The 230,686-nt window shown below is 38.6% G+C and carries 215 protein-coding genes, 3 pseudogenes, 1 riboswitch and 1 other annotated feature (2 of these 220 only partly in view); of the genes and pseudogenes, 56 read left to right on the top strand and 162 right to left on the bottom strand.

What is annotated here, in order from left to right; translation table 11 throughout:
- Positions 1 to 36, bottom strand: the start of a protein-coding gene (gene tdc / locus IGI79_RS01675; RefSeq protein ID WP_104776469.1) for a tyrosine decarboxylase. 1,800 nt of this gene lie to the left of the window's left edge; only the first 36 of its 1,836 coding nucleotides appear in the window; it begins with the start codon at positions 34 to 36; its stop codon lies beyond the left edge, outside the window.
- Positions 37 to 534: 498 nt separating this feature from the next.
- Here tdc and IGI79_RS01670 point away from each other — a divergent pair, with 498 nt between their 5' ends.
- The gene (locus IGI79_RS01670; RefSeq protein WP_104776468.1) at positions 535 to 1,965 is read left to right on the top strand and encodes a DNA-binding protein; all 1,431 of its coding nucleotides are present in this window, start codon (positions 535 to 537) and stop codon (positions 1,963 to 1,965) included.
- Between the two features lie 235 nt (positions 1,966 to 2,200).
- On the opposite strand, the gene IGI79_RS01665 is transcribed toward IGI79_RS01670, so the two are convergent.
- From IGI79_RS01665 to IGI79_RS01650, 4 genes are all read right to left on the bottom strand, one after another.
- Positions 2,201 to 2,557, bottom strand: coding sequence for a DUF1622 domain-containing protein (locus IGI79_RS01665; RefSeq protein WP_066026548.1), 357 nt, complete (start codon positions 2,555 to 2,557; stop codon positions 2,201 to 2,203).
- On the bottom strand, positions 2,557 to 2,919 hold the full coding sequence (locus IGI79_RS01660) for a DUF1622 domain-containing protein (RefSeq protein ID WP_071866208.1): 363 nt from the start codon (positions 2,917 to 2,919) through the stop codon (positions 2,557 to 2,559). Before IGI79_RS01660 ends, IGI79_RS01665 begins: the two co-directional genes overlap by 1 nt.
- 179 nt (positions 2,920 to 3,098) lie before the next feature.
- Positions 3,099 to 3,266: a hypothetical protein gene (locus IGI79_RS01655; protein WP_179948047.1), complete on the bottom strand. Its 168-nt coding sequence runs from the start codon at positions 3,264 to 3,266 to the stop codon at positions 3,099 to 3,101.
- Between the two features lie 9 nt (positions 3,267 to 3,275).
- Positions 3,276 to 3,518: an AbrB family transcriptional regulator gene (locus IGI79_RS01650; protein ID WP_071866207.1), complete on the bottom strand. Its 243-nt coding sequence runs from the start codon at positions 3,516 to 3,518 to the stop codon at positions 3,276 to 3,278.
- 230 nt (positions 3,519 to 3,748) lie between these two features.
- Between IGI79_RS01650 and IGI79_RS01645 the strand changes: the two genes are divergently transcribed.
- Positions 3,749 to 3,877 (top strand): hypothetical protein, encoded by a 129-nt coding sequence (locus IGI79_RS01645; protein ID WP_019724379.1) that lies wholly within the window; start codon positions 3,749 to 3,751, stop codon positions 3,875 to 3,877.
- 46 nt (positions 3,878 to 3,923) lie between these two features.
- Positions 3,924 to 5,618, top strand: a complete 1,695-nt coding sequence (locus tag IGI79_RS01640; RefSeq protein ID WP_071866206.1) for an oleate hydratase — start codon at positions 3,924 to 3,926, stop codon at positions 5,616 to 5,618.
- 94 nt (positions 5,619 to 5,712) lie between these two features.
- Here the strand turns inward: IGI79_RS01640 and IGI79_RS01635 are convergent, their stop codons facing one another.
- Entirely contained in the window at positions 5,713 to 6,555 is an 843-nt protein-coding gene (locus tag IGI79_RS01635) for a hypothetical protein (RefSeq protein WP_071866205.1), read from the bottom strand.
- Positions 6,556 to 6,803: 248 nt separating this feature from the next.
- On the opposite strand from IGI79_RS01635, the gene IGI79_RS01630 reads away from it, so the two are divergent.
- The gene (locus tag IGI79_RS01630; protein ID WP_019723244.1) at positions 6,804 to 7,937 is read left to right on the top strand and encodes an alcohol dehydrogenase catalytic domain-containing protein; all 1,134 of its coding nucleotides are present in this window, start codon (positions 6,804 to 6,806) and stop codon (positions 7,935 to 7,937) included.
- A gap of 27 nt (positions 7,938 to 7,964) precedes the next feature.
- Positions 7,965 to 8,291 carry a YrhK family protein gene (locus tag IGI79_RS01625; RefSeq protein WP_010736481.1) on the top strand — a complete coding sequence of 109 codons (327 nt, stop codon included), beginning with the start codon at positions 7,965 to 7,967 and terminating at the stop codon, positions 8,289 to 8,291.
- Positions 8,292 to 8,312: 21 nt separating this feature from the next.
- Here the strand turns inward: IGI79_RS01625 and IGI79_RS01620 are convergent, their stop codons facing one another.
- Positions 8,313 to 8,771 carry a GNAT family N-acetyltransferase gene (locus IGI79_RS01620; RefSeq protein ID WP_179948055.1) on the bottom strand — a complete coding sequence of 153 codons (459 nt, stop codon included), beginning with the start codon at positions 8,769 to 8,771 and terminating at the stop codon, positions 8,313 to 8,315.
- Between the two features lie 202 nt (positions 8,772 to 8,973).
- On the opposite strand from IGI79_RS01620, the gene IGI79_RS01615 reads away from it, so the two are divergent.
- Complete coding sequence (locus IGI79_RS01615; protein ID WP_195273689.1) at positions 8,974 to 9,702, top strand: class I SAM-dependent methyltransferase; 729 nt, start codon at positions 8,974 to 8,976, stop codon at positions 9,700 to 9,702.
- 127 nt (positions 9,703 to 9,829) lie between these two features.
- Here IGI79_RS01615 and IGI79_RS01610 read toward each other — a convergent pair whose 3' ends face one another.
- The 8 genes from IGI79_RS01610 to IGI79_RS01575 form a co-directional block, all read right to left on the bottom strand.
- A complete protein-coding gene (locus tag IGI79_RS01610; RefSeq protein ID WP_066026160.1) occupies positions 9,830 to 10,231 on the bottom strand; it encodes an MmcQ/YjbR family DNA-binding protein in 402 nt (133 codons plus the stop codon).
- A gap of 125 nt (positions 10,232 to 10,356) precedes the next feature.
- Positions 10,357 to 11,610, bottom strand: a complete 1,254-nt coding sequence (locus IGI79_RS01605; RefSeq protein ID WP_065096885.1) for a PTS sugar transporter subunit IIC — start codon at positions 11,608 to 11,610, stop codon at positions 10,357 to 10,359.
- Positions 11,611 to 11,644: 34 nt separating this feature from the next.
- Positions 11,645 to 11,962 (bottom strand): PTS lactose/cellobiose transporter subunit IIA, encoded by a 318-nt coding sequence (locus tag IGI79_RS01600; RefSeq protein ID WP_010736486.1) that lies wholly within the window; start codon positions 11,960 to 11,962, stop codon positions 11,645 to 11,647.
- A gap of 24 nt (positions 11,963 to 11,986) precedes the next feature.
- Positions 11,987 to 12,307 carry a PTS sugar transporter subunit IIB gene (locus tag IGI79_RS01595; protein ID WP_010736487.1) on the bottom strand — a complete coding sequence of 107 codons (321 nt, stop codon included), beginning with the start codon at positions 12,305 to 12,307 and terminating at the stop codon, positions 11,987 to 11,989.
- Between the two features lie 254 nt (positions 12,308 to 12,561).
- Positions 12,562 to 12,714, bottom strand: coding sequence for a hypothetical protein (locus tag IGI79_RS01590; RefSeq protein WP_181055344.1), 153 nt, complete (start codon positions 12,712 to 12,714; stop codon positions 12,562 to 12,564).
- Between the two features lie 23 nt (positions 12,715 to 12,737).
- Complete coding sequence (locus IGI79_RS01585; protein ID WP_195476194.1) at positions 12,738 to 13,166, bottom strand: hypothetical protein; 429 nt, start codon at positions 13,164 to 13,166, stop codon at positions 12,738 to 12,740.
- Between the two features lie 61 nt (positions 13,167 to 13,227).
- Complete coding sequence (locus IGI79_RS01580) at positions 13,228 to 13,929, bottom strand: DivIVA domain-containing protein (RefSeq protein WP_195273693.1); 702 nt, start codon at positions 13,927 to 13,929, stop codon at positions 13,228 to 13,230.
- A gap of 13 nt (positions 13,930 to 13,942) precedes the next feature.
- Positions 13,943 to 15,508, bottom strand: a complete 1,566-nt coding sequence (locus IGI79_RS01575) for a peptidoglycan DD-metalloendopeptidase family protein (protein ID WP_438845629.1) — start codon at positions 15,506 to 15,508, stop codon at positions 13,943 to 13,945.
- Positions 15,509 to 15,993: 485 nt separating this feature from the next.
- Here IGI79_RS01575 and IGI79_RS01570 point away from each other — a divergent pair, with 485 nt between their 5' ends.
- From IGI79_RS01570 to IGI79_RS01535, 8 genes are all read left to right on the top strand, one after another.
- Positions 15,994 to 16,899, top strand: a complete 906-nt coding sequence (locus IGI79_RS01570; protein WP_019723255.1) for a helix-turn-helix domain-containing protein — start codon at positions 15,994 to 15,996, stop codon at positions 16,897 to 16,899.
- Positions 16,900 to 17,254: 355 nt separating this feature from the next.
- A complete protein-coding gene (locus IGI79_RS01565) occupies positions 17,255 to 18,976 on the top strand; it encodes a SpaH/EbpB family LPXTG-anchored major pilin (protein WP_195273695.1) in 1,722 nt (573 codons plus the stop codon).
- Positions 18,977 to 18,999: 23 nt separating this feature from the next.
- Positions 19,000 to 23,880: a SpaA isopeptide-forming pilin-related protein gene (locus tag IGI79_RS01560; RefSeq protein WP_195273697.1), complete on the top strand. Its 4,881-nt coding sequence runs from the start codon at positions 19,000 to 19,002 to the stop codon at positions 23,878 to 23,880.
- Positions 23,861 to 24,574 carry a pilin N-terminal domain-containing protein gene (locus tag IGI79_RS01555; protein ID WP_104776451.1) on the top strand — a complete coding sequence of 238 codons (714 nt, stop codon included), beginning with the start codon at positions 23,861 to 23,863 and terminating at the stop codon, positions 24,572 to 24,574. Before IGI79_RS01560 ends, IGI79_RS01555 begins: the two co-directional genes overlap by 20 nt.
- A gap of 202 nt (positions 24,575 to 24,776) precedes the next feature.
- Positions 24,777 to 26,522: a sortase family protein gene (locus tag IGI79_RS01550; RefSeq protein ID WP_195273699.1), complete on the top strand. Its 1,746-nt coding sequence runs from the start codon at positions 24,777 to 24,779 to the stop codon at positions 26,520 to 26,522.
- 61 nt (positions 26,523 to 26,583) lie between these two features.
- On the top strand, positions 26,584 to 26,907 hold the full coding sequence (locus IGI79_RS01545) for a hypothetical protein (RefSeq protein ID WP_065096894.1): 324 nt from the start codon (positions 26,584 to 26,586) through the stop codon (positions 26,905 to 26,907).
- Between the two features lie 39 nt (positions 26,908 to 26,946).
- Positions 26,947 to 27,447, top strand: coding sequence for a signal peptidase I (gene lepB / locus IGI79_RS01540; protein WP_104776448.1), 501 nt, complete (start codon positions 26,947 to 26,949; stop codon positions 27,445 to 27,447).
- 19 nt (positions 27,448 to 27,466) lie between these two features.
- Positions 27,467 to 27,841 carry a hypothetical protein gene (locus IGI79_RS01535; protein ID WP_195273701.1) on the top strand — a complete coding sequence of 125 codons (375 nt, stop codon included), beginning with the start codon at positions 27,467 to 27,469 and terminating at the stop codon, positions 27,839 to 27,841.
- Between the two features lie 273 nt (positions 27,842 to 28,114).
- On the opposite strand, the gene IGI79_RS01530 is transcribed toward IGI79_RS01535, so the two are convergent.
- From IGI79_RS01530 to fdrA, 13 genes are all read right to left on the bottom strand, one after another.
- Positions 28,115 to 29,110: an aldo/keto reductase gene (locus IGI79_RS01530; RefSeq protein ID WP_195273703.1), complete on the bottom strand. Its 996-nt coding sequence runs from the start codon at positions 29,108 to 29,110 to the stop codon at positions 28,115 to 28,117.
- A 219-nt stretch (positions 29,111 to 29,329) separates the two neighbouring features.
- Entirely contained in the window at positions 29,330 to 30,148 is an 819-nt protein-coding gene (gene msrA, locus IGI79_RS01525) for a peptide-methionine (S)-S-oxide reductase MsrA (protein WP_195273705.1), read from the bottom strand.
- A 98-nt stretch (positions 30,149 to 30,246) separates the two neighbouring features.
- Positions 30,247 to 30,984 (bottom strand): tRNA pseudouridine(38-40) synthase TruA, encoded by a 738-nt coding sequence (gene truA / locus IGI79_RS01520; RefSeq protein ID WP_019722897.1) that lies wholly within the window; start codon positions 30,982 to 30,984, stop codon positions 30,247 to 30,249.
- Positions 30,985 to 31,121: 137 nt separating this feature from the next.
- On the bottom strand, positions 31,122 to 32,174 hold the full coding sequence (locus tag IGI79_RS01515) for a PTS sugar transporter subunit IIC (protein ID WP_195273708.1): 1,053 nt from the start codon (positions 32,172 to 32,174) through the stop codon (positions 31,122 to 31,124).
- A gap of 13 nt (positions 32,175 to 32,187) precedes the next feature.
- The gene (locus IGI79_RS01510; protein ID WP_019722895.1) at positions 32,188 to 33,126 is read right to left on the bottom strand and encodes a 2-dehydropantoate 2-reductase; all 939 of its coding nucleotides are present in this window, start codon (positions 33,124 to 33,126) and stop codon (positions 32,188 to 32,190) included.
- A gap of 508 nt (positions 33,127 to 33,634) precedes the next feature.
- On the bottom strand, positions 33,635 to 34,474 hold the full coding sequence (locus IGI79_RS01505; protein WP_104776443.1) for a PRD domain-containing protein: 840 nt from the start codon (positions 34,472 to 34,474) through the stop codon (positions 33,635 to 33,637).
- A 50-nt stretch (positions 34,475 to 34,524) separates the two neighbouring features.
- Positions 34,525 to 35,991, bottom strand: a complete 1,467-nt coding sequence (locus IGI79_RS01500; RefSeq protein ID WP_195273710.1) for a glycoside hydrolase family 1 protein — start codon at positions 35,989 to 35,991, stop codon at positions 34,525 to 34,527.
- A 25-nt stretch (positions 35,992 to 36,016) separates the two neighbouring features.
- The gene (locus tag IGI79_RS01495) at positions 36,017 to 37,858 is read right to left on the bottom strand and encodes a beta-glucoside-specific PTS transporter subunit IIABC (RefSeq protein ID WP_195273711.1); all 1,842 of its coding nucleotides are present in this window, start codon (positions 37,856 to 37,858) and stop codon (positions 36,017 to 36,019) included.
- Positions 37,859 to 38,061: 203 nt separating this feature from the next.
- A complete protein-coding gene (locus IGI79_RS01490) occupies positions 38,062 to 39,276 on the bottom strand; it encodes a dicarboxylate/amino acid:cation symporter (RefSeq protein WP_195273712.1) in 1,215 nt (404 codons plus the stop codon).
- A gap of 6 nt (positions 39,277 to 39,282) precedes the next feature.
- The gene (gene arcC / locus IGI79_RS01485) at positions 39,283 to 40,221 is read right to left on the bottom strand and encodes a carbamate kinase (protein ID WP_195273713.1); all 939 of its coding nucleotides are present in this window, start codon (positions 40,219 to 40,221) and stop codon (positions 39,283 to 39,285) included.
- Between the two features lie 22 nt (positions 40,222 to 40,243).
- Entirely contained in the window at positions 40,244 to 41,488 is a 1,245-nt protein-coding gene (locus tag IGI79_RS01480; RefSeq protein WP_104871897.1) for an MFS transporter, read from the bottom strand.
- Positions 41,458 to 42,333, bottom strand: a complete 876-nt coding sequence (locus tag IGI79_RS01475; RefSeq protein ID WP_195273714.1) for a DUF2877 domain-containing protein — start codon at positions 42,331 to 42,333, stop codon at positions 41,458 to 41,460. Before IGI79_RS01475 ends, IGI79_RS01480 begins: the two co-directional genes overlap by 31 nt.
- Complete coding sequence (gene fdrA, locus IGI79_RS01470; RefSeq protein WP_195273715.1) at positions 42,326 to 45,337, bottom strand: DUF1116 domain-containing protein; 3,012 nt, start codon at positions 45,335 to 45,337, stop codon at positions 42,326 to 42,328. Before fdrA ends, IGI79_RS01475 begins: the two co-directional genes overlap by 8 nt.
- A gap of 121 nt (positions 45,338 to 45,458) precedes the next feature.
- Here fdrA and IGI79_RS01465 point away from each other — a divergent pair, with 121 nt between their 5' ends.
- Positions 45,459 to 47,054 carry a PucR family transcriptional regulator gene (locus IGI79_RS01465; protein WP_195273716.1) on the top strand — a complete coding sequence of 532 codons (1,596 nt, stop codon included), beginning with the start codon at positions 45,459 to 45,461 and terminating at the stop codon, positions 47,052 to 47,054.
- Positions 47,026 to 47,850, top strand: coding sequence for an alpha/beta hydrolase (locus IGI79_RS01460; protein WP_195273717.1), 825 nt, complete (start codon positions 47,026 to 47,028; stop codon positions 47,848 to 47,850). The genes IGI79_RS01465 and IGI79_RS01460 overlap by 29 nt, the downstream gene beginning before the upstream one ends.
- 129 nt (positions 47,851 to 47,979) lie before the next feature.
- Here the strand turns inward: IGI79_RS01460 and IGI79_RS01455 are convergent, their stop codons facing one another.
- From IGI79_RS01455 to rlmH, 19 genes and pseudogenes are all read right to left on the bottom strand, one after another.
- Entirely contained in the window at positions 47,980 to 48,600 is a 621-nt protein-coding gene (locus tag IGI79_RS01455) for an AAA family ATPase (RefSeq protein ID WP_195273718.1), read from the bottom strand.
- A 1-nt stretch (position 48,601) separates the two neighbouring features.
- Positions 48,602 to 49,471: a class II fructose-bisphosphate aldolase gene (locus IGI79_RS01450; protein ID WP_438845628.1), complete on the bottom strand. Its 870-nt coding sequence runs from the start codon at positions 49,469 to 49,471 to the stop codon at positions 48,602 to 48,604.
- Between the two features lie 22 nt (positions 49,472 to 49,493).
- The gene (locus IGI79_RS01445; protein ID WP_104776440.1) at positions 49,494 to 49,886 is read right to left on the bottom strand and encodes a hypothetical protein; all 393 of its coding nucleotides are present in this window, start codon (positions 49,884 to 49,886) and stop codon (positions 49,494 to 49,496) included.
- 19 nt (positions 49,887 to 49,905) lie between these two features.
- Positions 49,906 to 51,195, bottom strand: a complete 1,290-nt coding sequence (locus tag IGI79_RS01440; protein ID WP_104871891.1) for a PTS sugar transporter subunit IIC — start codon at positions 51,193 to 51,195, stop codon at positions 49,906 to 49,908.
- A gap of 23 nt (positions 51,196 to 51,218) precedes the next feature.
- Positions 51,219 to 51,521, bottom strand: coding sequence for a PTS sugar transporter subunit IIB (locus tag IGI79_RS01435; protein ID WP_010736508.1), 303 nt, complete (start codon positions 51,519 to 51,521; stop codon positions 51,219 to 51,221).
- A gap of 18 nt (positions 51,522 to 51,539) precedes the next feature.
- Positions 51,540 to 53,621 carry a BglG family transcription antiterminator gene (locus tag IGI79_RS01430; protein ID WP_438845627.1) on the bottom strand — a complete coding sequence of 694 codons (2,082 nt, stop codon included), beginning with the start codon at positions 53,619 to 53,621 and terminating at the stop codon, positions 51,540 to 51,542.
- Positions 53,622 to 53,896: 275 nt separating this feature from the next.
- Positions 53,897 to 54,541, bottom strand: coding sequence for a DUF998 domain-containing protein (locus IGI79_RS01425; protein WP_438845626.1), 645 nt, complete (start codon positions 54,539 to 54,541; stop codon positions 53,897 to 53,899).
- Between the two features lie 191 nt (positions 54,542 to 54,732).
- Positions 54,733 to 54,936 (bottom strand): annotated as a pseudogene (locus tag IGI79_RS01420) (hypothetical protein); the annotation flags it as partial.
- Between the two features lie 32 nt (positions 54,937 to 54,968).
- Complete coding sequence (sstT, locus tag IGI79_RS01415; protein WP_019722851.1) at positions 54,969 to 56,204, bottom strand: serine/threonine transporter SstT; 1,236 nt, start codon at positions 56,202 to 56,204, stop codon at positions 54,969 to 54,971.
- 265 nt (positions 56,205 to 56,469) lie between these two features.
- A complete protein-coding gene (locus IGI79_RS01410) occupies positions 56,470 to 57,183 on the bottom strand; it encodes a TIM44-like domain-containing protein (RefSeq protein WP_195273730.1) in 714 nt (237 codons plus the stop codon).
- Positions 57,184 to 57,503: 320 nt separating this feature from the next.
- On the bottom strand, positions 57,504 to 58,172 hold the full coding sequence (locus IGI79_RS01405; RefSeq protein WP_229053999.1) for a hypothetical protein: 669 nt from the start codon (positions 58,170 to 58,172) through the stop codon (positions 57,504 to 57,506).
- Between the two features lie 207 nt (positions 58,173 to 58,379).
- A complete protein-coding gene (locus tag IGI79_RS01400) occupies positions 58,380 to 58,766 on the bottom strand; it encodes a DUF4176 domain-containing protein (protein ID WP_195273732.1) in 387 nt (128 codons plus the stop codon).
- A gap of 327 nt (positions 58,767 to 59,093) precedes the next feature.
- Positions 59,094 to 59,624, bottom strand: coding sequence for a hypothetical protein (locus IGI79_RS01395; protein ID WP_195273734.1), 531 nt, complete (start codon positions 59,622 to 59,624; stop codon positions 59,094 to 59,096).
- Positions 59,625 to 59,633: 9 nt separating this feature from the next.
- On the bottom strand, positions 59,634 to 60,359 hold the full coding sequence (locus tag IGI79_RS01390; protein WP_195476180.1) for a hypothetical protein: 726 nt from the start codon (positions 60,357 to 60,359) through the stop codon (positions 59,634 to 59,636).
- On the bottom strand, positions 60,349 to 61,635 hold the full coding sequence (locus tag IGI79_RS01385; RefSeq protein WP_195273738.1) for a hypothetical protein: 1,287 nt from the start codon (positions 61,633 to 61,635) through the stop codon (positions 60,349 to 60,351). Before IGI79_RS01385 ends, IGI79_RS01390 begins: the two co-directional genes overlap by 11 nt.
- Complete coding sequence (locus IGI79_RS01380) at positions 61,626 to 61,982, bottom strand: hypothetical protein (protein WP_195273739.1); 357 nt, start codon at positions 61,980 to 61,982, stop codon at positions 61,626 to 61,628. Before IGI79_RS01380 ends, IGI79_RS01385 begins: the two co-directional genes overlap by 10 nt.
- A gap of 729 nt (positions 61,983 to 62,711) precedes the next feature.
- A pseudogene (locus IGI79_RS01375) lies at positions 62,712 to 63,119 on the bottom strand (DUF4767 domain-containing protein); the annotation flags it as partial.
- A gap of 220 nt (positions 63,120 to 63,339) precedes the next feature.
- Positions 63,340 to 64,623 (bottom strand): PD-(D/E)XK nuclease family protein, encoded by a 1,284-nt coding sequence (locus tag IGI79_RS01370; protein WP_195476178.1) that lies wholly within the window; start codon positions 64,621 to 64,623, stop codon positions 63,340 to 63,342.
- Between the two features lie 201 nt (positions 64,624 to 64,824).
- A complete protein-coding gene (gene rlmH / locus IGI79_RS01365; protein WP_034689953.1) occupies positions 64,825 to 65,304 on the bottom strand; it encodes a 23S rRNA (pseudouridine(1915)-N(3))-methyltransferase RlmH in 480 nt (159 codons plus the stop codon).
- Between the two features lie 428 nt (positions 65,305 to 65,732).
- Between rlmH and IGI79_RS01360 the strand changes: the two genes are divergently transcribed.
- Positions 65,733 to 67,037, top strand: coding sequence for a S1C family serine protease (locus IGI79_RS01360; protein WP_066025889.1), 1,305 nt, complete (start codon positions 65,733 to 65,735; stop codon positions 67,035 to 67,037).
- A gap of 46 nt (positions 67,038 to 67,083) precedes the next feature.
- Here IGI79_RS01360 and ytpR read toward each other — a convergent pair whose 3' ends face one another.
- The 5 genes from ytpR to pepA all read right to left on the bottom strand — a co-directional run bounded on the left by ytpR (position 67,084) and on the right by pepA (position 69,958).
- Entirely contained in the window at positions 67,084 to 67,689 is a 606-nt protein-coding gene (ytpR, locus tag IGI79_RS01355; protein ID WP_010736525.1) for a YtpR family tRNA-binding protein, read from the bottom strand.
- Positions 67,686 to 67,934 (bottom strand): hypothetical protein, encoded by a 249-nt coding sequence (locus tag IGI79_RS01350; protein ID WP_195273768.1) that lies wholly within the window; start codon positions 67,932 to 67,934, stop codon positions 67,686 to 67,688. Before IGI79_RS01350 ends, ytpR begins: the two co-directional genes overlap by 4 nt.
- 23 nt (positions 67,935 to 67,957) lie before the next feature.
- Complete coding sequence (locus tag IGI79_RS01345; protein ID WP_019724277.1) at positions 67,958 to 68,413, bottom strand: universal stress protein; 456 nt, start codon at positions 68,411 to 68,413, stop codon at positions 67,958 to 67,960.
- Positions 68,414 to 68,434: 21 nt separating this feature from the next.
- Positions 68,435 to 68,755 (bottom strand): thioredoxin family protein, encoded by a 321-nt coding sequence (locus IGI79_RS01340; RefSeq protein ID WP_019724278.1) that lies wholly within the window; start codon positions 68,753 to 68,755, stop codon positions 68,435 to 68,437.
- 123 nt (positions 68,756 to 68,878) lie between these two features.
- Positions 68,879 to 69,958 (bottom strand): glutamyl aminopeptidase, encoded by a 1,080-nt coding sequence (pepA, locus tag IGI79_RS01335; RefSeq protein WP_195273770.1) that lies wholly within the window; start codon positions 69,956 to 69,958, stop codon positions 68,879 to 68,881.
- Positions 69,959 to 70,158: 200 nt separating this feature from the next.
- On the opposite strand from pepA, the gene IGI79_RS01330 reads away from it, so the two are divergent.
- A complete protein-coding gene (locus IGI79_RS01330; RefSeq protein WP_019724280.1) occupies positions 70,159 to 70,509 on the top strand; it encodes a PepSY domain-containing protein in 351 nt (116 codons plus the stop codon).
- A 139-nt stretch (positions 70,510 to 70,648) separates the two neighbouring features.
- A complete protein-coding gene (locus tag IGI79_RS01325) occupies positions 70,649 to 71,608 on the top strand; it encodes a glycosyltransferase family 2 protein (protein WP_062805833.1) in 960 nt (319 codons plus the stop codon).
- A gap of 36 nt (positions 71,609 to 71,644) precedes the next feature.
- Here the strand turns inward: IGI79_RS01325 and IGI79_RS01320 are convergent, their stop codons facing one another.
- Positions 71,645 to 73,102, bottom strand: coding sequence for an NAD-dependent succinate-semialdehyde dehydrogenase (locus tag IGI79_RS01320; protein WP_195273774.1), 1,458 nt, complete (start codon positions 73,100 to 73,102; stop codon positions 71,645 to 71,647).
- Between the two features lie 213 nt (positions 73,103 to 73,315).
- On the opposite strand from IGI79_RS01320, the gene IGI79_RS01315 reads away from it, so the two are divergent.
- Positions 73,316 to 73,696: a PH domain-containing protein gene (locus IGI79_RS01315; protein WP_010736533.1), complete on the top strand. Its 381-nt coding sequence runs from the start codon at positions 73,316 to 73,318 to the stop codon at positions 73,694 to 73,696.
- Between the two features lie 115 nt (positions 73,697 to 73,811).
- Here IGI79_RS01315 and IGI79_RS01310 read toward each other — a convergent pair whose 3' ends face one another.
- From IGI79_RS01310 to pepV, 8 genes are all read right to left on the bottom strand, one after another.
- On the bottom strand, positions 73,812 to 73,997 hold the full coding sequence (locus IGI79_RS01310) for a hypothetical protein (protein ID WP_195273776.1): 186 nt from the start codon (positions 73,995 to 73,997) through the stop codon (positions 73,812 to 73,814).
- 136 nt (positions 73,998 to 74,133) lie between these two features.
- The gene (locus tag IGI79_RS01305; RefSeq protein ID WP_195273778.1) at positions 74,134 to 74,313 is read right to left on the bottom strand and encodes a hypothetical protein; all 180 of its coding nucleotides are present in this window, start codon (positions 74,311 to 74,313) and stop codon (positions 74,134 to 74,136) included.
- Between the two features lie 264 nt (positions 74,314 to 74,577).
- Complete coding sequence (locus tag IGI79_RS01300) at positions 74,578 to 75,936, bottom strand: glycoside hydrolase family 1 protein (protein ID WP_195273780.1); 1,359 nt, start codon at positions 75,934 to 75,936, stop codon at positions 74,578 to 74,580.
- Positions 75,937 to 75,993: 57 nt separating this feature from the next.
- On the bottom strand, positions 75,994 to 77,052 hold the full coding sequence (locus tag IGI79_RS01295; RefSeq protein WP_438845625.1) for a PTS sugar transporter subunit IIC: 1,059 nt from the start codon (positions 77,050 to 77,052) through the stop codon (positions 75,994 to 75,996).
- Between the two features lie 136 nt (positions 77,053 to 77,188).
- Positions 77,189 to 78,508 carry an IS4 family transposase gene (locus tag IGI79_RS01290; RefSeq protein WP_347082699.1) on the bottom strand — a complete coding sequence of 440 codons (1,320 nt, stop codon included), beginning with the start codon at positions 78,506 to 78,508 and terminating at the stop codon, positions 77,189 to 77,191.
- A 58-nt stretch (positions 78,509 to 78,566) separates the two neighbouring features.
- Positions 78,567 to 78,932 carry a hypothetical protein gene (locus tag IGI79_RS01285; protein WP_438845624.1) on the bottom strand — a complete coding sequence of 122 codons (366 nt, stop codon included), beginning with the start codon at positions 78,930 to 78,932 and terminating at the stop codon, positions 78,567 to 78,569.
- Between the two features lie 170 nt (positions 78,933 to 79,102).
- Complete coding sequence (locus IGI79_RS01280; protein WP_195273782.1) at positions 79,103 to 79,807, bottom strand: GntR family transcriptional regulator; 705 nt, start codon at positions 79,805 to 79,807, stop codon at positions 79,103 to 79,105.
- Positions 79,808 to 80,114: 307 nt separating this feature from the next.
- Positions 80,115 to 81,533 (bottom strand): dipeptidase PepV, encoded by a 1,419-nt coding sequence (gene pepV, locus IGI79_RS01275; protein ID WP_195273783.1) that lies wholly within the window; start codon positions 81,531 to 81,533, stop codon positions 80,115 to 80,117.
- Between the two features lie 142 nt (positions 81,534 to 81,675).
- Here pepV and IGI79_RS01270 point away from each other — a divergent pair, with 142 nt between their 5' ends.
- The 4 genes from IGI79_RS01270 to IGI79_RS01255 all read left to right on the top strand — a co-directional run bounded on the left by IGI79_RS01270 (position 81,676) and on the right by IGI79_RS01255 (position 84,077).
- Positions 81,676 to 82,503: an NAD(P)H-hydrate dehydratase gene (locus tag IGI79_RS01270; protein WP_195273785.1), complete on the top strand. Its 828-nt coding sequence runs from the start codon at positions 81,676 to 81,678 to the stop codon at positions 82,501 to 82,503.
- 14 nt (positions 82,504 to 82,517) lie between these two features.
- The gene (locus tag IGI79_RS01265; protein WP_108144425.1) at positions 82,518 to 82,976 is read left to right on the top strand and encodes an acyl-CoA thioesterase; all 459 of its coding nucleotides are present in this window, start codon (positions 82,518 to 82,520) and stop codon (positions 82,974 to 82,976) included.
- 76 nt (positions 82,977 to 83,052) lie between these two features.
- Positions 83,053 to 83,220: a hypothetical protein gene (locus tag IGI79_RS01260; RefSeq protein WP_169823213.1), complete on the top strand. Its 168-nt coding sequence runs from the start codon at positions 83,053 to 83,055 to the stop codon at positions 83,218 to 83,220.
- Between the two features lie 179 nt (positions 83,221 to 83,399).
- On the top strand, positions 83,400 to 84,077 hold the full coding sequence (locus tag IGI79_RS01255) for a GntR family transcriptional regulator (RefSeq protein WP_086335336.1): 678 nt from the start codon (positions 83,400 to 83,402) through the stop codon (positions 84,075 to 84,077).
- Positions 84,078 to 84,129: 52 nt separating this feature from the next.
- Here IGI79_RS01255 and IGI79_RS01250 read toward each other — a convergent pair whose 3' ends face one another.
- The 8 genes and pseudogenes from IGI79_RS01250 to infC all read right to left on the bottom strand — a co-directional run bounded on the left by IGI79_RS01250 (position 84,130) and on the right by infC (position 93,689).
- Positions 84,130 to 84,783 carry a hypothetical protein gene (locus IGI79_RS01250; protein WP_195273786.1) on the bottom strand — a complete coding sequence of 218 codons (654 nt, stop codon included), beginning with the start codon at positions 84,781 to 84,783 and terminating at the stop codon, positions 84,130 to 84,132.
- Positions 84,758 to 86,887 (bottom strand): hydantoinase/oxoprolinase family protein, encoded by a 2,130-nt coding sequence (locus IGI79_RS01245; protein WP_438845623.1) that lies wholly within the window; start codon positions 86,885 to 86,887, stop codon positions 84,758 to 84,760. The genes IGI79_RS01250 and IGI79_RS01245 overlap by 26 nt, the downstream gene beginning before the upstream one ends.
- Before the next feature lie 35 nt (positions 86,888 to 86,922).
- A pseudogene (locus IGI79_RS01240) lies at positions 86,923 to 88,259 on the bottom strand (citrate transporter).
- 360 nt (positions 88,260 to 88,619) lie between these two features.
- Complete coding sequence (locus tag IGI79_RS01235; RefSeq protein ID WP_438845622.1) at positions 88,620 to 90,440, bottom strand: DUF3329 domain-containing protein; 1,821 nt, start codon at positions 90,438 to 90,440, stop codon at positions 88,620 to 88,622.
- Positions 90,441 to 90,972: 532 nt separating this feature from the next.
- Positions 90,973 to 91,980, bottom strand: a complete 1,008-nt coding sequence (locus IGI79_RS01230) for an Abi family protein (RefSeq protein ID WP_438845621.1) — start codon at positions 91,978 to 91,980, stop codon at positions 90,973 to 90,975.
- A 499-nt stretch (positions 91,981 to 92,479) separates the two neighbouring features.
- On the bottom strand, positions 92,480 to 92,839 hold the full coding sequence (gene rplT, locus IGI79_RS01225) for a 50S ribosomal protein L20 (RefSeq protein WP_019723984.1): 360 nt from the start codon (positions 92,837 to 92,839) through the stop codon (positions 92,480 to 92,482).
- A gap of 53 nt (positions 92,840 to 92,892) precedes the next feature.
- A complete protein-coding gene (gene rpmI, locus IGI79_RS01220; protein ID WP_010736566.1) occupies positions 92,893 to 93,093 on the bottom strand; it encodes a 50S ribosomal protein L35 in 201 nt (66 codons plus the stop codon).
- A gap of 71 nt (positions 93,094 to 93,164) precedes the next feature.
- Complete coding sequence (gene infC, locus IGI79_RS01215; protein ID WP_010736567.1) at positions 93,165 to 93,689, bottom strand: translation initiation factor IF-3; 525 nt, start codon at positions 93,687 to 93,689, stop codon at positions 93,165 to 93,167.
- Between the two features lie 44 nt (positions 93,690 to 93,733).
- Positions 93,734 to 93,863: a sequence feature (ribosomal protein L20 leader region), on the bottom strand.
- Positions 93,864 to 94,355: 492 nt separating this feature from the next.
- Between infC and IGI79_RS01210 the strand changes: the two genes are divergently transcribed.
- Positions 94,356 to 95,726 carry a lytic polysaccharide monooxygenase gene (locus IGI79_RS01210; RefSeq protein ID WP_438845620.1) on the top strand — a complete coding sequence of 457 codons (1,371 nt, stop codon included), beginning with the start codon at positions 94,356 to 94,358 and terminating at the stop codon, positions 95,724 to 95,726.
- 772 nt (positions 95,727 to 96,498) lie between these two features.
- The gene (locus IGI79_RS01205) at positions 96,499 to 97,896 is read left to right on the top strand and encodes a lytic polysaccharide monooxygenase (protein WP_375148307.1); all 1,398 of its coding nucleotides are present in this window, start codon (positions 96,499 to 96,501) and stop codon (positions 97,894 to 97,896) included.
- 130 nt (positions 97,897 to 98,026) lie between these two features.
- Here IGI79_RS01205 and IGI79_RS01200 read toward each other — a convergent pair whose 3' ends face one another.
- Positions 98,027 to 98,683: a deoxynucleoside kinase gene (locus IGI79_RS01200; RefSeq protein WP_195273792.1), complete on the bottom strand. Its 657-nt coding sequence runs from the start codon at positions 98,681 to 98,683 to the stop codon at positions 98,027 to 98,029.
- A 296-nt stretch (positions 98,684 to 98,979) separates the two neighbouring features.
- On the opposite strand from IGI79_RS01200, the gene mvk reads away from it, so the two are divergent.
- From mvk to fni, 4 genes are read left to right on the top strand one after another with little or no spacing between them, the layout of a single operon-like run.
- Entirely contained in the window at positions 98,980 to 99,927 is a 948-nt protein-coding gene (gene mvk / locus IGI79_RS01195) for a mevalonate kinase (RefSeq protein WP_438845619.1), read from the top strand.
- Positions 99,920 to 100,897, top strand: a complete 978-nt coding sequence (gene mvaD, locus IGI79_RS01190; RefSeq protein WP_065096919.1) for a diphosphomevalonate decarboxylase — start codon at positions 99,920 to 99,922, stop codon at positions 100,895 to 100,897. Before mvk ends, mvaD begins: the two co-directional genes overlap by 8 nt.
- Positions 100,898 to 100,909: 12 nt before the next feature.
- A complete protein-coding gene (locus IGI79_RS01185) occupies positions 100,910 to 101,995 on the top strand; it encodes a phosphomevalonate kinase (RefSeq protein WP_065096918.1) in 1,086 nt (361 codons plus the stop codon).
- Positions 101,992 to 103,035 (top strand): type 2 isopentenyl-diphosphate Delta-isomerase, encoded by a 1,044-nt coding sequence (fni, locus tag IGI79_RS01180; protein ID WP_438845618.1) that lies wholly within the window; start codon positions 101,992 to 101,994, stop codon positions 103,033 to 103,035. The genes IGI79_RS01185 and fni overlap by 4 nt, the downstream gene beginning before the upstream one ends.
- Positions 103,036 to 103,076: 41 nt before the next feature.
- Here fni and IGI79_RS01175 read toward each other — a convergent pair whose 3' ends face one another.
- The 15 genes from IGI79_RS01175 to tgt all read right to left on the bottom strand — a co-directional run bounded on the left by IGI79_RS01175 (position 103,077) and on the right by tgt (position 118,334).
- A complete protein-coding gene (locus tag IGI79_RS01175) occupies positions 103,077 to 103,880 on the bottom strand; it encodes a gluconate 5-dehydrogenase (RefSeq protein WP_195274152.1) in 804 nt (267 codons plus the stop codon).
- A 15-nt stretch (positions 103,881 to 103,895) separates the two neighbouring features.
- Entirely contained in the window at positions 103,896 to 104,738 is an 843-nt protein-coding gene (gene kduI / locus IGI79_RS01170; protein WP_019722412.1) for a 5-dehydro-4-deoxy-D-glucuronate isomerase, read from the bottom strand.
- 16 nt (positions 104,739 to 104,754) lie between these two features.
- Positions 104,755 to 105,762 (bottom strand): sugar kinase, encoded by a 1,008-nt coding sequence (locus IGI79_RS01165; RefSeq protein ID WP_065096914.1) that lies wholly within the window; start codon positions 105,760 to 105,762, stop codon positions 104,755 to 104,757.
- A 6-nt stretch (positions 105,763 to 105,768) separates the two neighbouring features.
- Positions 105,769 to 106,413 (bottom strand): bifunctional 4-hydroxy-2-oxoglutarate aldolase/2-dehydro-3-deoxy-phosphogluconate aldolase, encoded by a 645-nt coding sequence (locus tag IGI79_RS01160; protein WP_066026116.1) that lies wholly within the window; start codon positions 106,411 to 106,413, stop codon positions 105,769 to 105,771.
- A 93-nt stretch (positions 106,414 to 106,506) separates the two neighbouring features.
- Positions 106,507 to 107,268 (bottom strand): IclR family transcriptional regulator, encoded by a 762-nt coding sequence (locus tag IGI79_RS01155; protein ID WP_010736580.1) that lies wholly within the window; start codon positions 107,266 to 107,268, stop codon positions 106,507 to 106,509.
- A gap of 51 nt (positions 107,269 to 107,319) precedes the next feature.
- Positions 107,320 to 108,231 (bottom strand): AraC family transcriptional regulator, encoded by a 912-nt coding sequence (locus IGI79_RS01150; RefSeq protein WP_195274149.1) that lies wholly within the window; start codon positions 108,229 to 108,231, stop codon positions 107,320 to 107,322.
- Between the two features lie 58 nt (positions 108,232 to 108,289).
- Positions 108,290 to 109,129 (bottom strand): sugar phosphate isomerase/epimerase family protein, encoded by an 840-nt coding sequence (locus tag IGI79_RS01145; protein WP_019722416.1) that lies wholly within the window; start codon positions 109,127 to 109,129, stop codon positions 108,290 to 108,292.
- Positions 109,130 to 109,142: 13 nt separating this feature from the next.
- Positions 109,143 to 110,438 carry a TRAP transporter large permease gene (locus IGI79_RS01140; RefSeq protein WP_438845617.1) on the bottom strand — a complete coding sequence of 432 codons (1,296 nt, stop codon included), beginning with the start codon at positions 110,436 to 110,438 and terminating at the stop codon, positions 109,143 to 109,145.
- A gap of 10 nt (positions 110,439 to 110,448) precedes the next feature.
- Positions 110,449 to 110,928, bottom strand: coding sequence for a TRAP transporter small permease (locus tag IGI79_RS01135; protein ID WP_010736585.1), 480 nt, complete (start codon positions 110,926 to 110,928; stop codon positions 110,449 to 110,451).
- Between the two features lie 3 nt (positions 110,929 to 110,931).
- Positions 110,932 to 111,951, bottom strand: a complete 1,020-nt coding sequence (gene dctP, locus IGI79_RS01130; protein ID WP_065096908.1) for a TRAP transporter substrate-binding protein — start codon at positions 111,949 to 111,951, stop codon at positions 110,932 to 110,934.
- Between the two features lie 16 nt (positions 111,952 to 111,967).
- Entirely contained in the window at positions 111,968 to 113,074 is a 1,107-nt protein-coding gene (gene bglB, locus IGI79_RS01125; protein ID WP_065096907.1) for a beta-galactosidase BglB, read from the bottom strand.
- Between the two features lie 199 nt (positions 113,075 to 113,273).
- Positions 113,274 to 113,528 carry a hypothetical protein gene (locus tag IGI79_RS01120; protein WP_010736588.1) on the bottom strand — a complete coding sequence of 85 codons (255 nt, stop codon included), beginning with the start codon at positions 113,526 to 113,528 and terminating at the stop codon, positions 113,274 to 113,276.
- Positions 113,529 to 113,804: 276 nt separating this feature from the next.
- Entirely contained in the window at positions 113,805 to 116,402 is a 2,598-nt protein-coding gene (gene adhE / locus IGI79_RS01115; RefSeq protein WP_438845616.1) for a bifunctional acetaldehyde-CoA/alcohol dehydrogenase, read from the bottom strand.
- Between the two features lie 315 nt (positions 116,403 to 116,717).
- Positions 116,718 to 117,095: a preprotein translocase subunit YajC gene (gene yajC / locus IGI79_RS01110; RefSeq protein ID WP_206854351.1), complete on the bottom strand. Its 378-nt coding sequence runs from the start codon at positions 117,093 to 117,095 to the stop codon at positions 116,718 to 116,720.
- Between the two features lie 93 nt (positions 117,096 to 117,188).
- A complete protein-coding gene (gene tgt / locus IGI79_RS01105) occupies positions 117,189 to 118,334 on the bottom strand; it encodes a tRNA guanosine(34) transglycosylase Tgt (RefSeq protein WP_010736591.1) in 1,146 nt (381 codons plus the stop codon).
- A 207-nt stretch (positions 118,335 to 118,541) separates the two neighbouring features.
- On the opposite strand from tgt, the gene IGI79_RS01100 reads away from it, so the two are divergent.
- Positions 118,542 to 119,234 (top strand): DUF975 family protein, encoded by a 693-nt coding sequence (locus IGI79_RS01100; RefSeq protein WP_019722421.1) that lies wholly within the window; start codon positions 118,542 to 118,544, stop codon positions 119,232 to 119,234.
- 64 nt (positions 119,235 to 119,298) lie between these two features.
- Here IGI79_RS01100 and IGI79_RS01095 read toward each other — a convergent pair whose 3' ends face one another.
- Both IGI79_RS01095 and queA read right to left on the bottom strand, forming a co-directional pair.
- On the bottom strand, positions 119,299 to 121,959 hold the full coding sequence (locus IGI79_RS01095; protein WP_438845615.1) for a cation-translocating P-type ATPase: 2,661 nt from the start codon (positions 121,957 to 121,959) through the stop codon (positions 119,299 to 119,301).
- Between the two features lie 572 nt (positions 121,960 to 122,531).
- On the bottom strand, positions 122,532 to 123,563 hold the full coding sequence (gene queA, locus IGI79_RS01090) for a tRNA preQ1(34) S-adenosylmethionine ribosyltransferase-isomerase QueA (RefSeq protein ID WP_010736594.1): 1,032 nt from the start codon (positions 123,561 to 123,563) through the stop codon (positions 122,532 to 122,534).
- Between the two features lie 261 nt (positions 123,564 to 123,824).
- Between queA and IGI79_RS01085 the strand changes: the two genes are divergently transcribed.
- From IGI79_RS01085 to IGI79_RS01070, 4 genes are read left to right on the top strand one after another with little or no spacing between them, the layout of a single operon-like run.
- On the top strand, positions 123,825 to 124,994 hold the full coding sequence (locus IGI79_RS01085) for a betaine/proline/choline family ABC transporter ATP-binding protein (RefSeq protein WP_019722423.1): 1,170 nt from the start codon (positions 123,825 to 123,827) through the stop codon (positions 124,992 to 124,994).
- Positions 124,995 to 124,997: 3 nt separating this feature from the next.
- Positions 124,998 to 125,639 carry an ABC transporter permease gene (locus tag IGI79_RS01080; RefSeq protein WP_195274139.1) on the top strand — a complete coding sequence of 214 codons (642 nt, stop codon included), beginning with the start codon at positions 124,998 to 125,000 and terminating at the stop codon, positions 125,637 to 125,639.
- Complete coding sequence (locus IGI79_RS01075) at positions 125,636 to 126,553, top strand: osmoprotectant ABC transporter substrate-binding protein (RefSeq protein ID WP_023518952.1); 918 nt, start codon at positions 125,636 to 125,638, stop codon at positions 126,551 to 126,553. The genes IGI79_RS01080 and IGI79_RS01075 overlap by 4 nt, the downstream gene beginning before the upstream one ends.
- Positions 126,554 to 126,558: 5 nt before the next feature.
- The gene (locus IGI79_RS01070) at positions 126,559 to 127,221 is read left to right on the top strand and encodes an ABC transporter permease (RefSeq protein ID WP_019722425.1); all 663 of its coding nucleotides are present in this window, start codon (positions 126,559 to 126,561) and stop codon (positions 127,219 to 127,221) included.
- 186 nt (positions 127,222 to 127,407) lie between these two features.
- Here IGI79_RS01070 and IGI79_RS01065 read toward each other — a convergent pair whose 3' ends face one another.
- From IGI79_RS01065 to IGI79_RS01020, 10 genes are all read right to left on the bottom strand, one after another.
- A complete protein-coding gene (locus IGI79_RS01065) occupies positions 127,408 to 127,776 on the bottom strand; it encodes a type II toxin-antitoxin system PemK/MazF family toxin (RefSeq protein ID WP_438845614.1) in 369 nt (122 codons plus the stop codon).
- Positions 127,776 to 127,997, bottom strand: a complete 222-nt coding sequence (mazE, locus tag IGI79_RS01060) for a type II toxin-antitoxin system PemI/MazE family antitoxin (protein ID WP_019722427.1) — start codon at positions 127,995 to 127,997, stop codon at positions 127,776 to 127,778. Before mazE ends, IGI79_RS01065 begins: the two co-directional genes overlap by 1 nt.
- A 175-nt stretch (positions 127,998 to 128,172) precedes the next feature.
- A complete protein-coding gene (locus IGI79_RS01055) occupies positions 128,173 to 129,996 on the bottom strand; it encodes an APC family permease (protein WP_019722428.1) in 1,824 nt (607 codons plus the stop codon).
- A 300-nt stretch (positions 129,997 to 130,296) separates the two neighbouring features.
- On the bottom strand, positions 130,297 to 133,002 hold the full coding sequence (locus IGI79_RS01050) for a YhgE/Pip family protein (RefSeq protein WP_438845613.1): 2,706 nt from the start codon (positions 133,000 to 133,002) through the stop codon (positions 130,297 to 130,299).
- Between the two features lie 653 nt (positions 133,003 to 133,655).
- Positions 133,656 to 134,018, bottom strand: a complete 363-nt coding sequence (locus tag IGI79_RS01045) for a type II toxin-antitoxin system PemK/MazF family toxin (RefSeq protein WP_019722700.1) — start codon at positions 134,016 to 134,018, stop codon at positions 133,656 to 133,658.
- Positions 134,019 to 134,028: 10 nt separating this feature from the next.
- Positions 134,029 to 135,147, bottom strand: a complete 1,119-nt coding sequence (alr, locus tag IGI79_RS01040; RefSeq protein ID WP_438845612.1) for an alanine racemase — start codon at positions 135,145 to 135,147, stop codon at positions 134,029 to 134,031.
- A 15-nt stretch (positions 135,148 to 135,162) separates the two neighbouring features.
- On the bottom strand, positions 135,163 to 135,513 hold the full coding sequence (gene acpS / locus IGI79_RS01035; protein ID WP_010736606.1) for a holo-ACP synthase: 351 nt from the start codon (positions 135,511 to 135,513) through the stop codon (positions 135,163 to 135,165).
- 708 nt (positions 135,514 to 136,221) lie between these two features.
- On the bottom strand, positions 136,222 to 137,757 hold the full coding sequence (gene cshA, locus IGI79_RS01030) for a degradosome RNA helicase CshA (RefSeq protein WP_066026494.1): 1,536 nt from the start codon (positions 137,755 to 137,757) through the stop codon (positions 136,222 to 136,224).
- Between the two features lie 316 nt (positions 137,758 to 138,073).
- On the bottom strand, positions 138,074 to 139,426 hold the full coding sequence (locus IGI79_RS01025) for a UDP-N-acetylmuramoyl-tripeptide--D-alanyl-D-alanine ligase (RefSeq protein WP_438845611.1): 1,353 nt from the start codon (positions 139,424 to 139,426) through the stop codon (positions 138,074 to 138,076).
- Positions 139,427 to 139,623: 197 nt separating this feature from the next.
- The gene (locus IGI79_RS01020) at positions 139,624 to 140,691 is read right to left on the bottom strand and encodes a D-alanine--D-alanine ligase (protein WP_019722696.1); all 1,068 of its coding nucleotides are present in this window, start codon (positions 140,689 to 140,691) and stop codon (positions 139,624 to 139,626) included.
- Positions 140,692 to 140,869: 178 nt separating this feature from the next.
- Here IGI79_RS01020 and IGI79_RS01015 point away from each other — a divergent pair, with 178 nt between their 5' ends.
- On the top strand, positions 140,870 to 142,615 hold the full coding sequence (locus IGI79_RS01015) for an ABC1 kinase family protein (RefSeq protein WP_066026491.1): 1,746 nt from the start codon (positions 140,870 to 140,872) through the stop codon (positions 142,613 to 142,615).
- 180 nt (positions 142,616 to 142,795) lie between these two features.
- Here the strand turns inward: IGI79_RS01015 and IGI79_RS01010 are convergent, their stop codons facing one another.
- The 9 genes from IGI79_RS01010 to IGI79_RS00970 form a co-directional block, all read right to left on the bottom strand.
- The gene (locus tag IGI79_RS01010) at positions 142,796 to 143,161 is read right to left on the bottom strand and encodes a DUF2512 family protein (protein ID WP_010734357.1); all 366 of its coding nucleotides are present in this window, start codon (positions 143,159 to 143,161) and stop codon (positions 142,796 to 142,798) included.
- A 174-nt stretch (positions 143,162 to 143,335) separates the two neighbouring features.
- The gene (locus IGI79_RS01005) at positions 143,336 to 143,782 is read right to left on the bottom strand and encodes a YaiI/YqxD family protein (RefSeq protein WP_438845610.1); all 447 of its coding nucleotides are present in this window, start codon (positions 143,780 to 143,782) and stop codon (positions 143,336 to 143,338) included.
- Positions 143,763 to 145,136 (bottom strand): hypothetical protein, encoded by a 1,374-nt coding sequence (locus IGI79_RS01000; protein ID WP_438845609.1) that lies wholly within the window; start codon positions 145,134 to 145,136, stop codon positions 143,763 to 143,765. Before IGI79_RS01000 ends, IGI79_RS01005 begins: the two co-directional genes overlap by 20 nt.
- 434 nt (positions 145,137 to 145,570) lie before the next feature.
- Positions 145,571 to 146,059 (bottom strand): GNAT family N-acetyltransferase, encoded by a 489-nt coding sequence (locus tag IGI79_RS00995; protein WP_438846059.1) that lies wholly within the window; start codon positions 146,057 to 146,059, stop codon positions 145,571 to 145,573.
- Positions 146,060 to 146,084: 25 nt separating this feature from the next.
- Positions 146,085 to 146,687, bottom strand: a complete 603-nt coding sequence (locus IGI79_RS00990) for a TVP38/TMEM64 family protein (protein WP_010734362.1) — start codon at positions 146,685 to 146,687, stop codon at positions 146,085 to 146,087.
- A gap of 332 nt (positions 146,688 to 147,019) precedes the next feature.
- Positions 147,020 to 147,649, bottom strand: a complete 630-nt coding sequence (udk, locus tag IGI79_RS00985) for a uridine kinase (RefSeq protein WP_010734363.1) — start codon at positions 147,647 to 147,649, stop codon at positions 147,020 to 147,022.
- 83 nt (positions 147,650 to 147,732) lie between these two features.
- On the bottom strand, positions 147,733 to 148,428 hold the full coding sequence (locus IGI79_RS00980) for a YjjG family noncanonical pyrimidine nucleotidase (RefSeq protein ID WP_010734364.1): 696 nt from the start codon (positions 148,426 to 148,428) through the stop codon (positions 147,733 to 147,735).
- Between the two features lie 441 nt (positions 148,429 to 148,869).
- Entirely contained in the window at positions 148,870 to 149,181 is a 312-nt protein-coding gene (locus tag IGI79_RS00975; RefSeq protein WP_019722690.1) for a type II toxin-antitoxin system RelB/DinJ family antitoxin, read from the bottom strand.
- An 84-nt stretch (positions 149,182 to 149,265) separates the two neighbouring features.
- Positions 149,266 to 149,982: a 16S rRNA pseudouridine(516) synthase gene (locus tag IGI79_RS00970; RefSeq protein ID WP_066025319.1), complete on the bottom strand. Its 717-nt coding sequence runs from the start codon at positions 149,980 to 149,982 to the stop codon at positions 149,266 to 149,268.
- A 321-nt stretch (positions 149,983 to 150,303) separates the two neighbouring features.
- Between IGI79_RS00970 and IGI79_RS00965 the strand changes: the two genes are divergently transcribed.
- The 3 genes from IGI79_RS00965 to IGI79_RS00955 all read left to right on the top strand — a co-directional run bounded on the left by IGI79_RS00965 (position 150,304) and on the right by IGI79_RS00955 (position 153,161).
- Positions 150,304 to 150,915 carry a 50S ribosomal protein L25/general stress protein Ctc gene (locus tag IGI79_RS00965; protein WP_438845608.1) on the top strand — a complete coding sequence of 204 codons (612 nt, stop codon included), beginning with the start codon at positions 150,304 to 150,306 and terminating at the stop codon, positions 150,913 to 150,915.
- Between the two features lie 328 nt (positions 150,916 to 151,243).
- The gene (locus tag IGI79_RS00960) at positions 151,244 to 151,567 is read left to right on the top strand and encodes a DUF960 domain-containing protein (RefSeq protein ID WP_019722687.1); all 324 of its coding nucleotides are present in this window, start codon (positions 151,244 to 151,246) and stop codon (positions 151,565 to 151,567) included.
- Positions 151,568 to 151,784: 217 nt separating this feature from the next.
- On the top strand, positions 151,785 to 153,161 hold the full coding sequence (locus IGI79_RS00955) for an MATE family efflux transporter (RefSeq protein WP_010734370.1): 1,377 nt from the start codon (positions 151,785 to 151,787) through the stop codon (positions 153,159 to 153,161).
- A gap of 46 nt (positions 153,162 to 153,207) precedes the next feature.
- Here IGI79_RS00955 and IGI79_RS00950 read toward each other — a convergent pair whose 3' ends face one another.
- Positions 153,208 to 154,506 (bottom strand): hemolysin family protein, encoded by a 1,299-nt coding sequence (locus tag IGI79_RS00950; RefSeq protein ID WP_438845607.1) that lies wholly within the window; start codon positions 154,504 to 154,506, stop codon positions 153,208 to 153,210.
- A 260-nt stretch (positions 154,507 to 154,766) separates the two neighbouring features.
- Between IGI79_RS00950 and pepG1 the strand changes: the two genes are divergently transcribed.
- Together pepG1 and IGI79_RS00940 are read left to right on the top strand one after the other, a co-directional pair.
- A complete protein-coding gene (pepG1, locus tag IGI79_RS00945; RefSeq protein ID WP_104775597.1) occupies positions 154,767 to 154,910 on the top strand; it encodes a type I toxin-antitoxin system toxin PepG1 in 144 nt (47 codons plus the stop codon).
- 191 nt (positions 154,911 to 155,101) lie between these two features.
- Positions 155,102 to 155,179, top strand: a complete 78-nt coding sequence (locus IGI79_RS00940) for a putative holin-like toxin (protein ID WP_100207132.1) — start codon at positions 155,102 to 155,104, stop codon at positions 155,177 to 155,179.
- A 136-nt stretch (positions 155,180 to 155,315) separates the two neighbouring features.
- Here IGI79_RS00940 and IGI79_RS00935 read toward each other — a convergent pair whose 3' ends face one another.
- The 4 genes from IGI79_RS00935 to rpsO all read right to left on the bottom strand — a co-directional run bounded on the left by IGI79_RS00935 (position 155,316) and on the right by rpsO (position 160,405).
- A complete protein-coding gene (locus IGI79_RS00935) occupies positions 155,316 to 157,313 on the bottom strand; it encodes a KUP/HAK/KT family potassium transporter (RefSeq protein WP_410301215.1) in 1,998 nt (665 codons plus the stop codon).
- Positions 157,314 to 157,413: 100 nt separating this feature from the next.
- Entirely contained in the window at positions 157,414 to 157,671 is a 258-nt protein-coding gene (locus tag IGI79_RS00930; RefSeq protein ID WP_010734373.1) for a GlsB/YeaQ/YmgE family stress response membrane protein, read from the bottom strand.
- A 175-nt stretch (positions 157,672 to 157,846) separates the two neighbouring features.
- Positions 157,847 to 159,958, bottom strand: a complete 2,112-nt coding sequence (gene pnp, locus IGI79_RS00925; RefSeq protein WP_019724328.1) for a polyribonucleotide nucleotidyltransferase — start codon at positions 159,956 to 159,958, stop codon at positions 157,847 to 157,849.
- A 177-nt stretch (positions 159,959 to 160,135) separates the two neighbouring features.
- A complete protein-coding gene (rpsO, locus tag IGI79_RS00920) occupies positions 160,136 to 160,405 on the bottom strand; it encodes a 30S ribosomal protein S15 (protein WP_010734375.1) in 270 nt (89 codons plus the stop codon).
- A 242-nt stretch (positions 160,406 to 160,647) separates the two neighbouring features.
- Here rpsO and def point away from each other — a divergent pair, with 242 nt between their 5' ends.
- A complete protein-coding gene (gene def / locus IGI79_RS00915) occupies positions 160,648 to 161,211 on the top strand; it encodes a peptide deformylase (RefSeq protein ID WP_438845606.1) in 564 nt (187 codons plus the stop codon).
- A gap of 74 nt (positions 161,212 to 161,285) precedes the next feature.
- On the opposite strand, the gene IGI79_RS00910 is transcribed toward def, so the two are convergent.
- The 6 genes from IGI79_RS00910 to IGI79_RS00885 all read right to left on the bottom strand — a co-directional run bounded on the left by IGI79_RS00910 (position 161,286) and on the right by IGI79_RS00885 (position 169,510).
- The gene (locus IGI79_RS00910) at positions 161,286 to 162,629 is read right to left on the bottom strand and encodes a hypothetical protein (protein ID WP_195274120.1); all 1,344 of its coding nucleotides are present in this window, start codon (positions 162,627 to 162,629) and stop codon (positions 161,286 to 161,288) included.
- A 423-nt stretch (positions 162,630 to 163,052) separates the two neighbouring features.
- Positions 163,053 to 165,779, bottom strand: a complete 2,727-nt coding sequence (locus IGI79_RS00905; RefSeq protein WP_195476153.1) for a hypothetical protein — start codon at positions 165,777 to 165,779, stop codon at positions 163,053 to 163,055.
- Between the two features lie 64 nt (positions 165,780 to 165,843).
- Positions 165,844 to 167,277, bottom strand: a complete 1,434-nt coding sequence (locus tag IGI79_RS00900) for a hypothetical protein (protein ID WP_195274117.1) — start codon at positions 167,275 to 167,277, stop codon at positions 165,844 to 165,846.
- 151 nt (positions 167,278 to 167,428) lie between these two features.
- Complete coding sequence (locus IGI79_RS00895; RefSeq protein ID WP_010734380.1) at positions 167,429 to 167,956, bottom strand: transcription repressor NadR; 528 nt, start codon at positions 167,954 to 167,956, stop codon at positions 167,429 to 167,431.
- Between the two features lie 4 nt (positions 167,957 to 167,960).
- On the bottom strand, positions 167,961 to 168,797 hold the full coding sequence (locus IGI79_RS00890) for a chorismate mutase (protein ID WP_010734381.1): 837 nt from the start codon (positions 168,795 to 168,797) through the stop codon (positions 167,961 to 167,963).
- On the bottom strand, positions 168,794 to 169,510 hold the full coding sequence (locus IGI79_RS00885) for an NAD-dependent protein deacylase (RefSeq protein WP_066025311.1): 717 nt from the start codon (positions 169,508 to 169,510) through the stop codon (positions 168,794 to 168,796). Before IGI79_RS00885 ends, IGI79_RS00890 begins: the two co-directional genes overlap by 4 nt.
- 176 nt (positions 169,511 to 169,686) lie before the next feature.
- Between IGI79_RS00885 and IGI79_RS00880 the strand changes: the two genes are divergently transcribed.
- From IGI79_RS00880 to brnQ, 4 genes are all read left to right on the top strand, one after another.
- Complete coding sequence (locus IGI79_RS00880) at positions 169,687 to 169,983, top strand: hypothetical protein (protein WP_010734383.1); 297 nt, start codon at positions 169,687 to 169,689, stop codon at positions 169,981 to 169,983.
- Positions 169,984 to 170,252: 269 nt separating this feature from the next.
- Positions 170,253 to 170,427: riboswitch (Lysine riboswitch) on the top strand.
- Between the two features lie 212 nt (positions 170,428 to 170,639).
- Positions 170,640 to 172,235 carry an ABC transporter permease subunit gene (locus tag IGI79_RS00875; protein WP_010734384.1) on the top strand — a complete coding sequence of 532 codons (1,596 nt, stop codon included), beginning with the start codon at positions 170,640 to 170,642 and terminating at the stop codon, positions 172,233 to 172,235.
- A gap of 12 nt (positions 172,236 to 172,247) precedes the next feature.
- Positions 172,248 to 172,988 carry an amino acid ABC transporter ATP-binding protein gene (locus IGI79_RS00870; RefSeq protein WP_010734385.1) on the top strand — a complete coding sequence of 247 codons (741 nt, stop codon included), beginning with the start codon at positions 172,248 to 172,250 and terminating at the stop codon, positions 172,986 to 172,988.
- A 382-nt stretch (positions 172,989 to 173,370) separates the two neighbouring features.
- Complete coding sequence (gene brnQ, locus IGI79_RS00865; protein WP_195274116.1) at positions 173,371 to 174,735, top strand: branched-chain amino acid transport system II carrier protein; 1,365 nt, start codon at positions 173,371 to 173,373, stop codon at positions 174,733 to 174,735.
- 295 nt (positions 174,736 to 175,030) lie between these two features.
- Here brnQ and IGI79_RS00860 read toward each other — a convergent pair whose 3' ends face one another.
- From IGI79_RS00860 to treP, 6 genes are all read right to left on the bottom strand, one after another.
- The gene (locus tag IGI79_RS00860; RefSeq protein ID WP_019724219.1) at positions 175,031 to 175,405 is read right to left on the bottom strand and encodes a hypothetical protein; all 375 of its coding nucleotides are present in this window, start codon (positions 175,403 to 175,405) and stop codon (positions 175,031 to 175,033) included.
- A 131-nt stretch (positions 175,406 to 175,536) separates the two neighbouring features.
- The gene (locus IGI79_RS00855; protein ID WP_010734388.1) at positions 175,537 to 176,007 is read right to left on the bottom strand and encodes a low molecular weight protein-tyrosine-phosphatase; all 471 of its coding nucleotides are present in this window, start codon (positions 176,005 to 176,007) and stop codon (positions 175,537 to 175,539) included.
- 48 nt (positions 176,008 to 176,055) lie between these two features.
- The gene (locus IGI79_RS00850; RefSeq protein ID WP_229054039.1) at positions 176,056 to 176,658 is read right to left on the bottom strand and encodes a TetR/AcrR family transcriptional regulator; all 603 of its coding nucleotides are present in this window, start codon (positions 176,656 to 176,658) and stop codon (positions 176,056 to 176,058) included.
- A 48-nt stretch (positions 176,659 to 176,706) separates the two neighbouring features.
- Positions 176,707 to 177,708 carry a Holliday junction branch migration DNA helicase RuvB gene (ruvB, locus tag IGI79_RS00845; RefSeq protein ID WP_104871807.1) on the bottom strand — a complete coding sequence of 334 codons (1,002 nt, stop codon included), beginning with the start codon at positions 177,706 to 177,708 and terminating at the stop codon, positions 176,707 to 176,709.
- Between the two features lie 12 nt (positions 177,709 to 177,720).
- Positions 177,721 to 178,323 carry a Holliday junction branch migration protein RuvA gene (gene ruvA, locus IGI79_RS00840; protein WP_104871806.1) on the bottom strand — a complete coding sequence of 201 codons (603 nt, stop codon included), beginning with the start codon at positions 178,321 to 178,323 and terminating at the stop codon, positions 177,721 to 177,723.
- Between the two features lie 151 nt (positions 178,324 to 178,474).
- Complete coding sequence (treP, locus tag IGI79_RS00835) at positions 178,475 to 180,454, bottom strand: PTS system trehalose-specific EIIBC component (RefSeq protein WP_065095876.1); 1,980 nt, start codon at positions 180,452 to 180,454, stop codon at positions 178,475 to 178,477.
- Between the two features lie 232 nt (positions 180,455 to 180,686).
- Here treP and treR point away from each other — a divergent pair, with 232 nt between their 5' ends.
- Both treR and msrB read left to right on the top strand, forming a co-directional pair.
- Positions 180,687 to 181,400: a trehalose operon repressor gene (treR, locus tag IGI79_RS00830; RefSeq protein WP_195274115.1), complete on the top strand. Its 714-nt coding sequence runs from the start codon at positions 180,687 to 180,689 to the stop codon at positions 181,398 to 181,400.
- Positions 181,401 to 181,791: 391 nt separating this feature from the next.
- On the top strand, positions 181,792 to 182,238 hold the full coding sequence (gene msrB / locus IGI79_RS00825) for a peptide-methionine (R)-S-oxide reductase MsrB (protein ID WP_065095877.1): 447 nt from the start codon (positions 181,792 to 181,794) through the stop codon (positions 182,236 to 182,238).
- A 123-nt stretch (positions 182,239 to 182,361) separates the two neighbouring features.
- Here msrB and IGI79_RS00820 read toward each other — a convergent pair whose 3' ends face one another.
- The 9 genes from IGI79_RS00820 to IGI79_RS00780 all read right to left on the bottom strand — a co-directional run bounded on the left by IGI79_RS00820 (position 182,362) and on the right by IGI79_RS00780 (position 192,676).
- Positions 182,362 to 183,306 (bottom strand): tocopherol cyclase family protein, encoded by a 945-nt coding sequence (locus tag IGI79_RS00820; protein WP_019723774.1) that lies wholly within the window; start codon positions 183,304 to 183,306, stop codon positions 182,362 to 182,364.
- 174 nt (positions 183,307 to 183,480) lie between these two features.
- A complete protein-coding gene (locus IGI79_RS00815; RefSeq protein WP_438845605.1) occupies positions 183,481 to 184,044 on the bottom strand; it encodes a Maf family protein in 564 nt (187 codons plus the stop codon).
- A 28-nt stretch (positions 184,045 to 184,072) separates the two neighbouring features.
- Positions 184,073 to 186,166 carry a DNA mismatch repair endonuclease MutL gene (gene mutL / locus IGI79_RS00810; protein WP_195274112.1) on the bottom strand — a complete coding sequence of 698 codons (2,094 nt, stop codon included), beginning with the start codon at positions 186,164 to 186,166 and terminating at the stop codon, positions 184,073 to 184,075.
- Positions 186,167 to 186,183: 17 nt separating this feature from the next.
- Positions 186,184 to 188,772: a DNA mismatch repair protein MutS gene (mutS, locus tag IGI79_RS00805; RefSeq protein WP_396349523.1), complete on the bottom strand. Its 2,589-nt coding sequence runs from the start codon at positions 188,770 to 188,772 to the stop codon at positions 186,184 to 186,186.
- 13 nt (positions 188,773 to 188,785) lie between these two features.
- Positions 188,786 to 189,160, bottom strand: coding sequence for a YlbF family regulator (locus tag IGI79_RS00800; protein WP_065095881.1), 375 nt, complete (start codon positions 189,158 to 189,160; stop codon positions 188,786 to 188,788).
- A gap of 15 nt (positions 189,161 to 189,175) precedes the next feature.
- Positions 189,176 to 189,973 (bottom strand): TIGR00282 family metallophosphoesterase, encoded by a 798-nt coding sequence (locus IGI79_RS00795; RefSeq protein WP_195274110.1) that lies wholly within the window; start codon positions 189,971 to 189,973, stop codon positions 189,176 to 189,178.
- A gap of 451 nt (positions 189,974 to 190,424) precedes the next feature.
- Positions 190,425 to 191,198, bottom strand: coding sequence for an HAD family hydrolase (locus IGI79_RS00790; protein ID WP_034689358.1), 774 nt, complete (start codon positions 191,196 to 191,198; stop codon positions 190,425 to 190,427).
- A 14-nt stretch (positions 191,199 to 191,212) separates the two neighbouring features.
- Positions 191,213 to 191,845: a DNA alkylation repair protein gene (locus IGI79_RS00785; RefSeq protein ID WP_195274109.1), complete on the bottom strand. Its 633-nt coding sequence runs from the start codon at positions 191,843 to 191,845 to the stop codon at positions 191,213 to 191,215.
- Positions 191,846 to 191,878: 33 nt separating this feature from the next.
- On the bottom strand, positions 191,879 to 192,676 hold the full coding sequence (locus IGI79_RS00780; RefSeq protein ID WP_195476159.1) for a formate/nitrite transporter family protein: 798 nt from the start codon (positions 192,674 to 192,676) through the stop codon (positions 191,879 to 191,881).
- A gap of 323 nt (positions 192,677 to 192,999) precedes the next feature.
- On the opposite strand from IGI79_RS00780, the gene rpsD reads away from it, so the two are divergent.
- Positions 193,000 to 193,611, top strand: a complete 612-nt coding sequence (rpsD, locus tag IGI79_RS00775; RefSeq protein ID WP_010734406.1) for a 30S ribosomal protein S4 — start codon at positions 193,000 to 193,002, stop codon at positions 193,609 to 193,611.
- 878 nt (positions 193,612 to 194,489) lie between these two features.
- On the top strand, positions 194,490 to 195,032 hold the full coding sequence (locus tag IGI79_RS00770) for a biotin transporter BioY (protein WP_065095882.1): 543 nt from the start codon (positions 194,490 to 194,492) through the stop codon (positions 195,030 to 195,032).
- A gap of 118 nt (positions 195,033 to 195,150) precedes the next feature.
- On the opposite strand, the gene IGI79_RS00765 is transcribed toward IGI79_RS00770, so the two are convergent.
- Genes IGI79_RS00765 through IGI79_RS00750 form a run of 4 tightly spaced genes read right to left on the bottom strand, consistent with a single transcriptional unit; the run spans position 195,151 to position 198,325 of the window.
- The gene (locus IGI79_RS00765; protein ID WP_065095883.1) at positions 195,151 to 195,798 is read right to left on the bottom strand and encodes a DUF998 domain-containing protein; all 648 of its coding nucleotides are present in this window, start codon (positions 195,796 to 195,798) and stop codon (positions 195,151 to 195,153) included.
- 28 nt (positions 195,799 to 195,826) lie between these two features.
- A complete protein-coding gene (locus tag IGI79_RS00760; RefSeq protein WP_195274105.1) occupies positions 195,827 to 196,588 on the bottom strand; it encodes a 3-oxoacyl-ACP reductase in 762 nt (253 codons plus the stop codon).
- Positions 196,585 to 196,806: a DUF2829 domain-containing protein gene (locus IGI79_RS00755; protein WP_010734410.1), complete on the bottom strand. Its 222-nt coding sequence runs from the start codon at positions 196,804 to 196,806 to the stop codon at positions 196,585 to 196,587. Before IGI79_RS00755 ends, IGI79_RS00760 begins: the two co-directional genes overlap by 4 nt.
- Positions 196,796 to 198,325: a helix-turn-helix domain-containing protein gene (locus IGI79_RS00750; RefSeq protein ID WP_195274103.1), complete on the bottom strand. Its 1,530-nt coding sequence runs from the start codon at positions 198,323 to 198,325 to the stop codon at positions 196,796 to 196,798. Before IGI79_RS00750 ends, IGI79_RS00755 begins: the two co-directional genes overlap by 11 nt.
- 435 nt (positions 198,326 to 198,760) lie before the next feature.
- On the opposite strand from IGI79_RS00750, the gene IGI79_RS00745 reads away from it, so the two are divergent.
- The gene (locus tag IGI79_RS00745; RefSeq protein WP_019723412.1) at positions 198,761 to 199,495 is read left to right on the top strand and encodes an MIP/aquaporin family protein; all 735 of its coding nucleotides are present in this window, start codon (positions 198,761 to 198,763) and stop codon (positions 199,493 to 199,495) included.
- Positions 199,496 to 199,761: 266 nt separating this feature from the next.
- Here IGI79_RS00745 and tnpB read toward each other — a convergent pair whose 3' ends face one another.
- The 4 genes from tnpB to relB form a co-directional block, all read right to left on the bottom strand.
- A complete protein-coding gene (gene tnpB, locus IGI79_RS00740; protein WP_430608206.1) occupies positions 199,762 to 200,910 on the bottom strand; it encodes an IS200/IS605 family element RNA-guided endonuclease TnpB in 1,149 nt (382 codons plus the stop codon).
- Positions 200,911 to 200,926: 16 nt separating this feature from the next.
- The gene (gene tnpA, locus IGI79_RS00735) at positions 200,927 to 201,331 is read right to left on the bottom strand and encodes an IS200/IS605 family transposase (protein WP_108145887.1); all 405 of its coding nucleotides are present in this window, start codon (positions 201,329 to 201,331) and stop codon (positions 200,927 to 200,929) included.
- A gap of 312 nt (positions 201,332 to 201,643) precedes the next feature.
- A complete protein-coding gene (locus tag IGI79_RS00730) occupies positions 201,644 to 201,910 on the bottom strand; it encodes a type II toxin-antitoxin system RelE family toxin (RefSeq protein WP_081277414.1) in 267 nt (88 codons plus the stop codon).
- A complete protein-coding gene (relB, locus tag IGI79_RS00725; RefSeq protein WP_065095885.1) occupies positions 201,873 to 202,139 on the bottom strand; it encodes a type II toxin-antitoxin system RelB family antitoxin in 267 nt (88 codons plus the stop codon). Before relB ends, IGI79_RS00730 begins: the two co-directional genes overlap by 38 nt.
- A gap of 203 nt (positions 202,140 to 202,342) precedes the next feature.
- Here relB and IGI79_RS00720 point away from each other — a divergent pair, with 203 nt between their 5' ends.
- Positions 202,343 to 202,591 carry a type II toxin-antitoxin system RelB/DinJ family antitoxin gene (locus IGI79_RS00720; RefSeq protein ID WP_019723614.1) on the top strand — a complete coding sequence of 83 codons (249 nt, stop codon included), beginning with the start codon at positions 202,343 to 202,345 and terminating at the stop codon, positions 202,589 to 202,591.
- On the top strand, positions 202,588 to 202,884 hold the full coding sequence (locus tag IGI79_RS00715; protein WP_019723615.1) for a hypothetical protein: 297 nt from the start codon (positions 202,588 to 202,590) through the stop codon (positions 202,882 to 202,884). The genes IGI79_RS00720 and IGI79_RS00715 overlap by 4 nt, the downstream gene beginning before the upstream one ends.
- A 59-nt stretch (positions 202,885 to 202,943) precedes the next feature.
- On the opposite strand, the gene IGI79_RS00710 is transcribed toward IGI79_RS00715, so the two are convergent.
- The 3 genes from IGI79_RS00710 to IGI79_RS00700 are packed head-to-tail and all read right to left on the bottom strand — an operon-like array spanning position 202,944 to position 204,844.
- Positions 202,944 to 203,840, bottom strand: a complete 897-nt coding sequence (locus IGI79_RS00710) for a metallophosphoesterase (protein WP_065095886.1) — start codon at positions 203,838 to 203,840, stop codon at positions 202,944 to 202,946.
- Positions 203,841 to 203,858: 18 nt separating this feature from the next.
- On the bottom strand, positions 203,859 to 204,218 hold the full coding sequence (locus tag IGI79_RS00705) for an iron-sulfur cluster biosynthesis family protein (RefSeq protein WP_010734414.1): 360 nt from the start codon (positions 204,216 to 204,218) through the stop codon (positions 203,859 to 203,861).
- Between the two features lie 47 nt (positions 204,219 to 204,265).
- On the bottom strand, positions 204,266 to 204,844 hold the full coding sequence (locus IGI79_RS00700) for a GNAT family N-acetyltransferase (protein WP_010734415.1): 579 nt from the start codon (positions 204,842 to 204,844) through the stop codon (positions 204,266 to 204,268).
- 219 nt (positions 204,845 to 205,063) lie between these two features.
- Here IGI79_RS00700 and IGI79_RS00695 point away from each other — a divergent pair, with 219 nt between their 5' ends.
- Positions 205,064 to 205,360, top strand: coding sequence for a hypothetical protein (locus IGI79_RS00695; RefSeq protein WP_010734416.1), 297 nt, complete (start codon positions 205,064 to 205,066; stop codon positions 205,358 to 205,360).
- 67 nt (positions 205,361 to 205,427) lie between these two features.
- Positions 205,428 to 205,550 carry a hypothetical protein gene (locus IGI79_RS00690; protein ID WP_254905451.1) on the top strand — a complete coding sequence of 41 codons (123 nt, stop codon included), beginning with the start codon at positions 205,428 to 205,430 and terminating at the stop codon, positions 205,548 to 205,550.
- Between the two features lie 185 nt (positions 205,551 to 205,735).
- Here IGI79_RS00690 and IGI79_RS00685 read toward each other — a convergent pair whose 3' ends face one another.
- The 4 genes from IGI79_RS00685 to IGI79_RS00670 are packed head-to-tail and all read right to left on the bottom strand — an operon-like array spanning position 205,736 to position 209,365.
- Complete coding sequence (locus tag IGI79_RS00685) at positions 205,736 to 206,689, bottom strand: siderophore ABC transporter substrate-binding protein (protein ID WP_195273985.1); 954 nt, start codon at positions 206,687 to 206,689, stop codon at positions 205,736 to 205,738.
- A 21-nt stretch (positions 206,690 to 206,710) separates the two neighbouring features.
- Positions 206,711 to 207,466 carry an iron ABC transporter ATP-binding protein gene (locus IGI79_RS00680; protein ID WP_023518917.1) on the bottom strand — a complete coding sequence of 252 codons (756 nt, stop codon included), beginning with the start codon at positions 207,464 to 207,466 and terminating at the stop codon, positions 206,711 to 206,713.
- Positions 207,463 to 208,422, bottom strand: a complete 960-nt coding sequence (locus tag IGI79_RS00675; RefSeq protein WP_195273987.1) for an iron chelate uptake ABC transporter family permease subunit — start codon at positions 208,420 to 208,422, stop codon at positions 207,463 to 207,465. Before IGI79_RS00675 ends, IGI79_RS00680 begins: the two co-directional genes overlap by 4 nt.
- Positions 208,415 to 209,365: an ABC transporter permease gene (locus tag IGI79_RS00670; protein ID WP_195273989.1), complete on the bottom strand. Its 951-nt coding sequence runs from the start codon at positions 209,363 to 209,365 to the stop codon at positions 208,415 to 208,417. The genes IGI79_RS00675 and IGI79_RS00670 overlap by 8 nt, the downstream gene beginning before the upstream one ends.
- A gap of 383 nt (positions 209,366 to 209,748) precedes the next feature.
- On the opposite strand from IGI79_RS00670, the gene IGI79_RS00665 reads away from it, so the two are divergent.
- A complete protein-coding gene (locus IGI79_RS00665) occupies positions 209,749 to 210,189 on the top strand; it encodes a YueI family protein (protein WP_023518915.1) in 441 nt (146 codons plus the stop codon).
- A 473-nt stretch (positions 210,190 to 210,662) separates the two neighbouring features.
- On the opposite strand, the gene IGI79_RS00660 is transcribed toward IGI79_RS00665, so the two are convergent.
- The 15 genes from IGI79_RS00660 to IGI79_RS00590 all read right to left on the bottom strand — a co-directional run.
- Positions 210,663 to 210,974, bottom strand: coding sequence for a hypothetical protein (locus IGI79_RS00660; protein WP_195273991.1), 312 nt, complete (start codon positions 210,972 to 210,974; stop codon positions 210,663 to 210,665).
- A gap of 213 nt (positions 210,975 to 211,187) precedes the next feature.
- Positions 211,188 to 211,502 (bottom strand): hypothetical protein, encoded by a 315-nt coding sequence (locus tag IGI79_RS00655; RefSeq protein ID WP_195273993.1) that lies wholly within the window; start codon positions 211,500 to 211,502, stop codon positions 211,188 to 211,190.
- 13 nt (positions 211,503 to 211,515) lie between these two features.
- Positions 211,516 to 213,006 (bottom strand): transposase, encoded by a 1,491-nt coding sequence (locus IGI79_RS00650; RefSeq protein ID WP_438845604.1) that lies wholly within the window; start codon positions 213,004 to 213,006, stop codon positions 211,516 to 211,518.
- A gap of 351 nt (positions 213,007 to 213,357) precedes the next feature.
- On the bottom strand, positions 213,358 to 215,640 hold the full coding sequence (gene gshAB, locus IGI79_RS00645; protein ID WP_438845603.1) for a bifunctional glutamate--cysteine ligase GshA/glutathione synthetase GshB: 2,283 nt from the start codon (positions 215,638 to 215,640) through the stop codon (positions 213,358 to 213,360).
- Positions 215,641 to 216,041: 401 nt separating this feature from the next.
- Positions 216,042 to 217,040 (bottom strand): signal recognition particle-docking protein FtsY, encoded by a 999-nt coding sequence (gene ftsY / locus IGI79_RS00640; protein WP_010734424.1) that lies wholly within the window; start codon positions 217,038 to 217,040, stop codon positions 216,042 to 216,044.
- 12 nt (positions 217,041 to 217,052) lie between these two features.
- Positions 217,053 to 217,862, bottom strand: coding sequence for a Cof-type HAD-IIB family hydrolase (locus IGI79_RS00635; protein ID WP_010734425.1), 810 nt, complete (start codon positions 217,860 to 217,862; stop codon positions 217,053 to 217,055).
- An 8-nt stretch (positions 217,863 to 217,870) separates the two neighbouring features.
- On the bottom strand, positions 217,871 to 221,452 hold the full coding sequence (gene smc, locus IGI79_RS00630) for a chromosome segregation protein SMC (protein WP_438845602.1): 3,582 nt from the start codon (positions 221,450 to 221,452) through the stop codon (positions 217,871 to 217,873).
- Positions 221,453 to 221,464: 12 nt separating this feature from the next.
- Positions 221,465 to 222,157: a ribonuclease III gene (gene rnc, locus IGI79_RS00625; RefSeq protein WP_010734427.1), complete on the bottom strand. Its 693-nt coding sequence runs from the start codon at positions 222,155 to 222,157 to the stop codon at positions 221,465 to 221,467.
- Positions 222,158 to 222,358: 201 nt separating this feature from the next.
- Positions 222,359 to 222,982 (bottom strand): ATP-binding cassette domain-containing protein, encoded by a 624-nt coding sequence (locus IGI79_RS00620; protein ID WP_065096387.1) that lies wholly within the window; start codon positions 222,980 to 222,982, stop codon positions 222,359 to 222,361.
- Positions 222,975 to 224,945, bottom strand: a complete 1,971-nt coding sequence (locus IGI79_RS00615) for a DUF1430 domain-containing protein (RefSeq protein ID WP_065096395.1) — start codon at positions 224,943 to 224,945, stop codon at positions 222,975 to 222,977. The genes IGI79_RS00620 and IGI79_RS00615 overlap by 8 nt, the downstream gene beginning before the upstream one ends.
- Before the next feature lie 377 nt (positions 224,946 to 225,322).
- Positions 225,323 to 227,104: an oligopeptide ABC transporter substrate-binding protein gene (locus tag IGI79_RS00610; RefSeq protein WP_065096388.1), complete on the bottom strand. Its 1,782-nt coding sequence runs from the start codon at positions 227,102 to 227,104 to the stop codon at positions 225,323 to 225,325.
- 25 nt (positions 227,105 to 227,129) lie between these two features.
- Positions 227,130 to 228,044, bottom strand: coding sequence for an ABC transporter permease (locus tag IGI79_RS00605; protein ID WP_010734434.1), 915 nt, complete (start codon positions 228,042 to 228,044; stop codon positions 227,130 to 227,132).
- 28 nt (positions 228,045 to 228,072) lie between these two features.
- A complete protein-coding gene (gene opp4B / locus IGI79_RS00600) occupies positions 228,073 to 229,035 on the bottom strand; it encodes an oligopeptide ABC transporter permease (protein WP_010734435.1) in 963 nt (320 codons plus the stop codon).
- Positions 229,035 to 229,979 carry an ABC transporter ATP-binding protein gene (locus tag IGI79_RS00595; protein WP_010734436.1) on the bottom strand — a complete coding sequence of 315 codons (945 nt, stop codon included), beginning with the start codon at positions 229,977 to 229,979 and terminating at the stop codon, positions 229,035 to 229,037. The genes opp4B and IGI79_RS00595 overlap by 1 nt, the downstream gene beginning before the upstream one ends.
- Positions 229,980 to 230,686 carry the 3' portion of an ABC transporter ATP-binding protein gene (locus IGI79_RS00590; protein WP_010734437.1) on the bottom strand. 298 nt of this gene lie beyond the right edge of the window, so only the last 707 of its 1,005 coding nucleotides appear in the window; the start codon falls outside the window, past its right edge; it ends in the stop codon at positions 229,980 to 229,982.

Genomic DNA, 230,686 nt, shown 5'->3' with positions numbered 1-230,686 from the left:
GCCAATAAAGACGGCTTTGATGTCCATATCTTTCATGATTCATTTCTCCTCTCTTGTTACCTGATCACAGGAAATACTCAGCCGGCTGTTGTTGCTTGATCAGTTTACGTGTTTGACTATACGCTCAAATTTTAAAAAAATTTTTTTAATAACATACCTTTATATTTCTTACTTTGAAGACAAAAAAAATAAAGTCTGATTATTCTGTATTTTTAGCTCAAAAAAACGAACGATATGACTAAACTTCCTATCTAAGAATGGCTCAATTTATTGATTATAACGTTTAGGTCACGAACAAAAAAAAGAAATCAAATGTACTTATTCGCTGAAAAATAGTCATATTTGTTTTTTCTATTTGGTTCTTTTTATCAATCAGTTCTCATTTTTTTTAATTAAAACAGATACAATAACAAAAATAAGTAAATTTAGCATCTTGTTTGCTAAGAAAGATTGGGTGATAGATGCGTATCTACAAAAAACATGGCATAATAGCTACGTGCTTGTGCATGACTATACAAATAGGGAGGATTCCCCATGATTGAACATTATCTTGAGAAAAATCTCTTACGCCAACTCTTTCTTTGTGGACAGTTTTATGTAAATAAGGAAGTCGATCTTCCAACGACGGCTACTTTGTTACATGTTTGTCAAACGACTCTGTTGAATGATATCAAAGCCTTAAGTAGAGAATTGAGCGACCAAATCATTTATCAATCAAAAGAAAAAGAAACCTATTCTTTATACTTCGCACCAACAATTTCTCGTTTCCAATTGATGCAACGACTCTCTCGGCCGTCTTTATTTTTAAAAACTTGCCTTCTTTACTTAGAAGATGAACCAGATTATATCCAATTGACCGAACTCGAATTTGTTTCAGTCAGCAAAGCTTACGCATTGAAGAAACAAGTGTTAGACTACTTTCAAGCATGCGATATCGCCATTGAACATCATTCCCCTCACTTTACCGACATCGAAAGACGCTTGGTTTTGCTAAATGTGAGCTATCGGACAGGCACATTGCCTGACCTCTCTCTTCCTTGTTCCTTTGATGTCCAAGCGCAAGAGTTTATTCAAGCAGTCACTAAAAAAAGTGGGCGAATCTATGATCGGGATACCCAAGAGATTTTGCAAACAGGCTTTCTGATCAGTCTGTTCTATCAAAAAGATGCCCCGCTATCAATCGATCAATCATTCATCGATGAAATCAAAAAGAGACCGATTTATCATTTCGTTCTTGCTGCTTGGGAAGAAAGTCCGTTTAAGCAATTTTTTCAACCAAATGAATTTTATTTTATTCTGATACTCTTCAATCTATGTGATTATGGATTTGATTCTTATGAAGCAATCGAAGAGGATTTTGCCCAATTGCATCAGGTCTTTATTGAAAATAATCCAGAGACAAAACAATTGATCCAACGATTTGAACAACATTTTGACCATCCTTTTCTTGGAAACAAAGCTTTTGAGCGTGCGTTGATACGTATTTTGCGTTCTGCTTGGAAAAACTATCAATTGTTCTTACCTGAAAAATTTCATTTATTGACCGATGAACAACGAGAGTTATTTGAAGAAGTAAAACGGATCGTTAGTGATTGGAGCCATGCACTTCCTTATCAATTAAAGATCAATCCAAATTGTCTGCGGTCATTCGTTATTGAATTGACTGGTATTTTACGCTTAGATAAACAAAAATTAACTGTGCGGATCGTGACCAACTCAGATATCAAATACTTGATTTATCGCGAAGCTTTAGAGGCCGTTACGACATGTGACATTTCCGTTGAGCCAATGATTTATAAACAATTAAGTAAAGAAGCTCTCGATTTTGTGGCAGCCTCTTCTAACCGGCTGTTGTGTGAACGTACACTCTACACCCCTGTTGCCTTGTCCATGGAACATGTTATTCCAATCTCAGTCGAAACAGTGGAACAAGCGATTATATTGCTTGTAAAAAATAGTTCATGAGGGAGGCATACTTTCGTAATAGTAACTCTTGCACACATTTATTCTGTCGTATAAAGTGTGTGAAAAACTAGACAGTTCCATAAAAAAAGCTAGAAAACCAAAAATTCATCCTACAAGATTTTGGTTTTTCTAGCTTTTTTTATAATTGTTACTTTCTGAAAAACTATTTATCCAATTTTAAGAGACGTGATCACTAATATCATTTGCCCATTCTGCCTATGATGATTATGCAAACTTAGACATCCGCTGGACCGATTTCTTTATTCAAGAAGTAAGAGATGATCGTACGAATCACGACTAATGCGGCCAACTGAAAAATATCTTGTAATGTCGGTTTGATGATCGACTCGATGATCCCAGCAGAGATCAATATCTCTAAACTCAATAAGATATACCCACCCAGCATTTTTTTGATGCCGTTATTTTGGTGAATCCGTTCATTTTGTTTGAATGACGGGTTCAAGGAATCTTTCAAAAAATCTTTGATCGAAAGAAAACCACCCCATAATAAGACCGCAATGGCAAAAATATCTAAAATCAAGACCAACCATTCAAGATATGGATAAAGAAGTGTCATCCAACTGATTTCCATCAAACTTTCCTTCTTTCATGCGATACATGACTCGCGATTTCTAAATTTAAAAAATAAGAGATGATCGTGCGAATGATAATGATCAATGCTAATTTTAAAATGTCTGTCCAAGTTGGTTTAATGACAGATTCAATAAGATCTGCCACGATCAGTACTTCTAAACTCAACAAAATATAACTAGCTAGTAACTTTCGAATATCCGCATTCCGCCGATTACGCGTCGCATAATCTTTGATCAATGGACGTTCCATTATCAAATTTTTAAAAACTAAAAAAATACCAACCAACAAGACTAAAATCGAGAAAATATTCAAAATCGCAGTCACCCATTCCAACAAATGGACCAATGTTTCACTAAACATCTTTACACCCCACTTTTTCTTCTACTCCTATCCTACTAAGAGTACGGAGTTTCGTCCAGTTTGAGCAAATATTACCAATCAAAATAAGATGTTTCTTTTTAACTATTCGGTAACATATGCATATTTTTTTCGATTCGTATATGATATGTACGTTCATGAAAATGATATAACATAGATACTTATTCATGGATTTCAAGGAAATTTTTAGTGAGTTCTATTGATTGATCGATCATCCTTGTAAAATGTCGAATATTTTCTTTAGATAAAAATAATTCATTTCCCCATCCATTGATCAACTGCTCTAACCTCTGGCGAAAACTCTCCGAATACACAATCGTATCTACCATCTACTCACCTCAACCATACTTACTAAATGTATCTTTCATTTCAGATTCGGAGACTATCAAACCTTTTGAGAAATCATCAAATGCTTTTTCTATTTCTTTACGGTCTTGTTCTCTCATCACTTCCTTTGTATCAATTATCAATGTTGTACCTTCTTTCGTATAGCTCAAAATATCCCCCTCATATAACCCAAGTTCCTTTGGTAAAATGCTACCGACAATGTTCCCAATTTTTCTCACCTTTAAACTCTTCATCTTTTCCACACCTTTCTGATTCACATGAATTAAAACGCGTTATAACTCATTCCCAAAATTTTTTTACTTCTCTTTGTTAAGAATTTATTACAAAATACACTAAAAAACAGACACTTCCTCTGAACTGTCAAAAATTCTGGTTGCTCACTTACCCTATCATTTGGCTTATTTTTCTAAACGTTCTATGCTTTGAAGTAGAAATAGTTCACAAACCAAAAGGAGGTTTTTTTATGAGCAAGAAATGGTTGAAAGTAGGCATTGGCTTAGGACTAGTTGCTATAGGTGCTGTTTATCTTGGCAAAAAAACAGGCTTACTAGAAGATGATAGTCACCTTTATGATGAATTTGAATCAATCTAGAAAAATCGCTTTGAAAATGAATTGGTAAATATTGGAGGAACGCATGATGCAAAAAAAGAAAGCAATTATGATTGGTGCAGGAATCGCGAATATGGCAGCAGCTGTTTATTTGATCCAAGAAGGCAAATGGCGTGGAGATCAAATCACTTTCTACTCCTTAGATGACCATGGATCAAATGATGGCGCTCCTGTTGACACAGTTACTGATGAATATTGGAACAAAAATCACCCCTTAGAAAATCAAAAAGGCTACGTTGCACGTGGTGGACGTATGCTGAATTACCGTACGTATGTCGATTTGATGGATCTACTCAGTCGTATCCCTTCTGCCACAGAACCGGGCATGACAGCCGAAGAAGATACACGAGATTTCGATGCCAAACATCCGACATTTGATAAAGCTCGTTTGTTGGAAGGTGGCAAGGGAATCGTTGATGGCGGTAAATTGGGCTTCAACAATAAAGATCGCGTATTATTAACGAAACTAATCGCCATGCCTGATTCAGAAGAAGAAAAATTAGATAATGTGACGATCGCTGAGTATTTCAAAGATGATCCTCATTTCTTTGAAACAAACTTCTGGTTTATGTGGGAAACGACTTTTGCTTTTCGAACACGTAGTTCTGCACAAGAATTACGTCGCTATATGCACCAAATGATTTATGAGTTTACTCAAATCGAGCATTTAGTTGGGGTCAATCGGACACGCTATAATCAATACGAAAGCATCATGTTGCCACTGATCAATTATTTGAAAGAACAAGGTTGTAAAATCATTTTGAATCGTCGTGTCGTTGACTGGGAATTCAAAGAAACAGCGATGCAAGATGAAATCACTGTGACTGGCTTGAAAATGATCAATACAAAAACACAAGAAGAAGAACATGTCATCGTTGATGGAGATACTGGCGTATTATTTACGAATGGTTCGATCACTGATTCAGCAACACTTGGCGACTACGAAACACCCGCAGAGGAAAATATGGATTACGGTGCTGCTTCTAGTTTGTGGAAAAAAGCCAGTGAAAAATTCTACAATTTAGGTAATCCAGATAAATTTTTCGCAGATCGTGACGCAAGTGAATGGGTCAGCTTTACGTTGACAACAAAAAATCATGTGTTGCTAAACGAGATCACACGTATCACGACACAAGAACCAGGTAATGCGTTGAATTCATTTATTTCAACGACACCGATTACCCCACTTGGTCAAAAAGATGTCAATATGTCGATCGTTGTGCATCATCAACCGCATTTCACTTCACAAAAACCGAATGAAACAGTGATTTGGGGCTACTTCTTATATCCAAGACGACGTGGTGAATTTGTCGACAAAGAGTATATTAAAATGAACGGAAAAGAAATGTTGGAAGAATTGCTTGGTCAGCTTTCAAAAGTTGATCCTGGTCCAGTAAACATTCGCGAAAAAGAAACCGAAATCTACGATAGCGTCATCAATAATATTCCGGTTTACATGCCATATGCTTCTGCCTTATTTAACAATCGTGCGAAAAGTGATCGACCAAAAGTCATTCCTAAACATTCAACAAACCTTGCCTTTACTGGTGAGTTCGTGGAACAGCCTTATCAAATGATCTTTACCGAACAAAGTGCTGTTCGTTCAGGAGAAATTGCGGCATTCCATTTTGCAGGTATTCCAATGTCACGTTTGGTGAAAACACCACGTTATGACAAAGATATCCCTACGTTGATGCGTGCAGCGAAAAAAATGTTTGATTGAGGTTCACTAAAGGAGTCCACTTTTCTGTGCGACTTCAGTCCTAAAACAAAAGTCCTCCACCTATGGAAATAGGCGGAAGACTTTTGTTTTTTCGCTATTTTTGATTTTGTCCGACAGTTCTTTTTTTGTTTTCTCTTTTTGCAAGGAGCCATGCGAAGCCGCCCACAACAATCTCACTTCCCCCGATCAATAAAACACTCAGGGTAAAGTTAGTGAGATATGTTCGCATCAAGCCTTGAAGTGACTCCATTTGCTCATCCGTCTGCAAAATCTGCGCATAGTATAAAGTTGTGGCAAATGCTAGACTGATCAGTCCAGCGCCCATCAGACTACACGCAAATTTTTTGATACGTGAACGGATAGAGCCTGGATTGAAATAAATGAATCCTGCTAAGATCAATAGGCTCACACTCACAATGCCCCAAGCATAGTGAAGTACCTGGTGGCTCAGGTCATTGATTCCTCGAATAAAAAGATGCAGATAACTTGGTTGGACACTTCGTTCAAAGATCCCGCCGATCATATGTAAAGCGAGTTCTTCTCCCGCAATCCCTTCTTCAATATTGATCTCATGTTCTGTTTTATATGTATGGATCGTCTCTTTGATATGTTCTTCCAACTCCGTTGCTTGGATCAAGCTTGGTTGCTTGTCACGATAAGTTTCTTTGACAAAATGCTCGATATTCTTTTTGACTAATTCCTCAGATATACTGTCGGCAAGCACCTCTGGAGTGACTCTTGCTTCTTGGTGATAGCTCTGGACACGACCATTGATCTCTTTCGTTACCTTTTGTATGTAGTTTGCTTGTTTGATTTGTTCATTCATAAATCCTTCATTTGCTAAAGTCGTATAAAAAAGTCCGCCAATCGATAAAAAAAAGAGCCAGACTGTACACACAACTCCTATAATTATTTTGATTAATCGACTATTTCTCATTTCTCTCCTTTCCTAGGTCAGCACAAAAAATTGTTCTTTTACGTTTTATTTCGTTGAAAATCAACTACTATAATTATAACTTTCAGTCAATAAAACTACAACTTCCTTTTTTCGTCAAAAGTTATTTTACTGTTTTAAACTAAAACTAAAAGCGCGTTTCATTGTGAAAAAAAGTAACATTCCCTTAGAATGAGTTTATAAATAACTATCGTTAGTTTTATTAACGAAAACAGGAGAGGAGCACTACGATGAAAGCAGTCACTTGGCAAGGAAAGCAAAAAATGGAAATTAGAAATGTTGATGATCCAAAAATTTTAGCACCAACCGATGCAATCATCCGTATCACTGCAACAGCGATTTGTGGATCTGATCTCCATCTTTATCACCATGGGGAATCCGTTATGGAAAAAGGCTATGTCGTTGGACATGAACCTATGGGGATTGTTGAAGAAGTTGGTTCTGAAGTGAAGAAGTTGAAAAAAGGACAACGTGTCGTTATTCCTTTTAATATTAGTTGTGGTCATTGCCATTTTTGTGCAAACCATATGGAAAGTCAGTGTGATAATTCCAATCAGGAAGAATTATACGGCGGATTATTCGGTTTTGGTAAATTGAACGGAAATCACTGGGGTGGTCAAGCAGAATATCTTCGGGTACCTTTCGCCGACTCTACGTCATTTATCGTTCCAGATAATGATTTACCTGATGAAAAAGTTTTATTTTTATCTGATATTTTACCAACCGCTTATTGGAGCGTTGCAAATGCAGGGGTTAAAAAAGATGATACAGTCGTCGTCTTAGGTTCAGGTCCTGTTGGTTTATTTGCACAAAAATTTGCTGTAATGGCAGGAGCAAAACGTGTCATTGCGGTCGATCCAGTCAAACACCGATTAGACAAAGCAGTCCGCTATAATCAAATCGAAACCTATCTATTAGACGACGTGAACCAAGCCGGAGATGATTTATATGAGTTAGCTCGTGGCGGTGCAGATGTCATCATTGATTGTGTCGGAATGGATGGTTTAGAGCCAACAAAAGAAAAAGCTAAAAATTTAGTTAGCTTACAAAGTGGAACGATCTCACCTATCCAAATGGCTGCTAAAGCGGTCAAAAAATTTGGGACAGTGCAAATCACTGGTGTTTATATGACACCTGCTTCTTCCTATCCACTTCAAGAATTCTTTATGCGCAATATTGACGTCAAACATGGGCAAGCACCAGTTGTCCATTTGATGCCAAAAATTTATGACATGATTGCAGAAGGAATGTTTGATCCAACTCAAATCATCACTCATTCGATGCCGTTAGAAGAAGCGGCTCGAGCATACGAGATTTTTGATAAAAAAGAAGATAAAAATATCAAAGTTGTTTTGAAACCGTAGAAATAAAAACTAGTTAGGTGATTTTATATGCCAAGAATCAAACGAAATACCCATGATGTCGAGATTGGCAAAGAAGAAGATATTGAGATCCGCGGACGGCGTTTTCGCTTGTATTTCCAAAATCGTTACACATTGATTTCTTTAGCGGTTGATTTACTCACAGGGATTTTTTATGTCTTAGGGAGTATTGCTTTGCTCACGAAAATCCCTGATTATTACAGTAATTACTTGTATTTAGCAGGCGCCATCTTCTTGACCACTCGCCCCATCTTACGTATCGTGCGAAATGTCTTTATTTACGATGAAAAGAAACAACGAAGAGAACAAGCGAAAAAAGAGAAGCATGAGATTTGATTCAACATCTCATGCTTCTCTTTATGTTGTTGTAGTGATTTGATACAACCGCGCAGTTGTTCCACTTTCTTCCTTGACCATAGTTAAAAATGACCAATCATATCGTTCATAAAAAGAGGTGTGGTCTGTCATCAAATAAATTTTTTTGAACCCTAATCGATGCATCTCTTCTCTGGTTTGTTCTAATATCCATTTTGCTAATCCCTGATTCCGATGCTCCGGTTCAACATATAAAGCACAAAGATTAGGTGCTAAATCTGGGCGGTCATGGAAGTCATTTTCGATGACACCTGCTCCTCCCACGATTGCACCTTTTGCATCGAGAATGACATACCATTGAGGAATACTTTCCTTCTCGATGATTCCAGTACGTATACTTTCCGCATAAACCTCAGCAGGAATGCCCCACTTTGAGGAAAACCAACTTGCGGTTTCTTCCAGTAATTCTGGGTGTTCATTTAATTTGATCCATTGATACATATTCAATTTTGCAACCTCCAGTCATTCTATACGCAGTGTCAAATTAGACCACGAAGTACTTTTATCTGTTGCTTGGATTTTTGCTTCTTTTTCTAACCTAAGCTAGAATAGAAATCAAAGGAGTGAGCGAGATGATTGCACACAAAAGAGACGAGCTCCATGTTGTTTAGTGGTATAAAATAATGACATGGAGGAAACAATTATGACAAACATTTACGACGATCAACAATTTTTTGACCAATACAAAGAAATGCCTCGTAGCCAAAAAGGCTTACAAGGTGCTGGAGAATGGCCCACGCTTGCAACTATCTTCCCCAATCTCCATGGACAAACAGTCCTTGATCTTGGATGTGGCTATGGTTGGCACTGTCGTTACGCTGCTTCGCAAGGGGCAAAAAAAATCATTGGTGTTGACTTGTCTGAGAAGATGCTAGAAGAAGCTAGCGCTCGAACAAATGATGACACGATCAGTTACATGCAAGACGATATTTCAACGATCCGGTTTGCGAAAGACTCATTTGATTTCGTGTTCAGTTCTTTAGCGATCCATTATGTAGAAAATTGGGAACAACTCGTCCAGCATGTCCATCACTTCCTAAAACCGAATGGGCAATTTCTTTTTTCAGTTGAACATCCTGTTTTTACAGCAGATGGTCGGCAAGATTGGATTTATACAGATGATGGTCAGATCATGTACTTTCCAGTTGATCATTATTTTGACGAAGGGGAGCGTGACACAAACTTCCTAGGATCTTCTGTAAAAAAATATCATCGAACGATTACAACTTATCTTGAGACATTATTGTCTAATGGCTTTCAAATCAACCATGTGCTTGAACCAATGCCACCGTCACATATGTTAGATATGCCTGGTATGAAAGACGAATTAAGACGTCCGATGATGTTGATTATTTCTGTGACAAAGAGGTAGAGGCGAATCATCGATCCAAACATTCTGAGTCCATCTGCACAAATTTTATTAAGCGTCTGGAAATAGGTTGCCCCTATTTCCAGACCTTTTTCATCGACTAGAAAATGATTGATGCCCCTTCAAGCTTTCAATCACTTTCTATCACTGAGTTTTTGATTTCTTCTTGTTTCTTTTTAGCGAATTTAGCTAGTACCAATTCATAAGAAATCAAAATCATTTTCTCGATTTCCTCGTCTGACAATTCATCTTTGCCTAACATGATCGAATTCCAATGTTTCTTATTGGCATAGTAACCCGGTATAATGATCTCAGGGTACATCGTTCGTAATTCCTCGTTTTTTTCTGGAAAATGTTTTAACGTGATCAATGCTTTTTCATTCGCTTCTGGACTCATCATCCCAAACTGTTTACCATCCAAATCAAAATAAAGCGTTTCCCAATCTTCGCGAAAATATACCCTAGCTCCTGGAAGTGTGTTTCCATATGCTTGGAATCGTTCGATCCTTTTTTGAATGTCTATTGTATTCATGCGCTATCCTCCTATTCAAATAGAATGCTTACAAAAACTATACGTTGCTTTCTGAAAAATAGCAATGATAACAGTAGTAACAAAAAAAAACGGAAAGCAATCACTTGCTCTCCGTTTTTTATTTCTTATGCGTTCAATGCGTCTTTTTTCATTTCTTGGATCGTTGCTACTTTAACGAATGGTAGATAGATCAGAATTGAAATCAGTAAGTTGACCGCAGATAACACTGCGCCTGAAAGACTGTTTGTTGCTAAAAATCCGCCGATCACTGGTGGTGTTACCCATGGTGGCATTACTGTAGCTGCTGGTACAAGTCCTGTTGATGTCGCAAAGTACGCAACAGTTACTAAAACCATTGGTGTTAAAATAAATGGAATAAACATCACTGGATTCAAAACGATTGGTAGACCAAACATGGTTGGTTCGTTGATATTGAATACTCCTGGTGCAATCGATAAGTTCGTTACGACCATATAAGGTTTGTTTCTACGTCCTACTAAATAGATCGCAATCAGTAATCCTAGTGTCGCACCTGTACCACCTAAATTGACAAAGCTGTCAAAGAAAGGTTTGTTGACGATAAATGGTGCACTTTGGCCGTTAGCAATCGCTTCGACGTTTGCTTGGATCGCTGGCGCATTGATGGTTTGCATCAATGGATCGACCATGTTTGCTCCATGTAGTCCGAAGAACCAAAGGAACGGTGTAATAAACGCAAGCAACAATGCAGATGGGTAAGAGTTAGCAAGACCCATAAATGGTTCTTGAACCACCGTGTAGAATGCTCCAACAATATCAGCAACACCGAATGCCGCAAAGATTGCAGCAACTAGTGCGAACAATGAAATCGTGATCATTGCTGGCAATAATGAAGCAAATGCTTTTGCTACTGCTGGTGGTACTCCGTCTGGCATTTTGATGATCAATTTTTCATTTCCACTTAAACGAACAAAAATCTCTGTTGAAATAATTCCGACAATAATTGCAATAAATAATCCGTTTGAACTCATGCCTAAAGCGCCGCCTAGTGCGAAGAATGAACCTAATGAGATCACTCCGGCAGATACGCCATCTTTACGGTAACCGTTTGCTAAATGATAAGCTAATAAGAACGCAATCAAAACAGAAAGAATCGCAAACGTTCCGTTCCAAGCAGCCGCACCGAACCCTTTCCAAGCTTCACCACCAAAAATCGAATTCATCAATTCTTGGAATCCAGGGATCGGCAAGTTATTGATCATTACAGCTAAAGCGCCTAAGATCATCAATGGCATACTGACCATAAAAGCGTCACGAATGGCCACTAAATGGCGTTGCGCACCGATTTTTGATGCGACTGGTATAAAGTGTTTCTCCATAAATGCTACAAAGCTATCCATATCTTTTCCTCTTTTCTCCTTTGAAAACTTTTATTTAAGCATCTATACGACGGTATAGATCAATGATTTCTTTTGCTAAATCTGTAAACGCGATGGATGTCATCAAATGATCTTGACTATGAACGGTCAACAAAGTAACTTCCATGTGTTCCCCTTGTGCTTCTTGTGTTAATAACCCTGTTTGCGAATGATGTGCTTGGACTAATGATTCTTCTGCATCTTTGATTTTTGCATCTGCTAATTCAAAGTCACCTTTTTTCGCAGCCGCAATCGCTTCCATTGCATCGCTTTTTGCGTTGCCGCCGAACATGATCAAGCCCATGATCGCTTCTAAATTTTTTTGATCTTCCATTTTCTTCCCTCTTTTTCCTGTTTTTTATTTATTGATCAATGATTCTGCTTGTTCCAATACTTTTGCACCGTTCATCATGCCATAGTCTTGCATGTTGATGACATCTAATGGAATTCCTTTTGGTGCTAGTTTTTCAGCAAATTGACTTTGCATGAAACGTACTTGTGGACCTAATAATAAAACGTCTACATTTTTTGATTCTAGTTGGCTATCAGCTTCTGATGCTGAAACTGCAAAGATGTCCGCTTCTACGCCTTTTTCTTCTGCTGCTTTTTGCATTTTTGTCACTAATAAACTTGTACTCATTCCTGCAGAGCAGACAAGCATGATTGTTCTTTTTTCCATTTTGAACACTTCCTTTTCTTCTTCTTACACTTTTATATAATGCAAGTATCGTGCCAACTTTGAAATCGCTTTACCAAGTTGGTATAAAAGGGTTTTCACGTTGGTTTTTATCAAGCACACTCTAATTTTTGCATTGCACACTATTTTTAGTGTGCAAAAGGAGAGAATGGAGTATAAAAAACCACCAAGTAAGGATGGCTACTCCTTACTTGGTGGTTTTCAGTGATTGTCTGATATAAAAAATCAACAAGTAGTTACTTCGTTGATTTATTTTTTGATTCAATCGCATCGATTCTTTTCATAAATTTCAATTCTTGTAATACTTCTATAGAAGTAACACGTTTCTTAGCCAAGACTTCTAATTTTTGTCGTTTGTAAGCCCATGCGCTTTTATCGATTCCTGTCACCTCTTCAACCTCCAAACTTTTTCCTACTGAACTAATCCAACGTTTTTCTCATGCTTCCTTGTACTTTCGTTTATCTCTTCATTCAGCAGAGCCATCGAACTGCGCCATGCTTCAATATTCCTTGTTCGAAAATCTTCGAATTCATGTAGCCTCTGTTTTAACTCGTTCTTCAAACAATGGATGCTTTCTTTTTCAATAGACAGTGCTTCTTTTGCTTGAGTGATTTGAATCGTATCTGTTAACTTTTCAGTCTGTTTGGTCGGGGAAGACTTTTCTAACACATTTATCTTAGTCATTTTTTCTTTTAATATAGAAGAAACGGTCGCATTAGCTTTGATCAAATTGATCAATTCTGTTGTTTTCGTTTCATTCTCAAGAGTTAGCTTTTGGATAGTGTGGGTCATTTCTTCATGTTCTACTTTGATTTTTTCCAAAAAAAGGTCAACTTCCAATTTATTATATCCTCCGACTAAGTTCGTGGTGAAAGTAGGGGCAGTCGAAAGGTTGTTCAAACTATTCAATGCCATCGCTGACCGTTTTTTTAACTGTATTTATCCAGTTTTGCCATTTCCCCTCAGACAAATTATTGATGGCACGTTGATATTCTGAAATGATTTGCAAGCGAACGTTATTCGCTTCACTTTCCAACTGCATGATTTCTTTGGTCCTTTTTTCTTTTTCGCTTTCCAGCTTCGTCATCTGTTCTTCATAATAAGAGTTCGCTTCACTGACTTTTCCATTTGCTTCAGCTAATAAATTATAGGCTTCGGCTTTGATGCTATTCCCTTCAACCTTTGCTTCTTTGAGAATATTTTCTTGTTCAGTCCTTGCTTCACCTACCATACGTCTGGCTTCTAATTCAGCATTTTCTTCAATCTTCAACGCTGCATCTTGCGCAATGATCAAGGCATTTTCAAAACTTCTTTTTTTGGCATGCACGTCTCTTTCATCTTTACTTGCTTCATTCAATTTAGCATTTAATTCTTTGATCTCAGCCAAGTAATCACTTTTTTCTTTTTCAAACACTTTTACTAAACTCTCTTTTTGATTTTCAGCAAGTGTCAGTCTTTTCTCTAATTCTGTGTTGGTCTCTTTCATCGCATCATAATCATTTGCTGCGTGTGTCAAAAAATCATCTACATCTTGCTTTTTGTACCCCGCGAGAGAAACCGTAGGGAAAGTGATCTTCCTTAATTGCTCTGCATTAAAGTTCATAGGTTCCTCCTTTTCATAGTCGCATGATTTCAAGCGGATCGATTAAAAATTGTTGTTCCATACTGGCATCTGTCGATAATTCAAAATGCAAATGTGGTCCTGTAGAATTTCCCGTCGATCCAACAAAACCGATTACTTCCCCTTTTTGAACAACTTGCCCTGGCTCAACAACATTGACACTTTGATGCGCATACAATGTAAATAGTCCGTTCTCATGACGTATCGAAATGACATTCCCCCACGAAGCGTGATATTCGGATTTTATAACTGTCCCTGCTTCACTGGCAAAGATCGGCGCTCCGGCATTTGCAGCTAAATCGATCCCTCGATGGAACTCCGCTCCCCTCATACCGTAGTGACTCGTAATCGTAAAGTGTTCCAACGGGTTGATAAATCCGTTTTCTCCCATCATTAGTTCATCGATTTCAATATCAAACTTTTCCAAGTCATAGACATCGATCAACGCATCTAATTTTTGGTAATAGGATGTGTCTGTGGCATATCTGCCCGTTAGAAACCTTGTAGCATCTTGATAGGAAGAAGTATTCGAACGCCAAACACCTGAGTAGAAATCAGCATCGTGCGTTAATCCCTCTCGTAATAATTTTGCGTAATCTAAAAAGCTCTCTTCATAGGATTCATAAGATTTGAAACGTGCACTGATCGTGTATAAGTTTCCCGTCCCATCATCTTCTTGTGTTAAAAATTCCACCGAATCTTCCTCGGTGTAAGCTTTTATTCCAAAGAGATTATAATGAGGAGATGAACTTAATTGACTACTTCCACTACCCGATTCTAAAATGGCTTGAGCGATCATCACGGATGCATATAGATCGTTGCTTAAAGCAACTTTTCTAGCCCCCGGCGCAATTTCTTGAATAAAAGCTTCCGTGGTCATATTGGCAGAAAAACCTCTAAAAAAGATGTTACTCTGTTCGGTTCGGGCAGTCGGTCCTTTGGTTTCCGTTACACTTTCTCCCGTTTCAGTTGGCACCGCCTCAATAGGTACCGCTTCTAAAGATGATTCAGATGTAGACCTCCATGCTTCCCCCTCGGGTTCCGTTTGAATCGGAACTGACCCAACATCATTTATGCCAGAGCCCTCACTAACATTGGTTTCTGATCCTGTCGGTGGAGGCGTTGTTGGCGTCTCAGATGTTATTGTTGGTGGTCTTGATATTGGCGGCTTGGGCGTTTCCGGTGCAGATTGTTGCGGGTAGATCTCTGGTGCCGGTTGATGTGGCACCTCTGGGACAGGTGAAGGAGAAATCACTTCAAGATCTTCTTCTTTAGATACCTCTCCCTCCTCTTCCGCTTCAAGTAAATCACCATCTGAGTTCGTGGTCGTTTCTGACAAGACCATCTCATCGATTGACGGACTAGGGGTCTCTTCTATTTCAAGCGTATTCGTGATGATTTGATCAGCAGAAGCAATACTATGACTAAAACTACTTGCTACCGTGCCAAGGACCATCAATGCCCCTGCAATCTTTCTTTTGTAAACATTACGCTTTGTGATACTCGTACTCCTAATAATTATTTTCTTGCCATTTTTATATAAGATTTTTTCCTTTTCCATAAAAATTACCCCTTTTACTAAATCATTGATTTTCAGCGATCCTATTTATCTCCTACATACAAGTAGCTAATAGCTTAATTATCCTTACCCTAAACTGTAATAGCTCTGCGGTGACAGAGAGTTTCATATATGACACTCTTCTACGATTTAAGAATTTTTTGTACAAATTTTCACAGAAAGCAGAATGATGCATTAATTCTTAAAATTTTCTTAACTTGAAAACTGGTCGATTCATTCATAAGCAAATAACTTTATCACTACATCAAAAAAATTTACACTTAAGATAATTAAATATTATTTTTTAATAACATAAACAAAATGTTAAATGTTATCTAAAAATAAATTTAAAAACAAATTTACCTTATCATTATAATATTTATATATAAAATAATTAGAGGGATATTTATCCTCCGAATAAAAACATAACTTATTTTAAAAATTAAATAACATTTTTAATTAAAAAGATAAAAGAAAGGGTGAATCCGGTGATCAACAATGTAAACACGCCTCTTGCTTTGGGGGAATTATTGAATGATATTAGAAAAGAAAAAAAGATTTCCACAAAAACGATTTTTGCTACAGGCATCACAAGACCTACTTATTATCGCTTTGTTCGCGGAGAAGGCGAAATCAGTCTGACCAATTTTCTAAAAATCATTGACATTCTTGGAATCGAATTAACGGAATTTGAAGAAGTCATCCCTTTGATCAAACAAGGTTCTAAAATTTTAGAAAACCAGTTGGCTGAAGCCCTCGCTACGTTTGATTATCTTGAGATCGCAAAAATAAAAACGCAAGCGTTAGACCAATTTGTTAAAACAGATGGTTTAGGTTATCAATATGTATATTGGCGCGCTGGTCTAATCCACAGCAAGTTCATTGGCGATTGTCAAGAATACGAAACATTGATCCAACAAGTAAAAACTTATTTAAATGGGATTGATCTATGGACAAACATCGAACTTAAACTTTTTTCTTCAATTACGGAAACGCTTAATTTTGAAGAATATGATTATTTTTTTAAACGCTTTTTATACCGCAGAACGAATCATGAAGAAGTATTAGACCCCTTAGTCTTGGATCTATTGTATTTTGGGTATTACGAAACAGCCTTAGATTCTTGTCGTAAAAGCAATGTCACTATTGCAACGACATTTATTTTGAAGCGAACACCTCACCGTTTCAATTATCGCTTTCGGATTTGGCGATTATTCTTGTATGCCGCAAAACTAACACTTAACGGAGAATTTGAACGAGGACAAAAAAAATATACCCGATTACAAAAAATCATTGCCTATGTCTTTAGAGACGAACAAAAAGGTGTATTCGAAATCAAAACACTCCATACCTTATGGGAAAAAGTGGAGGTCATTGCACAAATGTCCGAGTAATTTCGATCAACTATTCAATCAGACTACGCTTTCTATAGCCATTGGTCTGATTGTTTTTTTCATCTACTTAGAAGCTAAATTTACTCACTTTTTTTCAGTAAATCCGATGTTTCATTGACACGAATATTTTATTTAGTACACTCATTTAGCAAAATCCAGTTAACTGTTTTATCATTATAAATTCACCTTATTTTAATGATAAAAGTATCATTTATGAAACTTTTGCTTTGGAAATCATTTTCATCCTCTACTCTTGAGCTATGTATGTAACCAAGCGTACATGTTCAATCACTCAGTAAATCTAACGTACGCATACATTTGGACATGTATTACTTGATAGTTGAGGAGGGAGAAAATGAAGAAGAAATCCATAATAAAGACATTATCTAAATTAGTATTTGCTACGACACTTTTATCAATCGGTCTACCTTCTATTGACCATTCATTGCGACTAACTCATGCACCAATCGCCTTAGCTGAAACAATTGATAACGCAATTGCTAATGAAACATCTAGGCGAAGCTTAACGATTTGGAAGTATGCGATCACTGACTTCAGCGAGTTAGAACCACGAGGAGATGGTACTATCACCAACCCAGATAGAGAGTTGATACCAGGAATCAATTTCAAAGTGGAACGGGTGAGAAAATTACCAAGTGGTAGCTCTTTAACTGATCCAAAACAACAACAATTGGGTACCGATTACGAAATCGACCCCACTTTCAACGCCCAGACGATTACAACTGACACAAGCGGAAAAGCAACGCTTGACTTAGGCATTGGTCGAGCCAATGATGGCATCTATTTAGTTACTGAATTACCAGATGAACGTACAGGCGCAAATTTAGCTGCAACCGATGGAAAAAAAATCGAAACAGCTGTTTATCCTTTCTTTGTGCATATTCCGCAAACCAGTCGTACCGATCTATCTTCATTGATCTATGATGTACAAGTTGAACCAAAGAATATTTTAGAAGATTTGTTGCATCCTGACAAAACAATTAATGATCAAAAAGGTGATTCTGTCCAAGCTGGGCAAACCTTTCGATGGGAGCTAACTACCAATATCCCTGCTGGTCTCTGGCAAATCGCCAGTCAAACTGGGACGATCGACATTTTAGATGCTGCCGGACAGGCGGTGGATACTGTTGAAATGGTCGCTGGCCAACCCATTGTTTATCGAGATTCTAGCGGACTATTACAACCAAATTTCTCAATGGTAGACGAACTAAATAGTGATTTAACCTATATTCCAGATAGCGCAAAAATGCAAGTGAGACAAGCTGGTGGTGAATGGACAGACTTGGCGCCTGCCGATTATACGGTCTCATTTGATGCTGAGACAAATAGACTGACAACTACTTTGACAGAAGCTGGTCTCATCAAAGCTGGATCAGTCGCAAATGGCTATACCGATATCCGTACGATGCTTACTACGCATGTTCCAGAATATTGGAACAATATTGTTGAAAATACCTTTACCGTCAATCATCAACTTCCAGGCCAACGACCAAAAAGTACGACACCACCAGAAACGACGAACCCGAAATACTATACTGGTGGCTTTGATATCGAGAAAATTTCAGAAAATAGCGGGACTGGTTTAGCTGGCGCTGAATTCAAAATTGCCATCTCGGAAAGTAATGCGAACAATAAAATTTTCATTGCTAGTAATGGAAATAGCTATGCAGAAGATGCCAATTTACCATCAGGGGTCACTTTCTTAACTTCGACTTCTGATGCAAATGGCCACGCTACTTTTGATGGATTAGCTTTAGATTGGACAGATGCCAATAATAATAACTATGTCGAAAACAGCGAAGTCGCACGCGATTATTGGGTAGTGGAAACCCAAGCGCCTACAGGCTATGAATTATTGAAGGCCGCCCAAAGAGTAACTGTCGATTTAACGACCGCAGATGATGCATCGATTGAGCTGAGAGTCACTAACAAACCGCAAACAAGCTTGCCTTTTACTGGCGGTATAGGAAGAAATCTGATCATCGCGATTGCACTTGCAGCCATCATTGTTGGTACAACAGTTGTCGTTATCCAGAAAAAGCGAAAACAGACGTAAGTCCAGAGTGAAAGGAGACTGCAATGAATACTAGATTTTCTAGACTCAAAGTAAAACCTCCTATTCTAATAGTGATTGGTTTAGCGATTATCCTTGGTATAATCGCTAAAGTCGTTATTGTAGGTGGTCCTCTTCGAGCCAAAGAAGAAGCAAATTTAGTCGAAGTCATTAATAGCGATCAGACATATTTGACCAAAGATACACAAATTTCTGACGACCCGGCAATGGTCACGATCAGAAGTAGCGAAAATCGTTTACTCGTTCTTCCATCTAGTACGGATTATACAATCACTACCTTAAATGAGGAACAGGAGCAAACCATCCCGATCTATACCACCGAAGATTTTGTTCAAGAAGAGGAGCTGGCTCGTCTAGGCATTGGTCTAGAAACGACAGAAACAACTACCACCTCAACTACCGAGACCATGGCCGATTCCCTTGTTACTATGGTTGAACCGGCAGAAGTAAGTGATGTGATTGGTGTGACATCCGACGAGACCTCGGAACAAGCGACTATTTACTTACGTTTAGTCAAAGATCAGCCAGTCACTCTCGTTTTTCGAGAACCAATGAAAGATATGAGTATCGTATTAACGGATGTCTATTCTCAACAATATCAAACGCTATTTCAATGGTTAAGTTCATCTGATGTAACAGTAGAAGAAACTGCTGAATCCATCACTGATGAAACGACACTTTCTTCTGAAGAAGCAAACTACGAGGAGCAAACAGAACAAACTGAAAGACAAGAGGAAGCCAGCGACACCACACTTCCTCCATTTGAGGAAGCCATCGCTGAAGACAATGTCTTAGTGGTTGAAACGAAAGAAACCGATTTAACAATGGAAGAACTTCTCGAAGAAGAGTTTCCTGCGGAAGATTCCATCATTACCCCTAAATTATTGACCGAAGAACTCCACACAATGGAAGAACTAGCAAGTAGTCCCATCACAATTAAAGATGCAAAGTTAACGATGGCAACTGGAACAGATAGTTTTGATTCCCATGATGCACCTGGATATGATAGTTCTCCGGATAATAATATCGTTCGTTCCAACGATCAAATTTTATACCGGCTTGGTTTTTCTATCCAAACATTGGCGACTGATCATTATACGAATATCCGCTATCGTGTCGTTAGCACATTGCCTAACGCGACTACCTTGATCAATGATGCGCCGTTTATTAATGGAGAAATTGCCAATGGGACTTATGCAGACAGCGGCGTTGGTGATGGTTCGAAACTCTCTGAAGGAATCATGGAATCAACGATTGGCGCATCTGGACAAGTATTTGTTCCTATCGTTATCAATGTGTTTGGGGCAAAGCAAGGTACAGTCATACAACCAACTTTCAAATTACAGATTATTGATGCAGTGAATGTCGATACAGGCGAAACCGAAACCTTTAATCAAACGTATACAAAAGAACATCTTTCCGAATTGAATGTGCCTGAAACAACGGTTTCTTCCAAACCGTCAATCACTGCTCAACTTGTTCGTGGCGAACAAACAACCTATCAAATCTATGATCCTAATGCAACAAATACAGATTTGGTTTACAACATTGGTTTAGTCATCAATTTGGAGCGTTTACCAGAAAGAATTACCGGAGATCTACGTGGCTCCGCCTACCCAGAAGGCCCGATTTCCTTTGATCTTGTCCAAGAAGTCACTAGTGTTTCAGGCGACACGGTTACACCAGTTAGTAAGGATGAATATGATGCTGCACAAACACGTTTTTATTCGGTTACCCATACGGATCGGTCAGAAGCAAATTGGCAAGCAACTACCGCCGGAAGTCCATATACGGCGACCTTTGATCCAACACGCCTCATCTATCCAATCCAAATCCCCAATGGAGATACGGAAGCCCTTTACTTTTCTGAACCTTCTGGCGATCGAACGGCAATTGGGGTATACAATTCAGGAAATGTGTCAATCGAATTAGGATCTTACAAAGAAACTTGGGAAATCTCAAATTATACTGGCTCAAAAAATCCTTACACATATACTACATCAGGGACTACTTTTTCAAACGATACATTTATCAGTACAGAATTTATTTTCAATTGGGATGACGCGAAATTACATGCATTAGGAGAGGCGAATGCTTGGGAGTATTATACTTTACACTTAAGTATCCCTACTATTAGCTATGATGGACAAGTGTCAGAAAATAATACCACATTGAATTTCAGTAACTACGCTCCACCTTCAGGACCTATGACAGGTGGTCCGAATATCGTTGATTTGGGGGAACCTGACCCCGATACAGGGAGAAGAACGGTAGCAACAAATCAAGATATGGGTTATAGCATTTGGAGTTATAATATTGGACAACCAGTACTGATGAGAGGACAAGAAACCTACTTAGGAGGATGGTTCATTAGTGAATACCATCCTCCTAACTCCACTACCGAACAGATCTTCCAATGGAATACGAATGGTTTTGAATATGATGATACTAGGCAACCTTATACTCAACGATATGAACCAGATTACTCTAATCGTCATTATTTGTCTTATGGTGTTCGCAATAATGGAAATGCTATGCCGAACCTTACCCATTCAAATTTAGATGCTGTAGCTGCTCAATACACTTGGTACGAAACGTCACAGGAAGCACAGGCTGCTGGAACAATCAGTGCCGCACGCTTTAGCTACTATATAAATGAAGGATTATTTTCTACTTGGAATGGGATTCCAGTGAGAGTTATTGGTCAGCCAGGTCCTTTCGATGAAGAAAACAATCCCTATGTTCATTTATCTATATTTGGAATAAAAAATAGTGCAGGAACCGTGGTCAAACAAAGTGTACCAGACAATATTACATTTATACCAGCGACTTGGGAAGCGGATGGTAGCGATATTCTATCACCATATAATACCTCACTAAATGCTTATGCTCCTTTTGTAGGAACTAATGCATTTATATTGAACTTTGGTATTGATACAAATACAGAAGTAAGCAAGTCTCTGTATCAAACAGAAGAGAAGATCGATATTAAAGTCAGAGGATTACTTACTGGTGCCGAAGAAACTTCGTATGATAGCGCCTTGAATACCACCTTACCAAGAGGGATCCATTATCTGTTCGGCTCGTCTAAAGATGCCCACAACAATCCGTTACCTGATCCCGTGATCACCACAAACGAAGATGGCACAACAACGTTACGTTGGGTCTTTCCCAATTCTTCTCTGGCTACCGGTACCGAGGTTAATTTCCAAGCAATGAGTGATATCTCAGAATTGACATTTAACAATATGGGATTAACGTCCCCCCTTGTTATCCAAACAGTTGGAGAAATGTGGACATCTGATACACCAGATATTTTTGATATCCGTACTGAAGAAACTCGTTCTTCGCAAGATCAATTTATTACTGAATTATCCCAAAAACTAGTAATTACTAAAACAGTGGATAAGACAGTAATCGAAACAGGAAATCAAGAAATGAATCCTTTGACCGAAGCGGATGCTAATACTTCATTCACTTATTCGATCACTTCTGCTAACAGTGCCTTACAGCCAGCTCAAGATTTTCGTCTGATGGATATCTTACCGTATAACGGTGATTCTCGTGGCTCTTCTTTCCATGGCACGCTAAAAGTTCTTTCAGTAGATGTCGACACAGAAGGATATACGATGTATTACACCACCGAACCAATAGAAGATGAGACGAACCCAAATGAGATCGATCTTGCTACATGGACGGAATACACACCCGGTTCGACACCTGACGAAGAAATCAAATATGCCACAGGTTTTATGATCACCAAACCAACTGTTCCGATTGGTGAATCGGTCACTCTCTCCATCACCGTCCAACCAGTTGACCAATTACCGGGTGACCAATATCGAAATACCGCCCATATGAATGCACAAATCGACTTACCGGTCCATTCACAAGAAACGATTACCCGAGTATATGGCAGAGAGTTGAGCGGATTCGTATGGTTAGACGAAGATCGCGATGGTCTAGCCGATGATGGCGAGGAAAGGCTAGCAAATATCCCTGTCAAACTCTATCGAACAAGCCTGACTCACCCAAGCGAAGTAGCCGATCAGTTGGTCGAGCATAACTTGAAAGGAACATCATTTGTTGACAGCAACGGAAATTCCACACTAAAAACAGATGCAAATGGTCATTACAGTTTTAATTATCTACCAGAAGGAACCTATGTAGTAGAATTCCAAATCGGCGATCAAATCGAACGAAAAGAAGTTGCAGTAACGATACCAATGGTTGGTGAAGATCCTTCCATCAACTCAAAAGCAAATCAAACCACCTTCCGAACCAATGAGTATATCGCTGAACCTTTAGCCAATTTACCGGGAATGATCACGTCAGATGATTCTATCTATCATATTCCTTATTTGAATCTAGGGCTTGTCAGTACACTTGGAGAGATTTATTTGTATAAGTTAGAAGCAGGCACCGCTTTAGATGATGATCAGGATGATCAACCAGATATCAATGACGAAAATCAGTTGATTGGAGGAAATAAACTGGCTGGCACTGAGTTTGTCCTTCAAGACAAAGAAACAGGTGTGCTCATCGAAACGAAGACAACTGATGCGAATGGGCGTATTCATTTTGAAGAAGTTCCCTTCGGTACGTATGAATTGGTTGAAACAACAGCACCTGATGGTTATGAATTATTGAAACAAAAAATCGAGGTCACATTGGATGAAAACAACACGATCGTTCACCTCTTTGCCGAAGATGAACGGATCACTGAATTACCCTTTGCCGGGAACAGTTCGATCATGCAACGTGTCCTCATCGCAGCTGCTAGTTTATCCCTGATTGGTTTAATCGGATTAGGTACAAAATACCAATTGGAGGAAATGAAGCGAAAAAAAATAGGAGGAAATAACGATGAATCCAAGAAAAGATGATTACTCCATTTTATGTATTCGCCTCCTGTTGGTTCTACTATTCCTCTTTGGTGGTTCAAACGGAAGTGGGTCTACTTCTGTGGTCTATGCAGAAGAAGCCTTCCAAATAACCATTGTAAAATATAAGCTTTCAGAGCAGGATCTTGATAATCACCTACTTCCTTCTGAACCAACTGGCTCCTTAGAAACGGGGTTAACTAACGAACAGGGAAAGGCATTGACCCCCTTCCCTGGGATTCGTTATCAAATCAAGAAGGTCACACCGAGTAATGATGCCAGTGATCCTTTTACGGAAATCCCAAGTTTTGAACCGATCGAAATCGTCACGGGTTCAAACGGGCAAGCGACTATTCCATTGACTGAAGGACTCTATGAAGTCACCGAACTTGCAAACGATGCTTTGTCTTCCCCAGCTGAGCCAGTCGTTGTCCAATTACCAGCAATCACTGCCGATGGCACTCGTTTAGATCAGTTGTTTATTTATCCAAAATCAAGCGTGGTCGTCTCTCCTACAGAAGGAGCTACTCCTAGATCGACCACACCGAAACAAGGGCAAGCGACTACAAAAAGGATTCCACAAACAAGTGGGAATCTCGGTTCACTTTTTCCGGTTTATTTTACACTGGCATTGATCATCTTACTAGGGATCGTCACAATCGTGAATTTTAAACCAAAAGGGAAAAAAAAGCCTTAAACAGTCTAGAACCAATTGTTTCTAACCTAAGAAGTAAGAAGAAATTCACAAGAATCGAGTGTTGATTTTTGTGGATTTCCGCTTATTTCAGAATTTTTTACAACTCTCGTTTTTACATTTCCGAAAGCAGAAAAGATCAATGACTTTGCTTTTTTCGCAAATCTAAAAACAAAATAAAGAAATGAAAATGAGGTGAACAACCTTGATCGAAAAAGAAAAGAAATCTGTTCTTTTGTTCTTTGCTATTCTATTGATCATTTTAGGAACGCTCACTTTGATCTATCCGATTTTTGCTAACTATCTCGCAAATCGTGAACGTAGTACTGCTTCCATCAATTATCATCAAGCATTAGAACAGCTAACGAAAGATGAATTAGGGCATAAATTAGAGCAAGCAAAGCGTTACAATGAATTGATTTATAAAGAACAACAAGGAGACTTGGTTGACTTCGATGAAATTGAGTACCAAACATTGACCAATACCGCTGGGGTAATGGGTACACTAGACATTCCCGCTTTGGCAATCGAAACCATGCCTTTTTATCACGGCACTGATTTTTTGACACTTAATCGTGGCTTAGGACATTATGAAGCGAGTTCGATTCCAGTAGGTGGCGAAAACACACGGTCGATCATCACTGGTCATAGCGGTATCCAGAACCAAGTTTTATTTACTGATATCATCCATCTTCAAATTGGCGATCTATTCTTTCTCACGATTCTAGGCGAGCGCCTCGCTTATCAAATCGAATCCTTTGAAGAAGTCTTGCCGACTGAAGTCAATAAAGCCAAAATCATCCCTGGAAAGGATATGGTCACCTTACTGACTTGTACGCCACCAGGAATCAATACGTATCGATTATTAGTAAATGGTGTCCGGATCCCTTATAACGAAGCCGTTAATCGACAAGTTGAAAAACGAAATTTTTGGAGTTACCAAACCATTGTATTAGGCTCTTTCAGTGTTTGTTTCACTCTCGCTCTCCTACTTATTGTTCGTTTTCGTTATCTAGTCAAACGCTTCCGCTCGGAAGACCCCTTTGTCAAAGAAAAAGCCAGAAAAAAATTGCTTCGCCTTTATTTTTTGACCAAAGGACTCTTTATTACTTTAGTTTTTTCAATGGTTGCTTTACTAAGTGTCGGAATCTATGGCTATACACAAATTCAGAAACAACAAGAAATGGCGATCATTGATATAGGACAAAATACTGAACTTTCAACATTCAACTTGCCAAAAATATCGAAAGCTAATTACTCTGAAATCGACATTGCGAGTGTCAATCTCAGTAACTTTTCCAAAGCGAAGATCAATTACCAACAAAGCATCAATGACTGGAGCATCGGAAAAATAATGATCCCAGAAGTGGCGATTGACTTACCGATACTTGCCGGCATGAATAATGACAACTTGATGAATGGCGTAGCCACTTACACGCAAAGTCAACAACTCGGTAAAGGAAATTATGTTCTCTTATCACATAATGTATTTGAACAAAATGTCTTGCTTCATCAAATCGCTCAACTTCGTCTCAATGCAAAGATCTATGCGACGGATTTCAACGAGCTATTTGTCTATGAAGTGAGTTACAACGATGTCGTCGTTGATACAGAGATCGAGTTACTCGAAATCAAAAAAGAAGCTCCACAAACTATGATCACTTTAGTGCGTTGTGAAGGTGACATCGGCACACGTTTTCGCCGAGTCGTTCAAGGAAATTTAAGTAGTGTGAAAAGTCTAAGCACATTATCTGCTACTGAATTAGCACAATTAGGCTTAGAAAAAAAACGTACAGACATAGATGGCACGATTCTCGCGGACTCTCCCGTCCATCCCATTAATTCTTGGTCAATGTCCGTGGCATCTAAGATCGTCGCCGAACCATTACAGACCTTGATCCCGATCGTTTTTTTCTTATTGGTTCCGATACTGTTGTTCCATATTGTATAAATGCTTTGCTCCACTGGATAAACCATCTTCAAAAGAACCACTTATAAAGGAGGCATGACTGATGCTTGTCAACAGTATCTTATCCCTTGTTGTGTTGGCTATTTTATTTTTCTTGGGAATCCAAATGATAAAACAAGTGAGATTGATTTTGCTAAAAAAGAAAGCCGGCGATCAACCGCTTCTATATAAAAAAATCAGTATTTATGAACTGAAATTATTGAAAAAACAATTTTTTTATCTTTTGATCATCAACAGTTTGCTAACTATTGCATTGGCCTTTTGCGTCTACATGCTATTTGAACTAGAAAATGCACGAATAAATGACCATCAGACCCTTCTCGAGTTGGTTGAACAGGTCCAAGAACTAAAAAATCGTTTGGAATAACCAAAAGGACCAATCAAGTAAAAAAAGGGGGCTGTTTTCTTGTATATCTGGGCGAATGGTCAACTTAAAAAAAAGAAAAAGAAAGGGCCATATATCTTAATATGTCTGCTTTTGTGTATCGTTTTTACTTATTCACTTCATCGCTATCACTTTCATCAAGTTACTGGAACATCGATGGAGGATACTTTAGTCAACGGCAACATAGTGATCGTGGACAAGTTTTCGTCACTTACACGTTATAGCATCATCGCTATTCAGCGATCCTCTACGGATGAAATCGTTAAAAGAATCATCGGAATCCCAGGAGATTCCATAAAAGTACATGAGAATGAACTGACCTTGCATTTGGGAAACGAGCCACATTCTCCTACAGAGATTTTTCGACTGAGTCCAGAAGCAGTCGCGCAAATGAAACATTTGACCTATCTTCCTGAAAATACCTATTTTGTTTTAGGCGATAATCCGGATATTTCCGAAGATAGCCGGACATTCGGTCTTGTCAGTCATTCTCGAATACTAGGAAAAGTTATTTTTAAATAAAAGGAAGTGTTGAAAAGCTATGGGTAAAAAAAAGAAGGATGGCTGGTTTTTCTCAAAAAGTTTATTAGATGAAATCTATCAACTACCATTAGCGGAAGAGATTGATTTGGAAACTGAGGAAGAACTACATGAACCATTCACAAAAAAAATAAGTGAGCTAACACTAGAAACAGCGATAGTGTCAGAAAACAAACCAGGAACCGATAGCCACTCGTCCCCCGAATCTTTAATACAAACCGGAGAGGATGGACGTATGTTGTATGTTAAGGCTCCTTCTGTTGCGTCGGAAACGAACTTGGAACAAATAGAAAAGGAACAAAAAAAGCAAGACGATCAAACCTTCACTTTAGAAGAACAAGAAGGTAAGCTATTGTACCAAGTAAAAAAGAAGTGAAGAAAAACAAGCTGCACCGTCTGCCCCTACATCACCTCTCAAACACAAGATACGCTTGCAGAATCAAGAAGAGGTCGAAACAGAGGTGTTTAGCCTCGAGAAATAAGGCGCCATCCACGAAAATGGTTTTTCAATTTGTTGTGGATGGCGCCTTATTTTCGAAGAAGTTACTCCTGTTTCCACCGTTTATTCGGTTTTAGAATATGCATGAGGGCTAATACCCCAGACACGCTTGCTTTTGTTGTATCCACTTCCATGTGATTTTCTCACACGTTAATTTTCTGCCAAAATTGTTTCGATCGTTGCTAGTTCTTCTGGTGCAAAGACGAGATTATCTTTCATTTTGACACTTTCCTGCAACTGACTCAAACGGCTAGCACCGACTAAGACACTTGTCACTGATGGTTGTCGCACATTCCACGCCAATGCCATCTGAGCCAAGGTTTGTCCTCTCGCTTCCGCCACTTCCTGTAACTGTGTGATTTTACGTAGTGTCGGTGCAATCTGTTCTTCTGAAAGAAAAGGGATTTCTTTTCGATGCGCACGTGAATCTTCAGGAATACCATGTAAGTAGCGATTCGTTAACAAGCCTTGTGCCAATGGACTAAACGTGATTGCACCTAGTCCATTTTCAGCAAGGACAGGGGCTAAGTCCGTCTCAAGCAATTCTCTTGAAAACAGATTGTAACGCATTTGATGGATCACGAAGGGTGCATCTTTTTTGCGTAAAATTTCCGCCATTCGCTGTGTGTCCGCTCCATTGTAGTTAGAGATACCGATATAAAGGGCCTTTCCTTGTCGAACTAATTGCATCAGTGCTTCTGCGGTTTCTTCCAAAGGCGTTTCAGGATCTGGACGATGATGATAGAAAATATCCACATAGTCCAAACCCATACGTTGCAAACTCTGGTCACAACTGGCAATGATCGACTTACGAGAACCCCAATCGCCATAAGGGCCATCCCACATATAATAGCCTGCTTTACTAGAGATAATCAGTTCATCTCGATAGGATTTGAAATCCTCTTTAAAAAGTCGCCCAAAGTTTGTTTCAGCTGCTCCAGCAGGTCCACCATAATTATTGGCTAGATCAAAATGGGTGATGCCTAAATCAAAAGCCCCTCTTAAAATTTCCCGCTGATTGCTGATGGGGTCATATTCTCCAAAATTTTGCCATAACCCCAAGGACAGTAAGGGCAGCTTTAAGCCAGATCGACCGCTTTTACGATACTCCATGTTTTCATAACGCGTTTTATCAGCTACATACATTTCATTCACTCCTTATTTTATGATTATCACAGAAGTCTTCTACTCCGAAAAAATAAGGAGTTACTTCTGGAATGCCGTTTTTCAGTTTTCAAGGATAACAGATGACTACTAACCCAGCTTTTTGATCCCTCTCTATTTCAAGTACGCATGTATCCTCGTCTACTCTCAGGTGATACATCAGCTCTTCCGGAAAACGCTATCATAATTGTGTTAACTTATTTATTTCTTAGATTTTTTTCTCCAATTGTGCGTCATTCTTTGCAAAAATGCTAATTGATGGCGGGTCTGTTTTATTTTTTTATAACGCTTTGGTTGCTTCCGATAAAATTGCTGATGGTAATTTTCTGCCGGCCAAAAAGTTGTCGCTGGCAAAATAGCTGTAACTATCGGTTTTCTGTAGCGACCTGATGCGCTTAATGCTTGTTTCGACGCTTCAGCAGTTTTTTGTTGCTCTTCATTTTGAACAAAAATGATTGGACGATATTGTTCTCCGCGGTCTTGGAATTGTCCAAATTCATCCGTTGGGTCCGTTACTTGCCAGTAAATCTCGACTAGCTCTTGATAACTGATCACTCGCTTATCAAATATGATCTCCACTGCTTCCACATGACCGGTATAGCCGCCACTGACTTGGTCATAATTAGGGGAATCAAACTGCCCGCCTGTGTACCCAGACATCACAGAAACAATCCCTGCTTTTTGCTCAAAAGGCTCTACCATACACCAAAAACAACCACCAGCAAACACCGCCCGTTCTTGAACTTTCGGATCTGTCAGTTCGTGTTTAGAAAAATCATACCGCGCTTCCCCTAACGGATCACCGACCATACGCAAATAGAAATCCATGACATCTGGAGTTAGATTTTGTCGTAAAGCCAATGGTCGCAAAGAAACTTCCAACTTTTCAAGTACCTCTTTTAGAGAAACAGAAGTTGCTAACTCTTCTTTCGCTGCCATTAGTTGTTGTCGCTCCCAGTCTCGCGTGTTTGGGTTTAAAATCAAATTGTAGAGAGTGGTGATTTCTTCCTCTTTCTTCATCGGGTCTCCCCCTCCCAAAGTGTCCACTGTCGATCCAAGGAAACAGGAAAAAGCTGAGAGTGCTTTTCCCCTATTTTCTTTGAATCATTTAACATCTCTTAATAATACACTTCATCTAGAAAAAGCGCATGTGCGGGAACTGTCTCGCCTGCTTGCTGTCTGACTTTTGTTTCAAAAATCGTATCGATCAAAGATAAATCAGCTTTACCTGAACCAATATCTAAAATCGTTCCCATTAAGATCCGTACCATTTTATACAAAAAACCATCCCCTACAAATGTAAAATGAAGCATATTGCCTTCTTGTTGGATCGATAATTCTTCAATTGTACGTACTGTTGATTTTTTTGTTTTTTTCAATGCTGAAAATCCAATAAAATCATGTTTTCCTTCTAGTTTCCGACAAGCTTCTTCCATTTTCGCCAAATCAAGTGCCTTCGGATAATCAAAACTATGGTTTCTTTCAAACACTGTTGGAATTGGAGCATTCCAAACGTAGTAACTATATTTTTTCCCTTTTGCATTATATCTAGCATGAAAACGTTCAGGTACTTCTTCCACTTTTTTTACCACAATATCTCTTGGCAAATAACGATTAAGAAAATCCAGCATCTCCATTCGACTCATTGTACTAGCTGTTTTGAAATTAGCTACTTGACCTCTGGCGTGTGTGCCAGCGTCTGTTCGACCAGAACCGATAATCTCAATCGTTTCACCGGTCATTTGCGAAATGATCGCTTCGATCTTTCCTTGGATCGTTTTTTCATCATTACCAAGTCGTTGCCAACCAGAATATCTTTTTCCATCATATTCGATCGTTAATTTTATATTTCTCATGTATTCTCCCTCTATTGGATCAAATGATCCATTGTTTTCATTTAGTGTCAGTATAGCAGATAACACCATCTTCTTCTCAAAAAAAAACGCAATCCAGAGATTTCTCTGTTTTGCGTTCTTTTCTTTTATAATTTTGATCAACCTAAGAATTTGAAGACTTCTTCCCGGTCGTAAAGTTTCAAGACTTTTTCAAATACCAATTGCGTAAATAAAGCAGCCGCTACTGGTACGACGAACCAACAAATCAACACCATCACGATATTTAGTCCAGCATCTAATGAAGCAAGAGGGCCAACTAAACCTACGATCCCAAAGCCCGCAGAAGCTGGTGTTCCTGATACAGAGAAAAGTGCGACAGGTATCGCTGTGATAACCGCACTTACTAAACATGGAAGCAAGATGATCGGTTTACGGAATAAGTTCGGCATCATCATCTTCATCGCACCTAACGCAATCGCGATCGTGACACCTGATTTATTGACACGCCAAGAATTGACGATCAACACAAAGGTTGTGGCTGCAACACCCATAGCAGCAGCTCCTGCAGAAACTCCATCCAATTGGATCGCTAAACCAATCGCAACTGTTGAAATCGGTGAAATGATCAAAAAGGCAAATGAACAACCGATCAAAATAGACATCAAAAGAGGTTGCAATGTCGTAAAGTTATTGATACCTTCACCGATTGCAGTGGTGATCGCTGTCACATAAGGGAATAAATAAAACCCAATAAGACCTGCTCCCACACCGACAACGATTGGTGTCAATACGATTGCGACCGAGCCAAAAGCGTTACCGATCAATAGGATCAGACCAACAGCAATTGCTGCGGTGATCATGGTATTGATAATATCTCCTGTACCCGATCCTACATATACCCCTGCTTCACCAAGATCTGGCATAAAGCGGACAACACCAGAGCCGATAAATGAAGCACCAGCTACTACCATCATTTGCATCGGATTAAACCCAAATTGTAACCCGATCAAACCACCAATGATCAACGGTGTCGCTAATTGGAAGATCACAGCTAGTTGTGCAATCGTCACAGCAACAGGATATTCACTGAAATACTTTAAAATAGCTCCTAAAACAGCATTTGGAATCAGTCCTACGATGATCCCTGTTGCCGTTCCAGCTAATACTTTGTTCAAAAAAATTCTTGGCGTTAATTTATTCGTCGTATCCATTTATTTGTTCCTCCTATTTCGCCTGTAAAATCTGTTCTTTTGCATGCACGAGCGCTGTCAAAAAGTCACAGTAAGGCGTAGCGATCCCGTATTTCTTTCCTTTACGTGAAATCGCACCGTTGATATAGTCGATTTCTGTCAAACGGTTGTTTTTGATCAAATCTTGATGCATTGATGGGAAATGCATACCGATCGTTTCAGGATCAAAGCAAGTTTCACAGTGTGCGACTGCTTCTTCCACATCTAAATCAATATTTTCTGCTTTTGCTACTTGACCAAATTCATTTACGATAGCAACAACCATATCATGAGCAGTAGAAGTACGACCAAGTCCTGCCATATTCACGTCTAAAATCGTACATAAGCCGTTCATCGTGCCATTGACACAAGCTTTACGATAGATCGAGTAATGGATATTACTTGAATACTTCGCATTCAATCCAGATTCAGCTAATGTTTCCGCCAATTCTTTTGCAGCTTCTTCTTGTCCGTCTCCTAAGTTTTGTAGTTCTACTGAACCACTACCGAATAATTTCACACGTCCAGGCCCTTCTAAGCCTGCTGTCCACATCGTATTACCAATAAAAATATTTTTCATTGGTACAAATTTTTCAATAATATCTTCATGGCCGATTCCATTCAATAAACAAAGGACTTTTGTCTCATCTTTGATCATTGGACGAATATCTTCCAACATTTTTTCTAGTTGCATTGCTTTCGTGAATAAGACGATCAAATCAACTTTTTCTACGTCATTGATTTCTGATTGAAGAACGACTGGGATATCGACAACGATGTCCTCACCGTTAAAGTTAGCTTTCAATCCGTTTTCTTTGATCGCTTCTACATGGTCTTTCCAACCATCGATCAATGTCACGTCATTTCCACCTTTTTGCAACATGAGTCCAAACCGACTCCCCATTGCACCTGCACCAGCAATTGCTATCTTCATTTCTTTGTTCTCCCCCTTTAATTTGGTTATACGACGAATAAGCAAATAATTTCTCTCACGATCATTCAATCATTCACAATGTCCGCTAGTTATGACTGATCATTCGCTTGAAAAACTATTTTACTTGACTCATTTTCCCATTTCCTTTGATTTATTTCAAATAGCCTGATTGATTGCTCACAAACGTAAGCGTTATCTATCCATTTTAAGCCCTAGTAGATGGGTTGTCGTACGACACTAAGGAGTATTATACACTAAAAACTGCCCGTTTTTTTAATATAACCGCGATTATTTTTCTTAAATTTAAAATCATAAGCGTTATATAACTACTCACATAAACTTGTGAACTAACACACGATCGTATTCTAAAAATAGTATATCTTGTATTTTGCGGACATACATTTCGCTAAAAAAATACCTATTCCTCTTATTCGACACAAAAAAGCAGCTGCCAGAAACGTTCTTTGGCTTGCTGCTTGTCATTAAATCATCTTATCTATTTTTATCTTCAATCAGGATGCCGCATCAATCGATTGATATGCACACCTAGATAGGTGACTTCCTCATTCGTGATTTCCTGTTGGATCATTTTCTGGATATACTGCCTTACTTTGTCTGCATTTTCCATCGCCAATGGATACAAGATACACATTTGTTGATATAGCCCATCATCTTGACCATCCAACATCTTATTCGCAAACAACCGTTCAACGAAAAAACGAACATGAGTAATAAAGCGACTATAATGGATCGAGTCTGGAGCAATGTCGATTCGAATCGAATATTTTACTAAGTTGACAATCCCACCAATCAGCTTTGCTTGCTTCATACTATCGGTTCCCTGACTTTCTTGAGACAATGAATTAATGACATGAAAGGCGATATTTGCCGCTTCTTCAATGGGTAACTCGACATCGGATTTTTCATTGAAGATCATCAAGGCTTCCTCCGCTGCTTGATATTCCTCCGGATAGTAATTCTTGATCTCCCAGTATAAACGATTGGTGATGATGATTCCTTTGGTCATACGTTCAACTGAAAAATGTAAATGATCAGGTAATGTTAAATAAATACTAGAGTTTAACCGTTTCCCTAGTCGTTTCTCCATACTGGAGACCATTGCTTTCGTTAATTCAAAATAGGTCAAAGGAACCTCTTTGATCAAATCCAATAATTGCATGGCTTTGCCTTCATCATAGGGCAGATAGATTTCATCAATCGAATCATCCGAGATGATCTCACCGGGCTTTTTGCCAAAACCGATCCCTTTTCCTAAAGCAATCATTTTTTGCTGATTGCTGTCGATCAATACCACACTGGAGTTAAGCACCTTTAGTATTTTCCTCACGATATCCTCCTTCGCTCAAGGTTACTCCTTGAGCGCATCGAACAGTTCCTTCACTGGATGGATCGACCGTTCGTTCTAATAACTTCTTTATACCAGTAAAATGAATCTTTACGCAAGCGATCATAACTTCCATTTCCTTCATCATCCGCATCTACATAAATGAATCCGTAACGTTTTGACATTTGAGAAGTTCCGGCACTGACTAAATCAATAGGTCCCCAACTTGTATACCCAATCAAATCAACCCCTTCATCGATGGCTGCTTTCATCGCTTTGAAATGTGCAGTAAAATAGGCGATTCGATAGGGATCATGGATTTCATCGTCAATCACTTCATCAAAAGCTCCCATGCCATTTTCAACGATCATCAAGGGTACTTGATACCGGTCATATAATTCTAGTAAAGAAATTTTCAAGCCTAAAGGATCAATTTGCCAGCCCCAATCTGTCGCTTCTAAATAAGGATTTTTAACACCCAAAACGGTATTCCCCGGTGTCCGCTCTGCCTTTGGATCTGCGGATTCACACATAGACATATAATAACTAAACGATAGGAAGTCTGCCGTATGTTCTTTCAATAATTCTTTATCACCAGGTAACATGTCGATCGTGATATGACGGTTGGCTAAGTCTTTCAACACGAGTGGCGGATACGTACCTTTGACTTGAACATCCGCATAAAAATGATTGTTCATATTCTTTTTCAATGTTCGTTCCACATCTTCTGGTCGACTCGTCAACGGATAGGTCATCAATTTGGTCAACATACAACCAACTTGGCTACCAGGGATTTTTTCATGGCAATGTTTCGTTGCTAAAGCCCCTGCCACAAATTGATGATGTAACGCTTGATAGATAGCCGCTTCGATTTTGTCTGGTTCGATCGTATCAGTCAAAATTCCGGCAGTCGTAAATGGGTGTCTAAAAATACTATCCACTTCATTGAACGTCAACCAGTAATGAACGTACTCCCCAAATTCATCAAAACAAGTATCTGCGAATCGAACAAAGTCATCCACCACACTTCGTTGAATCCAACCGTTGCCTTTCATCGCTAATGCTAATGGCATCTCATAATGAGACAAGGTCACAATCGGTTCGATTCCTAAGCGCTTCATTTCTTTAAAAACTTCTTTGTAAAATGAGACACCTTCAGGATTCGCTGTCTTTTCATCCCCATTTGGAAAGAGTCGGGACCAAGCAATCGACAAACGTAATGTAGTAAACCCCATTTCCGCAAATAAAGCTAAATCCTCTTTGTAACGATGATAGAAATCGACCCCTCGTCGTTTAGGGAACCACTTGTCTGTAGGGTCGGCTATTGCTTCTTCTACTTTTTCGATTGTCACCCCTACATGGGCTGCGTAATCTTTGTTGTCTACATTAGGTTTATAAGTTGCAACATCTGCCACAGATAGGCCTTTTCCACCAATATCCCATGCCCCTTCTACTTGATTTGCTGCAATTGCACCTCCCCATAGAAATCCTTCGGGAAAACCTGTTTGTGTCGTATCCATTTTTCTATTCCTCACTTTCATTTCTTCATTTTACTAAAGCAGAAATCATCAATAACTCAGTTTCGGGTGTCACTGATTGATTTTCTACTTGATGATCGATGTGATACTCCTTCTGATTGGTCACGACCACCACAACGACTGGATCAAATCCTGCTTGTTTGATTTTTTCAATATCAAACGCAAGCAAACGCTCGCCTGGTTGTACCATCTGACCTTCTTTAACAAAAGCCTGGAAGCCTTCACCTTGTAACTTGACTGTATCGATTCCTACATGAATCAGTAATTCTACTCCGCTCACCGTTCGTAAACCGATGGCATGACCTGTCTCAAATAGCATGGTCACTTGTGCTTCTTCAGGAGAAAAAACAATACCTTCTTCTGGAATGACTCCGACACCTTCGCCAACCATCCCACTAGAAAAGACATCATCTGGGACTGTTTCAAGAGGAATCACTTGACCTTTGACTGGGCTCACGATACCCCAAGTTCCTACCCTACGACTCTCGTTTTCTTCTTGTGAAGTTGCTTCTTCTTGATCTTTAAAAAATACCAAGCCACCTACAAACGACACGACAAAAGAAAGAGCTGTACAGACGAATGCCCAGACAAGGTTCATCGGTTGTTCTACACTGGCAAACATAGTGATACTCGCAATCCCTGGCCCAACCAATGCGAAGGCTTCTAAAGCCATGATCCCGGCAAATATCCCGCCGATGAAACTAGAAACCATCACGATACTCAATACTCGTTTGTGTAAGATCGTGACCCCATATAATGCGGGTTCAGTGATACCAAATAAAGCTGAGATTCCTGCAGAAATCGCTGTTTGTCGCAATTTCATATTTTTTGTTTTTAGACTGACGGCAAAACATGCACCAGATTCAGCGATATTATGTGCCAAAGAAGCCGGTAAATAGAGCATCTCTTTTCCTAACTCTCCCATTGAAGAAACAGCATAAGGAATCATCGCTTTGTGCATACCAGTAACGACCATCAATGGTAAAACTGCAGCAAGTAAGCCTGTCGCTAACCAGCCTAATCGTTGATATAACTCGACGATCAAATATGAGAATGCGCCACCAACGTTATAGCCTAACGGTCCTAAAATCAGCAGTGCAACTGGGACAGTCACTAATAAAGCAACCATCGGAACAAAGAAAATACGAATCGGCTTCGGAGAAATTTTCGTGACATATTTTTCGACGATACTGTAAAACAATACCGTTAAGATTGCTGGGAAGACTTGAGAAGCATACGCAATATTTTCAATTGAGAACCCTAGAAAGGAGGTTCCGTCTGCTAGAAGGGTTGCCATCTCTGGTAAAAGCAAAGCACTCACTGCTGAAACAGCTACGATTTCATTGACTTTTAGCTTTCTTGCCGTCGTCATCGCAACTAAAATCGGTAAGAAGTAAAGCGGCGCTCCTCCGATCAAATTCAATAGCAGGTAAGTAGATGAGTTTGCATCCATCACACCCAATAAAGATAAGAGCAGTAAAAGTGATTTTAAGACACCGCCACCTGCAATCGCAGGGACCAACGGTTGAAAGACTGAAATGATAAAATCAAGTAAAATTGTTCCAATAGGTTTCTTTTCTTTGTTTATGTTCTGATCTGCCGAAATTTCTCCGATCAGTTTGGCTAATTCGTCATAAACTTCCACTACTTCATTCCCAATGATTACTTGGAATTGAGCATTGCTCCGAACACCAATGACCCCATCTAAGCGTTCTAACTCTTCACGATTTGTTTGTTTGACATCTTTCAACGTAAAACGAAGTCTAGTTGAACAATGTTCCAAATGAATGATATTTTCTTTTCCGCCAACGAATTGTAAAATATGCTTTGCTAAAGTTTGATAATCCATTTTTTCCACTCCTTCTTTCGTTTTTCTTTTTCGCTGCGCAGACAAAAAAGAAAAAAGCAGGCAAGACCATAAGAAATAACAACAAAGGATTCTTTGTGTGTCTTTCTTTAGGTCCTGCCTGCTTTACCAGTCACATGCCTGTTTTATTTACATTTACTATAACAAGTATTTTTTAAAATTGCAACCCCTTTCTTTTTATTCATTTAGCCACGGTTAAAAATCTCATAATCGATTTCATCGACTGATTTTGCCACTAGGATCGCTGAATACACATCAGAATTGACATTCAAAATCGTGCGCAACATCCCTACTAACCATTCGACACCACCAAAAATGGCAATACTTTCAATAGGTAACCCCATTTGCGGCACGATGATGGCTAAAGAAACTAGCCCCGCACCAGGAACTACCGCATTGGCTAAAGAAATAAAAGTGGCTAAAATCGCAAGATAGACCATGGTCGTCCATTGAAACTCTACTTGGTACATCTGAGCGATCGTGATCACCGTCAGTGCCATGTGCATTGCTGAGCCATTACTGTTCAATGACATCCCTAATGGTAAGACTAAGTGACTGATTCGCTTACTCAACCCCAATTTATGTTGTGCTTCTTCTAATTCGATTGGTAAAGTGATGGCTGAAGAAGTCGTTGCAAGTGCCATGATCGACATATTCTTCATATTCATGATCAATTTTAACGGATGTAATCGACCGTATATACTGACAACAACTAACCATCCCAGTAAGAACAATACTGTAGCTAAGCTATACACCAGTAGATATTTCACCATTGGCAGAATGACTTGTGCGCCTAATCGGCTGATGCTGCTACTCACCAAGGCAAATATCCCAATAGGGGCAAGGCGCATCACATATTTGATGACTTGGATAATCACTTCGTTAAAATCAACGATTAGTTGAAACAACTTCGATTGCGGCTGTTTTTGTCCATAGTGATTCAAGGCTAAGCCGAAAAAAATCGCGAAAACAATGATTTGGATAATCGAACCTTGCGCAAGAGATTCAAAAATATTTTTAGGCACAAACTGGAGAAATGTTTCTTGGATCGACAGTTCTTGCGCCTCGATCGTAGGACTTAAACGCTCTATATGTTCCATGCCAGATCCAGGCGTAAACAAAACAGCCAATAACACACCCCATAAAGCTGCCAATAAGGAGGAAACCCCAAAGATGAGCAAGGTGCGTGTCCCAATACTTGCTAATTCCTTCAAATCAATACTACCTAAAGCTTGAATGATCTGACCAAGGATCAATAATGGAATCGCCATCTGCATCAGTCGTAAAAATACTTCGCCAATCGGTTTTAACACAGGCGCACTCATTGGCCAGAACATCCCAACCAGAATACCTAAAGCTAATGCAAAGCTAATTTGAATGATCATGGCATTTTTTTTCATCACTCATTACCTCGTTTGTTGAATCACTGTTCCCGCACCTTCAGTCAAATGATTCAATTTTCCAATGGAAGTAATGACTGCTTGACGCTTTGGATCACTTGCCACAAAACGGACCGCTGCCTCTACTTTTGGCAACATACTTCCAGCTGCAAAATGGCCGGCAGTCACGTATTCTTTTGCTTCTTCGGGAGTCATTGTCCCTAAGGCTTGTTCTTCTGGTTTTCCATAGTTGATATAGATATGCTCGACACCAGTTAAAACGATCAAACGATCGGCACCCACAGCGTCTGCCAATACGGCTGCTGAGAAATCTTTATCATTGACCGCTTCCACGCCTTGATAAAGCCCAGATGATTCGATTACTGGGATACCACCACCACCTGCACAAATCGTGACAACATTAGCTGCCACTAATGCTTGGAGTGCTTCTTTTTCCACAATTTCTTTTGGTTGAGGAGATGCAACGACTTTACGGTAGCCACGTCCTGCATCTTCCACGTATGTTCCCCCATTATTTTGTACCGATTTTTTTGCCTCCTCTTCTGTATAAAATGGTCCAATCGGTTTCGTTGGCTTCTGAAACGATGGATCATTCGGATCAACTAGCACTTGCGTCACGATGGAGACGACCGGTTGATTGAGCCCATGTTGCATAAACGCATTGGTTAACGCTTGTTGTAACCAATAGCCAATACTTCCTTGCGTCATTGCCACACATGTATCTAAGCTCATTGGAGGATTTTTTTCGCTTATTCCTGCTTGTTGCTGCAATAATAAATTGCCAACCTGCGGACCATTGCCATGACAAAGAATGACTTGTTCTCCTTGTTCAACAAAAGCTGCAATAGCTTCAGCCGCCTGTTCGACTACGGCTTTTTGTCCTTTATCGGTTGGATCAGTTTCTAAAATAGCATTCCCACCTAAAGCAATCACATTTAATCCCATGTCTTTCCTACACCTCTTTCTATTACTTCAGCGTTTGTGTACGATCCTCTTTTGCCAATAGGGCAAAAAGAATCAATCCGATGAACAACAAGACACAAGAGAGGTAAAAACCAACTTGCATCGAACCTGAAGTATCTGCTAAATAACCAGTAACGTAAGGAGCTAAAATCGATCCTGACATCCCGATAAAATTATACGCACTTAACGTCGTTCCTAAGGCTGCTCTTGGTGCATGTTTCGTGACAAACGTCACCATGATCGGATCAAGTGCTAATTTCCCAGTCAATCCATAAAGAATCAGCACTGTGATCAATAAGGTACGATTGGTAACAAAAGCGATAGCAAAAACTGAAACGATTGCTAACGGAACCAAAACAAAGACTAGTTTCTTCGTCGCTCCTGTCTTATCATTGATCCGTGCAAAGAGTAAGGCGCCTGGTATCGATGCCCAAGGGACTAAAGAAGAAATAAAGCCAACACTCGCTCCAGTAAATCCACGTTCTGCAATCAAAAACTGCGGCAACCAAGTAAGAATCACAAAATTAGCATAAATGCTGGTAAAACATAAAATAAAGGCTGCTACTAAGTTACGATTTGTAAAAATCTGTTTCAAAGAAATTTTTTCTTTGGGGCCTTCTTCCACTTCTGCTTCTTCACCCGGACGGATCACTTTTTCTTTCAACAATACATAAAACAAAATGCCGACAATCAATGTAGGGATCGCCATAAGATAAAAAGGTTTGCTCCAATCATCCCCGTTTTCTAAGACCAATTTACTTGATAGAAGATAACCGCCTGATGTTCCAAAAGCCATACCACTATTAATGATGGCATTTCCAATCGTCCGTTTACTCTTTGGAATCGCTTCTGTCGACAAGGCAAACTGTGGACCGTAGTAAGCACCTTGCCCGATCCCAGCGATTGCACGAATCACTAAGAATAAAATAAACGTCGTGGCTAATCCGGTGAAGTATGTCGCTACTGCCAAAAGTAAAAATCCTACCGTGATGACTAACTTTCGTCCGATTTTGTCTCCGACGATCCCAAAAGGAATCTGAGCGATGGCATATGTCAGAAAGAAGATACTATTTGCTAAGCCTAATTGCGTATTGCTTAAACCGAATTCTTCCCCAACAACCCCCATGATCGGGTTGAAAATCGTTCGTGTGGCATACATCAAGATCCAACCAATAAAAAAGATTGCTACTACTTTGATCCAGTAAGTATCACTGACTCTTACTGCTTGTTTTTGTTTACTCGCTTCCATGTTTCACCCTCACTTTCTTCTCCTTCGATTGCTTGTAGCGCCAACCAAATACCAAAAGCTAGATCCATTCCCGAAGAATGACCGATTCTCATGATTTTCTCTAACTGTTCTTCTATTTTCTCCTCTTGATTTTGTGCTAAGTCTGAAAATAATTGATGCACTAGTGAATTGGCGTACCCCTTTGTCGCACAAGTTAGATACGCTTGGCTGATTGCAGTCGTTGCCGTTTGGGCTTCTCCCAGAGCAACCGCTAGCGCGATTCCTCTGGGATCTGAAACAGTCCCTAAAACAAGCTGATAGCCCATCAATAGGTCATCACCACTAGGCGTCAATCCTTTGCCTCTGCCTAAAAGATAACCAACGACTTCTTGCCATTCAGTTGTCGTCCACTCTCTGTTTGGCTGTGCCATTCGAGCAAACAGTGTCGATGCACGTTTATCTACCGGTAACCCGATTTTTGTCTGCCAGTTTTTTTCAGCCAAAAATGGTTTCAATAAAAGTAGTGGTTTTTTCGATAGCCCTAACTTGAAGACGTTGAGCGGAACCAGCCGACACGGTTTTAATGTCACTTGTCTGACACTTGAAGTACTGTAGATCGTCAATTGATCTTCATTTATTTTTACACGATTTCCTGTTTGAAGAGCCGAAGCAAGTGTGTTAAATCGATCTTCAGGAAGATTGATACCAAAACTAGATAGATACTCATGAAAACAGGCGATATTGATCAATTGTTGATTGATTTCAACATTAAAGGAATGCTCAAATACGCTGTGGATCACACCTATTTTTCCAAATTGCAAAAGTGGAGATAAATACTCGCTCATTTGAATTTCTTGATTACTCAACGTTGATCCCTAGCTCCTTAGCATAGGCCTCTAAGGCTTGTTCAAAGCAAGCGAGTGGTGCCCGAACTGTACCTGCGCCAATTTGTCCCACTCCAGCATTTTTGTGCGCGATCCCAGTATTTATAACAGGGGTGATTCCTGTTTCCACCACTTTGCGAATATCGATTCCTAAGCAAGTTCCTTGAAAATCCCAAGTTGGTATAGAAAACGTTGGATTGTGCCCTTCGCAGATCTTCGCCATTTCATTTGAGGTTGCTAACGCATCTTCAAAACCACCTGCACCAACAAAACGGGTCACACCTGGTGCTGCCACCATGGCCATTCCACCTACACCGACAGTTTCTGTGATAGCACTATCGCCAATATCGGGATTACCATCTTCTTCATTGAATCCTGTAAAATACAAGCCTTTTGGTGTGTTTACAGGCGCTAGATGCCATGTATCGCCTGTTTCTGCGATTAGAACACCAAAATCAACACCATTACGTGTCATCGTTGTCACGATCGTTCCTTTAGTCCCTTGGCGCGCACCATCGACGATTGCTTTTCCCGTAGCCATCATGATGTTCAAGAAAAATTGATCCGTATCTGCTAAGAACTTGATTACATCATATTTTTGTTCTTCAGGAATCTCCGTTTGAATGATCAATGGAGCGATTTCTTTCAGAAAATTCAAAGAAGCAGCAATATTTCTTTGATGGAATTCATCACCCATCGTAATCGACCGGGCGATCAAAACATTTAGATTCAATCCTTCCTCGGTGAATGCTAATGCTTGATGGATTGTTGGTCCTAGTACTTCTTTGATCCAATCTAAGCGATCAACGACTTCTTGGGAATACGCACCAAAACGTAATACCTTACCGATACCTTCATTCAAGATACAGAAAGCTTGATTGCCTTCTTTCCGGTTTTCAACAATGAAGACCGGCATATCACCAGAAGTGATCCCTCCCATTGGTCCTACTGCTTGTACATGATGACAAGGAATGAATCGCACTTCATTTGCTTCAAAAAGTGCTAATGCTTCTTCTTCGTTTTCTGCCCAACGTTCGAATAACGCTGCACCTAGACACGCGCCTCGCATCGGTCCAGTCATCGCCTCCCAAGTAATTGGCGGGCCTGCATGCAACAGTGTTTTTTGCTTTGGATCATTTAATTCAGGAATCACCGTTTTTGCAGGGACCACATCGACCAGAAATGGCTGTGCGTTCTTGATTTTTTCTGTCACTTTCTGATTTTCTTCGTCAATTTGCTCCTGATGCTCCTCTAACTCATCTAAAATTTTGATCATTTTCTTGTTACCGCTCGCGCGAGGCCGCCAATCCAACTGGACTGTTTGTCCACCATAGGTGACAATCGATTCGGTGAAGCTTTTCAAACCGACATTCACTACACGCGGTTTCGTTGTCAATAACTCCATGACTTGCTCACTCGGTTGTGGTACAGCAACTGTTTTTCCATCATATGCTAAGACTTCTTTATCTGCTTCAGACAATCTGATGCCTTTTAACAACAATGCCAATTGAACCGCTTTAGCATTACTCTCTGCGACAAAAACACCTGCTTCTTTCAAGCGTTCCACTGATTTTTGGTAGTCTTGTGGATCATTCTTCGTCCCACACACTGTCGCAACGAAATAAAGTTCTCGTCCTGCTTTTTCTGCTTCTGACTGCGCAGATTGAATCGTTGGTAACAATGCGCCAACCATGTCTTCATGTGCACCATACCCTAAAACAACATCAAATAAGATGACACCAGTTGCTTCTTCCTTGGCGTACTCTTCTATTTTGTGGATCCGGACTTCCGGATCGATCATTGGATGTGGTTTACCTTGTGTGTAACGATCATCTCCTAAATCAATCACTTCATACCCTTGAGATTTCAAGATATACCCATCTTCTTTGACCAAACCACCTAAATCTAATGCTTCTGAAATCAGCATGCCTGCTTCAGCTGCGAGCGTCCCCCCAGAATATAGCCCTTTGACGACTTTTTCTTTAGCAAGCGTCAAAACATCCGGTTGTTCTAGTGCTTCAAAGTAATTTTTTTTCACTGTTGCTTCGTTTGCTAAATCCACAGCGATACGGGCAGTTTCCTCTAACGTGTGTGCCAGATAGACTTTCCCTTCGTGATTCGTTGGTTTTTCTCCTAAAAATATAGCAACGACTGGTTTTGAAATACTCTGCAATAATTGCACTACTTCGTCACGTACCTCTTTTGCAGGTGGCTTAGAAATCACACAGATCACATCTGTTGGTTCATGGTTTTCAAGTGCCACGATTGCATCTTTGACCGTTATTGCTCCCACCTTGTCACTCAGGTCACGACCACCGGTACCAATGGCATGAACCACACCTCCACCTAGACGATCGATGATTGTCGTCACTTCTTGGATACCCGTACCCGATGCACCGACTACGCCAATATTTCCAGGTGCGACAACATTCGTAAAAGCAATGGGGATACTCGATAAAATACCTGTCCCACAATCTGGTCCCATCATCAGTAACCCTTTTTCATGCGCTAATTTTTTCAGACGAACTTCATCTTCGATCGCAATATTATCCGTAAATGAAAAAACATGCAGATTATTCTTCAACGCACGTGCCATTTCTGCTGCACCATATTCTCCCGGAATACTAAACAAGGCGACATTGGCATCTGGCAATTGTTTCAATGCTTCTTTCCACGTAGTCACTGATTTGTTCGGTTGCGCTGTCTCTTTTGCTGATAGATCCGCTAAAAAATCATCAATCATTAACAGTACCTTTTCCATGATTGATTCATCCTCACTCTCTACCACGATCATCAAATCGTTCGCAGACGCAGTTTGTGCTTTTTCTGTTAAAAGTGACGTGTTATTCAAAATGTCTTTATTAGCATCCGTTCCCATCATGATCTGGCTCATGTTGACTTCCTCAAGCGAATTGATTTGATTAGTCAATAGCATCAAGTTGATGGAATCTTGATAATTATTTGGTAAAACAACCGTTTCTAACATAATGCCCCTCCTTATTCATTCTTACACTGTCATTGTAGAAGATTAAGAAAGTGTTTTCATCGGACGTATTTCTAAAAGAATGCTATACTTTTTATCCATAAAAGGAAAAAAGGAGAATATGATGAAATTAAGGGAGTTATTATTGCTAGGTGAACTAAAAAAAGGGAAGATTCTAACGAATGAGATCGGTTTAGATAATGAAGTCGAAACTGCAATGGTCTTAGAAGCCATTGATATCGAAAATTGGAGCAAACAAAATCAGCTGATCCTGACCTCGTTTTATGCATTGAACGACTTGTCAGAAAAAGAACTGGAAGATTTTTTCATCAAGATGTGTCAAATCGGGATCAGTGGTCTTGTGTTAAAAACCGATCGTTTTATCAAGGTGATCCCCGAATGGTTTATTGAGTTATGCTTCAAATATGAAATCCCATTAATCAAAATCAGTCAAGAGATCAGCTATGAAAAAATTCTATTAACGATTTATGAGCCGTTACTCAATGCACATGCCCATACTTTACGAACCTACTATGAAGCACGCCAAAGATTCAACCGTCTAGAAAAGCAGTTTTCTTCTTTGGAAACGATCATGCAAGAGTTTTATCAAATCATCGAACTTCCTTTTTCCTTAAAATTGCTTGATAAAGAAATCGAAATTTGCGAAGGGATGATTCCAACCGATGCCATCGTACTCTCACGTGAATCGCTACCACAAACAGATTTCATGAAAAACGATTATTCTTTACTGACACTTTATGCTCAAACAGACTCGAAAAAACGTTATGCATTAGAGATCGCGATTTTCAATAACTATTCTCTCAATTGCTTATTGCTTGTTTATCTAAACAACAAACAAATCAAAGAAACCGACCTAGTCATTATCGAAAATGCCATTGACGCCTTGCAAGAAAAATTCAATACAGAAAGCCTATTGAAAAAAGAACGCTATACCCGTTTAAATAATTTAGCTGATGCGATTTTACAAAATACACCACGAAATCCTGAAGAACTAGATAGCTTGCTACAAGAAGCACATATGCAGTCAAAAGATACTTACCAGACAATCGTCTTTTCAACTAAAGAGATGCAAACGCAATTAATGAAAAATCGCATCCTTACACTTTTACGGACACTGAAAAAAGAAACGATTTTCTTTGACCAACATCAATATTCAGCTGTTTTATTTAACTTTGATCAATCGGAAGGGCCTATCACTAAAGATCAGATCTCACGCGTGATGGCAGAAATACTCACAGAAAATGAACAAGTAACATTTGCCATCAGCCAAGCAAAACCACGACAAGAAATCAAGGAATTGCTGTTTGAATGTTTGGATATTTTGAATTTCAATACTTCATTTTACAACGGTCCTGTGGTGACATCCGAAGATATCGGCATATTCAAACATTTTATTCGAGAGAATCAAATAGCAACATTGCAAGAAGCAATCCCTCCAAAATTGGCGCAGTTGGCTCAAACAGACCATGACTTATTTGAAACTTTTTATTGTTTTTTACAACACAATCGCAACTACAAGCAAACAGCAGAAGCAATGTTTTTACATGCTAAAACGATTCGTTATCGTCTCCACAAAATTTCCGATTATTTATCAATTGATTTAACAAATCCGTTACAAATGGTCAATCATGAGATTGGCGCCTATATTATCAAAATGAGGAGACAGGCAAATGAAAGAAACCAAACAACTACTCGATGACATTACAGTAACCATTTATCCTGCTCAGAGTGATACACCGAAATATATCCTTTATTTGCATGGTGGCGGATTGATTTACGGATCCAAAGGTGACCTACCCAATACGCTAAAGGATCTCTTTTTAGCTCATGGCTACACTCTGCTAGCTCTTGATTACCTGTTGGCACCAAATACATCTGTAACAGAAAGCATTGCAAAACTAAATGAAAGCTTTGATGCCTTAAAAAAGACAATCATCCATGAACAACCCTTTGGTATTTGCGGACGTTCTGCCGGAAGTTATTTGATGTTCCACCTGACCAAATATTTGCGTATGGATAAAGAGATTGCGCCCAATTTTTTAATCAACTTTTATGGCTATACTGATTTTGAATTTCTGAAGAAACAAACCACTCCTACCACACACACATTAACAGAAGAAATACTTATAGGCATCGATCAACAAACACCCACGGCAGACGATCCACTGATGGCTCGCGCCTTACTTTATCACTATGGACGACAACAAGGAATCTTAGCCGCTTACTATCGCTTACCGAACTCACTGGATTGGTCGGATCATGCCATTGGTGAAAAAGAACTTGCAGCTTTTCCTCCTTGCTATAGTACCGCCAGCACCTCAGACCAAGAAGTACCGTTTGCTTCAAGTAAAAGGATAAGTAAACAGATCCCGAATAGTCGATTCAAACCAGTTTATGATTTAGAACATGACTTTTTGAAACAAACAAACGAGCCCCAAGTCCAAACAGTCTTAAAGGAATTATCAGATTGGTTATCCACCAAAGAGTCGCTTTGACATATGGCACGGAAATCTAGTAATAAAAAACAAAAAAGCCTATCTCTCGATAAATAGGAGGATAGGCTTTTACTTTTTACGATTCATTTTAAAACTTGAATCAATCAACTAGATATTAATTTTTATTGGTCATTCGCCATTCGCCACTCGCCACTCTAACTCGTCTAACAGCGGCGTATAATCCACTTTGGTAAAATCAGTCACATCGAATGTATAAAGCGTTCCAAGTTCAAAGTGTTCATACTTTCGATCATTTATAACAGCTCTAAATTCTTCTTTGGTGATATGATTGGTTCCTAACGATCGATCGTCCAACGTATCCCCATAATGATAATGGTCCATGATATAACTCAAATGACGTTCAGGATCACGATCTCTTTTATAACGTCGTTGCCATAGTACCTCAAAATCTGCGTGCAAGCGAATCGTGATCACTTCATAGCCATATTTTTTTGATAACGCTTCTAATGGTCCTTTTTGTTTGTCACTGAAAGGATACTCTGAAACAATCACTTTCTTCCCAGCTTCCATGTACAGTTCCAACGCCTGATAAAAGAATGGATACACCTTGTTTTTTTCTTGCTCTGCTCGTTCAGCTAAATTATCGAACCCAATTGATTCAGCGTAATACTCTTTGACTTCATCTAAGGTAAGACGATACATCGTTGGAAACCGTTCGAACAGTCGTTCCATCAAATAAGTTTTTCCTGTTCCCGGACTTCCTGCCAAAAGAAACAAATATTTTTTCATTTTAGCTCTTTCCTGCATAGATCTCACTTCCTGTATTCAAAAACAGGCCGATTTTATGTTTGATGATTGCCTTTACTGCTTCGTTGGCTGGGATCACGTTGTGGCGTAATGATCGGCTGACTTCTGTTTCACCAAAGCTTTCTTTTGCGGTTTTCGTCCAGTTGACAAGTAGCTCTGTCCCAACATTGAATTTACGGATTCCATGGTTGATCAACTCTGGATAATCTTCCTCTTTCACTCCAGTACCGCCGTGGATGACCAAGGGAACATCGACTACTGTGTCGATTTCTTTCAGGAGTGGTAGATTGACTTCTGTTTTTGATTTGAATTGCCCATGATTTGTTCCAATAGCAATTGCTAATGCGTCTACTCCAGTTGCTACTACGAAATCTACCGCATCCTCGGGTTTCGTATACACTTTATCATCTTCTGCCACATGGATTCCTTCTTCCGTCCCACCAATCGTTCCTAGCTCCCCTTCCACTGAGACACCACGAGCGTGGGCGTATTCAACGACTGCTTTTGTTTTCAAGATATTTTCTTTAAAAGGTAAATGGGAACCATCATACATTACTGAAGTATAACCGCTATCGATTGCTTGCTTGATATCAGAGAAATCACGCGCATGATCCAGATGAAGAACAGCATCCACCATTTCTTCTTCAGCGATCGTTTTCACTACATTGACTAAGACATTCATCCCAATATATTTCGCCGTATCCACACTTGTTTGGATAATGATCGGCGCACCCATTTCTTTGGCTGCTCGTAACATTTCTGGCAACATCTCTAAGTTATGCGTGTTGAATGCGCCCACGGTAAAATTCAAAGCTTCTGCTGTTTTTGTTACCTCTTTTAATGTCGTATACATTTTTTTATAGCCACCTTTATTCTTATTTATTCCCTGTAATCGTGAGTTGTTTAGCAATTTGTCGCATCTCGTCCATTTTCCCCATATAATGATCAATTCCTTGATCGTCCCCAGCTCGTGCAGCTTCTGCTCTTTTTGCATTATATAAAGACATCAACTTCTTATACCCATCATTGATACTTTTCTTCAGTGATAAACTTTTCTCAAGCTGTTCGATTGCCTGATCGTTATCCCCTAACTCAGCGAGTTTTAGTCCTACTTGTTCAAAAAGAACCGCTCGTTGGTCTGTTTCTTCTGTCTGGTCGATCTCTTTCTTTAGTCGTTCGATCGCTGTTTGAAGTTCTTCTTTTTCTTCGATGGAAAGCGTCTGTATTACTTCATGTTGCTCTTTTTTCTTTTTCAAAAAACCAAACATTATGCTCCCTACTTTCACATTAGAATGCTTTTAAAATCGGACTTAAGATCCAAGCGTACAGTAGTGCTACCACTACTGTATCGACATCTGTCGCTGTCGCACTAACAAATCCCATTGAATTGAAAATCGTTACTAGTAATGCTGGCAACAAGGTAATAAAGAAGCCATGAGCGATGCCACCAATGATTGCTCCTCGTCGTCCCCCAACTGCATTACCAAAAATACCCGCTGTCCCCCCAGCAAAGAAATTCGTCAACATCCCTGGCAGAATCATCGCTAATCCAAACATCGGCAACGTAAACATCGCAATGACCGTACCGATCGTTGTTGTGATAAACCCTAAAATCACTGCATTCGGACTATAAGGGAAGAACACCGGACAGTCTAACGCTGGAATCGCATCAGGAACTAGTTTCATCGCAATCCCACGAAAAGCTGGAACGATTTCGCCTAGTAATAAACGTACCCCTGAAAGTAATACGTATACACCAACAACAAACTGGATGGCTTGTAAAAAGGCAAACATGATGTAGTTTTGGCCCCCTGATAGCTCAGCCGCAAACGTCTCTCCTGCAAACAACACAGTCACGATATAAAGTGGTACCATCACCACCATGACTGATAAATACGTATCTTGTAAAAATTCAAAGTGAGCAGGCAATTTAATGTCTTCAATCGATTTCTTGTTCTCGCCTTTTTCACCAAAGATTTTTGCTACCCCAGCCTCAAATAAATAGCCGATCGTACAAAAATGCCCTAAAGCAATATCGTTTGAACCGGTGACCTTACGTATGATTGGTTGCGCCATCGCTGGCATCGCAATAGCAAACACTGCCCCAATGAAACCACCAACTAAAATCAAGACAAACCCACGTAACCCAGCGAAGTACCCAAATACAGTGGTCATCGTCGCCATCCATAAGATGGCTTGACCAGTCAAGAAGATATATTTCCACTTCGTAAAACGGGCAAGTAAGATATTAAAGATAAAAATAGCTAGAAAGGTTAACGCGATATCTCTACCTAGACCAAGTTCATTCATTGCTTGACCATTGATTGCTTCAATTGACGGGATGATTCCTTCCATTTGGAACCCTTCGGTAAAAATTTGCCCAAAATATGTCAAACTACCGACGATGATACTCGAACCCGCACTTAAAACTTGAAAGCCTAGCAATGTTTTCAATGTACCCGAAATAATTTGACCCGTTGATTTCTTTTGCAGGATCAGGCCTAGCATCGCAATCAAGGCAATCGTGATCGATGCTTGAGTCAAAATATTTTCGATAATAAAATTGATAACACCCATGTTTTCTCCCCCTATTTTTTTGATTAGATAGCTCCCTTACTTTGTAAAACTGGTGTTAACTTCTCTTCGATCTCAACTTTTGAGACGATATTTTTCAAGTAAATCATGGCTGTTGTCGGATCAATGGTAAATTTCTCAAATTGTGAACGAAAATTCTCTGCGGTAATGATCACATCCGGTTTCATCGAAACGGCCGAAGAGATATCGCAGTGATCCAGCTTAGCTGTTACTCCTAATTTATTCAATACATCCTCGGCTGACATTTGAGCGGCAAAACTACTTCCTAGTCCTGCGCCACATACAAATAAAATATTCAATTTGTTCATTCCACTCTCTCCTTTTAGCTACTTAAATAGTCGTTTTTTAAATGAATCTACATTAGAACTTTCGATCAAACGAGTCAATTTCGTTTCGTCATTGATCAACTCGATCAACTCCTTCATGATTGTCAGATGGGAATATGAATCCACCGCTGCCAAGCAGAAAATGATTTTAACCGGATCCATCTCTTCATTGCCAAAATCAACTGGCTGACGAATTGTCGCGACACTCACCCCTAACTTATTGACGCCATCTTCTGGTCTGGCATGGGCTAATGCCAGATGCTTGCCAATAACGATATAGGCGCCATACTCTTCTACTGCACGAACCATCGCATCAACATAACTTGACTCAACGATATTTTCTTTCAACAATGGTTTAGCCACTCGTTCAATCGCTTCTTGCCAATTGTCTACGTGTTCTTGGATCAATATATGATTATCTGTCAAAATGTCTTTTAGCATTGGTTGGATCTCCCTTTTATTGATTTCTAAATGATTTTGCTCAAATAATGTTTCTAATTTGGTGTAGATTGGCCGATCGATCTTGCCTCCACTTTCTTCCACGATCCGCAAGACGTCGGTAAACAATTCTGTTTGCCCACTCTCTGTCGGAATCAGTCGTTGGACCTTTTGGTGAGCATTTAAAAAATCTGCAATGATCGGACGATTCGCATCGGTTAAAATAGGCTCCAACACAAGCAGCGGTTTGTTCTGATTTGATAATTGGAACGTACTGAAAATCAAGTCGACATCTAACTTATCCACCAACTCCGCTTCTTTAGAACTTAATACCGCGACAACTTCAATTTGTGGGAACTGCTCTTTTAAATTTTCTGCTAATAGATTGCCTGTTGCCAATCCATGGTGACAAACCACCACTGATTTATACATGTACATGACATTCTGTTTGATCGTGCTAGCAATCGTCGAAAAATGGATCACTAGAAAAGCAAGTTCATCTTCGATTATCTCTCCACCAATGACTTCCTCGATCGTTGGGACAAATAATTCAACTGCTTCATAGATGGGGCGGTAATTGGCCCGAATATTTTCTTTCAAAGGATTCGTGACTTGGATTCGATGTTTGATGCGAATGATCAAAGCCGTCATATGTTTATAAAGGTTTTCACACAGGATTTCTTCTTTTAAGTGAAATGGGATACGGGTCTGTTCCTCGACGAATTGGATCAGTTGGATCGTCAACAGTTGTGCTTGGACCCATTCCAACGAATTACTGATATCTTTTGAACTGAATGTCTCGATCGTAAAACGAAGGTAGTTTCTTTCAACCGGCGGAACGTCTGTCAAACGAAACTCAACGATGACCTTTTCAATAAAGTCAGTGAAACCGTCTTTTTTTTCGTTACTATTTTTCCAATTGATGGCTGCAATAAGTTCATGCTTTCTGACTCGCTGGACCCAAATCATCGTAAACAGCAACAGTTGATTTTTGTAGATATCATCTTCTTGTCTGATCATAGTATCTGTATAGATGGCTTCGAGCTTTACAATCTCCGAAGGTGGAAAATACTGTTGGAAAATTCTTTGAGCCGCAGTGATTTTCGTACCATTTCTTGCTGAAAAATCAATTCTTCCTAGATTCTTATTGATCAAGTCATAAATCATCGTGCGGATGGAGCGCTCCGCTCCTTTATAAACTAATCCCTGTCTACCAAAACTCACGATCTCGATACCGTATTTGATCAAATCCGCTCGCAAACGACGCATATCTTCGTCCATCGTACTTTTCGAGATCATGAATGCTTCTTCCTTACGATTCAAATAAACTGGCTGTTGCTCATAAGCAATTGATAACACTAAATCAAAGGTCCTCTCGTCACGATTCAACAACTCCTCTTGATAAGTCACCAATGCTTCTGCCAGTCTTTTTTCTTCCTCATCGCTTAAACGCAACAGAAACCCTTGCTTACGAACCGTTTGGATTTCTCCCAACTGATTGGCTCGCAACCAACTATTGGCATCCAGCACATCTTGACGAATCGTTCGTTGACTGACTTGATACTCTAACGCTAATTGTTCCGCTTTGATTGGATAATGATATGCGCTAAATCTTTGAAGTAACTCAATCGTTCTCGTTTTCATATGATTGATTTTCCTTTCTGAACCAAGTATATGTTGGCGCTTCCAAAATAAAAAGTAGAGATTTCTGCCAATTAAGTTGGCAGAAAAGTAAGAACACCTTTATAAATTTTTTTAAGCAAGTTAGTAGCAGAAGCACCTACTTTCGAGAAATAAGCCGCACAAGTCGAAAATAGTCTCTCCTATTTTTGGCTTGCGCGGCTTATTCTCTGAAAAAAACCTTCAGGAAGCTCGCTTATTCGATTGTTTAGAAATAACCCTTTCGCTCAACCAAACAGCTATTTTGTCACTCGTTTTAGTTGGTTGATACCTACTGATACGATCGTTAAATAATTGAAGAAGTAACTCAATCTTTGACAAAAACCTAGTTTATCCAATAGCGGAAGGTGATTTAGCACTGAGATCCTTGCCATTCCGTAAATCATCGCACTCAGCAGACTCAAACTTATTAAGACGATATACATTCGACTGATTGGCTGATTCGCTTCTTTTCGATAGAGTAATAAAGCAAAAACCGGAAATAAAAGAAAGCCACTATAACCTAAACTAGAACCAACATTATGTACCCACGTTGAGAAATCCCACGAAGTAGCTTGGGTGTTAAGACTAAATAATCCTGTAAAAAGGCAATCGCCTATCGCATAGAAACCTAGTGAAATAATCAACCATTTCGCTAAATGAGTAGATACTTTTTCAAACGAAGAATACAGCGCAGGTAAGGATAAGATAAAAAAGATGCCTGAAAAAACAGAACAAACAAGAAAGAATGTTCTCACTGGACTTGTGACGTCACCGAATACACTGATTGGCAGCCTCAATTGATCTAAGCCTGGATAGAACAAGCCCAAAATATAAGGTGTAGAAAAATCACTCAACACTCCTAGAAATAAAAAATAAAGCCCATAACGTCGTAAAAAAACCATGTACTCCTCCAAAACACTTTTATTCTTATATACAGAATAACATTTTCAATTTAATTGCAAAACAAAAAATCCTATTGATTCTGTCACACTCAGTGGTTTAGGATCAAAGGATTTTTTGCTTTGATATAGCTTATTAACTATATTCTCAAAAACGTTATCATTTTAAAATCAATGGCTCACGACGAGCTAGTTTAAGTGAATGGATAATGAATGACCTCTTTGTACGTTTCAAATAATTCAGCATTCAATTGATGACCACCATCTATATTGGCAGAATAAAAAATCGGTGGGTGTTTCACTCCCTCAGAAATCAACTCTTCACAAACTTCTACGATGATCGTATTGAGAATGGTCCCTCCAATCACCGTAGAAGAAGGACCGACCTTTTGTGATAACTCTGTTAACAAATGACAATAGAAAGATTCCTCTATTGCAATTCACTCAAACGACTTTTGATCGAAACATCCTCGCCATTTCTTTTTCTAGCACCTAGTTCACCAATTGCGGTAAATAGTAAGTCACTGGAAGAATTTAGAGCTGTCTCAACTGAGTCTTGGATGACCCCAATAATAAACCCGATTCCTACCACTTGCATCGCAATATCATTTGAGATGCCAAATAAGCTACAAGCCAAAGGAATCAATAGTAATGAACCCCCAGCTACGCCAGATGCACCACAAGCAGCTAAAGCCGCCAAGATGCTTAAAATCAATTTTAAGCCAAAAGAAGCTTCGATACCTAGTGCCTGAACAGTCGTTAACGTCATCACTGTAATTGTCACTGCTGCTCCCCCCATATTGATCGTTGCTCCTAATGGAATCGAAATGGCATAAGATTCTTTTGTTAATTTCAGTTTTTCTGCCAACATCATATTGATCGGAATGTTCGCCGCAGAACTACGCGTAAAGAAAGCAGAGATTGCACTTTCTTTTAAACAAAAGAAAATTAATGGATAGGGATTTTCTTTGATAAACAAAAAAGTAAGTAATGGATAGATGATCAAAGCAACAAAGAGCATCGTACCTACTAACACAAGAACTAATTGGAGATACTCGGTCAGTCCAGAAAGACCTGTTGTTGCAATTGATTCATAGACTAACCCCAAAATACCGATCGGAGCGAAAGAAATAATTAATTGAACGACCTGTGACAATGCGACCGAAATCTGATCGATAACTTCTTTCGTTGCTTCCGTACGTGTCCGCAATGCCAATCCTAATAATACCGCCCAAAATAGCACACCTAAATAATTAGAGTCAATAATTGCTTGAATCGGATTTTGAGTGACATTGGTCAGCATCGTTGATAAAACAGTCCCAATATTTTGAGGCGCTTGTTCCGAAGCAGTTTCCTGCAGAGTAATCGGTACCGTAAAAATCGAACTAGTGATCACCGCCACAAAAGCCGCTAAAAAAGTCCCCCCTAAATACAATCCTAAAATCGGCTTTACGAATGTCTCATTCCCCATTTTATGTTTTGCAATTGAAGCTGCAGTTAAGAAAAACACTAAAAGCGGCGCAATCGCTTTTAAACAGCTAACAAACAACGTTCCCAATAAAGCAATAAATCCCCAGGTAGGTAAAAAAATACCTAATATTATACCAATTAAAATACCACAACCAATACGTTGAACTAACGACATGTCCAAGAATTTCTCTAACAAATAACCACCCCTTTATAGTTTAACAACCATTCTAACATCTTCATGAGAGAAACAAAAGGATAATTTTCAGAAAATTCTTGTTATTTTACATATCTATGTGTCCCTAAAAAAAATGACGAACGATTTTGATTTGGAAAAATAAAAAACATCATTGTAATCTTAGGCACAAATTACAATGATGACTCCTATAAATATTTTTTATAAAAAGAATGAATTTAGTGATAGATTTATCTTAAAGGCTAGTTCTTCGCCTAAAGACACGCTATCAATCTAAAAATATCGGTTGAATAAAATCTGCTTGCCAAATTTTGTCTTTTTCAGAGTAGTTGAAATACCATACTTGCGAAAAATAAAGCCTTTCCCGCTTATCTCCTGAAATCAACTGCTGGTTCTTTCGATCGACTAAGTAATCAAAACAACTAAAATCGATTCGAATAGAGAAACTAGTATCATTGATTTGTCGGTAGTTAGCCAATTCTTGAATGGCTATTTTCGTTGTATGATTTCTTACACCTTCATCTTTATTTTTTTGTAATACTTGCTGATGCTCTTCAAATAATCTTAAAGTATAACAATTTCTTACTTTTTCAGGAGCCTCTTCTTCCCAAGATTTTTGTATTGCATAAAAGATTCTGTTAATCTCAGAAAGCAATTTTTTCTTTTCACGCTTTGTTCCAGGCATTCTTGATAACAAATCATTGATATCCATATTGTGCCTTTTCTTTTTTTTAAATAAAGAAAAAACAAATATACTTCCTAATGATAAGCCAAAAAAGAGAAAATCTTCTGATGTACTGTTACTATTAGTCGTCCGACTCCTCCGATAATAGGAATTGGAACCTCCCCCTATCGAACCGCCACCAGAGCCCCCACCGGTTGAACCACCACCATGCCCACCTGCTACGGCAAAAGTTTGAACGGGCGTAAAAAACAAAAAAGCCATGATCAATAGACAAATCACTTGATAAGTTTTCTTCATCTGAACCCTCTTTCTCAATCCCCCACGATGATACCTTATCAAATAATTATTACAAGATTCCTATGGAACAATGAATGATTTCCTAATTTTTCTTTATTTGGTAGGATTTCATGATAGATACTCAAAGATACAGCACCTATGCTCCTAAATGCTTAAAGGTGGACTTAAAAATAAATACATATTCTATATAAACTTAAATTTTGGAAATTCTAGTAGTCATATTATTTCTTTTCAAACATTCTTCTGTTTATTCCCGTAATAGATTAGAATAATGGTTTCAAATGTACAATCCTTTCAATTGATGATCTTTCATGTGATTTTTATCTTTTTTCAATTTGATATTTAGAAGATACATCTGGAACTTCTCTAAAATTTGATATGATTTTTCCAAATATTAATGAAATTGTAGGTGATACTAATGAAACAAAAATAACTTTCCAAAAGTCACCTGATAAAATTGCCGATATAAATAGGTAACCTACAAACATACCATATACACATGATAAAAAATTACTCAGAAATACATAAATTTTTGACCTTTTATTTTCAACAAGTACTAACTGTACAATTGTCGTATCTTTAACGATTTCTTTCATTTTCTTATTGTTATGTAATAGTCGACAGGTCGATATTATTCCATATATACTAAGAAGACTACCAATCAATAGAGCTAAATATATTGATTCAAGATAGCCCAAAAATATAAGAAAAGGACTAATTACAAAAACTCCGAAAATCCCATAAGTTTCAGGAACATAAAATTGTCTTTCAGGTATTTTTTTACCTTCAAAAATTTCTGCTGATCCAGTTACTTTATATGCAGTCCAACTTTTTTTCGGAGCGTTGTTGTAAAAGGTACTAAACGGAAAAAAGTTTCTTAGCCTCATTAACTTAAAATAATCAACAATGTACAATCCATCATTAAATTCCAGTAAATAATATCTGCCATTAATTCTTTTAATCTCTTGGGCACAGTTGTTTCCTATCATCTAAAACCTCCTTCAAGTTTCTCAGTTGATTCTGGAAAAGTTAGCACTATATGCTATTACTTAATTAGTTTCAAAACAGTTCTATAGTATTTTATTTCTGTGATTTTTTCATAAAAAACCAACCAAAACGATCTTCCTCCTCATCTTTAAATTGTATTTGATAGGCTTAATAATCCTTGCTAGCATTCTCATTAACTCAATATAAAATTAAAAACCAAATGTTTCTCCTTCCAATAAAAATTTTTTTCCTAAATCCCCGTATTCTTTTTTCTTAGAAGTATGTTTTAGATCAATAACTTTACCTTTAGGGATATCCAAATTATTTTGCTTCCATTCTTCTAAGGCTGTTAAAACTGTTTTTTCATTTTTACTTATATATCCTTGATATAAAATTTCTCGAATGTCCTCGTTATTAAAATACGCTATTTCTTCAATATTATTTAAACCAGTTAGTTGATTTACTGCAGCATAATCTAAGTAATAAATTTCCTCTTGCATCTTCAAAATCGGTTGTCGCGCAACAATTAGTAATGGCATAATTCCTTCTTTCATGTACACAACACTACCCAAAGGCAGTAAGTTAGTTTGTTCCATATGTATTCTCCATTCTAGTTATTATAGCTGTTGCTATTAGTAGGCTCAATCTCTGTATTTCCGACTTCTATTCCATAAGAAATTTAATACAAAAAAAGGATATAAACACTTACCGATCATCTTTATCAAAAATTATTTTATATTTCACCTTTTTTGTTGAATAGATTTTGCCATTAAATATAGTACTCACAAGAATAAACACTGTAAGAACAAATAATAATCTTTCTTGTATTATAAAAGGAATGACTAACGTAAACATGCCATAAAATATAAGCAATCCTATCAATACTGTTAATGCCTTTACATAATGAATCATTTTCATTCTCCTCACCACCATTTTAAAATTTTTTGTGTAATGATCAATGGAGTAATTGCATATCCCTTACCTATACGTTTTAAAGAACCACCTCTTTTTTCTAATTCCTTTTTTAGTCTATTTTTTCGCCAATAAGATACCACAGAAAGACAAATGACTAATGCTAACCAGAAGAAGAATAAATTAATGGTTCCTTCCAACATATCTATCGGCAAATTACTTTTACCCCAAAGCCAATTCTGTGGAATAAAGTCCCTCACTAAGTTACTTAAAGGAAGTCCAATGGCTACTCCTAAATAACTTTTTTCTGATTTTTTCTTGATCTCTTCCCCTATTTCTAAACCCGAAATACTGAATTCATTCAAAGAAATACTGGCTTGATAGATCTTTCTATTAACCCTATACTGCTTTAAACCTACCATGAAATTGTTTTGTCTTATTAGATATTCTTCATTACCATCTGAAATCAATAGACACCAACCTGGAATTACTTTTTTTTTATCAAAGCATAAATTTCTAATCTCACCATCTTCTATTTTCATATCATTTAGTCAAGATACGCTTTCTAACAATATATATTTCACAATATTATTAACGAAATAAACTTTACCATTGAACAAAAAAATTTTAACTATATAAAAACTCAACAAACTTAGCAATCTTTCTTGTACTAAAAAAGGTATTATAAACAAAAAAATGATTGTAAAACAAATAATCAAAGCTAGACCAACTATATTATTTATTTTCCATACTTTTTTTGCATATTTAGAATTATTAATTAGATTTATCCTTCCCACAAAATTTACAGCAGAATTATTATTCATCATTTTAAAAAGAAAAACTCTTTTTCTAAAGAATGAACAAAAGTACAAGCAAACTATTATAGTTAGCCAAAAAAACAATAGATTTTTTATACCTGTAGAAAAATTAAAAAATTGATCAGAATTTCCCCATAACCATTCAACTGGAACTATTTTTCTTATTATTGGATATAATACTAAAGCAATCGCACTACCTATGTAATTACTGTTTGATTTTTTCTTATAATCTTTCTCTATCTCTTTACAGTCTACAGAAAAACTCATTAAAGAAGTATTAGATTTATATATTTCTCTTTTCAGATGATAGTTGCCCAACCTTAACAAATTTGAATTCTGTCGAACAACAAATTCCTCATTGTTTTCTGTTACTAATAACAACCATCCGCGAAGAATTTTATTTTTTTGAAATGCAATATTATATATTTTTCCACCAATAATTTTACGGTTATATTCCATCTAATAGGCCTCCAATAAAACCACTCACCCCTTCAGTGAAATCACCCCATCCAGATACTACTGCTTGTCCCACACTATCTTCAAAATCTCTAACAAATTTAAATTTTTCTCTTAAAATATCATTCGCAATACCTACACCTATACCTACAGCTATAGAACCTACTATACCAATACTTACAGGAGCAGAAATTAGTCCAACTGCAGCTAATGCTCCCGTACTAAGCTTTATACCACTTATTACTCCTGCACTCGCTAATCCTGTAATTATTCCTTTTCCCCAAGCCTCTTCAGCACTATCGCCTGAAACTATATCTATCCCTACACCAATTAATAATCCCGCTCCTTCTGTTATTGCCTTGCCTCCATATTTAAACACCCCTTTTATTGTATTCTCAGCCGATTCCCTTGCAGCTAGAGTGGCTCCAGGAACTTCTCCCAAAATCTTTCCGTCTGGTAATTCTAATGAATATCGGTTTTTCCAGATATAGTCGGAAGCATTTTGACCATGCTGTATTCCTTTTTGTATAAATAGTTTCTCTGTTTTCTCACTAGCCAGAGCCCCCCCTGTTGTTTGAAGTACTGAAATAACTTCATCATAATTTCCTATATCTATTTGATCAGAAGTAAACCACTTTTTATTTATTCCCTCGGGTAACAAATATGAACCATCTATCCTCACTCTCGTATTCTTTAACACTAATACACCTTGCATCGCCAGTTTTAGTTCATCCAAACTATGACTGAATAATCCACTAGTTTGAGCATTGAAATTATGTAATTTTTTTAATTTATTTTGTAATTGATCAATATCTTGTTGAAAGCTTTCTGACATACGATCTAGATCTCGTTGGACATTTAGCAATGTTTCGAGAATGCCGACGAACGGATTACTTTGTGCTTGGGACCGGACAAAAGCAGAAGTCGTGTCTACTGATGCTTTCATAACTCGTGTCGTCGCCAGTTGCTGGTTCAGTTTGTTCTCATCCAAGTATCCTTCCATTGCTACAATCTGATCCGCGACTTTATACCTTTGTAGCTCCTGTTCAATTTTTTCAATCGCATTCGCTGTTCGTGTAATTGTCGGAATGATCAATTCACTAAATAATCCTTTTCCTGCTGTATATGCTGCACCAGATAATTCGTTTCCGTTAACAGCTGACACGACTTTTTGACTTCCTCTCTTTAGTTGTTTGATCGTTTCTTTACTACTTGCTAAGTTCTTCTTTAACGCTGACATAAATTCTGATGATTCCCCGCTCACATAAACTAACCCCACTCAAATGTTCTCCTTTCTGCAAACAACTCTTCTCTTTCTACTTCTAATCCTTGTAAAGTTTTCCTGTACGAAAAATCAAGTTCTTCATATGCCTGATGAAATTGTTGTTGAAATGCTTGTTGCTTTGCTTCATACTCCTTCTGCATCCAAATTGCATTGGCCATACCTTGTTGGATATCTTCATGATTCACTTCAGATAATTGGCGAAAACCTCTTTGAAGGTCTTTTTCTAATTGAAGGAGCTGGTTTTCTAACCTACGTTTCCCATTTGCTAATTCATCTTGTTGCTGTTCCACTTTCCGAATTTCTTTTTGATTCTCATAGATCATTTCATTATCTATTGACATTCATTCACCTTCTTAGATATTTGATGGTTGATTTCTTGCAACATTATTTTTATAAGCGATAGGCTTTTGTCCTTTATATGTTGACCTTCTTAAACTAAATACGCATTTCATCTGAATTATTTTCATATTTAAAACGATTGAAGTGGTTTTTATTATTTCATAAAAACTAAGTTAATCGATCAAATAAAATAACCGATAAAATTAATTTTACACCTTCATTATATTTCCATTTTAATATAATAATCAATTGAAAAATAAAACATATCATAAAACGTCGTTTTAGTTTCATAATCGTTAAAATAACATTAAAAAAGACCGTCATTTATTGACAGTCAATCGTGATATCGATCATTATTTCATTTATGATACGGAGCTGGGTATCATAGGGAATAATATTATAGAATTCTTTGGTAAAGAAGTTATTTAATTAACTATTTTTCAATCTGAAAGTATAGTAATATTTTTGGTCATTTTTAGTACTTCTAGTACTGTATTTTTTTAAATTAATATATCATTCAAAAGAATGTTTGTGCTCTTTCAATTATCGTTCTTATTATTACTTTTTTATGTATATTAGTTAAAAAAGTCGTTTAATACATTCATTCTCCCTCTCTATAAATAAAACTGATTCTTAAAAAGCTCCATAAGCTTTTTAAGAATCAGTTATTAATGGATAATGAATAACTCTAACTATTGAATCATTCTAAAAAATTTGTCCCTAGACAGCTCTTATTTCAAATTAGGATATTTTTCTAATAAGTTCATCGCACTTTGTGCTAGTTGCGCATTAGTTGCATTACCTACGAAAGAATCAATTATTTCTTCATCTGGAATTGAATTTAATACCTCTTCATTAAATCCTTGGTTCTGTTTTAATATTTCCCTAATCGCTTGTGCTCTTTCATTCAGATCTGGACTAGCTGGAGTAGTTGCGTCTTGTGTTGTCGTAGTTGTTACTTGTTGATTAGGTTCTCCCACCACTAGAGTTTGAGGAGCTTGTCCATTAACTATATCCACAAAACCTTGTTTTAATTGTTGATTTTGAGTTTCACTAAAGTACATGTAATTATTTTCATTGCCTTGATTTTGTTGCGTTAAATAAACTTTATTTTCAAAACCAAAGAAATAAACATGTTTTTGCCATATATTTTCAGAAATATCATAAAAATTTTCTACTACAAGTTGACTCACGTAATCAACATTAATTTCCGATAATTTTATTTCAATACAATTATCTCTACTGGGTTCTAACATAGCTTCTGATAAAGATTTTTTCCAAATCTATTCGTCTTCTGATTGCCAAATTTCATTAATATTCATACTTATCTCTCAAAGAATGTATCTGGGTTTCTGGTTTCTATTCAACTAAATTTACTTTTGTTTCTTCAAAATTTATTGTGCTATTATCTGAATGCATAAAGAAATTATTTTTTATTTTTTCGAATTCACGGGCTTTTTCTCTTATATCTTTTAAATTTTTTCCAAGTGATTTCTTGATTTCTTCTACAACTTGATCCCTTCCTTCATCCTCTAGCTTTGTATAAAGGTCTTCAATAAATCTCGCATTTACTTTGTTGATTTTCCATTCGGCAACATTCCACCATTCCCAGTTTTCCTTCTTCTTTCTTACCCCTGTCGTTAGCATTAATTCTTCAACAAATTTTTTATTTTCTTCTGGAATCTTACCTGTAAATACGAGTTTTATTTTTCCAACACTATTTCCTCCTTTATTTAATATTTCGAAAGCATACATCTTGTGATTATTCCATCCACCTGGGTAAGACAAAGGTAAATCTGGAAATAAATTAGTGAATTCAGGTGTTTGAAATCTAACTATAGATTTTCCACTGTATTTGGGATCAAAAATTATTTCATTTTCTTTAGCAATCTGTTTCAATGCTTCAATGTATAATTCACTCATCAAACTTAAATTATCAGGTATATTTTCAAATATCAGATCCAATGCTTCTTTATGTTGTTGATAAATTTTTCTAACAATTTCTTTGATTTCTTCATCCATTCCGACATCTCTCCTTAAAATATCAACATAGTCTTTTATCAAATAATATACTTTCTTTTCCATACTATTTTTTTGTATTAATTGCTCCAGTATTTCAACGATGTCCTTATAAGAAATTATACCCCAACTTGGATTTGTGGGTTCATTTCCATCTGGAGTTAAAAAAACAAAAATTTTTTTATAGTTAGAATAATTGCGTTCTATATATCTTTGGTATTTATTAAGCTGCCCTCTAGACTCCGAAGACAGAATTTTATTTTCGATACACATCACTATTTTATTTTTTTCCGAAACCAATAAAATATCAATATTATTATTTTCCCTGTAAACAATTAAATCTTCATAACTATTAAGTAAAGCATCAAAATAATTGATAGTAGCTTTTGTATCATCATTAGAATCTATATATCTTTTCAAAAACATTTTAAAAAAATCATCAGATAAATTATGGGTTTCATTTGGGGCGAATAAAAAGGCTAAAAAATTACTATGTCTTATTTCATTTTTAGATAGCTTAAGTATCTGAAATATATTTGTTTTCCCAGTCCATTTAGATAGTTTTTCTTCAATATCATCCATGTCCTCTAATAGATTTTTTAAACACTTTTTTTCATCTATCATATTTTTTCTCCTTACTATTTCTAACTAAAATTTTACGTATTTGTTTCTGTGTCTACATTATCTTTTAACGGTATATGTTTTTCTTTTGCAAATTACTTACCTATTAAAGCAAATAACAAAATTATTTATAAACTTCTCCCATCCGACTACCTATTTCTACTATATTAAAATAGAGATTAATTTTTCTCTTAAAAAATATCATTATTTATGATACGGAGCCCCCGTATTGATCCGAAACGCCCGATAGATCTGCTCGACGAGAATCAGGCGCATCAGTTGGTGCGGGTAGGTCATTTTGCCGAAGGAGATTTGGGCATTGCTGCGTTGCATGACGTCATCGCTTAATCCTAACGAGCCACCGATGACAAAGACGAGCTGGCTTTTTCCTTGGATGCCTAATTGATCGATTTGCTTTGCAAAGGCTTCACTGGTAGGATTTTCGCCTTGGATCGCTAAAGCGTAGACAAATTCATGATCTTTGATTTTTGCGAGTATACGCTCGCCTTCTTTTTCTTTGACTTGGCGCATTTGGGCTTCGCTAAGATTTTCTGGTGCTTTTTCGTCAGGTACTTCTATTAGTTCGATTTTCCCATAGGCTTTCAGTCGCTTAACGTACTCATTGATTCCTTGAATCAGATATTTCTCTTTTAATTTTCCTACTGAGATGATTTTTATGTTCATAATTATTTCCTTTCCTCATTCTTCCAGGTCGATTTATTCCTTCCTTATTATAATTGAGGATGCTTATTCAAGAAAGTGATTTAAAAAAGTTTTCCCACATAGTTATACACATCTTCCACAGGTTTATCCACAGTTTATCGTGGTTTTATTGCTTATTTCATAAGTATTTCTTAAGCAAACATATGTTTCGCACAGATTTTTCCACTTTTTCCACAAGTTGTTGATAACTTTTATGAGCATTTATGCGCATTTTTTACAAATACTTTTCCACAATTGCTGTGTATAAGTTTGTATTTAATTTTTTCATCTGAAAACAATTATTTTTCCTAATGTTTTTCATAAAAAGTTCACAGTCTGGAAGTAGACTAAATTTAGTAAATAAGTCTATACTTAACTTATCTAGAAAATAATAAATGGAGGCAGATCACATGGACAGAAGAGATGTGACACCAAAAATGAAAAAAAGAAAATCTAATGGCATTTGGCGAAAGCTAGGTCTTGGCGTAGTTGGTGGCGTGATTGGCGGATTACTGACTTTCGGTATTTTTTATGCAGCAACTGGAGGTGGTAACTCAGTAACGACTTCTTCTAGCAGTGGGACACAAAATGCATCAGGCGAAACAGTTGTCGAAAATGTAAAAGTCAATGTAGATTCAGATATCACTTCTGCAGTGGATAAAGTGCAAGGAGCAGTTGTTTCTGTTATCAACCTACAAAAACAAAGTTCATCATCTGACCCGTTTGGTTCATTATTTGGCCAACAACAAGAAAGTAGTGGTGAAGATGGCGAATTGCAAGCTTACAGTGAAGGTAGCGGTGTGATTTATAAAAAAGAGGGCGATTCCGCTTATATCGTGACGAATAATCACGTTGTCGATGGACAACAAGGACTAGAAGTTTTACTAAAAGATGGAACAAAAGTGAAAGCAGAATTAGTCGGTACAGATGCTTATACTGATTTAGCTGTTTTAAAAATCAGTGCTGACAAAGTCGATACTGTTGCTTCATTTGGCGACTCTGCTTCATTGAAAGTCGGCGAACCTGCGATTGCGATTGGTTCTCCTCTAGGTTCTCAATACGCAAACTCGGTGACATCAGGAATTGTTTCTTCCTTGAATCGTCAAGTGACAAGTACAAATGAATCTAATGAGACAGTGAATATCAATGCTATCCAAACAGATGCAGCGATCAACCCGGGGAACTCTGGTGGTCCACTAGTTAATATCGAAGGTCAAGTCATTGGTATCAATTCAAGTAAAATTGCATCGACTTCTGATTCTTCAAGTGTAAGTGTTGAAGGAATGGGCTTTGCGATTCCAAGTAATGATGTCGTAAATATCATCAATCAACTTGAAAAAGATGGAAAAGTAACACGCCCTGCACTGGGTATCACAATGACCGATCTTTCCGCCGTTTCTACACAACAACAGGAACAGATCTTGAAATTACCATCTTCTGTAACAAATGGCGTGATCATTCGTTCGGTTCAACCAGCAACGCCTGCGGAAAAAGCTGGCTTAGAACAATATGATGTCATCACAAAAATCGATGATACAGAAGTCTCATCTGGTGTTGAATTACAGTCTGTGCTTTATGGTAAAAAAGTTGGTGACACTGTGAAGATCACTTATTACCGTGGCGAAGAAGAAAAAACTGTAGATATCAAATTGACAATTGATAATACTGCATTAAATCAAGGAAATTCAAATAGTTCCAATGGCTCAAATAATTAATAAAAAAACGGCTACCTCAATGGAGGTAGTCGTTTTTTTATTAATGCTAGTTTTTGAATGCTTCGCCAACTATCGCATCTTCAGGTAAAACTAAGATGCCTTTTTTCTCTGGGGCGTTAGGTACGTGAAGTTCCTTTGCAGAGCAAATCATTCCATCACTTTTGACCCCTCTTAATTCTCCAGGCCAAATCATCATACCGTCTGGCATCATTGCACCAGGTTTGGCAACGACTACTTTTTGACCTGCTTCGATATTCGGTGCACCACAAACGATTTGTAAAACTTCGCCACCATCTACTTCTGTTTCCGTTACTGATAAGTGGTCTGAATCTGGATGAGGTTCACAAGTTTTGACATAACCGACAACGATTTTCGGTTGGTTGTCTTTTTCGAGTGTTTCTTCAAAGCCAGCTTCCTTGATCAAACGGTTCAATTCAGCTAGTTGTTCTTCTGAGATTGTTACTTGGCCATTGCCTTCAATTGTTAGATGATCTGAGATATGGAAAAAGTTCCATGCAACGATTTGGCCAGATTCATCTTTGATCTGCGCAACATTCCATTTGCGAATAGCGGTATTTTCCGTCCCTTTATCGTCGGCTACGATCACCATTAGTGTGTCGCCCACATGTGCGCGATTATAAGCAAAAATCATTTTGTTTCCTCCAATATCATTTGTTGAAGTTGTTTTTTATTTATGGCAACTGAATACATCGTACTTTCGGGAATCCCCAAATAGTCCAGCGCCAAACTCTCTTGCTTTATCTTAACAAAAAAAGGCGGTTCTTGCATGATAAATTCTCTTAGAAAAGCTTGCCGGAATAAAAAGAAAGCACGGATCACAAAAAAGACGAGGAAACGAAATGCACCATCTTTCGTTTCCTCGTCTTTTTTGTTCAAGGATCTGCCTATTGAATCAAAAACTAGGCTTCTCTTGGTTCTGAAACGACTAAGACATCACACGGAGCTTGTCGAATCACATAGCTTGCCACACTACCAGTCATAAAACGTTCAACGGCATTTAACCCTGATTGACCAATCATAATCAAGTCGATTTGATATTTCTTTGGTAGTTTTACTGCCATAGATTCTCTGACCGAACCGTAAGCCACAATACCTTCTATTTTTTGGTAGTCAACGGATTTTCCGTAATTTTTACATTCTTCAATCAATTCTTTTGCTGATTCAGTCTGTTGATCGATCAAGGATTGGTCAATAGGCGTATACCCCATAAATTGATAAAATTGTTGGTCGATCACATTCGTCACATATACTGTGCCTTCATTTCTACGAGCTACCTCAACGGCTTTTTTGAATGCAGCAAACGCTTGCTCGCTTCCGTCAATTCCAACTAATATTTTCTTATATGCTTGTTCCATTTTTCCCACTCCTCTCGTTTCTCACTGCTGAATCGTTTTTGTTAAAAATTGTTCGATTTCTTCTTTTGTTTTACGATCTTTATTGACCAGACGACCTAGTTCTTTCCCATCTTTGATGACAATAAAACTTGGAATACCGAAAATATTCCATTCTGCTGCTAAGTCGATATACGCATCACGATCCATTTCGACAAATGTCCAATCTGAAAAGCGACGCTCGATCTCTGGCATTTGTGGTTTGATGAAGCGACAATCGCCACACCAATCGGCAGTAAAGAAAAAGATATGATTGCCTTTTTCAACATAACCGGCTACTTCTTCAAGACTTTTAGGAGTAATCATAGGTTTACACTTCTTTCTTATTCTATATTCTACTTAAATTATACACCTTTACAAAAAACTGACCAAACTATATCTAAAAAATAAAAAACGAGCAAAAGCGGATAGCCTTCACTCGTTGATTACTTATTTTCCGTAAACGATCGTATTCACCGTTGATTTATCTAAGCCCTTCAATGTTTGGATCAACATTTCTCTGGCTGCTTCAAAGTCACGGATACTAAACATTGTTTGATGCGTATGGATATAGCGTCCAACCACACCGATAACAGTACTTGGGATTCCTTCATTTTGTGTATGAGCAGCACCCGCGTCGGTACCACCTTTTGATACAAAGTATTGATATGGAATATTGTTTGTTTCAGCAATATCTAGTAAATATTCACGTAAACGTGGCAACATGATCAATCCTGGATCTTGGATACGCATCAAGGTGCCTTCTCCTAGATGGCCAAATGTGCCTTTTTTCGTTACTGTATCATCTGCTGCAGAGCAGTCTACCGCAAAGAATAGATCAGGTTTGAATTTGTTCACTGAAGCTTTTGATCCACGTAAACCAACTTCTTCCTGGACATTAGCGCCGGCGATCAGCGTATGACCTAATGTTTCTTTTTCTAGGGCTTCTAATGCTTCCAAGACCATCGTACAACCGTAACGGTTATCCCATGACTTACTGATAATATTTTTGCCGTTTGCTGTTTTGATCGTTTCTGCAAAAGGTACGATCGTATCTCCTGGTAGGACACCAAAACTCATTGCTTCTTCTTTTGATTCAAAACCAGCATCAAATAAAATGTCAGCTACTTCGACTGACTTTTGACCGCTTGTGCCACGTAATAAATGTGGTGGAACGGAAGAAGAAATACATGGATAATTTTTACCTGATGATGTCTTCAATGTAAAGCGTTGAGCCGATACTACATAAGGATTCCAACCGCCTAGCGGAACCACTTTGAACAATCCGTTATCTTGGATCTGTGTCAACATAAAGCCAACTTCGTCCATGTGCGCTGCCACCATGACACGAGGTGCATCTGCTTCTTGGTGGTGGCGTAATCCAAAGATCCCACCTAATCCATCTAATTGTAATTCATCAACTAGTGGCTCCATGTGTTGCTCCATGTACGCGCGGATATCTTGTTCAAAACCGCTTGTTCCTTGTAATTCTGTTAGTTCTTTGATACGTTGAAATGTTTTTTCATCCATAATAATGATCGTCTATAATTCAGACTTGTCTCCTTTCAATCTCAGCTTTGATTTGTCTTAAAAAATAGTATCTGGACAAATCTATCGTGATTATTATACCGTATTTTATTTCAAAACGGTTATTTATTTCAAAGAAAATCAGATAGTGTGGTAAAATAAAGCCAAAGAAACTTGTGAAAGTGTAAAGGAGGGCAAGCAGCATGTATGAAGAAAGTGAACAGGCCTATTTCAAAGGTGGTTTAGCTGTCGGACTTGGTTTAGGATTATTAAGTGGCGTGGCAACTGCACTATGGTACAATCGCAACAAAACGATGTCCGCTGATGAAGTCTTAGCTACCATCAAAGAAGCATTTTTAGATGAAGGCTCGATTGAAGGCTCCTGGATCTCTTTTGAGAAAGAACCGACACGTAAATTTGCAATTCATTCAAAAGCTTATCGTGGTGGGATTTCTCGCATAGAAGATGGTGAAGTCGTCTATTATGAATTTTTAGCAGATGCCTATACTGGTACTGTTTTAGATATTTCTAGAAAAAAAGGAACAGATGCTTGATTTCATTTTTTAAAAGATTCTCTTAGAAATAGGCTTTCCTATGGATAAGAGCTTCTTTTTTTGCATAAAAACTGGTATAAACGTACATGATAGGTTATGCTTAGTTTAAACTTTTTCAATTTATTTAGGAGAGTGAAAAATGAATCACACAGAAAAAATTGCTGTCCTGATTCCTTGTTATAATGAAGAAGCAACGATTCCCACAGTCATTGCCGACTTTAAACGAGAATTACCAGAAGCAGATATTTATGTATACGACAATAACTCAACGGACAACACCTACGACTTAGCAGTTGCAGCGGGTGCTATTGTAAAAAAAGAACCTCGTCAAGGTAAAGGAAATGTCATTCGTCAAATGTTTTTTGATATTGATGCAGACTACTACTTGATGGTAGACGGAGATGATACTTATCCAGCCGAAGCCGTACATGGACTTTTAGAAAAATTACGTTCTGGCGAAGCGGATATGGTCATTGGCGACCGTCTTTCTAATGGTACTTACTTTGAAGAAAATAAACGTGCCTTCCATGATTTTGGTAATAATTTAGTCAAAAATACGATCACTCGTTTATATAAAACAAAAATAAGAGACGTGATGACTGGCTACCGAGGATTTAACCGTATTTTTGTCAAAAGCTTCCCGATCATGAGTGCTGGATTCCAAATCGAAACGGAATTGACCATTCATGCCTTAGATAAAAAATTCAAATTAGTTGAGCTCCCTATTGATTACCGTGATCGCCCAGAAGGTAGCGAATCAAAATTGAATACCTTTTCTGATGGCTTCAAAGTCATTATGATGATCATTAAAATGTGTAAAGATTATAAACCAATCCTATTTTTCAATATCTGGACAGTCATTTTCTTTTTAGCTGGTCTGTTCACTGGGATTCCTGTCATTCGTGAGTTTATGTTGACAAGCTTTATTACTAAAGTCCCTTCAGCTATTTTAAGTACAGGATTGATGATCCTAGCTTTACTTTCACTAGTTACCGGTATGATTTTAGATACGGTCGTTACGAATGCAAAGAAAGAGTACGAACTGAACCTCTATCATGTTTATCATGAGTATCATCAAAATAAAAAAGAAGAGAGATGATTTTATGCAATCATCCTCTTCTTTTTATCTTATCATTTATTTCTCTGATGCAATCGTCACAAACTTCACTTCGACATATTCCTCTACCCCAAAAGTTCCGTTCTCACGGCCAAACCCTGAATGTTTGACTCCCCCAAATGGTGTCGCAGAATTTGAGATCGTCGTATCATTGACACCGACCATGCCATATTGCAATTTATTGCTTACATTGTTGATCGTATGGATATTCGTCGCAAAGAAATATGATGCTAAACCAAAAATCGTATCATTGGCATCTTTGATTACTTGTTCTTCGTCTTCAAATGTAATGATTGGGATCACTGGTCCAAATGTTTCATTGTAGAAAATATCCATTTCCTTTTTCACGCCATCTAATACTGTCGGTTCAAAGAAGAAGCCATTTGCATACTCTCCGTCCGTCAGACGATGACCACCAGCCAAGATTTCTGCTCCTTTAGCTACTGCATCTTTTAATTGTTCTTCAACTTTTTTTACGCCTTCTTCATTGATCAATGGCCCCGTAGTTGGATCGTCTAACCCATTTCCAACAGTCACTTCTCTGATTTTTTCCACAATCAATTTTGTTGCTTGTTCTTTGATTTCTTTATGGATAAAAATTCGATTTGGTGACGTACATACTTGTCCATTGTTGATAAATTTCGTTTTGATCAATGTATCGACTGCTAATTCTACATCGGCATCTGGAAAAATAATAAATGGCGCATGTCCACCTAGCTCCATAGAAACTTTTTTCAAGGTAGGTGCTGCTTGTTCATTTAGAATTTGTCCAACTTCTGTTGAACCTGTGAATGTGATTTTTTGGATATCATCCGATTCAGACAAAATCTTTCCAATAGTTGAGGAGTCCCCCATAACGATATTTACGACGCCATCTGGAAAGCCAGCTTTATGGAATAATTCCATCAACGCAAGTGCTGATAGAGGTGTTGATTTTGCTGGTTTTAAGATCACCGTACAGCCTGCGGCGATTGCCGGCGAGATTTTACGAATGATCATGTTGGATGGAAAGTTCCATGGTGTGATGGCGCCGACGACACCTACTGGTTGTTTACGTGCTTGCCATTGTTTCCCTTCAGGTGAAGGAATGATTTCTCCCATGATTCGTTGGCCTTGCGCTGCATTCCAGCGAAGGTTTTCGACATTTGTTTGGATTTCTGCCGTCGCTTGAGCAAGCGGTTTCCCTTGCTCCATCGTCATGATTTTTGCTAAACGTTCGCTGTCTTCTTCTACTAGATCAGCCATTTTATTCATTAATTTTGCTCGTTCGCTTGGTGCTGTTCTTGACCAACCTTCGAATGCCTTGTTGGCAGCTTCAATGGCTTCTTTTGTCTCTTTTTCGCCACCTTGTTGGACGCTTGCTAACGTTTCACCAGTTGCTGGATTGACGACATCAACTGTTCCTTCAGAGCCTTCAAGCCATTTGCCATTAATATAAAGATGAGTTTCTACTTGCGGTAAATCATATTTCCCCATAGTTTGCCTCCTCTATTCTTAATTACATAACAACCGTAACATTAATAAAGTCAAAGCTCAAACCATCTGTTTAACGTGACTTTGTCTGACTCAGCCTTACAAATTCAATTTTTTTATTCTTTTGAAGAATAAATTGCTCGTTCATTCAAAAGCTTTGTTACAATGAAGTAGATTACTAAAATGATTTTATCCTACGACTAAAGGAGTGTTTTTATGGGGCTATTTGATGGCTTGATGGGTAACGCTACCCAAAAAGATACAACCAATATCACAAGAGAAGTTCAAGAGATCCTGATTCCAATGGAACAGGTAGAGTTAGCGTTCAAATTAGTACGTGATTTGATTATTTTCACCGACCGTCGGATGATTATCGTCGATAAACAAGGAATGACTGGTAAAAAAAGCGAATATAAATCGATCCCTTACCGTTCGATTTCACGTTTTTCGATTGAAACAAGTGGGCATTTTGATTTAGATGCCGAATTGAAAATTTGGATCTCTAGCGCAGAACTACCCGCTGAATCGTTACAATTTAGAAAAGATAAGAATATCATCGCCGTACAACAGGCACTTGCAGCAGCTGTTTTATCTTAAACTCATAATCAATATAAAGAAGCCTACTCATCCAAAACTTGAAGTATTTTGGGTGGGTAGGCTGATTTTGAAGTGTTGTCGACTTCTGCAAAAACGCTTCTAGAGACTTAAAATTTTATAATACATAGCCTTCATTTTTTTGATCTTTTGCTCTTTTTTCTTTAAAGTCCATTTTTTCTAGTTTAAGTTTTTTCATATTTTCCGCTTTGATTTTATTGATTTCTGCAAAAGAACGTTGTTTGATACTCTCAATTTCTTGTCTTCTTTTTTCTTTTATCTTATCTAGATCTCTTTCTTTCATCTTGCTCTCCTTTCTTTTTGAAGAAGTTTGGTTTCTAAGATTCACTGTAACCCTACAAATCTAGAAAGTAGCATCAATCGAACAAGAGAGTGGGACATTCAAGTATCTTCTATTCATATTCTAGATTTTTGAAAATTTATCTCTCTTTATTTTTTTCGCTTTGCCCAATAGCCTGAGAATCACCACTGTGTGATACTTCTTTACTATCTTTAGTTACTTCTTTATTTCTGTCGACTTCATTTAATGCTTGCTCTTTGACTGTTGCTAAAATTCGCGCTTTTCTTTCTTTAACACTTTCTAGTGTTTCGTGTTCCATCGTAATCCCTCCTTTAGCAATTATTCTACTGAATAAATGGATAAAGAATGAACAAATTTTTTTTGAAAATAAAAAAAGTATTTCCTCCAAACTATAAAGAGAAAAATTACTGTTGGATAGTCGCTTGTGAACATTCAGCAGACTAACTGTATTATTGATTTATCACTTCACTCTTCAAACAAATAAGAATATACAAAAAACTGCATGTATCCACTTGATCCAACGAATACATGCAACTATCTATTTTGCTATTATTTACTCACTCTATAAGCCTTGTTCTTTTTGAAGAAAATCTTTGAACCAATGAAAGCTTTTTTTAGGTACGCGTTTCATATCACGCAGATCATGATTTCCTCTATTAACGTAAACCATCCCGTATCTTTTTTCCATATCACCTTTTGAGCTAGGTAGATCAATTAATCCCCAGCCAAGATAACCTAGTACTTCACAGCCGTCCATGCTCATTGCATCTTGCATTGCTTTAATATGTTGTTCATGGTAATAAATGCGGTAGTCGTCTTGAATAGGTGTATTGCCATCCCAACTTTCCTGCGTGCCTATCCCATTTTCAACGGGGAAAATCGGTAAATTGTACTTTTGGTACATCTTGTTGATGATATCTCTAAAGCCAAGAGGATCAATTCCCAGATTCCACTCATTCATCGAAACAAATGGATTTTCCACTTCACCATATGTCAAATAATAGTTTGGTGCGATATCTGCTGGAATGTTTTTATGGCTGATACTTCCGGTACAATAGTAACTGAATGATAAATAATCACTTGTTACTTTTCCGATCTCAGCAAGTTCTTCCTCGGTCATATCTACGTTCAAATGCTGTTTTTCAAACGTCAAAACTTGTTTCGAATAACCACGTCCACAAAAGGCATCCAAAAGATTCTGGTTGATAAATTCATCCCATTCTCTCGCAACCAATACATCTTTGGGATGATTAGTCGCAGGGTACATATTAGAATAAGCTAACATCCCGCCGATTTGCCCCTCTGTTGTTTCATGGATGTAGTTGGCGATTTTTGCATGTGCGACCATGATATTATGAGCGATTTGATGAATATTATCCACTGTATCTTCCGTATTCAATGTTCCCCCATATAATAGTGCCAACGGTGTTGAATACAAGTTTTGTTCATTGAAAGTCACCCAATATTTGACTTTACTTTTGTAGCGATCCACCATTTTTTTCCCGTATTCCACAAAAGCATCTACGACATGTTTACTCATAAAGCCATCGTAATTCTGCGCAAGATGAAGCGGCATATCAAAATGATAGAGACATAGCATCGGTTCAATATTCCGTTCTAACATCGCATCGATATAGCGATCATAAAATAAGAGACCCTCTTCATTGAATGCTCCATCACCTGTTGGATTGACACGTGACCAAGAAGTTTGGAAGCGATAAAAATTCATGCCCATTTCTTGCATCAAATCAAGATCTTCTTCATATCGGTGATAGCGATCAATCCCATGCTTCCAATCCGAAGTAGTTTCAGTCGCTTCCCGAACGTCATAAACAGACAAGCCTTTTCCGCCTTCGTTCCAAGCGCCTTCTGTTTGCATACTTGAGGAGGAATCTCCCCAAAAAAATTTTTTCTTTCCCATCTTCTCATTCCAATCATTATTCTAATTTTTCAATTATCTATTCCATTCATCAATCTTCTAAGAAAGACTCATCTCAGCATTTGTACGAGCAACCCGTTCACTGATTTTTAAGAATGGCAGATAGAAGAAGACTAACGCGACGATAATGACTGCTTGAACAACAATTGCTCGCCAATCACCTGCAGTTGCTAAAAAGCCACTTAAAAACGGTGGTGTCGTCCAAGGAATGGTCACCACACAGCGATTGACTAGCTCCATTGATGTTGCTAAATAGCCAATAGTCGTACCTACGATCGGTGATAATACAAAAGGAATGATCATCGGTAAATTGAAGACGATCGGTAATCCAAAAATCACAGGTTCATTGATGTTGAAAATATTAGGACCTAACGCCAACTTAGATAAATCTTTATATGCTTGATAGCGACTAAAAAGTAAAATTGCTATCACTAAAGCAATGGTCGAACCAGTACCACCCATCAAAGCGCCATATACTTGGTGGAACGCTGAGTTGATGATGTGAGGAGCAGCTTCACCATTCGCAGTAGCTGCCATATTCTCATTCATATTTACCATCAATAATGGATCTAGGATCGGACCGGTGATGACAGATTGATGGATACCGAAAGAAAATAGTAAGTTTCCAAAGCAAACTAAAAACAAGTAGCCAAAAAATGAAGTCCCTACACCACGTAATGGCTCTTGGATGAATTGTTCGATGATTCTCATAAAATCATTTCCTGTTAGTTGGATCAAAAATGAAGCAAAGGCAAACAATGAAACGACAATGATCAATGGGAACATCGTGTTAAAAGATTTTCCGACTGCTGGCGGTACACTATCTCCTAAATTGACTTGCAATTTCTTAGAACGTGTCAGACGAATGTATAGCTCGGTTGCCAATAATCCAGTAATGATGGCAGCAAAGACTCCTTTTGAACCAATATTCCCGTAACTGATGACCCCACTGATTTCTACAGCCGTTTCCCCATTGATCGGCGTTGTCTCGATCATAGTTGGAAGCAACGTCAAAAATGCTGGAACAACAGCGATCACAACCCCAATTGGGTTATCATATTCTCTATTTTTTGACAAGAAATAGCCAATGGTGATCACAACAATGTCATTAAGTTAAGGCAAAAAAGTAAATAATAGTCTCAAGTATATCGCTTTTTTCTTATTAACTTGACCAATTTTATATTTTTAAGCAACACAAAAAAACGTCCTATATGGTATAGTCCGATTTATAATATTAGGCAATACGATATAAAAAACCAACAAATTTCTTTTTTGTTATATTTCTCTGGTCACTCCGATTCTGTCGTATGGGGAGGAGATATCTTCTTATCAAAATTTCTACATTGACGGTTTGATCAAGAAAAAATCTTTTACAAATGCCTATAGCTTGTGTGAAATTAAGCTGATAGAACTGCTTTAAAGGAGCTGATAACGCCACTACCTGAGCAATTTCCATTGAAAAGTTGTATATAATGAGACGAGCGTAAATTTCTTGAATAATAAACTCTAGTTTCTTTGAGTGGAATTGGTTTAAACCTAAGGCATATTTTAATTCTCTAAAGGAAGTTTCAATTCCCCAGCGTAAGTGATAAAGTACTTTTAAATCTTCGCTTTTAAAAGTGAAGGAATCAAGATTCGTGACTAAAGATTCATAACTATCCTCACTCAACTTAATCCGAACGACTCTGAGACTAACGGGATAGCTTTCTTTTGAATCGGATGGGAGATAATCAAAGCTGGCTTTTTTACGCACAAATTGATAGCTTTTGTCAGCTTTGATTTTATTGGTCTGTCTTCTTGTTAACCAAAGGTTAACCTCTTTATCAAATGTTCCTTTTTGAGGTAATCCAAGTCCTTTAAGAAAGCCATTACTTTTGGTATCTTTTACTCGAATTACGAATTTTTGACCACTTTTTCTAATATGTTCGTACACGTTAAATGACTCATGACCACGATCTGCAATAATAATTGTCGGCTTTTCAAAAGTAAACTCATCAACCATTTGACACAAACTGCTCCGTTCGTCTAGCTGTCTAATTTTTTGGAAGTTTACCGATGCATAGTATTTATTTAATGGGTCATATAAAGCATTGAGATGAAAAGATCCTACAGATTTATCAAACTTTCCGATGGTGTAATGGGATTCAGGATCGTTTTCATCATAAGGAATATTAATATCGGAGCCATCATGAGCCAATAGTTGGTACCCTTTATATTGCTTGTTTTGGTTACTTGAAGGAATGGTTCGGTAGAAGAGTTGTTTGAAAGCTTCAATCTTTATTTTACTTCGAGCCTGTACAAATGCGGAAGCAGTTGGCGTTTGAAGTGTAAAATCAAAGTAAGAGAGTAATTCACTAGAAAGACTTTGTCCACCGAAAGAGAGAATAATTTTGAGAGTGGTCTCAAAAGATAATTTTCTATTTCGTGAAAAATCAAGCGGAGATTGAGCAAAAATTTCAGGTTGATTTGTAATACAGCGAATTTGATCTTCTAAATTTTGTTTGATTTTATGAGCTGCTTGAAGTGTGGATGAAATGTTGATGGTATTAGACATAAGGGCACCTCCAGAATAAGTAGCGCTATGACGTTTTATTATTGTTAAAATAATTGTATCAAGAGAGTGTCCTTTTACATAGAAAAAATAAAGCAGGGAAACTTAAATGTTTTCCTGCTTTTTTCCTTAACTTAATGACATTGGTGATCACAAGAATAATCCCAGTGATATTAAGGGTCGCGTTCGTAATGATCGATCCCCAGTTTTGCCAAGATGCCATTGTGTCCGCGCTGATCATATTTTGGAACCAACCTGACGGATCTAACACGACCGAATTAATTAAAATAGCAATACCTGCTAAAATGAATAAAGGCATGATAGTAGCAAACGAATCACGTAGTGTTCTCAAATAAATTTGATTGCCGATTTTTTGTGCTGTTAAAACAAATTTCCCCATCAAAGCTTCCCTTTTTTTCACATCCATTTATTTATGCCTCCTGAATTGTCTATAGTTGTATATCAACTTCTAATACAGAATATCACTTGAAAACGCTTTTGTAAATACTTAATTAAAATTAGTGTATACTTATTTTTATAAAAAATAAAAAAGACCACACTTGATAGTTTCAAGTACAGTCTTACAAACGTCATTTTCTAATTGATATCTGCTACTATTTTTCCTGATGTATAGGGATATCTTGTCTTAGATAAATCAAATGGCGTACCATCATCAAAAAAGACGATTTGATTGGTTTCTAAAATCGGTTCTCCTACCTCGATCTCAAACTCTTCACTGTCTAAATGATTTGCTTTTGAAGCAATGATCACTCGACGGGCCGCACTGACCACATAACCCAACTCTTCTCTAATATAGTTATAGATAGACCCCTTTAAAATCTCTTCATCTAAATCTTTGATATACTTAAGAGGCATGATGGATGTCTCTATACTTCTCGCCTCTCCATTTACATACCTTACACGTTTGATGTCATAGACCGGATCAGTCGCTTTTATTTTCAGTTCCTCAGACTCATAAGAAGTGGGGAAACGCACGTCAAAGCGGATGATTTTACTGGTCACCTCCGTCCCTTCTTGAGCAGAAGTCCCGAATACGCTATTGATCTGGGTCACATTCTCCTTGTCCTTTTTAATGTTGCTTCTCACATATGTCCCCGATCCTCGCCTCGTGTAAAGTAAAGATTCATCAATCAATACCTGTATGGCTTTTCTGATAGTTACTCGACTCGTCTTATAGGTTTTTGCCAATGCTTCTTGGTTTGGCAATAGCTCCCCTTCTTTAAATTCACCGTCGATAATCTTATTTTTCAAGGAGTGTGCGATTTCGATATATTTAGGCATATTCATTTCACCTCCAAAATTTGTATACACTTATTATAATATTAGATTAACAAACAAATGTAAACAACCTTTACAACTATAACTAATAAATAAACAAATGATCAATTAGCCAGTCGCTTGTTCATTCATTGAAATCATCGCTTTTTGAAGCCAAAAAAGCCTTCAGAGAAGTCCAATTCTCTGAAGGCCAAGTATCACTCAATTCTTTGTCATTTGTTGCCTATTGTTTTTATCATGTTATACCTAAGTTAGACATACAACTATTTCTGACTTTTCCAAGGAATGTTGAAGTACGAATAAAGATGATTTACTTCGCCAAACGATAGATGGCATCTGCATAAATTGCTGTAGCACGGAATAAGTCATCTAGACTCATAAATTCATTTGCTTGGTGCATCGTATCTGTGTAGCCTGGGAACATTGCGCCATACGCAACACCACGTTTCAATAAGCGTCCGTATGTGCCGCCACCGATGATTTGTTCGTAGCCTTTTTCGCCGGTATGATCTTCGTACACTTGTAATAATGTTTCGACCAACGGATCATCCATTGGTACATAATGTGGTTCCATCACACGGGCACCACGAGTAACTGATGCACCTTCGTCTGCTACTGTTTTGTTCAGTTTGCTTTCTAATTCATCTGTGGTTGTGCCTTTAGGGAAACGGAAGTTCATGTTGATGTAGTTCTCTTCTTCTGTCCCATTTTCTTTAAACGCAAACAATCCAGCATTCATTGTTAGTTTACCCATTTTTTCATCTTCGTGGGCAACGCCTAATTTCTCACCATAAAAGTCTTCATGGACGTAAGTAGCTGCCACATGGATGAATTGTTTAGCTGCACCGATAAATTCGTAATCATCAAGGAAGTTTGCTAAGAAAGATCCGGCATTGATCCCTGATTGTGGGCTTGCGCCATGTGCACCTTTTCCGACTACGTTGATCGTAACAAATGTATGCTCTACTTCGATCGAACCGTTGATTGGATTTGCTTCAATAAATTCATAAAATGCCTTTTCTAATGCAACTGCTGCATCTGCGCTTGGTACTTCGATTTTTGCAGTCGCTGTTCCTGGCACCATGTTTTCACGTAAACCTGACGTAAATGATTTCAGTACATAGTCGCCGGCGTTATCGCCTTTAAAGCGGAATGCGAAAGAAACATTGCCTTTTTCTCCGTTGATGATCGGGAATTCCGCATCTGGTGAGAAACCGAAATCAGGTTCTTCTTCATGTTCAAAGTAGTAAGCCATGTCTGCCCAACCACTTTCTTCGTCACTACCTACGACAAAGCGAACTTTTTTCGATAATTCTAAGTCTAGGTCTTTGATGATTTTCATCGCATAGTAGGCAGCCATACTTGGTCCTTTGTCATCACTTGAACCACGAGCAAAGATTTTTCCATCTTTGATCACTGGTTCGTAAGGATCAGTATCCCAGCCATCGCCAGCGGGCACTACATCCATATGACCAAAAATACCTAAGGTTTCGTCTCCTTCACCTAGATCGATGTGTCCTGCGTAATTGTCCACGTTTTTTACAACGAAGCCATCACGTTCACCATAAGCAAGCATGTGTTTCAATGCGTCACGAGGCCCAGGTCCAAATGGTGCATCTGCAGTTGCTTTTGAATCATCACGTTCACTGCTTACGCGTAAAAGATTTTTTAAGTCTTCAAGCAAGTCTTCTTTACGTGCTTCGACTTCTTTTTGCCAATTGATTGTCATAAAGTTACTCCTCCACTCATTCAGTCTACGAGTTCATCATAACATAAATCAGGCGAATTGTTTAAAAAATCAGACAACGGATAAACGAAACAGTTTTTTCCATAAATATTATAAGCTATAATGAAAAAAAGGAGGCTTTCCCATGGAACTAAATGAACAATTACTCCAACAAGTGATTACTCCTCGCCCCATCGAATCTCATAAAGGTACATTTGGTAAAGTCCTGTTGATTGGCGGAAACGAGCAATTCGGTGGTGCGATCATCATGAGCGCTTTAGCAGCTGTCCATAGTGGGGCTGGCTTGACAACTGTTGTAACAGATCCTAATAATCATGTGGCCGTCCATAGTCATTTACCAGAGGCAATGGTGGGGGATTGGACAAATAAAGAAACATGGTATTCGGCTTTTGAAGATGCGGATGTCTTACTAATTGGTCCGGGATTAGGAACCAATCAACAAAGCCTTGAACTTCTGCAATTTGTCTTGACCAACCAAACAAAAAAACAATGGTTAGTCATTGACGGTTCTGCTTTGACATTGCTCGCTACGCATTCCCTGGAGCTTCCTTATCCAGAGCATACCGTTCTCACACCCCATCAAATGGAATGGCAACGTGTCAGCGGATTGAGTTTAGAGGAACAGTCTAGAGAAAATAATCAGCTAAAGCAACAAGAATTAGGTGCATCACTTGTTTTAAAAAGTCATCATACAACGATCTATGGGCAAAATGGGATCTATTACAATACAGCTGGTTCACCAGCCATGGCAACAGGTGGCATGGGGGATACGTTAGCTGGTATGATTGCTGGTTTTTTAGCTCAGTTTCCAAAAAATGACCAAACGATCAGTGCCGCTGTTTATTTGCATAGCTTTATCGGCGACCAATTAGCAAAAGAGCGATATGTCGTTTTACCAACTGAAATCAGTCAGCAGCTCCCAAGATGGATGCTTTATTTTAGTCAAAGATAAGAAGGAGCATCACAATGGAAAAATATACCGGCTACCTTAGAGAGCCTTTTTATTACGAAACCGATCAAATGGGTATCATTCACCACAGCAACTATATCCGCTGGTTCGAAGAAGCACGCGTTGCGTTATTAGAACACTTAGATTTTAGTTACAAGAAAATCGAAGAACAAGGCATCATCATCCCTGTACTAGGCGTAAGTTGTGAATACAAAGAAATGATCCGTTATGGAGACAAAATTTTGATTAAACCAATGATCGAAAGCTATACAGGTACACGGTTGAATTTTCGTTACGAGATCTACGGTACAGAAGATCAACGTTTACGGACGACTGGAACAAGCCAACACTGTTTCTTGCTTGCAGAAAACCAACGTTTAGTCAAACTAAGTCGTGTCAATCCTAACTTGGATCGACTGTTTAAAACTTACGCAAACATCGACGTAGCCCCTGATTCTGCAACAGAAATGAAATAAAAGAAAAAATAAGTGTTTATTCTTGCCTTTTAACCCCCGATTTGTATAATGGAAAGAAAAAAAGCAGGTGATTATAATGTATGTCGTGAAAGTACTACACGGTTATATTGATAAAACTGGCTGTCGCACACGTGAAAAAAACCCGGAAACCTTGCTTGTCTTCAAAGACAAAAAAGAATCAGAAACCTTTGCCAATCAAATCGGTGGTCGTGTCAAACAACTGCAGGAAGTTCGCCCAGATTGACTGTTGCTTTCGTGAAAGGATGAGATGTTCGCCCCATGGATATGTATTGAAAAGAGTCGACAAACCAATCGTTTGCGGCTCTATTTTTGTGTTTCTGTTCGCTGATCAGCTCGTCCCCTTACTCTATTCTCAGGAAAGGATATGCTATACTAGGTATAGCTTTTTGAAAGGGGTGTTCTATGGGGAACAATTTACAACAACAAGCATACGAAGCTATCAGGCAACAAATCATCTATTCTGAATTAGCTCCGGGGAGTAAGCTTTCTGACAGAGTCTTAGAAGAACAATTAGCAATCGGACGCACGCCGATTCGGGAAGCATTGATCCAACTTAGAAATCAGGAATTGATCAAAACGATTCCTCAATCCGGTACATATATCTCAAAAATCGACATACGTTCCGCAGATTTGGCACGTTACATGCGAGAAAAATTAGAACAACCGATTTTACAAGAGTGCAGTGCTAAAATGAACGATAAAGCGCATCAGCGCTTGGAGATGATTTTAGAACAGACAGATCAAGCAATCCTGGCACAAGACAAAAAAACCTTCTTTCTTTTAGATAAAGCCTTTCATCAAATGTGTTACAAAGTCGCGGGCAAAGAAGAAATATGGACTTGGCTTGAAAGCTATAGTACTCACTTAGATCGTTTCCGTTGGTTACGCTTGACGATTTCCGAATTAGATTGGGGCCGTGTATTAGATGAACATCAACTCCTGTTGAAATCTATGAAAGAACATTCACTTGATGAAGTAGGTTTCCTTTGTAACCTCCACCTCCATATGATCATTGAGGAACAAGAACAAGTGATTCTACATTATCCGAGTTATTTTGAAACAATCTCTTCTGAAGCATGATGAAAAAAGGCGTAGCCTCCCGAACTTTCAGGAAGGACTATGCCTTTCTTATTCAAAACGACTGAAATGACTGGACGAGATGCTCACACAATTGCGGATCATATGGCCAAGTCATAGCGACTTCTAACACATATGGTGAGAATCCCACGTTATTCAACTTCTCCGAAAAACTCATTGCTGCAATTTCACTCAATGCTCGGATCTTAGACTGATGACGATACCCAAAAAATCGCCATAGTTCTAGGGTTTTCTGTTGGGTATACAATGTAGGATCGCGTGTTTCAAGATGATGATACAATTCATGCGCTAAAATCAAAGAGGTAACTTTTTCCAATGGGAGCGCAGTAATATTTGCCTGTTCGAATTTCTGGATTGGTTCTGCCATTAAACAGATCCCCGTTGTTTCATCGTAAGTGGCGAGTGTCAAACGATCATTCCGCCATGCTGTTTCTCCATAGGAGATAGCGACATCAAGTCTATCGCAAAGTTCTTGAATATTCCTTGTACAATACTTTCGGTTGATCGTTTCGGCTAGCGTCTTTCCACATTCTCTCGCTAGTGCCCCCCATCTTTGTTGTTCAGAAAGCGAGACCTTCTCTACTAAAAGCTCTCGTTGAAATTGATAATCACACCACTGTTCATCAGAAATCGTCTGTAATTTTAAAATCAACTCATCTAGTTTATTTTTGCTTGATATTCCCCGCAATCACAATCACTTCTTCCTCTGGATCTAACATCGAGATTTCTAACTCCATCAAGAGTTGTAATTGTTCAAATTCTGTCGCCGAAAAATCTGCGACACGCGCACCGATACATAGATAAAATTCCGGTCGAGCAATCAGCTCAGTCTGATAGACCGCAAGTTCTTCCCATAATTGTTGGACAGCGAAGAGATATTGTTCAGCTGTGGTTTTTAAACATTTGGCATACCCTCTTTGAACTTTGATAAATCCTTTTTGGTCGATGATCCGTAATGTGCCGATCGAATGTTCTGGACTATTTTCCCCAATCACATAGAAGAAGTCAGTATTCGCTAATAAGGAAACAGCTTTTAGAGGCATCCGCAAGTCTTCTGACGCTATTGACAACGCCTCATCTTTACTGATCTGTTTTGTTAAATCAGTCGCTTTGACTTCCGTTGATCCTGTAGCAATTGCCGTGATTTTTGAGGTTTGAGGATCAATTTCAACATGGACTTCAATCGATTCCGGTGTGGCGCCAGATTCGATTGCTTTATTCATCGCTTCATTTTTCAATCCTCGAATATCTTCTTTGCTTGGTGAAGGAATGATCCGTTCCACTACATCTCTCACCATCGCTAATGCCACACCGATCGAAGAAATCACCTCTGCATTTTCCGGTATGGAGTACTTAACACCCATTTTCCGACTAAAATAGGTGATCAAGGAAGCTGCTCCACCGCCTACACCCACCAAAGAGATTTGTTCTTTCTCCAATTGATATTTTTCTGCCAGTTCCAAAATGACTGGTTCGATTTTTGCATAAGCTTTTGCCATGATCTGCTCAGCGATATCTTCCACAGTAGTCTGACAATACGCAGCCAAAGCTTCCATGGCTTTTCTTGCGGCTTGTGGATCACCATAGGAAAAGTGTTCTTCTTGGACAAGACCAAGAACATTCGCTGCACAAGAATTGGTGATAGTGACCTCTTTTCCGTCTGCCAAAATTACTTTGACATAATCAGCCGGATCTCCTTCAACAGGGGAGAAAAAGACGACTTTCGGTTGATCGATTTTTTCAATCGGTGTGAATACAGCATAATCCAACCCGGCGATATGGGCAGAACGTGGTCCTACATCAAGAATCCCTGTCCGATCTGCCCGAACCATCGAACCACCGGCAACACCTAAGACACGAACATCTAAAGAGGAAATATAGGTCGCATGCCCGCCGACCACTGAGTAATCGATGGCAGGACGCCCATTTCTGATGACACCAATATTTGTCGTTGTCCCTCCTACTTCAAAATACACACCATTCGAGGCACGTAAATACATCAAAGAACCCATGACAGAGGCAGCTGGTCCTGAAAGCATCGTTAAAACTGGCCGCTTCTTCATTTCAGCGATTTCCATTACCCCACCATCGCCACGCATGATCATCAAAGGAACATTGACACCGGCAGCTCTAACCGAACGTTCAGTCGACGTCGCTGTCTCCAACATTTTAGGCAAAATCGAGGCATTGATCGCTGCCGTTCGCGTTCGTCTTGTCAACCCATAAAGCTTAGTGATCTCAGAAGCCATCGTTGTTGGTATCCCTTGTTCCGAAGCAAGGGAATAAATGACCTGTTCCGACTCACTATTATCTACGCCAAAAGCCATTGAAGAAACCAAAACTTCCGCCTGTTCCTTTTTCAGTGTAGCAATCGTCTCTAACACTCGTTCGTTTGTCAGTTGTTTAAGTGGTAAGAAGACATTTGCAATGTCTATTTTTCGATTATTCCCTAAATCGATCGGGGCTAACCGAGTTTGTCTTTTCGCCAAAAAACCTTCGAATCCACCCTTTGCCATTCCGATCACTCCTACTTTTGCCACATCTCCTTCAATCAATGCATTCGTTGCTTGGGTCGTAGAATGCGCGACAAAAACGACATCTTCCGGGCTGATCAGATTTTCTTGCAAACAATTTTGAAACGATTGTACGACCCCGGCAGCTACCCCCTCTGGATGGTGGTGCGTTGTTTTGACAGATGATTTACCGATGATTTCATGTGTCGCATTGTCGATTGCGACTGCTTTTGTATGGGTACCACCTACATCGATACCCATTCTTACTGCACGCTTCATTTTTGCATCCTCCAAATTTTTACTTTCTATAACTATCAAAAATTACCATAAAGGATCAACGTCAAGATACAGACGATCACACCGATCGCCACCCTGTCGGAATCGATTTTTTCATGAATTCACGAGAGGAAACTTTTGTATACCCTAATCCCCAAGCGATCCATGATTGAGTGATATCTAAATGCTGCGGTGCAATGGTCGTTGTCGCAAATAGTGGAAATAAAAAGGCAACGGGCATCGTCGGATTGACTGCTAAAACTACTGCTAAAATCGCTGATCCCGAACCGACTAGACTCAACGGACCACGGAAAAACCCGAGAGGGGTCAACAATGCAAAGGCAAGTGCCAATACAACAGGTGTCTGGGGAATAAAATCGCCAAGGATCGCAGAGAAATAAGAAGAAGCATACACCGCCGAATTATTGAACATCGCTAAAGTCATCAAAAAGCCAACCATTGGTGCCACATCTGTTGCTCCATCTGTAAATAATTTAGCGAATTGCCGACAGATCTCCTTGTATCCCCCACGTAATTTCCCTGTAAATAGCAACGCCCAGATCCCAGCCAACATAAAACCAAGAATGATCGGGATTTCTAACACCACCACTCCTAACACAGGTATAACGACTGCCAACCAAGAAATCATAGGCGCCTCTCCACCTTCTCGTGGAAGTTCAGCCGCCATTGCATAGCGTTTCTTCGGGTTCATTGATATATTAGCTACAAGTAGAACGATCACTAAACTCACGACCATGCCAATCATCCCGATTTGAAAGTAATCATTGTATGTATAATTTTCAGCCGCAGAATTAAATCCCGCATAGATCGTTTGATATTGCTTGAAATTGACAATATTCGCAAAGATCCCTGCCATGATCGAACCCATGAATGCAAATAGAGCAACAGGTGCAGCAATTCCTAACGACATCAAGATCGGTAAAACGATCACGGCAATTGAAATCACTGGACCAATCCCGGTCATCGACATAAAAATAATTGCCGTCACAAGACATAAAAGGCTCATCGTGATCCGCGGTTTATCACCGCCAAGCTCCACGACTTTCCGAATCAACGTAGCCGCTATCCCACTATCTACCAATACTCGACCAAAAAAAGCACCAAAGAATACATTCACTAAAATTGATTTCGCATACTCTGCTGGACCAGTAGCATATACATGGGTCAACACATCAATGACTGACTGTCCTTCCATTGCGGCATTCGGTGAGAAAAAATTACCAATCAGCGCTAACCCCATCCAAATCGTCGCCATGATCGCTAAACCGACCATCAAATTAAGTCCTTTGACACAATACCAAACCATAAAGAAGAACGACAAAATCAACAACATACCAATAATCATTTCACTCATAGACTCACTCCATTCTATTTCATCTCACTGATATATCAGTTGGGTTCATTCTACCTCACCGAGAAATCGCTTTCATTAAATATTGACGACAGAACAAGGACATATGATTAAAGAAGATTCATTATGGACTATTAAAATGTTTTTTCAAAAAACATTTCATTTAGCTAACTGTATAAATAGATTTATTATCTAAGATAAAAAATAAGCAATGATCACCTCTCTTTTCAAAAAAATATCATGTACTTTATTTATTGGGTTATTTCAATCTATTTATAGATAACAGAAATTTTATTGAAGAATGATAGATATAAAAAAACACACCTAAGCAAGCTTAGACGTGTTTTACTTTAAATCCTATATTTATCTTGAAACGGTCACTCCCTGTTCATTTGAAGCGATGTTTACCGCATCCATGATCCGACCGTCCTCAGATAATACAATAATATTGACACCTGTTTTATTTCTTGATACATCAACGCCGTCGATTTTAATTCTAGAAAATTGTTGCTCCTCATAAGATGTAAAACTAGAAACCATTGAGATGTTCTTATCAGTGAGTTTTTGATTAACCTCATTATAATTTTCATTTTGCGCAAGAATAGGACTCTGATTCGCTTGATGAATACCAGTAAAATTCCAGTCATGAGTAAACTTCTGTAAATCAAGATCCGGTAAAAGTTTTGCTATTTCCACTGCTAAAGCTTCACTCATTTGTTGGGACTCCCCTGCACCAGCAATCAGAACTGTATAATCTGAGTCTTCTAATTCTTTTAGATATTCCTGATAATCCCAAATGTTCATCAAGGTTGGATCTCCATTTTTATAAATCGTATTCCAAGCATCTTTAGAAACCGATCGAATCGTCTCTAAGCCAAAATATTTAGCATTTGAACGGTTGATCTGGGAGTCTATGCTCGCGCCAACGTGTGACAGCGCGCTAGAATATGCTGGATAGGGCATCCCTTCATTTGCATTGAAATCAGCGATCAAAGAATTCAGATTCCCTTGCTTTTTCTGGCTCTCCACATACCTATATTGTTCGTTGATATCACGATAAGACTGAATGATCCCATGCACACCTAAGACAAAGGAAAATAAAAACTGAACAATGAGAACTGAGCTGATCACACTATAAAAACTTCCAGCTGTCGTCTTCGTTAATTTATCTGGCCATTCGATTAACATCGCAATGATAATATACAATGCGCCTCCAAAAAATGAACGCCCCCAGTTAAGTCCTGTTGGTGAAAGAGACAATACATAGATAGTTGCTAGTCCGGCAAGTACATATACATACGAAAGTCGGAACCAGTTTTTATGTTGGTTAAAAATAATACCTAATGCAATTAAAATAGCCGCTAAAACAAATAATTGCAAACTGTTTTCGTAAAGAGTTCGTGTGATTGTAGAAAAACCAGAATATAGCTTGTGAGGAAGCGACCATGCACTACGGTCAAAGTACGTTGCTCGTATCGCATTCCCTGGAGCCGCAACCATCATCAATAATCCAAAGATTGCTCCACCTAAGCCTGAAAACAACCATACCTTAAACGGTCTTTTCTCTTTATAGATAAAATAGATATACCCTAAAACAACAAGAATTGCTCCACCAGATGTATTTTCATTACACCATCCGGCAAGTATCCCTAAAACTGTCATAAAAATAATCTGTAACGGTTGATTAAATGGTAATTCTCGGCCATTTGTATAATAGCGGTGATACATAGAAAGGAAACTAATAATGAGGATGCCACCCCATAGATAATTTGCCGCTCCAGTCTCCCATAAGATCGTTTGTCCGAAAGTTGGGACAAATAACCAAATCAACAAATTGATCATTAAATATTTAAACACATAAAAATTCTTATTATCTTTAGTTGATATTTTATAGATCAAAATAGTTAGTAATACATAAATCAATGGATTCATAAAATTGAATACGATTTTTGGCATCAATAAAAATAAACGCGCAATGATATGGACCACTGATCGACCTGTCCAATTCATGTATTGCATATATTCGTCATGGAGAATAGTTGAAAAACTTGTTGTTTTGTACATGTATTCAATATCATCTGCAATCAATGGCGTTAAAAAATTCAAGATGACCATGACTACGTAAACAGAAACTATCACAATCATCTTCTTATGTTTGCAGATACTATCGATTAATCGATTCATTTTGTTCTTCCCTTCCAACAATTATTTAAGTGATTACTTATGAATATTATTATAACATTTTAAATCGTTGGATGCTTTTAAATTAAACAACACCTTTTACCATTTTTTGTCTCATAGTTTCTTTGGCTTCAGATAGGTTCACTACAAAATGAACATTTTATAAAAGATCTTAATAGAAAACAATAAGAATAAATGTTTGTCGAAACCTTCTCATTCAAGATCTCAACAAATCCACAAAGCCTGAGCGGTTATTCATTCGTGGGGAATATAGTCTCGAAAGACAGAAAAGAAGAAATTTCTAGGAGATTTTATGAGTAGTTGACTAGCAAAAATCATCTGAGGCAAAACAAAAAAGCTTACTAGGAATTAACAGGAACAAATTTCTAGTAAGCTTTTTTATATTATGATAATGCCATAACGCCTAATTCACAAAATTTCTTTTGCTCCTTAGTACGCAGTGTCTATGGGCTATGACCGACACCTTTCCTTTGTGTATTAATCATAGCATAATGAAATGACTTTGGGAAGAATTTTAAATGCTATTCAATGATTTAGATAAAAACAAAAAAATATTTTTCATTTTATTATGCTTTGAGTAATGCTTTTTATTCAATTTTGCACGATAAATAAAGCTTCTAATTTCTTTTCTTCTAGCAAAAATCATTTTTTCGCTTTCAATATATTCTTTATATAAAATAATCAGACAAAAGATATCATGGATCTTTGTATGTTCAAGTAAATTATTGTATAGTGAAATTTCTTTCCTACTAACATTCTTATTAATTTGATATTTTGTAAGAAAACTTTTTACGTTGGAAGAAACAACGAGACTACCTGAGTGATTTTTATTTGCAATATTCATCAATATAGGACGATTATGAGAAGAAGCATTTCGAATACGTTTGATCATTATCAGTAATTCCTCAGCGGTTTTATAATAAGCATAATTATTTTTCTGTTTATCAACATAAAACTTTATAAAGTCTATCAATTGCCCAAAATTCAATTTTTCTATTAATACCCAAACTGGAACAATCTTGCTATTAAAATATTTCTGTGATATTTGATAATCATAATCATTAGGATCAGATACATTATAGATTGTTCTTTTTAAAATCGGCTTATAGTTAATTTTTATGTAATTTTTCCCATAACGTTTTCTTAGTTTTTGTTGTTTTAAATTAAACTTTACTTTCTCAAAGGAATCAAATTCATCGACGATAGCATACCCATCCTCAGTACTATTCGTAATGTCCTTAATTAAGTTCTTTTTTAAACTGTGTTCTATGTCTAAACATAATTTATTAAATAAATGTCTCATTCTCATATCTATTATTGATAAATCATATAAATGAAAAAAGTCTAAATCAATATATTTATTGTTGCTATCTTTTCTAAAATTTCTCTTGTAACAAGTAATTTTATAATAAAAATTGGTATTTTCAAGTATATTCTGTGCTTCAGTAACTGTTAAAATATCACAGCTAATATTTTTATCATTTGTTAAATATGCGAGTTGGTCAGATAAATTTAGTTTCATAATTCCCACCCATTCAATATTATTATCTAAAAACAGACTCATCAGTTGTAAATAGAGGATTAATCTTACCGAAAATGCTGTCTTCACTGGAAAAGTTTAATCATGCTAGAAGATTTTATTTCTTTTTTGACTAATTTCCCAGCATTATATGTGTCAATTTTGTTATTTTCTAAAAGATTTATATAAAGCTAATTCTGTAAACTTCATAAGATCATTAAATATCAGCAAATTATGTTTACTTTTATCAATTAATAATTCCATTCCACTTCAAAAGCTCCAAAAAAAGAACGAATGTTCCTATCAATTTTTATCATGAAACCGCATTTATTTCTACAATTCAAACTTACTAAGCATTATCCTATATGGCTCAACACGGAAAAATATTTTTCGCTATAAAAAAAAGAACAGACAGAAAATAATCATCTTCTGTCTATTCCAAACATTCTAACATTTCTATTTACCAACTTCATTTGATAGAAAGTCGGTTTACGCTGTTAAATTATTTAGCTAAAGCGTCTTTTGCTTGGTCAGCTAATGCAGTAAATGCTGCTGCATCATGGACAGCCAAGTCAGCTAACATTTTGCGGTTGATGTCGATTTCAGCTAATTTCAAACCGTGCATCAATTTTGAGTAGCTTAAGCCATTCATACGAGCCGCTGCGTTGATACGAGCGATCCACAATTTGCGGAAGTCGCGTTTCTTTTGACGACGATCGCGATATGCGTAGTTGTATGAATTCATTACTTGTTCTTTTGCTGTTTTAAATAAAGTGTGTTTTGAACCGTAGTAACCTTTTGCTAATTTCAGCATTTTTTTGCGACGTTTACGAGTTACTGTTCCACCTTTTACACGTGCCATGTATAATTCCTCCTAATAAAAATAAATCTTTAAATTTCAGTTATTTTACGTTCTTATTTCATTTTTGCTAGTTGTTGACGAATACGTTTGAAATCGCCACTAGAAACCATGCGCGCTTTACGTAATTGACGGCGTTGTTTTTTAGTTTTGCCGTGGAAACGGTGACTTGTAAACGCACGGAAGCGTTTCAATCCGCCTTTACCAGTACGTTTGAAACGTTTTGCTGATCCGCGGTGTGTTTTTTGTTTTGGCATGACTATATTTCCTCCTCAAAATCTTTCGTTATCCGACTATTGACTGTCCAACAATCAGTTAGTCATTCAAATTACTTACTGTCGTTTTTCGGTGCCAGCGTCAAGAACATGCTGCGTCCGTCCATTTTCGCTTTTTGTTCCACTGTTGCAATATCAGCAGTTTCTTCAGCTAAGCGATCCAAGACTTTTTGACCAATTTCTTTGTGGGTAATGGCACGGCCTTTGAAACGGATAGAAGCTTTCACTTTATCGCCTTTCTCTAAGAACTTACGTGCATTACGAAGTTTTGTATTGAAGTCATTCAAATCAATTGTTGGACTTAAACGAACTTCTTTTACATTGATCACTTTTTGTTTTTTACGCGCTTCGCGGTCTTTCTTTTGTTGCTCGAAACGGTATTTTCCGTAGTCCATGATTCGCGCTACTGGTGGTTTCGCACCTGGAGCAACTAACACAAGATCCAAGTTTGATTGTTCTGCAATTTGCAATGCTTCTGCTTTTGACTTAACTCCTAATTGCTCACCATCTGAACCGATCAATCGTAATTCACGTGCACGAATGCCGTCGTTAACCATCATATCCTTTGCTATGGTCATTCACCTCCAAATATTATGAGAGAAAGAAAAGCTTACCGAATGAACGGCAATAAAAAAAACGAGTTCTTTTGATAGAACCCGCACGTACTCCATCTATACTACATATAGATGAAAACTATCTAGCCCAGTGACTGAATCAACTAAGGCGAGAAGCGGGTGCTTCTGCTTTTATTTCTCAACTTAATTATCATACCAAATCTATTTCTTTTTGTCAATCATTTCTTCACTTTTTTCTATTTGATCGTAGCACTTCCCCATCTTGTACGCATTCTAAATGGACTGTTGTTCCGCATATCACCAATCGAATATGAATTCCTTCTGCTACTACTCCATCTACGTTTTATATAATTCCATTTCTTTTATTTTAAGATAACTACAACAAAGCCTGAACAAATCATTCATTTCTTACTCCCCTAAAAAGTATCCTTTTATCAAAAATTTATTTACGTTTTCAAAAAAGGTACTAAAACCCTTAAAAATCAACATTATAACAAATCGTATTATTTATGCTCCTATTATTTTTTTACCTACACATCGGTATAAACTGATTCGTAACTACTTATTTTTTTTGATAATCTTAATTTCAGATAACACAAAAAAATGATAATTACGAAACTCATCGTTCAATATATGTTATCTAAATCTTATTTACATATGGAGGGAAAAATGAAAAAACAAATTTTGGGAACAGTTTTATGCTCGGGGATTTTATTTGGAGCAAGCTTAGCGATTGGGGAACAAGACGCTTCTGCTCACGGTTATGTCGAATCACCGATCAGTCGTGCGTATCAAGGACACTTAGATCGTAATGTTAATTTATCCGCTGCAGCAGCAAAATATGGTCCTGTCATTTATGAACCACAATCATTAGAAGCTGGGAAGGGATTCCCAGAAAGAGGTCCTGTCGACGGTCGTATTGCTTCTGCAAACGGAGCGGTTGGCGGAAGCTTCTTGCTAGATAATCAAACAGAAACAATGTGGACAAGACAAAACTTAGATACAGGCGTGAATACATTCAGATGGCGCTATACACAATCTCATCGTACCACTAAATGGCATTATTACATTACTAAAGTAGGTTGGAACCCGAATGCACCACTGAAACGTAGCGATTTAGAGTTGATTACAGAAATCCAACATGATGGAACTGCTTCTGCAAATAATCGTAACCACACAGTTAACATTCCAAACGACCGTATCGGTTATCATGTTGTTTTAGCTGTATGGGACATTCATGATACAGGCGGTGCCTTCTATCAAGTAGTCGATGTCAACTTGAAAGGTGATTCAGCGATCCCAGTAGCACCAACAGCACCACAAAACGTGCGTGCGACGAATGTAACTTCTTCAACTGTCCAATTAGCTTGGAATAGTCAAGCGAACACTGCATCTTATAATGTTTATCGTGATGGCGCGTTGATCGGAAATACATCATCGCCAGATTTCAATGATACAAACTTAACTGCGGATACTTCTTATAACTATGAAATCGAAGCAGTTGGACAAACTGGCTTAGTCTCTGCTAAAACAGCTTTGACAGTAAAAACTGCAACAGAAAATACACAAGAAAAACCAACTACACCGACTCACTTACACTCAATGGGTCAAACAAGTTCAAGTGTTTCATTGATGTGGGGCGCTTCTACTCATTCAAAAGGAATCAAACAATACAACATCTACCGTAACAATCAATTGATTGGTTCAACAAAAGAAACAGAATACGAAGTGTCTGGATTAGCTGCAAACACTGCCTACTCATTCGTGGTTCGCGCAGTCAGCAATACGGATGAACTATCTGATGCAAGCAATGCGTTATCTATTACGACAGATCGCGATGACAATGGCGGCGACGGTGGTGGTGAAGTCACTCCAGGACGTCAATGGAAAGTAGGAAGCTTATTCGCACCGGTTTCTTATACAGCAGGTGAAGAAGTTGTTCACAACGGTGTGACATATATTACTTGGCAATCTCACTTGAACTATGGTGATACAAACTGGGCGCCAGGAATTGCTCATGCTTTATTCTATCCTAAATAAAATAAACCTTATCAACGTAATTAAAACGATAATATAGAAAACATTCCACGTAAACAAAACCCTATAAGAATGAGGCTAGAACAACTTTCTTTGCCTCAAAAATAAGCCAGCACCTGTAACATTCGAGACGAATATTACAGGCGCTGTTTTTTTCAAAGCGCTTATCCATTATCACAGATTGCAAAAAACATTCTCCCTCTCTTCGCATCCAGTTCCTTCTATAATTAGGTAAAATATATAGAATTGCTTGTGAGGTGGTATTTAGTCCTCTCGAAACTCTTGAATCCGAATAAATGATATTCTAAATTGACTTTTTTCGATAATAAGACCGAACACTCCTATCACAATCTCAGACCAAAAAATCGATGATCAAATCCATAAAAAAGGAATAAAACAGCCAATAAAAAGATATATTTTAAAAATAAGTAAACGTTAAAAAATAACTGCAAACGCCAATACAAGCTTTCTCAATTAGAATGAAATTTTATCTTTTTGTTTTCCCGTTGTTATTCATTATGCAAAATAAATAACTGATAACAAATAAAAAAGACAACAAAAATGCCTTTAAATCAATATTTATTCATGTTTTGAATAAAAACACCGTCATCTGAAGTCAAGACCCAATTTTACCTAATGTTCGGTATAAACAGATTATTCAATAGTGCAATTCTCTGATAATATTAAATACAGATAACAACGAGACACATCGAAAGAGTCATACTCATCGACCTTATTTGTTATCTAAAATATCATTTTATCTATGGAGGGAAACATGAAAAAACAAATTTTAGCAACAGTTCTATGCTCTAGCGTTTTATTAGGAGTAGGTTTATCTATTGGAGGACAAGACGCTTCAGCTCACGGTTATGTGCAGTCACCGATCAGTCGTTCATACCAAGGTCACTTAGACCGTAATGTGAACCATAATGCAGCATTAGCAAAATACGGTCCAGTGATTTATGAACCACAATCATTAGAAGCATTGAAAGGCTACCCAGCAGCTGGTCCTGCTGACGGACAGATTGCTTCTGCAAGCGGTGCAGTTGGAAACAACTTCAACTTAGACCGTCAAACTTCGACTATGTGGACAAAACAAGACTTGAACACAGGTCCTAATACATTCACTTGGCGCTATACACAATCACACAGCACAACTAAATGGCATTACTACATCACAAAAGCTGATTGGAATCCAAATGATCAGTTAGATCGTAGCGATTTTGAATTGTTAACAACGATCAACCATGGTGGGGCTCAAGCTTCAACAAATCCATCACACTCAGTGAACATCCCTAATGACCGTCTTGGTTACCATGTTGTTCTAGCAGTTTGGGATATCGACGATACACGAATGGCATTCTACCAAGTAATCGATGTGAACTTGAAAGGTGATTCAGCAATTCCAGTAGCACCAACAGCACCACGTAACGTTCGTACTACTAACGTAACTTCTTCAACAACTCAATTGACTTGGGATGGACAAGCAAATGCTTCATCATTCAACGTTTACCGTGATGGTCAATTATTAGGAAACACAGCTTCACCAGATTTCAGCGATCAAAACCTAACTGCAGAAACTACATATAAATATGAAATCGAAGCAGTTGGACAAACAGGGCTAGTTTCTGAAAGAACAGCTTTATCTGTTACAACTTTATCTGAAACTACAGAAGAAAAACCAACTGCACCTAGCCACTTACACTCAATGGGTCAGACAAGTTCTAGCGTTTCATTGATGTGGGGAGCTTCTACTCACTCAAAAGGAATCAAAGAATACGAAATCTTGCGTGATGGCCAAGTCATTGGTTCAACAACTGAAACTGTTTTTGAAGTAGAAGGCTTAAAAGCTGAGACACAATACTCATTTGTAGTACGCGCAATCAGCAATGAAGGCGATGTTTCAGATGCAAGTAACACATTAACAATCACAACTGATCGCGATGAAAATGGCGGCGGTGACGAAAATGGTGGCGATGGCGGAAACGGCGGCGGTGAAGTCGTTACTGGACGTCAATGGACAGTAGGAAGCTTCTTCTCACCTGTTTCTTATACAGCCGGTGAAGAAGTTGTCCACAATGGTGTGACTTATATTACTTGGCAGTCTCACTTGAACTACGGTGATACAAACTGGGCACCAGGAATTGCTCACTCATTATTCTACCCTAAATAAATCAACTCACTACCCTTTGTTCGACTAAACAACGATTTAAATAAAAAAAAGGCAATCACTCATTCGTGGTTGCCTTTTTTGTGATTTCTTTATTTGAGCAAATAAAAGTTTCGCTAACGTCAGAACAGTTTTAGACACTTAATTCTTCACGGATATCTGTTAGTTTTTCTTCGATCATTTGTAACACTTGCACTTTTGCTGTTTCATCTTCCACAAAGTTCAAACGATCACCATCAATTTGAATCTTAGGACTTTCATCGTAAGCTTCATACCATTCATCATAACGGCGATTCAACTCTTGATAATACTCATAGAGACTAGGGTCAAAAGAAAGTTGCTCGTATGACCGACCTCTTTTTTCGATCCGTTCTAACATGGTTGAAAAAGATACACGAATATGAACCAATAGATCGGGATGTTTTTTCGATGCCGCATAGGGCAATTCTTCCATCATGTTTGCCAATAATTCATCGTAGACTTGGACTTCTGTTGCTGTCGCTCGACCAAGATCTGCATTTAAATGAAACAATAATGAATCCTCATAGATCGAACGGTCTAACACATTGTTATCCTCTTGCATCGCTTGCTTGATACTTGCAAATCGCTTATTCAAAAAATAAATTTGCAATAAAAACGCATATTGTTCAGGGTTTGCATAAAACAAAGGCAATACTTCGTTGTCATCGATTGATTCGTAAAACGCCTGACTCTTAAAATGGTCAGCAATCATTTTTGTTAAGCTTGATTTTCCTGCTCCTATCGTTCCTGCTAAAACAATCACACTCATTTCCCTCCAACTCACTTCTCCCACTAAATACAGTGTTTTTTTCTCATGTTTCTAAATATAACCCCAATATCTTGTGGTGTCAAACGAAATCGACAAGATTCTTTCCTATGAAAAATCAAAATTTTATTAAGAAAATCACGTTTTTTGTCGAGAAATCGTATTCTTTATTTTACTTCTTGACTGGTTTTAGTAAAATAAAGAAGGACTGTTTTTTTGGACAAACATTGCGCACATAGTAATAGGCGCTTTATTTTTTGTTAAAAAGCTACTCTTAGAGGAAAAGAAGGAGTTGTATTATGGCAATTCATGGCCAAGGGGAATCGAGTGGAAAACTGATTTTAATGGGTGAGCATGCTGTCGTTTACGGCGAGCCTGCCATTGCCTTTCCGTTTTATGCAACAAAAGTAACGGCTACACTTGAAGCACTCCCATCATTCAATAAAGATCAACTTATTTCTTCCTACTATATAGGAAATTTAAATGACGCACCACATGCGTTGAACAATATCAAACAGCTGATTGCTGGACTGAAAAGCCACTATCATGTGCAAGACACATTGCGTTTGACGATTGAAAGTACCGTCCCTGCAGAACGCGGGATGGGTTCCAGTGCAGCTGTAGCCACTGCGATCACAAGGGCTTTTTATTCCGCCTATGAGTTGCCGTTATCACGAGAACAACTATTGGCACATGTGCAAGTTTCTGAAAAAATCGCTCATGGAAATCCCAGTGGAATCGATGCTGCCGCAACAAGTGGATACGAACCGATTTATTTTACAAAAGGACATCCTTTTGATTATTTTGCGTTGAATATCGATGCTTTTTTGATCGTTGCTGATACGGGAATCAAAGGTCAAACACGTGCAGCTGTAAAAGATGTGGCTCACCTTTTTGAAAAAGATGCGCAGAAAACTGGACAAAAAATCCAACAACTAGGATACTTGACGAAACAAGCTAAAAAAGCAATTGTCGACAACTCACCAGAAAAGCTAGCTGAAGCAATGAATGATGCCCAGCACATTCTAAAAAGTTTAACGATCAGTAATGACTTTTTAGACACTCTGATCGCTACCGCACGTGCTGCTGGCGCTTTAGGTGCAAAATTGACCGGTGGCGGACGTGGTGGATGTATGATTGCTTTAGCACAAACAAAAACAGAAGCTCAAGAAATCAGCCACGCACTAATACAAGCAGGCGCAGCTGAAACTTGGATTCAAGGATTAGGAGTACATACCTATGCTTAGTGGTAAAGCCCGTGCTTATACAAATATCGCCTTGATCAAATATTGGGGCAAGAAAAACGAAGAATTGATTCTTCCGATGAACAACAGTTTATCTCTCACTCTCGATGCCTTCTATACAGAAACCGAAGTGATTTTTTCAGATACGTTCACAGACGATCTGTTCTATTTAGATCATGAATTACAAACAGAAGCAGCAACAAAAAAAATCAGTCGCTTCCTTGATCTTGTACGCGCACAAGCGAATACAAACAAGCGCGCTAAAGTGATCAGTCACAACTTTGTTCCAACAGCCGCAGGTCTAGCTTCTTCTGCAAGCGGCCTAGCTGCATTGGCTGGTGCCTGTAATGAAGCCTTAGGGCTAGATCTTGATGAGCAAGCCCTCTCTAGACTCGCTCGTCGGGGTTCTGGCTCTGCTTGTCGCAGTATTTTTGGAGGCTTCGTGGAATGGGAAAAAGGCCATGATGACCAAACCTCTTACGCGCAACAAATCCCTTCTAATGGATTTGAAGAAGAGCTCGCCATGGTATTTGTATTGATCAATGACCAACAAAAAGATGTATCCAGTCGTGATGGGATGCGTCGAACAGTGGAGACTTCGCATTTTTATCAAGGGTGGCTTGATTCAGTCGAAACAGATCTAATGGAGCTGAAACAAGCAATCGCTGAAAAGTCGTTCCAAACAGTGGGCGAAGTCATGGAGCGAAACGGGTTAAAAATGCACGGCACCACGTTAGCTGCTAATCCACCCTTCACCTATTGGTCTCCAGATAGCCTAAAGGCGATGCAAGCAGTTCGTGAACTACGTGCTTCAGGCATTCCTTGCTATTTCACGATGGATGCGGGGCCCAATGTCAAAGTGTTAGTTGAAAAGAAAAATCAAACGGCTGTTCAAGCAAAATTCATTGAATTATTTAGCCGTCAACAAGTGATACTTGCTCATGCGGGGCAAGGAATCACGATTATTGAATAAAGGGAGATTGTTATGGTTGAAGTATCTGCACCTGGAAAACTTTATATCGCTGGAGAATACGCAGTTGTCGAAACGGGGCATCCGGCAATCATCGTGGCAGTCGATCAATTCGTCACAGTAACAGTGGAAGCTGCTCGCAAAGTAGGAAGTATCCAATCTGCACAATACAGTGAGATGCCTGTGCGCTGGACAAGACGAAAAGGCGAACTCGTTTTGGATATCCGTGAAAATCCGTTCCATTATATCCTTGCTGCTATACGTTTAACTGAGAAATATGCACAGGAAAAAAACATTCTTCTTTCATTTTATGATTTGAAGGTAACAAGTGAATTGGATAGCTCAAACGGTAGGAAGTATGGACTTGGTTCTAGTGGTGCAGTTGCGGTAGCGACTGTTCGAGCATTGAACCAATTTTACGCACTGAATTTATCTCAGCTTGAGATTTTTAAAATTGCAGCCTTAGCTAATCTAGCTGTCCAAGACAATGGTTCTTGTGGTGATATTGCGGCTAGCTGTTATGGTGGTTGGATCGCCTTTTCCACTTTTGACCACCAATGGCTCAAAGAACAGGAAACAAATAAATCGATCAGTGAATTATTAGCGCTCGATTGGCCTGGTTTATCCATTGAATCCTTACACACTCCGGAAGATCTCCGTTTATTGATTGGTTGGACTGGCAGTCCTGCCTCTACTTCCGACTTAGTGGACCAAGTGCATCGCTCTCGCGAAGATAAAATGGCGGCGTATCAACAATTTCTCGAAGATAGTACGCTTTGCGTCAACACGATGATCCAAGGATTCAAAGAAAATGATGTTGCTCTGATCCAAGAAATGATTCGTAAAAACCGTGAATTATTGCGTGACCTGTCTGCCATCACTGGCGTATTGATTGAAACGCCGGCATTAAATAAATTATGTTGTCTAGCTGAACAGTTTGAAGGTGCGGCAAAATCTTCTGGCGCTGGCGGTGGGGATTGTGGCATCGTGATCGTGGACCAAAAATCAGGCATCCTTCCATTGATGAGTGCTTGGGAAGAAGCTGAGATCACCCCACTTCCATTACATGTCTACCATCAACAGAAAGAGGACAAGTTATGAATCGAAAAGATGAACATGTATCATTAGCAAAAGCATTTCACAACAAACAGATAAATGAATTCGACTTCGTTCGACTTGTTCATCGTCCACTTCCACAAAGCAAGGTTGCTGAAGTATCTTTGAAGACAGAAGTTGCAGGTTTTACTCTTTCTAGCCCTTTCTATATCAATGCCATGACTGGCGGTAGCGAAAAAACAAAAAAGATCAATCATGATCTTGCACAGATTGCTAAACGTGCTGGGTTGATGATTGCTACCGGTTCTGTCAGCGCCGCCTTGAAAGATCCTTCTTTAGCAGATTCTTACACGGTGATGCGGGAGGTCTATCCTGAAGGGAAGATTTTAGCGAATGTCGGTGCTGGTACTTCTGTCGCACGTGCCCAAGAAGCTGTACAACTCTTCCAAGCGGATGCATTACAGATCCATTTAAATGCACCACAAGAATTAGTCATGCCTGAAGGGGATCGCGATTTTTCGCAATGGAAAGAACTGATTGCAGAAATCCAACAAACCCTTGATGTGCCAGTAATCGTAAAAGAAGTGGGCTTTGGGATGACCAGAGAAACCATCATTGAATTAGCAGAGTTAGGCATCGGAACGATTGATGTCAGCGGACGTAGCGGAACAAGCTTCACACAAATCGAAAATGCTCGTCGTAAAAAGCGTGAATTAGCTTATTTGACCGATTGGGGCCAGTCTACTGTGTCCTCCTTACTTGAAGCGAACGAAGCGAATACAGCCGCCGAAATCATTGCTTCGGGTGGCATACGAAATGCTTATGATATCTTTAAAGCATTGTGTCTTGGTGCGAACGCTGTAGGGATTTCCGGAACGATCTTGACGCACTACATGACACACGGGATCGATGAGACGATTGCTCTTATGGCACAGTGGCAAGAAGAACTACGAATGCTCTATGCTATGGTCGGTGCAACAAAAACAAATGATTTAACCAAACAATCCTTGATTTTTTCTGGCCCGGTCAAAGAATGGTGCGAAGCCAGAGACATCCCATTATCAAAATATGGCCGACGCAAATAAAAATGACGAGTGCATACGATGCACTCGTCATTCTTTGTTTATTATGGTTGTTTTCCGATATAAGCTAAGATACCGCCATCTACATACAAGATATGTCCGTTAACAAAATCAGACGCACTTGATGCTAAGAAGACAGATGGTCCAGCTAAGTCGATTGGATCACCCCAACGAGCGGCTGGTGTACGGCCAACGATAAATTGATCAAATGGATGACGCTCCCCGTTTTCTTGTGTTTCTCTTAATGGCGCTGTTTGCGGCGTCGCGATATAGCCAGGTCCGATCCCATTACATTGAATGTTGTACTGACCATATTCTGAAGCAATGTTTTTCGTCAACATTTTTAATCCGCCTTTAGCAGCAGCATAGGCACTTACTGTCTCACGGCCAAGTTCACTCATCATTGAACAAATATTGATGATTTTCCCGCCACCTTTTTCAATCATATCTGGGATGACTGCTTTCGACATGATAAATGGTGCGTTCAAGTCTACGTCGATGACTTGACGGAAATCCGCCGCATCCATTTCGATCATTGGTGTACGTTTGATGATACCTGCATTGTTGACCAAAATATCGATTGGACCAACTTCTGCTTTGATTTGTTTGACCATTGCTTGTACTGCTGACTCATCCGTCACATCACAAACATAGCCTTTTGCTTCAATGCCGATTTCTTTGTAGTTGGCAATTCCTTCATCTACTGATTCCTGAGTTAAATTATTGAAGACGATCGTTGCTCCAGCTTCTGCTAATGAGCGAGCGATCTCAAAACCGATTCCGTATACCGCACCGGTGATTAAAGCGACTTTATTGTCTAAGCGAAACATATCCATATTGAATGACATTTTTATCTTCCTTTCCTATTTCAATTGATCCATTGATACCATATCCATATCTGTATAGGTGATATTTTCACCACACATTGCCCAGATAAACGAATAATTGCTTGTGCCAACACCTGAGTGGATCGACCAGCTTGGTGAAATCACGGCTTGTTCATTATCTACGACTAAATGTTTAGTTTCATCTGGTTTACCCATCATATGGAACACACGTGTGTCTTCATTTGCATAATCAAAGTAAACATAAGCTTCCATGCGACGTTCATGTGTATGACAAGGCATCGTGTTCCATGAACTACCCGGTTCTAAAATGGTGTAACCCATTTGTAATTGACAACTTTCACATACGTTTGGATGGATATATTGGTAGATTTTACGTTCATTCAATGTGACACCTTCGCCTGTTTCCATGGGTTTCACTTGATCGATGCTGATTTTTACATTTGGATATTTGTGATGTGCTGGCACAGAACTGATGTAAAATTTTGCAGGGTTTTCTGGATCTACCGAGGAGAAAACTACATGCTCTGTTTCTTTACCGATGTAATACCCATCTTGTTTCTTCATTTCTTCTTTTTCACCGTTGATTTCAATGAATCCAGGTCCGCCGATGTTGATCACACCAAGCTCGCGACGTTCTAGGAAATAAGTAACACCTAGTTCTTTATCTAGTTTGATTTCTAATGGATGAGTTGTTGGTGTTACACCGCCGAAGATCATACGATCATTGTGCGTATAAGTAAGACTGATTTTCCCTGGAACAAATACTTTCTCTACCAAAAATTCATTTCTCAATTGTTCTGTTGAATAATGACGGATATCCTCTGGGCTATGTGTATAACGTGTTTCCATTTCTTGCATGTTGATAGACTCTCCTTTATCGAATGATTTTTCCAGAACCGCTAGTGATAAAACTAGCAACTTCTGCTTGATTGAATTGGTTGCAATCTCCATGAATCGTGTGTTTCAACGCAGAGGCTGCTGTCGCAAAATCAATAATTTCTTGTGGTTGCATCTCTTCTAAAATTCCATGAAGCAATCCCCCAGCAAACGCATCTCCTCCACCCACACGATCAACGATCGAAGTGACTTGATGAAGCGGCGATTCGAAATAGCTATCCTTCATCCACAAGGTACCTTGTAGATCATTTTCACTCGCTGAATGCACCGTACGTTTGGTTGAGTAAAACGTTTGGATGTTGGGAAATCTTTCTTGCATTTTTTCGTAATAATAAAAAAGTGGGTTTACTGTCGTTTCAGGTGCTTTTGCTATCCCTAACAAATAAAGCGCATCCATCTCACCCGCTGAACAAATATCCACGAGCGGTAATAATTGTTCTAACACTTCACCCGCTTCTTGTTGTGTCCACAGCTTGCCTCGATAATTGATATCAAAACTGATTTGACAGCCTGCTTGTTTGGCTGCTTCCATAAGTTCTTTTGTCAGCCATCGCCAATTTTCTGATAATGCCGGTGTGATTCCTGAAACATGGAATAGATCGACTCCCTTAAAACAATCCTCTAGTGACCATTCCAAGCGATCCATCACCGCGAAACTGGAACCAGCACGATCATAAATGACTGAAGCCGCACGTTCACCGATCCCTGTTTCCATATAATATGTGCCAAGCCGAGGGCCGCCTTTCAGCAGTAGGCTAGTATCTACCCCATAGCTTCGTAAGTGTTTTTCGACTGCCAGACCCAGTGAATGTTCTGGGACTTTTGACATGAACGAAACCGTATGTCCATAATTTGCTAATGAGATCGCGACATTCGCTTCCCCACCGCCATAATGCGCGCAAAAATGATCACTGTTTTGTAACCGTTGTCCCTGTTCTGTCGACAAGCGTAGCATGATTTCTCCGAGTGTCACGACTCTTCCCATCAGCGGTTACCTCGTGATTTCTTTCATTTTTGCCGCATATTGTTGTGCGACTTTTGTCACTTCCTCAAAATCGCCATGAGCTGCTGGAGCCAACAAGTTCCCACCTACACCAACAGTGATCACACCTGCATCAAACCAGTCTTGCATATTTTCTAGACTGACCCCACCAGTAGGCATGATATTGACATAAGGCATCGGTGCTTTGAATGCAGAAATGATACTTGGTCCGAAAGCACTTCCAGGAAATAGTTTGACGATGTCTACGCCACTTTTGAGCGCTGTTTTGATTTCATCGATCGTCATACATCCTGGTAAATAAGGGATTTGGTATAAATTGCATAGTTCTGCGGTTTCCTGATCAAAACAGGGGCTGACGATATACTCAGCACCTGCTAAAATCGCTAAACGCGCAGTAATAGCATCCAACACTGTCCCTGCACCGATCACCACATCCTGTTGGTCTTTGTAGGTTTCTACTAGTTCTTTAATTACTCGATCTGCTTGTGGCACGGTGAAAGTCAACTCAATGCCAGTTAGTCCGCCTTTGATAATCGCGTGACAAGCATTCAGTGCTTCTTCATTTGTTGCTCCTCGTACGACTGCAATAACTCCCGCTTGTTTCAAACGAGATAAGATATCCATTTTTTTCATCTTCCCACCCATTTCTTATTTGGAAATTATAGTTTACAATAAAGAAATTTACATCTTCATTATACGGCAGGAATAAAAAAATGCAAACGCTTTTTAGCTTTTTTCAAAAGTTTTTTCGATTTCTTCTTTCGTTTGCAGGATCGTTTGAATGATTTGAGCCTTGCTTTCTTCACTTAATCGGTATTTCGGCATACTGACACTAAACGCTCCAACCACCTGGTTCTCATGAACTAAAGAGGTACCGATGCAAAAAATGTCTTTTTCGACTTCTTCATCATCGAAGGCGATTTTTGTTTGTTTAACTTGCTGGATCTCTTTTTTTAGTTTTAAAGAATTGGTAATCGTATATTCAGTGAAGGGGACCAGAGGACATTGTTCGATATACTGTTGATATTGCTCTTCCGTAAAATGTGCCAAGACGGCTTTCCCCATTGCTGAACTATATAAAGGTCTCGTGATACCGATTTTTGAAGACATACGGATCGTTTGATTTTTAGGGTCCAACTTATTGACATAGAGAATCTCGTTGTTGTCTAAAATACCTAGATGAATGGTTTCATCAATTGTTTGTTGTAGTTTTTCCAAAAATGGCAAGGTACGTTCAACTAGATCGATTTGATCGATATTTTTGTTTGCATATCGGACCAGTTTCCCACCTAAACGATAATTTTTTTCTTGATTTTTATTTACATAACCAATCATGGATAACGTATCTAAAATTTTTAATGCAGTAGATGACGTCATGTCGATACCTTTTGCAATTTCTTGTAATGAAGCATCTGGATGCTCTGCTAGATAATCTAAAATATGTGATGCTTTAATTAAAACAGTTCCGTAAGGTTTTTTATTTTCCATATTCCACTCTCCTATTTCTATATAGGAAATTATATCGGAAAGAACAATAATTTAAAAGGGATCTTTGTTTTCTTCTTCATAATGCGTATAATGAACAAACTCTCCTGCCAGATCTTTTTTCAAAAATTCTTTGGGAGTTACGCCAAATTCGGTTTTGAATGCGCGTAAATAGTGAGGATAAGAAGCGAAACCACATTTACTATAAACGGAACTTGAGCTGCCGTACTCTCTTAATAGTTGTTTTGAATAAAGTAGTTTTTTCTTCATCACGTATTGATGAAAGGTAAAACCAGTATGTTTTTTGAATTCGCGAGTCACATGATATTTACTGATGAAGAATTCTTTTTCCATTTGTTTGAGGGAGAGCGGTTCACTCAAATTCTTTGCGACAAATTGAAGCATTTTTTCTAACCGTTCATTTGGTACAGTGAAATTTTCTTCCGAAATATGTTCTTCGATCTGTACCATACGGTTGAGAAAAATCAAATATTCAACTAGCGCTTGTTCATAACGAATATCTGCACCATAATCTTTTCGATCCAACGTTTGGTCGATAAAAGAAAGTTTTTCTTTTAATATTTGCGGTTCAATATGTAATATCCGGCTGCGGCGTTCACCGATCGGCCAAAAACAGGCGGATAGATTGGACCACTTGGTGGAACGACTCTCTAGGAATGCAGGGGTGATAAACATGTAGACACGCTCGAATACGTCAGTTGACTGACGAACGATCCGATGCAGATCTCTTGAATGGATCAATAAGACATTTCCTGATTGGATCGTAAACTGACGACCATCTAAATAAAAAATGGCTTCCCCTTCCAAAGTAGCATGGATCTCATAGAAATCATGATGATGATAAACCGTTTTGTTTTGGCTAACGATATCTTTTACATGATAAATCTCATACTGATCCGAAATCATCGTATTCACTTGTTTTCCATTGATCGGTTTCTTTTCCATCTCTATCCCCCTTTTCCCGATTGATCACTATTGAACAATCATATATTCTATTATTTTCTTATCCTGTGGCTTGTTCCAACATGATTACACCTTGTTTTAGTGCATCATCCTTTGTTTCTTCTAAGACGATATAAAGATAGGGACGATGTTTCTGTGCGATGTTTACGATGGCTTCATAATCGATCATGCCTGTCCCTAGATCTACCGGGATGATCTCTTCTTTGTCGGAAACAATATAATCTTTCAGATGCAATCCGCAAATTTTTTCTCCAAACCGTTCAAAGGCTTCTTCGACTAAACTTACTTGTTGATGATAGTTTTTTGCAGTGATCAGATTGGTTGGGTCTAAAAGGATGCCTAGATAGTCCGAATCGATCTTAGCAACTAACTCTGCCACACGATCCAATGAATACAACGGATGATTCAAGCCTGGTTCGATGCCCACCATCATTCGATGCTTTTCTCCAGCTCGTACTAATCGGTGAATGGCTTCAACGATCTGTAAGAAGGCTTCATCTGAAAAGTTCTCCTCTGTATAACCCGCTTCACTCACGCTCCCCGTCTCGGTTGCGACCATCGTCGCCCCGAAGCTTGCAGCATATTGGAGATATCGTTCAAATTGACGAAGCACCGTTTCACGAACAGATAGATCAGGGTGGATCATGTTGATATAACAGCTTAAAATACCGACACTTATGCCTTCTTTTGCGAGGATATTTTTCATATATTGCCCCATTCCAGCATTGATGGCTTGTCCATCTGCTGCAAGTGTAGGAAACGAGCGGCTTAATGCTAATTGTAGCGTAGAAATGTTTTGTTGACGCGCTTTTTTTGCTAAATCATCCACGGTTTGTACGTGGCTCAAGTCATGACCTCTGGCAACTAAGTTTAAGTTCATCATGCCTTCTCCTTTATCCTAATAGATCCGGTAACCACATCACGATTTGGGGGAAATACGTAATCAACAATAAAACTGTTAATATGACACCGTAAAATGGTAACAGTGGCTTCAACATCGCTTCTGCTTTAACTCCACCAACACTCGCTCCTACATATAGTCCGGTACCTACTGGCGGGGTAATGGAACCGACACAAAGATTCATGATCGAAAATAAGCCATAGTGGACTGGATCGACACCAACACTTGTCGCGATCGGCAAGAAAATCGGCGTAAAAATCAAAATCGCTGGCGCGACATCCATGAACATTCCAACAAGCAACAAAATGATATTGATCAATAATAAAATAATGAAGCGATTATCAGTGACTCCAATGATCAGACTGCTGATTGCTTGAGGTATCCCAGTAAATGCCATAGCGAATGACATCATGGAAGACGTCGCTAATAAAAACATGATCGTTCCCGACATCGCCACGGATTGTACCAACATCTTTGGTATATCTTGTAGTTTCACTGTCTTGTAGTAGAACATGGAGATCAGTAAAGAATACAATACCGCAATCGCTGACGCTTCAATAGCCGTAAAGAACCCTGTCAAAATACCGCCAATGATAATAACGATCAAAGCTAAACTTGGGATTGCTTCTTTTAGCACTTTTCCAACTTGCTTCCCTTGGCCTTTTGGCACTGTTGGATATTTATTTTTCTTCGCCACTACAAATGCAACGAGCATGATTCCTAACGACCACAAAGCTCCCACTAAATAGCCACCCATAAATAGAGCTGAGATCGAAGCGCCTCCGGCAACTAAAGAATACATGATAAATGCTGTACTTGGTGGGATCACCATCCCTGTAGGTGCCGAAGCAATATTGACTGCTGTCGCAAATTTACGATCGTACCCTTCTTCGACTTGTTGCGGGATCAGCACGCCTCCAATCGCTGTCGAAGCAGCAATCGCCGAACTAGAGATCGAGCCGAACAACGCATTTCCTAATACATTTGTATGGGCTAAAGAACCTGGGATCCGACCAACAAACAACATGGCAAAATCAACTAATTTCTTGGCAATCCCACCGTGGTTCATGATGATTCCCGAAAAAACGAAAAACGGAATGGCAATCAATGAGAAACTATTGATACTCCCGACCATTTTTTGCGCAGAACTAAACGCTGCGACATCAAAAGGAATCACTAATAACAACGTGAGCATCGATGAAAAAGCGATACTGATTGCAATGGGCATTCCAACAATCAATAAAAAGACAAAAACAAAAAATAAAATTGCACCTGCTTCTAAAGCCATCAAATTCCTCCTATCCCTTTTCCTGAACGACAGACTTCCTATTCATTGCTTCAATCAAATTGATCAAACTGTAGATAATGATCAAAACACCTGAGACCGGCACCGATAAATAGACATAGCCCATCGGAATCCCTAATGAAGGGGAAATTTGCCCCATCGTCAATGTCACAGCATTCCAACCACCATAAACCATGATCGTGATTGCAAAAGCCAGAAAAAGACACTGAACGACGATCTCCAATACATTCGCTTTCTTACCAGTCAGTTTCTCACTTAACAGTGTAACTGCTAAGTGCCCTTTTTGACCCACTACATAAGCGGAAGATAGCATCGCAAACCAGACTAACCCAAAACGCACTAATTCTTCTGTTACAGTATTTGGATTACCCAAAATCGTTCGCGAGAATACTTGCCACAAGACAATGATGATCATACCGATCAACAGACATGCTCCTAGAAATTCTAACAGCCGACTGATTCCTTTTTTCATCGATTACACCCCTTCTTCTTGGATCATTCGGTAAAGCGTTTGAAAATCTGGATGATTTTTGAATTCGTCATGCAACGGTGCGACTGCTTCACGAAATGGCGTATTGTCCACTTCATTGAACTGGACGCCATATTCTTCCGTTGCCACTCTTTTTTCTTCTTCGATTGCTTGAGCGAATGCTTCGATTTCAAAAATCGTTGATTCTTTCGCCGCTTCTTCGATTGCTTGTTGTTGCTCAGCAGTCAAATGTTCCTTGATCGCATCGTTCATGATGATGATATCTGGTACTCGTGTATGCTCATCATAGGAATAATACTTGGCTACACCACCATGCCCGGCTGTATACAAAACAAATTCATTGTTCTCTGATCCGTTGATCAAGTTTGACTGTAGCGAAGTATATACTTCGTCACTGCCCATCGGCACAGGTGATCCACCTAGTAGTTCCACCATTCTAATGGCCGTTTCACTTTGCATCACGCGAATTTTTTTCCCTTTTAGATCATCCGGCGTGTGGATCGGGCCATCGACCATATAAAAACTACGTTGCCCTGAATCATAATAGGTGAGACCAGAAAAACCTAAATCTGTCGTTGATTGATAAATGGGTTGCATGATCTCTTCGTTCTCCATGACATTGAAGAAATGTTGCTCATCATTGAACAAGTAAGGAACTGAAAAAATCGAATAGACTTTAGAGAAACTTTCTAACGCAGAAGCACTGACTTTCGTAAAATCAATCGCACCTGATTGAGTCAGTTCGATCAATTCACGTTCTCCCCCCAATTGACCATCAGGAAAATATTTTACTTTGACTGAGCCAGCTGTTTTTTCTTCTACTAACTCTCCGAATTTATTCATTGCATCAATGACTGGCTGACTATTACTAGCATAAGCAAACCGTAAAGTGATCGTCGCTTCTCCCTCTGCATTTGCAACAACACCGACACTTGATTGACTACCACATCCACTCAAACCGATAATTCCTAATAGAACCAAAGCAAAAGCAAGTGTTTTTTTCATTTTTTTCTCCTTTCTTTCAACAATATGACACAAGTAATTCTGTCAGACATAATACAAGTAACGATTGACCATAAGGCATCGCTGTCTTGCCAATCGTACGGTAAAACTCTAAATCATCGCCCATCCCTGTACCTACCGAAACATTTTGAACTTCGCCAGTTTCATCTACTTGCTCAAGCAACCCTTGGATCGCACGATAGGCGGTTTCTAAATATTTCTTTGGCAAGTAGCGCTCATGCACTGCTTTTAAAATACCGTAAGCAAAACCTGCTGTCGCAGATGATTCTAAGTATGAGGTTGGATCATCGATCAAGGTATGCCATAAGCCACTTTCTGATTGATATTTTGCTAAGGTTTGCACTTGGGCTTCTAGCGTTTCTATTAATAATTTACGGAAAGCATCTCCTTCTTTCAGTTCCAGAATCGCAATGATTTCAGGAATCGCAATCGTCAACCAACAATTTCCTCGTCCCCAAAATGCTTCCGCATAATTATGATTACCTTCAAAGGTCCACCCGTGGTACCAAAGACCTGTACGTTTATCCATCAAATATTTGATGTGGATCATAAATTGGTATCTGGCTTCCTCTAGGTATTCTGGACGATCTAGGAGCTTACCGATTTTGGCTAATGGCAAAACCGTCATCATCAAGGTGTCATCCCACAATTGATTCTTATTTTCCGGTCCATATGTAGCGTGCTGTAATCCGTCTTCCTCTGTCCGAGGCATATCATTCATGACCCATTCCGCCCATTGCTTCAAGTAAGGCAAGTAGCGTGTATCACCCGTCTCCTCATATAAATACGCCATCGTGAGGATTGGTGCCATCGTGTTGACGTTTTTTGGCGGTGCGCCTTCTTGCATCCGTGCTTCAAACCATTCCTTCACCACTTCCGCCGCACGAGGATTTTTAGTCAACTGATAATTTTTATAGATACCGTATAGCCCTACACCTTGTGGCCAATTCCAAACAGACCAACTTTTGTCATCCACCTTTAACCCATCAAAATCCAATAAAAATTCACCTGAATCATCGTTGATCGTCGTCAAATTCTCCACTAATCGGTCAATCGTTCCTTCTACAACTTCTTTCTGTACAAATAGTTCCTCTTTAATAATCAATTTTCCCTCTCCTTTTTAAACGCTTTCATTCTATGCTGTTAATATATCAGTAAACGCTTTCTCAATAAATAGCATCATTTGAACAAAAACTATCTAAAATTGACATAACGAGATTATTAATGGGTTTTCTGTAAAAAAGAGCCCTATCAAAAGAAAAACCACGACGCCTACCGCTCGTCATGGCTTCAAAATCAACCGTTTATAAAAATGTATACACCATAAAAAATGGCAAACATGCAAGTAAAGGAAACCAAAAGTAGTTCTTACGAAAACCCAACTCGCTATTTTCCTGATTCGCTCGCATGCGATCCCCTGAAACTGCTGTGCCAGAAAGTGCAATTCCGATCAAAAGTAAGCCAATGCCAATGTTACGTAAGATTTCTCGTTCCAAAAGAAAGGATAGTCCAAGAGAAACGACACATGCAATCAACAAAGTAACAATATATTTCTTCAAGATCTCATCTCCTTTTTATAGAAAAATAGTAGCATAGCATATTCATCAAAATGCCTATTATTCGAGTTATCTAACACTTCTTTTTTTAGATATCAGAAAAAAAAGCTACGATATTTTATCTTCCAGCAACTCGCTGAGGGTCTATAAAAAATTGTTTCTGGAAATTCTTCTAGTATGTCAATGGATAGAAATTATACGAAAAACAAAAAAACAACGAACCAAGTGAGAAGATTCTCTCATGCTTGATTCGTTGTTGGGACAACTTTTAGTTATGAATTACGCATTATATGCGTCGATAATGATTTGTTTCAATTCACTGATCAATGGTTCTTTTGGATTGGCTGTTGTACATTGATCTTCATACGCTAATTCAGCCATGCGATCAACTGTTGTGTCTAATGTTTCTTGCGTCACGCCTTGCGCTCTCAAGCTCATGTCGATACCAACAGATTTTCCTAAGTCGCTAACAGCTGTTGCTAATGCTTCTACAAGCTCTGCTGTTGTTTTCCCTTTCAAACCTAAGAACTTCGCGATATCTGCGTAGTCTGTATCCGCACGGAAGTAGTCATATTTAGGGAACATCGCATGTTTTTGTGGATCTTTCGCATTGTAGCGGATGATATGCGGTAATAGGATCGCATTTGTACGTCCATGAGGGATACCGTATTCTCCACCGATCTTATGCGCAACTGAGTGACAAATTCCTAAGAAAGCATTCGCAAAGGCCATACCAGCCATTGTTGACGCATTATGCATTTTTTCGCGTGATTCCATATCTGGTGTTTTCACTGATTTTTCCAAGTAGTCGAAGACTAATTTGATTGCTTGTAAACTTAAACCACGAGTGTAATCAGAAGCCATCACAGATACATAAGATTCGATGGCATGTGTCAAGACGTCCATACCTGTATCAGCTGTAACTGAAGCGGGAACTGACATAACAAATTGTGGGTCAACGATCGCCACGTCTGGTGTTAATGCGTAGTCAGCTAACGGATATTTCACGTGTGTTTCGCTATCTGTGATTACCGCAAATGGTGTCACTTCTGAACCTGTTCCTGATGTTGTTGGGATACATACAAACTGAGTTTTTTCAGGTTTGTCGATCTTGTACGTACGTTTACGGATATCTAAGAATTTTTGTTTTGCACCAAAGAATGAAGTATCTGGGTGTTCATAGAACATCCACATGCCTTTTGCCGCATCCATTGCTGATCCGCCCCCAAGAGCGATCACTGTATCTGGTTTGAAGTCCGCCATCATTTTTGTACCAGCGTAAACTGTGTTTGTTGAAGGGTTTGGTTCAACATCTGAGAAGATCTCGATTTTCACATCATTTTTACGACGTGCTAATACTTCTCTTACAGTGTCACAGTAGCCGAATTGGACCATACCTGGGTCACAAACGATCATGACACGTTCGACGTTTTCCATTTTTTCCAAGTAAAGCAAAGAGTTCTTTTCAAAGAAGATTTTTGGTGGTAATTTGAACCATTGCATGTTATTTCTCCGTTTCGCTACAGTTTTGACGTTGATTAAGTTGACTGCTGATACGTTTCTTGAAACAGAATTCTTTCCGTATGAACCACAACCTAGTGTCAATGATGGAATCATTTCGTTGTAGATATTTCCGATTCCGCCTTCTGCTGATGGTGTGTTGACTAAGATACGACAAGCTTTCATGCGTAGTCCGAATTGAACATGCAAATCTTCGTTTTCTGAATGGATGACAGCTGTATGTCCTAATCCACCAAGGTTCAACATTCCTTCACATAATTCGAAAGCATGTTCTGTACTGTTTGATTTGACCATTGCTAAAACTGGTGAAAGTTTCTCACGTGAAAGTGGATAATCAGGCCCTACGCCTTCTAATTCTGCCACTAATAATTTTGTTCCTTCTGGTACATTGATCCCTGCTAATTTTGCGATATCCATTGCTGAATGTCCCACGATTGCAGGATTTACAGCGTATTTACCTTCATTCATGACAGCATCTTCTAATTTTGAAAGCTCTGCTGGTTTAACGAAGTAAACTTGGTGTGCTTGGAATTCTGCTTTTACGGCTGCATAGATTTCTTTATCTACGATGACTGCTTGTTCAGAAGCACAAATCATTCCGTTATCGAATGTTTTTGATACGATCAAGTCATTCACTGCACGTTTTACTTTTGCTGTTTTTTCGATATATGCAGGAACGTTACCCGGTCCAACACCTAAAGCTGGTTTACCAGTTGAATAAGCGGATTTTACCATGCCTGCACCACCAGTTGCTAATACGATCGCAATTCCTGGGTGGTTCATCAACATTGAAGTCGCATCGATCGATGGATGCTCGATCCATTGGATACAGTTTTCTGGCGCACCTGCTGCGATGGCTGCATCACGAACGACTCTTGCTGCCTCAGCGGAACACTTTTGAGCGCTTGGATGGAAAGCAAAAACAATTGGGTTTCTGGTTTTCAAAGCGATCATTGATTTAAAGATCGTTGTTGAAGTTGGGTTTGTTGTTGGTGTTACTCCACAAACGACGCCGACTGGTTCAGCAATCTCAATCAATCCTTTTTGAGTGTCTTCATTGATTACTCCGACAGTTTTGTCATATTTGATACTGTTCCAAATATATTCTGAAGCATACATATTTTTGATTGCTTTATCTTCATAGATGCCACGGCCAGTTTCTTCTACAGCCATTTTTGCTAGAGGCATGTGCTGATCTAATGCAGCCATTGCCATTTCATGCACAATGTGATCTACTTTTTCTTGATCAAAACTTTCCATTTCTTTCAACGCAACATTTGCTTTTGTCGCCAAGTCGTCGATCATCGCTTGTACATCAACAGTTTTCGTCTCTTCTTTTTCCATTATTTTAGCCATTATGTTCCTCCTACTGAGTCATGGTTATTTGTTAATTATTTCACATACACATCATACAACACTTTTTTTTCGATGTAAATACTTTTTTGTGATTTTTTTCACAGTTATATTTTTCTTTAGAAACAGGCCGTTCCACAAGAGCGATTATCGAGTAACCGTTCCATAATGGCAGACGTGATTTATTTAGCAAAGTCACAAAAAAAAAGACTGATCGCCTTCTTTTCTCTATACGAGATAGGAATGACGACAGTCTTTTTGATAAAGAATGATCGAACTCCGTATACATTTAGCCAACTCGTGGCAAACAACCGGTGTCTACAATTCTTTTTCTTCTTTTTTCTCTTCAGGTGTTTCTGGAACTTCAACAGTTTCAGTTACTTCTGGTTCTGTCGGTTCTTCTACTGGTGCGATTGGTGTGCTTGTCATCGCGCCTGTACCTGGTTTTACCGTTTTGATGGCTGCTCGATCGTATTCTAAAAAGATCCCTTCGCAGTCTAAAACAACTGTACGATTTGTCTCGTCGATTTCTGAGACTACGCCATGAAGTCCACCGATCGTGACTACTTCATCGCCAGCTTTCATACTATCAAGCAAGTTTTGACGTTCTTGTTGTTGTTTCTTTTGTGTACGTGACATAAAGAACCACATCCCTAATAGGGCAACGAACATCACTAACATTGGTAATGAACCCATTTTTTTCACCTCACTAACTAAATATCTACACTAAACACTTTAGCAGAAAAAGGCGCTAGAAACTAGTTTTTTAACTAAATTTCACAAATCCTGCTAGAAACTTTTTGCGTTTTCTTTATTGAACCCATACTCTTCGAAAAAGGCTGCACGAAACTCTAATAAGTTATCATCCATAATCGCTTGTCGTACTTGTTTCATCAAGTTTAATAAGAAGTATAGATTGTGATAAGACGTTAAACGGATACCAAATGTTTCATCGCATTTGATCAAGTGACGAATATACGCTCTCGTATAATTCTTACAAGTATAGCAATCACATTTTTCATCGATTGGACGGAAGTCCCGGGCATATTGCGCATTTTTTACAACTAATCGGCCTTGCGATGTCATACATGTTCCGTTACGAGCGATTCGGGTCGGTAGAACACAGTCGAACATATCGACTCCACGAATCACGCCATCAATCAATGAATCCGCAGCACCTACCCCCATCAAATAACGTGGTTTATGATCTGGGATCAATGGCGTCGTAAATTCTAAGACACGGTTCATCTCAGCTTTTGGTTCACCGACAGATAAACCTCCGATGGAATACCCAGGGAAATCCATACTGATTAAGTCTTTCGCACTTTGTTTACGTAAATCTTCAAAACCAGCTCCTTGGATGATACCAAATAATCCTTGACGATCTGGATTCGCATGAGCTTTCAATCCACGTTCTGCCCAACGAGAAGTTCGTTCAACTGATTTTTTCACATAATCATAACTCTCATCAAATGGAGGACATTCATCAAAACTCATCATGATATCAGAACCTAATTTATTTTGGATGTTGATGGCTTTTTCAGGAGACAAGAACATTTTTGAGCCGTTCAAGTGGTTTTTGAAATGCACACCTTCTTCAACGATGTTACGCATATCACTTAATGAGAAGACTTGAAATCCACCAGAATCAGTTAAAATCGGTTGGTCCCAATTCATAAATTTATGCAAGCCACCTGCTTCTTCGACCAAATCTTCTCCAGGACGAAGCCATAAATGGTAGGTATTACTCAAAATCACGCCTGCACCCATTTCTTTTAGTTCTTCCGGCGACATAGTTTTAACGGTAGCTAATGTACCCACAGGCATAAACATCGGCGTTGGAAAAGTTCCATGAGGAGTAATCAATTCACCAAGGCGGGCGCCTGTATGTTTTTCTTTTTTTATTAAACGATAACGAATGGCAGGTTCTGTCATTCAATTCCCTACTTTCTTTTATAGAATCGCGTTTGCAACTCCCACCATCATAATCTTTTCAACTGCTTTTTGCAAGAGCTTCTCTTTTTTTATAGGTTTTTTTAACCTGCTTTTTTTGTGAACCTTTCAATAACGAAAGAGGATTCCTAGAGCAAAATCAGTCCTTCTTTGATATACTAAGACTATCAAAAAAAAGGAGTGGAAAATATGGTATCTTCTGGGGAATTAAAACAACAAGCAAAAGAAAGCTTAAAGGGACGTTGGGGGCAAGCAATTCTATTAAATCTGATTCCAACATTGATCACAATTGCTATTATTCTTATTTTAGCTTTACCTACTGCTTTACTGATTGCAACGATGCAAGACAGTAGCGCAATGCAAGAAATGGTGAGTGGTTCAAGTAGCAGTAGTTCAGGCGGAGGGATCGTTTCTACGATCATCAGTGCATTGTTCATGAGTGGGATTTCTTGGACCTATTTGGACATTATCCGTGGGAAACGAACAACGATCGAACCATTCAAAGATGCTTTCCGCGGTTTTTCAGGCGTATTCTTCGGTGGCGTTCTATTGTTAGCACTAGTGACAACGATTTTCACTACGTTATGGGCATTGCTTTTAGTCATTCCTGGGATCATCAAAGGGTATGCCTATTCTCAAAGTTATTTCATTTACTATGATGTCGTAACAGAAACAGGCGAAAAACCAAAAATCCTTGATACGATCACTGCAAGCCGCAAATTGATGGATGGCTACAAAGGAAAATTATTCTGGTTAGACTTATCGTTTATCGGATGGCACATCTTAGCAATTGCCACAGTCGGTATCGGTTATCTATGGTTGAATCCATACATCACTGCAACTAAAGCTGCTTTTTACGAACAATTACCAAAACAAGTTTAATCAGCTTTTTCACCATAATAAAAAGGATTGGAAAATCTCCAATCCTTTTTTGGTGTTTATTTTTTTACATTTCAGATTCTGGTGCTTCTACTGTCTCCTCCTCATCTGGCAATTGGTGGAACTTGATCAATTCATTGACCCCAATCGGTATAATCGACAAGATTCCTACTAAGAACCAATGATTCAAACTAATATGAACTAACCCAAATAATTCTTGCGTGAATGGTAATAAAGCGACTGCTGACGTGATAAGAAGGGAAAGAATCGCCATTTCCACTAACGATTTATTCGTTGCTAAGTTCACTTTGAAAATCGATTGACTACTACGAACATTAAAGACATGAAGGATCGAAGAGTAAGCCAATACTAGAAATGCAACGGTTTGGCCAACTTCTTGACTAGCATCAACCCAAGGGCTGATCGTATCGACGAAGCTTCCTAAGTAGTAACCAAATAAAGTGACTACCGTAAATATTCCTGCATTGATGGCAATTTTCTTCATTAGACCACGAGCGAAAATCCCTTCATTTTTAGGAATTGGTGCTTCATTCATGATCCCTTCCTCTGCTGGTTCTCTTCCTAGAGCGAAACCAGGTAGTCCATCAGCGACAACGTTTACGAACAACAGTTGAACGGCTGTAAATGGTGCCCCCCAACCAACTAACATCGCAATCAATACGATAAAAATCTCAGAGATATTACAGCTTAATAAGAAGTTGATCGCTTTTCGAATATTTTGATAAACGGAACGTCCTTGGCTAACTGCATCTACGATCGTAGCGAAGTTGTCATCGGTCAAAATCATGTCAGCGGCACTTTGCGCTACATCTGTACCGGTGATCCCCATCGCACATCCAACGTCACTCGCTTTCAATGCTGGCGCATCGTTCACACCATCACCTGTCATTGCGACCACAGCACCTGTTCGTTGCCATGATTTGACGATTCGGATTTTATCTTCTGGGGTTACGCGAGCATAAACGGATAAATCTTTTACTCGATCATCTAATTCTTCATCAGATAACGCACGGAGTTCCGCACCTGAAAGAGCTTCGTTACTATTGGTCAAAATTCCCAATTCTTTGGCAATCGCACTGGCAGTGACGACATGGTCCCCAGTGATCATCACTGTTTTAATACCAGCTTTTTTCGCACGCTTGATAGCGCCTTTACTTTCAGGACGCGGCGGATCGATCATACCGATCAAGCCAATCAAACGTAGATCTTTTTCTAAAGCTTCTGAAGTGATTTCTTGTGGTTTTTCGTCATACGTTCGATAACCTACTGCAATCACACGTAACGCACGTTTCCCAAAACGGTCGTTGACCACTTCTGCTTGTTCAACATCTCCAGACGTAAATTTTGGTGCTAAGACATCAAATGCGCCTTTTGTGATAGAAATATACTTATCACCCATTTTATGGACAGTCGTCATCATTTTTCGATCTGAGTCGAATGGAAGTTCGTCAACTCTTGGGTATTTTTCTTCTAATTCTTCTTTTGTATGATAGTTTTCCTCAACTGCACGTACGATTGCTGCTTCCGTTGGATTACCTTTGACGATCAATTCATCGTCCTCTTTTTCAACCGTCACATCTGTACATAATGCAGCCATTTTTAAAATTTCCATCGCGCTATTTGTCATTGAATCTTCGACATCTGTTACTTCATCTTCTTTACTCCACACACGACGGACGCGCATCCGGTTTTGTGTCAGTGTACCGGTTTTATCCGAACAGATGACATTCGCAGTACCGAGCGTTTCAACAGCTGGCAGCTGACGAATAATCGCATGTTTTTTCGCCATTTTCTGTACACCATAAGCAAGTGTCAATGTAACGATAACAGTTAATGTTTCTGGTACTGCGGCAACAGCTAAGGAAATCGAAGTCATGAACATTTCAAGTAACGGTTCCCCTTGAAGTTCACCAATCAAAAAGACTAAGGCAGCAGCTGCTAATGCAATCACACTGATTCGCTTCCCTAATTGATTCAAACGGACTTGTAGTGGTGTTTTCTGCATTGTATGGTCATTTAATAATCCGGCGATTTTTCCCATTTCGGTCTGCATACCAATCGCTGTGACGATCGCTTTCCCACGACCAGCAGCAACGGTACAACCTTTAAAGACCATGTTCAATTGGTCACCGAGAGAGTCATCTTCTTGACTTATGTAACCTGCGTCTTTTTCGACAGCCTCACTTTCACCGGTTAGAGCTGATTCTTCTACACGTAATTGTGATGTTTCTACTAAGCGAGCATCCGCAGCAATCGCTGATCCTGCTTCTAATACCAGCACATCCCCGACAACTAGATTCTCAGCATCTACTTTTTCTACTTTACCATCTCTGAGGACCGTAGCGGTTTGTTTATTCATATCTTGTAGGGATTCTAATGCTTTTTCTGCATTTCCTTCTTGAACAATCGCTAGAACTGAATTGATGATAACAATCGCAATGATCAAGAGTCCTTCGAATAGGTCTCCATGTTCTGTTGCAAATGCGGTGTAAAATGAAATGACTGCGGCAACTAATAAAACAATTGTGGTAAAATCTGAAAGACTTCGTATAAATTTTTTGAAGAGTGATTCTTTGGAAGCTTCTTCGAATTGATTTTTTCCTTGTTGCCGACTTCGTTCCTTTGCTTCACTCATCGACAACCCTTGATCTATATCTACTTTTGTTTCTTCTGCTATTTCTTCTATTGTTTTTTTGTAACTATCCATCCTATACTCCCTTTCTTTTAAAAATGAACGTTATGTTAAGGTACGATTTTAGTATAACATCATTTTTTTAATCAATTCAACTATATCGCATATATATATGTAGAGAAAAATTTTAAAATAAAGGGCCCTTATCGATTGCAAACGCTACCAAAACGTGGTATGATTTAACCATAAGGAAGGAGGAAAAGACAAATAGATAGAAGAATTTCTCGATAGAGTAGTATAAGCAAACAAAGTTGTTAGAAGTACAAGTTTCACCTTAACGAGCATGTGAAGTAACCATTATAAATAGTGAATGCGTATGACTGTTTGAAACGAAAATCGTTCAAAAAAAGAAGTAGTGGGATACGTAACAATTAAATAACATGAACATCTGAAAATTGAATAGGAACAAGAGATGATTCAACTGTTGAAGATGTAAAGAAAACAAGATTTTTTGTTTATCAAGAAGAAATTCAACACCGTACTTTGCATGTTCTATGGAAAGTTACACTAATTCTATTTATTTGTTTCCTTCCGAAGCACAAAAGCCCCGACTAATCGAGAGTCGGGGTCTTTTTTATCTTAAAAAGTTACTTTACAAACATCGCATCTCCAAAACTGAAGAAACGGTAACGTTCATCGATGGCATGTTGATAAGCTGATAATGTTAATTCTCTACCAGCAAACGCACTGACTAGCATCACTAAAGTGGATTTTGGCAAGTGGAAATTCGTAGAAAAAGCTTCAACTACTTTGAACTCATACCCTGGCGTAATAAAGATATCGGTCCAGCCACTATCTGCTTTGATCTCCCCATCAAATTTCGTACCAATCGTTTCTAATGTGCGGATTGAAGTCGTTCCTACTGCCACGATTTTCCCGCCATTTTGGCGAACTTGATTCAAACGAGTAGCAGCTTCTTCGGTCAAACGATAAAATTCACTGTGCATTTCATGCTCTTCGATTTTATCGACACTCACTGGACGGAAGGTTCCTAGACCGACATGCAGTGTCAAATACACAAGCTCCACGCCTTTTGCTTTGATTTCATCTAATAATTCTGTCGTGAAATGTAAGCCAGCAGTTGGTGCAGCTGCTGAGCCATTTTCTTCTGCATAGACAGTTTGATAGCGATCTGGATCTTCTAAACGTTCTTTGATATAAGGCGGTAACGGCATTTCGCCAAGCGCTTCTAGATTCTCTAAGAAAATCCCCTCATAAGCAAACTCAATGATTCGTCCACCATGATCCAGCTCTTCTTTCACAACTGCTTTTAAACGTCCGTCACCAAAAATGATCTCTGTCCCTACTTTGGCACGTTTGGCTGGTTTGATCAGTGTCTCCCACGTGTCACCTTCTGTATTGGTCAAAAGCAATACTTCTAAGTGGGCACCCGTCTCTACTTTTTCACCGTATAAGCGCGCAGGCAATACGCGTGTATTATTCATCACTAACGCATCACCAGGATTTAATTCCTCAATGATTTCATGGAAATGTTTATCCATCATCTCACCTGTCTTACGGTCAACTACAAGTAATCGGGAATGATCCCGGTCTTTTAATGGTGTTTGGGCAATCAGTTCTTCGGGTAACTCAAAATCGAAATCTTCTGTTGTTAACATATCGTCACTCACTTTCTCTGTTTGGCCCTTTTATTTTACCATTTTATGCCGACAATGCCAAAAAGCAAAAATCTTATCCTTCCATTCATTTATGATTAGTTGCGTTATCTTTTCAGCTATATTTTATTTATAATTTCAAAAAACGCCTACTAGTCTAGTTATTTGTATAGTAAATAAATCATCAAATTTGTATTCCTTAGTTATTTTAGGCATACTATTATAAGAACATTCTTTATGGAAAAGAAAAGAAGAGGTGCAATGATGATCGAATTTCAGAATGTATCAAAAATTTATAAAGGTGGAAAAGTCGCGGTCGAGAACGTCAATATTTCTTTTGAAAAAGGCGAATTCATCTGTTTTATCGGTACAAGTGGGAGCGGAAAAACCACTACGATGCGAATGCTTAACCGCATGACAGACCCGACAGAAGGTCAGATTTTGATTGATGGAAAGTCAATCCAAGAAATCAATCCCGTTGAACTCCGACGACAAATCGGCTATGTGATCCAAAGTATCGGTTTGATGCCTCACATGACGATCCGGGAAAATATCACTCTTGTCCAAAAATTATTGAAGGTCAGCCAAGAAGAACGGAACAAAACAGCAGAGAAAATGATCGACCTGGTGGAACTTCCTCGTGAAATGCTTGATCGTTACCCACATGAATTATCTGGTGGTCAACAGCAGCGTATCGGTGTCGTTCGCGCGTTAGCGGCGAATCAAGACATCATTTTGATGGATGAACCTTTTGGAGCATTAGACCCTATCACAAGAGATTCCTTACAAGATTTAGTCAAGGATCTGCAAGAACGTCTAGGAAAAACCATCGTCTTCGTGACACATGATATGGATGAAGCAATCAAATTATCCAGTCGTATCGCGATCATGAGTGAAGGTAGAGTCATTCAATTTGATACGCCACAAAATATTTTACGCCACCCTGCCAATGAATTTGTCGAAGAATTGATCGGTGAAGATCGCTTACTTCAAGCCAAACCAGATACCACAAAAGTAGGCGAAGTCATGCTGAACCAAGCCATCACGATCACGCCAGAAAAATCATTGCAAGAAGCCATCAAATTGATGCGTGAAAAACGCGTCGATACGCTTTTAGTGACGGATAATTCAAATACCTTAAAAGGATTTATCGATGTTGAAACAATCGATAAGAAACGTGGAAAAGTCTCGAGTGTTGGCGATATCTTGAACAAGGATGTTTTTTATGTAAAACAATCTGCTTATTTACGTGATACTTTACAACGAATCTTAAAACGTGGTTTAAAATATGTGCCAGTAGTTGATGAACAAAATAAAGTCGTTGGTATTTTAACTCGAGCCTCTCTTGTCGACATCGTCTATGACGTGATCTGGGGCGAAGAACCATCGCTTACTGATGCAATTGGTACGCCATCTGAAACAAAGGAGGTTTAACCAATGGCCGAATTTTTTCAACAACATGGCGCTGAGATCCTCTCAAAAAGTCTCGAACATCTCTATATTTCAGCAATTGCATTGGTCATCGGGATTGCCATTGCTGTTCCTTTAGGTGTTCTTTTGACGCGTTTTCCTAAAGTCGCAACGATCGTTATTGGACTGACCAGTGCGTTACAAACAGTCCCTTCTCTTGCCCTATTAGCACTTATGATTCCTTTATTCGGTGTCGGTAAATTGCCTGCAATCATTGCCCTATTTATCTATTCCCTTTTACCTATTTTAAGAAATACCTATATTGGGATGAAAAATGTGGATTGGAATTACCGCGATGTCGCAAAAGGCATGGGGATGACAAATATCCAATCGATTTTTTCTGTCGAATTGCCGATCGCTATGCCGACGATCATGGCAGGTATCCGGTTAGCAGCAGTCTATGTGATTGCATGGGCAACCCTCGCCTCTTACATCGGCGCAGGCGGGCTAGGCGATTTGATTTTTAGCGGTTTGAATAATTATCAACCCGATTTGATTTTCGCTGGAACGATCCCTGTAACGATCTTAGCTTTGCTTGCAGATTTCTTATTAGGACTATTGGAGAATCGGTTAACTCCGATCGCATTGAGGGAGGAGAATGACGAATGAAACGAATCAGAAATAGTGTCGTTCTCGTATTGACCGTCTTATTACTTGCAAGTTGCTCCTTCCCAGGATTGGCAAGTAATACGGATGAAGATACGATTTCTATCACCGGTGGGATCACTTCTGAAGCTCAGATCATTGCCAGTATCGTTGCTGGGATGGTTGAACACTATACGGAAAAAAATACGACGATCATCAATAACTTAGCAACGACGACGATCAATCATCAAGCGATGATGAACGGCGACGCGTCTATTTCTGCCGCTCGCTATACAGGGACGGATTTGACCACTACCCTTAATTTACCGCCTGAGAAAGATCCTGAAAAAGCATTTGATATCGTAAAACGTGAATTTGAAAAAAGGTATGATCAAACCTGGTTCCCTTCTTATGGGTTCGAGAACACCTACGTTTTTCTTGTTCGCAAAGATACTGCGGAAAAATACAATTTAAAGAAAGTCAGTGACTTGAAAAATGTCGCCGATGAACTTGTCGCTGGAGTGGATACTTCCTGGATCAATCGTAAAGGAGATGGCTATGACGGCTTCAAAGAAACATATGGCTTTTCATTTGATTCTATCTTGCCTATGCAGATCGGTCTAGTCTATGACGCTGTAGAAGCTGGGAGAATGGATATCGTTTTAGGTTATTCGACAGACGGTCGTATTGCTAGTTATGATCTAGTCATGCTAGAAGATGACTTGAGTTTTTTCCCACCTTATGACGCTGCACCGGTTGTAGATAATCAACTATTAAAAGATACGCCGGGATTAGCCGAAGCATTAACAAAATTAAGTAATACGATCAGCACTGAAAAAATGCAACAATTGAACTATGAAGCAGACAATAATTTGGTTGAGCCTTCTGTCGTCGCAGAGCGCTTTTTAAAAGAAAACCAATACTTTGGAGGGGAGTGACGATAATGGAAAACATGAATTGGCTTGAACAATTTATTTATTATTTTCAAGAGAATGGTACGTATGTCTTTTCACAGTTCCTACGTCACTTTCTCATTTCGATCTATGGCGTACTTTTTGCAGCAATCGTCGGTATCCCCGTTGGTATTCTCATTTCACGAAAACGTAAGTTAGCCAATTGGGTGATCCGTTTTGCAAATATCATCCAAACGATTCCTTCGTTAGCCATGATCTCGATCTTGATGATCGGGTTAGGTTTAGGAGTAAATGTCGTGATCGTTACAGTTTTCTTATATTCGCTACTACCGATCATCAAGAACACGTACACTGGGATGATCCAAGTCGACAAAAATATCCTTGATGTCGGTAAAGGGATGGGGATGACAGCCAGCCAACGTCTCTTTATGGTAGAACTACCGTTGTCTGTGTCAGTCATTATGGCAGGCATTAGAAATGCTTTGGTCGTTGCCATCGGGATCACCGCCATCGGTGCCTTCGTCGGAGCTGGCGGATTAGGAGACATCATCATTCGTGGGACCAATGCCACAGATGGTACGTCGATCATCTTAGCCGGAGCCTTGCCAACAGCCTTCATGGCAATCATCACCGACTGGGTCTTAGGGATCATCGAACGCCGTTTAGACCCTGCGGCAAAGCATTCAAGATGATGAACATAGAGAATGCATAATTGAACCCAATAGATTTCTATCTTTAAACAATTGAAAACACCGCCAGTTCAAGAAATAAACGCTTGATTTGGTGGTGTTTTTTTACTGAAGTTCAGATTGATAATCATTGACTAAATCTTCTGGTATGTACAGTTCTATATAAACTATAAATAAATGAGTTGCTACTTACTCTGACAATAATGATGAAAAATCAAACACCATATCAATGATTTGTGCCACTTCACCTAACTCAGCTAGAGTGGCTTTCTCTACAAAGCGTACATTTCTCTGCTTTTCCATAAAATCAAATGTTTTGATTTGAAAAGGATTGATATATCCTTGTAGTTTATGACTCTTATCTAATGCAATATAGTTTTTATATTTCGTATCAGTAATTGGACAAACCGCACACATCCCTGTTACTGCATTATAATGGTTCGCACTGACAACAATTGCAGGTCTTCTTTTTTTAATCTCTCTACCTATGCTAGGATTGAAATTAATAATCACGAAATCTCCTTGTTTAGGCGTATAGCCATTAATATTATATACCATTAAATAATTTCCTTTCCTACAAGTGAATCCTCAGGAAATCCAGCACTTGCATTAATTGTTTCATCATTTTCAAATGCTTCATCAAAAATATTTTTTTTCTTTTTTATAAACGTGATTGTATCGTCTTCCCCCTTAACAGCAATGTACTCAACATTCTCTTCTATACCAAATTTAGTAGGCACAGTCAAAACAATCGCATTCCCTTGTTTCCTAGTCTTCATAATTTTCGCCTCCATTCTATCTATTATCATCATACTATAAACAAAAAAATAAATACAACGTGAATACATTTTCGGTTAAATTGAACACCTACTCCAATATCACATAACCATAAAAGACCTTAGAACACCAAAATACTGTTCTAAGGTCAAAGAATTGTCTCTATATCACATGTGCTTATTTTTTCAGATGATAACTATACGTACTTACAACGATATTCTCCCGCCAAGAAAGACGCAAACGTAATCTTAGACTCGTCTGATTATGCAAGATGTTCTGCCATCTGCGATTCGGTACAAATTGTGGAATCAACACTGTCGTCGTGTAATTTTGTTTCGCCGCATTTTTGCTGACTATATCCACATAACGCAAAATCGGATTTTGGATCGATCGATAAGAAGAATGGACGATTGAAAGACGAACATCTGGAAAATGCTTTTTAAATTCTGCTTGGATCTCTTTTTCCTTTTCGATATCCTCATCTAATGAAACGTGCATAGCAACAACATAATCACCGATCGAACGCGCATAATTCAATGCCCCCGTATTTACACGTGTAACATTTCCTACAAGCACCAAGACTGTATTCCCTTCATATTCATGCAAATTCACTTCATCTTCTAAACGGAGCTGTTCCGCTACTTTTTGGTAATGATCATGGATTTTATAGAAGACGAACATGACGATTGGCATGATGATGAAGAACGGCCAAATATCCCCTAAGCGGTAAACAAATAAAATTGCGATGATGGCATAAGAGATAAATGCACCCGTAATATTCGCAATTGATTTCGTCCACCACTTTTTGCCCTCTTTCTTCCATTTGATGACCATTCCTGTTTGCGATAACGCAAAAGGAATAAAGACACCGATCGAATACAATGGAATCAATCGTTCCGTAGAACCATTAAAAATAAACAAGAGCACGATAGAACCTAACGCAAGGGTGATGATCCCGTTCGAATAGCCTAAACGGTCTCCACGATCTTGGTACATATGAGGCATAAATTTATCTTTTGCTAGATTATACGCTAAAACTGGAAAAGCAGAGAAACCTGTATTTGCCGCAACCGCCAAAATCAAGGCTGTCGCAAATTGCAAGATATAATACAAGATCCCATGCCCAAAAACAGCTTGTCCGATTTGGGAAAGAACAGTTACTTCTTTTTCAGGAACGATTCCATACCAATAGTTGATAAACGTGATCCCTACAAAAAAGAAGCCTAAGATCAATGCCATCATCGTCAAAGTCATTGCTGCATTTTTCGCGCGTGGCTTTTTGAAGAACGGTACTGCATTACTGATTGCTTCTACGCCAGTCAATGAAGAAGAACCAGAAGAAAATGCTCGTAAAATCAAGGCTACAGATACTCCAGGAACAACTGCGCCTGGAAGAGCTGTTGCTTGTAATGGTACTGCTCCAGTCACAATATTAAACAAACCAACGACAATCAATAAGGAGATGACGAGAATAAATGTATAGACTGGGAATAGTAAAAACGAAGCTGACTCTCTCAGTCCACGTAAGTTCAACATCATCAACAAGAGGACGATAGTCACTGAAATCGCTACTTGATGCCCATATAGAGCGGGTATAGCAGAAGTAATCGCCTCTGCACCGGCTGAGACGGAAACCGCAACAGTCAGCATATAATCGATCAATAAAGACCCGCCCGAAATCAGTCCAGCATTTTTACCGAGGTTCTCACTACTAACAACGTAAGCCCCACCCCCGTGTGGATATGCGTGAATGATCTGCCGATAAGAAAGAGTTAATGAAATCAATAAAATAATAACAAATGCAGCAATTGGCAATGAATACCAGATCGCAGCAGCAGACAACGCCACTAATACCACAACGATTTGTTCTGTTCCGTACGCAATCGATGACAACGCATCGGAAGATAGTAGTGCTAACGCAGCAAACCTTGTTAATTTATGCTCGTCATTTTCCGCCGACTTCAACGGCTTCCCTACTAACAACCTTTTTAAGTAATCCAATTTCTATGCTCCTTTACACACCTTTTCCCCTACGAATTACAGGTGTCATTTTTTATAGTAAACAAGATGTTATAGTACGCCCTTGACCATTAAATGTCAACAAAATTCGGGAAAAATATCGATAGAAAATCCCCATATTTTTTTAATTCATTTTTAGAGTGATTTCCATAATTAAACCACTTGCTTTCTCTGGTATAGAAAAAAGACGAGCTTAGGAAAATAACGTTATCCTAAACTCGTCTTCACTTAAAAACTGAGACTTAAAACCTTTACGAGAAACGAATAGATGGCATCACGTTTCTAGTGGAAGATTCGACTTTCATGCGCAGCTTCTTTGAATTTCTTCATTTTTTCACTCACAAATGGATAGGATACTGTACCAACGATTCCTACGACAATAAATATGCCGACTAATATCAAAATCGCATGTAGCGCATTTGGCCAATAGATACCACCAGCTGATTCACGTAAGAGGTTGACTGCATGAGTAAATGGCAAGAAAGGATTAATCATTTGGAAAAATTTCCCTGAAACTTGAATTGGATAGTTCCCACCACCACCAGATATGGACAAGACAAGAATAATGATGGCTATCCCTTTGCCGACATTGTCAAACAGTGCTGCTAAAACATAGACGATCATCATAAATGACAAAGCAATCAAAACAGCAAACAGTACACTGTAGACTGGATTCACTACATACACACCAAGCAAGAACATGTTCCCTAAAGTAACGATCAAGCTTTGAGCGATCGCCATCGTCAAGAAGGTCAACATGCGGGCGCCAAACTGTTCCCGTTTTGTATAGTTTTTACGCGCTTTTTTATCTAAATAATAATCTGTTGTAGCGACACTTGAAAGTAAGACCGCACCTACCCACAAACATAGCGCAGTATAGAACGGTGTACTTGCTGATCCATTATTAGGGATTGGATACAACGAATTAGTTTGTAGTTCCACAGGCATCGTAAAGAATTCACTTTCCTTTGTCGCATCTAATTTCAAGAGTTTGATGACTTCCCCAAGATCAACCTCTTCTTCTCCTTTACGGATTGCGTCTGCGGCTTTTTGGATACCCGCTTTGATGTTTGGCCAGTCGTTCGTGATCAAGTCTGCCGCAGCATTCACTGCTGTTTCGACTTCTGGCATTTTATCGTTGACGGTGGTCATTGTGGTATTGATTTCATTTTTGATCGTTGGCCAATCATTTTGGATAAAATCAGCAGCTAAACCAAGTTTCTCTTCTAATACAGGTAAGTCGTTATTGTATAGGTCAGCTCCCTTATTGATTCCATTTACGATCGTTTCCATATTACCGTTTAGCATCGTATTTGCATCATGGACCTCTTGACCGATTGCAGGCATTTCTTTTTGATATTTCTCTAAGATCGCCACCGCATTTGTCACGGTTGCTTTGGTTGAATTTAATAACGAATCAAAGTCGATTTGATCTGCTTTACTCAACGCACCTTGCGCTGTACTGATCGTATCGATCACTTGTGTCAAGATCGATTGAACGGTTGTGCTGACTTCGTCAACATTGATACTATTGATCAAGCCGTTGACAGAATTAGCAGCATCTCTGACTTCTTGTAAAAGTTTCGTAACTTGAGAAACATCCCCAGCCTGAACAGCTTCATTTAATCGTGTTAAACGATTTTGTAAATCAGTTAATACTGGTTTAACACTCTTCAATGTATCAATAATCGGTTGTAGTTTTGTATTACCAGCGTTCGCTTGTAGATCTTCCAAAAATGAAATCAACTTATCCGTTGCTTGTTGTTGTGCTGTAATACCATTGATAAAATTAGTTAACAAGTTATTGATATTTGCTTTTTCTTCATCTGTTAGTTGTCCATCTTCTACAGCTGTTTCGATCGTTTGCGCTAATGAACTAGTCGTCGTTGCTACTTGACCAATCGCGTCTAACGTTGTCTTCACGCTTGTCGTGATACCTGGTACTGCTTCTTTTAATTGTTCAGCGCCCGTTTTGGTATCCGCTGCGAGATTCTTCGCTTGTGATTCTAAATTTTTCACATCAGGTAAGATGTCTTGGACTTGTTGGATGATGGTCAATCCTTGTTTTGCTTCCTCGATTCCTTGATTCATCGTTTCTTCGATTGATGAAAAATCGTTGTCGATTTCAGCAATTTGTCGTCCAGCATCTTGGATCTCTGGGATTTTTTGTTGAAGGTCAAGAATGATTTTGGCTTGTTCCTTTAATTCTGGCATTTTATCGTTCAATTCAACGACCTTTTGTCCCATCTCATCCACTTCTGGGAGATAATCAACAAATTCATTTGCTTTCGCTAATTTGTCTTTGATATCTGGTAGTTGTTTTTGTAGATCAAGTACTTGTTGGGTATAGCCATCGATCGTATCCAAGTTTTCATCTGTGGATAGAATCATTGATTTTACTTTATTGATACTTACTAGGTTTGTATCGATATCGTACCCAATTTCATTAAAGACTTTTAGTAAAGTTTCGCTCGCCGTCCGAATAAATTCACTGGAGATTTGTGATTGGATCGTAGATGCACCTTTATCTGTGATTTTTGGTGCAATGGCATTGATTTTTTCATTGACTGTATATTCAATCTCCGGCTTTTTGATATCGCCACTCGTAAAGCTTAATAAATCCTCCGAGAAATTCTCTGGCAAATAGATACCAGCATAGTATTCCCCAGACCGTACACCATCTTCTAATTCTTTTTTAGAGTCAACGAACTGCCAACCTAAATCTTTATTTTCATGTAATGATTTCAGTACTTCTTTTCCGATGGCGACTTCTTGTCCTTCAAACTCAGCCGGCTTGTCTGCACTATAAACAGCAATCGGTAATTCCCCAGTATTGCCATAAGGGTCCCATAATGCTTTGATATTGAACCAAGCATATAATGAAGGAATGATCATAATTGCGATGATCAAAAGAGTCGCAACAGGATTTTTAAAAATTCGTTTCCAATCAAGTAAATATAAGTTTATTGTATTTTTTATTGATTTCATATTCATCACCTTTTTTTGTTTCAGCTGCATCACTTTATCATGAAAACCATACGATTTTCAATCCTATTTTCAATCAAGCAACTAATTTTTTGACAGTTAAATCAAACTGTCCGAATATTGTCATCTTTTGCTTAACAAATAATTAATCTTCTTTTATCCGCTAGTTCACTACCAAATGTAGCATCCCGATAATTTTTTTATGTGTAGTCACATAAATCTGTTATAAAAAGCTTACCATAGTTTCTAAAAAAATGTCTAAATTGGTTACTCATAAAATTATAATCTTATTTTCAATATATATATATTGTTATTTTATAAACCATATCTTCCGATAGAACTGGAAAATCCGGCAAAACTGAACCACACAAACAAAAAAAGGCACGACAGCCAGAGGTCGGGATCGAAGTGTTTAGCTTCGAGAAATAAGGCACCATCCACGAAAATTATTTTTCAAATTTTTGTGAATGGCGCCTTATTTTTCGAAGAGGTTACTTCTGTTCCCGCCGTTTATTTGGTTTTAGGTGGTGCGAAAGGACGAATGTCCCAGACACGTGAAGTTCCTCTTTTTTGTTGTTGCCAAGCGCTGAATCGCGCAATGATTGACTAAACACACGGTGCTATTTTTTTATGTATAAACGTGCTGTTTTTGTCTTTTATTTTGAAACTGGGACAAGCGCTTCGATACCAACACTGATTTTCAATGCACGATCGACATCTAACATGATCGATCGTTCTAAATGACAGACTTTTTCTTTTAGTCTAGATTTATCAATCGTTCTGATTTGTTCAAGTAAAATGACTGAGTCTCTTTCGATCCCTGTTCCGGTCGCTTTGATTCCTATATGTGTGGGCAATTTAGGTTTTGCCATTTTCGCAGTGATTGCTGCTACGATGACCGTTGGACTAAAATGATTACCTAAATTGTTCTGAATCACTAAGACCGGTCTTGTCCCACCTTGTTCTGATCCTACCACCGGAGAAAGATCAGCAAAATAAATATCTCCTCTTTTTACCATACGCCTCTCCTCACTCTTGATATTCTCTAGGTATACGGGGCCCTAGCACACATGCGACTTCGTAATGGATCGTACCCAATTGATCTGCTACATCTTGCATGGTGATTTTAGCCTGTTGATTTTTTCCGATCAACGTAACTTTGGTTCCTACTGGCATTTGATAGGGTAGACGGATCATCAATTGATCCATACATACACGACCAATGATTTCACAATAATTCCCCTCCACTAATAATGAGAAACCTTGCATTTTCCGTAACCAACCATCTGCGTAACCGATTGGTACAGTTCCGATCCATTCTGAAGCTGAAGTCGTATAGGTTTTTCCATAACCTACACCTTCTCCTGCTGGCAACTCTTTCACTTGGATCAATTCAGATACAAGTTCAAGCGCTGGTTGTAGGGGATACACTTCCGCTAACGCGTGACCGGATGGATTCAAGCCATACATTGCTACCCCATAGCGGATCATATTGCCTGTAGCTTTTTCGTGCCATAATGCAGTAGCACTATTACTGCTGTGGACATATCTTGGTAAAGTAGGTAGACTTTCGATGATCTCACTGAATTTTTGGTTCTGCTGTTCCCAATAGGTGGTATCTGCTTGATCTGCTGTAGAAAAATGAGTATAGATCCCTTCCCATTCTAAATTGGGACTATCCTGGATGATTTCCACTGCCTCATTCACTTCTGCACTATTGAGAAAGCCAATTCTTCCCATTCCGGTATCGACTTTCAAATGCAATTTCAATAAATATTCTAGATGTCGTTCTGCTATATAAGTAGCCGCAGCTTCCAACCATTCTTTTGTTCCCGCAGTAATAGATAGATCGTGGATGACTGCAAGTGTCAACGCATCGATCGGAACCATATTCAATACAAGAATAGGTTGTATGAAACCTGCCTCTCTCAGCTCGATTCCCTCATCTAAAGTAGCTACGCAAAAACCAGAAGCTCCACCTTTTTTTGCAGCTTCTGCTGTTTCGATTGCTCCATGACCGTAACCATCTGCTTTGACAACAGCAAACAATTCTTTCCCATTCAATCGAGCTATTTCATTTGCTACATTTTCTGTAATTGCCTGTTTATGTACAATTGCTTTTGTCGGACGATGCCAAGCAATAACCATTGTTCTTCCTTCTTTCTAGTCTTCTAAAATAATCTGTGCAAAAGCTAACTCGTCTGTATGTGTGATGCTGACCCAGACTGCTCCTTCATGTGGAGATTTCGTTACAATTGGTTGTCCTGATCCATTTTTTAAAATTTCGATCTCTTGAAAGGTAACTTTACCGATCCCTGTTCCCCAAGCCTTTGAAAAAGCTTCTTTACATGCATAACGACCGCCTAAAAACTCAACCTGACGATGAAATGGCAGCAAACGAAACATTTCGATTTCACTTGGTGTCAGTACACGATCAATAAAGTTTTGCTTTTCTTTAATGATCTTAGCAATCCTCGACAGTTCAACTGCATCAATCCCAATCCCTTTTATCATACACGATTCTCTTTTCAAAAAATTTTAGAACACTCTAATTCTACCAAATTTTAGACAATTTACCACCAATAAGTCTAGAAATAACAAAAATGAAAGTTGTTTCCTAGTGAAAACCCCTATCTCCATTTTCTCTAATAAAAAGCCATTGAGAATTGATTGATAAAAATCTCTGATACTAAAAAAACAGCTCCAGTCACTTCGCTTCTTTTTTTACGAATGTTTTTCAAAAAAATAAGTCTTACAATTCGAAAAACAGCTGATATATAAATCATTTTCCGCCTTGTTTGTTTATAAAATCATTTTATTGGTATTAATTCTAATTTACCATGGATCACACATAAAAAAAGAAATTATTTTTACTTAATAAACAAAAAAAACAAAAATTTGTTGCTATATCCTTAAAAAGCTAAATATTTTATTTTTTTAAATAACATTTTTGTTAAAGTTATCTAAATTACCTACTAAAAAGAGGAACTACGTTAAATTTATACTTAATACTCTTAGACTTCCCATTATTAGTAGGTTTTTACCCTATGATCTCTACTTCTTTATGTAATGAAAGAGAGAGTATGTTTGTTTTTTCATTATCTATCATTGCCAAATAAACAATACAAAATAAGCCCGCCAAGGCCAAAAATAGGTAAGCTATTTTTGGATCTGACGGGCTTATTCGGATGGTCCTTCTAAGACCACCACTTTACATGTGGATTAGTCGTTGTTCGTGCGGATCACGAAACCACGTTTTTTGTCGTTTGTGCGTTTTCCACCATTGTCTTTTTGTTTGTTATGGTTTTTGCTGTAGCTACCGCTACCTTTTGAATTTTTGTTGCCACGGTAGTTGCCATTATCACGACGATTACGGTTGTTTCCGCCGCCACTTCCGCCACCACGTTTACCATTTTTGTTGTAGCCTTTTTTCTGCATAGGCAATGGACGTTCTGGTGTGATTTTTACTGGTGTTGCATCTGATGGATCTTTGGCTGTTGTTTTCAATAATAAAGCGACTAAATCTTGAGCAGAGTATTCTTCCAATAATTTATCCGCAGTTTGCAGATATTTATCTAAGCCATTCTCTTCAAGTTTTTCTTCGATTTGTTCAATAGCAGCGCCTAGTTGTCCTTTGAATGCTTCTTTTTCAGTCGGTGGACGTAAAGTTGTCATACGTTTTTTCGTTAAGTTTTCAATAACATGTAAGTAACCCATTTCGTTTGGTGTAACGAAAGTTACTGACATACCACCTTTACCTGCACGACCAGTACGACCGATACGGTGAACATAGCTTTCTGGGTCTTGTGGGATATCATAGTTGTATACATGAGTAACTCCTGAGATATCTAAACCACGTGCAGCTACGTCTGTAGCAACTAAAATATCTAAATGTCCACTCTTGAATGAACGTAATACGCTCATACGTTTTTGTTGGGAAAGGTCGCCATGTATACCTTCTGCACGATAGCCACGAGCTTCTAAGCCACGAGCTAATTCATCGACACGACGTTTTGTACGTCCAAAGACGATCGTTAATTCTGGTGATTGTACATCGAGCAAGCGAGTCATCACATCGAATTTTTCGTATTCTTTTGCGCGTACATAGTATTGATCGATCAAGTCAGCAGTCATTTCTTTGGTTTTGATTTTCACGTGAGTTGGATCTTTCATGAATTTCACACCAATATTTTTGATTGCTGGTGGCATTGTCGCTGAGAACAATAGTGTTTGACGTTGGTCTGGTACTTTAGAGATAATACTTTCGATATCTTCCAAGAAGCCCATGTTCAACATTTCGTCTGCTTCATCTAATACTAATGTTTCAACTGTTCCAAGTTTCAATGTGTGACGGTTGATATGGTCTAACATACGACCCGGTGTACCAACGACGATATGTGGACGGTCTTTCAATCCACGGATTTGGCGACCAATATCGGCACCGCCATAGACAGCTTGGACACGAACACGTTTGTCACGTCCTAAACGATACAGTTCTTCTTGTGTTTGGATCGCTAATTCACGTGTTGGTGCAATAACCAATCCTTGTAGTTCTTGACGATTTGCATCGATTTTCTCTAACATCGGTAAGCCAAACGCAGCAGTTTTACCTGTTCCTGTTTGTGCTTGTCCAATCACATCTTTGCCTTCCAAGGCAAGTGGGATCGTTTCTGATTGGATCGGTGTCGCTTCTTCAAATCCTGCACGTTCTACTGATTTTAATAATTCTGGTGATAATTCTAGTTCTTTAAATTTCAAATGAATCCTCCTATATGGTTGTTAACTGAGGATGTAGCTATAGTTTGCTACCCCGTCTTTTGTTCGGTCAAAGTGTCTGTTGCTTTTTTGACAGTGGCCACGCACGTTTCCCATCCATTCTTAGCCCCTGTGGCACCACCGAAAAATCACTTTGCGAAGTTTAGGCATTAGAAAAGCCAAACGGGTCGCGTTCAGCTTTATCATTGTTATGACATCTGGCTTTCGCATTTCATCATCAAGCCAGTCCAATTTCTCTTCATCTTTCGGCAATAGGTTATTCTAGCATAATTTATTGTTTTCTGCAAGTTTACAGTTTTTATTTCATTTCTTGTAGTCGTTCGACCACTTCAATCAAGCCCATACTATTACTACCTTTTAGTACAATCGTGTCATTTGGCTGGATCTCAGCAATCACCGCTGCAATCAATTGCTCTTTATTTTCTTCAGTATAATAAACCGGCAAATCAGGATATTTCTGAGCCAAAGCATCTTTTAACGCCTGCATTTCTTTTCCATACAAAAAGATCATCGAGAAGATGTCTGAAGAAATATGTTCACTCATTGAAGCATGCATGAGAGGCGAGTCTACTCCTAGCTCCAACATATCGGCTAAAACGGCAAGTTTTCGTCCCGCTGCTGGGAGGCTTGCTACAGTATCTAAGACTAATCCCATAGCTGTAGGATTGGCATTATAAACATCACTTAAGATCGCTGCCCCGTTTCCAGCAGTCAGCCATTCTGTTCGATTTTGTGTCACTGAGACAGTTGCTAGACCTCGTCGGATTTCCGACAGAGACAACTCGAAAAACTGCCCGATCGCATAAGCAATCAGCGCGTTCGTCACATTATACTTACCAGGTAAAGGGATCGTGAATGATTCGCCTTCAACGATAAATGTCGTTTGTTGCTTTTCTTCGATGATTTGTTGTGCAGAAATATCGCCTTGTTGGATTCCAAACGTCTTGATTTTTTGAGACAATGGAGCAACCAACGGTTCTAGCAATGGTTCATTATTCGGTACGATCAATAATCCGTCTGGTAGCAACCCGTCAGCAATTTCCATTTTTGCTTTGGCGATACCTTCTCGTGACCCTAAATTCTCGATATGAGCCTCACCGATCATCGTGATTGCTGCAACTTTTGGTTGTGCCAGCAACGAGAGTTCCGTAATTTCATTGGCATGATCCATTCCCATTTCTAAAACGATTTTTTCAGTATCTTGAGGCATATGCAAGATCGTATAAGGCATGCCAATATTATTATTGTAATTTCCTTGTGTTTTATAAGTTTTATATCCTTGCGCTAAGACAGAAGCTGTTAGATCCTTTGTGGTCGTCTTCCCATTACTACCGGTAACAGCCACTACATCCGCCCCAACTTTTTTCAAATAGTATTGCGCCAACTCTTGCATTGCTTTTAAAGGATCAGAAACTGGTATGATCTCGATCCCCTCTGGTGCCTTTTCGGCTGCCCAACTCCAAAAAGAAGCAACTGCCCCATTTGCGATAGCTTGTTCAATAAATTCATGCCCATCTCTTGCGCCAGCTAAAGGAACGAACAAATCGCCTTTTTTGATTTTGCGGCTATCAAATTCTACTCCTGTGATTGATTGGGTCGACTCATGATGACTGCCAACTGCTTGAGCAATTTCTTGTATTGTTATGTTCATCCATTTTCTGTCCTTTCGATTTAGACCAGTAGTCCTATAGGAATAGGAACAAAAAAGGTGGTGAAAATCGCCAATACTGATAGCGTCGAATAGTAAAAATCTTTCGCTTTCAATCAGTACCAGATGATCATCCACAACCTTTATTTTGCTATACATACTACTTCGACACATTCATACTTGTGCTGATTACGTTTCAATTAGTCAAAGAAACTTTGTCTTTGATTATAACGGTTCAAGCCTAATTGGATCAACTCTTCAATCAAGTCACCGTATTTCAAGCCCATATTTTCCCATAGCAATGGGTACATGCTGAATGCTGTAAATCCAGGCATTGAATTTAATTCATTAAGGAATAATTCATTTTTATTCGTCAAGAAGAAATCACAACGGCTCAAGCCACTTCCACCTAACATCGTATACGCTAATTTTGCGTACTCTTGTGCTTTTTGATGGACTTCTTCTGGTACTTCTGCTGGAATCTGCATCTCGATGCGATTATTGATGTACTTCGCATCATAATCGTAAAATGCCACGTCTTTTACCACTTCACCAGGCAAGGTCGTGCGGACGTCTTCATTTCCTAAAACAGCGACTTCGATCTCCCGTGCTTCGATTCCTTGTTCAACGATGGCACGTGAATCGTATTGGTAAGCTGTTGCTAAGGCATTCTGTAATTCTTCTCGATTTTCAGCCTTAGTGATCCCCACGCTTGACCCCATGTTTGCTGGCTTCACGAACATCGGATAAAGCAATGAGCCTTCACATTGGTCAAATACCTTTTTAGGATTTTCTTTCCATTGATTCTTCAAAACTGGAACATAAGGTACTTGCGGTACACCGGCTGCTTGTAAAATATATTTTGTCATGATCTTATCCATGGCACAAGCACTCGTCAGTACACCCGCACCGACGTAAGGCATATTCAAGGTTTCCAAGAATCCTTGGATCGTGCCATCCTCGCCATTTGGACCGTGAAGAACTGGAAAGACGATGGTTCCTTCTTCTTTGATCTCTCCTGGATTGATGACAGTACCCGTAAATCCTTCTGTCATTTTCCCACTTGGGTCCCACGTCAAGTGCAATTCTTCTTCACTTGTAGGTTTTTCAGTCAACAACGGGCCTTTGACCCATTGGCCGTCTTTACTAATAAATACGAGCTGTACTTGATAATAAGCATAATAAATAGCATTTAAAACGGAAAACGCTGAAAGAATCGAAACTTCGTGTTCCGCACTGCGTCCACCATATAATAAAGTAATCTTCAAAAGATTTTCCTCCTGTATTCGATATCATTCATTTTTACTTCATATTTTAGCACAAAAACAAAAGATGCAAACAGCTTATTTGAAAAAAGGTGAGGCACATGTCATTTTATTCAAAAAACAGCGGAATAGTTGTCGCTTTTTTTCTTTATCGTTATGATAAGAGAAAGGAGGCATAGTTATGACCAAAACTACTTCTCGAAGCCGTTTAACAGAAATCATTCACGTATTCATCAAAGAAAATGTTCTGCCTAATCTGATCCAACAAAAAAATCCTGAACAAGTAAAAAAAGCCTTTGAAGAACTTGGCTCAACCTTTATAAAAATTGGGCAAATGCTTTCTGTCCGTGATGACTTACTCTCTGCTGAGTTTACTAAGACATTCAAAACATTGCAAGACAATGTACCAAGTGATCCCTTTGTCACGACGAAAAAAACGATTGAACAGGAATTAGACGCATCCTTAGAAACGATTTTTACTAGCTTCAATAAAGCACCTTTCGCTTCTGCCTCTATGGGTCAAGCACATCGTGCAACGTTAAAGAATGGCGATGCAGTCGTTGTAAAAGTCCAACATCCAAATATTGCGAAGGAAATCATGATGGACTTACAGTTATTCGAACGGGCGATTCCTTTGATCAAATATATTCCTGAAACAAGCGTCATCGATTTAAAAGGCGTGTTGCAAGAAGTCAAACGTTCATTGACAAACGAATTGGACTTCTACAAAGAAAGTCAAAATGGCGCACGTTTCTATGACCTAAACAACCATTGGTATGAAATTAGATCCCCTAAAATCTATGAGGCACTTTGCACAAAAAAAGTTATTGTGATGGAAGAAATGTCTGGAAAGAACTTCAACCAATTGATGAATCTTGAAGAAACGGATGAACGCCTCATTGAGACACTTACGAATACTCAATTGAAACAACAAGTGGCTAAACGATTGATCGAACATTTTATGAAGCAAATCTTTGACGATGGCTTTTTTCATGCCGATCCACATCCTGGGAATTTATTGTTCCATCCTTTAAGCGTTGAAGAACTTTCAGAAAATGTAACGACAGACACAAAAGAACACCAAAAACAACTAGGCTCGATTTCTTTCAAAACGACTGCTACTGTCACTGAACCATTGCAACCATATACAATTAGTTATATTGATTTCGGTATGATGGGCAGTCTCTCCGCTTCGCTAAGACAAAAGCTGATGGAAATCGTTTTAGCGATTTATACACGAGATATTTACCGTATTGAAAAAGCCGTCATCAACTTATGTCAACAAGAAGGGCCTTTTGATGAAAGTGAATTCCATCAACAACTCGCTAGCTTTTTGACGCAATATTTAGACCTCCCCCTTGAAGAAATCGACTTGCAAGAAGTCTTTGCGCAGATCGTCTCGATTTGCCATCAGAACAACTTACAAATCGATCGTGATATCACGTTATTGCTTAAAGCGTTTAGCACATTAGAAGGAGTGATTCGTGTCCTTGATCCTGAAGTATCTTTGATGGAAGTCGCTACGCCCATTGCACAACGATATTTCTTAGCACATCTCTCTGTCGAAGATACCTTGAAGCAAGCGGGCTTAGATATACTCGATGGTATCAAAACCGTACCGAAAATCCCGCAACAAGTCTATCACCTTCTAGAAACTTGGCGTTCTGGACAAGGAAAAATCAATTTGGAACTAAAAAAACAAGACCAACTGATGAACCGGATCGAAAGTATGGTGAACCGTTTAGTATTTGGTGTGATACTCGCCGCATTGATCGTCGGCTCTTCGTTGCTTGTCCAAGCTGCACCAGACGACCAAATCAATTTTATTACACTATTAGGTATATTCACGTATACGATCGCAGCTGTGGTCATTCTCTTTTTAGCCATTGATACACTGATCAACTATTATAAAAAAAGACGAAAATAAACGAAAACATCCCAAAATATGAAACTATTTTCGGATGTTCTCGTTTATTTTTTTAGCTGTGTACTTTTGACACAACCTCATTGCTTGATGATGAGAGTTAAGGATACGCACTATTCCTGTTTTTTAGTCTGTAGCCTTTTACTCCCTATCTATTTGATAATTTTAGCTTTTTTGGTTTGATTATTTCATTTTTCGTTCATCTGGTACGATTCTTTGCGAGAGCAACCACTTATGGAAGAACCATTCAGCGATCCCGATCAATACCGCCGGTACTAAAACCTTCATCCAAATATCCGTCATATCGTTCATAAAATAAAGATATAACCATAGAATGGCTGCAGCTGAACCAGCATCTGCAATTGTAGCCGCGATATTTCCTACTTTTCGTAAAATCAATAAATCACCTAATACATAGATCATGACAACAATGATTACTCCGACAATCGTTGAATCCATGAAACTAACACCATACAGTCCCGTTAAAACGATCCACAAAATTGCCCAAATCATGATTGCTTTTACCACCAACGCCTTCACATGTTTCATTTTCTGCACTCCCTTCTTTTTTGGTTAAAAATATATGATTATATAATTAAATAATCTTCATAATTATATCTTTTGTTATAGAATCAATCAAAGATATCGTACTTATTTTAGCAATAAAAAAGAGGAACACTGCTTCTGTTTAGTTAGAAGCAATGTTCACCTATTATATTCTATTCAAATTTCTTCAAGCGCTCGGATCAACGCTTCTTTGAACCTTTGGTGATCTCCATGAGTGAAAGGCTTCGGCCCTTTCGTCCGAATGCCCGCTTTTCTCAACTTACTGCTTTGATAACGTTGTTCTAATAATCCATCAATGTTCGTGGTATCAAATTCCTTCCCCGATTGATGAAAGACTCGAACACCTTTAGGTAAGACCAATGAAGCTAAGCCATAATCTTGAGTGATCAAAAAATCACCTTTTTTGATCAGCCCGACGATTTTATAATCTGCACTGTCTGCCCCTTTATCGACATATACAAACTGTACATAGCTTGGATACTCTTTATTGGTATAGTGATCGACACTTGTCACGATCATCACCTCTAATTGAAAAGATGCCGCAATTTCAATCACATCATTTTTCACTGGGGAGCCGTCACCATCAATGAATATTTTTTGCATGTTCTTTCCTCCATAAAAGATAGACAGCGATTACTCCAAGGATCAATACACTGACATTTATCCATTTTACATAAACTAACAATTGGATCATCGCGTTTGGTACGCTCAGGCTACCAGTCAGTTGGAGCAATACACTCACAGGTTCGTCCAACCATCGTGCCATCACCAACAGCAATGACATCAATAAAAATTGATGGGTCACACTTCCTTTGTTTTGTGTCGTAAACTTTTTGATCACACGATTATCCATCGGTATTTCTGTATCGATCTCATAATACGTACGATTCAACCAACTACCTACTACCGCGTGCCAAAAACTTAATAAGAACAAACCAACCACAAAGCCGATTTGTGGAAGTAACAGAACCATCAACGAACTAACTAATCCGGCTAATTGAATGAGGACTGGTTCGATCGTGGGAATCTGGATTGCTTGATTGCCAATGATTTTGGCTAACACCATGCCTGCAATATAAGGTAAATACATATATACGCCTAAATAGTCGAAACCATAGACGCGGCCGATATAAAGTGTCCCGAATAAAAAAAGAAAATTACCTAACATGCCATTCAGAAAAGTAAAACTATTTAACCAAGTGGGTAATTTCCACTGCTTTCTAGCCCTTCCAAGATAAAAAGCTGCAAATAGAAACAACAGCATAAATCCATAGATTGCTACGTCAAATAATGCAGGATCAATCAACAAACGAGCATTTCTCAAAAGAAACAACAAAACGAAAAAGCCGATAAATAAAAGCAACTCTTTGGTCACTACCACATTCGACTTCATCTCTTTAAAATCCAATTCATAGCGAGGATAATGACTGATCGTATGGTATGCCATAATGTAGAACAATGTATATAACGCTAATGTCATCACGACTTGCGTCGATCCGGGAAGCTCGATCACCCGAAACAAAACAAGCAACAACAGGATCGCAAATGGAAATTTATTTGCTGACATGTTCGTGAATCCCTGTTGTTTTTCATGGTAATTCACTGTGATATTTGTGGGGATCAGCCATGCCGCACTTAGTCCTAAAAGTACACTTGACAGATAATACAGCGGGAAATAAAGGACGCCAAAAATCCCGATCAACGAACCTGCGCCACCCATCAATAAAGAAATCATCAACAAGGTATAACTATCCAGACCAAAACGAATACTATTAACTAAAAACAGACCTGTCATCCGAAAGGTATAGAACAAAGTGAAGGGTAAAATCGATAACCATTGGTTCCCATCACTCAAACTTAAAAATAAAAGATACGGCACCAAGATAACCGTATTACTCAAAATAAAAGGTGTCGTCTGGGTAAAGTTCCGCCCAAATCGTTTGATTTTATCAATCATCTAAAAACTCCTTACGTGTTAAACATGAGTTACTTGTCATGTCAACGCATCATCTCTATAAGCATACCCACATGTCTGTAGGTACAAAACTGATTATACCATAGGAGCAAAGCAGCCAACACCCTATAGAGGTTGTGAAAGCAGCCCACTGATCCGCAGCCAACCGATAGACAAAAAAACAGGAACTCCACAAAATTTGACTAGCAAATTTGGGAATCCCTGCTTATTTTTGAGTGCTGAACATTTTTGTTCGCCACTCACTGGTGCCTGAAAGAATCAGACAGACAAGTCCTTCTCCACAAAAGTCTTGTCCAGCACGCCTACATCCGGTAGGTGATCCGTGGATCATGTGCCGCCAAAATCAATTAGACCTCTAACGTTCAGAGATCTTCTCGACCCGTCGCATAACGTATACTTTAACACAAGCAACCATTTTATGCGAGTCTTTTTTTCATTTTATAATCAACCATTTGAAATCCTTCGCCGATATCGCTGATCAATTCTCCCTCAATGACAAATCCCTGATGTTGATAGACTGCGATTGCTTGTTGATTTCCTTGATTGACACGCAAGAAAATCTCCTGTGCTTCTGTTTCTTTTGCTAATTGTTCGTACCAACGAAAGACTTCTGAGGTCAAACCTTTCCCTCGTACGTCTCGAAGAATATAGAGTTTACTTAAATAGATCGAAGAACCCATCTTTTCATAAGCAGTATAGCCAATCGTTTTTCCCTCTAACTTCAATAAGAAATAGTTGACCCCTGCTGCACATTCTTTTCCGATCTGTTCTTTCGATTGATACGTCTCCAACATATAAGCGACTTGCTTTTGACCGATAATCGACGTAAAGGCTTCGGGCCATACTTCATGGATAACTGTCACGAGTTCATCGAGTTCTTTCTCAGTTACTACTACTTTCTCCAACATTTTACTTCCTCCATTCAATGAACTAAAAATGCCCTTGTGCTTGCTGGAATAAAAACAACATGATCATACTATATACAGCGACCGACCAAGGTTTTAAAAGAATAACAATTTGCATGTATTCTCTAAATGAAAGCTTCGTCAATCCAGCGACGAGACAAATCAAATCATCTGGCGCAAAAGGTAAAAGTAAAGTAACGATCAATACCTTTTTGATATTGTTTGTTTTTTCAATGACTAGCTGTTCAAATTTTTGAAATTTTTTTGGTGATAAGATAAAACGGACAAAACTCGTACCATAATAACGCACGAATAAAAAACCGATTGCTTCACCAATAATCAAGCCAATACAACTATACAGCAACCCAAAGACATTTCCAAACATCAACATCCCTGCAACAGAAGAAATCCCTCCTGGCAGAATCGGAATGATCACTTGGATGATTTGGATAAGAATAAATAAAATGATCGCATAGCTCCCAAACTGTTGCATGAATTGTTGCAAAGAATCTGCCGATTGAAAGATGCCATGTCGATAGCCATACATGATCAATATGAAAAAAATACTTAATCCAACGAGTGGTGCGACTTGGATGGTTCTATGTACCCATGTTTTCTTCTCAGCCATACGCTTCTCCTACACTTTTCATTTTTCTATGTTTCATAAAAGAACAAGTAACGAACAACGACAAAATCGTCGTATGCAACTTCGACCAACAGAAGCTTGATCCTCTTGTGCCTCCTAAGCCCGAATAAAAAACGTGAAGTAGCTCCTTCAGAAATAAGCGTGAAATCCCAAAAATTTGAAGAAAAATTTTCGGTTTTTCACGCTTATTTCTCGGATTTGAGCACTTCCTTTATGGCTGATTACCCGCAGAAGTTACTTATAAAACGCCGTTTATTTGGTTTTAGAAGATAGGCATAACGGCTACTTCAGTTCTAACACCTGTTCTTATCTTTTTACTGGTGATTCAAAAAACTAGCAACTTTCGTTGTGATCAAGTCGATAGCTACGTGATTTTCGCCGCCTTCTGGAACGATAATATCAGCGTAACGTTTTGTTGGTTCAATAAACTGATGATACATCGGCTTAACGACTGTTAAATATTGTTCGATCACAGAATCTAAGGTACGGCCGCGCTCTTCCATATCACGTTTGATCCGGCGAATGATCCGAATATCATCGTCTGTATCTACATAGATCTTGATATCCATCAAATCACGTAAACGCTCGTCTTCTAAAATCAAGATACCTTCCAAAATAATCACTTCTTTTGGTTCTTGGATGATGGTTGCTTGACTTCTCGTATGGGCAACATAATCATAGACTGGTTTTTCAATGGCTTCATAGTTCAGTAGTTTTTCAACGTGCTGGATCAGCAGTTCATTATCAAAGGCAAAAGGATGATCGTAGTTTGTATTCAACCGTTCTTCAAAGCTAAGATGACTTTGATCTTTATAATAAGAATCTTGTTCAAGCATCATGATGGAGTGGTCTGGAAAGTGACTAAAAATCCCTCGGCTGACGCTTGTCTTTCCGCTTCCCGATCCGCCCGTCACACCAATGATAATTGGCTTGCTTTTTGTCATTGACTAAAACCTCTTTCATATCCGTTTTTTCATTCTAATCTATTATAGCGAAAAAAAAGGAAAATGCACTATTTTTCTGAAAATTAATGAGGTGAGATTTCCAAGAGCGGGTAAAGTTCTTCTAAAGAATCAATCCGATAGGTTGGTTGGATCTCTGGTATTTCAGGCAACTTGTTTTTATTGAACCAGATCGTATCGATCCCTGCTTCATTTCCACCTTTGATATCAGAAGTCAGTGAATCACCGATAATCACCGTTCGTTCTTTGTCCAACTCAGGAATATTAGCAAACACGTGATCAAAAAAAGCCTTCATTGGCTTTTGTGCGCCAATCGCTTCTGAGACAAAAATTTCTCGAAAATAATGAATCATCCGAGCATCTGTTAATCGTTGATGTTGGGTTTGAGAAACCCCATTCGTCACTATATAAAGTTCTGCTTCACTTGACACTGCTTCCAGTAATTCATGGCTTCCAGGAATCCAATGATGGCCCTGATTCAAATAATGTCGATAACGTTGATCCATTGCTTGGCTATCTACGGTCTTGCCGAACTGTTGGAACAACAGACCAAAGCGGTTGCCTGTCACTTCATCTCTTGTCATCTGCCCCTTTTCGAATTCTCGCCATAAATGATGATTCAATGCTTTATAACTTGTTCTGATCTCTGGTGTCAGTTCAATGCCTTGTTCCGCAAACAATTGGTGCAAGGCTTCTGTTTCTGTTTGTTGAAAATCTAACAACGTATCATCTACGTCGAATAATAATGTATGATATTTCATCTGATTCTCCTATTTCTTCTATATTTGATATTTCGTTTATTTGCATTTTCATGGGTTGTTGATTGTTTATCTATAAAAGAAATAAACAAGTGCCTTAGAACCGCCGGCTGTGCACTTGCTTATTAAATGACACTAAATCATTTTAGAAAGTCCAATAATATCTTCTTCTGAGAAATGTCCAATGACTCTGTAGGGATTGAAATTACTCTTCAATTCAAATCGGTTTCCTGTATCTACCCAAGATTTCTTGTTTAATCTTGCAGAATCTAAGTCTTTTATTTCATAATATCGCTTTTTGATCGCCTTTGATTTATTCTCATATTTACTTGTAATAGGAAGAATCAAGAATGAATCTCTGCTTCGAACACGGATAGCAATAGCAGGACGAGTTCCCCCCCACTGCCATCGTTAAAGGGAATATAGATCAAGAACACGTCATGACTATTCATCTAGATCTCTCGTCCATGACACTAGATCTTCGTGGTCACCGCTATTTTCTGGCGGATTAGTTTCAACAGACTCTTCCGCAACTCTCATTAACTGCAGTTCAACCTTCTCTTTACTTGTTAAAGATAAATCAAATGGAATTTCTCCTCTGGCAGCTACCCTTTTATATAAAGCAGTGATTAAGATTGATGGATTTACTCCTAATGAATCTAAAATGCTTTCGACGTCAGTAGCTAGATTCTTATTGATATTCACTTGGACTTTCTTTTTTTCGTTGGTTTTATTTTTTTCTTTGATTTCAGACATAGAACATCACCTCTCACTCCTATTTTACTCCTAATAGGAGTGTAAAAAAAATTCATTGAATGAACGATCAATTCATGATTATTACTATTTAAAATATTTTTTTAATTTTTTTAGTTCGTCTAACGTCAATGAGCGATAAGATCCTTCAGTCAAATGCGGATCTAGTTGTAAGGGGCCCATGCTGATACGTTGTAACGCAGTCACTTTTTTTCCACAAGCTAAAAACATCTTTTTCACTTGATGGAATTTTCCTTCTTGGATCGTCAGTCGTACGATACTTTGATCTTGTTGGATATCCAAGACTTCCAGATGGGCTGGTAAACACTGATAGCCACTATCAAAGATGATCCCTTTTTCAAAAGCAACTTGATCAGCTTCTGTCACTTGTTCATTGACGACTGCTACGTATGTTTTCTTCACTTTCTTCTCAGGCAGTAACATTTCATAGCCTAATTGTCCATTTGAAGTGATTAGCGATAACCCTGTTGTATCACGATCTAATCGCCCCACTGGATACAAAGGCTGGGTGCGGTCGGCTGAAGCCAACAAATCGATAACAGTCGTTTTGTGAATGTCCGTCACCGCTGTTACTGCTCTTTTCGGTTTATTCAGCATAAAGTATACTTCATTTGTATGTAGCTTTACGCCATCCACTTCGATACAGTGGAGCAAACTATCCACATTACGATTTTGTTTCTGTTCCACTTTCCCATCGATACGTACGAGTTTCATCGCAAAAAGTCGTTTCATCTCTTTACGTGATGTTTCTAATTCTTTTTCTATTAATTTATCTAACCGCATAACTGCTTCCTTTCCTAGCTACATAAGCATTATAACCTGAATCATACACCATGCAAAATGGAAACGCTAAGTTGTTTCCTTGACTTACTCAGTGAATCGCGTTACGGTTAAAGAGTAAAGTGAATTGGATTTCTCATACACAGCGTAATGACCTGGTGGAGAAAAGTTGAATCCTGACTTTTTAAGGGCAGATGCGCGCATCTGTCTTTTTGCGTTTTTTCGCGCTACCTGATAATGTGCAAGAGACCATGTGACATTCACTTAAATAAAATCTGTCTGACACCAAAGCAGACAGTCACATTTTAAGGAGGAATTTTGGTTATGTCAGTATCATTAGAAGTAAGTAAAAGAGAAGTACGTCCCCGTTCATTGAGAAACAAATTGCGTCATGAAGGAAAAGTTCCTGCAATCGTTTATGGCTACAATGTAGAAAGCACGCCAATTTCATTTGATAGTGCGACATTTAGTAAAGTATTGCGTGAGAATGCCGCAAACACAGTTATCACAATGAACATTGAAGGAAAAAAAGTCAACACACTTGTTCATAAAGTCCAATCAAACACATTTACCAACCAATTAGAACACGTGGAATTCCTATCTGTTAATATGACAGAAGAAACAGAAGTCGAAACAGAAGTTGTCCTTGTCGGCGAATCTACTGGTGTAAAATCTGGTGGTGTATTGGCTCAAAACCTATATACCGTGATTGTTTCTGCTACGCCAGATCAATTACCAGAAAACATCGAAGTGGATATCACTGATTTAGCATTAGGTGATTCGATCACTGTAGCGGATCTACCGAAAAATGACGCATACACGATCATTACTGATGGAGAAGAACAAATCGCCGCAGTTGTTGCACCAACAGAAGAAGAAGAAGAATCAACTGGTGAAGCAGCAGAACCAGAAGTGATTGGTTCAACTGAAGAATAAACGTCTTTTGATCAACGAAGCAGTGACTTGTGTCATTGCTTCGTTTTTTTTAATTCCCACTTAAAAAAAAATTGTTTTAAGAATGGTATATTCCTATTTATCAACCCTTATTTGTTTTTTTGATAAGCGCAAAAACCCTTATATAATAAGGTTTCTTGAAGTCCTCTTAAAAGTTTCTTATACTTTGAAAAAAAGTATGCAAATATTGTTGCATTTTGTATAAATGTTTATTAGAATGAACCAACGTTAAAAAAGTATAACTCGTTTATCCTGATAATAATATGTTGTTCTCGTCATTTCGGTTTTTTAGACAAAGGAGGCTAAGCCGATGTTTGAAAGTTTTGATAATAACCGTAATCGATACGCATCATTAGGTGTGGTATCAAGTTTACCAGATGAACTGATCGATAGTATCTGGTTCATTATTGATTTAGACCTTAAGGGTGTTATTCCGTTAGATAATATTTTAGCTTTTGATTTAATGAACAATCATGGAAAAGTAACCTTGCATTTTTCTCAAGCGGGCAGTACCGTAGAGATGGGGATCGATTTGCCATTCCCTTATTCTCCACAGTATCCGGCGCAAGTATTTGCCTATGATGATGGGACCAGAGAAACCATTCTTCTCCCAAGTGAAATTAAACAGTACTAAAATAAACCCTTTGTTTTGCACGATAGCCAAGTAGTTGACTCTTTGATTTTCATCGCAGACTCACTTCTTGGCTACTTTTATGATGACCTTCTCTGAAAATTTTCAGAAAACATAAAGCATTTTAGCTATTTATTTATCATGAGATTCTAATTGGTATTCCAAGGGTAAACACTATATACTACTAACTAAATTTTAAAAGAAATAAGGAGTTTACAAGATGCGCGATTTAACAAAAGGAAGCCCAGCCAAACTGATTTTGCTATTTACTGTCCCTTTATTGATAGGCAATGTTTTTCAGCAGTTTTACAACATGGTCGATATGATCATCGTTGGGCAGACATTAGGGAAAAACTCACTAGCAGCTGTAGGAGCTACCGGTGGATTAACTTTCTTGATTATTGGCTTTGCTCAAGGTCTAACCGCTGGTTTAGCCATTATTACAGCACAACGATATGGTGCGAAAGACTTCCGTGGTTTGAAAAAAAGTTTTGCTACAAGTGTCATGATTAGTGTCATTGTTACTGTAATTTTAACCGTCCTTAGCTTAGTATTTATTCGTCCGATGCTCCAGTTGATGCAAACACCTGCAGATATCATCGATGAAGCACAAACATTCATCGTGATCATCCTATGGGGAATCTTTGCTGCCGTCAGCTTCAATTTATTGTCAAATGTTATTCGCGCACTTGGTGATAGTCGAACGCCTTTACTCTTTTTGATCGTTGCGGTAATTATCAACGTTGTCTTGGATTTGATCTTTATTATCAACTTCGGTATGGGAGTAGAAGGTGCTGCTATTGCAACAGTGATTGCGCAAATTGCTTCTAGTCTATTATGTATCGTCTATATCAAGAAAAAGATTCCGATGCTTCAATTACGTAAAAAAGATTTTTCGTTCGATAAACAAGAGATCCGCACACATTTAAATGTTGCTTTACCAATGGCTTTCCAATCTTCGATCATTGCGATTGGTGCAATCGTCTTGCAATCTGCATTAAACAGCTTAGGTACAGATGTCGTAGCTGCCCAAGCCGCAGCTGGTCGAATCGATCAATTTGCTGTTCAACCTATGATGTCCTTTGGGATTGCGATGGCAACTTTTGCAGCACAAAACTATGGAGCGAAACAATATGGACGTATCTTAAAAGGCGTTCGCCAAACATTAGTCATGAGTATTGGCTTTAGTTTCTTAGCCGGAGCAATTGTCATTTTCCTTGGCCGACCATTAGTGAGCTTGTTTGTCAGCCCAAATGAAACTGTCGTTTTTGATTTGGCGCAAACGTATTTCAACATCAACGGCTCCCTTTACTGGATCTTAGCTATCCTATTTATCTTACGTTACACTTTACAAGGGCTTGGTCAAAGTAAAGTACCGACGATTGCAGGGATGATGGAGCTGATCATGCGTTCTTTCGCTGCGATCATTCTGACTGGGATCTGGGGCTACCCAGGTGCTGCTCTTGCTTCACCACTTGCTTGGGCTGGTTCTGTTATTGTCTTGCTCTACTCTTATATCCGCGCTGTGAAACATTTGAAACAGTTAGATGCCGAACAACAGCAATTTTCAATTGAAGATGCTGAAATCAGTTATTAGATTCAAAAAAAGTGTTCCTCCTATATTATGGGAAGAACACTTTTTTTTATGGATTCGTTGGTAAAATCACCAAGCTGAAATAGTCGATATGTGCATGATCATATTCTAAAACGGTGAATTGAAATTGATCGATCGTAATCACTGTACCTGCCTCGATATCTTTTTGATAGCTCGACATAAAACCAGCCAGAGTGATGAAATTTGTTTCTTCAAATTCTGGCACATCTTCATTGAAGTAGCGCTCAAAATCATCAAGCGTCAACTTACCTGAAACAATATAGCTACCATCTTCTTGTTTCGCAATCAACGCTTGGTCCACATCTGTTTCATCTCGAATCTCACCGACGATTTCTTCTAAAATATCTTCGATCGTGACAAGTCCACTTGTCCCACCATATTCATCCTTTAAGATCGCTATATGTTTTCCTTTTCTTCGCATGATCGTCAATAGTTTTTTGATGGGGATAGTTTCTGCTGTCACGATTGGTTCTTCAATCAGAGACTCCACCGTTATCTGGTCATCTTCTAAAGATTGTTTGATCAACGCAGGTAATGTCACGTATCCTAACACATTATCTTTGGATTCCAGTATGACAGGGTATCTCGTATGCCCACGTTCAATCGATTCCTTGATGGCTTGTTTGACTGTGTCTGACGCATCAAATACTTGCATCGAGGTCCGATCTACTTGAATGTCTTTTGCCAGCGTGTCATCAAATTCAAAGACATTTTCTAAGTACTGGTATTCATCCTTTGTCAACTCACCTTGCTGGTAAGAATTGAGGGCAACTAAAGTCAATTCTTCTTGCGAGAGTGTCTCTTCACCTTCTGAGACTAGTTTCACGCCTAGCAATTTACCTAAGCTTGCTGCCGAATGATTCAATACCCAGATGAAAGGAAACATCGCCAGATAAAAATAATGCAAGGGTCTGACTACGAATAACACCACTTGTTCCGTATTGACGATACTATAGCTTTTCGGCAAAAGTTCCCCCACCACAACGTCGACATACGTCACCAGAATGAACCCTAATGCGACAGAGATCGTTGCACTTATTCCCCGTCCGATCGGAAGTTGACCGATCCAAGGTTCCAACAATGCTGCCACAGAACCTTCGCCAACCCAACCAATGATCAAGCCTGTCAATGTGATACCCAATTGACTTGCAGATAAATAATCGTCTAAATGGTGGGTCACATGTAGCGCTAGTTTGGCGTTCTTCACGTCGTCTTTTTTCAATTGCTCTAAACGGGAACGTCTGATTTTTACTAAAGCAAATTCACTCGCAACAAAAAAAGCAGTGATTGCTATCATCAAAAATAATATGACAAAATTTAATACCATTTGTTTCGCCTCACTTTTCCATTTCAATTGTACAACTTTTCATAAAAAGAGTATAACTAGGAGGCTTTTGATTTCTGCTTCTCCCACTAGATCACTTTAAATAATGGGAGGATTTATTCACTTGTATCACTAGCATTCAACAGCTATTCAATAACAAGAAAATTTATAAATTAAGGTTTAAAATGTACGCATGTGCTATGCTATTACGTGACAGTACAGTTTAATGACGGTGGCTATCCTTCGAAAGCGAGGTGGTGCGTATGCACATACTTTCTAAATCTTACGAAAGGAGACGCCTTTTGTCGGCATTCGATACAATCCAATTGATGCTCAGCTTTGGTATGTTTACCATTGCCCTGATCACGTTGGTTGTAGCATTGCTTAGCGACGACAAAAAGAAATAACCGTCCTCGGCTAAGGACGGTTATTTTGTAAAAATTAACTTGAATATGCCGCTGTTTTTTAAACAACGCTGTCAAAGGGGAGTTGTTGACGCAACTCCTCTTTTCGTATTTAGTATAGCATACTATCGACATGCTTACTAGATTAAGTTCTAGGGAAGATCCTCTGTCAGTTGGGCATTTAGTCTAAATTGATGCTCAGCTTTGGTATGTTTACCATTACCCTGATCACGTTGGTAGTAGCATTGCTTAGCGACGACAAAAAGAAATAACCGTCCTCGGCTTAGGGCGGTTATTTTTTTAAAATTACTCAAACTATGCCGCTGTTCTTTAAACAACGCTGTCAAAGGGGAGTTGTTGACGCAACTCCTCTTTCCAGTTTTAGTATAGCATAAACTAATTCTTTATCTACTTATTTTTTCGTTCTTTCAACCACGTTTTTCTTGTTCCACCAATCAGCAAAGGTACTGTTTCATGTTTGACTTCACTGTATTCTAAACCAAACCATGTTTCTGGCGTCGTAGCGATTTTCTTGATGGCAAGTTTAGCTTGCATGATTTGTCGTTCCCATTTCCCAAGAGTTGTTACATTGGAAACTACTTCGTCGATCAAGATGAATTGGAAATCGCCGACTTCTCTTCCTGGAGTCAATGAATACGTCTGTGGTTGTTTTGGTAGACGTCCTTGTTTCATTAAATCGTGGATGATTTGTCGAACGTAGACATTGATTTCTTGTTGCACGCGGAATCCTAAGAACAGGTTCACTTGAACAACGAAATCGGTCCCCATCATATCCACTTGATATTCTTTCGTATAGGGTTCATCGGTTACTTCTACGTGGACAAACCAATAGGCCTTCGCCCGCTTTGGTCGTTTATCTAAAATGGAATACACGAACTGACGACCGACCTTCCCATCTGCCATATCTGGCACTAAGAAAACTACATTCGTTTGATACATTGGTAAGGTCTTGTCCTCTTTCAATGCTTGAAGTTGTGGAATATATTCTTTTAACGCCACTTCTTCTGCGACCGATTCACGAATGATATTTCCTTGTTCCCAAACAAACATGACTGCTAAAATGACTAAAGCAATCAACACAGCGACAAAACCGCCATGGAAGAACTTCACGATACTTGAAATAAAGAAGACGACTTCGATTGCCCCAAAGAAAAAGGTAATTGTATGAGCCAACCACTTCGGATAGCCAGTTTGGAGCAAATAGAAATAAAGTAAGGCAGTCGTCATCAACATCGTTACGGTAATGGACAGCCCGTACGCAGCTTCCATATGATGCGAGGTTCTGAAGGTCACGACAACAAGTGAACAAGCAATCCATAGAATCAAATTCACTGCCGGAATATACATTTGTCCGATACTGCTTCCAGGATACATGATTTTCAACCGAGGCAATAATTTCAATTTGATTGCTTCTGAAACTAGAGTAAATGATCCAGTAATTAGCGCTTGCGAAGCGATAACAGCCGCAATCGTTGCAAATATGACCCCAATGACAGTAAAACTAGCGGGCATCATTTGGAAAAATGGATTCAAGTTTTCGATCGCTTGTGTTTCTGGATTTTGATAGACATTCAACAGCCATGCTGCCTGCCCAAAATAATTCAATACCAAACATACTTTAACGTATGGCCAGCTTAAACGGATGTTTCGTTTTCCGACATGTCCTAAGTCAGAATAAAGCGCCTCTGCCCCAGTAGTAGCCAGAAAGATATTTCCTAGAATGAATAAACCTAGCTTATTATCAGGACTAAATAGCAACTGGATCGCATAATAAGGATTTAAGGCACGGATCACTGTCCAGTCTTGACTGAAATTAAACAAGCCCATCGCGCCTAAAAAGGTGAACCATAAAAACATAATCGGGCCAAATGCTTTCCCGACGACTTCTGTACCAAATCGTTGGACCATGAATAAAACAAAAATAATAACTAAAGTAATAATGACGATGATGTTCTGGTCATTGCCGAAACGGTCAAAGAATTGTGGAATCCCACGTAATCCTTCAATAGCGGTCGTAACCGTTACAGCTGGAGTAAGTACGCCATCTGCTAACAATGCTGCGCCACCGATCATTGCAGGTATGATCAGATATTTACCGCCTTTTCTAACCAAAGTATATAAAGAAAAGATACCACCTTCCCCATGGTTATCTGCATTTAATGCAATCACGACATATTTGATCGTCGTTAATAATGTCAAAGTCCAAAAAATCAAGGAGACTGCTCCGATAACAAAATCTGGGTTGATCCCTCGCAAGCCGCCATTGTCTTCTACGATTGCTTTCATTACATAAAGCGGACTCGTACCGATATCTCCATAAACAACTCCCATGGCTACGAGTAACCCTGCCATCGAGATTTTTTTTGTGTTATGCTTTGTTGTCACTGTTCCCCCTCATTTCTCCAATCCTATGATTGACCTAAATTCCACCTAATTATCCAAGTATTCAACGTCGGTGTCAATAAATCAGCTAAAAATAACCGATTCAACGATGCCTTCTTAAATAATCAGCAGTAAATGAGTAGAGAGCTAAACAAACGAGTGCACCGATCAAGGATGGGATAAGATAAAAGCCACTGATCGACGGACCTAGATCGCCTAACACAAATTCACCTAACCAACTTCCAAAGAAACCAATGATAATATTTCCAGTGACGCCTCCTGGTACATCTTCATTAAGAACAGCTCCAGCAACGAATCCTAATATGCCACCTACTATCAATGAGAATAAAAAATGGATCATTTCCATTCCTCCTTTTGCACTTTAAATAACTAAGTGTTTTTTAAGAAAATATAAATTGACCCTTTATGCCTTTTACTTTAACGATTTTAAAAAATAAGCGTACTACTTTTGAAAATATAAAATTATTTTCGTAGTAGTACGCTTATTAAAAAACTTTTATCTTAAAACGATGGAATTACTTCTTGTCCTCTTCGTTCAACATTGCTTTTCTTGAAAGATTCACACGACCTTGTTTGTCGATCTCTGTCACTTTCACCAACACTTCATCGCCTAGTTTCACAACGTCTTCTACATTGTTTACACGTTCATTCGCTAATTGAGAAATATGGACTAAGCCGTCTTTCCCTTTGATCAAGTTGACAAATGCACCGAATTTTTCGATACGAACAACTTTACCAAGGTAGACTTCGCCAACTTTGACTTCTTTTGTCAAATCTTCGATGATCTTGATTGCTTTTTGGATCATTTCTTTATCAGAAGAAGCAATACTTACTTTACCGTCTTGATCGATATCGATCTTCACGCCTGTTTCATCAATGATTCCATTGATCGTATCGCCACCTTTACCGATGACATCTTTGATTTTCGCAGGATCGATTTGGATCATTTCGATTTTCGGTGCATATTGGCTAAGCTCTTCACGTGGTGTAGCAATCGTTGAAGTCAATTCTTCTAAGATTTCCATACGTGCTTGTTTTGCTTGTGCCAATGCTTCTTTTAAGATTTGTTCCGTGATACCTTGGATCTTGATATCCATTTGTAGTGCTGTGATTCCATCTTTTGTTCCGGCAACTTTGAAGTCCATGTCGCCTAAATGGTCTTCTAGACCTTGGATGTCTGTTAAAATCGTGTAGTTTTCACCATCAGATACTAATCCCATAGCAATACCAGCAACAGGTGCTTTGATTGGCACACCTGCGTCCATCAATGCTAAAGTACCTGCACAGATACTTGCTTGAGAAGATGAACCATTTGATTCAAGTACTTCTGCCACTAGACGGATCGTGTAAGGAAACTCTTCTTCTGAAGGAATCACTTGTGCCAATGCACGTTCACCTAATGCACCATGACCGATTTCTCGACGACCTGGTGATCCGGCACGACCAGTTGAACCCACAGAAAATTGTGGGAAGTTATAGTGATGGATGAATCGTTTGCTGACTTCTACACCTAAGCCATCAATGATTTGGTGTTCCCCTAAAGGTGCCAATGTACATGATGATAGTGCTTGTGTTTGTCCACGAGTAAATAATCCAGAACCATGAACACGTGGCAACAAGCCAACTTCTGATGCTAAAGGACGGATCTCATCTAATTTACGACCATCAGGACGGATTTTGTCAATCGTGATCAACTCACGAACGACGTCTTTTTCAAGATCTTCCGTAATTTGTTTCACTTCTTTTAGTAATTGCGCTTCCTCTTCATGACCCGCAAATTTCTCTGCATAAGCTTCGCGAATATCGATTTTCACTTGGTCGATATTATCTTCACGAGCTAATTTTTCTTCTGTCATGACCGCTTCTTTCATCGTGCCATACGATGCATCAAAAATTTCTTTTTTCAAGTCAGCATCGACTTGTAATAAAGAAACTTCCATTTTTTCTTTGCCGACAGCTTGAACGATTTCTTCTTGGAATGCGACTAATTCTTTGATTGCGTCAAATCCAAATAATAATGCGCCCAACATATCTTCTTCTGAAACTTCTTTTGCGCCACTTTCAACCATGTTGATTGCTTGTTTTGTACCAGCTACGCTTAATTCGATATCGGTAGTCTCTGCTTGTTCAACTGTTGGGTTCAAGACATATTCGCCATTGACACGGCCAACTTCAACACCTGCGATCGGTCCATCGAATGGGATATCTGAAATCGATAAAGCTAGTGAAGAACCTAACATTGCTGCCATTGCTGGAGAACAATCTGTTTCTACACTCATCACGATATTTGTGACTTGGACTTCATTACGGAAACCTTCCGCAAACATTGGACGGATCGGACGGTCGATCAAACGAGCAGTCAAGGTTGCTTCCGTACTTGGACGACCTTCACGTTTGATAAATCCTCCTGGGATCTTACCAGCTGCATACATTTTTTCTTCATAATTGATCGTCAATGGGAAGAAATCTGTATCTTTCGCTTCTTTTGAAGCAACTGCCGCACTTAATACGACCGTATCCCCATAACGAACTAATACTGCTCCATTGGCTTGTTTGGCTAATTGGCCAACTTCGATCTCTAAGGGACGTCCGCCCCATGTCGTTTTAAAAACTTGTTTTTCTGACATAAATACTCCTTTTCTTTCTCGTGAACGCTAGACGCTACTAAACAAATGAAAACCGCGAAAGCGACCTTTTGCACCTTTCATTTGGTTAGTAGGAGTCCATCGAGCTGATTCACAGAAATGTTTGATAGTTTAAAGTAAAAAAGTGAGATTCACGCGAACCCCACTTTCTGTTAAAAATTAACGGCGTAAGCCTAGACGTTGGATCAATTCACGGTAACGTTGAACGTCAGTTTTACGTAAGTAAGCTAACAAGTTACGACGATGACCAACTTTTTTCATCAAACCACGGTATGAATGATGATCTTTTTTGTGAACACGTGCATGTTCGTTCAAGTGGTTGATTTCTTCAGTTAATACAGCGATTTGTACTTCTGGAGAACCAGTATCTCCTTCATGACGTGCGTAATCTTTGATGATTTCGTTTTTACGTTCTTTTGAAATTGCCATTTCTTTCACCTCGTTTAATTATTCCCCTGTGACTGAGTAAAACGTTGGTGATTCGTTTAACCAAGTAACAGGACATATGCTTTAAACATACAGCTATACTTTACCTGAATCTTTCTAATAAATCAAGTGTAGAATCCTTAAGAAAATCTAGTTGATTAAACAATCAGGCTACTACTTTTTCAAATTTATGGTAAACTATTAACCGAAAAGAGAGTGTTTGATAAGAAAGGGGTACATATTCCATGATCACAATGGATGATATTATTCGAGAAGGCAATCCAACATTACGTGAAGTAGCGCAAGAAGTCGCTCTTCCACTCAGTGAGGAAGATCTTTTATTAGGAGAAGAAATGTTGGAATTTCTTAAAAATAGCCAAGATCCAATCAAAGCAGAAGAATTAAATTTACGTGGTGGTGTCGGCCTAGCTGCGCCCCAGCTTGATATTTCAAAACGGATCATTGCGGTCCACGTACCAAATCCAGATCCAGAAATCACAGAACCGACGTTGAGTACGGTCATGTATAACCCAAAAATCTTGAGCCATTCCGTCCAGAATGCTTGCTTAGGCGAAGGCGAAGGCTGTTTATCAGTCGATCGTGAAGTTCCTGGGTATGTTGTGCGCCATGCAAAAATCACGCTTTCGTATTATGACAAAAACGGTGAGAAACAAAAAATCCGTTTGAAAAATTATGAATCCATCGTGGTGCAACATGAAATTGACCATATCAATGGTGTAATGTTCTATGACCATATCAACGACCAAAATCCTTTTGTCTTAAAAGAAGGCGTCTTGGTGATCGAGTAATCATGGATAATCACAAAAATGAACAGAGAGTAGCAGCTTCAACTGCTTTTCTCTGTTCATTTTTTTATCATCACTTACTTTTCCCGCTCGTTCTTCCCTTGTTTTTTTGATTGATCTGTTGAGTGATTTGAACTAACTGGAATGGTTTGTTGAATGAGCTGATTCAATGATGGTTTTAGCTTTCCTTCATCGGTCACCGGCTCCGTGATGATTCTTCTTCTTTCATTCTCTTGATTTATTTCTTCTTTCTTTTCTTCCAGACAGCAAATGATATGTTGGGTGATTGCCTTGGCGCGATCGATTTTTATGAACAGTAAGCGTTCTTTGAATCGTTTAATCTGGTTTTCTATCCATCCGAATTGACTATCTAGTCTAGAAGATGGAACGTTCTGAATCTCTTTTTTCAAAAGCACGCCTTTCGGTTCAATCAAATAAATTGAGTTCGGGTGTGGCTCATGATTCGGTTGGATCTTCCCACCATTTGCTAGGATCTCTTGTATATAATAATCCATCGCGAACATGTTCCGAATCACTTTATACCACGTTTTTGATTTTATCGGAGAATCTTCTCTATTTTCCGGCAATTTGCCCATCCGATAAAGATAAAAATCGAAAATGTAATCGAACAATTGATTCCACTCAGGATTCTCTCCCTTTACTGCAGAGAGAAATCTTTTTCTCATTTCTAAGGTAGCCCTATTATGGTTCGGATTCCAACTGATTGACAGATCTTCTCTATCTACTGAAAAGATGCTTTCTCTACAATTGGATAAAATGACTTTTAACGAAGCATCAAGTGACGCAACGACACAATTCCCTACCGTTTGGTCATTCATCACTATTTCCTCAATAGGTTCCGTATGAGTTGAAAGCTTAGTCAAACATTCCAAAAGATAAAATTTCTCTAATTTAAAATCATATCGTTCTTCAAAAAACAAAGTACTCAGCTCTTTGATCCTCTGTTTAGGGATAATTTGATAGACAACATTGTCGTCATAGTAATTGGTCATTTTATCGACAGTCAACACTATGAAATCATGTTCTTTTTTATACACGACGAATCCCATCAGATGTTGGTATACATTGATATCCTCACTAAGAGGAACAACCATGGGAAAAAGCATAAAATCGGTTGGATCATCATTTACTAGCTTCTCTAAACTTGCTCGTAATTGGTTCTCTTCAGCAAAATCAAAGTACGCCTTCGTTCGCTCCAGTGATCGAATGATATTTTGCTTCGAATTTCTATCAATAAAAAAATCATCTTGGTCTTGTTCTAGCATTTTTATGTACGTGGATATCAACAATTTATAGTCATCATTCTGGTCAAAATTTTTGTCATTTGGTTTTAAAGCTAACGACAATGCGAGCATATCCACTCTTTTTTCAAACTCATGCTTCTTTTGTTCATCTAACATTTTCTATTTCCTACTCTCTACAAAGTGAATGCTTCTTGTACTTGAAGCGGTTATTTCTCTTGCTGAATCCGTTCTCTTTTTACTTTTGGCTGTGTAAAAGAAGAACGTGTTGCTCGATAAACTCAGGTACAACCTTACACTGAAAAAAAACAATCGTTGCTACATCTTTCTTACTTTACTCATCTCATTGATATTTTCGGAAATTTTTTTGTCTAATACAGTCTTTGACTCCATCAGGTCACTACCGAGAGACACTTAGTGGTTGCTGCCTAGATATAGTATGACCTGTTGATACTCTTCTCTTTTGACTACTCGTTCTTTAAAATCATTCCTGTTTTCAGTCATCTTTTCCTCCTGATTTTTGAGTGATCCCATTCATTTATTCTGATTTTTTGATTAGTTACAGATAAAAAGCTTAGCTAATCAACGGTCCGACATTGTTTTATGTTGGTAAGTTGTTTTCTGGTACATCCCGAGATTCTTTCCAAATTTAATTGGTCGAAAATCAGTTAACAATGTAGCCATCCTAACTTTTTCTGGATTGGTTTGTTTGGTAGTTTCATTTTTTGCTGGAGCGCTTCTCCCTTTTTCAAATAGATTATTGAACCGAGTCACAACACTACTAAAGCAATGGGTTTTACTTTTAGCTTCCTCTCTAGTGTCCGTGCTTCGATTCTTCATCCCCACCATTCTTATTTGATACGATTGACTTTTTCTTTGAATTGATTGATCGGTAGCTTGATCAATCAATCGTTTTATTGGTTTGTGTAGTGGATCTAGCCTCACTTCGCCTCGGGTATTAGGTGCTGTTCTTCCAAATAGCGTACTTACATTTTTGTACAGCTTAAACTCATCTAAGGATTCTTTTATTACACCTTCCTTGTTTTGTGAAGTTTCTTTTCCAAATAAGCTTCTTTTGAAACTATCTAATTCATTTTTCTGTTCATTTGAACTCATGTTGGTCACTACAACTTGACCTTCTTTTACTACCGTGCTTAATTGGGTAACGACACTCTTGAAATCTTTAAGATTATCAGTAACTACTACCTTAGCTTTTTGTGGTTCGATCTTATCTAGCGAAGTGAATGTCCGTTCACATTTCTTGGTCTCTTCATTTAACGGTAGAAGCACATCGATGGTTGCTTTTTTGGTTATCCCTATATGTGCAACCTCTATAGGAAAGGGTTCATTTTTGATAACTAATTGTGGTACACGATTTGCCCATAATTCCGGATCACGCTCCCATGGTGCCACTACTCTTTGCCCATTTTCCCAAAAAACAAATCTACCTTGTAGTTGCTTTCTTTGGAGATACAAGACTCGCAGCGCATGATCGAACACCTCATTTCTAAAACCGTCAATTGTTTGATCCATTTGATGGCGAGGCGAATCTAATGGTACCCATAGCTCAACATCTTCTCTTTTTTTAACAGCTTCAATCAGGATCAATTCAGAACGGTGGATCAAGGGGTTTTGGCTCCCCGCATCTGCAATCTCTTCAAAGACTTGATTAGTATATTCTATTGTTTGTGTATACTCTTGCCTCTCTCCCAGTGATTGCATTGGATAAACAGCGTTTGTGTCCAAATCTATGCTATCTCTTATTACTTGAGTGATTTCTTTAAGTAGAGGATTATTCTGTATTGCTCTTTCTAAATTCTTGGAATTAAATGAACGTTTTCTTAAGGCGTGAAAAATCAATTCTATGTAGATTTTCGAATCATGGGGTATCTTTTTTTGTCTAGGATCTAAATGATCCAATTTTTCCATCAAGCCTTTTCTATCCTGTTCGTCACCAAAAATCAATACGTGTTTTAGCTTCTCGACTTTTTTTTCTATTGGAGAGATCGTTTTCTGTGGGTCATGAAGCAAGGCAGGTTCGCTCAGTTTCTGCTCCATCTTTGTTTCTTTTGGTACTTGGCGTTGGTGTAATTCCTCTTGTACTTCCTGTTCTTTCTTTTCTAAGCTAGCTATCATTCGTTGGGTCATTTCCTTAGCTATCGGAACCTGGATAAATGGTAAACGACCATTAATTATATTAGTTATGTACTTTTGTCGATCAAGATATTCTGTTAAATCATCAGACGAAATCTCTGCAAGCTTACTCGTCGGATAAATACCCAGTGACTTAATGATATTGCTGGATTTTTCTTGGATCAGGTTCTCATCTATAGTTGGAATTTCTCCAGGATGATCGAATATTGCTGAAATATAAGGATCTTGCTTAAAAAGAAAGTGGATTTGGAGATGCCATCGACGCTTTTTAGTATCAATGTTTTCTAAAAATTCACTTTTGAGCTGCCCTTTTTTATATAAATAATGAAAATATATATAATCAAGCTGCCGATTTAGCTCTGGATTCTTGCCTTTCAAAGCAATCAGAAATCGCTTACGCATTTCCAAAATCGATTCACCATGTTCTGAATGCCATTTAGGTGTCACTTGCTCACTCGTATCTAAAGAAAAGATATCTTTCCTACAATGAAATAAAATTGTTTTTAGCGCAGCATCAACCTCGTTTACTGAACAATTTCCAGTCTTTTGTCCTTTCATGACGATAGCTGGTATACCAATCGATTCGTTTTGGGTGGAAAGAGTTGCTAACCTTTTCAATACATAATATGGTTTGCGAACTTCATGAAATCGCTCTTTAAGAAACACTTCACTTAGTTGCGCAATATTTGTCGGAGGAATCTCAAAATAAGAAACCGTTTGATTATCGAAGCCTCTCTCTTTATCCACCTTCATCACTACAAAAGAATTATTTTTTTTATAAACGGTCAATCCACATGTATGAGATGAAACTTCTCCATACTCTCCGGGATAAAAAGAAGAAGGAATCAACATGAAATCTGTTGGATCATTATTTCTCAACTTTTCAAAAATCATTTGAACTTGTTCTTTTTTTTCAAAATCATAAAAATCTTTGGTCCGTTTTAGCGATTCAATGATATTTTCTTTTTGACCTTGTTTAATAAAAAATTCGTCTTGATCCTCATGAATCATTTGGATATACGTTGAGAATAATAATTGATAATCTTTATTTAACCCAAAATGATTGATATTTTCTTGTAGTGATAAAGACAAAGCTAATAAATCCAACTTTTTTCTAAATTCATTCGTTGAGTCAGTTGTTGTTTGATTTAACATCGTTGACCTCCATATAATTATTATTTTTTACTCTTTCGTTTTCAAATACGTATTTTTTTCTCAGTCAGCGCAAACGCTCCTTGACACGGATCGTTTGCTTGCTTTGTGGTTGACTATTCGTCTTTGCATATGTTTTCAACTGTTTAAATTCTTTTTTCTCAGTAAGCATAGACACTTCTGGTTGTGCCAGGCTCTTTGACTTAGGCTGATAGGTCGCCCAAAATTCAGGATCAGATTCCCAAGGTGGAGAAACAAATTTTTTCTTTTCAATAAAAACGACTCGCTGCTTGAACCGCTCCCAGTTCCGATATAGATAGCGTAGTTCACTTCCAGTAATGCCGGGGACTTTTTTTACTACTCTTAAATCACAAAGTTCGTCTAATAGAAAGACTACTGTTACATGTTGAGACAACAAAGTAAGTTCTAGCCCGATTTTACAGCCTTTTTTTATGAAGTGTTGTTTGATCTCTGGACGATCAAATTGGGTATAGTCTTCTGAAATGACCTCTTTAAAGATGTTTTTCAATTGAAATTTTTCAATCGTTTGTGTGACATGATAATATGTTTCCCACAATGGTAAATAGCGTTCCTTTTCGGGCAAGTAATCAATCCAATGACTAAAAAATTCTTCTCTACTTTCTTCTGTAGGACAATGTTTTATATGTTCAAAAATACTTTCCATTAAAATATCATTATACTTATCAATATGAACATCATTTGTGTCCTTATATTGGAAATGCTTTAGCAAAACTTGATCTTCATAGTTAAAGTGGATACGTGCTACTCGTAATCCGTAGATTAGAAGACGGCTCTCTGACGGGGAAATAGCCGATGATTTTCTCAAATTATTTTCCACACAATTTCTCCATAATCTAGCATTTCTTTCCCAAGGAGCTGCGACGATTTGTCCATTCTCCCAAAAGACAATTGACGCTTTGAGCTTGTCTTTTTCATGATATAAACTGCGTAACGTAAAATCTGTATATCTGTTTTGCTTTCCTTGGATCGTTGCTGCAAAATTCCCACCATAAGAATCTAAAGATATCCAGATGACAAGATCACTTCGATTTTTCGCAACTTCAATCATTAATAATTCTGTGTTTTTTAACAATTGTATTCGCATACTATAAGCCAAAGTATCTTTCATTGAATGATTGGCAAATTGTCCTGTTTGCTTGTATTGTTGATACTCTTCAAGGAACGGCTCCGAGTAGATCCTGTGCAATTGAAACCTTGGGTCCTCCATCATGATGGCTTGAATATCTTCCCAGAGTGGGTATTTGCTGTCTGCTTTTATTTGGTCAATCAACTCTTTGGGTTGAAGAGAGAAATTCTCAAAAGGTTGTTGAATGAGATAGTCGACTAACTCTTCCATATAAACCAATGGGTCATACGGATTTGTTTTTTCCCTGAGTTCTCTATCATTCAACTGTTGTTCCAAATTGCTTTCAGTTGCTCCAAAGCAAAGAATTGTTTTTTGATTTGTTCCTCGAAGCATTTTTCTCCCTCTTTCAATAAAAGTATTTGTAGCATTTCTGTTCAGTATAGTTAAAGTTTTGCCATGGTATAAATCAATTATTTTATAAATAAAGAAAAAATGAGATTGAGATAGAAGTAAAAACACTCCTATCTCAATCTCATAAAGTAAATTATTGATTCCCTTCAAACAAGATGCCTGCTTCTGCCAAGCCTTGTTTGATTTGTTGCAATACTTCCTTATGTGAGTAACGGATCGTATGCAAGTGGATGCCATCTGTTAATTCAGACAATAACGAAGCCTGACTTTTCCGATAACGTTTCATAAATGAACGAATATCTTCTGCTGTCTTGATATGAAGCATTCCTGTCAGTTCGCCATACAAGGGATGCTCAACGATGACGTCTAGTATCTCGCCACCATGAGCAACGATCAACTGTAGTTCTTCCTCTGTTTGTTCTCTCTGATGTTGTACCGCGATTTTACTGATGAACCCATTTTTGTCTTGTTCATCTTCCAAAAGATATCCTCTGGCCGTCGCCACGATCGCTTCTCCTGCCGCTCGTAGCAACGCAATGTCTCCTACAATGATTTGGCGGCTGACACCAAAACGAGTAGCAAACTTACTGGCACTGACAGGTTTCTCTGCATCAACTAGCGTTTCAATAATTTCTTTTCGGCGAGTTTCTCCTTCAATCATTTATCTACTCCATTCGTTTCTTTTGATAGTTTCGTGAGTGCTTCATGATATCTGCATAAGTAGCTAAGATCGTCTCACTGTATTCTGGTGTTTTCAACCAACTGGCAACTTTATCCAACACTTGTTGTTCTCTTTTTCCATCGTAAACCGCTTGGTTAGTTGCTCGTTTGACATCACCGATCTTCGTGACGGTAGCCATTCTTTTTTCAAGTAGTTCTACTAATTGGTGATCGATTTGATCAATCGATTGTCTCAACTCTTCCAATGACTCTTCAGGCATTGGTTCATCGATGCGTTTGATGATCCGTGCCGGATTCCCTGCGATCACTACATTATCTGGGAACGATTTGGTCACGACTGCTCCCGCCCCGACCACGACATTGTCTCCTAAAGTCACTCCAGGAGTGATGATCACTCCACCACCTAGCCACACATTATTGCCGATTTCAATTGGTTTAGCAAATTCTAACCCACTATTTCGCTTCACTGGATGTAGTGGATGTGTGGCAGTATAAAGCTGAACATTAGGGGCAAACATGCAGTTATCACCAATTTTGATCGTACTGACATCTAAGAATGTACAATTAAAGTTCGCATAAAAATTCTCACCTACGTAAATATTATAGCCGTAATCAAAATTGATCGTTGGTTCCATATAAATCTTCTCGCCGGTAGCACCAAATGTCTCTTTAAGTAATTGACTGCGAAGTTCACTTGTTTCCGCTTGGTTGATGATCTGGCTTTGACTTCGAGCAAATTTTCTATCGGCTGATAATTCTGGATCACCCGCAAAATAAAGTTCGCCGGCAATCATTTTTTCTTTTTCTGTTTTAGCTGTCATTTTACACTCTCCTGTACTTTTTTGAACACCTTCGTTCCATCTGTTTGGACAAATCGGTACGCCTCTGATAGATAGACAGGGGTCTGATTGATGACTAATAGCTTCGCTTGTGGTGAGCGAAACTGGATCAAATCACGAAAAGGATGGACTTGGAAACTTGTCCCTACAATCACAATCAAGTCGGCCTGACTGACAGCAAAAGCTGCTTGCTCTAATACTTCATCCTGAAACCCTTCTCCATATAACACAATATCTGGGCGAATCTGGCCACCACACAGTTGATGCTTGTCACTGGTCAGATAATCTTGCCAGTCAACAGGTTGATGGCAGTTTCGACAATAACAATGATACAGATTCCCATGAAAATTAACTAGTTTTTTACTTCCAGCTTTTTCATGTAACCCATCGATATTTTGCGAAACGACCCATACCTCTTTTTCTTTAGCCAACTCTACGATTTCTCGATGGATGATATTCGGGCGTGCTTCGGGATGATAAAGATGTTTGAGAAACGAATAAAATTTTTGTGGTTCTTCATCCATCGCTTGATGACTCAACAAATATTCTGGACGATCCATCCCTTGGTAAACACCGGTTAGTGAACGGTAATCGGGTATTCCAGAAGGTGTGGACACACCTGCCCCTGTTAGAAAGGTCAGTTTTTGACTTTCAATTATCGCTGTCGCTGCTTCTTCAATTGTTTGTTCCAACATTTATCACTCACCTCTCTTCTATTATAATCGAAATAAAATGAAACATACCCTCAATCGAATGAAAATTCAGAGATTTTTTTTGAGAAAATACTCACAAACATCACTGACAAAACAATGAAAACGTGCTACAATACCAATGATCTGTATATTTTGAGTATGAAATGAGGTGAATCAATATGGTTGCATTCTTAATTTATTGGGGCGTTATTTTAGCATGTATCGCTTGGTTAGCATTAAGTATTTATTTCTCTATCTTCTATTTAGTACGTAAAGAAAATGGAAATCTATGGGCGTTTGCCTTTTTCAATGTATTGGCAGCAATTGTTCTAGCAATTACATTAGTTGTTTATCGCACATGGGGCTGGGGGATCACACAATACTCTAGTTTGATCTATCTCGTTTTAGCTATTTATGGGGTAACAGTTATTTTACAAGCCATTCTTGGTCGTGAACCTAAGAAAGCTACAGCTTAAAATACTTTTAGATAAAAAAGGAAACAGACTGCGTGATTTTGCAGTCTGTTTTTCGTTATTTTACTATCATTTAAGTGTTGCATAAAATGTATAATTATTCTTTTTTTGAAAACATTCTCTTTTCCTTTTTTCATGAAAGAAATTAAATAAACAGGATATTTCTTTATTTATCAACTTTTTTCTGCAAAAATGTAGTTTCTCATTGACAAAGTGGCTACTCTATCGTAGACTATTTTTTGTATAAATAACTGAATACGAGATGCCTCAATCAATGAGGTAGAGGTCGCGAGAATCATTAAACCTGTGGAGTGAAGCAAACATGTGGAAGCAGGGCTAGGGAGGATCGCCGAAATGTACTTTTTTTTGCTTAAAAAGTATGTTGGGACGTAAGTTAACAGCTTACGGACTGTCTTAGCAGTGATGCTAAGTTGCGCTATGTTTTGTGAGAGGTTTATCACTCTGTGAAATTTAGCGGCCCTTTTGTACTTACAAAGCGGTCGTTTTTTATTTCTCCTTGATAAGCAACTGCAATGCATGTATTCGACCACTCGTGTCAAGGCGCTTTGGTTATCAGCCAAAGAAGCTGAGCGAACGTTGGTCTTATCAGTATATGCCTGAAGGACCACGTACGTGAACAAACAAAAAGGAGAAGACAGATGAAAAAAAATTCAGTTACACTCACTCTAATTTTTACGTTTATTCTATCGATCTTTAGCTTGACCACTTTGGCTCATGCAGATGATAAAACACCGAGCGATCAATTTCGTGTCGGAATGGAAGCTGGTTATGCGCCCTTTAACTGGTCTCAACAAACAGATGCAAACAATGCCTATCCAATTCAAGGACAAAACAGCTTTGCTGGCGGATATGATGTACAAATTGCCAAAAAGGTAGCTGAAGGTTTAGGTAAAGAACTAGTCATTGTCCAAACGAAATGGGACGGTTTACCGCCTGCCCTTCAATCTGGAAAGATCGATGCAATCATTGCCGGCATGAGCCCGACGGCAGAACGCCAAAAAGAAATCGACTTTACTGATCCATACTATGAATCAGAACTTGTGATTGTCGTACAAAAAGATGGTAAGTTTGCGAATGCGACTAGCTTAGAAGATCTTTCTGGCGCAAAAATCACTGCACAATTGAATACATTCCACTATAACGTGATCGACCAGATCCCAGGAGTGGACAAGCAACAAGCAATGGATAACTTTTCAGCCATGCGAACAGCACTAGCTTCTGGCATGATTGACGGTTATGTTAGTGAACGTCCAGAAGGGGTAACCGCCACAAGCGTCAACCCAGCCTTGAAAATGCTCGAACTAGATGAAGCAAATGGCTTTCAAACAAATCCCGAAGATGTCCAGATTGCTGTAGGGATGCGTAAAGGTGATCCTGATCTTCAACAAGTCAACCAAATATTAAGCGGCATTTCTCATGATGATCGTATTGCTATCATGGACCAAGCCATTGAAGACCAACCTGCGTCAACGGATGGCGATGCAGAAGAAACTGGCTTGCTCCATGATTTCAAGACGATTTGGGATCAATATGGCAACATGTTCTTACGCGGAGCTGGTTTGACACTATTTATCGCATTGATCGGTACAGTTGTAGGAACAACATTAGGTTTATTGATTGGCGTCTTTCGCTCAATTCCAGAATCTGATAATAAAGTGACACGCTTCTTCCAAAAAGTAGCTAATTTCTTATTATCTGTTTATATCGAAGTCTTCCGTGGTACACCAATGATGGTTCAAGCCATGGTCATCTTCTATGGATTGGCTCTAGCCTTTGGTATTTCTCTGGATCGCACGATTGCTGCGTTGTTCATCGTTTCGATCAACACCGGTGCGTATATGACTGAGATTGTACGTGGTGGGATTTTTGCAGTAGATGGCGGACAATTTGAAGCAGCCCAAGCGATCGGCATGACCCACAGTCAAACGATGCGTAAAGTCGTGATTCCGCAAGTATTGAGAAATATTTTGCCGGCTACTGGAAATGAGTTTGTCATCAATATCAAAGACACCGCCGTATTAAGTGTCATTGGTGTAGCAGATCTATTCTTCCAAGGAAACTCTGCCTCTGGTGCCAACTTCCAATTCTTCCAAACATTCACGATCGTTGGGATCATCTACTTGATCATGACCTTCACGATTACAAGAATCCTACGTGTGATTGAGAAGAAAATCGACGGACCTACTGCGTATACAAAAATTGAAGAAGTCAACAACGCGAACCTACAGGAATAAGGAGGCAGTCCTATGAGTGAGAATATCATCGAAATCAATCATTTAAGTAAAAAATTCGGCGACAATGAAGTGCTGAAAGATATTAGCATGACCGTCAATAAAGGGGAAGTCGTGACCATCATCGGTTCCTCTGGTTCAGGTAAATCAACATTCTTACGTTGTATCAATTTACTAGAAAAACCATCAGGTGGCGAGATCATTTACAACAACGAAAACGTCTTAGCACCAAAATATAATTTACCAAAGTATCGGACAAATGTCGGTATGGTTTTCCAATCTTTCAATCTTTTCAATAATATGAATGTTTTAGAAAATTGTATTTCTGGACAAACCACTGTCTTAAAAAGAGAGAAAGAGCATGCCCGTAAAGTGGCAATCGAAAACTTAGAAAAAGTCGGTATGAGACAATACATCGAAGCTCGTCCTTCTCAACTATCCGGTGGTCAAAAACAACGGGTCGCTATCGCTCGTGCTCTATCAATGAACCCTGATGTGATGCTCTTCGATGAGCCAACTTCTGCCCTTGATCCTGAAATGGTCGGTGAAGTATTGAATACGATCAAAGATCTAGCCCATACTGGACTGACAATGATCATCGTAACCCATGAAATGGAATTTGCGAAAGAAGTATCTGACCGAGTGATCTTCATGGATAAAGGTGTGATTGCGGAAGAAGGAAGTCCTGAAGATATCTTCGTTCATCCAAAAGAAACACGTACGAAAGAGTTCTTGTCACGCATTTTGAATAACTAATAAAGTATCAAATCACCCTTAGTATTCAAACTACCGCAACTTGATTGAGCAAGGTCATCCTACTCAAAAAGTTGCGGTTTTTCTTTTTATTTATTGTTTTTGTTCCGATCGCTTTATCGGTTGAACTTTTGCGCAACCTCACGTAACATGTGGTTGTGAGAAACCTCTCCAAATTAAGAAGATTCAGATATTGGAGTGATCTTTTGACTAACATTTTTTCGAGGCAGTGAAAACACGCTACTTATTCCTCTCACAGGGTTAGCAGACGTTTCGACAATGTGTAGCATCATTCTAGAGAATTCGATAATTTTCAGAAAATTGTTGCAATTCATCACATAATTTGTTACTTTTAACAAAATACAAAAAAGTAAAGGAGTTTTCTATGTCAAAAAAATTATCATTCAAAGAAAATCTATTCATCGGTTCCATGCTATTTGGCCTATTTTTTGGAGCTGGTAATCTTATATTTCCTGTCCATATGGGGCAAGAAGCTGGTGCGGATATCTTCTGGGCAAATCTTGGCTTTTTAGTTACAGGGATCGGTTTACCTTTCTTAGGTGTCATTGCGATCGGTGTTTCAAAGACCTCTGGTGTCTACGAATTAGCACAACGAATCAATAAAACTTATGCACTTATTTTTACTGTCTTACTTTATTTAGTCATTGGTCCATTTTTTGCCTTACCACGTTTGGCAACTACTTCTTTTGAAATTGGCTTAGCACCTTTTATCCCAGCAGAAAATCAAACATTATTTTTAGCTATTTTTAGTTTCTTATTCTTTTTAGCTGCTTGGTGGTTATCCAAACGTCCAACTAAAATCTTGGATTATGTTGGTAAATTTTTGAATCCCGCATTTTTAGTATTACTAGGGATCTTGCTATTACTTGCTTTTATCAACCCACTTGGCTCAGTGGCGGATGCGCCTGTCCAACCTCACTACCAAAACCAAGCATTCTTCACTGGTTTTACACAAGGATACAACACGTTGGATGCGTTAGCTGCCTTAGCTTTTGGGATCATTATCGTCACGACGATTCGTGGCATGGGTGTCACAAAGCCTTCTGATATTGCAAGAGATACGATCAAATCAGGCGCGATCAGCATCGTTTTGATGGGGATCATCTATACCCTACTTTCTTATGCAGGAACAATGAGTCTAGGAACATTCCCAATGAGTGCGAATGGTGGTATCGCCTTAGCACAAATTGCTGATCACTATTTAGGAACTTACGGGAGTATCCTATTAGCCTTTATCGTGATTCTTGCTTGTTTAAAAACAGGTATCGGACTGATTACTGCATTCGCAGAAACATTCACTGAATTGTTTCCTAAAAGAAGCTATCTATTCTTTGTAACCGGAACAAGCTTATTGGCATGTTTAGTTGCGAACGTGGGCTTGACGAATATTATTCAGATTTCTTTACCTGTTTTGATGTTTATTTATCCATTGGCAATGACCTTGATCTTACTTGTATTGATTGGGCCATTATTTAAACAACGTACTTCTGTTTATCGAATGACCACATATTTCACATTACTCGCATCCATCGTGGATGGACTGAATGCTTGTCCTGATTCAATCAAGCAAACAAGTTTCGTCAAAGGAATTTTAACATTTGCTGATTCCTATCTCCCATTCTTCTCATTAGGAATGGGCTGGATCACACCAGCATTGATTGGCTTTATCATCGGATTACTCTGGAGTTTCTTTAAAAATGAAAAAAAGTCTGACTTGATTGTTAGCTAACAAAAAAAAGAGATGTTTAACTTTTTGTATAAAAAAATTAACAACTTTGGTAAACTTTCGTCACAAAATATTCACAACTCACCTTTAATATATAAGTATACCAACAAACAACCCTAACAACACTTTTTCATTTTTAACTCCTTTCCTGCTAGCTCCCCGGCTAGCAGGTCCTTTTTTTTTATTCATACCGATCCAACAAATCAAGTTCTTTGAGAATCTTTAGATTCTCTCTCTAGTAAGAAAAACATATAAAAAAGCTATGAAAAAGCAATCTACTTTTTCATAGCTTTTATTCTTATTTAGATAATCGCTCTTGGTCTCCCGTAGGTGAAAGACTAGTGATTTTTTCGATTTGTTCAATTGGGACGATTCGGATTTGTTGCTCTTGGTTTTGCAAGCGAATCATCACTCGGTCATGCTCAACTGTTTTCGTTGCCACCCAACCGGAAAAGGTTTCGTACTTATTGCTTAGTGGATTCTCGCGCACTTGTAGAATCACTAAACTATTCTGAGCTGCAGCTTTCTGGAGTTCGAGAATGAACTCCCCTTGTAACCGTACATTCTCAGCTTTTTCTTCTGTGTCATTCACAAATGAATCAAAAAGTTGAAACGAAGTATTAGTCACTAACTTTGTCAGTTTCTTCATTGGTGATACTGTTTCTTCATCCATTGAATGTACCCCTCCCCTAGCTAAGAATATGTTACTTAATTACTCCTATTTTATCCAATTTTTCTTAAAAAAACAAGAATATAGTTTATTTTATACCAACTTTTACCTAAAACCACCAAACAATACATGTGTTATTTTAAGTCGTTTTCCATCCATAATTCAAGCCATTTTTCTAAGCCTTCATTGATCAATCGATAGGTTTCTTCAAAGTTATTCGTGTAATATGGATCAGGTACATTTTGTGCTTTTTTGCCAATGACTGGACTCAAAAATAGTTGGATTTTCTCTTGCGCTTCAATCGGCGCAAGTTGCTTTAAGTCAGCCACATTTGACTGATCCATACCGATGATCCAATCAAATTTTTGGAAGTCTTCTTGACGTATTTGGCGAGCAATCATTTCTTGCGTATCAACATGTTCTTTTGCCAAGATCGCTTGTGTACCTGGATGAGGGGCACTACCTACCTCATAGGTACTTGTTGCAGCCGAATCAATGACGAAGGAATCCAACAGATCCTGTTCTGCTACTTTCTTTTTTAATAACCCTTCTGCCATAGGTGAACGACAAATGTTTCCTAAACAAACAAATAATACTTTCGTCATAGCATTCTCTCCTTTTGTATTCCTATTTTTGGAATCAATGAAAAAAGGTCATTCGTCTTTTATTTCCTGTTCTTCTTCCAATGCGTACAACCGATACGAATACAATTCAGTATCTTTGGCTAAACGAAAGAACTGCATTGCAACTTCTAAGGGTGTTTCTGTATAACCTTGTGTGATCCAATTGACTAAGACTCCACTACAGCCATAAGAGAAAAAACGAGCATAAAATAATTTATCTTTGGAAGTTAGTTGTTTTTCTTCATCCATTTGCTCAAATATTTTAATAAATGAGGGTTGGATCAACGCAGAAAATTGCTTTTGCAGAATCTCCTGTTCTGAACTAACGGTACTTGAATAGAACTGTTTATTTTCGGCAATGGCTTTTAACATCAGCAATGCTTGCTCTTCCCAATTGTCGAGAGAAAGCGATTCTGTTTTTAGGTAATGCAATGAATCTTCATAGTACACCCAACGCAATAAATCATACTTATCGGTGAAATGATAATAAAATGTTTGTCGGTTGATGCCTGCTTCGTGTGCGATCTGTTGCACACTGATTTTTCGAAAAGGCTGTGTTTCGCAAAGCGACACCAAGACTTTTTTGATCATTTGTTTCGTATGTGAAGCGTCTCCCACAATGATCCCTCCCATCTCTTCAATCAATATTCTACTATTTGCTCTTTCAATAGAAAAGAGTGATCACACTTGGTAGTCATAGCCAAAGTGTTCATACGCATAGGCGGTAGCGATCCGCCCACGAGGAGTCCGTTTCAAAAAGCCTTTTTGGATCAAAAAAGGTTCATACATATCTTCGACTGTTTCTCGCTCTTCTCCAATATTAACGGATAAAGTGCTTAGACCTACTGGACCCCCACCATACAGCTCGATCATCGTACGTAGCAATTTCTGATCGACATAATCCAATCCCGCTTGATCGACCTGTAAGAGTGTCAATGCGCGGTCAGCAATCAACTGATCGATCTTGCCATCTCCTTGTACTTGGGCAAAATCACGCACTCGTTTTAACAAGCGATTAGCGATCCGGGGGGTCCCACGGGAACGTCGTGCGATTTCTAAAGCCCCTTCGGTGATGATCTCCGTTTGAAAAATATCGGCAGATCGTAAAACGATTTCTCTTAAGTCTTCTTCTTCATAGTATTCCATATGAGAAATGATCCCAAAACGGTCACGTAAAGGTGCAGAGAGCATCCCTGCTCGAGTCGTTGCACCGATCAAAGTAAAAGGTGGTAATGGAAAATGAACGGGGTGAGCGGTCGGTCCTTGACCTACCATGATATCTACATAGAAGTCTTCCATCGCCGAATAAAGCATCTCTTCTGCCACACGAGGTAAGCGATGGATCTCATCGATAAATAAAACATCCCCTGCTTCTAGTTCATTCAAAATTGCCACCAAATCTCCGGGTCGCTCGATGGCTGGTCCACTTGTCGTACGGATATTGACTTGCATCTCGTTTGCGATGACCATAGCCATCGTTGTTTTCCCCAATCCCGGAGGACCGTATAACAAGACGTGGTCTAACGGTTCTTCACGATTACGCGCCGCTTCGATATAGATACTCAATTCTTGTTTTACTTTGTGCTGACCGATGTATTGCGCAAGCAATTGAGGGCGCAAAGATTTTTCTAAACTTAATTCATTTTCACCGGGTTCTGGTGAAAGAAGATGTTCATCTGTCATCGAGCGTCCTCCTTACTTTTTCATCATCAATTTCAGTGCTTGCCTTAAATACTCATCCGTTGTTTGATTGTCGATTTCTTTTAGTTGTTTCTCCACACGTTTGATTTCACGCTCACTGTAGCCAAGAGCAGATAGAGCTTCCATTGCCTCTGATAAGGCACTTGCATCTTGTACCGTTGCTTCATCGAATAAAGAAAATGGGGTGTCGATACTCAATTCGCCAAATTTGCCTTTTAGATCCAAAATCATTTGTTGTGCTGTTTTTTTACCTACACCAGGAAACTTAGTTAAGTAAGTGACATCGCCAGTTTCCACCGCTTGAATCAAGCCAGAATGATCATCACTCGCCATGATCGCTAATGCACTTTTAGGTCCAATCCCTGAAACGCTGACTAATCGTAAAAACAATTGTTTCTCCTCGAGTGAATCAAAACCGTATAGTAAATGTGCATCTTCACGAATGACTTGATGAACATAGATTTTTACTTCTTTATCTAACTTACTACTGTAGCGGTAAGGGTTGCCCAACGCAATTTGATAGCCCACTCCTTGCGTTTCTACAACGATATAATACGGACTGATAAAAGTCACGATGCCTCTTAGATATTCATACATTGAAATTTCCTCTTTCTTTCGCACACATACGTTCCCATATTTCTATCCATTGTAGCATACTTTGCGATTTAAAAAAAGTGTTCCCGAAAACAGAACTACGAGCTTAGATCTTTGATAAAGACCCAAACTCGTAGCATATTTTCTCTGTATATTAGCGATTGATAGTTGCTTGTCCAACCATTTCTTCATGTTGTACTTGGCCTGATTTACTTAATGAGAAATCAGCTACTTTGTCCATATTCGTTAGAACAACTAAGACATCTGTCTGCTTACCTGCTTGTTCAACGGCACCGAGATCCATCTCTGCTAATAGCGTAGTTGGTGATACCTGTTCGCCTTCTTTCACAAGAACATTGAAGGGTGTTCCTTTTAATTCAACAGTATCAAGTCCCATATGAACAAGAACTTCCACACCGGTTTCACTCAGAATACCGATTGCATGTTTTGTTTCAAATACACTAGTTACTTTACCATTTACTGGCGAATAGATTTTTTGATTGTCCGGAACGATCGCATAGCCTTCACCCATCATTTTTTGTGAGAAAACTGGATCATTCACTTCTGTAATTGCTTTGATTTGTCCGTCTGCAACGGCGAATAACTCTTCATTGGCAGTGGCTACAGCAGTTGTTCCTGCGGCTTCAAAGTTTTGTGTAGGAATCGATACGCCTTCCGCAGTTTGTAAAACACTTACTTCTTCTGGATTGACTGGATCTAATTTGTTCAAAATCCCTTTACGTCTAAACACTACAGTTAAACCAAATGGTACGATGATGGCGATGATCATTGCGATCGTGAATGGTAACCACGTTTGTGCTTGGATCGCTAAGATTCCTGGCAAGCCACCGACACCGATCGCATTTGCTCGAACATCCATCAAGTTTGCAAACATTCCTGCAACACCAGAACCGATCATTGCAGCTACAAATGGATAAACATATTTCAAGTTGATCCCAAACATTGCTGGTTCCGTTACCCCTAGATAACAAGAAATCATCGCTGGGATAGAAACTTGTTCTTCTTTTTTATTGCCACGATGCAAGAAGATGATTGCTAGTACGGCAGAGCCTTGCGCAATATTTGACAATGCGATCATTGGCCATAAATTAGTTGAACCAAAGTCAGCGATCAACTGCATATCGATTGCATTTGTCATATGGTGTAATCCCGTAATAACCAGTGGCGCATACAAGAAACCAAATAACGCACTGAATAACCAACTGATTGATGAAGTCAATCCAGTGTTCACGATTGATGAAATCCAGTTACCAATTGCCCAACCGACTGGACCTAACACTACATTAGCCGCGATAACAGTTGGTAATAGTGAAAACAGTGGGACAAAAATCATTGAGATTGATTGTGGGATATACTTACGGAAGAAAATCTCTAAATAGGCAAGTAAGAACCCGGCAAGCATCGCTGGAATGACTTGCGCTTGGTAACCAATCATTTGTACTTGTGCAAAGCCAAAGTCCCAAAATGGGATATCTGCAGCGGCAGTTGAAGCGACACTATAGGCATTTAATAATTGCGGTGAAACCAAAGTAATCCCTAAAACAATTCCTAAAATCTGTGTCGTTCCCATTTTCTTTGCAATACTCCAAGTGATCCCTACAGGTAGGAAATGGAAAATCGCTTCCCCAGGTAGCCATAAGAATGAATTCACACCATTCCAGAATGTTGAACTTTCTGCAATCGTTCCACCTAAACTCTCGAACTGAATGCCTTCCAACACGTTACGGAACCCTAAAATCAATCCCCCAACAATGATTGCTGGAATCAATGGTGTGAAGATTTCAGCTAGAACTGCAATTGCTCGTTGCAACGGATTAAGATTCTGTTTTGCAGCAGCTTTACTTTGTTCTTTTGAAACGCCTTCAACTCCTGATACCGCAACAAAGTCGTTATAAAATGTTGAGACATCGTTGCCGATGATCACTTGGAATTGACCGGCATTGGTAAACATTCCTTTTACACTGTCAATCTCTTCGATCTCAGCTTCATTTGCTTTTGCAGGGTCATTTAAAACAAAGCGCATTCGTGTCGCACAATGGCTGACCGCAGCAATATTTTCTTTCCCGCCGACTCCCTTTAACAGCTTCTCGGCATCTGCTTGATATTTCCCCATAACATAAACCCCTTTCATTTGACTTGTTTATACAAGTTGCTTTGTACTCACACTATAATGTTTTTCTCAACAAATTGCAAGCGTTTTATGCTAAAAACATAAATAACTTGTAATCGTTATTATCCTTGTCGTAGAAACATCTTCCTTCTATCCAAGTCCAATTTGAAATCTCCATATAGCTGTAGTATAGTTTATAAGCGAAGAACGAACGATTGCCCAAAGGAGAGGAAAGATGAATAAATTCAATGAAATTTTTTTAGACTTAGAAAAGAAAATCTTAGACAAAGAGTATCCTCCTCATACTTTACTACCCAGTGAAAATCAATTGATCAAAATTTATGGTGTTTCACGGGAAACAATTCGTAAAGCACTTAATCTATTGACGACAGAAGGATATATTCAAAAGAAACAAGGAAAAGGATCGATCGTTTTAGACCGTAACCGCTTTGACTTTCCCATTGCTGGATTGACAAGCTATAAAGAGCTTCAAGAAAACCAACATATCCCTAGTGAAACGATCGTGCAAACACTTGAAGAAACAGTAGTCGATAAAGAATTGCACAAAGTTACTGGTTGGCCGATCGATACACCTGTCTGGCATTTAGTCCGCCAAAGGAAAATCAATGGCGAAGTCGTCATTTTAGATCGGGACTATTTATTAAAAGAAACCGTACCTACTTTGACCAAGGAACAAGCAAGCAACTCGATTTATGAATACTTTGAAAATGAGCTAGATCTCTCCATTGCCTATGCCCAAAAAGAAATCACTGTCGAACCAATCGATGCCAGTATTTCAGAGTCGATGGACCTCCATGACGATCCTTATGTCGTAATTGTCCGTGGCCTCGTTTATTTAGAAAATACTGAATGCTTCGAATACACTGAATCGATCCACCGCCTCGACAAATTCCGCTTCGTAGAATTTGCACGAAGAAGAAGGTTGTGAGAAAGCCGTTCAGCTCCGAGTAGTAAGACGGAACGTGAGAAAATAGCTTCTCATATTTTTTCACGTTTTGACTTACTATTGAAGGAGTTGGCTTTCGAACACCGTTTATCTAGGTTGTAAGAAAAGCGTCCTGACCTGAACAGTAAGATAGGAAATTGAAAAATAGCTTCTCATATTTTTCAAATTTTTTAGCTTAATGTTGAAGGTCAGCTTTTCGAACACCGTTTATCTAGGTTGTGAAAAAGCCCAGTAGCTCAACGTAATTAGGTAGCAAGTAAAACCTGTTCGTTAAATTTCCGCTAAATCGCTAGGCTATCCTCCCTACTTAAAGCAGATTGTTTGCTTCTATTTCAGATGGCAGTATGATTAGGAGACAAAGGGGGCAGTATCAATGAGTAAACCAACCGACACAAACAAAGAGGACTTAAAAGAAACATTATCTCCGATTTCTTATGCAGTGACACAAGAAAATGCGACAGAACGTCCATTTACTGGAAAATACGACGATTTTTATGAAAAAGGGATCTATGTCGATATTGTCAGCGGCGAACCGCTTTTCAGTTCTGCAGAGAAATATGATGCAGGCTGTGGCTGGCCAGCTTTCAGCCAACCCATCAGCAGAAAAGACGTCAAAGAAAAAGCGGATTTTTCTCATGGGATGCACCGAGTCGAAGTAAGAAGTAATGAAGCCGACTCCCATCTTGGACATGTTTTTAATGATGGACCCGCAGATAAAGGTGGCTTACGCTATTGCATCAACTCTGCTGCCTTGAAGTTTATCCCTTATGAAGAAATGGATGCTGCTGGTTACAGTGAATATAAATCAATTGTCGAATAAGTCGAATGTGATAAAATCACATCGCTCCGAAAAATAAGCCTGAACCTCCGGAAATTGTTCTAATTTCTGGAGGTTCAGGCTTATTTTTGAAGGTGCGCTATAACTTTTATATGATCAAGATCCTTAATACTCGTGCCCATGGAGATTGCCCACTTCTTCAAAACCAGCAGCCTTCCCCTTTTGATGAAAGATTTCTTGCTTGTTTTCTCGGACAATCAAGGTCATCTCTGTACTCGCTTTTTCACGGATGATCCGACTCATTTGACCTTGTTGTGGCGCCATCAACGCATGCCCTTCTTTTGCTAACACTTGCATTTCTAGTTCAATATTTTTTTGCTGTATTCGAATGATCAGATGCTCCTCTTCACGGAAAATCTCCGAAATTTTAGCTCCATCATAGGTGGATAAGCGATATTCTTCCCCACCGACTTGCAAAACCGAAATGATTCCTAAAAAACGAAAACCTAAAAACGGGATCTCTGCTGCGGAAAAGAAAAAGCGAGCATCCGAATCGCTAAACTGATTGCATTGGACCCATAAATAGGTTGCGGGAAAGGAACTTCCCCAGTCCTTTTCTAAATATCCGATTCCATTTGTAAAATCAATCAATTGGCCGTTCCAACTCAACGTTCCTTCTAACGAATGCTTCATGCTTAAAATTCCGTGATAGCATTCCATAAAAGATAAATAAGAGAAAGGTCCCATGATACTCGGGGCATAGCGACTCCTTTTTAACGGAGTAAACTCTCCATAAGAAATCGTTCCTTCAATCGTCAATGAGGGGCTACGTAAAGCTAGTGTGATTCCTTCCTCACTAAATGTATTCTCACCGATTTTCACAAATAAACGATCTTCGCTTGCCATGAAGACTTCACGATCAAAATGAAAGACTTCCGAAGACTCATGATTGATCACTTGGATAAACGGGCACTTTTCTCCTTGTTCTCCAATGGAGTAACCCGGAATAAATGCGTAGACTTCATCGCCGATTTGATGCTTAAAATACCAACCTTCAAAGAACGGCGCTTTTTTCGTTTCACCATGATAAAACTTATCCGTTGTAATCACTTGGTCCACTCCCTTCAGCTAGATTAAGTTTACCATGTTTTTTTATAGCTTCTAGCCGATACGCTTGACTCTAGGTCATGAACTAATGTAACCAGAAAAAACACATGATCCGTTTCTTGCTACTCGGATCATGTGTTTTTGATTTCATTCACCTAGATACAGATGTCCACGATTTTAGGACAAAAGATCTGGCCATTTTTTCAACGCCTGATTGACTGCGCCGATCGGAAAGCCGACAATACTATAGTAATCGCCAGAAATCGCCTCTACGAAAGCCCCTGCGTAACTTTGAATGCCGTACGCCCCAGCTTTATCACGGTGATCGCCAGTTGCTAGATAGCGCTCGATCTCTTCATCGGTCAATTCATAAAAAGTGACTGATGCTTGGGAAAGGATGCACTCTTCTTGCGTCCCATCAGTTATTACGACGGCTGTGTAGACGTCGTGTGTCGTACCACTGAATTTGCGTAACATCCGTTTTGCCTCTTCATCATCCTCCGGTTTACCAAGGATTTCGTTTCCTAGAACTACGGTAGTATCACTAGCAATGACTAACGTTTCTTCATTATTTTGTACAGCAGCTGCTTTTTCTGCTGCCATTCGTTGAACATAAGCAACTGGGTCTTCTTTTGGCTTAGGCGTTTCATCAATATCTGCCGGTTGGATCGAGAATTCTGGCACTAATCTTTCGAGTAATTCTTTTCTTCTAGGCGACTGTGAAGCCAATACTATTTTCATCAAAAACTTCCTTTCCGAATCTCGCGGGTCAATGCGGATCTTGGATTCGTTTGAACATTCGTTCCATGTCTGAATTCGTAAAGTGGATCAATACCGGACGACCATGAGGACAGTTGAACGGATTCTCACATTTTGCTAAGTCTTTTAGTAAGACTCTCGCTTGTGCCTCATTCAAATAGTGATTCGCTTTGATCGAGCGTTTACAGCTCATCATGATCGCTGTGGCTTCTCTGAATTTCTTCACACTCACTTCACCCGTTGTCAATAACATGTCGATCATCCCTTGAATGATCGATTCTTCTTCCCCACTTGGATACCATGTCGGATGCGCTCGCACGATAAAACTATTCTGACCAAATTCTTCCAGATAAATGCCCGCCTCTTCCAATAGTTCTTTCTTCTCTTTTAACTTGATTGCATCACTATTAGGATAGTCTAAAACAAAAGGCACGAGTAATTCTTGCAAATCATCTGAAACATCGCCGATTTTTTCACGGAAATATTCATATTTGATCCGCTCTTGCGCAGCATGTTGGTCAATGATGTATAAGCCTTCATTGCTTTGGGCAAATAGATAGGTTCCGTGCATTTGGCCAAAATATTCAAGGTGCGGAAAGCGTTGTGTGGGTACTTCCTGCTCGATTTTATCAATGGCTTTTTCTAAACTACGACTATCTTGCGTCAGATCAAATTCGGGATGCAGTTTGAGTTCTTCTTGCCCACGGTCAAGTTCTGCTTCACTTTCTTCCACTGGATCGTGTGGTTCTTCATAGTTATCAACAGTGGATAAATCAATTGCTTGAAAGTTATCCACTGGTTTTTCTACAAAGTTATCAACACTTTCACCAGAGTTATCCACCGTTTTTTCCTCTTTTTCTGGATAATTCAGTGTATCTTCAGAAAAAACAGAAGAGTTTTCAACATTTTCCACAGACTTATCAACAGGGCAGGCTGGTTTTTGTGGATTTTCTTCCACGTAAAATGTACCTGTCTGGCGATCGAAATTTAAACTTTGCGGTTTCTTTGGTGGTTCCTCAAACGCATAAGAAAGATCGATTTCGATTTGTTCTGTTTTAGGTTGATCGGCAATTTTTTTCTTGAAGCGCAAATTGTCTGCTGCACTAGGAATCAGATTTTCTTGACTTAGTGCTTGTTGAATCGCTTGTGCAATCAATTCAGTCAATTCTTTTTCCTTCGATAGACGAACTTCTTGCTTCGTTGGATGAACATTCACATCGACAAGCAACGGGTCCATTTTGACTTCTAACACAGCGATTGGAAAACGACCAACCATCAGTTTAGAACCATAACCTGCCACGATTGCTTTGTTCAAGGAAAAGTTCTTGATAAAACGACCGTTGATGATCGTTGAAAGATAATTACGACTCGCACGAGTGACTTCTGGTAAAGAAATGTAACCAGAAACTTCAAAATCTAGATCGTTTGCTTCAACCTTCAACATTTTTTTCGCTGTCGCCAAACCATAGATTCCGGCAATCGTTTGTTTCAAATCTCCGTTGCCAGCTGTTGCTAACATCTTGTTGCCATCATGGACTAAGCGAAAGGCGATGTCGGGATGGCTCAACGCTAGTCGATTGACGATATCGCCTATATTTGCCAATTCCGTTTGTAATGTCTTGACGTATTTTAACCGTGCAGGCGTGTTAAAAAACAAATTGCTCACTGTGATTTTCGTACCTTGTCTCAATGGAGCAGGGCGATGTGTCAACACTTCCCCACCTTTTAATTCAAGATAGGTCCCTTGTGTTTCATCTTGATTAGCTGTCTCGATCGTCAATTCAGAGACAGAAGCAATACTAGGAAGAGCTTCCCCTCGGAACCCTAATGTCCGAATACGGAACAAGTCATCACGGTTATGGATTTTACTCGTCGCGTGACGTTTGAACGCATTTTCAACGTCTTCTGCTAAGATTCCTTCACCATTATCGATGATTTGGATTTTTCTTAAACCGGCTTCTTCTACGAGAATATCGATTTGAGAGCTATGGGCATCAATGGCATTTTCAACAAGTTCTTTCACCACAGAAGCAGGTCGTTCAACGACTTCTCCTGCGGCGATTTGATTGGCCAAGCGTTCGGATAATTCTTGGATCTTCGCCATCGATCAGCACCTTCTTCCTATAATTGTTTTTGCAGTTCGTACAATTTATTCAACGCATCCATTGGCGTCATTTCTAGTAGGTTCAACTGTTTCAATGCAGCAATGATTTGCGTTTCAGCTTCCGTTGCTTCACCAAATAAAGATAGTTGTTGACTCTCTTCATTGACCTGCTGGCTTGGTTGAGTTGTTTGTGTCATTGGATAGTCGCTTTTTTTCGTGACAGATGCTTCAAGTGCCGAGACATGGTGTGTCGTTTCTCCTGATTCTAAAAAGGCTAAGATCGCAGAGGCACGTGACAATAATTCATCTGGTAGACCCGCAATCTTAGCTACATGGATCCCGTAGCTTTTATCTGCTGGACCGTCCATCATCTTGTGTAAAAATACCACATCGCCATCTTTTTCGACTGCACCAACATGGACATTTTTCAATTGCGGCAATTCCGTATCAAGCACTGTCAACTCATGATAGTGCGTAGAAAACAATGTCTTGGCTTTAACGTGTTGATGGATATACTCAATGATAGCTTGTGCTAATGCCATACCATCGTAAGTGGCTGTTCCTCGACCGAGTTCATCAAATAAAATCAAACTGTTCGGTGTCGCATGGCGCAACGCTTGGTTGGCTTCCATCATTTCTACCATAAAGGTACTTTGTCCTGCAATCAAATCATCACTTGCACCGATTCGAGTAAAGATTCGATCAAAAATCGGCAGCACTGCTTTTTGCGCCGGAACAAAACAGCCCATCTGTGCCATCAATACCGTCAATGCCAACTGTCGCATATACGTACTTTTACCAGACATATTTGGCCCAGTGATCAACAAGATCATTTCTTCTTCCGACATGATCACACTATTTGGAATGTATTCTTGATGTCCTAATACTTTTTCTACCACCGGATGACGTCCTTCTTCGATCACCAATGTTTTTTTGTTCGTTAATTCCGGACGAACATATTGATAACGTTCACTGATCGTTGCAAAACTTTGTAAGACGTCTACAGTACTCAATGATTTTGCTAATGTTTGCAATGACTGGATTGCTTTTTTCACTTCTTCTCTAACAGCTAAAAAGAGTTGGTATTCTAGATCTACTGATTTTTCTTCCGCTTCTAGAATCTGTGTTTCTAATTCTTTTAATTCAGGTGTGATAAATCGTTCTGCATTGGCTAAGGTTTGTTTACGTTCATATTTTTCCAGTTCAGCATTCATCAAATTCGCTTTCGTGATTTCAATATAGTAACCAAACACTCGATTAAACCCAACTTTTAAATTTTTGATCCCTGTACTTTGGCGTTCGCGCGCTTCTAATTCTGCTAACCACTGTTTGCCATTTCTCATTGCAGAACGATACGTATCTAGTTGTTCATTGAATCCGTCTTTGATGACATTTCCTTCAGTGATCTGTAAAGGTGCATCCTCTTGGATCGCTTGTTCGATCAATTCCACTAATGTATCCATTGGCTGCATATCTGTTAATAACTCTGTCCATTGCCCTTGATCGATACCTGCGATCAATTCACGAATCATCGGAACTTGTTGGAGCGATGTTTTTAATTGGATCAAATCTCGACCATTGACATTGCCAAAAGCGACTCGTCCAGCTAGACGTTCCAGATCATAGACTTTCGTCAATGCACTCTGCAGATCCAGACGCTCAAAATAACTGTCGATCAGCGATGCTACCATTTCTTGCCGAGCATTGATCTGGTGGGATTGGATCAGCGGACGATCAAGCCATTGTTTTAGCAAACGTCCACCCATTGCTGTTTTGGTTTCATCTAATAACCACAGAAGCGTGCCATGTTTTTTTCCAGTACGGATCGACTGGCTTAATTCTAAATTGAATTTAGAATAATAATCCATCTTCAAAAAATGATCTGGTTGGTATTCGACCGCTTTTTGGATATGTGCCAAACTTCTTTTTTGGGTGACTGCTAAATAAGTAAGTAACTTCCCAGTCGCTTCCTTTTCTAATTCATCCGTCAACTCACTCGTTAGAAAATTGAATTCTGCATTTTCTTCTACACTTTCTTGTTTTGAGAAGACTAAGCCAAGTCTTGTGCTTAATTGTTCATATAACGTTTTGCTGATCTCTGTTCCTAGAATCAGTTCTTTTGTTTGTAGAGCAGAGGTTTCATTCAAAACAGCTTCTTCGTCAAGCAAACGGGCGGTTTTTAATTCTCCTGTACTCAAATCGGCATAAGCAAAACCAAAAGCGGAACCTTGATTGACCACCGCCGTCAGAAAGTTGTTGTCTTTGGCTGATAATCCTTTACTATCCATCACTGTTCCAGGAGTCACTAATTGCACGACTTCTCGTTTGACCATGCCTTTGGTCGTCTTTGGATCTTCGACTTGTTCACAAATCGCTACTTTGTATCCTTTTTCGATCAAACTGTCGATATATCCTTGTGCAGAATGATGCGGTACCCCACACATCGGAATTGGATCATCCGCATTACGATTTCGACTAGTTAATGTCAGTTCTAAGATTTGTGCTGCTTTGACAGCATCTTCATAAAATAATTCATAAAAATCTCCGAGACGATAGAACAAAAAAGCATCTTGGTATTGTGCCTTGATGCTTAGATATTGTTCCATCATTGGAGTGTTCTTAGTTTTTTGAGGCATTATGCTCCTCCTCTATATACTCATTGATTTCATTTTGGATCATTTGAGTCAAGTGCTGCAATAACTCATTTGCTTCCATCAATTGACGGCGGTAAGCGATCACTAAAGGATATTCGTCGATAGATTGCGTCAAGACTTCGATCCGTTTGATCGCTTCTTTTTCTGCTTCTTTTTGTCCATAATGCGCATATTGTACGGCATCTTTTTGCGCTTGCTTCAATGCTTCTGTTTGTTGATTCAAGTAACGACTATGTTTCACTTTATGTTCCAATTCCTGATAACGTGTGATCGTTTCATTCTTCTTTAAAAGAGTCGCCAATTGGTCGACTTCTAATTGGATCGTCGTTTTGTCCTGCACATTCCCTCTCGCTTTCTATTCTCTGTAAGGGCGGTCATCGTTGATTTGGATCAATTGGATATCTTTTGCCTGTCCAGTCTGGTCGTCGATGTCCAAGATACAACCACTTAAAAGCCCTCGACCTTGTTCCACCACTTCAAAACGCTTTGGTAAAGCCGTTAAAAATTTTTCAATCACTGGTTCACGGCGCATCCCTAAAATCCCATCATATGGACCCGTCATACCGACATCCGTCAAATACGCCGTTCCTTGTGGTAAGATTCGTGCATCGTTTGTTTGAACGTGCGTGTGTGTACCGACTACAGCAGATACTTTTCCATCTAAAAACCAGCCCATTGCTTGTTTTTCACTCGTCGTTTCTCCATGAAAATCAACAAAAATGATCGGTGTTCTTTTCCGAGCTTCTTCGACTAACTCGGTCATTTTACGAAATGGATCATCTAAATCAACCATAAATGAACGAGCTTGCATATTGATGACCGCCAGTTCCAATTGATTGACTTTGACAAAAACGATTCCTTGCCCAGGCGTTCCTTCTGGAAAATTTGCTGGACGAACCATTTTTTTCGCATCATCGATAAATTCAAAAATATCACGATTGTCCCACGTATGATTCCCCATCGTCACGACATCTACGCCATCTTGCAGAAACTTCTTATAAATTTTCTCTGTGATCCCACGACCTGAAGCCGCATTCTCACCATTCACGATCGTCATTTGTGGACGATATTTTTTCTTCAAACGAGGGAGATATTCTGTGATTATTTCTCTCCCCATCGCACCTACTACATCACCAATAAACAATACCCGCACACGATTTCCTCTTCTCTTCTAACGTATCTTATATTATAAGTGTTTTAGGAAAGAAAGGAAAGAGGTTGTAATAGAAGCTGTTTTCTAGAATAATCAGAAAGGGTATTTGGAACTTGCTATCAATAGCTTTTTGTATTCTTATCTCTCACTATGTAAATTGATCAAAATTTATTTTTTTATTTTTTTTTGCTAAGTAAACATTAGATAATGCTAAACCTATAAAGAGCATTACCCAAAACAGAAATTTAAAAACAAAAACGACGTATACGACGATGTCTCCCATGATATCACCTCCTATTTTAAAAAAGTCGGATAGTACCTATCTGATAATATGATGGCCTATCGTTTATGTACCAGACAAAAACCCTAAAAAGAGAGGGCATTCCATCAGAAAAATCCTGTTGAATACCCTCTGTTTTGACTAAGTTTATTGCTGAAGCATCGCTTTGACCTAAATCAAAGCTAACTCTTTCAATGCCTTCCAAATACCATCTTGATCATTCGTATCTGTCACCATTTTTGCTTCCGCTTGGACTTCTGGTACGGCATTCCCCATTGCCACCCCAATGCCAGACATACGAAGCATTTCGCGATCATTTTGTCCGTCACCAAAACTGATGACGTCTTCTGGCGCAATCCCTACTCGATTGGCTAGGTTCATGATCGTTACCGCTTTGGAACCATCGTGTGGGACCACATCGACACTATTTTCGTGCCAGCGCACAAAACGGATACGATCGTAAGCGCTGAATTGTTGGTCATAAGAGTGATCAAAGAAAGCTAACGCTTGATACACATCCTGTTTTTCAACAAAGTATTCGTCCAATTCTGGTAAATGTGCACCAAATGAATGCATCGCATCTTCCATCATATCGATACGATTAGATGAAAAGCGTTTGATTGAATCCAAACTTACAAATGCGGTATCAATAGCCTTTTCTTGTGCTTCTTGAATAAATTGGTGTAATTGTTCTTGATCCAGCAAATTTTTATAGACTTGTTCATGATCCAAAAATCCGGCTGCACCGTTACACAGAATATAATTGCTAAATGCTAGATCACGGATAACTTCTTGTGCGTGAAAGCGACTACGCCCTGTAGCAATCGTCACTAAATGTCCATCTTTACGTAGTTTTTCCAAGGCTTCCCTTGTACTATCCAACGCCTGTTTGTTGGAGTCTAACAACGTGCCGTCGATATCAAAAGCAATTAATTTGCGTGTCATTCTATCTCGCCTCTCTATATATACTTACTTGCTTCTCTCGTTGCAAGCTTGCTTAATTCTTTTGTCAATTGTTCTTTTACCCAAAGTGGATTTGTTTTGCTATAGTCCCGCAACGCCCAACCAATAGCCTTTTGAATAAAAAATTCCTTTGTTGAACGATCTGCATCAATCGCTCGTTCGAGTAGAGCGACATCTGTCTGTTCTTTAAACCCTAGTTGCAGGGTGATCGCAATTCGTCGTAACCAAAAGTCTTCTTGACCTTCAAATAATTTGAAAACCGCCTCAACTTCTTGGTGAAGTTTTCCCCACGTGCTGTAGACTTTTTGCCAAGAATCGATACTGTCCCACCATTCCTTCTGTGAGACAAGCTCAAGTAACCATACTAAGTTATCAAAAGAAAGGCATTTGACGTTCTTTTGGACTAAATCGATCGCTAAATACTGATACTCACGTTCTTCCTGCATATAATAATCTTTTACTAATAAAAGTAAGTCTGAAATAGGTATCTTCTGGCTTTCTTTTAAAAGAGCCTTTTGTAGTAACGCTCTTTCTGGCTTAGGAACTCCTGCAAATCGGAAATGATGCTTCATGTAAGCTTCCAACTGCTGAGCTTTTTCTTTATTATTCGGAAAAACAATTGTCTCCAAGGGATAGCCTCCTTCGATTTTTAAAGGAACGAACTAGTCAACATAAGATGATTTTGATTGATTCAACCATGCATAACCTAAACCAATGACTAAACCACCACCAATGTAATTTCCGATCAATGCAAAGGATAGATTGTGGATCACATTACCAACAGTCATCGCATCCATCTGTCCACCTGAAACAAAATAAGCTAATGTAAATGCCGGGAAGTTGGCAATAACGTGTTCATAGCCTAAAAAAGCAAAAATGAAAATAATGAAAACAATTGCTAAGACTTTCCCCGCATCATCTTTCATTCGCATACTGATCAATACCGCTGTATTTACTACAATGTTGGCAAACATTGCTTCCACTAAAATTGTCATTGTCGGTTTCGTCAATTTGACTGCGATCGACTCTAGCATATAATTATCCATCGGCAGATCTTGGAATGGTGTAGTCAAAGAAACTAAAAAGCCAAATAATACCCCACCGATCAAGTTAAATAAAATACAAGTAAACAGAATTTTTGCAGCTAGTCCTAATTTTAATCGCTTACGTTGGACCCCAACTGACATATAAAGCATATTTGAGGTACCAAGTTCAGCATTCATGTATAAAATCATGACTAACGACCAACTAAACATAAACGCATAAAGTATCTTTCCAAATCCATGAGCAATATGCTCACCTTTGATCGCAATCGAAAAAGCAACAGCAGTTCCAAGTGTCAAAAACAAACTGGCTAATACAGCACGCACGGCATAACGGGCGTAACTATTTCCGATCAAATCAACTTTCTTTTCGATTGATGCCTCAATCTTTTCAAACAACGGTGATACTGGGTTCATCTCTTTTCTCCTTTAAGATTTGTTCAATTATTTTCATGCTTTTGGCATATACCCTCTTATTCTATAGACAGAACTGGGGTTTGTAAAGCTTTTTTGCTACTTATTCTCTTGACATTGATAGGCCATATCGCTTATACTGTAATTCGTGTAAAATAATGCAGCAGAAAAATAATAACTCGTCCCTAGTTTGTTGCCCCGCTTCGGGTTCAATTGCGTAACCGCGGCTGCAAAGGTGAAGATTGAAGAACAAACTATACGATTATGAATTTTTTAACGGATTATTTTACTCCAAAAAATATAGTTATCTATTGGAGGAAATTTTAATGTCTCGTTATACAGGACCATCATGGAAAATTTCTCGTCGCTTAGGTATTTCATTATCTGGCACAGGAAAAGAATTAGCACGTCGCCCTTACGCTCCAGGTCAACATGGACCAAACAGCCGTGGCAAACAATCAGAATACGGTATGCAATTAACTGAAAAACAAAAATTACGTCATATGTACGGTATGAACGAACGTCAATTCCGTAACTTGTTCGTTAAAGCAAGCAAAATCAAAGAAGGTAAACACGGGGTTAACTTCATGATCTTACTAGAACAACGTTTAGACAATGTTGTTTATCGTCTAGGTCTTGCAACTACTCGTCGTCAAGCACGTCAATTAGTTAACCATGGTCATATCATGGTTGATGGCAAACGTGTTGATATCCCTTCATACCACGTTGCAGTTGGTCAAGTGATTTCAGTTCGTGAAAAATCACAAAACATCTCAACTGTAAAAGAAGCAGTTGAAGCAACTGTTGGACGTCCAGCATTCGTAAGCTTTGACGCTGAAAAATTAGAAGGCTCATTGACTCGTTTACCAGAACGTGACGAATTGTACCCAGAAATCGACGAAGCACTTGTCGTTGAATACTACAACCAAAGCCTATAATTCAAAAAACTTTGGTACAAAAAAAGCCGGCTATCTTTTGGATAGCTGGTTTTTTTAGGTTGTGAAAAAGCCGGGTAGCTCCAAGTAATAAGAAATAATGTCCCCGTGTCTTTTCTTCGCTCGGACACACATAAAAAGATAGACCTCAAAACAACGTACGTATTTCGTTGAGTCGAGTGCTATCTTTTTATGTTGGCTTTAGCAGGTTCAGGTGCATCCATGACTCGAACAATAGCAAGAGAAATCAATTTGTATTCGCTACTTGGGTGATAAAACAGCGAAGTTTTTGATATTCTCAATTGTTCTCTGAAGATACAGCTTTTAACTGCTACTTCCCACTTGGTTTAGACGAGGAAAAGAACATGTCCTCTACAGTGTGATGCTTCAAATTTCATAAACTGTCTCGCATCATTGCTTTTCCAATGAAATGTCTCCTTTAAGCAAGCAACTGCTTAGTTTCTCCCTTTATCAATGGTGGATAGACATGTTAACTTGTCACTTTCACAGTTGCTGATTATTGGCACATTCATTCGTCAAACAGCTTTTTGTTACCCATGGCAAATCGATGAATGTTCACTGGCCGTTTCAACCAACAAACCAGTTCATTGACTAGGTTGGGCACCTATCTGTAGAAAGATCACGAATGATCATCCTCATTTTTCTATGTGCCAAAATATAGTTGATTATGTTATATAAAAATTATATCACGTATCAAAACACTTGCTATTCATACTTTTTCTCACATTTGGAAATATTTTTGTACTCTTACTTCTTATGTGCTTTTAAAAATATATCATAAAGAGACTTTACATTTATTTTCTCTTCCTCTATAATTTCGTTAACCATAAAAATAAATAAGGTTAACGAAAGGAGAACGGATGACAAAATCATTAAAAGAACTTATACTCGTTGCCGAATTTGCTGCAATCATTGCAGTTCTCTCACAATTTGTTATTCCATTAGGATTGATTCCACTTACTGGTCAGACTTTTGCGATTGGCTTGACCGCCACGTTTCTTGGGAAACGTGCTGGTACTCTCGCAGTTTGTATGTACCTCTTATTAGGCTTGATCGGACTTCCCGTCTTTTCTGGCATGACTGGGGGAATGGGCATCTTATTCGGACCATCTGGTGGCTACCTTTTTGGTTTTATTCTTCAGTCTTTCGTCATTGGTTGGTGGATTGAGAAGACTAATTCTCGCTTTTTCCATGCTTGGTGTGCCAATCTATTCGGCTCTCTTCTTGCTTTATCTGTAGGAACTCTTTGGTTATCGTTTAGTAGTCATTTGTCCGTTCAAACTGCCCTATTGAGCGGGTTCTTCCCCTTCTTGTTACCAGAGTTGCTCAAAAGTACGGGAGCAGCTTATGTTGGCACTACTTTAAGAAAAAGATTACGGTTCAACATTCAAAAATTAGTTTAAAAAATTAATAGGATAAAAAAGAAAAACTTTAAAAATAAGCGATATCCGCTAAATAGAGCAACTATTTTTTGGCGGATATCGCTTATTCTCATAGCCAGACACTTCTATAATCATCCAGTTATACCATTTCATTTTTCACTATCAGCTTATTATTCGTCGTATAGATGAAGGAAAGAAAGAAAACAAAGGCTTGCAGTGGGAAGATCACCATTCGCTCCGTCAACCCTAAAATATTCCATCCTTGTGCCATTCCAATTGGATTCAATGCGCCAAAGAAAGTGATCAATATGGCGGTAGCAATACATATTTTTCCTAACGTACGTAGTTTTTCTTGTTTAAGATAACCAAATCCAATAATGAATAAAGACGATATAGTAGTAAATACGACAATGATCGTCACAACAATATGCATCGTATTTTGGAAATTCATATCCGCCTTATCGCCTGTCAATGGAAATAGTTTATAGCCTACCACTGTAGTGCTTGCCATCACAAGAAAAATCAGATAACCGATCCGAGTCATCCCATGATACTTTTCAAAGGCGGTCACGACCATTCCGATGACAAACAGTAAAAAGCCTATACCATAGATAAGCAGGATCATATTCAATAAATTCGCATTTGGCGCACCAACGGCGGTCAAAGAACTGATGTCTGTCGTGATTGGATCATATGATTCCCAAAGGTATTGCCCAAGAAACACATGTACAAAATAAGCAACTACACTAACCATTCCAAGAGGCATCACCCAATCGATCACTTTCATACGTTTCCCCCACTTATTCTTCTTTCAGCTATTTAAGCAACCATCCACCATCGATTGGAACGATTGCTCCATGGATATAACTCGCTTGAGGCGTCGCAAGAAATAACGTCAATTCTGCCACTTCTTCCGGCTGTGCCCAACGCTTAACAGGCGTTTCTTCTGCGACCCATTTGGCCATCTCTCCGTCACCTGCAAAATCAGCTGCATTCATCGGTGTTTGGATGGCGCCTGGTGCGATGGCTTTTACACGTATCCCTTGCGCAGCATAATCAAGCGCTAACTGTTTCGTAAATCCAATGATTGCATGTTTGGCACTCGTATACGCTATCCCACCACCGCCAGCCACCATACCTGCAATGGAGGCCATATTGATGATCGTTCCCGTTTGCTTTTCGAGCATATCAGGCAACACTTGTTTTGTTAATCGAAAGAGACTTTTTACGTTGACCTCATAGATCCGATCCCAAAGTGTTTCGTCTGTGTCTAATAAAGGCTTGTAGTCATCAAGAATCCCTGCGGTATTCAATAAGATTGAAATATCGCCGATTTTTTCATGACACGTAGTGACCGCTTGTTCAATCACTTCTTTTTGTGAAATATCACCGAGAAATGAGATAAAATGCGTAGGATATTGTATGGCTAGTTCTTCCATCTTACCTAATTTCAGATCCACACCAAATACTTTCGCTCCTTGATTTAAAAAAGCTTCTGCTTGTGCAGCACCGATTCCTTGAGCGGCGCCTGTCACAAAGACGACTTGATTCGCTAAGTCCGGATAATGATTCGTCATTCAACGATCATCCAATCTTCTGCTAGAATATCGCAAACGGTTGGCGCAAAGCTAGAAAATCCTTCGTCGCTCGTTTTGATCAGAAAATAAGGCGTTACTGGACAACCATCAAATTCATCATCGGATACTAGAACAACATATAATTCAAATCCACTCCAACCTTTTCTAATAACCTTTGCACCTGTTTTTAACTGTGGCAATACTTCTTCAAATGTCATGATTTTTTCTCTCTTTCTTTATTTGGATTTCTTTAATTTTATCAAATAAACGGATATAATCCGAGAGTTCAAGTTCATCTGTAACGATGAAATAGTCTAGATCCGCCCAAGGTTTGCGATGGATCTTGCTTGTGGATAGTAATAGATCGACCTCTCTTCCTCGATAATCCGCTGGTAAAAAGTACAACTGATACTCCTCTCTGAAAAAGTGCCTTAGGTTTTCTTTTAGTAATTCTTCTTCAAAAAGAGGAAAGTCCGTCATCAGTAAAATAGTGACTTTTGGTAATTGTCGATCAAAAACACGCATCGTTTTTAACACGGTTAGATACCTTCGCATCAAGAAAGTCGCATTCTCATAGACCCACTCGTCTGCACGTTGTGTTGCACGATTGAAAAAATCCAGCAACCATTGTTTCAATGACTCATTTTCACTAAGGAAGTGTCTAGAAAAATTGCTACCTTCCCCATCAACCATTTCCTTCGCATGAGGAAACAAGTACGCGAACAGATGACTACTTAGCAAATAGTTCTCTGCTTCTTTGGTGAATGATTCCTCGGTCAACTGCTTTTCTTCACAGTATGCTGCTAACGCATTCTTCATTTCTAATAGAGCTATAAAAGGAGCGGTTTGTTGTTTTCGGTGAAAAGCAAAAATCTGCTGACGGATTCCTGACGATTGATAATATTCTTCTCTGGTCATCAGCACTAGAAATAGTGCACCTAATTCTTCTTTCCCTTGGAAATAGTTTGGAAAAAAAGGCGCCATCCACTGACTGAATGCTTCAAAGAGTGGATTTTTTTCAATCAACTGTCGTTTTTTATTATTTAAAACCACAAAATGTTTTTGGGATTTACGTAAGAAAAATGCACCTAACATGTACTCTAATCGCCGTTTCTTGATCTCATTCAACCGAACATCAAAAAACTGTAAAATCTGGTCAGCAATTTGTTTGACGTCCTGTTGTGGAATAGTTTCGAAGGGCCAAACTTTACCACGAAATAACTGCCAAAAAGTCATATGTAGGTATAATCGAATGATTTCTTCTTCACCACACGCAATATAGCTTCCTCTTTTGAGTTGGATACCATACCTCGAAAATTGTTCTTTCCAATCATTGATTTTCCGATGAGCAGTTGACTCACTGATATAATGCTTTTGTGAGAATTGATAGAGCGTATGAAATTCTTCAAAAAAAATGTCGTGCAATAGCTGGTATTTAAGCGTACTTTGCACGAGGTAAATCAAAAAGCGTTCACGTTCAATAGGATCCAGAGAATCATAAAAATGATAACCCGATCGATGATTCTTCGTAAATAAAGATTGCTCTTTTCCACTGAATAATTGATAATTTTTGATCAATTCAACTAAATATCTGGTTACACTTCGTGCGTCTAGTTGAACCTTTTGTGCAAGTTGTGCCGCTGTGTGCCCTACCTGATCCTCAAAGCTTTCGAGTAAGAGCACTTTGTAATACAAGTCTTTGTCAAAACGTTTTAAGTACTCAGAAGACAAATACAACGACTTCACCCCTTATCGACTATTTTCCTCATTGTAGCATATAATCCTTATTGAAACACCAAAACAGACAAGCTAAGGAGGCATTCAATTAAAGTAATTTCCTTCTTTTTGTAGACGATTCACTCATCGTGCATCGTGCGATTATTCGTTCCATTTCAGTTTCATTTTTTTCTGAAATTTTCAAAAAATGTTTGTTGATAGCAACAATATTTGATAAAATTCACTATTTATTTTTGATATATTTATAGTTAGGGTTGGTGTTTTGTGTCATAGGGTTTTATCAATGTGTCGACTGTTGCTCGGATTTCTTTCTATAAAGAAGTCGTTTTTTATTTTGCACTTATCACGACAACAGAAGTACACCTCTTACGGAACACTTCACCCGCTGTGTTGTTGTTTCTTTTTTATATTTTCAATAAATTAATGGAGGGTATTATGGATTATTCACTTATGACCCGTCTAGCGGCGGAACTACTTGGTACAGCATTATTGATCGTTTTAGGTAATGGTGCTGTCGCAAACGTAGATTTAAAAGGAACAAAAGGATATGGCAGTGACTGGATGCTGATTGCTGTTGGTTATGGTTTTGGTGTGATGATGCCAGCAATGATTTTTGGTGGCATTAGCGGAAATCATATCAATCCGGCATTTACGATTGCTTTAGCCTCTAATGGTTTATTCCCTTGGGCAGAAGTCGTACCTTATATCGTTGCACAATTACTTGGAGCAGCTCTTGGACAATTGATCGTGGTCGCTTGTTATAAACCTTACTATGATCAAACTGAAGATGTAAACCATGTCTTAGGAACTTTCTCAACTATCAACAGTGTTGGTTCTAAATTCAATGGTTTCGTCAACGAATTCTTCGGTTCATTCGTTTTATTCTTTGGCGCGTTAGGTATCACAAAAGCACCTTTCTTCCAAGATAACTTAGGAACAGCTCACTTAGCTCTTGGTTTCTTAGTTTGGACATTGGTCGCTTCACTAGGAGGTCCTACTGGTCCTGGATTGAACCCAGCACGTGACTTTGCACCTCGTTTGGTTCATGCGTTGTTACCATTGAAACATAAAGGTTCTTCACAATGGGATTACGCTTGGGTTCCAGTTGTTGCACCGATTTGTGCCGGTGTTGTAGCAGTATTTGTCTACAAAGCATTATTTATGGCATAAAATTAATGAATACTATAAAAACGGAAATCTTTGGAAGCAATTCCTTAGATTTCCGTTTTTTATTGATTTCAAAGCTAAAATCATCCTCTGATTGGCTTAATATCCTGTGAACTACTCACCACTTAGCTAAACCTACCGGTTTTTAACGCTTGAAGTGGGAGCTTCTTGGGAATAGAGCATACTTGCAAGCGTATTTCTTTACTCACAGCGGTTTCTCTTATTTACCAAGCTATCCCCGTAGTTCCTACGGTTTTTGATGATTGGATCTAAGCTAATCCCATAGAATGTAGTCTTAGACCTTCGGTCAGAATATTGATACTAGCATTGATATCTCGGTCATGATGAACATGACAAACAGGACAAGTCCATTCTCGAATTTCTAGAGATTTCTTGCCGTCTTTGTGTCCACAATTCGAACAGATTTGACTAGATGGGAACCACTTATCCACTTCGATAATATTTCGACCGTACCAGTCAGCTTTGTATTGTAACCTAGTCACAAAACTAGACCATGAAACATCCGAAATACTTTTTGCTAGTTTATGATTACGCAACATACCTTTTGTATTTAAGTCTTCTATACAGATCATATCGTGGTTTTTGATAATCTCTGTGCTCAACTTGTTTAGAAAGTCATTGCGTTGATTCATTACTTTTTCATGTAGTCGTGCTATTTTACGTTTTTGTTTTTGATAATTTCTAGCTTCAAACAGATTGATACCTTTTTGTTTAGCTAATAATGCACGTCTTGACAACTTACGTTGTTCACGTTTTAGTTTCTTTTCCATTTTTGACGTGAACTTATTATTATCAATCTTTTGACCGTCAGAAAGAATGGCAAAATCAGTTATACCAAGGTCAATTCCAATAGAAGAATCGTTTTTAGGAAGTTCAACTATTTCTTCTTTACACAACAAAGAAATATGGTAATTACCACTTGGATGACGTGAGATTGTGGCAGATTTGATAATTCCTTTAGGTTGTCTATGGAGTTTAATCTTGATTAAAGACTTCAACTTAGGAACTTTGATGAATTTATTATCAATCAAAGCTACTGTTCCTTTTTGGTTGTTAGTAGTATAGCTTTGTACAGGATTCTTCTTACTTTTGAATCGAGGAAACCCAACGGATTTATCTCTAAAAAAATTCTTATATGCCTTATCTAAATTAAGTTGTGCATTCGCTAAAGCAAGGCTATCTACTTCCTTCAAAAACGGAAATTCTTCCTTATATTGAGCTGGTGTTGGAAATTTTATTTTTGTAGAAGAATCATTTTTAGTTTCTTCATAATTTTTCATTCGGTCATCAAGCATTAGATTGTAGACCTTACGGACACAACCAAAAGACTTAGCAAAGAAAATTTCCTGCTCTTCTGTTGGATAAATTCTGAATTTATATGCTTTTAGTCGCTCCATAAGACTCACCTACTCTCTATTTGTGGTTATTACCTTGATTCTGAATATACTTTTTGATGACATCAATTGATGCGCTACCAGTTGTCAACAGGCAGAAACTTTTAGACCAAAACATTTCTTTCCAAAGATATTGTTTTACTCTAGGATAGTCACGCTTTATCAAGCGTGAACTCGCGCTTTTATAAGCGTTGATGAACTTCGTCAGCTCTGTTTTTGGCTGTGCTTTGAACATAATATGAACATGATCTTTATCATGATTCCACTCAACGAGAGTGATGTGATATGACTCTGCAATTCGTACAAAAGTTATTTTAGCAAATTCAGATATTTCATCATCAATCACTTGTCTACGGTATTTAGTTACCAGTACAAGATGATAATAGAGAAGAAACACTGAATGATTATTAGTATCTAGTTCCATTGTTATATCAGCTCATTTCTTATATAGACTGATTATAACATAGTACAAAATAAAAAGGCAATATGCATTACATGTCGGTTTTCGAGTTACCAACGGTAACCCTCATACCGAACGGCATTCATCACCCACCTATAGAGGATGGGCGACTTCTGCCTAATTCTATTAAAAATAAGAATAAAATCTCGGTTAGATGAATCAATACAAAGGCATCTCATTCCTTTTTGAATAAGGTGCTTTTTGATTTTGACTTGTTAAAAATATTTGAATACAAAAAACCGAAGTGTATAACCATTCACTTCGGAGTAGATTCTACTATAGATATATATTTTTTCTATGTCCTACTTCTAATGCTAAAACAATCAACTTTCCACCATCAATCTTTGTAATGACGCGATAATTTCCTATTCTGTATCGCCATTTACCTGTGTAGTTCCCCACAAGTGGCGTACCTGTATATATAGGATTTTTTGTGCCTTCGATCTGTTTATGTAACCATCTTAAAATAGTTGTTGCATCGAATTTTTCTGGTTTTCTTATTTGTCTATCGAAGGTAGGCGTTGTTTTTACCGAGTAGCTCATTTTTTTCACCTATATCATACTCCTCTAAAAGAACAGATAAATCATTTGATTTTTTATCTTTCAAATACTCTTCATAAGCTAAATCTCCTATTTTTGCATCATACGCCTCTTCTAAAGCATCTAATGTTTTTGTTTTAAGTAATTCAGAGAGACTCTTTCCTTCAAACTTAGCCATTTCATCCAAAATTTTTTTCCCATCTTCTGTCACACGAACTGTAATTGTTGCCATAATGATCCCCTCCTTTTGCTTTATTCGATAGATATATTAATTATAAAACACCTATGAATATAAGAACACAGCGTGTTCGTTCGTTGGGAGAATTTTTTTCTTTATTCATCAATAGTGCAAAAAAGAATGTTCTTATTGTACATATCTCCAAATAGGTGTACAATAGGTGCATGAATAGCACAAAAAAGAGGACTGAGCTTACTATGGAAACAAATAAGACAAAAGAACGATTAAGTATCAATTTAGACAGTGAATTGAAAAAAGAAGTTGGTAGTTTATTATCTGATTTAGGGCTAGATTACACGACAGCAATTACGATTTATTTTAAGCAAATTGCCAAGAAAAAAAAGATCCCTTTTGAGCTTTCGACAACAAGTTATTACACGATTGATGAAGTTGCTGGGCAGGATTGGCGAAATAAGGTAGCGGAGATCAAGGATGAATGGGAATGATCTATGAAGTAAAATTAACAGAAAAATCAAAAATAGATTTTCAACAGCTCGATAATAGTCAAAAACAACAGATCCTCAAATCTTTTATGAAAATAGAGTTACATGGGATGCAAACCGGGCAACAATTACATGGAAAATTAAAAGACTGTAGAAAACTAAAACATAAGCGTTTAGGATTAAGAGTTATATTTAGAGAATCAAATTTTGGTATAGAAATAATTGAAATCATAGCAATTGGTAGACGCTCAGATAATGAAGTCTATACAATAGCTGAGAAAAGATTGGGACGATAAAAAATACATAAAAGCCCCCCCAGTGTCAGTTTCGATAACACTGGGGGGGCTTCACATTTTCAGTAAGTAATCACTGTTAACGCTTGTTCAAACTCTTGTTGCAAATGTTGCAATTGGTACTCCTTAAATTCTGGACGATGCGTTCGTAATAATACGCGTAATTTCATTGGATTGTAACGATCAATCAATTGATATTCATCGATAAAATCTCGTGTCAATTGCCATTCGTAATAATAGCCAAACGGCCGACAACTATACGTCGTTCCTTGGAGTACTTTATCCTCAAACCGTCGATGCGTATGCCCAAAGACGACTTGTTGAAGATTATCGTATCGATCGAGTAGTTTTCCAAATGAAGCTGAACCTAAGAACGCATTGAGTTGGTTCCAACGTTCATAAGGCGCGTTTTGGTAAACAATGAATTCTTGTTTTGGGACAAAATGTGTTGATAAGATCACATTCATTTTCTTTTTGTGTAGCGTATCCAATAATGATCGTGTTGCTTCTACTACTCGATCATTCACTTCTAGATCCGTTCCATCTCGCTCAATCAAGCGGTCATACCAGTACAAACGCTTCATCCGTACGATTTTCTTCACGTCTTTTTCTTCTGAGAATTGGTAATCATACCAACCGTTGATGCCTAATAACACGGTTTTCTCATTTAATGGAATATAGCGCTCATTCAAAAAATGGACGTCTGGAAAATGACTGATCATTGCTTCGCCAGTAACATCGGCTAACTCATGATTGCCAAAATGGAAAGTCGTTGGTAGCCGCTCTGCAAAAAATTCAGCGACTGCGACACAACGATCGACTTTATTGGCGGTATCCCCAGCCAAATGAAGCCGAGTAATCTTTTTTTGTTGTAAGACTTCCCATAAGAGCATTAATTCAGCTTCGCCAAATTGATTGATGTCCACATGTAAGTCACTGATGATCGCTAAATTTCCCATTCTTTTTCCTTCTAAATCTTAGATAGTTGATGTGACGATTTGGAGGTTATTTTTGATGATTCCTCCTGGTCCTTTCAGTTGCAGACTCTTGTAAGTTGGTTCTACTGCTAACGTCGTCGGATTATCCAAATAAACAAGTGCGCTTTTCTTGATTTTGATTGGTCCCATTTGGGTATCGACTACTTCAGAATATAAGCTTAGATCTGCCGATGTTTCTTTTTCTACAATAATCAGACGAAAAGAAGTATCGATTTGGCAAGTGATCCGGCTATTCGCAAATGGTCCATCTCCGTCTTCTACATCTAGCAATAATTGTTCATTGTCATTCACTTTTCCACGAAGCAGTTCTTCCGCTTCTTTTGATACGATAAATTCCATCTTAATCACCTCAATTTTAGCTTAATGATTTTTGTACGAAGTTGCAACTAACTTGTTTTTGGGTGACCTTCCAACCAAGCTTTTTTGGTAATTCCTTTAAGAACGATTGAAATGATTTCTCCTTTTTCTCGTTTTGCATCAGGAATCACAGCTTCTTCTCTCATTCCTAACTTGTCCATCACTCGTCCCGATTTACTATTTTTCGTATTATGATAAGCAAAGATCCTTACGAGATCCATTTTTTCAAAGCCCAATTTCAGAAGCGCTTTTCCAGCTTCCGGCATGATTCCTTTTCCCCAATACTTTTTATTTAAAGCGTAACCTAATTCAGCCGTATCATCGCCTTCTTGTATCCGCAAATCGATCGTACCAATCATCTTGCGGTTTTCTTTCCATTCAATAGCATATTTTCCAAGCGGTGATGCCATAAAAAAATTCGCAACACTGATTTTTGTATCTTCGATCGACTGATGTCGAGGGAAAACAAAGCGGGTCGTTTCTACATCATGGGCATATTCAAATATATCTTCTACGTCTTCCAATGTGATTGGTCTTAAAATCAGACGTTCCGTTTCTATGACACGATTTTCTGCAAACACTAAGTTTCGATTGATCAATAATTCCATGTGCATCCCCTACCTTTTCCTTTAGTTTAAATTACTGTATCGAAATTCACGGAAAGAAGCAAGACAAAACTTAATATCTCCTTAAAATAACAGATTAACTATAGATAAGCGAAAAAACTTAAACAATTGCTGAAAAAGAATAATTATTTGTTCACGATTTATTAACAAATTTTAGCTATTGTTATCTTAACAACTAAACAAGCGCTGGAGGTCTTACTTATGACAGAATATATAAAAAGCATTTACTTTATTGAAGAAACACAGAACATTGAAGGATCTTATATTGAAGTCAAAACACTATTTGTTGATGAAGACAAAGAAAAAGCATTGTCGATCTATCACAAATTAGCAAAGAAAAAACCAAACTACTTCGGATTGATTTTAAGTGAGTACAAAATCAAAGCAGAAGATAGTTATTTTTATCAACTTTTGAAACGTTGGTCAAAACTGCCAGCTGACTTTTATCGTCAAGTCAAGATCGTCAATTATCAAGCATTAGCCGAAACACATGCTTGATTCTATGCTTTAAGCTTTCTCTAAGGTTCGCCTTGTATCCTTTAATCAAATCAAAGGAGGCGATCTTATGTTCCGACAATGGCTTGCTCACTTTTTCCATGATCCAACCCCACGAATCGATCCTTATGAAGTCGATAATGAATTTACCCTTACACTAGATTTTCCTAACGATCAAACAATCACCCATTGAATCAGAGGTTGTGATAGAAGTACCTAGCTCCGAGAAATAAGCCGAGAAACCCGAAAATTGTTTTTCAAATTTTGGGTTTCTCGGCTTATTTTTGAAGGTGCTACTTCTGGAACACCGTTTATTCAGTTGTAGGATGCAAGATGACTGATGTACCAGGCTCATTTTCTTAGTTATTCATTGAAAAATTATTTTAGCGCTTGATTGACATCTTCAATCATCAAGTTCATTGATTCAAGTCCACCACCACTCAAATACCATACATCTGGTTGCAATGAAATCACTTGATCATTTTTACCGGCATCTGTTTGTGCCACTAATTCATTGGCAGCTACGTTATCGTTGCTTGTATCTCCACCAATTGCTTTGGTACGATCAATCACAAATAAAATCCCTGGGTTCTTCTCTAAAACATATTCATAAGAAACACTTTGACCATGTGTAGACGCCTCGATTTGATCATCGGCTTGTTTAAAGCCAAATAAATCATGAACTAGTCCGAAACGTGAACCTGAACCATATGCTGAAAGTTGCCCTTCATTCACTAAAGTAACTAAAGCTGTTTGATCAAGCGTGCTGGCTTTCTCTTTCACTTCATCGATTTGTTTCGTTAAATCTGTTAATTTTTCTTCTGCTTCTTTTTCTTTATCAAAAATCTTTGCCAATGTTGTCACATTTTCTTGCATCGATTCCCATGGCTTTTCTGCATCCATTGCTAAATATAGTGTTGGGGCAATTTGGTTCAACTGTTCCTGATAATCACTTTGACGACCGGAAATAATAATCAAATCTGGTTGCATCTCATTGATTTTTTCCAAATCAGGTTCTTTGATTCCTCCAGCAGATTCAACTTCTTGATATTTTTCTAAGTAAGCAGGTAAATTTTTAGTTGCCGCTCCTATGACTTTGTCTCCAACACCTAATGCATCAAGCGTATCTAATGATCCATTGTCGAATACTACAACTTTCTCAGGGTTTTGTTGCACTTCTACAGACTCACCATTGCTATCTTTGACTGTCAACATTGTATCCGTTGCGACAGTACTTGATGCTGTTGTTTCACTCGTTTGTGCTTCGTTATTTCCACATGCTGCTAATCCTAATGATGCTATGACTAAAAATCCTAAAACTATTTTCTTCATTTTGACGCTCCTTCGTAGTTTTTAGAAATAAAGACAAAATCTGCGTCCTTCGATTTCACAGATTCGAATGTCCATTTCGTATAATTGATCTAGTACTTCTTTTTTAATAATATCGTTCGTTTTGCCTTGTCTAAATAACTTCCCTTGTTTCATTGCGACGATTTCATCTGCGTAACTCGCTGCAAAGTTGATATCGTGTAACACAATGATGATCGTTTTTCCTAATTCTTGTACAAGGCGCTTTAAAATTTGCATGATTTGTACCGCAAAATTCATATCGAGATTATTGAGTGGTTCATCCAGCAAAATGTAATCAGTATCTTGCGCAAGAACCATCGCAATATACGCTCGTTGCAACTGCCCCCCAGAAAGCGTGTCGATCGTTTGGTCCTTCAGTTCTTCCAACCCTAGATGCTGGAGTGATTCTTCGATGATCTGATGGTCTTTCGTTGTCAGCTTTCCTTTCGAATAAGGAAAACGCCCAAACGATACAAGCTCCTCGACTGTGATTTTCATACTGATCTCATTGGATTGTTTCAAGATCGCTAGTTTTTTTGCCATCTCTTTGGACTTCCAAGCTTTTACTTCATTGTGATCCAAGTAGATCTCACCTGCATCTTTAGGAATCAAGCGACTGATCATAGAAAGAACGGTTGACTTTCCTGCGCCGTTTGGACCGATGAAGGCTGTCAATTGTTGATCCGAGATTTCCAATTGCAAGGCCTCAACGACCGTTTTTCCTTGGTAAGACTTCTCGACACTATTCAAATTGATCATCCCAGTTCCTTCCTTTCTCGAATCAATTTTGTAATAAAGTAAATACCCCCTGTGAACTCTACAACCACACTGACCGTCGTGTTCCACCCAAACACTTGCTCAACGATCAATTGTCCCCCAGTCAAAAACAAGAAAGCAATCAAAAAACTTCCTAGTAGCAAAACACCATGACGATACGTTGCAAACAAACGATAGCTGACGTTTGCGACAATAAATCCAAGAAAGGTGATTGGTCCCACCAAAGCAGTGGCTGTTCCTGTCAACAAGCTGACACAACAAAGAATAGAAAATTGAAAACGCTCTGTCTCAATCCCAAGGTTTGTTGCTTGATCCTTTCCTAGATGAAAGACATCCAGAAAATGTCTTTTATAAAAAAGGAACACCCAACAACAGCCAATCAACAATGCAGCAGGTAGGAGGTAGGCAGTTTGGACATTACCGAAACTAGCAAACAACTTCCCTTGTAGCAAATCATATTCATTCGGGTCCATCACCACTTGTAAAAACGTACTGATACTATTGAAAAGTGTCCCTAAAATCATCCCCGTCATCAATAATAAGAATAAGTTAGGGGCTTCTTTTCGTAATAAAAAGAAAAACAATAACTGGCTTAAGCCAACCATCAATGCCACGTTGACTAAGAAAAAGCCTGTACCTGTTTGCTGAAGCATCGTCACCCCACCAATCAAGAAAAAGAGGAGGGTTTGAACAAGTACATAGAGGGAATCGAGCCCTAACACAGAAGGGGTCAAAAATTGATTTTGAGTAATCGTTTGGAAACTGACGGTCGCACTGCTTGTCGCGAGCGCCACTAAAATGAACGCCATGATTTTCTTGCTTCGTAAGGCCCATGCAAATGTCCAATTACCATACGTATTGATGGTCAAATAGCCAATCGTCACGCCAATCACGAGTAGAGACAAAATAAAAAATAGACCAGTGATCTTTTTATCCATGTTTGCGCCCCCTTACTAACAAGTAAAGGAAAATCAAACCACCGATGATACCTACGATGACGCTGACTGGGATTTCATAAGGAAAAATCACAAGACGAGCGATCATGTCACAGATAAGCAAAAAGATACTACCAAAAATGGCGGTAATTCCTAACGTTTTATGTACCTGATCCCCATAGAGCTTTGCTGTGATATTTGGAATGATCACTCCCAAGAAAGGAATCGTCCCAACCATGATCAAAGTGATCGCACTGGCTAAAGAAACAAGGCCAATCCCTAGTAGTTGCATGTTGCGATAATTCATCCCTAAATTCACTGCGAACGATTCACCTAAGCCTACGATCGTAAATTGATAGGCAAAAAAAGATAAGATAAGTAATAAAGGAATCGTTACATACAGTAATTCATAATTTCCCCGCATGACTGTTGCAAAATTTCCTTGTAGCCATGAAGACATGTTTTGTACTAACTGAAACTGATAGGCAAAAAATGTTGCAGCAGAGCCGATAATATTTCCTAGCATCACGCCGATCAATGGTAACATCAGCTGATTTTTTTGTGGAAAAAATCGTGCAAAAGATAAAAATAAGAGCGTACCTGCAAACGCAAATAAAAATGCAGTTGCTGAACGAATCCACAAAGAAGCATTCGGTAAAAAGAGCATCACCACTAAGATACCCAATCTCGCACTATCCATCGTGCCAGCTGTCGTTGATGAAACAAATTTATTTTGAGTCAAATGTTGCATGATCAACCCACAAATACTACTCGTTGCCCCTACCAGTACTAAACAGATCGTTCGCGGAAAACGTGTCGCCAACAACAATTGCATACTCTGTCCTTCAAATCGGATAATCTCCATGAATTCCACTCGAGACACGCCAATAAATAGCGAACATATACTTAAAATAACTAACAAAACCATCAAGCGACCCACGCGCATTTCTCTTTACCTCGCTAACTGAGAATGATTCTCATTCTTATTCTAAGTGAAGCATTGAACAAAAGCAACCGTTTTTTAATGAAATAAGAGCAATCCCTATAAATTTTAGAGTACGTGTACGATACAAAAATAAAATTCATTTTTGTTTCTGACCTTAGAAATGTGGGAAGCTATTTCTCAATTTCTGCCTTAATGCTTGGAGTTAAACGACTTTCTCACAACCTGGTTACACGGTGTTGCAAGAGCTAACCTTCAAAACTAAGCTGTAAAATTACAAAATATGAAAAACTATTTTTCGATTTTCTAGCTTACTGCTCAGGTCAAAACGCTTCTGTCACAACCTCTATGTTATAATGACTTAAAACAACAAAGGAGGAAATTGGATGGCATCAGATGAATTGAAAAATCATTTGGACAAAGGAATGTATGGCACGCCCTTGGTCAACCCAGAAGAACAGCATAAATACCTAGGTACCTTTCGTGAACGTTGCTACCTCAGTATGACCGTTGCTGAAATGAATGAGCCGACAAATAAAGAAAAGTTCCTACAAGAACTAGAGAAACGACCAGAAGCATTTATTCTGATAAACGGGACCTTACCCCTGGATATCCAGAATCAATACATCCAATTGGCAACGAAAAATCAAACGAAATTCACGGTTGTAAACGATCATGTTTCTGAAGATCCGCAAAGTATTGGTCTACTGATTGCGGCCAAAGAAGCGGTGAATGAGCCCGTTATTGACGTAGAAGAAAAATATCCAACGAAACAAGAAGAAGAACAACCAAAGAAAAAAAGCTTTTGGGACCGATTATTCAAATAATTTCTAAAAGTTCACTCGATTCTTTGAGTTTCTAATCAAGGCTTTTCAGCGTTCGTATGTACCTGTGGCAAAACAAAAAATCATTCACAAACTAGATAAATCTAGTGATGTGAATGATTTTTTTGTTTATTGCAATCGTTATTAAGTTTTTAATTTTTTAAGATTTGTCGTTTCATTGGTTCAATAGTTTCAAATTGTTTATAAAAAAATATGCAGATAGTATCATTCTTGGTAAATATCAATTCTTGCAATATCAACTTCTACGTATTCATGTTCTTTTATATCATTTCCTATGGCTTTACATCTAAACTAGGTGCTTTTTTTTGTAAGTTATTTTACAGACTTCAAAGGTGAGGTGGTTATATTCCCAATTGTTCTGTCTAATCCTAGCGCAAAAAAACATTCATAAACTAAATGAACAAATATTTGAAAGAACTTTGATGTTTATAAATTTAATGATGAAATCTTTTAAGCTACATTGTAATATAACTCTCAGCAATATCAATATCTTTAGTCATATCTAACTCATGAAATTTCTTATCAAGTTTTCTTAAGACAGCAATAAATCTTTGACTTTGAAGTTTTTCGGATATATCTTCAAAAATTTCACTGATATAATATAAATCATCTTTATCGCATCCATTAAGATAATCTATAGTTTCTTCCTCATTCTTTGTTAAATTTTTTGTCATTTCATCCCAACATTTTTCTATTCCAAAATCATCATTTATATCTAACTCTTTTCTCTTTTTTAAAATATTACCCATTTCTTTATTTAACTTCATGGTTTTCCTCCTAAAAATTTTATGGTTGTCTGGTTGCATCAGGAAATATAATTGCCGGTTTTCCATTTTTTATTACGTCAACCCTTACACCTTTAGGATATGTTTTCAGTATTTACCTCAAATCCGCTTTATATTTTTTGCTCCATTCCTAGGTAGTTTCCACATATTTTGATTTATCATGAACTATTTAAAATATATGTCTTTGTCATACAATTATTGATTGCTAACACTCACTGAAAGCATCATCCCAAAACAAAGTTCTCCAATTTCCTGATTTTCTTTAAAAATCTTTAGATACATGTCTTTCTTTTTTAGTTCTGTAATATTGTAAAAATCCCCATAAAAAACATCTGCTTCTTTATAAGTCAAAAATACACTGATTTGGTTTTCATAAGTCCTTATAAAGATTTTCAGCTTAAAATCATCTCGGGAAATTTTATACATGATATTACCATCACCTATATTATCAGTTATACTCTCACCTTCTGATAGGAAAAGCTCCATCAATTCTAACTCATCATATTTCATTTTCTTATCTCCCTTACTTAGGAATCACTGTAATTACTAATCCCAAATCATTAATTATTACTGTAACATCACTAGTTTCTAACTTCCATGTATTTATTTGATTTCCACGGGTTTTCACACCCTTGGATATAGCATTTTCGATTACTGATGGCGGAATATTCCTTGGCTGTACATATTTTTTTATAAAATCACTATACTCATTTGTTCCAGGAATATATCCCATATTTTTTGCGGCTTTTTGTGCTCTAATATTCAATTGTGCTCTAACTTCTGGTATATCAGGTGCCATTCTTTCTAGAGCATGGCTAGAGTATTTACGGCCATTTATATTTGCACCTTCTCTATTTAAACTCCAAGATGACTTATCGATATCCCACCCACTCGTCTCCTCAATCTTACCATTCTCCACCTGCTTCACACCAGTAGTCGTCAATACTTTGTAAGACGCATAAGTAAAGCCTAAGACCATCAGGGCTTGACCGAGTTCAGATTCGTTGATCCATGTGTAGCCGTCTTTGACGTATTGCGAGGTAGAGACGATACTGCCTAAGAGTGGGTCTAGTTTTTCACCGGTTTCGTAATTGACACCTTGGCGCCAAGCCGCATTGACTTTCTCTTGGTAGGTATCGTACGTCATGAATTGGATCAGTTCAGGTTCTAAGTAGTTACCTACTTTCGTGACATATTGATACAGCTCGGGGTTCACGATGCCGTAGCCTGATTGCTTGTCTTCTATTTTCCAAAAGACACGTGGGTTGCCCTCGCTATCGTGAATAATGAGAGCATAGACGTTGTACTTTTCTAGTTCTTTGTTTTTAGTTGGATCGATGCCTTTTTTCTCGTTTTCTGCTTGTTGCCATTTGTCTTGGATCGTAGTTGTCCAGGACAAATCTTTTGGCATAGAGAATGTCTTCGTTTGGCTATTCCAAGCAGTTTTTGTTTGGGCAAGTCCTTGATTCACAGCTTGTTCGAGACTTTTGATTTCTGTAAAAAACTGCGCGGAGCTTTGGTTGTAAGCTAAGAGTTTTTGGAGTTTTTCTTCCAGTTTGTGTTTCAAGTCATGATACATCGTGAGTAATAACGTATTTTGATTGAGTTGAAAGCCTTGGTGTTCGTGTTCTTCTGGCATATGAGGTGAAAGAAGCAATTGCCTTATTCCCTCGGCTTGGGTGATATATTGATTCATTTGACGAATTTGCGCTTCTAATTCGGATTGTTTCAAGCTAATGGAGTCGACTTGTTCTATGTACTGTTGTGGAAATCGTTTCGCTGCTTTTTCAACTGCTTCGGAGAGTAAGATTCCTCCTTGCACGAGTGGATAAAGTACTTGGGAAAAATAAGCTTTTGCAGCATCGTAGGTTTTCCCTTGGAGATTGGGCGTTTGTAAAGTGAATTGAGTGATGGCTTGTTGGAGATTTTGGTAATCAGTGACTTGTTTTTGACAGAAATTACTGGCGCTCGTAGCTTGGGCTAAAGAATCGGACAGGTACATCTCAATACTCATATGTTGTTCTCCTTATATATATTGGTCTATTTACTACTTTCTCTAAAAATTCCTCCTTACATTTTTAAAACGCTTTCAACAAACATTATAACAAATCATTGCTATCTATAAGATGAAAGTTCGATTAGATAGGTGTTGTTACCTAATTTTATCAAGTTTGTCGTACTCCTTTGTCTTTTGAATCTTAAAGATTGGACGACTCGTCATACCTTCACTCCTAGACTGTAAGCAGTACTCAGTAGTAATTATTTCAAAAAATAAGCAACTTGATCCAAACAGACAAGTTGCTTTTGGATCAAGTTGCTTATTATGGCTGAATACTTTTGATACAGCCCTTTTTCTCGATTTATTTTAGTCCTTTTTTGGTGTGTTGATCACTTCAGGGTACAACAGCTCTAAGACGTTCATTGTCAGCCTTCTGCCTTTACCAGCAAATGGATAAACGTGCATGTGCATTGCTGGGTTGAAGTTCGCTTCAATGATGCCATAGGCTTGGTCATCTGTTTGAGGATCAATATCTTTATCAGGAATGATCAAATCAATGCCGCTGATTTTCGCTCCTAGGGCTTCCACTGCTTGCTGTGCAATCTGTTTATACGCGTCTGAAAATTCATCTGTTACGTCGATTGAATCGCCACCTGTACTGATATTGGAATTTTCGCGTAAATACACGATTTGATCTTTTTCAGGTACAGAATGAATGGTTAGTCCTTGCTCTTTTAACATCAACTGCTCAAGTTCACCTAACTGGATCAATTCCAATGGTGCACGATGGTGACTGCCTCTTAATGGATCTAGGTTTTTTTCAGCGACAAGTTCTTCCACCGTCCGTTTCCCGTCACCCACAACGTTGGCAGGAACACGAAGTAAGATCGCTTTTACTTGCCCATCGATCACAAAGAAACGATATTCTGTTCCAGGCATGAATGCTTCAACCAGTACAGACGTATCTTCGCGAAAGGCGATAGCTAAACCAGCATGGTAATCCTCTAAAGATGCTCCTTCTTTGAAGATCGTGATCCCTAATCCGTAATTTGTCGATTTAGGTTTAATGACAAAGGCTTGTTCTGCAAATCGTGGATACGCGTTCAATGCCTCTTCGATCGAAGTGAATTCGGCTCCTTCAGGCACACGGAATCCGGCCTCTTTTAGCACTTTTTTAGTGACTGTTTTATTTTCCATGATCAATGGCACAATGTAGCTGTCTTTACTTGTCATATTGGCATTTTTCACATATTCGATATGCTCTTGATGCTGCAGACGTAAAAATTGATCTGATTCATCTATGACCTTTACTTTGATGCCCTTTTGGATCGCATCAAACATCAGAATCTGTGTCGACAGTTCCATGTCACGAAATCCCGCTAATTGGTACGAACGTTCATGACTTTCTTCTTCATACTGTTTTCCTAAAGTATAAGCAAAGTCATGCTGGCTTGTTTGTTGTGCTTGCTGATAAATCTTACCTGCCAATGTTTCACGTGGTTCATCCAATTGTGCGATCATGTCATCGATCAATGGTAGGCGTTCGGATTGTCCTAAAGCTACAAGCATCTCTTTCATTCCTTGAAGAAGATGGATTCCTTCCTCATAATAAGTGGTTTGATCCATAGGATTTTCTAAAGCTACATGTTCATTTCGCTGCTCGCCTTCTTCAACCCATGCATCGACTGCTACGTCATGTTCCATCCATAGCATATACATTAAGAACGATTGTAAAAACTGAACTTGTGCTTGACTGATCCCTACACGTGCGTAAGGATTTAAATCAATATTTCTCAGTTCAATATAGCGAATACCTGATTTTGCTAAATCAGCTACACGTTTTCCACCACGAAAACGGATCGGTGCATAGAATTCTTTTTCTTCGGATAACTTGCCTTCTTCCACCATTTTTTCAATATCGGTTAAATATTGTTGCATTGACGCATAGGATACTTTGACATTCGGATGGTTCGTATAACCATAGGAACTATTACGAATACTGCGTACAGGTTCTGCTGGTGCTGGCTTGCCGACAAAATAGTGGTCTTCACTTAGAGGTGACGCCCCAAACAAATAAGTGATCAACCAACGATAACGCAAGAAGTTCTGTGCTGTTTTAAAATATAATTCTGTTTTAAATGCTGCAAAATCGGTAAACTCTGTTTGTTGTACAAACAAGGATTGTAAAAGATCATCACCAAACTCAAAGTTGAAGTGAATGCCGCTGACCATTTGCTTGCGTTTGCCATATTCCTTTGCTAAATAACGACGATACAAGACATCTTCAAAATTAGAAAGCTTCGCAATCATGATCTCTTCGTCTTTTTCAGGTAAAGCCGGAGGCATACTTAAAGGCCAGATCATTTCATCATCTGCCATTGAGCGTGAAGCAACGTCGTATATTGCTTCCAAGTATTTAAAAAGTTCGTTGATAGAATCCGTGACCGGAGTAATCAATTCGACTTGAGTTTCACTAAAATCTGTCTGGATGTATGGATGATACGTACGATCCCCAAAAATCTCAGGATGATCGGTTGTTGCCAACTTTCCAGAGAAGTTCACACGTTGCCCTTCACGTTCAACCCCAAAACGGGCTTGACTAATGAATGGTAGTGAACGAGGATGCAGTAATAATTCTTTATAGTTCATGGTTAAATGTCCTCCAATTCATATGTTTCATTATAGTAAAAACCGCCAAGAAAAAGAATGAAATTGTTTGAAAATGAGAAAAAAGGGGTGTTTTTTTAAAAAAACAGCTGATATTGTAGGAAAATGACTCCAAACTGAACAACAAGATAGCACATAGCCAGATAGGACAGTCAAAAAAATCGCTGGTTCATTTTTGGTTTATATTCGAAATATTGTTCCTTGAATATCGCTAGTCCATTGGAAGGAAGGAGAAAAAAGAGCCTGAAACAAACGGAACCTCTTCAAAAATAAAGGGAAAACCACGGAAATTTAAAGAACGATTCCCGTGGCTTCTTTTTTATTTCTTGAAGTTGAACACCTTTGTTACAAGCTCTTTAGATGAACTTATGCTCATATACTGTTTATTCTTCTTTCAATAAGCCTTTAAATAGACCGATGACAAAGTCATTTGGATCAAAAGCTTCTAAATCATCGATGCCTTCACCCAAACCAACTAGTTTGACAGGTAAGTGCAATTCATTACGAATGGCTAAGACGATTCCACCTTTAGCTGTACCGTCTAATTTTGTTAAAACTAGCCCTGTCACATCAGAGGTTTCTTTGAACTGTTTCGCTTGGACCATGGCATTTTGCCCTGTCGTCGCATCTAACACAAGTAAGATCTCATGTGGTGCTTCTGGTAATTCTCGTTGGATCACACGTTTGATCTTCTCTAATTCGTTCATCAAATTGACTTTGTTTTGCAGACGTCCAGCTGTATCAACAAGTAAAATATCTGCTTGTTGTTCTTTGGCTTTTTCGATGGCATCGTAAACGACTGCCGCAGGATCACCACCAGCTTTGCCTCGAACCACTTCAACTTCTGCACGTTCTCCCCAAACGACTAACTGATCGATCGCACCCGCACGGAAGGTATCTGCTGCGGCTAACAATACCTTTTTGCCTTCCGTTTTGTATTGATGTGCTAATTTACCGATACTCGTCGTCTTTCCTACACCATTGACACCAACAAAGAGGATCACTGTTAATCCTTCTTCTTGGAGGTTCAATGTATTGACTTCATCGATGCCTTCTTGCTCATAAAGCTCAACTAATTTTTCGATGATCGCATTTTGGATCTCAGCTGGTTTCTTGGCATTTCTTAGCTTCACTTCTTGGCGTAACGCTTCAGTGATCTTGATGGCTGTTTCAAAGCCAACATCTGCACCGATCAATGTTTCTTCCAATTCTTCGAAGAAATCTTCATCGACCGTACGGAAATTCGCAAACAGTTCATTCATTCGTTCACCGAACGTTTTACGGGTCTTTTCTAGACCCTTATCATATTTCTCTTGTACTTCTACTTCTTCTGGTGCTTCTTCACCAGTAAAGGCTCGTTTGATCTTATCAAAAAATCCCATAGTATACCTCCTTTACACTAAAACAAATTGTTGGATCGCTTTTGCTACCCCATGTTCGATGTTACTTGCCGTGACATGATCAGCGGCTTCTTTGACAAAAGGTACCGCATTTTCCATGGCTACACCAAGTCCTGCGTATTCGATCATCGGTAGATCATTTTCCTCATCTCCGATTGCCATGATCTCACTACGTTCAAGTCCTAAATCTTTCGCTAATAAAGAAATACCATATGCCTTAGTGACGCCTTTTGGCATAAATTCTAATAAAACATTGCGCGTTTTGATAATCTCATACGACTCATAATAAGCGCTTGGAATCTCCTTGATTTTTGCATCTAGTTCTTCTTGCTCATAGGCAATGACTGCTTTGTTCAACACAAACTCATCTGTGATATCAGCTAGTACTGCTGGTTGGAATTGCAATAAGTTGTTTAATACATTGTACATCGATTGCTTTTGAGGCGCACTAGGTAATTGCAAGACGACATTATCTGATAAGACGTCTAACGGCAAGTCTAGTTCTTGTGCCAACGCATAAAGACGATGGATATCAGACACAGACATCGCTTTTTTCTCGATGATTTCACCTGTATCATTTTTCTGCACTAAGCCACCGTTGAAGGTAATGCTATAATCGCCTTCTTCGACTAAACCTAATTCTTGTAAATAGTGAGCCATCGCTGCTAACGGACGCCCCGTGCATAAAACGATTTTTACCCCTTGTGCTTTTGCTTGAGCCAAAGCTTGTTTATTCTCAGATGAGATTTTCTTTTCTTCGTTCAATAGTGTTCCGTCTAAATCGATAGCGATTAATTTGATCATTTCGTCCCCTACACTTTCGTTTCACTCATTCTTCCTTCTTCATTGATGTCTTCCATACGGACAGAGACGATTTTTGAAACCCCAGACTCTTGCATGGTCACACCGTATAAGACATTCGCAGCAACCATCGTCCCTTTGCGATGCGTCACCACGATAAACTGTGTATCGTCTTGGAACTCACTGAGATAGCGACCAAAGCGTTTGACATTGGCTTCATCTAGCGCAGCCTCGACCTCATCAAGGATACAAAACGGTACAGGGCAGACACGGATAATCGAAAAGAGCAACGCAATGGCAGTTAATGCACGTTCTCCTCCTGAGAGTAAACTTAAACTTTGTAGTTTTTTACCTGGAGGCTGTACTTCGATTTCAATCCCTGTCTGCAACAAATCAGTCGGATCAGTCAACACAAGTTCTGCGCGACCGCCACCAAACATATTTGGGAAAACGATTTTGAATTCTTGGCGGATTGCTTCAAAAACTTCTTTGAAACGAGTCCGTACCTCATCGTCCATTTCATCCATTGTTTCAAATAATTGATCCTTAGCCGATAATAAGTCATCCCGTTGCGCAGCCAAAAAGGTATGACGTTCATTCACTTGCTCATACTGCTCAATGGCGTTCAGATTCACTGGGCCTAAACGGTCGATTTGCTGTTTCAACGAAGCAACTTCTACCCGACTATTCGCTACATCCGTTGTTTCTTCATAAGATTCGCAGGCTTTTTCATAATTCATCTGATACTCCGTTTGAAGATAGTTCAAATGATTATCCAAAATCATTTCCGCACGATTCTTTTGGACCTCTAACTGTGACTGTTCTGTCAAAAGTTCTTTTTGTTTACGGTTTTCAGCTAATAGATCGGCATCCAACGCATCGATGCTTGTTTGCATTTCTTCACGTGACTGTTTGGCTTCTTCAAGAGAAGCTTTTAAGCGATCTCGTTCTGTCGCTAAATCAGCAATTCGTTGATCTAAACTTTCTTCTGTCAGTTCGTGATCAGAGAAGTCCGCAGTCAATGCATGCAGTTGTTGTTCTAGTCCTTCTTGTTTGGCTAATGCTTCATTTTTTTGTACGCGTGCGCCACGTAGTTGGATCTGCAAGTGATTGTATTGCTCTTTCAATACGGCTAATGAGGCTTGCTCCTGTGCTTGTTTTTCTTGAATCTGCGCGCGACGTTCTTCCATCTTGTCACTTTCTTGACTCAATGAACTGATTTCCGCATCGATCTCTTGGCGTTGTACTTCTAGTTCTTGTTGTTTTGCCAAAAGTTCTGCCTGTTGTTTTTGATAATTCTCCATGAATTGTTGCAATTCACGCGTTTCATAACTTGAGATTTGTTGCTCTTTTTCAAAACGAGTGAGTTCGTTGGCCACATTTTGTCGTTGATTTGCTACTTCTTGTTCTTCAAAGCGTAACTGTTCCCCTTGTGTCCGCAGAAGTTCTTGCTCTTCTGCCAACACCGTGACTTCTTGTTGCAATGCTTGGACTTTCTTTTCTTGACTTTGCAATTCCTGATCGGCTTGTTGAAACTCACTCGTCAATTGTTTTAATTCTTGATTTTGTGCAAATAAACTTCCTTGATTGCCCCGCTTCGTCGCCCCACCAGTCATTGAACCACCGGCATTCATGACATCACCTTCTAGTGAGACCACACGATACTGGTAACGAATCTGTTGGGCAATGGCATTGGCACTTGCTAAGTCTTTTGCTAATAGAATCGTCCCTAATAGATTGTGCACGATTGTCTGGATCTGCTCGGGATAGGTCACTTGTTCGCTAGCGATCCCGATAAACCCGTCAACTGTTTGCGCTTGTGCAAAAATATGTGCAGGTAATTGACGAGGCTTGATTGTCGTTAATGGTAGAAACGTTGCTCGTCCGCCTTTTTGTTGTTTCAGATAAGTGATCGCTTGACGTGCATCGCCTTCATTTTCAACAATGACATGTTGCGCTGAACCACCCAAAGCTGTTTCAATCGCTAATGTATAATCAGCTGGAACATCGATCAATTCAGCAACCGCACCAACGATACCTGAAAGGCGTTGTTTTTGTTGCAAGATCAAACGAACACCTTGATAGAAGCCAAAGTAATTTTCTTGGATTTCCTGTAAACTTTTCTGACGTGCCCGTAATTGTTGGACTTGGTTCATCAGTTGATACATTTTGGGCTGTTCTGTTGCCAAACGCTCTTGTGCTTGTTTTCCTTTTGTTTGCACAACTTCAAGTGACGCTTTGACCTCATTCAAAGCTTGCTGTAGCTTTTCATGTCGTTCTGTCAGTTCGATTTGTTTGGCGGACATTTCCGCAACATTGGCTTCCACTTCGGATTGTTTGGCTAGTGTTTGTTGGCTTTTAGATGTCTCTTGGACATATTGACGCTCCAAGTACTTCAACTCATTGCCGACAGTTGCTTGTTCTTGCATCAGATCGACATACTGATCGCGTAATTCTGCCAACAATTCTTTGGTTGATTTTTGGTATTTTTCCAATTCTTGTTGCGTACTCATCAGCGCTTTTTCAGCTTTTTGGATCTCTGCCTCTTTTTGACTGACTTCTTGGGTCAAAGTCGCTTGTAATTCTTCAAAATGAGCCACTTTTTCTTGCACTTCAGTTAAAGAAGCTTGGTATTCTTTTGAGCTCTTTTGGGTATGCTTCGTTCGCTCAAGTAATACTTCTTTTTGTCCTTCTGTTTGCTTTAATTTTTCTGACAACGCTAATAACGTTTGTTGATTTTTTTCGATCATACGGTCGGCCTGGTTATTTTGTTTGCGTTTGTCGGCTAATAACTGTTCCTTTGTTTGGATCTGTGTCGTTAAGGATGTTAGTGATTGGTTGAACTGATCTAATTGTAGTTGTCGTTCATCCCACTCTTTTTTTGCCGCTTTGATTTCAGCAATCATCAAAGAGATATCTGTGTTAGTCAATGTTTCTTTTAATCGTAAAAACTCCTTCGCAGCCTCACTCTGGGCGGCCAAAGGAGTTAATTGCTCTTCAAGTTCATAGATGATATCTTGGACACGGCTTAGATTATCCTCTGTTTCAAAAAGCTTTTGCTCCGCCTTTTTCTTGCGCTGTTTGTATTTCAAGACTCCAGCTGCTTCTTCAAAAATCCCTCGTCGATCTTCTGGCTTACTACTAAAAATCGCTTCGACTTTTCCTTGAGAGATGATCGAAAATGATTCTTTCCCTAAGCCAGAATCCATAAATAATTCTTGGATGTCTTTCAAACGACAAGGTTGTTTATTGATGAAAAAGTCGCTTTCACCTGTTCGACGGTAACGACGTGTCACACTGATCTCACTATACTCTAATGGCAAGTAATGATCATAGTTGTCTAATACGACGGTTACTTCAGCGACATTCAATTGTTTACGGGAATCAGAACCGGCAAAAATAATATCCGGCATTTTCCCACCACGAAGGCTTTTTGCAGACTGTTCTCCTAGTACCCAACGGATGGCCTCGGTAATATTACTTTTCCCGCTACCGTTTGGTCCCACGACCGCTGTGACACTATTTTCAAACTCAATGATTGTTTTATCTGCAAATGATTTAAAGCCGGCTATTTCAATGCGTTTTAAATACACGAAGTCTTTCCCTCACTTACTTAGTGCTGCTAAAGCATTCTCAGCAGCAGCTTGTTCTGCTAGTTTTTTCGATTTTCCTTGTCCAGTTCCAATCAACCGATCATCCACGTATACTTCGATCCAAAAAATACGTTCATGTGCTGGACCTTCTTCATTGATCAAACGATATTCGATCAACACGTCTCCTGCTTTTTGCAATACTTCTTGTAATCTTGTTTTATGATCCATCTCATGGGAAAAAGCACCGGCACGCACCTTCGGAAAAATCACCGTTTCAATAAACGCATGTGCTGCGTCAAATCCTTGATCAAGGTACAACGCTCCTAAAAAGGCTTCAAACAGATCACAAAGAAGCGCTGGACGGGTTCGTCCGCCTGAGTTCTCCTCACCTTTTCCTAACAGGATGTACTGATCAAAACGACATTCCTTGGCAAATTTGGACAAACTATCTTCACGTACGATAGCTGCACGAGTTTTGGTCAATTTTCCTTCTGGGATATCTGGATACAAACGATACAGATATTCAGAAACCATCAACTCTAATACAGCATCTCCCAAAAACTCAAGACGTTCGTTATCGGATAGTTGCAAATTGCGATGCTCATTCACATAGGATGAATGGGTAAAAGCTTGTTCAAGTAAGTTTAAATCGTGAAAAACGATGCTATACTTTTCTTTCAATTCTTTTGTTAGCTGATTGTCCATTTCCCACATTCCTTTATGGCTATTTTTTCAATACTTCCTTATTATACTGGTTTTTTATAAAATATGAAATGGTTGAGACAAAAGGTATGAAAAGCTTTATAAACCTTGTTGAAAAATCATCTTTTAAAAAAAACTACGAATAAAAGATAAGAAATTCGTTAAAATATAGCTTATCCTCTATTCGTAGTTCAGTTTTATCTCTCACAGCTTATTCCTGCTTATCAGTTCATTCATATCAACTTGCCCACCTAGTTGTTCTGCCAAATCTAAATCATGGGTGACTAAGACGATCGTCACTCCTTGCTCGTTCAATTCTTTCAATGCTTCGATCACAAGTTGCCGATTTCCTTTATCCAAAGAGGCAGTGGGCTCATCTGCAAAAACGATTTTAGGTGTTTGCAAAAACAAACGAGCTAAAGCTACTCGTTGTTGCTCACCACCGCTTAAACGAAATACTTTTTGATGCAGTGAGTCTTCCATTTGGAACTTACGGAGTGCAGCAATCATTTTTTCCTCTTCTTTTACTACCAATTGTAAATTTTGTTTGACTGTTTCATTATCGATCAATGCAAAGTTCTGAAATAAAAATCCTGCATATTCACGAAAGAAACGTTTTTTACTTTTACGGTGAAGGAATTGATTGTCTATCCATATTTCACCAGAATCTATGGGTTCCAGTTGTCCTAAGCAGTTCAGTAACGTTGTTTTTCCTACACCACTGCTTCCCGTGATCACAGTTATTGAACCAGTCTCTACATGTAAAGATACGTTTTCAAAAATCACTTTTCCTTTATACTTTTTAGTGATTTCTTTGGCTTCAATCATATTTGATCACCTCTAGACGTTTTCTTTTTTCTGATAAATACGTAGTGAATAAAAGGATACATAATTCAAATAATAGTAATAGAATTAAAATCTGCCACCAAGCATGATTGATGAGTAGCAAAATCAACGCAACAACGGTAGAAATGGCTAATATGATTTCATAATATCTGTGATGCCTCTGTAACAGAGTCCAACCAGCAATATATTTGAGAAACAGCTTTTTCTTATTCATTTCCACATACAGTAAGCTCAAATAGACTTGAATAAAAACAAAGCCAATAAGGATCAAAAACAAAATACTAAGGGTTGTATAATAGTCACGTTTCACCCCCATAAGAGATTGATTGATGCTATCTTTTACAGCAATCAATCCATAAAAATCATGTTCCATATGATTTTCTTTAATAAATTCTTGGACAAGTTGAGGGTCTCGAAACAAGTAAGTCCCATTTGAAATATCCTGTATCCATATTTCAATATTTGGTTGGATCAATGGCAATGACATGGAAACGATAATTGGATTGGAAGAAAAATTTTTTTCATAGGGTTGGAAGTTATAGTTAAAAAGGACTTGGTTTGCTTGTGTATAGAGAACTTTTAATTCCCCCTCATATGCTTTCGTCTCGTACTCAAAAGAATTTTGATAAAAATCAAGTTCATCCTCGGCTTCTTGAATGATCATTTCTGTATACATTCGCTTATTTTCAGGAATGAGCAGATAGAAAAATGAATCATCTAATGCGTCAATCGTTTGACCATCCGCATCCTTAATAGCCAATTCTTGTACGGCATGATGATTACTTAACCAAAAAGCGTCATTTTGAATGTAAGTTAGTGTCGGACTACTATGACCAAGTTCATTATCCCTTAGAAAAATCCCACCTGACTGTTCTGATTTTTCCAACAAGGGAAGTAACCGTGCATTGATTGGTGCTTGTGCTTTCTTTCGGACGTCTTTACTTTCTGCCGGGTTTACAAGTAGATTGGTGTCTCTACTAAATGCCAAGTGATAATAGTCGGGAACTCTTGTCCATTGGGAGAGCTGCTGTTCAAGTTCACGCGTCTCCATTACTTTATTTGATAATGTACTGGCTTGCACCGTAACAAACGTGAAGATGATGATCTTTAATAAAAGGTTCAAACGAAATAATAATCGGTAAGGTTTCCTTCCTTTTATCTTATCTGAAATCGTACCGAACGAAAAAATAATCCCACTCGTAAATAATTGAAGAACCCAAATCATTAAATGACCCCAGAAAAAAATCGGTCGATAAAGAAACTGTAATTGTGGAAACCACCAAGAAAAAGCAACCATCAAGAGAGTAAAAATCGCACTATCAATGAAACTATCCTTGACGGACACTATCAGCCAACGATGTCCTAACATCTCAATCACACCAATTTTCTTACGCAGGGAAGCTTTGTAAAACAGTAAAGCTAAGATCACAAAGAAAAATAGAATAAAGAAGAGTTGTCCAATACTCATTAATAAACCCGCTGTCAATAACTGGAACCATTTTATCTCCTCAATCTCCAATTTGATTCCTTGATCATGAAAATCAGCGATCATTCCAGATGGAGGGGCTTCTGTTACAATATAAGTCCCCAATACATCTTGATGCTGCATCTCTGTGTAATCATAAAAATAGGTGGCAACATCCGATCTTATAGGTGGAAAAGAGTATTCCGAACGTTCCACCTTGTCAAAGGTATAAATCTCCTTTGTCGTCTCACCGGAGGCGCCAATTCTAAAAACCAGTTTATGTATAGCAATTTGATGTTTTTTTGCATAAGCAGAAATTTTTTGATTGATTTCCTCAATCGTCCCACTCGCTTCTTCAATCACAATGCCCGAATGAGCATTTGGGATAGCACTCTTGATTCCTTCATTTCCAATAAAAGAAATGGCATAAAGAAAACTTAACACTGTAACTATAAATAACCCTCGATAGATTTTTTTCATAATGAAAGAAAAAAGCATCTAAAATATAAGGAAGTTGAAAACACTTTGAACAATATTTGAGAAGTTATGAAATATTGTAACTACATTTATATCTTAGCTACTTATGATTTCTACATCCACCACCCTCCAGATCTATTTTTAGTAAAAAGCGAGGAGCCTCCACATATATTCTCCTCTGAAGATTGATAGTGACTTCTGAACTATATAAAGTAACAACAAAAATAAAATTTCCTAATTATTCTCCTCCTTTCATATATATTATATACTTTCACATGTTCCAAAAACAGATAATTCCTTTTTTTCCTAATCAAAAAAACCGAGCCAGCCGAGAACAGGAAAATCCTATCTCGAACTGATTCGGTTTTATTATTTGTTGATTATGAACGTGAATCTGAAGTTACAGATACAACAGCCCATGGATTGACAGCATCATATGCCCAATTCCAATCTTTTACGCGGTCGTTTACTGGTAATACTTCGTTACGGAACAATGTTGGAATAGCAAAAGCTTCTTCAAATGCGTATTCTTGCCATTTTTTGTAAGCTTCTTTTTGGTAATCTGCATCAAATGCTGCACTTGAATTGATATCATTGATCAATTTTGTGTTTTCTTCTGACTCATAACGAGTGTAGTTGAACGCTGCATTTGCACCCCATAGTCCACTTGGATTTGGATCTGTTCCTGTGTTCCAAGCAGCTTGGTAGATGTCGATTTCTGGATCATCATTTTCTAAACGATCATAGAATGAGTTGAATTCGATCAGACGGCCTGTTGTATATTGAACATCTAAACCAATTTCTTTCCATTGTTGTACGTAGTAATCTGCTAATGGTTGCGCTGTTTCGCCACCTGACATTGACGCAAAGTTGATTGTCAACTTGTTACCATCTTTGTCTTCACGGATACCATCGCCATCAACATCTTTATATCCTGCATCATCCAATAATTTATTGGCTTTATCAATATCTTGTGTGAAGCCTTTTAGATCTGCATCGTGGAATCCTTCAAATACTGGTGGAATCAATGAAGTCGCATTGCTTCTTAAACCAGCATAGAAACGTTCGCCTACTGCAGTGTTGTCTAAAGCGTAACCCATTGCTTGACGTAATGCTTTGTCAGCCATTTTTGAGTTTGGATCATATTCTACGCTTCCACTGTCAGCATCCCATTTACCTAGTTTGAAACCTAAGTAAGTGTATGAAGTTTGCTGACGTCCTAGATTCGTATAACCAGCGATATCTTTGTATGTGTCATACGTATCTGTTGGCATTTGGAAAATCATGTCATACAATTTTGAATTTAATGCTTCTGTTGCACTTGCTGTTGGTAATGATTTCATTGTGATTTTCTTCAATTGTGGTGTACCATTCCAGTAGTATTCATTTGGTAAGAATTCTACTGATTCACCAGCAACGATGTTACTCATATAGTAAGGACCAAATGTCACAGGATTCTTACGAACTTGATCACTTGATTCCATGTCTTTGATCGCAATTCCTTCAAGTGTGTGTTTTGGTGCCGCATATGTCCAAATTCCACCACCTGCTTGAAGCATGCTTGGGTTCATTTCTTTATATTCGATCTTAACAGTTTTGTCATCTACTTTTGTAATTCCAGAAATCGTATCTGCACTACCGCTGTTATATTCTTCCATACCAACGATGTTACGGAATGTATCATCGTAACGGATACCAGTGTATTCAGGGTTTCCGATGATTTCATAAGGGAAAATAACATCATCTGCTGTAACATCGACACCATCAGACCATTTTACGTTGTCTTTAAGTGTGATTGTTGCTGTTTTTGCATCTTCATCTAATTCTAATGAGGCTGCACCATCATTTGTGATCGTGAAGTTATCATCATTTGTAAACAATGGTTCATGTGAAGGCGCCATAAACGCTGCATCAAAGGCATCTTGGTAAAATTCCCATTGGAATAATCCTTTGAACTGACTGTCTGTTGCTACTGCCACATCTAGCTGTCCATCTTCGATTGCTTCATCATTATTCGTTGTAGCTAATGGGAAAGTCAATTCACTTTTATCCCCATTATCTGCTGAATTATTACCTGACGAGCTAGTTCCGCCGCCATTTCCACACGCTGCTAATGCTCCCACAGATAGCAGTGTGACAAGTCCAAAAATCGTTTTCTTCATATCCTATTTTCCCCCTTCACTTCTCTTATCCTAAACGTTGTCGCGCATCTGCAGAACGCTTAAATGCTTGTCCAACGTAGTTTATACTCAACATCAACACTAAAATTAGAATTGACGCGGGTAACCAAATCCATTGTCGATTCACTAAAACTTCACCGTTACTTGCATAACCGATCAATGTTCCTAAACTAGGTACATTAGCTGGCAATCCAAAGCCTAAGAAAGTCAAAGTGGTCTCGATCCCAATATTTGCCGCAAAGTTCATTGTTAAGTTGGTGATGATCAATGAACTAAGGTTTGGCATGATTTCACGGAACATGATTTTGAAATCACTTGTTCCCATCGTTTTTGAAGCACTGACATAATCACGTCTAGCTTCTGATAACGTCTTACTTCTGAATAATCGGGCTTTAGCTACCCAATAAAATGCACTCATGATAAAAATAAATGACCAAACGTTATAGCGCGAAATGATCGAAACAAACACGATAATGATCAACATGATCGGTAAAATCATAATAAAATCAACAATACGCATCAATACGTTATCAATGATCCCACCATAAAACCCTGAAAGAATTCCAAGTCCTACTCCGATGATCGACGTAATGATCGTAATCGCAAAACCGATCATCACAGAGTTTCTTGCTCCGATAATCAATTGACCGAAGACATCACGTCCACCTTCATCTGCTCCTAAAAGGAATTTTGATCCTTGAGAAGAGATGGCGCCAGGTTCAGCATACTTATCAAAAATACTAACAAACATTACTTTATCTTGGTCAATAAAGATTGCCCCGATAAAAATAACTAATAGTAAAACAACTAACAAAGCCAGTGAAAAAATGGCTACTTTATCTTTTTTGAATTCTCGTGCAATCATTCGTATACCCATTGGTGGGATACTTTCTTGCGCAACTTCTTTGTTTTTATCACTCATGATCGATTCTCCCTTCTGTTTGATTTTTTTATTGGATTCGTATACGCGGATCAACAATGCTCATGATAATATCTGACAGCAGTGTTCCGACGAGCGTTGCGATTCCTAAAATCAAGACTAAGGCTGTGATTACGGTATAATCACGTTGACCGATTGAGTCAATAAACAATTTTCCGACACCAGGATAACCAAAGATTTTTTCGATAACGACAGAACCAGCAATCAATGAAGTAATTTCATACCCCATTTGAGATGCCATTGGCAATGCTGCATTACGGAAAATGTGACGACTGAATACTTTGTTTGTCGGCACCCCTTTGGAACGAGCTGTACGTACAAAGTCTAAGGATTTCGAATCAATGACTTCACTTCGTAAATACTGGATCGTTACTGCTGTGGCTAAAAAGGCCTGTGTGATCGATGGTAATAGAATGTATTGCAATCGATCCATCCATTGAGCGAAAAATCCTCCCTGGAAACCTAAAGTCTGAGAACCACTTGTTGGGAACCAACCTAAACGATAGCCAAAAACAAACAACATGATCAATCCGAAAATGAATAATGGAACAGCAAAACTGAAGAAGTTATAAATAACAACAGCTTTGTCCAAAATCGAATTTTGGTATCGACCAGCTAACATACCTAGTGGTACAGCAATCAAGTACGTAATAATAACAGTTAAAATAGATAAATATAAAGTATTGACGATTCGTTCTCCAATCAAAGAGGAAACCGAACGCTTATACAAGAAACTTTGTCCAAAATCACCTTGTAAGGCATTTCCGACCCAACGGAAATATTGTTCATACCAAGGATCATTCAAGCCCGCTGCCTGACGCATCTGCTCGATCACAGCTGGATCTTGGTTTGGGTTGATCAATCCTGTAAACGGATCTCCAGGCATGGCTTGCGCTAGCATAAAGATCAACACACTAAGAATGATCACTTGTGGGATCATCAAAAGAACTCTTCGTAGAATCGTTTTCCACATTAGCTAGCACCTCCATCTTTCAACGCTACTTTGTGTGTAGTGGTTAGTGTACGTAAATCATACACTCGCCCTGCTGTATCGTAGTAATCTTTTTGATGTTCGATATACTCACGTTCAACATTTCGTCGGTTTTGTTTTTGTATTTCCCGATTGTCTACATCGATTCGTGGAATCGCAGATAGTAAGCGTTTTGTGTAGATGTGGCGCGGATCATTATAGATATCTTCTCGTGTACCGATTTCAACAAATCGACCTTTGTACATGATCGCGATGTTGTCACACATGTGTTTTACGACACCCAAGTCATGAGAGATGAATAAATAGCTCAAGCCAAATTCTTGTTGGATGCGTTTCATAAAGTTCAACACTTGTGCCTGAACAGATAAGTCTAGGGCAGATACAGGTTCATCAGCAACAATCAATTTAGGATTCGTTGCTACTGCTCGGGCAACCCCTAAACGTTGTCTTTGTCCACCAGAAAATTCATGAGGATATTTGTATAACGCATCTTCTGGCATCCCAACGATGTCCAATAAGCCTTTGACTTTTTTCTTTTCTTCCTGATCGCTCAAGCGTTCAAAGTTACGGATCGGCTCAGCGATAATGTCCAGTACTCGTTTTTTAGGATTTAAACTAGACATTGAATCTTGAAAGATCATTTGGACGTCTTTGTTGTAGCCGATTTTTTTGCGGTTACTTCTTTTCGTGACGTCTTTTCCTTCATACATGATTTGGCCAGAGGTCACTTTTTCTAGGCCGACAACCGCTTTTCCGGTTGTGGACTTCCCAGAACCTGATTCTCCAACTAGTCCGTATGTTTTTCCTTTTTCAATAATAAAATCGACACCGTCTACTGCATAGACATGGTCTGTTACTCGGTTGAAAAACCCACTGCGAATAGGATAGTGAACTTTCAAATCTTTGATTGTAATTAATTCTGACATCTACACCTCTCCTTTTTCGTCTCTAAAGTGGAAATGTTTATAACATGAGCAACGTACCATATGATTCGGTGCGATTTCATGCAAGACTGGATTTTCTTCGTGAGCGCTTGCTGGGATCCAAGGAATCCGTGGCGCAAATCGGCAACCTGTTCGTGGCATATTTTTTAATGAAGGGACTACGCCTTCAATCACATGTAACTCTGCCTCGTGATTTCCTTCTTGTGGAATCGAATTTAGCAATGATTGTGTATATGGGTGTTTTGGATTTTCAAATAACTCTTTGACTCCTGCAACTTCAACAAATTGTCCACCATACATCACAGCAACACGATCCGCCATTTCAGCTACGACACCTAAATCATGTGTGATCAAGATAATCCCAGTTTTAGTTTCTTCTTGTAAATCTTTCAGTAAGTCAAGAATCTGTGCTTGGATCGTTACGTCCAAGGCAGTCGTTGGTTCATCCGCGATAATGATCGGTGGCTTACATGCAATCGCAATCGCGATGATCACCCGCTGTCTCATCCCACCGGACAACTCATGAGGATACTGACGTCCAACTCGTGCAGGATTCGGAATCCCTACTTGTTCTAGTAATTCTAATGCACGTGCTTGTCTTTGCTCAGCAGTCATTTTTGTATGGTAAGACAAACCTTCTTTGATTTGGTCTTCAATTCTCATCAAAGGGTTTAATGCAGATAATGGAT

The organism is Enterococcus sp. AZ084 (assembly GCF_051714905.1).
In the GTDB taxonomy this organism is placed as follows: Bacteria; Bacillota; Bacilli; order Lactobacillales; family Enterococcaceae; genus Enterococcus_B; species Enterococcus_B pernyi.
Note: the sequence above shows the minus strand (reverse complement) of the source record. Positions and strands in the feature narration are given on the sequence as shown.

Coding starts and splice junctions, on each gene's coding strand:
- IGI79_RS01670 (WP_104776468.1), top strand. CDS start 535: ATGATTGAACATTATCTTGAGAAAAATCTCTTACGCCAACTCTTTCTT.
- IGI79_RS01665 (WP_066026548.1), bottom strand. CDS start 2,557: ATGGAAATCAGTTGGATGACACTTCTTTATCCATATCTTGAATGGTTG.
- IGI79_RS01660 (WP_071866208.1), bottom strand. CDS start 2,919: ATGTTTAGTGAAACATTGGTCCATTTGTTGGAATGGGTGACTGCGATT.
- IGI79_RS01655 (WP_179948047.1), bottom strand. CDS start 3,266: ATGGTAGATACGATTGTGTATTCGGAGAGTTTTCGCCAGAGGTTAGAG.
- IGI79_RS01650 (WP_071866207.1), bottom strand. CDS start 3,518: ATGAAGAGTTTAAAGGTGAGAAAAATTGGGAACATTGTCGGTAGCATT.
- IGI79_RS01645 (WP_019724379.1), top strand. CDS start 3,749: ATGAGCAAGAAATGGTTGAAAGTAGGCATTGGCTTAGGACTAGTTGCT.
- IGI79_RS01640 (WP_071866206.1), top strand. CDS start 3,924: ATGCAAAAAAAGAAAGCAATTATGATTGGTGCAGGAATCGCGAATATG.
- IGI79_RS01635 (WP_071866205.1), bottom strand. CDS start 6,555: ATGAGAAATAGTCGATTAATCAAAATAATTATAGGAGTTGTGTGTACA.
- IGI79_RS01630 (WP_019723244.1), top strand. CDS start 6,804: ATGAAAGCAGTCACTTGGCAAGGAAAGCAAAAAATGGAAATTAGAAAT.
- IGI79_RS01625 (WP_010736481.1), top strand. CDS start 7,965: ATGCCAAGAATCAAACGAAATACCCATGATGTCGAGATTGGCAAAGAA.
- IGI79_RS01620 (WP_179948055.1), bottom strand. CDS start 8,771: ATGTATCAATGGATCAAATTAAATGAACACCCAGAATTACTGGAAGAA.
- IGI79_RS01615 (WP_195273689.1), top strand. CDS start 8,974: ATGACAAACATTTACGACGATCAACAATTTTTTGACCAATACAAAGAA.
- IGI79_RS01610 (WP_066026160.1), bottom strand. CDS start 10,231: ATGAATACAATAGACATTCAAAAAAGGATCGAACGATTCCAAGCATAT.
- IGI79_RS01605 (WP_065096885.1), bottom strand. CDS start 11,610: ATGGATAGCTTTGTAGCATTTATGGAGAAACACTTTATACCAGTCGCA.
- IGI79_RS01600 (WP_010736486.1), bottom strand. CDS start 11,962: ATGGAAGATCAAAAAAATTTAGAAGCGATCATGGGCTTGATCATGTTC.
- IGI79_RS01595 (WP_010736487.1), bottom strand. CDS start 12,307: ATGGAAAAAAGAACAATCATGCTTGTCTGCTCTGCAGGAATGAGTACA.
- IGI79_RS01580 (WP_195273693.1), bottom strand. CDS start 13,929: ATGAACTTTAATGCAGAGCAATTAAGGAAGATCACTTTCCCTACGGTT.
- IGI79_RS01575 (WP_438845629.1), bottom strand. CDS start 15,508: ATGGAAAAGGAAAAAATCTTATATAAAAATGGCAAGAAAATAATTATT.
- IGI79_RS01565 (WP_195273695.1), top strand. CDS start 17,255: ATGAAGAAGAAATCCATAATAAAGACATTATCTAAATTAGTATTTGCT.
- IGI79_RS01560 (WP_195273697.1), top strand. CDS start 19,000: ATGAATACTAGATTTTCTAGACTCAAAGTAAAACCTCCTATTCTAATA.
- IGI79_RS01555 (WP_104776451.1), top strand. CDS start 23,861: ATGAATCCAAGAAAAGATGATTACTCCATTTTATGTATTCGCCTCCTG.
- IGI79_RS01545 (WP_065096894.1), top strand. CDS start 26,584: ATGCTTGTCAACAGTATCTTATCCCTTGTTGTGTTGGCTATTTTATTT.
- IGI79_RS01535 (WP_195273701.1), top strand. CDS start 27,467: ATGGGTAAAAAAAAGAAGGATGGCTGGTTTTTCTCAAAAAGTTTATTA.
- IGI79_RS01530 (WP_195273703.1), bottom strand. CDS start 29,110: ATGTATGTAGCTGATAAAACGCGTTATGAAAACATGGAGTATCGTAAA.
- msrA (WP_195273705.1), bottom strand. CDS start 30,148: ATGAAGAAAGAGGAAGAAATCACCACTCTCTACAATTTGATTTTAAAC.
- truA (WP_019722897.1), bottom strand. CDS start 30,984: ATGAGAAATATAAAATTAACGATCGAATATGATGGAAAAAGATATTCT.
- IGI79_RS01515 (WP_195273708.1), bottom strand. CDS start 32,174: ATGGATACGACGAATAAATTAACGCCAAGAATTTTTTTGAACAAAGTA.
- IGI79_RS01510 (WP_019722895.1), bottom strand. CDS start 33,126: ATGAAGATAGCAATTGCTGGTGCAGGTGCAATGGGGAGTCGGTTTGGA.
- IGI79_RS01500 (WP_195273710.1), bottom strand. CDS start 35,991: ATGGATACGACACAAACAGGTTTTCCCGAAGGATTTCTATGGGGAGGT.
- IGI79_RS01495 (WP_195273711.1), bottom strand. CDS start 37,858: ATGGATTATCAAACTTTAGCAAAGCATATTTTACAATTCGTTGGCGGA.
- IGI79_RS01490 (WP_195273712.1), bottom strand. CDS start 39,276: ATGAAAAAAAATGCCATGATCATTCAAATTAGCTTTGCATTAGCTTTA.
- arcC (WP_195273713.1), bottom strand. CDS start 40,221: ATGGGATTAAATGTGATTGCTTTAGGTGGGAATGCTATTTTAGAAACT.
- IGI79_RS01480 (WP_104871897.1), bottom strand. CDS start 41,488: ATGGAAGCGAGTAAACAAAAACAAGCAGTAAGAGTCAGTGATACTTAC.
- fdrA (WP_195273715.1), bottom strand. CDS start 45,337: ATGTTAGAAACGGTTGTTTTACCAAATAATTATCAAGATTCCATCAAC.
- IGI79_RS01465 (WP_195273716.1), top strand. CDS start 45,459: ATGAAATTAAGGGAGTTATTATTGCTAGGTGAACTAAAAAAAGGGAAG.
- IGI79_RS01460 (WP_195273717.1), top strand. CDS start 47,026: ATGAAAGAAACCAAACAACTACTCGATGACATTACAGTAACCATTTAT.
- IGI79_RS01455 (WP_195273718.1), bottom strand. CDS start 48,600: ATGAAAAAATATTTGTTTCTTTTGGCAGGAAGTCCGGGAACAGGAAAA.
- IGI79_RS01450 (WP_438845628.1), bottom strand. CDS start 49,471: ATGTATACGACATTAAAAGAGGTAACAAAAACAGCAGAAGCTTTGAAT.
- IGI79_RS01445 (WP_104776440.1), bottom strand. CDS start 49,886: ATGTTTGGTTTTTTGAAAAAGAAAAAAGAGCAACATGAAGTAATACAG.
- IGI79_RS01440 (WP_104871891.1), bottom strand. CDS start 51,195: ATGGGTGTTATCAATTTTATTATCGAAAATATTTTGACTCAAGCATCG.
- IGI79_RS01435 (WP_010736508.1), bottom strand. CDS start 51,521: ATGAACAAATTGAATATTTTATTTGTATGTGGCGCAGGACTAGGAAGT.
- IGI79_RS01430 (WP_438845627.1), bottom strand. CDS start 53,621: ATGAAAACGAGAACGATTGAGTTACTTCAAAGATTTAGCGCATATCAT.
- IGI79_RS01425 (WP_438845626.1), bottom strand. CDS start 54,541: ATGGTTTTTTTACGACGTTATGGGCTTTATTTTTTATTTCTAGGAGTG.
- IGI79_RS01410 (WP_195273730.1), bottom strand. CDS start 57,183: ATGAAGAAAACTTATCAAGTGATTTGTCTATTGATCATGGCTTTTTTG.
- IGI79_RS01405 (WP_229053999.1), bottom strand. CDS start 58,172: ATGATAGGAAACAACTGTGCCCAAGAGATTAAAAGAATTAATGGCAGA.
- IGI79_RS01400 (WP_195273732.1), bottom strand. CDS start 58,766: ATGGAACAAACTAACTTACTGCCTTTGGGTAGTGTTGTGTACATGAAA.
- IGI79_RS01395 (WP_195273734.1), bottom strand. CDS start 59,624: ATGAAAATAGAAGATGGTGAGATTAGAAATTTATGCTTTGATAAAAAA.
- IGI79_RS01390 (WP_195476180.1), bottom strand. CDS start 60,359: ATGGAATATAACCGTAAAATTATTGGTGGAAAAATATATAATATTGCA.
- IGI79_RS01380 (WP_195273739.1), bottom strand. CDS start 61,982: ATGTCAATAGATAATGAAATGATCTATGAGAATCAAAAAGAAATTCGG.
- IGI79_RS01370 (WP_195476178.1), bottom strand. CDS start 64,623: ATGATAGATGAAAAAAAGTGTTTAAAAAATCTATTAGAGGACATGGAT.
- rlmH (WP_034689953.1), bottom strand. CDS start 65,304: ATGAACATAAAAATCATCTCAGTAGGAAAATTAAAAGAGAAATATCTG.
- IGI79_RS01360 (WP_066025889.1), top strand. CDS start 65,733: ATGGACAGAAGAGATGTGACACCAAAAATGAAAAAAAGAAAATCTAAT.
- ytpR (WP_010736525.1), bottom strand. CDS start 67,689: ATGATTTTTGCTTATAATCGCGCACATGTGGGCGACACACTAATGGTG.
- IGI79_RS01345 (WP_019724277.1), bottom strand. CDS start 68,413: ATGGAACAAGCATATAAGAAAATATTAGTTGGAATTGACGGAAGCGAG.
- IGI79_RS01340 (WP_019724278.1), bottom strand. CDS start 68,755: ATGATTACTCCTAAAAGTCTTGAAGAAGTAGCCGGTTATGTTGAAAAA.
- pepA (WP_195273770.1), bottom strand. CDS start 69,958: ATGGATGAAAAAACATTTCAACGTATCAAAGAACTAACAGAATTACAA.
- IGI79_RS01330 (WP_019724280.1), top strand. CDS start 70,159: ATGTATGAAGAAAGTGAACAGGCCTATTTCAAAGGTGGTTTAGCTGTC.
- IGI79_RS01325 (WP_062805833.1), top strand. CDS start 70,649: ATGAATCACACAGAAAAAATTGCTGTCCTGATTCCTTGTTATAATGAA.
- IGI79_RS01320 (WP_195273774.1), bottom strand. CDS start 73,102: ATGGGGAAATATGATTTACCGCAAGTAGAAACTCATCTTTATATTAAT.
- IGI79_RS01315 (WP_010736533.1), top strand. CDS start 73,316: ATGGGGCTATTTGATGGCTTGATGGGTAACGCTACCCAAAAAGATACA.
- IGI79_RS01310 (WP_195273776.1), bottom strand. CDS start 73,997: ATGAAAGAAAGAGATCTAGATAAGATAAAAGAAAAAAGAAGACAAGAA.
- IGI79_RS01305 (WP_195273778.1), bottom strand. CDS start 74,313: ATGGAACACGAAACACTAGAAAGTGTTAAAGAAAGAAAAGCGCGAATT.
- IGI79_RS01300 (WP_195273780.1), bottom strand. CDS start 75,936: ATGGGAAAGAAAAAATTTTTTTGGGGAGATTCCTCCTCAAGTATGCAA.
- IGI79_RS01290 (WP_347082699.1), bottom strand. CDS start 78,508: ATGTCTAATACCATCAACATTTCATCCACACTTCAAGCAGCTCATAAA.
- IGI79_RS01285 (WP_438845624.1), bottom strand. CDS start 78,932: ATGGATGTGAAAAAAAGGGAAGCTTTGATGGGGAAATTTGTTTTAACA.
- IGI79_RS01280 (WP_195273782.1), bottom strand. CDS start 79,807: ATGCCTAAATATATCGAAATCGCACACTCCTTGAAAAATAAGATTATC.
- pepV (WP_195273783.1), bottom strand. CDS start 81,533: ATGACAATCAATTGGCAAAAAGAAGTCGAAGCACGTAAAGAAGACTTG.
- IGI79_RS01270 (WP_195273785.1), top strand. CDS start 81,676: ATGGAACTAAATGAACAATTACTCCAACAAGTGATTACTCCTCGCCCC.
- IGI79_RS01265 (WP_108144425.1), top strand. CDS start 82,518: ATGGAAAAATATACCGGCTACCTTAGAGAGCCTTTTTATTACGAAACC.
- IGI79_RS01260 (WP_169823213.1), top strand. CDS start 83,053: ATGTATGTCGTGAAAGTACTACACGGTTATATTGATAAAACTGGCTGT.
- IGI79_RS01255 (WP_086335336.1), top strand. CDS start 83,400: ATGGGGAACAATTTACAACAACAAGCATACGAAGCTATCAGGCAACAA.
- IGI79_RS01245 (WP_438845623.1), bottom strand. CDS start 86,887: ATGAAGCGTGCAGTAAGAATGGGTATCGATGTAGGTGGTACCCATACA.
- IGI79_RS01235 (WP_438845622.1), bottom strand. CDS start 90,440: ATGAATCGATTAATCGATAGTATCTGCAAACATAAGAAGATGATTGTG.
- IGI79_RS01230 (WP_438845621.1), bottom strand. CDS start 91,980: ATGAAACTAAATTTATCTGACCAACTCGCATATTTAACAAATGATAAA.
- rplT (WP_019723984.1), bottom strand. CDS start 92,839: ATGGCACGTGTAAAAGGTGGAACAGTAACTCGTAAACGTCGCAAAAAA.
- rpmI (WP_010736566.1), bottom strand. CDS start 93,093: ATGCCAAAACAAAAAACACACCGCGGATCAGCAAAACGTTTCAAACGT.
- infC (WP_010736567.1), bottom strand. CDS start 93,689: ATGACCATAGCAAAGGATATGATGGTTAACGACGGCATTCGTGCACGT.
- IGI79_RS01210 (WP_438845620.1), top strand. CDS start 94,356: ATGAAAAAACAAATTTTGGGAACAGTTTTATGCTCGGGGATTTTATTT.
- IGI79_RS01205 (WP_375148307.1), top strand. CDS start 96,499: ATGAAAAAACAAATTTTAGCAACAGTTCTATGCTCTAGCGTTTTATTA.
- IGI79_RS01200 (WP_195273792.1), bottom strand. CDS start 98,683: ATGAGTGTGATTGTTTTAGCAGGAACGATAGGAGCAGGAAAATCAAGC.
- mvk (WP_438845619.1), top strand. CDS start 98,980: ATGGCAATTCATGGCCAAGGGGAATCGAGTGGAAAACTGATTTTAATG.
- mvaD (WP_065096919.1), top strand. CDS start 99,920: ATGCTTAGTGGTAAAGCCCGTGCTTATACAAATATCGCCTTGATCAAA.
- IGI79_RS01185 (WP_065096918.1), top strand. CDS start 100,910: ATGGTTGAAGTATCTGCACCTGGAAAACTTTATATCGCTGGAGAATAC.
- fni (WP_438845618.1), top strand. CDS start 101,992: ATGAATCGAAAAGATGAACATGTATCATTAGCAAAAGCATTTCACAAC.
- IGI79_RS01175 (WP_195274152.1), bottom strand. CDS start 103,880: ATGTCATTCAATATGGATATGTTTCGCTTAGACAATAAAGTCGCTTTA.
- kduI (WP_019722412.1), bottom strand. CDS start 104,738: ATGCAAGAAATGGAAACACGTTATACACATAGCCCAGAGGATATCCGT.
- IGI79_RS01165 (WP_065096914.1), bottom strand. CDS start 105,762: ATGGGAAGAGTCGTGACACTCGGAGAAATCATGCTACGCTTGTCGACA.
- IGI79_RS01160 (WP_066026116.1), bottom strand. CDS start 106,413: ATGAAAAAAATGGATATCTTATCTCGTTTGAAACAAGCGGGAGTTATT.
- IGI79_RS01155 (WP_010736580.1), bottom strand. CDS start 107,268: ATGGAAAATAAAAAACCTTACGGAACTGTTTTAATTAAAGCATCACAT.
- IGI79_RS01150 (WP_195274149.1), bottom strand. CDS start 108,231: ATGGAAAAGAAACCGATCAATGGAAAACAAGTGAATACGATGATTTCG.
- IGI79_RS01145 (WP_019722416.1), bottom strand. CDS start 109,129: ATGAACTTAAACTTAGTTGCCAGAGGTCATGACTTGAGCCACGTACAA.
- IGI79_RS01140 (WP_438845617.1), bottom strand. CDS start 110,438: ATGGCTTTAGAAGCAGGTGCAATTTTATTTTTTGTTTTTGTCTTTTTA.
- IGI79_RS01135 (WP_010736585.1), bottom strand. CDS start 110,928: ATGAAAAAAGGAATCAGTCGGCTGTTAGAATTTCTAGGAGCATGTCTG.
- dctP (WP_065096908.1), bottom strand. CDS start 111,951: ATGAAAAAAACACTTGCTTTTGCTTTGGTTCTATTAGGAATTATCGGT.
- adhE (WP_438845616.1), bottom strand. CDS start 116,402: ATGGCTAAAATAATGGAAAAAGAAGAGACGAAAACTGTTGATGTACAA.
- yajC (WP_206854351.1), bottom strand. CDS start 117,095: ATGGGTTCATTACCAATGTTAGTGATGTTCGTTGCCCTATTAGGGATG.
- tgt (WP_010736591.1), bottom strand. CDS start 118,334: ATGACAGAACCTGCCATTCGTTATCGTTTAATAAAAAAAGAAAAACAT.
- IGI79_RS01100 (WP_019722421.1), top strand. CDS start 118,542: ATGGTATCTTCTGGGGAATTAAAACAACAAGCAAAAGAAAGCTTAAAG.
- IGI79_RS01095 (WP_438845615.1), bottom strand. CDS start 121,959: ATGGATAGTTACAAAAAAACAATAGAAGAAATAGCAGAAGAAACAAAA.
- queA (WP_010736594.1), bottom strand. CDS start 123,563: ATGTTAACAACAGAAGATTTCGATTTTGAGTTACCCGAAGAACTGATT.
- IGI79_RS01085 (WP_019722423.1), top strand. CDS start 123,825: ATGATCGAATTTCAGAATGTATCAAAAATTTATAAAGGTGGAAAAGTC.
- IGI79_RS01080 (WP_195274139.1), top strand. CDS start 124,998: ATGGCCGAATTTTTTCAACAACATGGCGCTGAGATCCTCTCAAAAAGT.
- IGI79_RS01075 (WP_023518952.1), top strand. CDS start 125,636: ATGAAACGAATCAGAAATAGTGTCGTTCTCGTATTGACCGTCTTATTA.
- IGI79_RS01070 (WP_019722425.1), top strand. CDS start 126,559: ATGGAAAACATGAATTGGCTTGAACAATTTATTTATTATTTTCAAGAG.
- IGI79_RS01065 (WP_438845614.1), bottom strand. CDS start 127,776: ATGGTATATAATATTAATGGCTATACGCCTAAACAAGGAGATTTCGTG.
- mazE (WP_019722427.1), bottom strand. CDS start 127,997: ATGAAGACTAGGAAACAAGGGAATGCGATTGTTTTGACTGTGCCTACT.
- IGI79_RS01050 (WP_438845613.1), bottom strand. CDS start 133,002: ATGAAATCAATAAAAAATACAATAAACTTATATTTACTTGATTGGAAA.
- IGI79_RS01045 (WP_019722700.1), bottom strand. CDS start 134,018: ATGGTAAAAAGAGGAGATATTTATTTTGCTGATCTTTCTCCGGTGGTA.
- alr (WP_438845612.1), bottom strand. CDS start 135,147: ATGGTTATTGCTTGGCATCGTCCGACAAAAGCAATTGTACATAAACAG.
- acpS (WP_010736606.1), bottom strand. CDS start 135,513: ATGATAAAAGGGATTGGGATTGATGCAGTTGAACTGTCGAGGATTGCT.
- IGI79_RS01025 (WP_438845611.1), bottom strand. CDS start 139,426: ATGAACATAACAATACAAGAAATTGCTCAAGCAGTTGGCAGTCATCAT.
- IGI79_RS01015 (WP_066026491.1), top strand. CDS start 140,870: ATGACCAAAACTACTTCTCGAAGCCGTTTAACAGAAATCATTCACGTA.
- IGI79_RS01010 (WP_010734357.1), bottom strand. CDS start 143,161: ATGAAACATGTGAAGGCGTTGGTGGTAAAAGCAATCATGATTTGGGCA.
- IGI79_RS01005 (WP_438845610.1), bottom strand. CDS start 143,782: ATGCAAAAAATATTCATTGATGGTGACGGCTCCCCAGTGAAAAATGAT.
- IGI79_RS01000 (WP_438845609.1), bottom strand. CDS start 145,136: ATGATTGATAAAATCAAACGATTTGGGCGGAACTTTACCCAGACGACA.
- IGI79_RS00990 (WP_010734362.1), bottom strand. CDS start 146,687: ATGGCTGAGAAGAAAACATGGGTACATAGAACCATCCAAGTCGCACCA.
- udk (WP_010734363.1), bottom strand. CDS start 147,649: ATGACAAAAAGCAAGCCAATTATCATTGGTGTGACGGGCGGATCGGGA.
- IGI79_RS00980 (WP_010734364.1), bottom strand. CDS start 148,428: ATGAAATATCATACATTATTATTCGACGTAGATGATACGTTGTTAGAT.
- IGI79_RS00975 (WP_019722690.1), bottom strand. CDS start 149,181: ATGTCTGAAATCAAAGAAAAAAATAAAACCAACGAAAAAAAGAAAGTC.
- IGI79_RS00970 (WP_066025319.1), bottom strand. CDS start 149,982: ATGCGGTTAGATAAATTAATAGAAAAAGAATTAGAAACATCACGTAAA.
- IGI79_RS00965 (WP_438845608.1), top strand. CDS start 150,304: ATGTCAGTATCATTAGAAGTAAGTAAAAGAGAAGTACGTCCCCGTTCA.
- IGI79_RS00960 (WP_019722687.1), top strand. CDS start 151,244: ATGTTTGAAAGTTTTGATAATAACCGTAATCGATACGCATCATTAGGT.
- IGI79_RS00955 (WP_010734370.1), top strand. CDS start 151,785: ATGCGCGATTTAACAAAAGGAAGCCCAGCCAAACTGATTTTGCTATTT.
- IGI79_RS00950 (WP_438845607.1), bottom strand. CDS start 154,506: ATGGTATTAAATTTTGTCATATTATTTTTGATGATAGCAATCACTGCT.
- pepG1 (WP_104775597.1), top strand. CDS start 154,767: ATGCACATACTTTCTAAATCTTACGAAAGGAGACGCCTTTTGTCGGCA.
- IGI79_RS00940 (WP_100207132.1), top strand. CDS start 155,102: ATGCTCAGCTTTGGTATGTTTACCATTACCCTGATCACGTTGGTAGTA.
- IGI79_RS00930 (WP_010734373.1), bottom strand. CDS start 157,671: ATGATCCATTTTTTATTCTCATTGATAGTAGGTGGCATATTAGGATTC.
- pnp (WP_019724328.1), bottom strand. CDS start 159,958: ATGTCAGAAAAACAAGTTTTTAAAACGACATGGGGCGGACGTCCCTTA.
- rpsO (WP_010734375.1), bottom strand. CDS start 160,405: ATGGCAATTTCAAAAGAACGTAAAAACGAAATCATCAAAGATTACGCA.
- def (WP_438845606.1), top strand. CDS start 160,648: ATGATCACAATGGATGATATTATTCGAGAAGGCAATCCAACATTACGT.
- IGI79_RS00910 (WP_195274120.1), bottom strand. CDS start 162,629: ATGTTAGATGAACAAAAGAAGCATGAGTTTGAAAAAAGAGTGGATATG.
- IGI79_RS00905 (WP_195476153.1), bottom strand. CDS start 165,779: ATGTTAAATCAAACAACAACTGACTCAACGAATGAATTTAGAAAAAAG.
- IGI79_RS00900 (WP_195274117.1), bottom strand. CDS start 167,277: ATGCTTCGAGGAACAAATCAAAAAACAATTCTTTGCTTTGGAGCAACT.
- IGI79_RS00895 (WP_010734380.1), bottom strand. CDS start 167,956: ATGATTGAAGGAGAAACTCGCCGAAAAGAAATTATTGAAACGCTAGTT.
- IGI79_RS00890 (WP_010734381.1), bottom strand. CDS start 168,797: ATGACAGCTAAAACAGAAAAAGAAAAAATGATTGCCGGCGAACTTTAT.
- IGI79_RS00885 (WP_066025311.1), bottom strand. CDS start 169,510: ATGTTGGAACAAACAATTGAAGAAGCAGCGACAGCGATAATTGAAAGT.
- IGI79_RS00880 (WP_010734383.1), top strand. CDS start 169,687: ATGGTTGCATTCTTAATTTATTGGGGCGTTATTTTAGCATGTATCGCT.
- IGI79_RS00875 (WP_010734384.1), top strand. CDS start 170,640: ATGAAAAAAAATTCAGTTACACTCACTCTAATTTTTACGTTTATTCTA.
- IGI79_RS00870 (WP_010734385.1), top strand. CDS start 172,248: ATGAGTGAGAATATCATCGAAATCAATCATTTAAGTAAAAAATTCGGC.
- brnQ (WP_195274116.1), top strand. CDS start 173,371: ATGTCAAAAAAATTATCATTCAAAGAAAATCTATTCATCGGTTCCATG.
- IGI79_RS00860 (WP_019724219.1), bottom strand. CDS start 175,405: ATGGATGAAGAAACAGTATCACCAATGAAGAAACTGACAAAGTTAGTG.
- IGI79_RS00855 (WP_010734388.1), bottom strand. CDS start 176,007: ATGACGAAAGTATTATTTGTTTGTTTAGGAAACATTTGTCGTTCACCT.
- IGI79_RS00850 (WP_229054039.1), bottom strand. CDS start 176,658: ATGGGAGGGATCATTGTGGGAGACGCTTCACATACGAAACAAATGATC.
- ruvB (WP_104871807.1), bottom strand. CDS start 177,708: ATGACAGATGAACATCTTCTTTCACCAGAACCCGGTGAAAATGAATTA.
- ruvA (WP_104871806.1), bottom strand. CDS start 178,323: ATGTATGAATATCTAAGAGGCATCGTGACTTTTATCAGTCCGTATTAT.
- treP (WP_065095876.1), bottom strand. CDS start 180,454: ATGGGGAAATATCAAGCAGATGCCGAGAAGCTGTTAAAGGGAGTCGGC.
- treR (WP_195274115.1), top strand. CDS start 180,687: ATGAATAAATTCAATGAAATTTTTTTAGACTTAGAAAAGAAAATCTTA.
- msrB (WP_065095877.1), top strand. CDS start 181,792: ATGAGTAAACCAACCGACACAAACAAAGAGGACTTAAAAGAAACATTA.
- IGI79_RS00815 (WP_438845605.1), bottom strand. CDS start 184,044: ATGAAAATAGTATTGGCTTCACAGTCGCCTAGAAGAAAAGAATTACTC.
- mutL (WP_195274112.1), bottom strand. CDS start 186,166: ATGGCGAAGATCCAAGAATTATCCGAACGCTTGGCCAATCAAATCGCC.
- mutS (WP_396349523.1), bottom strand. CDS start 188,772: ATGGAACAATATCTAAGCATCAAGGCACAATACCAAGATGCTTTTTTG.
- IGI79_RS00790 (WP_034689358.1), bottom strand. CDS start 191,198: ATGACACGCAAATTAATTGCTTTTGATATCGACGGCACGTTGTTAGAC.
- IGI79_RS00780 (WP_195476159.1), bottom strand. CDS start 192,676: ATGAACCCAGTATCACCGTTGTTTGAAAAGATTGAGGCATCAATCGAA.
- rpsD (WP_010734406.1), top strand. CDS start 193,000: ATGTCTCGTTATACAGGACCATCATGGAAAATTTCTCGTCGCTTAGGT.
- IGI79_RS00770 (WP_065095882.1), top strand. CDS start 194,490: ATGACAAAATCATTAAAAGAACTTATACTCGTTGCCGAATTTGCTGCA.
- IGI79_RS00765 (WP_065095883.1), bottom strand. CDS start 195,798: ATGAAAGTGATCGATTGGGTGATGCCTCTTGGAATGGTTAGTGTAGTT.
- IGI79_RS00760 (WP_195274105.1), bottom strand. CDS start 196,588: ATGACGAATCATTATCCGGACTTAGCGAATCAAGTCGTCTTTGTGACA.
- IGI79_RS00755 (WP_010734410.1), bottom strand. CDS start 196,806: ATGACATTTGAAGAAGTATTGCCACAGTTAAAAACAGGTGCAAAGGTT.
- IGI79_RS00745 (WP_019723412.1), top strand. CDS start 198,761: ATGGATTATTCACTTATGACCCGTCTAGCGGCGGAACTACTTGGTACA.
- tnpB (WP_430608206.1), bottom strand. CDS start 200,910: ATGGAGCGACTAAAAGCATATAAATTCAGAATTTATCCAACAGAAGAG.
- tnpA (WP_108145887.1), bottom strand. CDS start 201,331: ATGGAACTAGATACTAATAATCATTCAGTGTTTCTTCTCTATTATCAT.
- IGI79_RS00730 (WP_081277414.1), bottom strand. CDS start 201,910: ATGAGCTACTCGGTAAAAACAACGCCTACCTTCGATAGACAAATAAGA.
- relB (WP_065095885.1), bottom strand. CDS start 202,139: ATGGCAACAATTACAGTTCGTGTGACAGAAGATGGGAAAAAAATTTTG.
- IGI79_RS00720 (WP_019723614.1), top strand. CDS start 202,343: ATGGAAACAAATAAGACAAAAGAACGATTAAGTATCAATTTAGACAGT.
- IGI79_RS00715 (WP_019723615.1), top strand. CDS start 202,588: ATGATCTATGAAGTAAAATTAACAGAAAAATCAAAAATAGATTTTCAA.
- IGI79_RS00710 (WP_065095886.1), bottom strand. CDS start 203,840: ATGGGAAATTTAGCGATCATCAGTGACTTACATGTGGACATCAATCAA.
- IGI79_RS00705 (WP_010734414.1), bottom strand. CDS start 204,218: ATGGAATTTATCGTATCAAAAGAAGCGGAAGAACTGCTTCGTGGAAAA.
- IGI79_RS00700 (WP_010734415.1), bottom strand. CDS start 204,844: ATGGAATTATTGATCAATCGAAACTTAGTGTTTGCAGAAAATCGTGTC.
- IGI79_RS00695 (WP_010734416.1), top strand. CDS start 205,064: ATGACAGAATATATAAAAAGCATTTACTTTATTGAAGAAACACAGAAC.
- IGI79_RS00690 (WP_254905451.1), top strand. CDS start 205,428: ATGTTCCGACAATGGCTTGCTCACTTTTTCCATGATCCAACCCCACGA.
- IGI79_RS00685 (WP_195273985.1), bottom strand. CDS start 206,689: ATGAAGAAAATAGTTTTAGGATTTTTAGTCATAGCATCATTAGGATTA.
- IGI79_RS00680 (WP_023518917.1), bottom strand. CDS start 207,466: ATGATCAATTTGAATAGTGTCGAGAAGTCTTACCAAGGAAAAACGGTC.
- IGI79_RS00675 (WP_195273987.1), bottom strand. CDS start 208,422: ATGGATAAAAAGATCACTGGTCTATTTTTTATTTTGTCTCTACTCGTG.
- IGI79_RS00670 (WP_195273989.1), bottom strand. CDS start 209,365: ATGCGCGTGGGTCGCTTGATGGTTTTGTTAGTTATTTTAAGTATATGT.
- IGI79_RS00665 (WP_023518915.1), top strand. CDS start 209,749: ATGGCATCAGATGAATTGAAAAATCATTTGGACAAAGGAATGTATGGC.
- IGI79_RS00660 (WP_195273991.1), bottom strand. CDS start 210,974: ATGAAGTTAAATAAAGAAATGGGTAATATTTTAAAAAAGAGAAAAGAG.
- IGI79_RS00655 (WP_195273993.1), bottom strand. CDS start 211,502: ATGAAATATGATGAGTTAGAATTGATGGAGCTTTTCCTATCAGAAGGT.
- IGI79_RS00650 (WP_438845604.1), bottom strand. CDS start 213,006: ATGAGTATTGAGATGTACCTGTCCGATTCTTTAGCCCAAGCTACGAGC.
- gshAB (WP_438845603.1), bottom strand. CDS start 215,640: ATGAACTATAAAGAATTATTACTGCATCCTCGTTCACTACCATTCATT.
- ftsY (WP_010734424.1), bottom strand. CDS start 217,040: ATGGGATTTTTTGATAAGATCAAACGAGCCTTTACTGGTGAAGAAGCA.
- IGI79_RS00635 (WP_010734425.1), bottom strand. CDS start 217,862: ATGATCAAATTAATCGCTATCGATTTAGACGGAACACTATTGAACGAA.
- rnc (WP_010734427.1), bottom strand. CDS start 222,157: ATGGACAATCAGCTAACAAAAGAATTGAAAGAAAAGTATAGCATCGTT.
- IGI79_RS00620 (WP_065096387.1), bottom strand. CDS start 222,982: ATGATTGAAGCCAAAGAAATCACTAAAAAGTATAAAGGAAAAGTGATT.
- IGI79_RS00615 (WP_065096395.1), bottom strand. CDS start 224,945: ATGAAAAAAATCTATCGAGGGTTATTTATAGTTACAGTGTTAAGTTTT.
- IGI79_RS00610 (WP_065096388.1), bottom strand. CDS start 227,104: ATGAAGAAAACGATTTTTGGACTTGTCACACTGCTATCTGTGGGAGCA.
- IGI79_RS00605 (WP_010734434.1), bottom strand. CDS start 228,044: ATGAGTGATAAAAACAAAGAAGTTGCGCAAGAAAGTATCCCACCAATG.
- opp4B (WP_010734435.1), bottom strand. CDS start 229,035: ATGTGGAAAACGATTCTACGAAGAGTTCTTTTGATGATCCCACAAGTG.
- IGI79_RS00595 (WP_010734436.1), bottom strand. CDS start 229,979: ATGTCAGAATTAATTACAATCAAAGATTTGAAAGTTCACTATCCTATT.